This is a genomic window from Paenibacillus silvestris (assembly GCF_009882985.1).
Lineage (GTDB): Bacteria > Bacillota > Bacilli > Paenibacillales > NBRC-103111 > Paenibacillus_E > Paenibacillus_E silvestris.
Window position 1 is genome coordinate 1 of record NZ_WTUZ01000021.1, and the last position, 230,686, is coordinate 230,686.

Annotated in this window: 218 protein-coding genes, 2 pseudogenes and 1 other annotated feature (1 of these 221 cut by a window edge); of the genes and pseudogenes, 162 read left to right on the plus strand and 58 right to left on the minus strand. The window is 46.5% G+C overall.

All coding sequences use genetic code 11. The features are described from left to right. From GQF01_RS18605 to ppdK, 12 genes are all read left to right on the plus strand, one after another. Window positions 1–525, plus strand: a 525-nt coding sequence (locus GQF01_RS18605; RefSeq protein ID WP_202556492.1) for an RICIN domain-containing protein, incomplete at its 5' end; no start/stop codon positions are given. Window positions 526–724: 199 nt separating this feature from the next. Continuing rightward, window positions 725–1,744, plus strand: a complete 1,020-nt coding sequence (locus GQF01_RS18610; protein ID WP_161408256.1) for an S-layer homology domain-containing protein — start codon at window positions 725–727, stop codon at window positions 1,742–1,744. Window positions 1,745–1,891: 147 nt separating this feature from the next. Further along, a complete protein-coding gene (locus tag GQF01_RS18615; RefSeq protein WP_161408257.1) occupies window positions 1,892–3,670 on the plus strand; it encodes a sensor histidine kinase in 1,779 nt (592 codons plus the stop codon). 116 nt (window positions 3,671–3,786) lie between these two features. Continuing rightward, entirely contained in the window at window positions 3,787–5,106 is a 1,320-nt protein-coding gene (locus GQF01_RS18620) for an ABC transporter substrate-binding protein (RefSeq protein ID WP_161408258.1), read from the plus strand. Window positions 5,107–5,173: 67 nt separating this feature from the next. Continuing rightward, a complete protein-coding gene (locus GQF01_RS18625; RefSeq protein WP_161408259.1) occupies window positions 5,174–6,055 on the plus strand; it encodes a carbohydrate ABC transporter permease in 882 nt (293 codons plus the stop codon). A gap of 1 nt (window position 6,056) precedes the next feature. After that, complete coding sequence (locus GQF01_RS18630; RefSeq protein WP_235960014.1) at window positions 6,057–6,953, plus strand: carbohydrate ABC transporter permease; 897 nt, start codon at window positions 6,057–6,059, stop codon at window positions 6,951–6,953. A gap of 31 nt (window positions 6,954–6,984) precedes the next feature. Next, window positions 6,985–8,691 carry a response regulator transcription factor gene (locus tag GQF01_RS18635; RefSeq protein WP_161408260.1) on the plus strand — a complete coding sequence of 569 codons (1,707 nt, stop codon included), beginning with the start codon at window positions 6,985–6,987 and terminating at the stop codon, window positions 8,689–8,691. A 460-nt stretch (window positions 8,692–9,151) separates the two neighbouring features. Then, the gene (locus tag GQF01_RS18640; RefSeq protein ID WP_235960016.1) at window positions 9,152–13,921 is read left to right on the plus strand and encodes a DUF4073 domain-containing protein; all 4,770 of its coding nucleotides are present in this window, start codon (window positions 9,152–9,154) and stop codon (window positions 13,919–13,921) included. A 228-nt stretch (window positions 13,922–14,149) separates the two neighbouring features. Beyond that, window positions 14,150–18,598 (plus strand): endo-alpha-N-acetylgalactosaminidase family protein, encoded by a 4,449-nt coding sequence (locus GQF01_RS18645; RefSeq protein ID WP_161408262.1) that lies wholly within the window; start codon window positions 14,150–14,152, stop codon window positions 18,596–18,598. Window positions 18,599–19,739: 1,141 nt separating this feature from the next. After that, the gene (gene gap, locus GQF01_RS18650) at window positions 19,740–20,789 is read left to right on the plus strand and encodes a type I glyceraldehyde-3-phosphate dehydrogenase (protein WP_161408263.1); all 1,050 of its coding nucleotides are present in this window, start codon (window positions 19,740–19,742) and stop codon (window positions 20,787–20,789) included. A gap of 2 nt (window positions 20,790–20,791) precedes the next feature. Further along, window positions 20,792–20,953, plus strand: a complete 162-nt coding sequence (locus tag GQF01_RS18655; RefSeq protein WP_161408264.1) for a GapA-binding peptide SR1P — start codon at window positions 20,792–20,794, stop codon at window positions 20,951–20,953. Beyond that, complete coding sequence (ppdK, locus tag GQF01_RS18660) at window positions 20,950–23,640, plus strand: pyruvate, phosphate dikinase (protein WP_161408265.1); 2,691 nt, start codon at window positions 20,950–20,952, stop codon at window positions 23,638–23,640. Before GQF01_RS18655 ends, ppdK begins: the two co-directional genes overlap by 4 nt. Before the next feature lie 88 nt (window positions 23,641–23,728). On the opposite strand, the gene GQF01_RS18665 is transcribed toward ppdK, so the two are convergent. Then, window positions 23,729–24,196: a hypothetical protein gene (locus tag GQF01_RS18665; RefSeq protein WP_161408266.1), complete on the minus strand. Its 468-nt coding sequence runs from the start codon at window positions 24,194–24,196 to the stop codon at window positions 23,729–23,731. Between the two features lie 202 nt (window positions 24,197–24,398). Here GQF01_RS18665 and rfbG point away from each other — a divergent pair, with 202 nt between their 5' ends. Genes rfbG through GQF01_RS18690 form a run of 5 tightly spaced genes read left to right on the plus strand, consistent with a single transcriptional unit; the run spans window position 24,399 to window position 28,894 of the window. After that, window positions 24,399–25,514, plus strand: coding sequence for a CDP-glucose 4,6-dehydratase (rfbG, locus tag GQF01_RS18670; RefSeq protein WP_161408267.1), 1,116 nt, complete (start codon window positions 24,399–24,401; stop codon window positions 25,512–25,514). Continuing rightward, window positions 25,504–26,049: a dTDP-4-dehydrorhamnose 3,5-epimerase gene (gene rfbC / locus GQF01_RS18675; protein WP_202556496.1), complete on the plus strand. Its 546-nt coding sequence runs from the start codon at window positions 25,504–25,506 to the stop codon at window positions 26,047–26,049. The genes rfbG and rfbC overlap by 11 nt, the downstream gene beginning before the upstream one ends. 1 nt (window position 26,050) lies before the next feature. Continuing rightward, entirely contained in the window at window positions 26,051–27,061 is a 1,011-nt protein-coding gene (locus tag GQF01_RS18680) for a glycosyltransferase family 2 protein (RefSeq protein WP_161408269.1), read from the plus strand. Window positions 27,062–27,068: 7 nt separating this feature from the next. After that, window positions 27,069–27,773 (plus strand): GNAT family N-acetyltransferase, encoded by a 705-nt coding sequence (locus GQF01_RS18685; RefSeq protein WP_202556498.1) that lies wholly within the window; start codon window positions 27,069–27,071, stop codon window positions 27,771–27,773. Then, window positions 27,764–28,894 (plus strand): DegT/DnrJ/EryC1/StrS family aminotransferase, encoded by a 1,131-nt coding sequence (locus GQF01_RS18690; protein ID WP_161408271.1) that lies wholly within the window; start codon window positions 27,764–27,766, stop codon window positions 28,892–28,894. The genes GQF01_RS18685 and GQF01_RS18690 overlap by 10 nt, the downstream gene beginning before the upstream one ends. 186 nt (window positions 28,895–29,080) lie before the next feature. Here GQF01_RS18690 and GQF01_RS18695 read toward each other — a convergent pair whose 3' ends face one another. Both GQF01_RS18695 and rfbF read right to left on the minus strand, forming a co-directional pair. Then, on the minus strand, window positions 29,081–30,100 hold the full coding sequence (locus GQF01_RS18695; RefSeq protein WP_161408272.1) for a glycosyltransferase family 2 protein: 1,020 nt from the start codon (window positions 30,098–30,100) through the stop codon (window positions 29,081–29,083). A gap of 45 nt (window positions 30,101–30,145) precedes the next feature. Beyond that, the gene (gene rfbF / locus GQF01_RS18700) at window positions 30,146–30,916 is read right to left on the minus strand and encodes a glucose-1-phosphate cytidylyltransferase (RefSeq protein WP_161408273.1); all 771 of its coding nucleotides are present in this window, start codon (window positions 30,914–30,916) and stop codon (window positions 30,146–30,148) included. Window positions 30,917–31,145: 229 nt separating this feature from the next. Here rfbF and GQF01_RS18705 point away from each other — a divergent pair, with 229 nt between their 5' ends. Beyond that, the gene (locus GQF01_RS18705) at window positions 31,146–31,364 is read left to right on the plus strand and encodes a hypothetical protein (protein ID WP_161408274.1); all 219 of its coding nucleotides are present in this window, start codon (window positions 31,146–31,148) and stop codon (window positions 31,362–31,364) included. 734 nt (window positions 31,365–32,098) lie between these two features. On the opposite strand, the gene pdxR is transcribed toward GQF01_RS18705, so the two are convergent. Then, window positions 32,099–33,532, minus strand: coding sequence for a MocR-like pyridoxine biosynthesis transcription factor PdxR (gene pdxR / locus GQF01_RS18710; RefSeq protein ID WP_161408275.1), 1,434 nt, complete (start codon window positions 33,530–33,532; stop codon window positions 32,099–32,101). 219 nt (window positions 33,533–33,751) lie between these two features. On the opposite strand from pdxR, the gene GQF01_RS18715 reads away from it, so the two are divergent. The 4 genes from GQF01_RS18715 (at window position 33,752) to GQF01_RS18730 (ending at window position 37,781) form a co-directional block, all read left to right on the plus strand. Further along, window positions 33,752–34,408 (plus strand): GntR family transcriptional regulator, encoded by a 657-nt coding sequence (locus GQF01_RS18715; protein ID WP_161408534.1) that lies wholly within the window; start codon window positions 33,752–33,754, stop codon window positions 34,406–34,408. A 24-nt stretch (window positions 34,409–34,432) separates the two neighbouring features. Then, on the plus strand, window positions 34,433–35,515 hold the full coding sequence (gene uxuA, locus GQF01_RS18720; RefSeq protein ID WP_161408276.1) for a mannonate dehydratase: 1,083 nt from the start codon (window positions 34,433–34,435) through the stop codon (window positions 35,513–35,515). 2 nt (window positions 35,516–35,517) lie between these two features. Beyond that, window positions 35,518–36,372 carry an SDR family oxidoreductase gene (locus GQF01_RS18725; RefSeq protein ID WP_161408277.1) on the plus strand — a complete coding sequence of 285 codons (855 nt, stop codon included), beginning with the start codon at window positions 35,518–35,520 and terminating at the stop codon, window positions 36,370–36,372. Window positions 36,373–36,875: 503 nt separating this feature from the next. Next, on the plus strand, window positions 36,876–37,781 hold the full coding sequence (locus tag GQF01_RS18730) for an S-layer homology domain-containing protein (protein ID WP_328803485.1): 906 nt from the start codon (window positions 36,876–36,878) through the stop codon (window positions 37,779–37,781). Window positions 37,782–37,831: 50 nt separating this feature from the next. On the opposite strand, the gene GQF01_RS18735 is transcribed toward GQF01_RS18730, so the two are convergent. Then, the gene (locus tag GQF01_RS18735) at window positions 37,832–38,662 is read right to left on the minus strand and encodes an AraC family transcriptional regulator (RefSeq protein WP_161408278.1); all 831 of its coding nucleotides are present in this window, start codon (window positions 38,660–38,662) and stop codon (window positions 37,832–37,834) included. Window positions 38,663–38,779: 117 nt separating this feature from the next. Between GQF01_RS18735 and GQF01_RS18740 the strand changes: the two genes are divergently transcribed. After that, on the plus strand, window positions 38,780–39,559 hold the full coding sequence (locus GQF01_RS18740; RefSeq protein ID WP_202556500.1) for a phytanoyl-CoA dioxygenase family protein: 780 nt from the start codon (window positions 38,780–38,782) through the stop codon (window positions 39,557–39,559). Between the two features lie 74 nt (window positions 39,560–39,633). On the opposite strand, the gene GQF01_RS18745 is transcribed toward GQF01_RS18740, so the two are convergent. Beyond that, a complete protein-coding gene (locus GQF01_RS18745) occupies window positions 39,634–39,792 on the minus strand; it encodes an asparagine synthase (protein ID WP_145655641.1) in 159 nt (52 codons plus the stop codon). A gap of 178 nt (window positions 39,793–39,970) precedes the next feature. On the opposite strand from GQF01_RS18745, the gene GQF01_RS18750 reads away from it, so the two are divergent. Together GQF01_RS18750 and GQF01_RS18755 are read left to right on the plus strand one after the other, a co-directional pair. Then, window positions 39,971–41,464 (plus strand): alpha-N-arabinofuranosidase, encoded by a 1,494-nt coding sequence (locus GQF01_RS18750; protein WP_161408279.1) that lies wholly within the window; start codon window positions 39,971–39,973, stop codon window positions 41,462–41,464. A 6-nt stretch (window positions 41,465–41,470) separates the two neighbouring features. Further along, a complete protein-coding gene (locus GQF01_RS18755) occupies window positions 41,471–41,749 on the plus strand; it encodes a DUF6171 family protein (protein ID WP_235960019.1) in 279 nt (92 codons plus the stop codon). A gap of 108 nt (window positions 41,750–41,857) precedes the next feature. Here the strand turns inward: GQF01_RS18755 and GQF01_RS35955 are convergent, their stop codons facing one another. Then, window positions 41,858–42,016 (minus strand): hypothetical protein, encoded by a 159-nt coding sequence (locus GQF01_RS35955; protein ID WP_164819394.1) that lies wholly within the window; start codon window positions 42,014–42,016, stop codon window positions 41,858–41,860. 24 nt (window positions 42,017–42,040) lie between these two features. Further along, complete coding sequence (locus tag GQF01_RS18760) at window positions 42,041–42,364, minus strand: winged helix-turn-helix transcriptional regulator (protein WP_161408280.1); 324 nt, start codon at window positions 42,362–42,364, stop codon at window positions 42,041–42,043. Between the two features lie 171 nt (window positions 42,365–42,535). On the opposite strand from GQF01_RS18760, the gene GQF01_RS18765 reads away from it, so the two are divergent. Continuing rightward, window positions 42,536–43,759 (plus strand): MFS transporter, encoded by a 1,224-nt coding sequence (locus tag GQF01_RS18765; protein WP_161408281.1) that lies wholly within the window; start codon window positions 42,536–42,538, stop codon window positions 43,757–43,759. 67 nt (window positions 43,760–43,826) lie between these two features. Next, a complete protein-coding gene (locus tag GQF01_RS18770; protein ID WP_202556534.1) occupies window positions 43,827–44,180 on the plus strand; it encodes a group I truncated hemoglobin in 354 nt (117 codons plus the stop codon). Between the two features lie 360 nt (window positions 44,181–44,540). On the opposite strand, the gene GQF01_RS18775 is transcribed toward GQF01_RS18770, so the two are convergent. Beyond that, window positions 44,541–46,919, minus strand: a complete 2,379-nt coding sequence (locus GQF01_RS18775; protein WP_407945414.1) for an immune inhibitor A domain-containing protein — start codon at window positions 46,917–46,919, stop codon at window positions 44,541–44,543. 361 nt (window positions 46,920–47,280) lie between these two features. Between GQF01_RS18775 and GQF01_RS18780 the strand changes: the two genes are divergently transcribed. The 3 genes from GQF01_RS18780 (at window position 47,281) to GQF01_RS18790 (ending at window position 50,788) form a co-directional block, all read left to right on the plus strand. Beyond that, window positions 47,281–48,375: a low temperature requirement protein A gene (locus tag GQF01_RS18780; protein WP_161408283.1), complete on the plus strand. Its 1,095-nt coding sequence runs from the start codon at window positions 47,281–47,283 to the stop codon at window positions 48,373–48,375. A gap of 47 nt (window positions 48,376–48,422) precedes the next feature. Beyond that, window positions 48,423–49,340 carry a nucleoside hydrolase gene (locus tag GQF01_RS18785; RefSeq protein WP_161408284.1) on the plus strand — a complete coding sequence of 306 codons (918 nt, stop codon included), beginning with the start codon at window positions 48,423–48,425 and terminating at the stop codon, window positions 49,338–49,340. Between the two features lie 80 nt (window positions 49,341–49,420). Further along, window positions 49,421–50,788, plus strand: coding sequence for a sedoheptulokinase (locus tag GQF01_RS18790; protein ID WP_161408285.1), 1,368 nt, complete (start codon window positions 49,421–49,423; stop codon window positions 50,786–50,788). 43 nt (window positions 50,789–50,831) lie between these two features. Here the strand turns inward: GQF01_RS18790 and GQF01_RS18795 are convergent, their stop codons facing one another. The 3 genes from GQF01_RS18795 to GQF01_RS18805 are packed head-to-tail and all read right to left on the minus strand — an operon-like array spanning window position 50,832 to window position 54,576. Further along, a complete protein-coding gene (locus GQF01_RS18795; RefSeq protein WP_161408286.1) occupies window positions 50,832–51,932 on the minus strand; it encodes a GerAB/ArcD/ProY family transporter in 1,101 nt (366 codons plus the stop codon). Between the two features lie 37 nt (window positions 51,933–51,969). Further along, window positions 51,970–53,064: a Ger(x)C family spore germination protein gene (locus GQF01_RS18800; protein WP_161408287.1), complete on the minus strand. Its 1,095-nt coding sequence runs from the start codon at window positions 53,062–53,064 to the stop codon at window positions 51,970–51,972. 27 nt (window positions 53,065–53,091) lie between these two features. Next, window positions 53,092–54,576: a spore germination protein gene (locus GQF01_RS18805; protein WP_235960022.1), complete on the minus strand. Its 1,485-nt coding sequence runs from the start codon at window positions 54,574–54,576 to the stop codon at window positions 53,092–53,094. Between the two features lie 211 nt (window positions 54,577–54,787). On the opposite strand from GQF01_RS18805, the gene GQF01_RS18810 reads away from it, so the two are divergent. Further along, entirely contained in the window at window positions 54,788–55,420 is a 633-nt protein-coding gene (locus tag GQF01_RS18810; protein ID WP_161408288.1) for an SGNH/GDSL hydrolase family protein, read from the plus strand. 8 nt (window positions 55,421–55,428) lie between these two features. Here GQF01_RS18810 and GQF01_RS18815 read toward each other — a convergent pair whose 3' ends face one another. Both GQF01_RS18815 and GQF01_RS18820 read right to left on the minus strand, forming a co-directional pair. Next, on the minus strand, window positions 55,429–56,259 hold the full coding sequence (locus tag GQF01_RS18815; RefSeq protein ID WP_161408289.1) for a helix-turn-helix domain-containing protein: 831 nt from the start codon (window positions 56,257–56,259) through the stop codon (window positions 55,429–55,431). 106 nt (window positions 56,260–56,365) lie between these two features. Beyond that, window positions 56,366–57,130: a phytanoyl-CoA dioxygenase family protein gene (locus tag GQF01_RS18820; protein WP_161408290.1), complete on the minus strand. Its 765-nt coding sequence runs from the start codon at window positions 57,128–57,130 to the stop codon at window positions 56,366–56,368. A 238-nt stretch (window positions 57,131–57,368) separates the two neighbouring features. On the opposite strand from GQF01_RS18820, the gene GQF01_RS18825 reads away from it, so the two are divergent. The 3 genes from GQF01_RS18825 to GQF01_RS18835 all read left to right on the plus strand — a co-directional run bounded on the left by GQF01_RS18825 (window position 57,369) and on the right by GQF01_RS18835 (window position 60,912). Continuing rightward, window positions 57,369–59,045 carry a putative bifunctional diguanylate cyclase/phosphodiesterase gene (locus GQF01_RS18825; RefSeq protein WP_161408291.1) on the plus strand — a complete coding sequence of 559 codons (1,677 nt, stop codon included), beginning with the start codon at window positions 57,369–57,371 and terminating at the stop codon, window positions 59,043–59,045. A gap of 367 nt (window positions 59,046–59,412) precedes the next feature. Continuing rightward, complete coding sequence (locus GQF01_RS18830; RefSeq protein WP_161408292.1) at window positions 59,413–59,835, plus strand: VOC family protein; 423 nt, start codon at window positions 59,413–59,415, stop codon at window positions 59,833–59,835. Between the two features lie 108 nt (window positions 59,836–59,943). After that, complete coding sequence (locus GQF01_RS18835; RefSeq protein WP_161408293.1) at window positions 59,944–60,912, plus strand: quinone oxidoreductase family protein; 969 nt, start codon at window positions 59,944–59,946, stop codon at window positions 60,910–60,912. Window positions 60,913–61,028: 116 nt separating this feature from the next. Here the strand turns inward: GQF01_RS18835 and GQF01_RS18840 are convergent, their stop codons facing one another. Further along, entirely contained in the window at window positions 61,029–61,799 is a 771-nt protein-coding gene (locus tag GQF01_RS18840; RefSeq protein WP_161408294.1) for a DeoR/GlpR family DNA-binding transcription regulator, read from the minus strand. A 366-nt stretch (window positions 61,800–62,165) separates the two neighbouring features. Between GQF01_RS18840 and GQF01_RS18845 the strand changes: the two genes are divergently transcribed. From GQF01_RS18845 to GQF01_RS18860, 4 genes are all read left to right on the plus strand, one after another. Next, entirely contained in the window at window positions 62,166–63,224 is a 1,059-nt protein-coding gene (locus tag GQF01_RS18845; protein ID WP_161408540.1) for a Gfo/Idh/MocA family protein, read from the plus strand. A 30-nt stretch (window positions 63,225–63,254) separates the two neighbouring features. Further along, window positions 63,255–64,115, plus strand: a complete 861-nt coding sequence (locus GQF01_RS18850; RefSeq protein WP_161408295.1) for a sugar phosphate isomerase/epimerase family protein — start codon at window positions 63,255–63,257, stop codon at window positions 64,113–64,115. A gap of 28 nt (window positions 64,116–64,143) precedes the next feature. Beyond that, window positions 64,144–65,025, plus strand: coding sequence for a sugar phosphate isomerase/epimerase family protein (locus GQF01_RS18855; protein WP_161408541.1), 882 nt, complete (start codon window positions 64,144–64,146; stop codon window positions 65,023–65,025). A gap of 507 nt (window positions 65,026–65,532) precedes the next feature. Further along, window positions 65,533–66,576: a glycoside hydrolase family 88 protein gene (locus GQF01_RS18860; RefSeq protein WP_235960024.1), complete on the plus strand. Its 1,044-nt coding sequence runs from the start codon at window positions 65,533–65,535 to the stop codon at window positions 66,574–66,576. 110 nt (window positions 66,577–66,686) lie between these two features. On the opposite strand, the gene GQF01_RS18865 is transcribed toward GQF01_RS18860, so the two are convergent. From GQF01_RS18865 to GQF01_RS18875, 3 genes are all read right to left on the minus strand, one after another. Further along, window positions 66,687–67,589 carry an AraC family transcriptional regulator gene (locus tag GQF01_RS18865; RefSeq protein WP_161408296.1) on the minus strand — a complete coding sequence of 301 codons (903 nt, stop codon included), beginning with the start codon at window positions 67,587–67,589 and terminating at the stop codon, window positions 66,687–66,689. A 384-nt stretch (window positions 67,590–67,973) separates the two neighbouring features. Continuing rightward, window positions 67,974–68,408, minus strand: coding sequence for a DoxX family protein (locus tag GQF01_RS18870; RefSeq protein ID WP_161408297.1), 435 nt, complete (start codon window positions 68,406–68,408; stop codon window positions 67,974–67,976). A gap of 13 nt (window positions 68,409–68,421) precedes the next feature. Beyond that, window positions 68,422–69,012: a TetR/AcrR family transcriptional regulator gene (locus GQF01_RS18875; RefSeq protein ID WP_161408298.1), complete on the minus strand. Its 591-nt coding sequence runs from the start codon at window positions 69,010–69,012 to the stop codon at window positions 68,422–68,424. Window positions 69,013–69,206: 194 nt separating this feature from the next. Here GQF01_RS18875 and GQF01_RS18880 point away from each other — a divergent pair, with 194 nt between their 5' ends. Both GQF01_RS18880 and GQF01_RS18885 read left to right on the plus strand, forming a co-directional pair. Next, entirely contained in the window at window positions 69,207–69,395 is a 189-nt protein-coding gene (locus GQF01_RS18880) for a hypothetical protein (RefSeq protein WP_161408299.1), read from the plus strand. A 61-nt stretch (window positions 69,396–69,456) separates the two neighbouring features. Further along, entirely contained in the window at window positions 69,457–69,666 is a 210-nt protein-coding gene (locus GQF01_RS18885; protein ID WP_161408300.1) for a hypothetical protein, read from the plus strand. Between the two features lie 71 nt (window positions 69,667–69,737). Here the strand turns inward: GQF01_RS18885 and GQF01_RS18890 are convergent, their stop codons facing one another. Further along, a complete protein-coding gene (locus GQF01_RS18890) occupies window positions 69,738–70,325 on the minus strand; it encodes a 50S ribosomal protein L25 (protein WP_161408301.1) in 588 nt (195 codons plus the stop codon). A 168-nt stretch (window positions 70,326–70,493) separates the two neighbouring features. Here GQF01_RS18890 and GQF01_RS18895 point away from each other — a divergent pair, with 168 nt between their 5' ends. Beyond that, a complete protein-coding gene (locus tag GQF01_RS18895; RefSeq protein ID WP_161408302.1) occupies window positions 70,494–70,784 on the plus strand; it encodes a hypothetical protein in 291 nt (96 codons plus the stop codon). A gap of 49 nt (window positions 70,785–70,833) precedes the next feature. Here the strand turns inward: GQF01_RS18895 and GQF01_RS18900 are convergent, their stop codons facing one another. Further along, window positions 70,834–71,688: an AraC family transcriptional regulator gene (locus tag GQF01_RS18900; protein WP_161408303.1), complete on the minus strand. Its 855-nt coding sequence runs from the start codon at window positions 71,686–71,688 to the stop codon at window positions 70,834–70,836. Between the two features lie 135 nt (window positions 71,689–71,823). Here GQF01_RS18900 and GQF01_RS18905 point away from each other — a divergent pair, with 135 nt between their 5' ends. After that, window positions 71,824–74,967, plus strand: coding sequence for a glycoside hydrolase family 2 TIM barrel-domain containing protein (locus GQF01_RS18905; protein ID WP_161408304.1), 3,144 nt, complete (start codon window positions 71,824–71,826; stop codon window positions 74,965–74,967). Window positions 74,968–75,285: 318 nt separating this feature from the next. Here the strand turns inward: GQF01_RS18905 and GQF01_RS18910 are convergent, their stop codons facing one another. The 3 genes from GQF01_RS18910 to GQF01_RS18920 are packed head-to-tail and all read right to left on the minus strand — an operon-like array spanning window position 75,286 to window position 77,901. Continuing rightward, complete coding sequence (locus GQF01_RS18910; RefSeq protein WP_161408305.1) at window positions 75,286–76,812, minus strand: MDR family MFS transporter; 1,527 nt, start codon at window positions 76,810–76,812, stop codon at window positions 75,286–75,288. Window positions 76,813–76,837: 25 nt separating this feature from the next. Further along, window positions 76,838–77,554: a pentapeptide repeat-containing protein gene (locus tag GQF01_RS18915; RefSeq protein ID WP_161408306.1), complete on the minus strand. Its 717-nt coding sequence runs from the start codon at window positions 77,552–77,554 to the stop codon at window positions 76,838–76,840. A gap of 17 nt (window positions 77,555–77,571) precedes the next feature. Then, window positions 77,572–77,901 carry a PadR family transcriptional regulator gene (locus GQF01_RS18920; protein WP_161408543.1) on the minus strand — a complete coding sequence of 110 codons (330 nt, stop codon included), beginning with the start codon at window positions 77,899–77,901 and terminating at the stop codon, window positions 77,572–77,574. Window positions 77,902–78,088: 187 nt separating this feature from the next. Here GQF01_RS18920 and GQF01_RS18925 point away from each other — a divergent pair, with 187 nt between their 5' ends. The 8 genes and pseudogenes from GQF01_RS18925 to GQF01_RS18955 all read left to right on the plus strand — a co-directional run bounded on the left by GQF01_RS18925 (window position 78,089) and on the right by GQF01_RS18955 (window position 91,109). Next, a complete protein-coding gene (locus GQF01_RS18925; RefSeq protein ID WP_161408544.1) occupies window positions 78,089–78,967 on the plus strand; it encodes an NAD(P)-dependent oxidoreductase in 879 nt (292 codons plus the stop codon). Between the two features lie 30 nt (window positions 78,968–78,997). Continuing rightward, window positions 78,998–80,134 carry a glycerate kinase gene (locus GQF01_RS18930; protein ID WP_161408307.1) on the plus strand — a complete coding sequence of 379 codons (1,137 nt, stop codon included), beginning with the start codon at window positions 78,998–79,000 and terminating at the stop codon, window positions 80,132–80,134. A gap of 752 nt (window positions 80,135–80,886) precedes the next feature. Continuing rightward, window positions 80,887–83,169 (plus strand): annotated as a pseudogene (locus tag GQF01_RS18935) (rhamnogalacturonan lyase); the annotation flags it as partial. A gap of 642 nt (window positions 83,170–83,811) precedes the next feature. After that, window positions 83,812–84,015: a dockerin type I domain-containing protein gene (locus GQF01_RS36880; protein ID WP_328803492.1), complete on the plus strand. Its 204-nt coding sequence runs from the start codon at window positions 83,812–83,814 to the stop codon at window positions 84,013–84,015. 89 nt (window positions 84,016–84,104) lie between these two features. Then, window positions 84,105–85,145, plus strand: a complete 1,041-nt coding sequence (locus GQF01_RS18940) for an S-layer homology domain-containing protein (RefSeq protein ID WP_161408309.1) — start codon at window positions 84,105–84,107, stop codon at window positions 85,143–85,145. A 19-nt stretch (window positions 85,146–85,164) separates the two neighbouring features. Beyond that, a complete protein-coding gene (locus GQF01_RS18945; protein ID WP_202556504.1) occupies window positions 85,165–88,875 on the plus strand; it encodes a rhamnogalacturonan lyase family protein in 3,711 nt (1,236 codons plus the stop codon). Between the two features lie 184 nt (window positions 88,876–89,059). Then, the gene (gene katA / locus GQF01_RS18950) at window positions 89,060–90,511 is read left to right on the plus strand and encodes a catalase KatA (RefSeq protein WP_161408311.1); all 1,452 of its coding nucleotides are present in this window, start codon (window positions 89,060–89,062) and stop codon (window positions 90,509–90,511) included. 106 nt (window positions 90,512–90,617) lie between these two features. Beyond that, the gene (locus tag GQF01_RS18955; protein ID WP_161408312.1) at window positions 90,618–91,109 is read left to right on the plus strand and encodes a hypothetical protein; all 492 of its coding nucleotides are present in this window, start codon (window positions 90,618–90,620) and stop codon (window positions 91,107–91,109) included. A gap of 9 nt (window positions 91,110–91,118) precedes the next feature. On the opposite strand, the gene GQF01_RS18960 is transcribed toward GQF01_RS18955, so the two are convergent. Continuing rightward, entirely contained in the window at window positions 91,119–91,334 is a 216-nt protein-coding gene (locus tag GQF01_RS18960) for a hypothetical protein (RefSeq protein ID WP_161408313.1), read from the minus strand. Between the two features lie 12 nt (window positions 91,335–91,346). Continuing rightward, complete coding sequence (locus GQF01_RS18965) at window positions 91,347–92,558, minus strand: threonine synthase (protein ID WP_161408314.1); 1,212 nt, start codon at window positions 92,556–92,558, stop codon at window positions 91,347–91,349. Between the two features lie 208 nt (window positions 92,559–92,766). On the opposite strand from GQF01_RS18965, the gene GQF01_RS18970 reads away from it, so the two are divergent. Further along, complete coding sequence (locus tag GQF01_RS18970) at window positions 92,767–93,675, plus strand: DMT family transporter (RefSeq protein WP_161408315.1); 909 nt, start codon at window positions 92,767–92,769, stop codon at window positions 93,673–93,675. A gap of 570 nt (window positions 93,676–94,245) precedes the next feature. Here GQF01_RS18970 and GQF01_RS18975 read toward each other — a convergent pair. Further along, on the minus strand, window positions 94,246–94,614 hold the full coding sequence (locus GQF01_RS18975) for a hypothetical protein (protein WP_161408316.1): 369 nt from the start codon (window positions 94,612–94,614) through the stop codon (window positions 94,246–94,248). A 241-nt stretch (window positions 94,615–94,855) separates the two neighbouring features. Here GQF01_RS18975 and GQF01_RS18980 point away from each other — a divergent pair, with 241 nt between their 5' ends. From GQF01_RS18980 to GQF01_RS19060, 17 genes are all read left to right on the plus strand, one after another. Continuing rightward, window positions 94,856–95,500, plus strand: a complete 645-nt coding sequence (locus tag GQF01_RS18980) for a chromate transporter (RefSeq protein WP_161408317.1) — start codon at window positions 94,856–94,858, stop codon at window positions 95,498–95,500. 16 nt (window positions 95,501–95,516) lie between these two features. Beyond that, window positions 95,517–96,059 carry a chromate transporter gene (locus GQF01_RS18985; RefSeq protein WP_161408318.1) on the plus strand — a complete coding sequence of 181 codons (543 nt, stop codon included), beginning with the start codon at window positions 95,517–95,519 and terminating at the stop codon, window positions 96,057–96,059. Between the two features lie 239 nt (window positions 96,060–96,298). Continuing rightward, window positions 96,299–96,913 carry a helix-turn-helix transcriptional regulator gene (locus GQF01_RS18990; protein ID WP_161408319.1) on the plus strand — a complete coding sequence of 205 codons (615 nt, stop codon included), beginning with the start codon at window positions 96,299–96,301 and terminating at the stop codon, window positions 96,911–96,913. A 27-nt stretch (window positions 96,914–96,940) separates the two neighbouring features. Then, entirely contained in the window at window positions 96,941–97,732 is a 792-nt protein-coding gene (locus GQF01_RS18995; RefSeq protein WP_161408545.1) for a pyruvate, water dikinase regulatory protein, read from the plus strand. Between the two features lie 40 nt (window positions 97,733–97,772). Continuing rightward, window positions 97,773–98,735, plus strand: coding sequence for a class II fructose-bisphosphatase (gene glpX / locus GQF01_RS19000; protein ID WP_161408320.1), 963 nt, complete (start codon window positions 97,773–97,775; stop codon window positions 98,733–98,735). Window positions 98,736–98,870: 135 nt separating this feature from the next. Then, on the plus strand, window positions 98,871–99,554 hold the full coding sequence (locus GQF01_RS19005) for a hypothetical protein (RefSeq protein WP_161408321.1): 684 nt from the start codon (window positions 98,871–98,873) through the stop codon (window positions 99,552–99,554). 708 nt (window positions 99,555–100,262) lie between these two features. Beyond that, on the plus strand, window positions 100,263–101,345 hold the full coding sequence (locus tag GQF01_RS19010) for a Gfo/Idh/MocA family protein (RefSeq protein WP_161408322.1): 1,083 nt from the start codon (window positions 100,263–100,265) through the stop codon (window positions 101,343–101,345). 37 nt (window positions 101,346–101,382) lie between these two features. Next, window positions 101,383–102,468, plus strand: coding sequence for a Gfo/Idh/MocA family protein (locus GQF01_RS19015; RefSeq protein ID WP_161408323.1), 1,086 nt, complete (start codon window positions 101,383–101,385; stop codon window positions 102,466–102,468). A 113-nt stretch (window positions 102,469–102,581) separates the two neighbouring features. Further along, entirely contained in the window at window positions 102,582–103,364 is a 783-nt protein-coding gene (locus GQF01_RS19020) for an SDR family NAD(P)-dependent oxidoreductase (RefSeq protein ID WP_161408324.1), read from the plus strand. 98 nt (window positions 103,365–103,462) lie between these two features. Continuing rightward, on the plus strand, window positions 103,463–104,368 hold the full coding sequence (locus GQF01_RS19025; protein ID WP_161408325.1) for an LLM class flavin-dependent oxidoreductase: 906 nt from the start codon (window positions 103,463–103,465) through the stop codon (window positions 104,366–104,368). A gap of 423 nt (window positions 104,369–104,791) precedes the next feature. Continuing rightward, window positions 104,792–106,135: an ABC transporter substrate-binding protein gene (locus GQF01_RS19030; RefSeq protein WP_161408326.1), complete on the plus strand. Its 1,344-nt coding sequence runs from the start codon at window positions 104,792–104,794 to the stop codon at window positions 106,133–106,135. Window positions 106,136–106,258: 123 nt separating this feature from the next. Then, window positions 106,259–107,275, plus strand: a complete 1,017-nt coding sequence (locus GQF01_RS19035) for a LacI family DNA-binding transcriptional regulator (protein WP_161408327.1) — start codon at window positions 106,259–106,261, stop codon at window positions 107,273–107,275. 19 nt (window positions 107,276–107,294) lie between these two features. After that, window positions 107,295–108,416: a glycoside hydrolase family 88 protein gene (locus GQF01_RS19040; RefSeq protein ID WP_161408328.1), complete on the plus strand. Its 1,122-nt coding sequence runs from the start codon at window positions 107,295–107,297 to the stop codon at window positions 108,414–108,416. Beyond that, window positions 108,409–109,560, plus strand: coding sequence for a DUF2264 domain-containing protein (locus GQF01_RS19045; protein ID WP_161408329.1), 1,152 nt, complete (start codon window positions 108,409–108,411; stop codon window positions 109,558–109,560). The genes GQF01_RS19040 and GQF01_RS19045 overlap by 8 nt, the downstream gene beginning before the upstream one ends. 139 nt (window positions 109,561–109,699) lie before the next feature. Then, window positions 109,700–111,367, plus strand: coding sequence for a PucR family transcriptional regulator (locus tag GQF01_RS19050; protein WP_328803486.1), 1,668 nt, complete (start codon window positions 109,700–109,702; stop codon window positions 111,365–111,367). Between the two features lie 125 nt (window positions 111,368–111,492). After that, window positions 111,493–112,608 (plus strand): alanine dehydrogenase, encoded by a 1,116-nt coding sequence (ald, locus tag GQF01_RS19055; RefSeq protein ID WP_161408330.1) that lies wholly within the window; start codon window positions 111,493–111,495, stop codon window positions 112,606–112,608. Between the two features lie 103 nt (window positions 112,609–112,711). Continuing rightward, window positions 112,712–113,554: a YitT family protein gene (locus GQF01_RS19060; RefSeq protein WP_161408331.1), complete on the plus strand. Its 843-nt coding sequence runs from the start codon at window positions 112,712–112,714 to the stop codon at window positions 113,552–113,554. Between the two features lie 408 nt (window positions 113,555–113,962). On the opposite strand, the gene GQF01_RS19065 is transcribed toward GQF01_RS19060, so the two are convergent. From GQF01_RS19065 to GQF01_RS19075, 3 genes are read right to left on the minus strand one after another with little or no spacing between them, the layout of a single operon-like run. Beyond that, entirely contained in the window at window positions 113,963–114,820 is an 858-nt protein-coding gene (locus GQF01_RS19065) for a MetQ/NlpA family ABC transporter substrate-binding protein (RefSeq protein ID WP_161408332.1), read from the minus strand. 31 nt (window positions 114,821–114,851) lie between these two features. Beyond that, a complete protein-coding gene (locus tag GQF01_RS19070) occupies window positions 114,852–115,514 on the minus strand; it encodes a methionine ABC transporter permease (protein ID WP_161408333.1) in 663 nt (220 codons plus the stop codon). Continuing rightward, window positions 115,511–116,539 carry a methionine ABC transporter ATP-binding protein gene (locus GQF01_RS19075; protein WP_161408547.1) on the minus strand — a complete coding sequence of 343 codons (1,029 nt, stop codon included), beginning with the start codon at window positions 116,537–116,539 and terminating at the stop codon, window positions 115,511–115,513. The genes GQF01_RS19070 and GQF01_RS19075 overlap by 4 nt, the downstream gene beginning before the upstream one ends. A gap of 244 nt (window positions 116,540–116,783) precedes the next feature. Between GQF01_RS19075 and GQF01_RS19080 the strand changes: the two genes are divergently transcribed. Together GQF01_RS19080 and GQF01_RS19085 are read left to right on the plus strand one after the other, a co-directional pair. Continuing rightward, complete coding sequence (locus GQF01_RS19080; RefSeq protein WP_161408334.1) at window positions 116,784–118,445, plus strand: hypothetical protein; 1,662 nt, start codon at window positions 116,784–116,786, stop codon at window positions 118,443–118,445. 24 nt (window positions 118,446–118,469) lie between these two features. Beyond that, a complete protein-coding gene (locus GQF01_RS19085; protein WP_161408335.1) occupies window positions 118,470–119,429 on the plus strand; it encodes an acetylxylan esterase in 960 nt (319 codons plus the stop codon). Between the two features lie 53 nt (window positions 119,430–119,482). Here GQF01_RS19085 and GQF01_RS19090 read toward each other — a convergent pair whose 3' ends face one another. Next, window positions 119,483–119,686, minus strand: coding sequence for a YrzA family protein (locus tag GQF01_RS19090; RefSeq protein ID WP_161408336.1), 204 nt, complete (start codon window positions 119,684–119,686; stop codon window positions 119,483–119,485). A 182-nt stretch (window positions 119,687–119,868) separates the two neighbouring features. On the opposite strand from GQF01_RS19090, the gene GQF01_RS19095 reads away from it, so the two are divergent. From GQF01_RS19095 to GQF01_RS19140, 12 genes are all read left to right on the plus strand, one after another. Continuing rightward, window positions 119,869–121,620, plus strand: a complete 1,752-nt coding sequence (locus tag GQF01_RS19095; RefSeq protein ID WP_161408337.1) for an ABC transporter ATP-binding protein — start codon at window positions 119,869–119,871, stop codon at window positions 121,618–121,620. After that, window positions 121,607–123,409, plus strand: a complete 1,803-nt coding sequence (locus GQF01_RS19100; RefSeq protein ID WP_161408338.1) for an ABC transporter ATP-binding protein — start codon at window positions 121,607–121,609, stop codon at window positions 123,407–123,409. The genes GQF01_RS19095 and GQF01_RS19100 overlap by 14 nt, the downstream gene beginning before the upstream one ends. Window positions 123,410–123,698: 289 nt before the next feature. Continuing rightward, the gene (locus tag GQF01_RS19105) at window positions 123,699–125,369 is read left to right on the plus strand and encodes a pyridoxal phosphate-dependent decarboxylase family protein (protein WP_161408339.1); all 1,671 of its coding nucleotides are present in this window, start codon (window positions 123,699–123,701) and stop codon (window positions 125,367–125,369) included. A 96-nt stretch (window positions 125,370–125,465) separates the two neighbouring features. Next, window positions 125,466–127,154 carry a methyl-accepting chemotaxis protein gene (locus GQF01_RS19110; RefSeq protein ID WP_161408340.1) on the plus strand — a complete coding sequence of 563 codons (1,689 nt, stop codon included), beginning with the start codon at window positions 125,466–125,468 and terminating at the stop codon, window positions 127,152–127,154. Between the two features lie 240 nt (window positions 127,155–127,394). After that, window positions 127,395–127,640, plus strand: coding sequence for a hypothetical protein (locus GQF01_RS37110; protein WP_407945415.1), 246 nt, complete (start codon window positions 127,395–127,397; stop codon window positions 127,638–127,640). A 28-nt stretch (window positions 127,641–127,668) separates the two neighbouring features. Beyond that, the gene (locus GQF01_RS19120; protein ID WP_161408341.1) at window positions 127,669–128,040 is read left to right on the plus strand and encodes a hypothetical protein; all 372 of its coding nucleotides are present in this window, start codon (window positions 127,669–127,671) and stop codon (window positions 128,038–128,040) included. Window positions 128,041–128,167: 127 nt separating this feature from the next. After that, entirely contained in the window at window positions 128,168–130,402 is a 2,235-nt protein-coding gene (locus GQF01_RS19125; RefSeq protein ID WP_161408342.1) for a GDYXXLXY domain-containing protein, read from the plus strand. Window positions 130,403–130,470: 68 nt separating this feature from the next. Then, window positions 130,471–131,337: an EamA family transporter gene (locus tag GQF01_RS19130; RefSeq protein WP_235960030.1), complete on the plus strand. Its 867-nt coding sequence runs from the start codon at window positions 130,471–130,473 to the stop codon at window positions 131,335–131,337. A gap of 48 nt (window positions 131,338–131,385) precedes the next feature. Then, window positions 131,386–131,606: a binding site (T-box leader), on the plus strand. Window positions 131,607–131,660: 54 nt separating this feature from the next. After that, window positions 131,661–133,547: an arginine--tRNA ligase gene (locus GQF01_RS19135; RefSeq protein ID WP_161408344.1), complete on the plus strand. Its 1,887-nt coding sequence runs from the start codon at window positions 131,661–131,663 to the stop codon at window positions 133,545–133,547. 121 nt (window positions 133,548–133,668) lie between these two features. After that, the gene (locus GQF01_RS35960; RefSeq protein ID WP_328803488.1) at window positions 133,669–133,839 is read left to right on the plus strand and encodes a hypothetical protein; all 171 of its coding nucleotides are present in this window, start codon (window positions 133,669–133,671) and stop codon (window positions 133,837–133,839) included. 59 nt (window positions 133,840–133,898) lie between these two features. After that, window positions 133,899–134,048, plus strand: coding sequence for a hypothetical protein (locus GQF01_RS35965; protein WP_186456158.1), 150 nt, complete (start codon window positions 133,899–133,901; stop codon window positions 134,046–134,048). Window positions 134,049–134,138: 90 nt separating this feature from the next. Continuing rightward, entirely contained in the window at window positions 134,139–134,771 is a 633-nt protein-coding gene (locus tag GQF01_RS19140; protein ID WP_161408345.1) for a hypothetical protein, read from the plus strand. 97 nt (window positions 134,772–134,868) lie between these two features. Here GQF01_RS19140 and GQF01_RS19145 read toward each other — a convergent pair whose 3' ends face one another. From GQF01_RS19145 to panD, 3 genes are all read right to left on the minus strand, one after another. Then, on the minus strand, window positions 134,869–136,080 hold the full coding sequence (locus GQF01_RS19145; protein WP_161408346.1) for a threonine synthase: 1,212 nt from the start codon (window positions 136,078–136,080) through the stop codon (window positions 134,869–134,871). A gap of 130 nt (window positions 136,081–136,210) precedes the next feature. Continuing rightward, window positions 136,211–136,945 (minus strand): YheC/YheD family protein, encoded by a 735-nt coding sequence (locus tag GQF01_RS19150; protein WP_161408347.1) that lies wholly within the window; start codon window positions 136,943–136,945, stop codon window positions 136,211–136,213. Beyond that, the gene (gene panD, locus GQF01_RS19155; protein WP_161408348.1) at window positions 136,938–137,339 is read right to left on the minus strand and encodes an aspartate 1-decarboxylase; all 402 of its coding nucleotides are present in this window, start codon (window positions 137,337–137,339) and stop codon (window positions 136,938–136,940) included. The genes GQF01_RS19150 and panD overlap by 8 nt, the downstream gene beginning before the upstream one ends. A gap of 257 nt (window positions 137,340–137,596) precedes the next feature. On the opposite strand from panD, the gene GQF01_RS19160 reads away from it, so the two are divergent. Further along, window positions 137,597–138,226 carry an ABC transporter ATP-binding protein gene (locus GQF01_RS19160; RefSeq protein ID WP_161408349.1) on the plus strand — a complete coding sequence of 210 codons (630 nt, stop codon included), beginning with the start codon at window positions 137,597–137,599 and terminating at the stop codon, window positions 138,224–138,226. A 2-nt stretch (window positions 138,227–138,228) separates the two neighbouring features. Beyond that, the gene (locus GQF01_RS19165; protein WP_161408350.1) at window positions 138,229–138,972 is read left to right on the plus strand and encodes an ABC transporter permease; all 744 of its coding nucleotides are present in this window, start codon (window positions 138,229–138,231) and stop codon (window positions 138,970–138,972) included. 110 nt (window positions 138,973–139,082) lie between these two features. On the opposite strand, the gene GQF01_RS19170 is transcribed toward GQF01_RS19165, so the two are convergent. Continuing rightward, entirely contained in the window at window positions 139,083–139,847 is a 765-nt protein-coding gene (locus GQF01_RS19170; RefSeq protein WP_161408351.1) for a sulfite exporter TauE/SafE family protein, read from the minus strand. A gap of 199 nt (window positions 139,848–140,046) precedes the next feature. On the opposite strand from GQF01_RS19170, the gene GQF01_RS19175 reads away from it, so the two are divergent. Next, a complete protein-coding gene (locus GQF01_RS19175) occupies window positions 140,047–141,381 on the plus strand; it encodes an MFS transporter (protein ID WP_161408352.1) in 1,335 nt (444 codons plus the stop codon). Between the two features lie 82 nt (window positions 141,382–141,463). On the opposite strand, the gene GQF01_RS19180 is transcribed toward GQF01_RS19175, so the two are convergent. Further along, window positions 141,464–142,573 (minus strand): MHYT domain-containing protein, encoded by a 1,110-nt coding sequence (locus GQF01_RS19180; protein ID WP_161408353.1) that lies wholly within the window; start codon window positions 142,571–142,573, stop codon window positions 141,464–141,466. Between the two features lie 148 nt (window positions 142,574–142,721). On the opposite strand from GQF01_RS19180, the gene GQF01_RS19185 reads away from it, so the two are divergent. Continuing rightward, window positions 142,722–143,375, plus strand: a complete 654-nt coding sequence (locus tag GQF01_RS19185; protein ID WP_235960033.1) for an HAD family hydrolase — start codon at window positions 142,722–142,724, stop codon at window positions 143,373–143,375. Between the two features lie 34 nt (window positions 143,376–143,409). After that, the gene (locus GQF01_RS19190) at window positions 143,410–143,841 is read left to right on the plus strand and encodes a GNAT family N-acetyltransferase (protein ID WP_161408355.1); all 432 of its coding nucleotides are present in this window, start codon (window positions 143,410–143,412) and stop codon (window positions 143,839–143,841) included. A 103-nt stretch (window positions 143,842–143,944) separates the two neighbouring features. On the opposite strand, the gene GQF01_RS19195 is transcribed toward GQF01_RS19190, so the two are convergent. After that, window positions 143,945–144,121 carry a hypothetical protein gene (locus GQF01_RS19195; RefSeq protein ID WP_161408356.1) on the minus strand — a complete coding sequence of 59 codons (177 nt, stop codon included), beginning with the start codon at window positions 144,119–144,121 and terminating at the stop codon, window positions 143,945–143,947. Window positions 144,122–144,373: 252 nt separating this feature from the next. On the opposite strand from GQF01_RS19195, the gene GQF01_RS19200 reads away from it, so the two are divergent. The 6 genes from GQF01_RS19200 (at window position 144,374) to GQF01_RS19225 (ending at window position 150,936) form a co-directional block, all read left to right on the plus strand. Beyond that, window positions 144,374–145,207, plus strand: a complete 834-nt coding sequence (locus GQF01_RS19200) for an electron transfer flavoprotein subunit beta/FixA family protein (RefSeq protein ID WP_161408357.1) — start codon at window positions 144,374–144,376, stop codon at window positions 145,205–145,207. An 88-nt stretch (window positions 145,208–145,295) separates the two neighbouring features. Continuing rightward, the gene (locus GQF01_RS19205) at window positions 145,296–146,408 is read left to right on the plus strand and encodes an electron transfer flavoprotein subunit alpha/FixB family protein (protein ID WP_161408358.1); all 1,113 of its coding nucleotides are present in this window, start codon (window positions 145,296–145,298) and stop codon (window positions 146,406–146,408) included. After that, window positions 146,405–147,715 carry an FAD-dependent oxidoreductase gene (locus GQF01_RS19210; protein ID WP_161408359.1) on the plus strand — a complete coding sequence of 437 codons (1,311 nt, stop codon included), beginning with the start codon at window positions 146,405–146,407 and terminating at the stop codon, window positions 147,713–147,715. Before GQF01_RS19205 ends, GQF01_RS19210 begins: the two co-directional genes overlap by 4 nt. Next, window positions 147,712–147,999 (plus strand): ferredoxin family protein, encoded by a 288-nt coding sequence (locus tag GQF01_RS19215; protein ID WP_161408360.1) that lies wholly within the window; start codon window positions 147,712–147,714, stop codon window positions 147,997–147,999. Before GQF01_RS19210 ends, GQF01_RS19215 begins: the two co-directional genes overlap by 4 nt. A gap of 161 nt (window positions 148,000–148,160) precedes the next feature. Then, a complete protein-coding gene (locus tag GQF01_RS19220) occupies window positions 148,161–150,356 on the plus strand; it encodes an alpha-galactosidase (RefSeq protein WP_161408361.1) in 2,196 nt (731 codons plus the stop codon). A gap of 67 nt (window positions 150,357–150,423) precedes the next feature. After that, the gene (locus tag GQF01_RS19225; RefSeq protein WP_161408362.1) at window positions 150,424–150,936 is read left to right on the plus strand and encodes a DinB family protein; all 513 of its coding nucleotides are present in this window, start codon (window positions 150,424–150,426) and stop codon (window positions 150,934–150,936) included. Window positions 150,937–150,980: 44 nt separating this feature from the next. On the opposite strand, the gene GQF01_RS19230 is transcribed toward GQF01_RS19225, so the two are convergent. Next, a complete protein-coding gene (locus tag GQF01_RS19230) occupies window positions 150,981–151,208 on the minus strand; it encodes a hypothetical protein (protein ID WP_029198041.1) in 228 nt (75 codons plus the stop codon). A gap of 250 nt (window positions 151,209–151,458) precedes the next feature. Beyond that, window positions 151,459–152,259, minus strand: a complete 801-nt coding sequence (locus GQF01_RS19235) for an AraC family transcriptional regulator (RefSeq protein WP_161408363.1) — start codon at window positions 152,257–152,259, stop codon at window positions 151,459–151,461. 135 nt (window positions 152,260–152,394) lie between these two features. On the opposite strand from GQF01_RS19235, the gene GQF01_RS19240 reads away from it, so the two are divergent. Both GQF01_RS19240 and GQF01_RS19245 read left to right on the plus strand, forming a co-directional pair. Continuing rightward, the gene (locus tag GQF01_RS19240; RefSeq protein WP_161408364.1) at window positions 152,395–153,165 is read left to right on the plus strand and encodes a sugar phosphate isomerase/epimerase family protein; all 771 of its coding nucleotides are present in this window, start codon (window positions 152,395–152,397) and stop codon (window positions 153,163–153,165) included. A gap of 35 nt (window positions 153,166–153,200) precedes the next feature. Then, window positions 153,201–154,220 carry a Gfo/Idh/MocA family protein gene (locus tag GQF01_RS19245; protein ID WP_161408365.1) on the plus strand — a complete coding sequence of 340 codons (1,020 nt, stop codon included), beginning with the start codon at window positions 153,201–153,203 and terminating at the stop codon, window positions 154,218–154,220. Between the two features lie 233 nt (window positions 154,221–154,453). Here GQF01_RS19245 and GQF01_RS19250 read toward each other — a convergent pair whose 3' ends face one another. Beyond that, on the minus strand, window positions 154,454–156,562 hold the full coding sequence (locus GQF01_RS19250) for an LTA synthase family protein (RefSeq protein WP_161408366.1): 2,109 nt from the start codon (window positions 156,560–156,562) through the stop codon (window positions 154,454–154,456). Window positions 156,563–156,825: 263 nt separating this feature from the next. Here GQF01_RS19250 and GQF01_RS19255 point away from each other — a divergent pair, with 263 nt between their 5' ends. Continuing rightward, a complete protein-coding gene (locus tag GQF01_RS19255; protein WP_235960079.1) occupies window positions 156,826–157,671 on the plus strand; it encodes a YitT family protein in 846 nt (281 codons plus the stop codon). Here the strand turns inward: GQF01_RS19255 and GQF01_RS19260 are convergent. Together GQF01_RS19260 and GQF01_RS19265 are read right to left on the minus strand one after the other, a co-directional pair. Continuing rightward, entirely contained in the window at window positions 157,668–158,369 is a 702-nt protein-coding gene (locus GQF01_RS19260) for a response regulator transcription factor (RefSeq protein ID WP_161408368.1), read from the minus strand. The two genes, GQF01_RS19255 and GQF01_RS19260, sit on opposite strands and share 4 nt — an antisense overlap. Window positions 158,370–158,381: 12 nt before the next feature. Continuing rightward, window positions 158,382–159,740 (minus strand): sensor histidine kinase, encoded by a 1,359-nt coding sequence (locus GQF01_RS19265; protein WP_161408369.1) that lies wholly within the window; start codon window positions 159,738–159,740, stop codon window positions 158,382–158,384. 155 nt (window positions 159,741–159,895) lie between these two features. Here GQF01_RS19265 and GQF01_RS19270 point away from each other — a divergent pair, with 155 nt between their 5' ends. Both GQF01_RS19270 and GQF01_RS19275 read left to right on the plus strand, forming a co-directional pair. Continuing rightward, window positions 159,896–160,801, plus strand: coding sequence for a CPBP family intramembrane glutamic endopeptidase (locus GQF01_RS19270; protein WP_161408370.1), 906 nt, complete (start codon window positions 159,896–159,898; stop codon window positions 160,799–160,801). Window positions 160,802–160,814: 13 nt separating this feature from the next. Next, entirely contained in the window at window positions 160,815–161,795 is a 981-nt protein-coding gene (locus tag GQF01_RS19275; RefSeq protein WP_161408371.1) for an aldose 1-epimerase, read from the plus strand. 57 nt (window positions 161,796–161,852) lie between these two features. On the opposite strand, the gene GQF01_RS19280 is transcribed toward GQF01_RS19275, so the two are convergent. Both GQF01_RS19280 and GQF01_RS19285 read right to left on the minus strand, forming a co-directional pair. Next, window positions 161,853–162,236 (minus strand): YmaF family protein, encoded by a 384-nt coding sequence (locus GQF01_RS19280; protein ID WP_161408372.1) that lies wholly within the window; start codon window positions 162,234–162,236, stop codon window positions 161,853–161,855. A gap of 56 nt (window positions 162,237–162,292) precedes the next feature. Next, complete coding sequence (locus GQF01_RS19285) at window positions 162,293–164,392, minus strand: LTA synthase family protein (RefSeq protein WP_161408373.1); 2,100 nt, start codon at window positions 164,390–164,392, stop codon at window positions 162,293–162,295. Between the two features lie 164 nt (window positions 164,393–164,556). Between GQF01_RS19285 and GQF01_RS19290 the strand changes: the two genes are divergently transcribed. Continuing rightward, window positions 164,557–165,972 carry an MFS transporter gene (locus GQF01_RS19290; protein ID WP_161408374.1) on the plus strand — a complete coding sequence of 472 codons (1,416 nt, stop codon included), beginning with the start codon at window positions 164,557–164,559 and terminating at the stop codon, window positions 165,970–165,972. A gap of 87 nt (window positions 165,973–166,059) precedes the next feature. Here GQF01_RS19290 and GQF01_RS19295 read toward each other — a convergent pair whose 3' ends face one another. Beyond that, the gene (locus GQF01_RS19295; RefSeq protein WP_161408375.1) at window positions 166,060–166,713 is read right to left on the minus strand and encodes a DsbA family oxidoreductase; all 654 of its coding nucleotides are present in this window, start codon (window positions 166,711–166,713) and stop codon (window positions 166,060–166,062) included. A 65-nt stretch (window positions 166,714–166,778) separates the two neighbouring features. Beyond that, entirely contained in the window at window positions 166,779–167,600 is an 822-nt protein-coding gene (locus GQF01_RS19300) for a helix-turn-helix domain-containing protein (protein ID WP_161408376.1), read from the minus strand. 124 nt (window positions 167,601–167,724) lie between these two features. Between GQF01_RS19300 and GQF01_RS19305 the strand changes: the two genes are divergently transcribed. From GQF01_RS19305 to GQF01_RS19350, 10 genes are all read left to right on the plus strand, one after another. After that, entirely contained in the window at window positions 167,725–169,752 is a 2,028-nt protein-coding gene (locus GQF01_RS19305) for a beta-galactosidase (protein ID WP_161408377.1), read from the plus strand. 97 nt (window positions 169,753–169,849) lie between these two features. After that, window positions 169,850–170,656 (plus strand): pyruvate, water dikinase regulatory protein, encoded by an 807-nt coding sequence (locus GQF01_RS19310; RefSeq protein ID WP_161408378.1) that lies wholly within the window; start codon window positions 169,850–169,852, stop codon window positions 170,654–170,656. Between the two features lie 1,140 nt (window positions 170,657–171,796). Further along, window positions 171,797–172,504: a transposase gene (locus GQF01_RS19315; RefSeq protein WP_235960036.1), complete on the plus strand. Its 708-nt coding sequence runs from the start codon at window positions 171,797–171,799 to the stop codon at window positions 172,502–172,504. Window positions 172,505–172,601: 97 nt separating this feature from the next. Then, window positions 172,602–172,850, plus strand: coding sequence for a membrane protein insertion efficiency factor YidD (gene yidD / locus GQF01_RS19320; protein WP_161408380.1), 249 nt, complete (start codon window positions 172,602–172,604; stop codon window positions 172,848–172,850). Between the two features lie 371 nt (window positions 172,851–173,221). After that, a complete protein-coding gene (metG, locus tag GQF01_RS19325; RefSeq protein ID WP_161408381.1) occupies window positions 173,222–175,222 on the plus strand; it encodes a methionine--tRNA ligase in 2,001 nt (666 codons plus the stop codon). A gap of 150 nt (window positions 175,223–175,372) precedes the next feature. Beyond that, the gene (locus GQF01_RS19330) at window positions 175,373–175,735 is read left to right on the plus strand and encodes a hypothetical protein (RefSeq protein ID WP_161408382.1); all 363 of its coding nucleotides are present in this window, start codon (window positions 175,373–175,375) and stop codon (window positions 175,733–175,735) included. 164 nt (window positions 175,736–175,899) lie between these two features. After that, entirely contained in the window at window positions 175,900–176,799 is a 900-nt protein-coding gene (locus GQF01_RS19335) for a metal ABC transporter substrate-binding protein (RefSeq protein WP_235960040.1), read from the plus strand. Between the two features lie 34 nt (window positions 176,800–176,833). Next, the gene (locus tag GQF01_RS19340; protein ID WP_161408383.1) at window positions 176,834–177,613 is read left to right on the plus strand and encodes a metal ABC transporter ATP-binding protein; all 780 of its coding nucleotides are present in this window, start codon (window positions 176,834–176,836) and stop codon (window positions 177,611–177,613) included. 12 nt (window positions 177,614–177,625) lie between these two features. Continuing rightward, window positions 177,626–178,426, plus strand: a complete 801-nt coding sequence (locus GQF01_RS19345; protein WP_145655490.1) for a metal ABC transporter permease — start codon at window positions 177,626–177,628, stop codon at window positions 178,424–178,426. 1 nt (window position 178,427) lies between these two features. Next, the gene (locus tag GQF01_RS19350) at window positions 178,428–179,141 is read left to right on the plus strand and encodes a cytochrome c biogenesis CcdA family protein (RefSeq protein ID WP_161408384.1); all 714 of its coding nucleotides are present in this window, start codon (window positions 178,428–178,430) and stop codon (window positions 179,139–179,141) included. A gap of 18 nt (window positions 179,142–179,159) precedes the next feature. Here the strand turns inward: GQF01_RS19350 and splB are convergent, their stop codons facing one another. After that, complete coding sequence (gene splB, locus GQF01_RS19355) at window positions 179,160–180,221, minus strand: spore photoproduct lyase (RefSeq protein ID WP_161408385.1); 1,062 nt, start codon at window positions 180,219–180,221, stop codon at window positions 179,160–179,162. Between the two features lie 163 nt (window positions 180,222–180,384). Here splB and mntR point away from each other — a divergent pair, with 163 nt between their 5' ends. Together mntR and GQF01_RS19365 are read left to right on the plus strand one after the other, a co-directional pair. Continuing rightward, window positions 180,385–180,810: a transcriptional regulator MntR gene (gene mntR / locus GQF01_RS19360; protein ID WP_145655484.1), complete on the plus strand. Its 426-nt coding sequence runs from the start codon at window positions 180,385–180,387 to the stop codon at window positions 180,808–180,810. A 112-nt stretch (window positions 180,811–180,922) separates the two neighbouring features. Next, the gene (locus GQF01_RS19365) at window positions 180,923–181,891 is read left to right on the plus strand and encodes a patatin-like phospholipase family protein (RefSeq protein WP_161408386.1); all 969 of its coding nucleotides are present in this window, start codon (window positions 180,923–180,925) and stop codon (window positions 181,889–181,891) included. A gap of 9 nt (window positions 181,892–181,900) precedes the next feature. On the opposite strand, the gene GQF01_RS19370 is transcribed toward GQF01_RS19365, so the two are convergent. Beyond that, window positions 181,901–182,158, minus strand: a complete 258-nt coding sequence (locus GQF01_RS19370) for a hypothetical protein (protein ID WP_161408387.1) — start codon at window positions 182,156–182,158, stop codon at window positions 181,901–181,903. Further along, window positions 182,155–183,096, minus strand: a complete 942-nt coding sequence (locus GQF01_RS19375; protein ID WP_161408388.1) for a DUF1385 domain-containing protein — start codon at window positions 183,094–183,096, stop codon at window positions 182,155–182,157. The genes GQF01_RS19370 and GQF01_RS19375 overlap by 4 nt, the downstream gene beginning before the upstream one ends. A gap of 152 nt (window positions 183,097–183,248) precedes the next feature. Here GQF01_RS19375 and GQF01_RS19380 point away from each other — a divergent pair, with 152 nt between their 5' ends. The 5 genes from GQF01_RS19380 (at window position 183,249) to GQF01_RS19400 (ending at window position 187,319) form a co-directional block, all read left to right on the plus strand. Next, window positions 183,249–183,737 (plus strand): YqhR family membrane protein, encoded by a 489-nt coding sequence (locus tag GQF01_RS19380; protein ID WP_161408389.1) that lies wholly within the window; start codon window positions 183,249–183,251, stop codon window positions 183,735–183,737. A 79-nt stretch (window positions 183,738–183,816) separates the two neighbouring features. Continuing rightward, on the plus strand, window positions 183,817–184,251 hold the full coding sequence (aroQ, locus tag GQF01_RS19385) for a type II 3-dehydroquinate dehydratase (protein WP_161408390.1): 435 nt from the start codon (window positions 183,817–183,819) through the stop codon (window positions 184,249–184,251). Window positions 184,252–184,274: 23 nt separating this feature from the next. Then, window positions 184,275–185,348: a M24 family metallopeptidase gene (locus tag GQF01_RS19390; RefSeq protein WP_161408549.1), complete on the plus strand. Its 1,074-nt coding sequence runs from the start codon at window positions 184,275–184,277 to the stop codon at window positions 185,346–185,348. Between the two features lie 15 nt (window positions 185,349–185,363). Beyond that, window positions 185,364–185,921 carry an elongation factor P gene (gene efp, locus GQF01_RS19395; protein ID WP_161408391.1) on the plus strand — a complete coding sequence of 186 codons (558 nt, stop codon included), beginning with the start codon at window positions 185,364–185,366 and terminating at the stop codon, window positions 185,919–185,921. Window positions 185,922–186,062: 141 nt separating this feature from the next. Then, entirely contained in the window at window positions 186,063–187,319 is a 1,257-nt protein-coding gene (locus GQF01_RS19400; protein WP_161408392.1) for an aspartate kinase, read from the plus strand. A gap of 8 nt (window positions 187,320–187,327) precedes the next feature. On the opposite strand, the gene GQF01_RS19405 is transcribed toward GQF01_RS19400, so the two are convergent. Genes GQF01_RS19405 through comA form a run of 3 tightly spaced genes read right to left on the minus strand, consistent with a single transcriptional unit; the run spans window position 187,328 to window position 189,397 of the window. After that, window positions 187,328–187,792 carry a DUF441 domain-containing protein gene (locus GQF01_RS19405; protein ID WP_161408393.1) on the minus strand — a complete coding sequence of 155 codons (465 nt, stop codon included), beginning with the start codon at window positions 187,790–187,792 and terminating at the stop codon, window positions 187,328–187,330. 57 nt (window positions 187,793–187,849) lie between these two features. Further along, entirely contained in the window at window positions 187,850–188,593 is a 744-nt protein-coding gene (locus tag GQF01_RS19410) for a 2-phosphosulfolactate phosphatase (RefSeq protein WP_235960043.1), read from the minus strand. Next, window positions 188,594–189,397, minus strand: a complete 804-nt coding sequence (gene comA / locus GQF01_RS19415) for a phosphosulfolactate synthase (protein WP_161408394.1) — start codon at window positions 189,395–189,397, stop codon at window positions 188,594–188,596. A gap of 347 nt (window positions 189,398–189,744) precedes the next feature. On the opposite strand from comA, the gene GQF01_RS19420 reads away from it, so the two are divergent. The 27 genes from GQF01_RS19420 (at window position 189,745) to GQF01_RS19550 (ending at window position 211,744) form a co-directional block, all read left to right on the plus strand. Beyond that, window positions 189,745–190,008: a YqhV family protein gene (locus GQF01_RS19420; protein WP_161408395.1), complete on the plus strand. Its 264-nt coding sequence runs from the start codon at window positions 189,745–189,747 to the stop codon at window positions 190,006–190,008. Between the two features lie 72 nt (window positions 190,009–190,080). Next, complete coding sequence (gene spoIIIAA, locus GQF01_RS19425; RefSeq protein WP_161408396.1) at window positions 190,081–191,064, plus strand: stage III sporulation protein AA; 984 nt, start codon at window positions 190,081–190,083, stop codon at window positions 191,062–191,064. A gap of 6 nt (window positions 191,065–191,070) precedes the next feature. Continuing rightward, on the plus strand, window positions 191,071–191,589 hold the full coding sequence (gene spoIIIAB / locus GQF01_RS19430; RefSeq protein ID WP_161408397.1) for a stage III sporulation protein SpoIIIAB: 519 nt from the start codon (window positions 191,071–191,073) through the stop codon (window positions 191,587–191,589). A 60-nt stretch (window positions 191,590–191,649) separates the two neighbouring features. Then, complete coding sequence (gene spoIIIAC / locus GQF01_RS19435; protein ID WP_029197158.1) at window positions 191,650–191,853, plus strand: stage III sporulation protein AC; 204 nt, start codon at window positions 191,650–191,652, stop codon at window positions 191,851–191,853. Window positions 191,854–191,863: 10 nt separating this feature from the next. Next, a complete protein-coding gene (spoIIIAD, locus tag GQF01_RS19440; RefSeq protein WP_127449633.1) occupies window positions 191,864–192,253 on the plus strand; it encodes a stage III sporulation protein AD in 390 nt (129 codons plus the stop codon). 24 nt (window positions 192,254–192,277) lie between these two features. Beyond that, window positions 192,278–193,477 carry a stage III sporulation protein AE gene (gene spoIIIAE / locus GQF01_RS19445; protein WP_161408398.1) on the plus strand — a complete coding sequence of 400 codons (1,200 nt, stop codon included), beginning with the start codon at window positions 192,278–192,280 and terminating at the stop codon, window positions 193,475–193,477. Window positions 193,478–193,490: 13 nt separating this feature from the next. Further along, a complete protein-coding gene (gene spoIIIAF / locus GQF01_RS19450; protein WP_161408399.1) occupies window positions 193,491–194,213 on the plus strand; it encodes a stage III sporulation protein AF in 723 nt (240 codons plus the stop codon). A 4-nt stretch (window positions 194,214–194,217) separates the two neighbouring features. Next, window positions 194,218–194,856, plus strand: a complete 639-nt coding sequence (gene spoIIIAG, locus GQF01_RS19455; protein WP_145655463.1) for a stage III sporulation protein AG — start codon at window positions 194,218–194,220, stop codon at window positions 194,854–194,856. 44 nt (window positions 194,857–194,900) lie between these two features. Then, entirely contained in the window at window positions 194,901–195,668 is a 768-nt protein-coding gene (locus GQF01_RS19460) for a SpoIIIAH-like family protein (protein ID WP_161408400.1), read from the plus strand. A 156-nt stretch (window positions 195,669–195,824) separates the two neighbouring features. Beyond that, entirely contained in the window at window positions 195,825–196,322 is a 498-nt protein-coding gene (gene accB, locus GQF01_RS19465; protein WP_161408401.1) for an acetyl-CoA carboxylase biotin carboxyl carrier protein, read from the plus strand. Between the two features lie 40 nt (window positions 196,323–196,362). Then, window positions 196,363–197,721 carry an acetyl-CoA carboxylase biotin carboxylase subunit gene (gene accC / locus GQF01_RS19470; RefSeq protein ID WP_161408402.1) on the plus strand — a complete coding sequence of 453 codons (1,359 nt, stop codon included), beginning with the start codon at window positions 196,363–196,365 and terminating at the stop codon, window positions 197,719–197,721. Window positions 197,722–197,804: 83 nt separating this feature from the next. Then, complete coding sequence (locus tag GQF01_RS19475; RefSeq protein ID WP_127449647.1) at window positions 197,805–198,218, plus strand: Asp23/Gls24 family envelope stress response protein; 414 nt, start codon at window positions 197,805–197,807, stop codon at window positions 198,216–198,218. An 88-nt stretch (window positions 198,219–198,306) separates the two neighbouring features. Beyond that, complete coding sequence (amaP, locus tag GQF01_RS19480) at window positions 198,307–198,867, plus strand: alkaline shock response membrane anchor protein AmaP (protein WP_161408403.1); 561 nt, start codon at window positions 198,307–198,309, stop codon at window positions 198,865–198,867. Window positions 198,868–198,881: 14 nt separating this feature from the next. Beyond that, window positions 198,882–199,109 (plus strand): DUF2273 domain-containing protein, encoded by a 228-nt coding sequence (locus GQF01_RS19485; RefSeq protein ID WP_161408404.1) that lies wholly within the window; start codon window positions 198,882–198,884, stop codon window positions 199,107–199,109. Between the two features lie 162 nt (window positions 199,110–199,271). Continuing rightward, window positions 199,272–199,730: a transcription antitermination factor NusB gene (nusB, locus tag GQF01_RS19490; protein WP_161408405.1), complete on the plus strand. Its 459-nt coding sequence runs from the start codon at window positions 199,272–199,274 to the stop codon at window positions 199,728–199,730. 50 nt (window positions 199,731–199,780) lie between these two features. After that, window positions 199,781–200,647, plus strand: coding sequence for a bifunctional methylenetetrahydrofolate dehydrogenase/methenyltetrahydrofolate cyclohydrolase FolD (gene folD / locus GQF01_RS19495; protein ID WP_161408406.1), 867 nt, complete (start codon window positions 199,781–199,783; stop codon window positions 200,645–200,647). Window positions 200,648–200,655: 8 nt separating this feature from the next. Further along, on the plus strand, window positions 200,656–202,026 hold the full coding sequence (xseA, locus tag GQF01_RS19500) for an exodeoxyribonuclease VII large subunit (RefSeq protein WP_161408407.1): 1,371 nt from the start codon (window positions 200,656–200,658) through the stop codon (window positions 202,024–202,026). Next, window positions 202,013–202,267 (plus strand): exodeoxyribonuclease VII small subunit, encoded by a 255-nt coding sequence (gene xseB, locus GQF01_RS19505; protein ID WP_145655445.1) that lies wholly within the window; start codon window positions 202,013–202,015, stop codon window positions 202,265–202,267. Before xseA ends, xseB begins: the two co-directional genes overlap by 14 nt. Before the next feature lie 10 nt (window positions 202,268–202,277). Further along, window positions 202,278–203,174 (plus strand): polyprenyl synthetase family protein, encoded by an 897-nt coding sequence (locus GQF01_RS19510; RefSeq protein ID WP_161408408.1) that lies wholly within the window; start codon window positions 202,278–202,280, stop codon window positions 203,172–203,174. Between the two features lie 117 nt (window positions 203,175–203,291). Next, complete coding sequence (dxs, locus tag GQF01_RS19515) at window positions 203,292–205,178, plus strand: 1-deoxy-D-xylulose-5-phosphate synthase (RefSeq protein WP_161408409.1); 1,887 nt, start codon at window positions 203,292–203,294, stop codon at window positions 205,176–205,178. Between the two features lie 38 nt (window positions 205,179–205,216). Further along, the gene (locus GQF01_RS19520) at window positions 205,217–206,050 is read left to right on the plus strand and encodes a TlyA family RNA methyltransferase (protein ID WP_161408410.1); all 834 of its coding nucleotides are present in this window, start codon (window positions 205,217–205,219) and stop codon (window positions 206,048–206,050) included. A 198-nt stretch (window positions 206,051–206,248) separates the two neighbouring features. Next, window positions 206,249–206,701, plus strand: a complete 453-nt coding sequence (locus tag GQF01_RS19525; RefSeq protein ID WP_161408411.1) for a hypothetical protein — start codon at window positions 206,249–206,251, stop codon at window positions 206,699–206,701. A 2-nt stretch (window positions 206,702–206,703) separates the two neighbouring features. After that, window positions 206,704–207,153: a transcriptional regulator AhrC/ArgR gene (ahrC, locus tag GQF01_RS19530; RefSeq protein ID WP_161408412.1), complete on the plus strand. Its 450-nt coding sequence runs from the start codon at window positions 206,704–206,706 to the stop codon at window positions 207,151–207,153. A gap of 15 nt (window positions 207,154–207,168) precedes the next feature. Then, the gene (recN, locus tag GQF01_RS19535; protein WP_161408413.1) at window positions 207,169–208,899 is read left to right on the plus strand and encodes a DNA repair protein RecN; all 1,731 of its coding nucleotides are present in this window, start codon (window positions 207,169–207,171) and stop codon (window positions 208,897–208,899) included. 118 nt (window positions 208,900–209,017) lie between these two features. Further along, window positions 209,018–210,358 (plus strand): SpoIVB peptidase, encoded by a 1,341-nt coding sequence (gene spoIVB, locus GQF01_RS19540; protein ID WP_202556550.1) that lies wholly within the window; start codon window positions 209,018–209,020, stop codon window positions 210,356–210,358. Window positions 210,359–210,591: 233 nt separating this feature from the next. Continuing rightward, window positions 210,592–211,395 (plus strand): sporulation transcription factor Spo0A, encoded by an 804-nt coding sequence (gene spo0A, locus GQF01_RS19545; RefSeq protein ID WP_145655435.1) that lies wholly within the window; start codon window positions 210,592–210,594, stop codon window positions 211,393–211,395. Between the two features lie 109 nt (window positions 211,396–211,504). Continuing rightward, entirely contained in the window at window positions 211,505–211,744 is a 240-nt protein-coding gene (locus GQF01_RS19550) for a helix-turn-helix domain-containing protein (protein ID WP_161408415.1), read from the plus strand. 60 nt (window positions 211,745–211,804) lie between these two features. On the opposite strand, the gene GQF01_RS19555 is transcribed toward GQF01_RS19550, so the two are convergent. Continuing rightward, the gene (locus tag GQF01_RS19555) at window positions 211,805–211,897 is read right to left on the minus strand and encodes a YjcZ family sporulation protein (RefSeq protein ID WP_145655433.1); all 93 of its coding nucleotides are present in this window, start codon (window positions 211,895–211,897) and stop codon (window positions 211,805–211,807) included. A 201-nt stretch (window positions 211,898–212,098) separates the two neighbouring features. Between GQF01_RS19555 and GQF01_RS19560 the strand changes: the two genes are divergently transcribed. The 4 genes from GQF01_RS19560 (at window position 212,099) to GQF01_RS19575 (ending at window position 215,445) form a co-directional block, all read left to right on the plus strand. Then, window positions 212,099–213,193 carry an MBL fold metallo-hydrolase gene (locus tag GQF01_RS19560; protein ID WP_161408416.1) on the plus strand — a complete coding sequence of 365 codons (1,095 nt, stop codon included), beginning with the start codon at window positions 212,099–212,101 and terminating at the stop codon, window positions 213,191–213,193. A 91-nt stretch (window positions 213,194–213,284) separates the two neighbouring features. After that, window positions 213,285–213,710, plus strand: coding sequence for a hypothetical protein (locus GQF01_RS19565; RefSeq protein WP_161408417.1), 426 nt, complete (start codon window positions 213,285–213,287; stop codon window positions 213,708–213,710). A gap of 117 nt (window positions 213,711–213,827) precedes the next feature. Continuing rightward, window positions 213,828–214,058 (plus strand): hypothetical protein, encoded by a 231-nt coding sequence (locus tag GQF01_RS19570; RefSeq protein WP_161408418.1) that lies wholly within the window; start codon window positions 213,828–213,830, stop codon window positions 214,056–214,058. Continuing rightward, window positions 214,051–215,445 (plus strand): cobyrinate a,c-diamide synthase, encoded by a 1,395-nt coding sequence (locus tag GQF01_RS19575; RefSeq protein ID WP_161408419.1) that lies wholly within the window; start codon window positions 214,051–214,053, stop codon window positions 215,443–215,445. The genes GQF01_RS19570 and GQF01_RS19575 overlap by 8 nt, the downstream gene beginning before the upstream one ends. A gap of 54 nt (window positions 215,446–215,499) precedes the next feature. Here the strand turns inward: GQF01_RS19575 and GQF01_RS19580 are convergent, their stop codons facing one another. Next, a complete protein-coding gene (locus GQF01_RS19580) occupies window positions 215,500–215,766 on the minus strand; it encodes a hypothetical protein (protein WP_145655423.1) in 267 nt (88 codons plus the stop codon). A 103-nt stretch (window positions 215,767–215,869) separates the two neighbouring features. Between GQF01_RS19580 and GQF01_RS19585 the strand changes: the two genes are divergently transcribed. Beyond that, a complete protein-coding gene (locus tag GQF01_RS19585; RefSeq protein ID WP_161408420.1) occupies window positions 215,870–216,109 on the plus strand; it encodes a hypothetical protein in 240 nt (79 codons plus the stop codon). Here GQF01_RS19585 and GQF01_RS19590 read toward each other — a convergent pair. Beyond that, on the minus strand, window positions 216,076–216,309 hold the full coding sequence (locus tag GQF01_RS19590) for a hypothetical protein (protein ID WP_161408421.1): 234 nt from the start codon (window positions 216,307–216,309) through the stop codon (window positions 216,076–216,078). The genes GQF01_RS19585 and GQF01_RS19590 overlap by 34 nt on opposite strands. A 116-nt stretch (window positions 216,310–216,425) precedes the next feature. Here GQF01_RS19590 and GQF01_RS19595 point away from each other — a divergent pair, with 116 nt between their 5' ends. After that, the gene (locus GQF01_RS19595) at window positions 216,426–216,617 is read left to right on the plus strand and encodes a hypothetical protein (protein ID WP_235960102.1); all 192 of its coding nucleotides are present in this window, start codon (window positions 216,426–216,428) and stop codon (window positions 216,615–216,617) included. A gap of 70 nt (window positions 216,618–216,687) precedes the next feature. Here GQF01_RS19595 and GQF01_RS19600 read toward each other — a convergent pair whose 3' ends face one another. After that, window positions 216,688–216,861 (minus strand): hypothetical protein, encoded by a 174-nt coding sequence (locus GQF01_RS19600; protein WP_235960045.1) that lies wholly within the window; start codon window positions 216,859–216,861, stop codon window positions 216,688–216,690. A 135-nt stretch (window positions 216,862–216,996) separates the two neighbouring features. Here GQF01_RS19600 and steA point away from each other — a divergent pair, with 135 nt between their 5' ends. From steA to GQF01_RS19615, 3 genes are read left to right on the plus strand one after another with little or no spacing between them, the layout of a single operon-like run. Continuing rightward, window positions 216,997–218,157, plus strand: coding sequence for a putative cytokinetic ring protein SteA (gene steA / locus GQF01_RS19605; protein ID WP_161408423.1), 1,161 nt, complete (start codon window positions 216,997–216,999; stop codon window positions 218,155–218,157). Continuing rightward, entirely contained in the window at window positions 218,154–218,885 is a 732-nt protein-coding gene (locus GQF01_RS19610) for a glycosyltransferase family 2 protein (protein WP_161408424.1), read from the plus strand. The genes steA and GQF01_RS19610 overlap by 4 nt, the downstream gene beginning before the upstream one ends. Further along, a complete protein-coding gene (locus GQF01_RS19615; protein WP_161408425.1) occupies window positions 218,771–219,745 on the plus strand; it encodes an MraY family glycosyltransferase in 975 nt (324 codons plus the stop codon). Before GQF01_RS19610 ends, GQF01_RS19615 begins: the two co-directional genes overlap by 115 nt. Window positions 219,746–219,762: 17 nt before the next feature. On the opposite strand, the gene GQF01_RS19620 is transcribed toward GQF01_RS19615, so the two are convergent. After that, window positions 219,763–220,020 (minus strand): DUF2627 family protein, encoded by a 258-nt coding sequence (locus GQF01_RS19620; protein WP_161408426.1) that lies wholly within the window; start codon window positions 220,018–220,020, stop codon window positions 219,763–219,765. Window positions 220,021–220,188: 168 nt separating this feature from the next. On the opposite strand from GQF01_RS19620, the gene lpdA reads away from it, so the two are divergent. The 4 genes from lpdA (at window position 220,189) to GQF01_RS19640 (ending at window position 225,148) form a co-directional block, all read left to right on the plus strand. Continuing rightward, complete coding sequence (gene lpdA, locus GQF01_RS19625; protein WP_161408427.1) at window positions 220,189–221,613, plus strand: dihydrolipoyl dehydrogenase; 1,425 nt, start codon at window positions 220,189–220,191, stop codon at window positions 221,611–221,613. A 108-nt stretch (window positions 221,614–221,721) separates the two neighbouring features. After that, window positions 221,722–222,732 (plus strand): thiamine pyrophosphate-dependent dehydrogenase E1 component subunit alpha, encoded by a 1,011-nt coding sequence (locus tag GQF01_RS19630; protein ID WP_161408428.1) that lies wholly within the window; start codon window positions 221,722–221,724, stop codon window positions 222,730–222,732. A gap of 3 nt (window positions 222,733–222,735) precedes the next feature. Next, window positions 222,736–223,716, plus strand: coding sequence for an alpha-ketoacid dehydrogenase subunit beta (locus tag GQF01_RS19635; protein WP_161408429.1), 981 nt, complete (start codon window positions 222,736–222,738; stop codon window positions 223,714–223,716). A 67-nt stretch (window positions 223,717–223,783) separates the two neighbouring features. Then, entirely contained in the window at window positions 223,784–225,148 is a 1,365-nt protein-coding gene (locus GQF01_RS19640; RefSeq protein WP_161408430.1) for a dihydrolipoamide acetyltransferase family protein, read from the plus strand. Window positions 225,149–225,151: 3 nt separating this feature from the next. On the opposite strand, the gene prli42 is transcribed toward GQF01_RS19640, so the two are convergent. Next, window positions 225,152–225,256 carry a stressosome-associated protein Prli42 gene (prli42, locus tag GQF01_RS19645; RefSeq protein WP_307719957.1) on the minus strand — a complete coding sequence of 35 codons (105 nt, stop codon included), beginning with the start codon at window positions 225,254–225,256 and terminating at the stop codon, window positions 225,152–225,154. A 73-nt stretch (window positions 225,257–225,329) separates the two neighbouring features. On the opposite strand from prli42, the gene GQF01_RS19650 reads away from it, so the two are divergent. Both GQF01_RS19650 and GQF01_RS19655 read left to right on the plus strand, forming a co-directional pair. Then, the gene (locus tag GQF01_RS19650; protein ID WP_161408431.1) at window positions 225,330–226,460 is read left to right on the plus strand and encodes a M20/M25/M40 family metallo-hydrolase; all 1,131 of its coding nucleotides are present in this window, start codon (window positions 225,330–225,332) and stop codon (window positions 226,458–226,460) included. A 368-nt stretch (window positions 226,461–226,828) separates the two neighbouring features. After that, window positions 226,829–227,944 (plus strand): DUF3866 family protein, encoded by a 1,116-nt coding sequence (locus GQF01_RS19655; protein WP_161408432.1) that lies wholly within the window; start codon window positions 226,829–226,831, stop codon window positions 227,942–227,944. Window positions 227,945–227,978: 34 nt separating this feature from the next. Here GQF01_RS19655 and mciZ read toward each other — a convergent pair. Continuing rightward, window positions 227,979–228,044: pseudogene (gene mciZ, locus GQF01_RS37115) on the minus strand (Z-ring formation inhibitor MciZ); the annotation flags it as partial. 96 nt (window positions 228,045–228,140) lie between these two features. On the opposite strand from mciZ, the gene GQF01_RS19665 reads away from it, so the two are divergent. The 4 genes from GQF01_RS19665 to fur all read left to right on the plus strand — a co-directional run. Further along, complete coding sequence (locus tag GQF01_RS19665) at window positions 228,141–228,695, plus strand: NUDIX hydrolase (RefSeq protein ID WP_161408434.1); 555 nt, start codon at window positions 228,141–228,143, stop codon at window positions 228,693–228,695. A 1-nt stretch (window position 228,696) separates the two neighbouring features. Further along, window positions 228,697–229,875, plus strand: a complete 1,179-nt coding sequence (locus GQF01_RS19670; protein ID WP_161408435.1) for an endonuclease Q family protein — start codon at window positions 228,697–228,699, stop codon at window positions 229,873–229,875. A 63-nt stretch (window positions 229,876–229,938) separates the two neighbouring features. Beyond that, window positions 229,939–230,580 (plus strand): stage II sporulation protein M, encoded by a 642-nt coding sequence (gene spoIIM / locus GQF01_RS19675; RefSeq protein WP_328803489.1) that lies wholly within the window; start codon window positions 229,939–229,941, stop codon window positions 230,578–230,580. Between the two features lie 105 nt (window positions 230,581–230,685). Continuing rightward, a protein-coding gene (gene fur / locus GQF01_RS19680; protein WP_145655390.1) for a ferric iron uptake transcriptional regulator crosses the window boundary here: on the plus strand, window position 230,686 shows a 1-nt sliver of it. It continues 485 nt past the right edge of the window; only 1 of the gene's 486 nt is visible here; its start codon straddles the right edge of the window (only 1 of its three bases is visible, at window position 230,686); the stop codon falls past the right edge of the window.

Below are 230,686 nucleotides of genomic sequence, written 5' to 3' on the forward strand. Positions count from 1 at the left end.
ACTGGCGCCACGGGAGTGAAGAATGTATACCTCGTATACAAAGGAACTGGCGGTCCGCTCTTTCATCTAAACTGGTTCCAATTTAGCCAGTCTGCTATGGTTGGAGGCGTGTATAAACTCATTAATGAAGGAAGCGGTAACCCTGCCATGGACGTGAAAGGAAATGCAACCGCGAACGGGACACCAGTCATTGTGTCACCAGATAATGGCGCTGCAAGCGAGCAATGGAATGTTAGCGACAATGGCGATGGCACGTTCAGGCTCCTTGGTGTCACAAGCGGCAAAGCGCTAAATGTTTCCGCAGCTACAACGACGGATAACTCGAAGACGATTATATGGCCCTATGGGGGTTCATCGAACGAAAGGTGGAAGTTCAACGCTAATGCGGATGGCACCTATACGATTGTTGGAGTCCAAAGCAACAAACCGTTGGATACGCTTTTAATAGGCTCGGAATATTCGGTGGTTATTAAGACGGCGAACGGTACGGCAAGTCAGAAATGGCGATTAGTCAAATTGCAATGATCATATTGGCTTGGTTAAGGGTGTCCTTGAGGCACTCTTTTTTTTAATTTATACGGTTCAAAAATAATCATGAATAGAACAAAAAACATCATGAGTCTTCCTATCAGGAATCGCTATAATTTACTTGAGAACAATCTGTAGCGCTTAATATTGTAAACGTTTCCATAAATGATTGTATGATAAGAGAGGATGAATCTAAATGAAAAATAACCTTATACGAAGTGCCGCCGTCTGCACAATTTGCAGCACGCTGGCTTTTGCACCCGCCGCCTTTGCGCAGGACGCGTCCCAATTTACGATGTCGACGTCCGATACGGAATCGACGGGGGAATTTACCGTCACCTTGAAGGGGGAGCAGCTTGCCGACTTGTTTGCCTATGAAGCCAAATTCAGCATTGATGCAAGCAAGCTGGAAGTAGTTAAGGCGGAAACGAATATAGAAGGTTTCTCGATCTCACCTATTGTGAAAAACAATGAAGTAACCATCGCACACACGAAAATCGGTAAGGTTGATGGTGAAAAAGGAGATGTCGTTCTTGGCACCATTACGTTTAAAGCCAAAAAAGTAGGGACAACGAATGTGAAATGGACGTCTTTGAAAACAGTCGATCACTATTTAAAAAGCGAAACCCTTTCTATGAATTCTTCTCAAGATTTCACGAGAATTTTCAGCGATCTGGCAGGCCATTGGGCGAAAACAGACATTATGGAAATGGTCGGCAAACAAATCGTTGAAGGAATGGATGATGATCATTTTGCGCCGGACACGAATGTGACAAGAGCGCAATTCGCGACACTTATTGCCAAGGTTCTGAATCTGAAGGACAGCGCCGGCCCAATTCCGTTCGACGATGTTGCTTCAGGCTCTTGGTACGAGTCTACGGTGAAAAAGGCGTATGCGGCAGGTTTGATTGATGGCATTTCCGATCATGAATTCGCCCCGGAGAAGAACATAACCCGTGAGGAAATGACGGCGATGCTCATCAGAGCGAAAGCGCATGCAGCTGGGAAGAAAGTGGAAGAGATGCATGCGATCGGTGCGATTCCATTTGGTGATGAAGCTGCCATTAGCGAGTGGGCTAAGCCGTTCGTTCAGCTTGCGGTGGAAGCGGGCTTAATGAACGGAAGATCAGATCAAGCATTCGCTCCACAGGAGCATGCAAGCCGGGCTGAAGCTGTGGTCGTATTGAAGAGGCTATTAAACAAAGCTAGCCAGTAAGCAAATCCGTAAGAATCACGGACTCATTCATGTCGAAATATAAGAATTTTTGTCGAAAGCAAAAGGAAAAAAAGGACATTTCCTGTAATGACCGAATGTAAGGTGAGAAGGTCATCTATTGTATTTTGACATGACGGGGTGCTCAGGATGAAGGTGTTAGCTAAACCGTGGACGTTTTCGGCGACGCTCCATGTCTTGTTAGTTGTGATGGTTGTGTTCCCCATCGCAACTATTTCGACCATGATTCTGCAAGTATATAAACGGGATCTGCTGCAGCAAACGACAGAACGTTCACTGCAGACGCTGCATGCGGTCACCTATTCCGCCCAGCAGGAGATTAGTAAGATCGAGTACGTGACGGCGGCCGTAGGCGTCGATCGGGATATTTTGTCGATTGCCACTGCGCTGCATCAAGCGGATGAAAGCAATCGCTATGCTTACATTTATGCGCTGGAGCTTGCGCTTAGCCGATATACCTACTCGATGTCGAGTCAGCTTCTGGCGATCCATTTTTTTTACAAAGATGGCGGCGTGTATTCGTTCCAACAAAATCTGTCCACGGATGAGCAGGAGGTTCGTGCGATGAATTGGTATAAAAAGACTTTGCAGCAAACGGATAACGTCCAATTTCTGGGCCTCCAGCGTATGATGTTGTTTGGCCAGACTGTGCCGTCAGGGTTGTCTGCCGCCATTGCACCGAGTGCTTATCATACGTTAAGTGATGTTGAAATGGTTTGTTTTACATTGAACGAGGAAGCGTTCGACAAAATTTTCCTGCAGCAGCCCTATGATAAATCTGCTTTTGTCATTGTGACGGGAGAGGGTCAAGTCATCTCTTCCAGCAGCAACTGGAACGAGACGAGCGAGAGTCTTGCCAGGCTTGAGCAAATTAAATCAGCTAATGAAGGCCATTTTACCGACAAATTCAGTAAGACTGAGATGCTCGTCACTTATGCTGCCGTTGGTCAAACAGGGTGGAAGGTCGTACATGAAATTCCGTATAGTGAGCTTACTTCCAATTATAACCGAATTTATAAAATCGTCCTGTTTGCCACACTTGCTGTTATTGCGGTATTTTTGCTTATCTCCTTCTATTTGGTAAAAGGTCTGACCAGGCCCATTCATGTGTTGGTACGTAAAATGTCCCTGGTCATGGAGGGGGATCTGAATGCCAAAATCAGCACATCCGGTATTGCAGAAATGGCTACGCTTGGCCGCACGTTCAATCATATGCTGGATCAGATTAAGCTGTTGATTCGCCAGCGTGAGGAAGAGGAACAGATGAAAAGGAAGGCGGAGTTCGCTGCCTTGCAATCGCAGATTAACCCGCATTTCCTGATTAATACGCTGAATGCGATTAAATTGATGGCGCTCATCAGCAAGGTGGATAACATTCGAAACATGACCAATGCCTTGATGCGGCTCGTTTCTTCCTCTTTTAACAGAGGAGGCATTCTTACACGTTTTTCCGATGAAATCGAAAATTTAAAGCATTATTTATACATTATGGAAATCCGCTATGGTCATAAATTTGAAGTAGAATGGCAGATTGATCCGCAGACGGAGTCGAAGTATTTGCTCAAGCTGCTGCTGCAACCGATTCTGGAGAACAGTATCGTACACGGGATGGCCGGTAAGGAATCGCAGGGTAAAATTGTGATAGCCGCCAATGTTCATGAAGGCAGTCTATACATCGTGATAGCCGACAATGGCGAGGGGATGAGGGAGGAACAGCTAACGCAGTTCCGAGCGAAGAGCAGTCCGCATACGTTTTCGGGAATGGGGTTTGCCAATGTGCACCACCGTATTCAGTTGCATCACGGGGAAGATTACGGCTTGACACTTGCAGCCAATGAGCCGGAAGGAACGAAAGTTACCATGAAAGTTCCACTCATTTTCAAAGATAAAGAAGATACATCATTCTAACGGTTCAAAAAAGATCAACTCTACAGCCGAAAAGATCATTTGGATGCGTTTACATTACGGGTATGATAAAAGTAGAACAAATGATTATACAACCAATCATTGGAGGGGTATCTAAGATGGGAAAAAGAAAATTAGTAGGCACGGCATTAGTCAGCGGGATTATGCTGCTTAGCACCTTAACAGGTTGCGGCAAAGACACGGCTACACAGCCTGCGGCATCTACCAAGCCTGTAGAGTCCCAAGCAGCAGCAGCGCCGACACCGAAGCCAGCTTCCCCAGTTAAGCTGAAGCTAGCGATGTGGGACGCGAAAGGCGATTTGACATTTTGGCAGGAGAAAGTGAAAGAGTACACCAAATTAAAGCCGAACGTAACCGTTGAAGTGGAAAAGGTGCCAGACAATGGCGGTCAGTACTTAAAAGTACGACTAGCGGCAAACGACTTGCCAGATCTCTTCTACTTGAAGCCAGCGCATATGCAGATTTACAAGCAGTCACTTCTGACTCTCGATGAATTAAATGGAGCAAAAAATAATAAATTCCCGGCCAAAATAGATGGAAAAATTCTGGGAGCGCCTCTCGTGTCATTCTCTGAGTTCGTTTATTTCCATCCAAGTGTGTTCAAAGAACTGAACTTGGAAGTGCCGAAAACAATGCCTGAGTTCATGTCTACGATGGAGAAGATTAAAACAAACGGCAAATACACGCCGATTGCCATTGGAGGCAAGGAAGACTGGACGTTCTATCCGTTTATGGAATTCGGACCGCATATTCTTTCGGGCGATGAAAACTACTTGGGTACGTTAGCCAAAACACCTGAACCGTTTGGAGACGGCAGCACATTTGATAAAGTTGGCAAGGTAATTAAAGAAATGTCGAGCAAAAAGTTAGCCGGACCGGATGCACTTTCGATCTCCTTCGATCAGTCTACACAGCTGTTTGAATCCAAGAAGGCGGCTATGATCGCTGCTGGCCAATGGTACTACGGGGATTATGCCAATCGGGTGAAAACGGATGAAGATTTGGGCGTGTTCCCGCTTCCTTTCCGAAACTCTGAGAGCGAGCCGCTCACTGCCATGACGCTGTCCGATATGAACATCGGTATCAACAAAAACAGTAAAAACGTAGAAGAAGCAAAAGCGTTCTTCGAGTGGATGTTCAGCAAAGACGTCTACCAAGGCTATATCAATAGCGCCCAACAGTTCTCCACGATTAACGGCGTGAACTCGGAAATTCCATTCTTCAATAAATGGACAGAAAAATATCCGTTTAAACCGTTCATTTACTCTGCGTCGGATGAGGCTTTTGCGAAAGTAAGCGGCGCAGCGCAGTTCGATTTCAAAAAGGCGGCTCAAGAAATCTATTCGGGCAAACCAATCGAAACGTTAGAAAAAGAACTAAACAACAAGTGGAAAAAAGCGGTTGAATCCAACAAATAAGTTTGGAAGAGAAGGCACTACCTAGGCAACTGGCATAGTGTCTTCTCTTATATACAGGAGTGATTATATGAACTATCGCATGCAGCAAAAAGTCGTTATTTTCTCGTTTCTGTTCGTTCCTGTTACCCTCTTGCTGTTGTTTCTTATCTATCCGACCCTGCAGCTTTTCCGCTACAGCTTAACAAGCTGGGACGGCTACAGCCCGAGCTTCAAGTACATTGGCTTCGACAATTATGTCCGCATGCTGTTTGATTTCCCAGAAGCTTGGCATGCGATAAGGAATAACGGGATCTATTTCTTGCTCCATAGCGTTGCGATTCCGCTTGAAATGGTGACGGCAGTGCTGCTAAACAGAGTGCTGCGAGGGAGCGCATTTTTTCGATTCTCAGTCCTAATGCCTTACATTATTAACGGAATTGCTGTCGCCTATATGTTTAGTTACATATACAATCCTATTAATGGCCCACTTAATGAGTTGTTAAAAGCTATCGGATTAGAGTCATGGATTCAAAGCTGGCTAAGTGACGCAAATGTCGTCAATTATTCCTTAGTGGCAGTTTCACTATGGCGCTACAGTGGTGTCCATGTCGTCCTATTTCTAGCCGGGCTGCAGTCGATTCCAAAGGATCTTTATGAAGCGGCTGAGATTGATGGGGCGAACTTTTGGCAGCAGCAGCGGTTTGTAACTTTGCCTGGTATTCGCCGAGTGGTGGAAATTATTTTGTTCATGAATGTATCTGGAGCACTTCTGCAATATGACATTCCGCTTGTCATGACAAATGGCGGTCCAGGCAGCGCAAGCTCGACATTTGGTTTATATTCGTTGCAGACAGCTTTTACGTATAACAACTATGGCTTGGCCTCGTCGATGGCGGTTATGCTTTTGTTCTTAATTATTGTTTTTTCAGCGCTGCAGGCATGGATCGTGAAAGACAGGAGTGAAGCATGACATGGAACGTACACAGTTATTGAAACAAACCTATAAGCCGGAATTACCGAGCCGAACCCGTTCAATGAGCTCACAGCGATTAGTAGGCCATATCGTGTATTATGTGCTTTTTATCTGCATGGCAGCGATTGTTTTCGTGCCTATTCTACTGGTTGTGTTCGGTTCGTTTAAGACGAATTTGGAGCTGGCCGAAACGTCGCCTTTTTCCCTGCCGAAAAGCTTCTTGCATTTCGATAACTATGTTAGCGCATTGAAAGAAGGCAGTATGGTGCGTGGTCTGGGCAACTCGGTGCTGCTCGTTGTGTGCAGCATGCTCGGGAATATGCTGCTCGGCACGATGACGGCTTATGTACTCAATCGCTTTCAGTTCCGTATGAAAAAAGTGATTCTCATTATGTTTATGGCTGCGATGATCATTCCGGCCTACACGACGGAAATTGCCCGGTTTCAGCTCATTCATGCTCTTGGTGTCTATAATACACTGGGCGCACCACTGCTGATTTATATCGGAACAGATATTATGCAGATCTACATTTACATGCAGTTTCTCGAAAAGATTTCCGTACAGCTCGACGAGAGCGCGATGTTAGATGGAGCCTCTTACGTGCGAATCTTCCGTTCCATTATTTTCCCGCTATTGCTGCCAGCAACGGCTACTCTAGCCATACTAAAAAGTGTTACAATAATGAACGATATCTTCGTCCAGCAGCTCTACATGCCAAGCGCGAAGCTCGCAACATTGGCAACTTCATTGACGGCTTTTGTAAGTACACGCAGCTCAGACTTATCTCAGCTATGCGCGGGAATTATGATTGTATTGCTGCCAAGCGCTATTTTTTACATCGTGTTTCAGCGTTATATTTTCAAAGGTCTCATGGATGGGGCTGTTAAAGGATAAGGTAAAAGGCAGTCAACTTGGCCATTGGAGGATGAATAGGTTGCTTAAATTGATGATTGTTGACGATGAACCGCTTGTTCGCCTTGCCCTTCAACATATGATTGATTGGCCAAGTATGGGGATTGCGGTCGAAGTAGAAGCCGCTGACGGAGCGGAAGCACTTGAGATTCTGAGGCAGCGTGACGATATTGATCTCATGCTGCTGGATATCGAGATGCCGAGGCTAAGCGGAATTGAGCTGCTGCGGACCTACCCGGCTGTTAAGGAGAAGCAGAGACCTGTCACGATCATGTTAAGCGCTTATAGCGATTACAGCTATGTTAGGGAGGCTTTTGTGCTTGGTGCCATCGACTTCATCGTCAAAGCGGATATGGACGAGGAGCATCTTGTTCCTGTCGTTTTAAAGGCGATTAGTGAGCTTCATAAACAGGCACCTCCGTTACATCCACTGCCAATTAGTGAGACCCAAGATGATGTGGATGCGAAAAGTGAGGTTCTTCGCCAGCTCATCACATATGATCCGAATCAGCAGGAGGATGCTGCAGCCATTGCAGGTACAGGTATTCACGAGTGGCTTGGGGAATCCAATCAGTTGGTTGCTGTCATGACCATTGCGCATGGCTCTGCGAATAGCAGGATGGAACGAACCTTACATGATACGAAAACGCAGCGTTTTATTAGACAATCGGTGCAGACTGTGCTCGACGCCATGTCGATCCGGCATTTTATTTATCGTAAAAGCCAAACGGAATACGTGCTGTTCTGTACGCTAGCTCAGTATCGAAGTGAAAGTGTGATTCGTGAAAAAGTGCAATCTGCCTTTGCGATGATGCAAACTCGGCTTATTCAGTATGTGAATGTGTCGATATCTATCGGGGTGAGTGAGCTGGCTAGCGGAACGAAGCATTGGTACCGCCTGCATCAGCAGGCAGCGCACTTGGCTGCGATGAGTTTTTTTGCCGGATGGAACAAAGTGTTCTATCCCGAAAGCTGTATGGATCAGGGAAGAGCTGGAGCGAATACAGGATCTGGGTCTGGAGCGAATACCGGTCAGGACCATGTTCGCAAGCTGCAACTGACGCTGAAAGCAAACGGTGCCGGGATCGCTCAGCTACTGGAGCAGGATAATCCAGAGCTGTGGAGCAGGGAGTTTGAACAAATGCAGCTGCTGCTCGGGCAAACATGGGGATGGCGGCCTCAGGATGTTCAAGCTGCGCTTGAAGATTTGCTCTGGGAGCTGGGAGGCTTACTGTATCGCAGAGGCATCCGATGGGACGATCTGGAGGATGAGCTGCAGCACCCTTTTGAATATATGAAAAGTCTGGAGACTTTGGAAGAAACGAAAAGTTGGCTGCATCGGATTTGCACGAACTTGCACAGTTGGCTTCATGGGAAAGAAAAAGCGGATTGCAGCTACAGCATTGTAGTGGCGACGGCTAAACAATTCCTTGATCTTCATTACATGGAAGACGTCAACCTGGCATTAATCAGTGAAATGGTTGGCGTCAGCGAAAGCTATTTGAGCAAGCAGTTTACGAAGGAAGTTGGCAGTAATTTCATCCAGTACTTAACGCACTTGCGCATCGAAGAGTCGAAACGATTAATGAAGAAAAAAGGCTTTAAAATTACTGACATCGCTGAAACCGTAGGTTATTTAAATGTCGAGCATTTCAGCCGGATGTTCAAGAAAACGACAGGGTGCAGCCCCAAGCTGTATCGGGAGAGTTTGTTGAAGTGAGGCGCAGGGGGGAACGGGAGCTGTGGTTGAGGTGCGAGGTGCAGGTACACAGTGCACAGTGTACACTGCAAAGTGCAAAGTGCAAAGTACAAGGGAACGCTGGTCCGCTATTCAGCGAGATTAGCCGTATGAGCGTGCGAATGGGAACTGTGTTCCGCTATTTCGGCGTTATCGCTGCAAATGGGAGCCATATTGCAGCGATAGGACCCTGTAGTTCCCCTTAACCGCTCGAACCCTCGCTTTTCGACGTAATAGCGCCCTGTAGTTCCCCTAGGGGGGGAGGAAGAACAGGGAAAGTCTTAAAGAAAAACGCTCGTCTTACGACGAAGACGTTTATTCTTGCACGCCTTTTATGATACATGTCGTATCATACGTTAATTTGTCATGTTTTGTAGAGCTTCAAAAACGGAAAATAAGTGTTCACTGGCAAGGCAGTACAAAAACAGAAAGGGTGATAGATTTGCGCAGATTATTGAAGACTCATTTCCAAAAGAAAGTCTTATTAAGTGTCATGGTTGCAGCTTGCCTTTCTTCCGGCTTTACAGGCATGACTAACGTATTCCCGCTAAGTACGGCACATGCGGCAACAGCAGTTACTTACACAGGATCTGCCCCGCCACCGGCTCATAATCTGGCCCTGTGGTATCGACAGCCTGCAACAGATTGGCAAACACAAGCGTTGCCAATTGGAAATGGCTACATGGGCGGGATGGTTTATGGTGGTGTGGAACAGGAACATGTCCAATTTAACGAAAAAACCTTATGGACGGGAGGCCCACGTTCAAAAGCTGGCGGTGGAAGAGACGGTAACCGGGATGGTGCTGCTGATCATTTAGAGGATGTACGTCAGAAGTTAGCGAGCGGGGATGTATCTGGAGCCACAGCGATTGCTGAACAATATTTGACAGGAACCTTAAATGATTATCCTCAGTTTGGAAATTATCAAACTTTTGGCGATATTTATTTTGATTTTGCGCTGCCAGCCTCTGTAACGGTGACCGACTATCGGCGAGAGCTGGATCTCGAAGATGGCATTGCCCGTGTGACATACAAGCAGAACGGAATTGACTATACGCGTGAGTATTTTATGAGCTATCCGGATAACGTGATGGCGATGCGGCTTACGAGCAGCCAACCGAATCAACTGAACTTTGATGTAAGGGTTACAAGTCCGCAGACGTCTCCTTCAATCGTGGCTAATGGCAATACGCTGACCCTTAGTGGTAAGCTGGCCGATAATGAAATGGCGTACGAATCCCAGTTCCGTGTTCAATCGGATGACGGCAGCGTAACGGCAGGAAGTGGGAAATTGACGGTTGCAGGGGCAAGTTCTGTGACTATTCTCATGACGGCAGCGACGGATTATGCCAACCATTATCCCGATTATGTCGGAACGGACCCGCACTTAACCGTAACTAATACGCTGGCAGCAGCTTCAGCCAAAACGTATGAATCGCTGCGGACGCAGCATTTGGCGGATTATCAGTCGCTGTTTAAGCGGGTATCCCTGAATCTGAATGATCAGATTGCAACGATACCGACGGATCAATTGCTGGCCAGTTACAGAAGCACTCGCACCAGCGCGCTGGAGTCACTGTTTTTCCAATATGGCCGGTATCTGCTTATCGCCTCATCGCGTGAGGGGTCACTTCCTGCGAATTTGCAAGGCGTCTGGAATAACTCCAAAACACCGCCATGGGGAGCGGATTATCACACCAATATTAATCTTGAAATGAACTATTGGCCTTCGGAAGTAACCAATTTAAGTGAAACGGCGATTCCTTATGTGGAATTTATCGATTCCTTGCGGGAGCCAGGCCGGGTGACGGCTCAGAAGCATCATGGCGTAACCGGGGAGGGTTGGACGATTCATACTTTTACAAGCGTATTTGGCTATACAGCGCCAGGCTGGGATATCAGCAACTGGGGATGGCAGCCGGCAGCGGGTGCGTTCCTTTCCCAACAGCTGTGGGAGAAATATTTGTTTACAGGCGATAAGACCTACTTGCAGAATAAGCTGTATCCGATCATGAAAGAAGCGGCACAATTTTGGACGAAAACGCTCGTAACAGATACAGACGGCACCTTGGTATCTGCACCAGGCGTATCGCCTGAACACGGTTCTTTGAGTATCGGGGACTCCTATGACCAAGAACTCGTTTGGCAATTGTTTACGAATTGTATGGAGGCAAGTGAGGCACTTGGCATAGATACGGATTTTCGAAACGAACTGATCGATAAACGCAGCAGGCTTTCTATGCCGAAAATTGGGAAATACGGCCAAGTGCAAGAATGGAAAGAAGATATCGATGATCCGAATGATACGCATCGTCATATTTCTCATCTTGTAGGGTTATATCCCGGTAATATGATCAACAATGTGACGACACCTGATTTATTTCATGCGGCCAAGGTGACATTGACACAGCGCGGAGATGAAGCAGAAGGTTGGAGCCGAGCTAACAAATTAAATATGTGGGCTCGCACACTGGACGGAGATCATGCTGAGAAAATTCTTCGAGGACATCTTGACAGCAGTACGTACTCGAATTTATTCAATATTGGTCCGCCATTCCAAATTGATGGTAATTTTGGGGCAACGGCCGGGATTGCGGAAATGCTTTTACAGAGTCATACGGGAAGTATCGATTTGCTGCCGGCTCTACCCATGGCATGGCCCAAAGGGGATGTGAAGGGCTTGAAGGCGAGAGGGAATTTTGAGGTGGATATGAGCTGGGACGGTACGATTTTGAAGAATGCCTCGATTACTTCTAGATTAGGGAATGTCGCTAAAGTAAAGAGTAGGACTTTTACGCATGCTGGGCAGTATCAAGTTTTAAAAGCGGACAACACACCAGTCAGTTACACCGTTAGCGGTGATACGATTACATTCAATACCGAAGTTGGGCAAAAGTACGTCATTATCTCCAGTGTGACACCACCACCACTTCCACCGACGAATGTGGAATCGCCTACGCATACGTTTACCAGCGTTGATCTGAAATGGATGGCTCCGAGCAGTGGCGCTGAGGTTGCGGGTTATGTTGTAGACGTCTATCAAGGCGTTACTAAAGTGAAAAGCATCGATGTGGCGGCTGCAAGCACGAGCCTTCAAGTAACTGGACTTAGCGAGAAGCAGCTATACCGTTTCGTTATTTGGTCCAAAGATGCGAGTGGGACCTTATCTGCAACAAGCGCAGAAACGACGGCCTACACGTTTATAGGTGACGTTTATTTGCAAAACTTTGATAGCGGAGAGGTTGGGGGATGGAAGAAGACGTCAACGACAGGAAGTGCTACGTTCAGCGTAGAGAATAATACTTTGAAAGTTGCCTCAGCCCCTGTAGCTATTATGGTAGATGATAACTCGCCTGTGTATAAAGATGCTGATTTGGCTATGAAGCTGAAGATTCAGACGGGAACGGGCAGAGTCGGGATGCTATTCCGCTACAATGACGTGAATAACTATGCCGGTGTCATCTATGATTTGGGCAAGTGGTTGTGGTATTACGTGAAAGATGGTACAGAGCATTATGGTGATCTGGCTTCAGTGGCGATGACGAATGGCCAAAGTTATGACGTCAAAGCGAGGTTTGTTGACTCAGATATGAAGTTATGGATCGATGGTCAACTAGTCGGTTCAGCGACAGTCGGAGATATTCTTAATGTCCCTGGAAAAATAGGTCTGAGAACGTGGTTCGATAATAAAGTGCTGTTCATTGATGACGTCACGTATACGAACACAAGGCCGGCCTCCAATATCCCAGTAGCAGGCGTTACGTTGGATAAATCGGCTGTGGCACTTAAAGTGAATGAGATGGTGCAGTTAACCGCCACGATTCAACCGTCGAATGCAACGAATCAAAACATCAATTGGACAAGCAGTAACTCGTTAGTTGCCAAGGTGGAGGTAGTCGGCGGTAAAACAATTGTCACAGGACTGAAAGAGGGTACAGCGGAAATTACGGCGACATCTGCGGATGGAGGTTTCCGGGCGGCAGCTCAGGTGACGGTTACGAAGGCTAGTGGTGTCGTTCCATCGGTAAAAGTTGATGACCGCAATGCAGCTGTTATCTACACGGGTTCGTGGAATAATTACAGCGATGGTGGGGATTACAGTGGTACTGAGAAATACAGCAACACAGCTGGCGACTCCGCACAATTTACGTTTACCGGCACCACCATTCAGTTGATCAGTATGAAACAGAGGAATATGGGAAATGTCGATGTGTATTTGGACGGTGTGCTAGTTCAAGCGAATATTGATTGTTACGCGCCAAGTACGATTAAACAGGTTGTTCTCTACAGCAAGACAGGGCTAGTGGCTGGGCAGCATACGATGAAAGTTGTCGTCAAAGGGACAAAAAACGCGCAAGCCGTGGATACCATTGGCGCAATCGATGCTTTTGAGTACACGCCTGCCATAACAGCACCAAATGTATCAGCTGATGATATGAACAATGTCATTCTTGGCGCAGACGACAACATGGAATATTCTGTTGACGGCGGGCTGAGTTACACCCTGTATCAGGCAGCTCAAATCCCGACATTTAGTGGAAATCAAACCGTATTGGTTCGCGTTGCAGCGAATGCATCAAACGCAGCAGGTTTGCCGAAATCGCTTACGTTTACAGCGAATCCAATCGAATTGGGAGCTTCCTTGACAGGCCCGGCCTCAGTTGCAGCAGGAGAATCATTTAAGGTCGCATACGGATTGACTCATGCAGGAGAGGTATATGCGCAAGATGTAACGATCACGTATAATCCTGATCTTGTGACGTTCCTTTCAGCCAAATCTCTTAAAGAGGGATTGGTCATTGTCAAACAAGCAGAAAAACCAGGTCAGATTCGGTTTATTACAGCAAGCACGGGTGTAAATTCGGCTAATGCGAATGCCGACTTGCTGCAGCTGGATTGGAAAGCCCAAGCGATTTTACATGCGCAAAGTGCTAGTTTCACACTATCTAATCTGAATATCGCCAATGGTGAAGGCGCAGAAACCTTCGTGCCTGACAGCTCCCTTCATGTTCAAATAACCGTTAACTCGATCGTTGGCGATTTGAACGGAGACAGAAAAGTATCGATTGGCGACTTAGCTATGATCGCTGCTGCTTATGGAAAAACAGAGGCAGATTCGGATTGGAGCCAATACAAATCTGCGGATATCAATCATGATCAAAAAGTAGACATTGATGATCTTGCAGCAGTAGCAGCCAAAATATTGGAATAATCACCGAGGCTATCCTCTCCTGTTAGAGAGGGTAGCCCGGTTCAAAAAACATCAAAAATTAAGCAAAAAAGATCATTTGTATGCGCTTCCAGTAGAAGTATGATGAAGATAAGCCAAAGAAGTAAGCAAGCGGTACTTTGCAAGCTCGATGATACATGTCGTATCATGTCGAATGAAAGCGAACGACCAAGAAACAGGGGAACCTAATCAGGGAGGGTGAATGGTTGTATGAAATCCAGTAGTTCCAAGTTGAAAAAAAGCATTACGGTTTCTTTAGCCTTACTTACAGCTCTTCAAATGTATGCAGCAGTCCCAGCAGGTACCGCATTAGCTGCCGATGGAGATGCTTATTTCCAGGATTACAATAACGGTCAGGTTGGCGGTTGGAAGAAAGCCGCAGGGAACGCGACTTTTAGCGTAGTCAACAATATGCTCAAAGTTGTTACATCAGGGGTAACTTTGATGGTGGACGATAACTCGCCCTCCTATCAGAATGCCGAGCTGGAAACCAAGCTGAAGGTCGAGAGCGGGCAAGGACGTTATGGGTTTTTGTTCCGGTATGTTGATGTGAATAATTTTGCTGGTGTTGTCTATGACAATGGCAGTTGGCTCTACTATTACTATAAAAATGGTGCGGAATCCTACGGTACAATTGCCTCCAAAACGATGTCGACGAACCAAACCTATGATATTAAGCTGAGATACGTGGACTCGGATATTATTTTATGGATCGACGGAGAAAAGGTTGCTGCTGCAACCGTCGGAGATATGCCTTCAGCACCAGGTAAAATCGGCATGAGAACATGGTTCGACAGTAAAACGATGTACCTTGATGATACGAAGGTAACCCCTTATACGAAGCCTACGCCGCCTAAACCGGACCCGAATGCCGTTAACTTTGTATCGGAATCGGGTACGCTGAAAGCTGAGTTGGATAGTACGTTCCCCCGTGTAGACAACTACGTATGGAAAGCAACCGGCGCTGTCATGAACGGGCAGAAAAATTATCTTTACGCTGTGAAAATCAATGGAGAAGAATATTGGCCGAAGACGACGGCAGAAAAAGTGGGTAACAGCGTGATCTACACGCTGAATGTGGAAGAGTTGGCCGTGCAAATGAAGGTGAAAATGGAAGTGGTCGACAATACGCTCGATATGAAGTTCACCGAAATTCAAGAAAACGGTTCGACCAAAGTGAAAACCATTGAATTCCCGAACCATAGTCTAGTCTCCGTATCTTCAACGCAGCCAAAAGCTCAGGAGACGGCAGCCTGGTTTACCGGAGAGTGGAATAAAATATTTGAGGAATACAATGATCTGAAAAACGGAGCGCAAAACTTGAATCCAAGCGGCCGTACATTCGGCTTCGTCAATTCCGATAAACTGGCGGCAACGATTGTCAATAATGTCATCAATGGGAACGATAAAGTACGCACTAGTGTATCGGATGCAGCTCCTGGCGAGAAAGTTGCTGCGCTGGCTAACGGCGCTTGGACGTACCGTGAAAGCATGGTTGCACCAGCTCCAGAAGCACTCCCATGGTCGAAAGTGATCATTACGCCGGATGCGAATAATGACGGTGTTCTCGACTGGCAGGACGGCGCCATCGTGTACCGCAGCCACTCCGATATGCCTTACGGAAGCGACATGATTAAAGATAACATTTCATGGATTAGCATGAACATTGCAACAACGGCTATGCCGTTTCTGCGTTCGCTTGACCACGCCAAGAAAATTGCGCATTTGACCGACGAGTTTGGCCAAATTGTGCTGCAGAAGGGCTATCAAGCGGAAGGACACGACGATTCGCATCCGGATTACGGCGGGCACATCGGTATTCGCCAAGGCGGGAAGGATGATTTCAACTACTTCCTGACAGAAGGCAAGAAGTATAACATTAAGGGCGGCGTACACATTAATGCCACGGAGTACCATTTGGACGCCTTCCAAACGAAAATGGCGAACATGATTGCACCGCTGAGCAAAGGGTGGGGATGGCTCGATCAAGCATACTATGTTGACCAACGCAAAGACATTGAGTCCGGGGAATTGAAACGTCGCTTGGATATGCTGAAAGCAGATACGGGTAACAATTTGGATTTCGTGTATGTCGACGTCTACACAGGAGCAGGCTGGAACGCGAAGAAGCTGGCCGATTATATTAACGGCAACGGCTGGATGCTCGGCACGGAATTTGCAGGCCCGCTGCAAGAACAAGCCTCATGGGTTCACTGGGGAACAGATCCAGGGTATCCGAATCAAGGCGATGACAGTAAAATCGTCAGGTTCATTCGCAACACGAATGTGGACGGCTTCATGAGCGATGCGCTTCTGAAAGGAAATAAGCAGTCCGGTGTCGGTTATTGGCAGCCTAACTCCCAATTCTACAGCTATCAAGAAGTGACGAAGACGTTCTTTAACCAGAACTTACCGACGAAGTACATGCAGCATTTCCCGATTATGAAAATGACGAACGATCGCGTCGATTTTGAAGGCAACGTATCGGTTGCACGTTCTGGAGATGGGAAAATTCATCTGAGCAAAGACGGCAATGATATCGCGATTATGACGGATTCCAGCGATATCAGTAACAGCACGATCTTCATCCCTTGGGATCCAGTGAAAGAAGATAAGATTTACCACTGGAATCCAGCTGGCGGCAGCACGACATGGAAACTCCCTGCGTCATGGAGCGGCGTACAAACTGCGAAGCTGTATAAGCTTACGGATACAGATCGTCAGTTCGTTGCGGACGTGAACGTAACGAACGGGCAAGTGACACTGATGGCCGATGCTAATGTCGGTTATGTGCTTTACAAAACAGCAGCGGCGCAAGAGGCGGAAACAATTTGGGGCGATGGCAGTCCGGTCAAAGATCCGGGCTTTGACAGCCACAAGTGGGAAACTTGGAACAAATCATCTTCCGCTGGAACAACAGATCACATCAGTTTCAAGAAAAATAACAACGCTGACGATTATCTGGAAGTAAAAGGGCCTGAGGATGCCAAGGTTGAGCAGGTGATCACAGGACTTGAACCTGGCAAAACCTACAGCGTATCCGTTTGGGTGAATGTATATGGAACGGATCGCAAGTCGTCGATCAGCGTGAAACAAGGCGACAAGGAAGTGTCCAACTATTTGGAGGATACGAAGCTGAAATATTTCGCTCCGCAGCACAAATATTACAATACGAATTTCCAACGCATCGAAGTGGATTTTGACGCGGTAAGCGATACAGCAACCCTTGCTCTTAACGTAGCGCCAGGGGCCGCACAGGTTTCCTTCGACGATGTACGGATATGGGAGAATCCGGGGAAAACCGATCAAGCAGGGGCTGTTCTTAATGAAGATTTCGAGAATGTCGATGAAGCCTGGGGGCCTTTTGTATATGGGAAGGCAGGCAATGTGCAGACACATATGGTCGAAAAAGGCGATAATCAAGTGAAATCCTATGTACTGGATGGCAACTTCTCGTTGAAAACGAATGAAGGCGGAGCGGGAGAATGGCTGCGCACACTGCCGCAGACACTGCGTCTGGACACGAATCAAAAGTACCATTTGACAATGCAGGCCAAAGCGGATGTGGCTAATCAGTACACCGTTGCCGTTCGTGTGAATGATAACGGCACCGTGCGTGATCTGGCAACCAAAACGCTGCCAGCGGGAGCAAGTACAGTTGACTTGACGTTCATGACAGACAATGCCAAGAATGCTTACCTCGCTATCGTGAAAGGTGCAGATAGCAGTAGTGCCGAGCTCGGAGGCCAGCTTGTAGTTGATAACATTCGCGTGACCGATGAGACCGTACATGCGGTGACTGGCGTAGTGCTCGACAAGACGGCTGTATCGCTCGCTGAAGGCGGTACCGTAGAGTTGAAGGCAATGGTGCAGCCTGAGAATGCGACGAACAAGAATGTGACTTGGTCCAGCAGTGATGAATCGATTGCAAAGGTTGAAGTTGTTGACGGTAAGGCGGTTGTTACTGGCTTAAAAACAGGCAGTGCTGCCATTACAGCGACAACAGCCGATGGCAATTTCCATGCAACGGCACAAGTTACAGTCACGAAATTGGTGACTGTACCAGCGACTACGTTACTTGCACCTACTTCAGTGCTAACAGGTCAAACGCTTACGGTACGTGTAGGCTTATCCGATGTTACCGACGCGGTTTACGCGCAGGATTTGACGATTGCTTACGATCCTTCGCTGATGGAATTTGTTTCAGCCAAACCAGCTCAAACGGGTATCAGCTTGGTATCCAAATCGGAAGCAACGCCTGGCAAAGTTCGCTTCATCGTTGCGAGCGAAGGTGCTGGGCATGCAATAATCGGCAGCGGCGATGTGCTTGAGCTGACCTTTAAAGCAAAAGATATTGTGCTGCCAGCAACAGCTCGACTAGCCGTTGAAGCGGCGGTACTTGGGGATGCACAGGGGCACGAGACAAGTACAACACTTGGATCGGCCAGTGTTTCCATCACAACACCTCCTCCTGGCACGCCGGGCGATATCAATGGCGATAACAAAGTGTCGATTGGCGACCTTGCGATGATCGCTGCCAACTATGGCAAAGATTCGAGTAGCTCGGATTGGAATCTTGTGAAGAAAGCCGACGTTACTGGTGATAACAAAATCGATCTAGACGATCTTGTGAAAGTGGCTAGTCAGATTATTGAATAGCTAAAGGAACACAAAATACCGCTAGGATGGAACTCCATCCTGGCGGTATTTTGTGCTGGAGGATTAACTGGAATTTCTACTGTTAAAAATGGCGCGGAGTGAGACTTTGATGAAATAACTGGAAATTGTGGAGTTAATTCAGTCGATTTGCCTCATTTCTGACGAAACTTGAGGAATTAGCAGGAGAATTTCCATTTAATGGTTCGATGGCGGCGGTTATGAACAAATTAGCGGTACATTTTCCCGTTAAAGTTTAAATGATGGGAGTGAGGGGATGAGTAGTAAATGGTGTGACGGGATGAGAATGGGTGATGAGTGATAAATGGCGTGATGGGATCAGAGTAGGTGAAAAGTGATAAATGGTGTGACGAGATGAGAGTGGGTGAGGAGTGATAAATGGTGTGATGAGATGAGAGTGGGTGAGGAGTGATAAATGGTGTGATGGGGTGAGAATGGGTGATGAGTAGTAAATGGTGTGACGAGATGAGGCGACGAAGTGAACGTCTGGGCAGTAAAGTCGAAGTTGGAGTTGGAGTCGGAGTTAAATATGAAGGCTTATGTTGCACTTTATACAACATAATGATGTGGGTTGAGCGCGAATGCGGTCTTTCGTTGCACAATATACAACCATTTGCTGCGAAAAGGTGAGATATGAGCGGTTTAGTGCTCAAATGGTTGCACAAAGTACAACATAGAGTCGCACAGAGGCCTAATTACAGGCAAAAGGTTGCACAAAGTACAACATAGAATGTGATCGCTAAATGTAGTTGCTATATCTGTTTGCTCTAGATGTAGTTGCTATATGTGGTTGCTCTATATGCAGTTGATATCGCAATTTGATGTTAAGTGATAACAGGCGTTGCCAGACCGCGAAGATTGTTTTTCCTCGTGGGTGATGGAACGAGTCGGCACTTTGGGCCGTGTACAAATGCTAGTTTTCGCTTCCGATCTCTGGCAAGATTCGGTTGCGGTAGGTCATTGGATCCGCTACTAATTCTTTTATATATGACGTCATAAATAAAAATAAAATTTTTATAATACGCGTAATAGCCTCTTTTAATAAGAATACGCAAATATATATTGTGTATTAAATGAGCTTATGATACATTTATGACATACTAAATGAGATGAGGGGATAGAGATGCGAGTTGGACTCAGCGGTACTGGCAGAATAGGAAGGCTCGTCTTAAGAAAAGCTTTGACTAGTTCGCAGCAGGATTTCCACATAGCAGTAATAAACTCAACTTGTCCCATTCATGTGTTAGCCCATTTGTTGAAGTACGATTCCGTGCACGGCACTTGGGATGCCGCAATCGAGGTTGCTTCAGATAACATGCTGAAAATTAACGAACATTTGATTCGCGTTATTTGCGAAAGAGAGCCAGATTTGCTGCCGTGGAGAGAATTAGGTGTTGAAATGGTTATTGATGCCACGGGGAAGTTTAACCATCGGCATGGAGCTGAGAGGCATTTATTCGCAGGTGCCAAGAAAGTTCTCATTACGGCTCCAGGGACAAACATGGATCTGACGATGGTCATGGGGGTCAACGAAGGTAAATACGATCCATTGCAGCACCATTTGATTTCTGCGGCCTCTTGTACAACAAACTGTGTAGCGCCGATCTTGCACCTTTTAGATCAGGCTTTTCAGGTCAAAATGGGATGGATGACAACGGTGCATGCGTTCACGAACGATCAGAACCATCTAGACAATCCGCATAAAGATTTACGCCGTGCCCGATCTTGCACGAATGCCATTATTCCGACTTCAACGGGTGTAGGAAAAGCATTGGTTGATGTGCTGCCGCATCTCGCTGAACATCTGCAAGGTGTTTCGGTTCGTGTGCCGACACAAGATGTTTCACTGCTGGATCTTCAAGTAGTGGTTGGCCACAGCGTACACATCGAAGAAGTAAAACTAGCCCTGAAACAGGCAGTGGCCGGACCCATGGGGGTCTTTGTAGACTACAATGAACTGCCTCTTGTATCTGCAGATTACATCGGTAATGAGAAATCCGCTATTATAGACGGTCTTACGATTATGACGAAGGATGATCAAATTAAGCTTTTGGCCTGGTATGACAATGAATGGGGCTACGCTAGCAGGGTTGTAGACGCAGTAGCCTATATCTCTCGTGCAGAAAGCACGCTAACAAAGGAGGGAATGTCATGTCTCATCCAATCCTTGTAACAATGGAAACGGAGATAGCTGCGGGGCAAAATGACCTTGGTCTTATTATTTGTAAATCGTGTAATGAAGTACTCGCAACGCTGCCTACAGACGGTTACAAAAAGTTTTATGTGGTGTGCCAAGCATGCGCATGCAAAGAAAACAAGAAGGAGGCAGCAGAATGACGACACAGAAACAGGTGATCCCCTTTCAAGAGGGAGATGCTTCAATGATAGCTCATCTCGGTGGAAAGGGGGCCAATCTTGCGGAGATGACGCGTGCTGGCTTTCCCGTTCCTCCTGGCTTTACGATAACGACGGAAGCATGCTTAGCTTTTTTTGAAAAGGGGAATCGGCTTTCGGACGCACTGCTTGAGCAAATCGAAGAATCGCTGAATCAGTTAGAGAAACAGAAGGGTCAGACGTTTGGTGATGCCGATCATCCGCTGCTTGTTTCTGTGCGTTCCGGCTCGGTAAGCTCGATGCCGGGTATGATGGATACCATATTGAACCTAGGTTTGAATGATAAAACAGTGCAAGGACTGGCGGCGCTTACAAACAACGAAAAGTTTGCCTACGACTGTTACCGGCGCTTATTGCAAATGTTTGGCAGCGTCGTACTTGGTATTGAGTCAAGTCATTTCGAGACCTTGCTGCATCGCTTGAAAGTGAATGGAGGCGTGCACCAGGATCAGGAGGTAACAGCTGACGGTTGGAAGGAGCTAATTGAGGCGTATAAGGCGTGTATTTTGAGCAAAACAGGTCGCCCCTTTCCGCAAAATGTTTACGAGCAGTTGAAGCTGGCGATTGAAGCTGTTTTCAAATCGTGGAACAATGCTAGAGCTCAAATTTATCGTAAAATGAATCGAATTCCAGATGATCAGGGGACGGCTGTCAATGTTCAGAGCATGGTTTTTGGCAATATGGGTGGCAATTGCGGGACTGGTGTTGTGTTTACGAGAAATCCATCAACGGGAGAGAACACGTTCTTTGGTGAATATTTAATTAATGCACAAGGGGAAGATGTGGTCGCTGGGATCCGAACTCCGCTGGCCATTGCTGCGCTTCAGGAGGAAATGCCCGCTATTTATGAGCAGCTGTTAGACGCCTCCAAACAGCTTGAGAAGCATTACAGGGATATGCAGGACATCGAATTTACGGTGGAAAATAATAAGTTGTACCTGCTTCAAACGCGAAGCGGGAAAAGAAATGCCCAAGCTGCGCTGAAGATTGTTGTTGATTTGGTTCATGAAGGCGTATTGACAAAGCAGGATGCTGTCAGCCGAATTGAAGTGCTGCATCTGGATCAACTGCTCCATAGAGGGATTGACGAAGCATCTGTTAGCGAGGTGTTGGCGCAGGGACTTCCTGCTTCACCTGGCGCTGCGGTTGGACAGCTTGTTTTTGATGCTGATACAGCGGAAGAATGGGTGAAGGCCGGCAGGACAGTCATTCTCGCCAGAACGGAAACAACACCGGAGGATATTCATGGCGTTATCGCTGCTGAGGGCGTTCTTACAAGCCGGGGCGGGATGACGAGTCATGCGGCAGTAGTCGCTAGAGGGATGGGGAAGCCTTGCGTGTGCGGCTGTGAGGAGATTCGAATCGAGGCAGAAGAGAAGCGCATGTTTGCGCAGAGCAGGCTCCTCGAAGAAGGGGAATGGATCACATTGGATGGGGCAACGGGTCGCGTCATTACGGGGGCCATGCCCTTACTTGAAGCGCGAATGACGGATGAACTGCTCGTTGTTCTGAAGTGGGCGGATGAGATTCGGACGCTGAAGGTGTTCGCGAATGCGGATAATCCGCACGATGCCGGTATCGCAAGAGGGCTTGGGGCAGAAGGCATTGGGTTATGCCGTACGGAGCATATGTTTTTCTCTCCGGCTCGTCTGCCTGTCGTTCAGCGTATGATCCTTGCTGAAGACAAGGAAGAGCGCATGAAGGCGCTAGCCCAGCTGCTACCCATGCAGCAGTCTGATTTCGAGGGGATTTTTGAGCAGATGGAAGGCTTCCCGGTAACGATTCGCCTGCTTGATCCACCGCTGCATGAGTTTCTGCCTAACCTTGATGATTTGCAGAAAAGGTATGCCCAGCTGACGTATGAACGTGAAAGTGAAGGTTCTATCAAGGAAAAAGCTGAGGTCGCAAGCATGCTCCGTAAAGTGCAAGCGCTGCATGAAGCGAACCCCATGCTGGGACAGCGGGGCTGCCGACTAGGAATCGTGTATCCAGAGATTTACGATATGCAGATTGAGGCCATTTTCCGCGCAGCTGCCAAATGTATTGACGCAGGTGTCCAGGTGCATCCCGAAATCATGATTCCGCTTGTCGGCCATGTAAGCGAACTGAAGATTCTAAGAGAACTCGTTGACTTCGTTGCGCAGCAGGTGCTGGGGAAAGACAAATTACGCGAATGTCCTTACAAAGTAGGGACGATGATTGAGGTGCCGCGAGCCGCTTTAACGGCAGGTCAGATCGCAGCACACGCCGATTTCTTCTCATTCGGCACGAATGATTTGACGCAGATGACGTTTGGCTACAGCCGTGATGATGCGGAAGGGAAGTTTCTGACCCATTATGTCAATCACAAGCTGCTGCCGCATAATCCGTTTCAGGTGCTCGACACCGAAGGCGTCGGTCAATTAATTGAACTAGCGGTGAATGCAGGCCGTCTAGTGAAGCCGTCGTTAAAAACAGGCATTTGCGGGGAGCATGGCGGAGACAGGGAGTCGATATTTTTCTGTCATCGGATCGGATTAGATTATGTCAGCTGCTCGCCGTACCGAATTCCTTTAGCTCGGATAGCCGCTGCGCAGGCGTTTCTTTTGTATGGCGAGTCTGGAGCAAGTGGTGTCGCTAAAGCGATATGACCTAGATGGGGATTACCTAGCAGACAAACAAAAAAAGACCATCCTTCGTAGATAAATCTACTTGGGATGGTCTCTTTTTTATTACTTACTAGAGTTTAATTTGTTTCAATAAGTTTGCGATTGTGTCTTGGTTCAAGTTTAATGCGCTCATTTGACCAAGCAGAATAGCTTGAATTTGAGAAGCAAGTCCGCGAAGTGCTGCTAAGTTTGCTGTAATCGATTCTGGTGTTGGGTTTGTTACATTAATTTGTGCTACAAATTGACGAACGGCTTCAAGTACTGCGGGAATGGATGCTCCGGAAAGAACGTTTGTACCAGCAATACTTTTGAATTGATCAAGAAAGTTTTGTACTTCTGTCATCGTGCCTTCACCTAAGTTCAATTTGCCAAGTTCGGCTTGAAGCTGGCTAAGCCATTGGGAGCTTGGGCTATCCATGTTTGCGTCCATAGCGGCTTGGACTTCGCCAAGTTTTTGTAATACAGCGCCAACAGGACCTTCTGTTACTCCACCTGGAAGCTGTTTAAGCATCTCTTCAAGTTTTTCTAAAAGACTCATCTGCTATCCCTCCTCTCTAGTATCTATCGTATGTAAGTAAATGCAGATGTGATTGGATGATAGCTTATTATTTTTATTTTCATAGACTAGATTTTTGCCTCTTTCGGGTTTGCTCTAGTAAACATACGATATTTTGATATGAAAAACATTCACTAGAATCTGTTTCTCTATCAAGATGACCGAATTGAGAGGAGGGACAAACATGCCAGATAACCGGATTCGGATTAACGCCGATTTCTGGAAAGGCAAGAACGTATTTGTCACAGGTCATACAGGGTTCAAAGGAACTTGGTTAAGCTTATGGCTGCAAGGCATGGGAGCTAACGTGACCGGATATTCCTTACAGCCGCCGACGGAACCGAGTTTGTTTGAGCTTTGCCGAATGAAGGAAATGGTAACGTCTTACATCGCTGATATTCGCGACATGCCGTCATTAACTGAAGCCATCATAGAAGCAGCTCCGGACATCGTGTTTCATTTGGCAGCTCAACCTCTGGTTCGAGCTTCTTATTTAAATCCCATAGAAACCTATGAGATTAATACGATGGGAACGATTAATTTGCTAGAGGCTGTACGTCAAGCTAAGAAAAGCAGTGTGCCAATCCAAGCCGTCATCCATGTTTCAACAGATAAGGTATACTCGCAATTGGATGAGGAGAGAGGGTACCGTGAAACAGATCGTTTGGGCGGGGGCGATCCCTACTCGAACAGCAAAGCTTTAACGGAGTTGATTGTAACCAGCTATCGACAAATTTATGAAAAGGAAGAAAGCGAGTGGAGCGAACCTGTTGCGCTTGCATCGGTGAGAGCCGGCAACGTGATTGGCGGTGGAGATTGGGCCGAAGATCGGCTGATTCCCGATTGCTTCAAGGCTATTCTTCAAGGGAAGCCGGTTAAGCTCAGATATCCGCAAGCGGTTCGTCCTTGGCAGCATGTGCTTGAGCCTCTGCATGGTTACTTACTGCTGGCACAACACATTTATGAAGACAAGCAATATGCTGAGGCGTGGAATTTTGGCCCCAATGAGGAAGATACGATTTCAGTGGAGCAAGTAGTGAGCAGCTTATGCAGCAAATGGGGAGATCAGGCCGCCTATCAGATCGATTCAGATGAGCATCCGCATGAGGCGCATGTATTGCGATTAGATTGCACGAAATCCCGTACTTTACTAGGATGGTCACCTCGCTGGAATCTCGATATGGCGATTTCCAAATCGATTGAATGGGTCAAAACCTACGACCAACTCGGAGACTGCAGGGAGCTTTGCAACAAACAAATACAGGAATATGTAGAGGGAAGTGAATCTCATGATCATTAAACCCGGTAATCTCCAGGGCATTTATGACATCACATTAGCTCCCAATACCGATCATCGGGGTTATTTTACCCGACTGTATGATGTAAATATCATGAGGGCGCATGGCCTTCACCGCAATTGGGTGCAAGAAAATCGCTCTTTTTCCAAACAGAAAGGTACGATTCGGGGGCTTCATTTTCAACGTGAACCTCATGCAGAAACCAAACTTATATGGGTCAGCAGAGGAGCGATCTTAGATGTGTTTGTAGATGTACGCCAAGACTCCCCGACCTTTGGCTGCTATGAAAGCAGGGTGCTCACAGAGGAGAATTATGCAATGGTTTATATTTCTCCCGGTTTCGCGCATGGTTTTTGTACCTTAACGGACAATTGCGAGGTTGTTTATAAGGTAGACAATGTTTATTCACCAGCGCATGAAGGCGGGATTATATGGAATGATGCTTCCCTTCAAATTCCATGGCCCGTCGATCAGCCGATTATTTCGGCTAAGGATCAGGTGCTTCAATCGTTAGATACATTGAAAAGGAGAGATTGAGATGAATCCACTTGTTAGTATTCTAATACCAACCTACAACAGGCCTCATTATTTCGAACAAGCGCTGCAGAGTGCATTTAACCAGACGTATGACAATATTGAAATTATCGTTAGCGATAACAGTGACAACGATTTGACGGAGTTAGTCGTCCAGAAATATCAAATGATGCCAGGCGGAACAAAGATCAAATATTACAAAAACCCTCAAAACTTGGGTCCAATCGGGAATCAGCAGCAGAGCTTAAATTTAGCAAATGGTGAGTTTATTAATTATCTTATGGACGATGACTTGTTTCACCTGCAAAAAATAGAAAAAATGATGGCTTACTTAATCCAGTATCCCGATGTCACGATGGTCACATCGCAGCGAAGAGTGATTAACGCTGCAGGCCGTCAGCTGTATGTTCCGCCATTTGGAACGTTTAAACAATTGTACATGAAAGATACGATTGTCGACGGCCGAGTGCTGACAAAGAGGATACTTGAAGACCGAATTAATTATTTGGGCGAGCCGACAACGGTTCTGTTTCGAAGAAAAGCTCTGACGGAGCCCTTTGGCGTATTGCTGGGCAGACAGGCCTATTTTGCTGTGGACATGGCGAGTTGGCTAAGTTTGTTAAGTAAAGGGAAAGGCGTCTACATGGTTCAGCCGCTAAGCTACTTGCGGTACCACACGGAGCAGCTGTCGCAGCACGAGATGGCCAAAGAAGTTGCCCTAATGGATGTCGAAACATTTAAATTTTTTGCTCTCAACCAAGGCTATGCGACACCGGAACAGATCAAAGAACTTGAGAAACAGCTAGGGAAGAAAAAACCGTCTAACAATCAGAAGACGAACCAGCAGACACTTGAGCAAATTAATCAGAAACTGCTTGAAGGTCCGAACAAGAAAACGAGCCAAAAGTCGATTCAAAAGCCAATTCAAAAACCAAATCAGTCATTCAATCCTACAGAACTTCAAAAAACTATCAATAAATTGATCAAACAAACGAATGTGAAAAAGAAAGGGTGAATCTTTGGTGAAATCGATTCTGCGGGAATATAAACAAGCGCGAAGCGAGCAAATCTCGTCGTATTGTTTGCCCATCATCGTCGATGGCAAGGTGCTCGGTCAACTTAAGCCGCTAACGATAGATTCCATCGAGAATGAAGAAGTCATCAAATCGCTAATGGAATGGAGACTTGCCGCCGGCCAGTGGTTTGCCACACAATTCCCAGCGAATGAGGAAGGTACAAGGGCATGGGCACAACATCAGATTCTTGAAGTAGATGACCGGATATTATTTATTTTAGAGGATGAGGAGCAGACGCCAATCGGCCAGATTGGTTTAATGCACTATGATGAAGTGGCCCATACTTGCGAATATGATAATTTGCTAAGAGGCCGCAAAGGTCGTTATGGCAATATTGTTTTGCATGCACTGCTGACTTTAGGGGCATGGAGTTTACGCGAGTTAGGCTTACAGAAAGGGTACTTGAATGTGCTTTCGGATAATGCCCGCGCGATTCATATTTATGAGACTCTAGGAGCTGTGGAAGTGGAGCGGACACCACTGCGCAAAGAAGTTGTAGGCGATGTCATTCGCTGGGTAGCCGCTGAGGGTCAACTGACAGGTGAGCCTGAACGGGAAATGGTTACTATGGTGGTTACCCGGGCAGCCTTTGTGAGCAGATTCGGCCAAATGATTGAACTCGAAAATGGGGAGGGGAAATCGTGGACATAAGGCTATTCAAGCCATCTGTTGGCAATGACGAACTGGAAAGCATTAAGCAAGTATTTAGTAAAGCATGGCTTGGACTAGGTCCTCGAGTAGGCGAGTTTGAGAAAAAATGGAGCGACTATATCGGCACCGCGGAGTCAGTAGGCGTCAATTCCTGCACGGCAGCGCTGCACCTTGCTCTATCTGCTTTTAAATTCCCTCAAGGTAAAAAGGTGCTGGTTCCAGTCGTCACATTTGCAGCAACAGCCATGGCTGTGCTGTATAACGGGCTGGTTCCAGTGTTTGTGGATGTGGATGAAACGACCTTTGGCATCAGCATGGAAGATCTCGAGCGGAAATATGATTCTGATTGCGTAGCGGTCATTCCTGTTCATTTCATGGGTCATCCTGTCCCTATGGATCAGTTGATGCCATGGGCTAGGGCGCGTGGCTTAAAGGTTATTGAAGATACGGCACACTCGGCAGGAGGGAAATATTTGGGGAAGGCCCTTGGGACTTGGGGCGACATTGGATGCTTTAGTTTTGAGGAGAAAAAATGCATGACAACCGGTGATGGCGGGATGATTTCGTCGAACGACCCTGAACTGCTGCGGCCTTTGCGCCACTCGCGCTGGGTCGGGATTAATAAAGATACTTGGGAGCGTTACGAAGAGAATGCATCCTATCATGCTGATGCGAACAGCTGGTATTATGAAATATCTGACGTTGGCTACAAATACAATATGAATGATCTCATGGCCTCCATCGGGCTCGTTCAGTTGGCTAAGCTCGATACGATGAACCGCCGAAGAGAAGAGATTATTCGTCAGTACGTAGTCGGACTTGCGGGCAGCAACCTTGTTCAACCAGCAATCCCCTACAACTTGAACGACTCTTCGTATTGGGCATTTGTTGTTCGCGTGAAGGAGAGAGAGCAGTTTATTCTGCATATGAAGAAAAATGGGGTGGCGACTGGTGTGCATTATATGCCGCTGACCATGCACCCGCTCTTTGTGCCTTATAAAGCCGAAACACCCGTAGCAGATACGCTTTGGCGCGAGCTTGTTACTCTCCCACTGTTCCCTGATTTAACGGATGAAGAGGTCGCATATGTCCTTGAGAGCGTGCAATCTTATGCTCCTTAATGGAGCCAGTTGTGTGAAGGAAATGCTTCCTTACAGCTAGATAATAATGTGAAAATAGACCGAATGCTTTGTGCATTGTGCAAAAGCGGTCTATTTTTTGCTTTTGGTAGAAGCTCGCTTGCCTGCACATAGAAACAGTCCTGCTGATCAGATCAGCAGGACTGTTTCTATGGCAACGGATGATTCTTATATCGCATCGCAAGTCTCGCTTATTAGGATACTGGTTTTCTTTGATTTTTCAAGCTGCAGCGTAAGTTTCTTCAGATCCTTGGCGAGAGAGGATAGTTTCTTCGTTTTCTCGCTTGCGACCGCAAGTTGACGAACTCTTTCCAGTAATTCGTCTAGATATAAGCTATTCGTGGCTTCATTCCACTTGGGGAAATTGTCCATCACTGTTTTTCCCAATCTGTTTACGATTTTGACAAACGTGGAAGAGTCGTCAAAGATTTGCTGTTTTTTTGCCAAAAGGGTAGCATCTATCCAATCGCACTGACACCCCATCCGCGACAAAAGTGTGTTGGTTAATTGGGTAGGATGTTTGCGAAATGAGCTCAAGGGTTCTTGCAGAAAGACGGCATCTTTCTTGACAAGCAAAGCAATCCAGGAGGCAACATCGACGTTGTTATGCGCTTGTTTTCCACCGAAAGTGCCAAATGGCTCAAGCAGATCGGCTTTTCTAAAAAGCACCGTAGTCGGCTCGCCAATGTAGTTTTTGGTGTCAGTCAGCATACTTTGAATTAAGGTTTGCCCGCGCATGGCAGGCTTTTTTATCGTAGATAGTTTAAAAGGGGGAGCATTAGAAATTCGAATGGGTTCCCCGAAATGGTTAATAAGTTGTTTCAACGAGGTGACGAGTCCAATTTTGGGGTTATCCATCAAGTAAGGAAGCATGAGCTCGATTTTTCTCGGATGAAACAAGTCGTCATCCATTAAGTAGTTGATATACTCGCCTTTTGCGAGTCGGAAACACTTCTGCTGGTTGGCTGTAGGCCCGATGTTCGTATTGTTTCTTACATATCTGATTTTGCTGCCGCTTGGTGAGGTCAAGTACGAATTAACCACTTGCTCGGTTGCATCATTTTGGCTATTATCGCAAATGATAATTTCAATGTGGGGATAAGTTTGGTTTAGTGCGCTGACTAATGCTTGCTCCAGAAACTGTGGACGATCAAAGGTCGGCAGCAATATACTTACAAGTGGCGTCATCGTACTCCTCCTTTTTCACCGGCTAGTAGCTGGTGCTGCAGTGAATTACCAAATTTTCCATGGAGCTTGTCCTGAGTCCCAAAGTTTCTGCAATTGCTGTTGATCGCGAAGCGTGTCCATGGCGTACCAGAAGTCATCATGTTTATACGCATGGAGTTGCCCAGAGGTAGCTAGCTGCTCCAAGGGCTCCTTTTCGAAATGGGTAGGGTCACCGTCAATATAATCGAAAACCTGAGGCTGCAAGACAAAGAATCCGCCGTTGATCCAGCCGCCTTCACCTTTCGGCTTTTCTTGAAACTTGGTGATTTCTGTGCCATTCCCGAAAATGAGCGAACCAAATCTAGCCGTAGGCTGAACTGCAGTCAGTGTTGCAAATTTACCGTGATCCTGATGAAACTTCACGACTTCGGGAATGTTCGCGTTGGTCAGTCCGTCCCCGTACGTTAAGAGGAAAGGCTCATCGCCAATATATTTCTGAATACGCTTAATGCGTCCGCCTGTCATGGTCTCATCGCCAGTGTGCACAAGTGTAATTTTCCATGGTTCTGTTGGCGATGTAAGATACTGCGTGGTGTTCGTTTGCAAGTCAATCGTTACATCAGCTGCATGCATGGGATAGGTGGCAAAAAAATCTTTAATGACGTGGCCTTTATATCCTAGACATATAATAAACTCATTAAAGCCATAAAATGAGTAGATTTTCATAATATGCCACAGAATGGGCTTATCACCGATGAGAATCATAGGTTTTGGCTTGGAATGGGTTTCTTCACGAAATCTGGTGCCAAGTCCGCCAGCTAGAATTACGACTTTCATCCTCATTCCTCCTTTCTATGTTTCTAAAAACTAGCTTACTATATCATATGTAAATCTCGTTGATTTGACAGAGACAACTATAAATAGATATGTATAAATGGGTGTACATTTAACGAATAATGAAATTGGATGGTTGAAAAAGTACCAAAGTGGAGGATGAAAGTAAGACCACTTTTCGTTATAATGAGGACAACAGGGCATCTAATCTATATAAAATGGGGTAATCACTATGAACATGTACATCTACTATGCGATATTCTCGCTTATTTTGTTATTTGGATTGGTTACAACCTTTATGATCGGCTTTTCTCGTAAAAACAGGGAAGGCGACACTACGTACTTTCAGAAGACAGGGATAAAATGGGCGCGTCTTACTTCCTTTTATGTGGTGTCGATCGTAGCAGGTTTACTAGCGTTGGTGGCTTATATTTGGTATTTAATCCAATAGGAATAACCGCATCTTTGCTGCATGATGGCAAAGTTGCGGTTTTTTTATTGTTGGCTCTTTACCGACTCGCCCACAATTAACGCCGATTACTCCCGCTATTTTCTGGAAATGAGGAGATATATGGAAATTAACTGGAATTTCCACTGCTAATTTCAGTGTTCTTACCAGATTGAGGCAGTTACCATAGAGATAGATGGAGTTTCTACTGCTATTTCCCTAAAAGCCATCATTTGTGTGGAAATTAGCGGTAGTTTTTCCGGATAATTGCGACGAATGGGCTTGACGAATCCTTCCTGTGCGAAGTTTGAAACGATTCGTACGCTGGGCGAGGTCTTGATTAGCTCTGCCTGAGGCGGCCGCTCTCGCATAGGGTTATGACAGACCCGTAGCCCATCAACGCTCGCATGCCACCGTGCTCGTTTTCGCTAACGGACCCCATAGCGCCTATTACAGGTAAATTGCCTCTATTCAGTATCTAATGGGCTCCAGAGCCGCTATTGCTCAAAAAACTAGCCAATTTTCCTACTATTTATGTGAATAGCGGCATTGGTGTCCGTTAGAATCTCAGACGACCGGTTATTCGCCGCATAAGGTCGCCTCAGTCCGTAAGCAAGGCTGCATACCACACCAATCCGCACTCCACCAATCCCTCGACCGCTCGCATACCACAATTAGCAGCTCTGCACTTGTAAAGTAGCTGACACTGGAGCCTGCTGGAGTTTGATCCGTCAGGCTTATTTATGTTCTTGCAGTGCCTCATATAGCTGAGCTAGCCCCTGACGAATCTCGTCCTGACGAGGTCTTGCGAAGCTGACTCGCATATGGCCTTGATCAGACCCGTAAACACTGCCCGGCACGAATAACACGCCACGTTTGATCGCTTCATCGAGCAGCTTGAAGTCATCGACCTCGCGATTGAATTTACACCAAATATTCAGTCCGCCCTGCGGCTCCATGAAGGAAACCGAGTCGCCCATGATGTCGTGCAAACCCGACATCAGGCTATCGCGCTTAAGCTTTAAACTTTTACGCAAAAGATGAATTTGATTTTCGAAATGGCCACCCGCAATAAAGTGGTTAGCAACCCACTGAGGGATGCGGCTTAAGCCAAAATCCATTTGCTGCCGCGCATCCGTTAAGCGGCTGACTACCGCTTGAGGAGCGATTAACCAGCCAATGCGTAAGCCGGAGGCGGCAATTTTGGATAAAGAGCCAATGTATAAGACATTGCCGGTTTTATCCAGCGATTTTAAAGTGGGCGGCGGAGTCCCTTCAAAAGATGTTAACGTGAACGGATCATCCTCGACAATCGGGATGCCAAGCTCTGACGCAATGCTGAGCAAGCGAGTTTTGCGTTCAAGAGATAAGACGCTTCCGGTTGGATTTTGAAAGTTAGGATTAAGAAATAACATGCGAATGCGATGCTGCCGATGCAAGGCGATAATATCATCCGGATTCATACCCTCGTCATCGACGGGCAAACGGAACAGCCGAAGGCCTGCCGACTGAAACATTGGTAACGAATAGCAGTAGGAGGGATCCTCGATGGCAACCGCGTCACCGGGACTCAGCAGGCATTGCGTAATCAGATAAAGTGACTGCTGCGAGCCGGAAGTAATAAGAATGGAGGATTCCGTGCTCTGGATATGCAGCTGCGTCTCAAGAAAGCGAACGAGGGTTTCCCTGAGCGGGGAATACCCTTGTGGGTCATCATAGCCGAGATCCTCTTGGAAAGACTTTGTTTGCAAGAGCTCGCGGATGATGTCATTCGGAAATAAATCGGTCGACAGCTCGCCGCTTGCAAAGTCGATGGCCCCCGGAGCTATCCGCAGCTCTTCGCGAATTCGCCGGATAAAAGGCAAATTCGGCAGGAAGGTGCCGCCTTCCACATACGTTTTCCAATTGGGAGTTTGTTTCGGCGTAATTCCCCATTTATGTCTAGTTACCCTTGTGCCGCTTCCTTTGGCGCTTTCAATAATGCCGGAAGCACGCAGCTCTTCATAAGCAAGGATTACGGTACTTCGGTTCACTCCCAGGCTGTCGGCTAACTTTCTTTCGGAAGGCAGCGAGCTTCCTGGCGGGAATTCCCCGAAGGTTATTCTACGTTCTATATAATCAGCAATTTGCTGATAGATTGGCTTCTTAACGGATCGATCTGGCTTCCACATCTCGGTGTCAACACCTTCACTTTAAGTATTTCCTAGTTGGAGAAAATATTGCAAACCAATTATAGCATCTCAGGTGTGAGGAGCATCATGCCAAGTTATCCTAGAATGTTCCAAAATGATGAACATGAAGAACCCTCTTTCGCACTACCATACTTGTATGGTAGTATGGTAATAACAATTGGATCTGGGGGGTGAATCACAACTTTGTATATCAAACCAATGATTAGCACGACACGCGATGCCGTTTACCATGCTCTTAAGGAGCAAATTCTTATGCTGGATTTGCTGCCGGGCACAGGGATTTCGGAGAAGGAAATCTCTGTACAATTTGGCGTGAGCCGAACACCGGTGCGTGAGAGCTTCGCGCAGTTATCACAAGAAGGTTTACTTGATATTTACCCGCAGCGCGGTACGGTTGTTTCCCTTATCGATCTGGAGCGTGTGGAAGAAGCGCGCTTTATTCGGGAACAGCTGGAGCGGGCTGTTATTACCTTAGCGTGTGCGAGTTTCCCCGCAGATGCGATGCAGCAGCTCCGATCTAATCTCGCTTATCAGCAAGTTTCTATGCGAGAGAAGGATTATAAGAAGATGTTTGAATTGGATGAAGCTTTCCACCGGACAATCTTTGAAGGATGCAAAAAGCTGAATACTTGGGCAATCATCCAGCAAGTGAATGTTCATCTGAACCGGACGCGCATGCTCAGATTGGCCGCGGATCATCGATGGGATGAGCTGTATGAGCAGCATGAACAGATGGTGGATGCGATTGAACATCACGAAGCCAGCAAAGCTGAGCAAGTGATGAACACACATCTTCACCTTACGATTGCGGATCAAACCGTATTGAAGGAGAAATTTCCGACGTATTTCAAATAAGCAATGGCAGGAGGCGGCAACACGATGAAAATGGTATTTCGTTGGTTTGGCGAAGGCAATGATACAGTAACACTGGAGCAAATTAAGCAAATTCCAGGTGTAGAGGGCATTGTTTGGGCGCTCCACGATGTTCCGGCTGGTGAAGAGTGGCCGATGGATAAAATCTTGCAGGTCAAAGAAGCCGCTGATAAGGCTGGCCTTCATATGAAGGTCGTCGAAAGCGTTAACATTCATGAGGATATCAAGCTCGGACTGCCTAGCAGAGATAGCTACATTGACAATTATAAGAAGACAATTGTGAAGCTGGCTGAGGTTGGCGTGAAAGTCATTTGTTATAACTTCATGCCTGTATTTGACTGGGTGCGTACGGACCTACATAAGGAATTGGAAGATGGATCTACCGCGCTATTTTATGAAAAAGAAAAAGTCGCCCATCTGAACTTGGAAGAACAGGTGCAGCGGATTAACGCCAACCCGAATTTCACAATGCCGGGCTGGGAGCCGGAGCGTCTAGGTCGTTTGACTGAACTATTCGATGCCTACCGGGATGTGTCAGAGGAGCAGCTTTTTGACAACGCCAAATATTTTCTTGAAGCCATCATTCCTTTCGCAGCAAAATATGATATTCGAATGGCGATCCATCCGGATGACCCGCCTTGGCCTATCTTTGGACTACCGCGCATTATTACGGGTCAAGCCAATATTCGCCGTTTCCTAGGACTAGTAGATAGTCCCTACAACGGACTGACGATGTGCAGTGGATCGCTCGGCGCGAATCCGGCGAACGATATTGTCGCTATCGTGAATGAGTTCGCTGATCGAATTCCGTTTGCTCATATTCGCAATGTTCGTGTGTATGACAATGGTGATTTCATTGAAACTTCGCACCGGACAACAGACGGCACAGTAGATATTGCTGGAATTGTGAACGCGCTGCATGAGAATGATTATGAAGGCTTCTGCCGTCCGGATCATGGACGACATATTTGGGACGAACAATGCAGACCTGGTTACGGCTTGTATGATCGTGCACTTGGCATTATGTATTTGTGGGGATTGTGGGACGCAAACCGCAGGAAATTACAAACAGGAAGAATGGGGGACTAGACATGAAAGGCATTACGAATTTTCCAGCCTTGCAAGGTAAAGTTGTCGTTATTACAGGTGGAGCCGGCGTACTCTGCCGGGTTATGGCCCTGGAGCTCGCGCGTCAAGGCGGGCGAATCGCCATTCTCAACCGTACCGTAGAGAAAGGGCAGGAGGTTGTCGCTGAGATTACCGCAGCAGGCGGTGAAGCCATCGCATTGTCTTGCGACGTAACGGATGCGGAGAGTGTAACACAAGCGGCAGAAGCGATCCTGGAGCAGCTTGGACCGTGCGATATTCTGATCAATGGCGCCGGAGGCAATCATGCCAGTGCGAATACGACGAACGAAACGTTCAAGCTGGAAGACTTGGCGAATCCGGACATTCAGACCTTCTACGATCTTAGCGTGCCAGGCTTCCGCAATGTGCTTGACTTGAACTTTGTCGGAACGTTGATTCCGACGCAGATTTTCACGAAGCAAATGATCGGCAGACAAGACGCTACCGTCATCAATATTTCGTCGATGAGCGCGCCTTCGCCGATGACGAAAGTTCCGGCTTACAGCGCTGCGAAAGCCGCCATCGATAACTTCACGCAGTGGTTAGCTGTGCACTTAGCGGAGAGCGGCATTCGCGTCAACGCGATCGCGCCGGGGTTCTTCTTGACGAAGCAGAATGAGAAGCTGCTGCTGAAGGAAGACGGAACGCTCACGGATCGTTCGCACAAAATTATTACCCACACGCCGATGCGTCGATTCGGGAAACCGGAGGACCTGCTCGGCACGCTGCTTTGGTTGACAGACCCTAATATGTCTGGCTTCGTAACCGGTGCCACCATTCCTGTGGATGGCGGATTCATGGCGTACTCAGGCGTTTAAGAATGACTGCGTATTGAAAAAGCTTATTTTACGAAAGGGTTGCCGTGAAAACGGCAGCTTTTTTGTGCAAGAGGTAATAAAATTGCGGGGTTGGAGAGTGTATTTCAACTGGTTTTTGTTCGGGGGCGATGAGGGGAAGCGCATGAGGAGAAGCAAACTCATTGGACGAATGCCAACGAACATGCGATTTCTGACGCTTAAATGCTATTCTAGTTGGACAAAATCCAACGAAGTGATGAATTTTGTAGGGGTTCAGGGCCTTTTTAGCCGACCAGGTTGGATTTCATCCAACGAAAAGAGGAATGAAAACGTCTGCACGACGTTCTCAATGGATTTCGTCCAATGAGGGCTGGAAGCATGCTAACGTCTATGGTCTATTGTTCGTCGAATTGGTGATTTTCAAAAAAAATTCAAACATGTGCAACCTTTTTTGAAACAGCTCCGTTTAGTAGTTAACTCGAAAGGGTAATAAAAAATAACTTGTTAAAGGGAGAATAGTTACTGTGAAAAAATTAGCTACAGCAGCATTGTCGACTGTCCTATTAGGAGCACTATCATTTAATACCGCATTCGCCTTCTCGGATGTTGAAAGCGGACAAGCCGAGGCAATTAACGCACTGCGTGATCGTGGCGTTGTTAGTGGCGTAGATCATGAACATTTTGCTCCAAAAGGAAAAATCAGCTATGCACAGTCCGTACAAATCATTGTAAAAGGTTTGGATCTGAACATCGACTTGCTCCGTTTCGTTAAGCAGCCGCTCGCTTCTGATTTCTACACAAACATCGGAAATGACTCATGGTATGCTGAGGCGTTCATCATCGCTCATTACAATGGCGTCGATCTTCCGAAAGATGTGAATCCGAATGCTAGCATTACGCGTGAGCAATTCGGGGCGTTGTTAATGAATGCTCTTGAGAAAAAAGGCAATTTCCCGATGATTAACATCAAACCAGCAGACGTTAAGGATGCTGACCAAATTACTCCGGAGTATCAAGGTGCTCTGCAACGTATGCTCGCGTACAAAATTGCCGCGCTTGACAACAATGGCAAGCTAAGCCCGAAAGCAGAAATTACTCGCGGTGAAGCAGCAACTTGGGTTTATAACGCAAGCAAAGTATTGGACGCACATACACAAGTTCCAGCACCAACAGAAACGGTTGCCGTGAATGTTGAAAAAGTTTCCGACGATGTTAACAAAGTGACGTTGTCTCGCGAATCTAAACCAACTGCAGGTTATAGCATTGAGATTACTGGCATCCAATTTGGAGCAGACGGCAATGCAGTCGTTTCTTACAAACTAGTTGATCCGCAACCAGACTCCATGAATGCTGAAGTGATTACGGAGCCAAAAGCGGTAACGTATATCTCTTCCAAATACAAAGCGGTAGCTGAGCCAGCTGCAAAATAAGAACAAAGGTGCTTCCTCATTATGAGAGAAGCACCTTTTTTTATTCCGAATTAGCTGTCGGGGGAACTGAGTTTCCGGTACGTTCCTGGGGCGTGGCCGGTCGCTTTTTTAAACAAATTGTGAAATGCCGTGGCACTTTCATATCCGACTAACCCCGCAATCTGCTCCACCGAGAACTCGGTTGTGCTCAAATATCGACGGGCTGCGTGGATGCGCTGGCGAATAGCAAATTGAATCGGGCTCTCTCCATAGGTGTCACGAAATAAATGACTAAGATGCGATGGGCTTAGGTAAACGTGGTCGGCAATTTGTTTGATCGTAGGTGATTCATGATACCGCTCTTCGATGTATCTTCTTGCCTTCGATACAGCGGCTTGCGTGGACAAGCGTGCTGTTTTGGCTGATGCATGCTGCTTCGTTCGGTGCACTTCCAGAAGGAGCAGTTCTAACAGCAAATCAGCGGAACTTAACGTCTCGGACCAGCCTTCGCTCACCTCCTCACAAAGGTCATGAAAGAGACGGTGTATCCGCTCATCATTTGTACGCACAGAGAACACAGGCAGCTCGTTGCTTTCGAGTAGGCAATGTTCTGGCAATCCTGCCAACTGCAGCGTATGAAATCCAGCGTAATAAAAGGAAAACGGGGCTTCCACGCGCGATCGCTCCTCATGCCAAACAAGCGGATGAAATAAGACCATATCCCCAGCTCGCGCCTCATAATGCTTACCGTCAATCCAATAGTCCGCTTCTCCTTCGGCTACAAAAAGAATCTCCATCATGGCCTCATGACGATGAAGAGGGAAATGACAGCTTTCACCAGCTTTGCGATGAAAAGCCATCGCGCCTTCCAAGACCGGACGCTTCAGGAATAAAGTGCTCATTGGTCATCCCCTTTTGCAAGAATGAATAGGTTTGCAGCAGCTCTCAGAATCGATTGTTCATTTAAATTAGCTTAGCATATAAGTATTAATTGGAACAATCACAAGGGAGGTATAAGCGTGAATCCAAACACAGCTATTCACAAGATCGAAGAGGCTTTGCTAGCACTAGACGTTACGGACGATCTATTAACTGCTGAGGAGAAAAGGAGTCTTGACGAGAGGGGCTTCGTCTTGTTTACAGGAATGCTGGCGACAGATGAGCTTGAACATGTACGCGCCAAGTATGAGGAACTGATGGATAAGGAAGGGATGAACGCGGGGAAAGAGGTGCATCAGGAGGAAGGGACACGTAGGCTCTCCGACCTTGTGAATAAAGGCGAATGCTTCGATCGTGTATATACGCATCCGAAACTGTTGGCAGCCATCTATCACGTGTTGCAGCGGGAATTTATGCTTTCCTCGTTGAACGCGCGCGATGCTATCCCTGGTGCCGGATTGCAGGCTTTGCACGCCGATTGGGGCGCACGTCAAGAGCACGAGCCGTTCCACGTGTGCAATTCAATCTGGCTGATCGATGATTTTACACGTGAGAACGGGGCTACCCGCGTCGTACCGGGCACGCACAGACTGCCCGGCTATCCGCAAGAGCACGGCATTGATCCTCTTGCACCTCACCCGCAAGAGGAATTGATTGTTGCACCTGCCGGCTCCGTCGGCGTGTTCAATTCGCACCTTTGGCATGGCGGTACGCTGAACCAAACAGCCAATACGCGGCGGGCACTGCATGCGTATTTCACGGCAAGGGAGCATAAGCAGCAGCTCGACCAGGCCGCGTATATTCGCAAGAGTACTTATGACCGAATAAGCCCAGCTGCACGTTATATATTGAATGTGTAAGTTTCATTCAACGTAAAGAGACCTAACGGAAAATATCCGTTAGGTCTTTCTTCCATCTGCGGGCCTTCCCAGTACTACCGATGTTCGATGAGGTCAATAGCCCCTAGAACGACATGAGCCAGGCCAAATCCAAGCACACCAGTTGCTGCAAGCTTATACTTGCCTCCAAGTAAAGAAGCAGCAGAAGCCGTTACGACAGTTCCAAGAACAGCAGGGATTAAACCTTCACGCATGTGTATCACTCCCATTGGTTTTATTGGAAAGACAAAGCTTATTTTAGAACAAAAGAGCGAAAATTATCCGTTCAGAAAAAAACGGTTGCAAAAGCAATTCGATCAACTTATGATAATAATTGAATTCATGAAATTACTTATTGATTAATAAAATTATTAATTTAAGGAGCGAATTTCTGTGACTAACCGAATAACCATTAATACCGATCGCGCGAAAGGCACGATTAATCGCAATATTTATGGGCATTTTTCCGAGCATTTGGGACGGTGCATTTATGAAGGCTTATGGGTGGGCGAAGATTCAGAAATTCCGAATACGAATGGGATTCGCAACGATGTCGCTGCTGCGTTAAAGAAGATGAAAATCCCCGTATTACGCTGGCCGGGCGGCTGTTTCGCAGACGAATATCACTGGAAAGACGGCATCGGTCCGAAAGAAAACCGGAAACGAATGATTAATACCCATTGGGGCGGCGTGGTGGAAAATAATCATTTTGGAACGCATGAATTTATGATGCTCTGCGAGATGTTAGAATGCGAGCCCTATATTAACGGCAATGTAGGGAGCGGGACCGTTCAGGAGATGGCCGACTGGGTCGAATATTTGACCTTTGAGGGTGTGTCTCCGATGGCCGAAATGCGCGAGGCCAACGGCAGACCAGCTCCTTGGAAAGTGAAATACTTTGGCGTGGGGAATGAGAACTGGGGCTGTGGGGGGAACATGCGGCCTGAATATTATGCAGATCTATACCGCCAGTTCCAGACCTATGTGCGCAACTACGGCAGTAACCGCATACATAAAATTGCTTGTGGACCGAACACGGACGATTATCACTGGATGGAAACACTTATGAAGCAGGCGCATCGTTTTATGGACTCAATTACATTGCATTATTACACGGTTCCCGGCGATTCCTGGCAGGAAAAAGGGGCAGCAACTGGGTTTCCAGAAGACATGTGGCACGTAACGCTGAAGAAAGCCATGTTCATGGAAGAGTTGATTAGCAAACATTCTGCCATTATGGATCAATATGATCCTGATAAGCGAATCGGGCTGCTCGTTGATGAGTGGGGGACGTGGCACGATGTGGAGCCGGGAACGAATCCGGGCTTCCTGTATCAGCAGAACACGATCCGCGATGCGCTCGTCGCAGGGATTTCGCTGAACATTTTTAATGAGCATTGTGACCGCGTACAGATGGCGAACATCGCTCAGCTGGTGAATGTGCTGCAGGCTGTTATCCTTACGGAAGGGGAGAAAATGGTGCTAACGCCAACCTATCATGTATTCGACATGTATAAGGTTCATCAGGACGCGCAGCTCTTGGATGTACACCTATCCATTGAAGAGCTTGGCGAAGGAAAACAAGCCATTCCGCAGATCTCTGTCTCGGCTTCCAAAGATGAAGAGGGCCGCGTTCACATCAGCCTTTGCAATTTGGATCATCAAGCCAGCGCAAATGTGGAGTTAGAACTCCGCGGCTTAATCAACAAGTTTGTCTCAGTGAAAGGAAGCACATTGACTTCAGACACAATGGACGGACATAACACCTTCGAAGAGACAAACAAAGTAGCGCCAACGGAATTCACCGCGTTCAGCTTGGTCGATCAGGTGATTAGCGCGGATCTTCCTCCGATGTCCGTCACGGTTTTGGAATTGACTGCGGAGTAGGAAATGATGCTGGGGAATCGCGAGTGCAAGGGATGCCGGGAGGATTTCAAGATTACGGCTGCCCAAATTGACAAGATGCTGCAAGCGCCTATGTTTCAGTCCGCAGAAGCCTGCGTCCCTGACTCGGTATACCACGAGCGGTTAAGCCTGTGCAGCGAATGTCCCAAGCTCGTTAGCGGGCATACATGCTCGCTATGCGGATGTATTGTGCGAATTACCGCCAAGCTGCGGGATAAAAGCTGTCCATATCCAGGTGCGACGGGATGGCAGCGTTATAAGGCGTAGAGAAGGTGTACAACCCAACCTATACACATATGCAAAAAAAGGCATTCTGGAAGTAGGAAAACTACTTGTCAGAATGCCTTATTCGTGTTGAAAAGCCTTCGGTGCCCATTACTTCTTAATCAACTTCAATTGGATGGCTTGCTCTTCTGTCAAAATGAATTCCTCTTTGGGCCATATTTCCTCGTTTTTATCTCTCCCGAAGAGACGCAAAATCTCGTTCCACACGCCTTTTTCAATAGCTTCCGCGGCTGAAATCATGATTTTCACATCGATCGCCTCCAATTGTTGTCTTTAGACTTCAACTAGCTCGTTCTGCTGAATATGCTGCTCTCCCCAAGCGCACATTGCATCCAGTATAGGCTTGAATGACCAACCATACGGTGTTAGTGAATAGACAACTTTGGGCGGCACTTGCTCATAGCTCGTTCTTTTCACCATGCCGTCCTGCTCAAGCTCCCGCAATTGCTGGGTAAGCATTTTCTGGGTAATATCAGGCATTGATCGCTTTAATTCGCTTGTTCGTTTGTCGCCTTTATCCAAATGGCATAAAATGACGACCTTCCACTTGCCGCCGATGACATCAAGCGTTGCTTCAACGGGAATATTATAGGGCATAGTCTACCTCCGTATTTAGGATAGGAACTTTTAAGTGCCTATAGTACCTCATAGTACCTATAGAACTTCAAAGTGCGTACTTATCAAATAGTTCTTGTGATCCTATAATAACACTCAGGCAACAAAAGTAAAGTGTTGCGCAGGTCACATACATTCAAATAGGGGGATATTATGAGTCAAACTATCGCACCATCTGCTTCTATACAGAAGAAAGATAAGCTGCATACTGGGAAATGGGCGCTCCTTGCGCTGGCCATCAGCGCTTTCGGTATTGGAACGACAGAATTCGTTCCCGTTGGACTGCTGGCATCTGTCGCAGATGACTTGCACATCGGGATTACGCTCGCTGGACTCCTGATCTCCGGTTACGCCATCGGGGTGGCGCTTGGTGCACCAATCCTGACTGCGCTCACCAATCGGATGAATCGCAAAACATTGTTAATGCTTCTCATGGTCATTTTCATTGTTGGGAATGTCGCTGCGGCGCTTTCCACATCGTTCTCATTTCTGCTGGTCGCTCGTTTTATAACCGCCTTTTCACATGGCGTCTTTTTCTCGATTGGCGCGACAATTGCTGTCCAGCTTGTTCCGCCTGAGAAAAAAGCCAGCGCCATTGCCTTAATGTTCACAGGTTTGACGGTCGCAACCGTTACCGGAGTACCTCTTGGAACGTTTATTGGACAGACGTTAGGCTGGAGAGCAACGTTCTGGGGTGTTGCATTGCTTGGTGTTATTGCGATTATTGCGAGTGCAGCATTAATACCCAAAAATTTAAAACAATCACCACCTGCTAAGTTTTCGGACATGATCCGTCTAGTTACGAATTCCCGATTGATTCTGGGATATGCCATCACGGCGCTTGGATATGGAGGGACATTTGTTGCCTTCACTTATTTAACCCCTATTTTGCAAGATGTAACAGGGCTTAATACACGTGTCATTTCTATTGTTCTACTTGTCTACGGGGTCGCGGTAGCGATCGGTAATTCTGTTGGTGGAAAATGGGCCAATCACAATCCGCTTCGCGCCTTATTCTGGATGTTCATTGTTCACGCGGCTATTCTAATCTTGCTTACCTTCATGCTGCCTTTCAAAGTGGCAGGTTTGATTGGTATCTTCCTGATGGGGCTGCTCGCGTTCATGAATGTGCCAGGTCTACAGTTAAATATCGTGCAGCTTGCCGAAAAATATGTGCCATCCGCTGTAGACGTTGCCTCTGCCTTGAACATCGCAGCCTTCAACATCGGGATCGCTCTAGGCTCTCTGATTGGTGGAGTGGTTGTCGATTCTATCGGACTTAAGCACACGCCATGGATTGGCGGCTTGATGGTCTTGGTTGCCGTGATTCTAACAGGTGTATCAGCCAAGTTGGAGAAAAGAAAAATGCAGGAATGAATCTAATCATTCAGGGAAGAGTATCCATAGAACTCACTTGTAAAGGATGAACTCTGTGGATCAAACAATGACATTATACGAAAAAGTTGGCGGAGCTCCAGCCATCGCTAAAGTGGTGGATTATTTCTATGAGCTCATTTTAGCTGATGATACGGTGAACGAGTTTTTTAAAAACACGGATATGGAGAAACAACGCAAGCATCAAACCAAGTTTATTTCCTTCGCTTTAGGTGGACCCAATCAATATTCGGGACTCTCGATGGCTAGAGCTCATAAAGGAATGAATCTGCAGCCCGTGCATTTCAATGCCGTTGCCAACCATCTCTCGGAGGCTCTTGCGCATTTTGATGTGCCGAAATCAGACATTGATCAAGTGATTACGCATGTTGCTTCGCTTAAAGATGATATTCTCAATAAATAAGCAGGCTTGTGGCAAAAAGAGCAGGGCACTGTCGCAGAAGGAACAATGATAGCATCTGCGAGACAGGCACCGCAAGAATGAAAAAAGAGCTAGGCCACTTGTATGTGTGCCTAGCTCTTTTCTTTGATTGGATGAATGCCAACGAACATGCGATTTTAGAAGCCTACATGCGTGATTGATTGGACAAAATCCAGCGAAGCAATGAATTTTGAAGGTTATATCGCCTTTTTATCCATTGCTGTTGGATTTCATCCAATCAAAAGTAGAATGAATGCGTTTGTACGCTATTCTTGTTGGATTTCATCCAATGAAAATAGAAGGAAGTTATTTTCTAAAGTTCGAATCGAGTTTTCCGTGATCTTACTTGTGAATCCAAATCAATCCGGCAGAATTGTCTCTCGCTTCACCGATTACTCGGAACTTCAAACCGAATTTCGGAACTAAACGGCCCGCATCTGGAATGAGCGTATTCGAATATAACTTGGCATCGGAGAATTCCTCAACGCCTGGCAGAGATTTGTAGTTATATTCGCCTCTCGTCTCATTATTAACGTACCAGGCAGGTGTTTTATCCAGCGAGAAAGCCGCATCCGCGACTTGATAACGGGTTGTTTGAGAGACAGAATCTTGTCCATCTTTCTTGAACACCAGTGCCGCAGCATGAGAATCTACAACGCCAAGGAAGCCTTGGCCTGGATGAATGCCAACCCAGTTATCCAAGTAACTGTCATCGGCATACCAAACGACGAGTCCTGTATTGTATTTGACACCGCGGCTGAACGCTAGAGCCTTATCAGCTCCTTCGTAGTTTCTCCACTCCAGATAGTAGTAGTGCTTCTTGAATTCCATCCCATTCGATTGAACGAATCCGTCCAGTTTAAAAGCAGGAGCTCCTTCAGCGTCATCAGAGAACGCTACTTTCCCATCTACCGTTAATTTGGCGTTATCCATGGCAAAACCGTTCAAAGCCAGCCCGCCGTCAGTCACATAGTCGAAGTTCAGTGTCACTTTTTTACCAATGAACGGTGCTAGGTTGTAGGACTTGTCCACCCAGGTTCCATTCGAGGTTTCGGCGCGCGCGTCACCGTTCGTATCATTGTCGCCGATAACATCCAACGTTACTTCTTGTCCATCGTAAGTGGCCGCAGTCACCGTCATATAGTCGTATTCGAATTCAACCTCATATAAGGATTTGAAATCAAAGGTAGCGGTTTTTGCCTGCGTCAAATCAAATTCTGGTGTGGATAGTGTCGTATGCAAGTTATCGCCTTTTGTACTGTAATAGTAACGGGAGCCAAATGCGGGTTGAATGCCTTGTACGGCCTTATCCGGCAGATTGACTTTGACAATTGCAGGGTTTTTCGACTTCGTTACGCTTTGATCAATGATCGCGGCTCTGCCCAATTGATTAATGTCAGAAGCGTTGACTTCCGCCACGTTGGCCCAATTGCCGCCCATCGTTTTCTGGAAGAAATCTTTATTTTGCGGTGAAAAAGAGGTCGGTGTGGTGCCGGCAATATTTCCATTCCAGCTGCCGCCGCTCATAATGGACCAAGAAGCAATCGGCTCGCCTTGCCCTGTGTATTGGGTGTCGTACTCATCCGGCAGACCCAAGTCATGCCCGAATTCATGAGCAAATACGCCGACTGCCCCATCTTCAGGCTGTATCGTATAATCGTAAGCGGCCATTTTACCGCCCCAATAGTTGACAGGTGTTGATGTGCCCGCAACTGGGTACACGCCGTCCAGCGTCCAACGATGAGACCAAATGGCATTGTCGCCTAAGGCTCCGCCGCCAGCCTCTTGACCCGTGCCCGCGTGGATGATCATCAAATGGTCGACTAGGCCGTCGGGTTCATTTTGATTGCCATCGCCGTCAAGGTCATACAAATCGAATTTATCATAATCGGCTAAGTTAATGCCTTTGGCAACAGCAGCCTGAAGTGCATCTTTCACCAGATCACGAGGACCAAGCGGGGCTAAGTTATCATGTCCGCCAGCGGGATTATCATCTCCGTACTGAACAGCACTGCCAGGAACCGTTAACCAATCGGAAACGTAGCCATCAACTGTATAGCTGCCACCGGATTGCTCTTCATAGTATTGTTTAAAGGTTTGAATTTTCGAACCGTCAAACAATTTAAAATCCTTATCCCCAAACATGAGCTTGCGATAATGCTCAGGACTGAAGTCTTTGGCATACATGAAACCAGGCTCTTGTTTCACGTTGTTATGTTTGAGGTCCGCGAATTCTGTCAAAAGAACAAGAACTTTGTCCTCGCGAACAGGGCCGTTATAGCGATCTTGCCTTGCGGATGGTATGGGGATGCCGTTTCCGTTTCCTATTTTGAGATTATCCATGCCGTGATTCATCTGCGATAATAATTTGACCTTTTGTTTGGCGACAAAGTCTTTTGACTTTTTATCCATTTCATCATGCAGTCTGTTCTTCTGATCTGTTTTTGAGTTTGCTAGTTTCTTATTTTTGACAGATAAATAGCTTTTTACCGCTTTGGAGATTTGTTCAGGTGTTGCGCTTTTGGTTAAAAGCCCACGGTCCATTAGCCCTTTGGCCAGACGCTCATCGTTCACGATCATGGCATCGATCGGTGGTGCGTCCAGAGCCTCTAGCGCTTCTGAGTAGTCGGTTTCTGCTGCGGACACCGTGGATGCAAATAGTCCTACGGTTAAACTTGTTGCGAAAAACACGTGGGTCATTTTAAAAATGGTTTTATTCAATAATCAAACCTCCTACTAGAAAATTTAATTGACCGTTGTACAGTTAAATTAAATAATAGATTCCCAATTCTAGTAAGTGCTGCTAGACCTGCACAATTTGACCTACCACATATTTCCTTATTCGACTTTTCCGGCTGTTTGTAGGGGTGGATTATGTAGAATAAAAGGGAATGAAAGAGGGTAATTTATCCAAAAAGGGGTTATCAGGAGGTTCTCATTATGTCATTCGACCCAAGAAAAGACCCATTTCAACAATTTCTAAAAGTGGATCTGCCCGTTCAAAAAAAATAACAATCATCCCCCGTTAGTTCGGTATAATATAGGCAGTAAGCGATATGAATCTATTAAATGGGGGACTGATATGAACATAGCGAAGAAAGTAACGTGGTTGGAGCTTTTTTACGACTTGCTGTTTGTAGCGGCCGTTTCTAAGGCTACACATGTGCTGCTGCATGCGGACCACGGGACGATTTCACTTGAGTATATCCTCAAATTTATACTCATTTTTATTCCAATCTGGTGGGCATGGGTAGGGCAGACGCTGTTTAACAACCGATATGGGCAGGATGTGTTCACTCACCGAATTTACATGATCCTGCAGCTGTTTTTTGTGCTTATTATGACATTCAGTTTATCTACGGACTTTGATCGGTACTACGTTCCATTTTTCATAGGATACATAGGCTCGAGGTTTTTGACAGCTATTCAGTATTTAGCGATTCACAAAGGTGAAGTATCCCACCGGGCAGCGACAGCACGGTATCTGGGGACGCGGTTTTGGATAGGAATCGTGATTTCAAGTGCATCGTTATTTTTCGACTCCTGGGTGAGGTATTTGATTCTTTACGCGGGAATTGCGGTGGATGTTCTTCTGCCGGTCATCGGTAGACGGATCTTGGTACATACGCCTATTAATACGCATCACTTATTGGAGCGTTTTGCTCTGTTTACCTTGATTCTTTTAGGAGAATTAGTGGTGAGCACGTTGGCAGTTTTACAGAATAGCAACGGCACATGGGATTCGATTATGTTCGCAGCATTAGCTTTTATACTCGTCATTGCCATTTGGTGGCAGTATTTTGAGAATATCGAGAGGAAAGTAGATAAGGCGCTGCAAACTGTGGGGCAAACGATTATTTACGGTCATTTATTCGTTTATTTATCTCTGAGTACCATCGCGGCATCGATTCAGCTGCTATTTCTGAAGGAATTGAACTACCACTTTATTTTGACGATGGTATTTCTCTCCGTTCTGATGTATTTCGTCTCGACGACGGTCATTTTTCATCGGTACAGGCATAAGCATCTTCAGCTAAGACCGATTCATTTGGTTTTATTTTTAGGGATTCTTGGTGGTTTTTTTGTGATAGATTTGTTTGTGGTTGTACCTAACTATGTGATTATTGCTGAAGTGGCGCTGTTTTTTCTGGTTTATGCGAGATTAGCAACCCGTTAGTTGTCCAAGAATGCAAATAGGCAAGTATTCAAGGGAGGTACCGCTCAATGATTTCATTTCCGAAAATAACGCAAGAAAAGCTGCTGCAGCGACTAGCTCATCCAACTAAAAAAGTCCGCATGGTGCTTGATACGGATACCTATAATGAAATCGACGATCAATTCGCTGTCGTATATGCGCTGAAATCCCCTGGGCAGCTGCAGATTGAGGCTTTTTATGCGGCTCCATTTCATAATGAATTGTCAGATGGACCAGCAGATGGCATGGAGAAAAGCTATCAAGAACTGCAGAAAATAGCTGCCCTGCTGCCGGAAATGTCAGAAGTCCCGATTTATCGCGGATCGACGGGATATTTATCTGGAGCGGAATCTCCGCAAGATAGCGATGCGGCGAGAAACTTGGTGGAGCGGGCGATGGCCTCCCCTGAGGATGATCCGCTTTATGTGGTGGCAATCGGCGCCATTACGAATGTTGCTTCGGCGATACTGATGGAGCCGCGCATCATTGAGAAAATCGTCGTCGTCTGGTTGGGCGGGCATGCTCTGTCTTGGCCTGATACTAAGGAATTCAACCTTGCGCAGGATTTGCACGCGTCTCGAACTGTGCTTAATTGCGGCGTGCCGCTCGTATTAATTCCGTGTATGGGCGTCACTTCGCACCTGCTCACAACATTGCCGGAAGTGCGTGAGTTTGTGTTGGACAAAGGTGAAATTGGGAAGTATCTCTATGAAACTTATGAGAAGTGTGCGAAGGACCATTTTGCCTATTCCCGTGTGATTTGGGATATTGCGACGATAGCTTATTTGGTGGAGGAAAGCTGGCTGCCCAATGAGCTCGTGCACAGTCCGATTCTGTCGGAGGATTTCCGCTACAGTTACGATGCTTCGCGGCACTTTATTCGGTATGTTCACTTTGTTCGGCGTGACCGTGTGTTTAGGGATTTCTTCAGCAAGCTGGAAGGCTGAGGTTTAACGCCGATTCCATTTATTCCTTCCGAGGCCGTACAATCGGTACCGCCCCTCGGAACATGTGAGGAGCTAAGCTTATGTACTTAGCGGGGATTGATATCGGCACGACATCCATATGTCTCATCGTGACTAGCGCTGAGGATGGGCGCGTCATACGGACTGTTTCCACGAAGAATGATGCTGCGCTGCCTTCGAAGGAACTTTGGGAACGTGCCCAGAATGCGGACAGGATTGTCAAGCATGTTCAATCGTTAATTGAAGAATGTCAGGATAACTGGGAGGATGTTCGAGTAATTGGGATCTCCTGTCAGATGCACGGCGTGTTGTATGTTAACCAAGAAGGGCGTGCAGTCAGCCCACTTGTGACTTGGCAGGATGGCCGTGGCGAACTGCTTTTGGAATCAGGCCGATCGTATGCCTCTAAGTTAAGTGAACTTACTGGCTATGATTTGCATACCGGATATGGTTTAGTTACCCATTTCTATCTGACGATGCAGGGGAATCTTCCGAACGGTGCAGCGAAGCTGTGTACGATAGGTGATTATGTGGCCATGCGGCTTTGCGATGAGAAGACACCTCGCATCGACAGCTCGAATGCAGCAAGCATAGGTCTTTTCACACTACCCGGCAGGCAGTTTGACAAAGAAAAGCTAATTGCAGCGGGGATGGATGCTGAATTCCTGCCTGAGCTCGCCCATCATCATCCAATAGCTGGAGAAACGGCAGATGGGAAAAAGGTGCTGTGGGCAATCGGTGATAACCAGGCCAGCTTTTTGGGTGCTGTACCTTCTTTCCAAGGAACCTTGCTTGTTAATATCGGTACAGGTTCGCAAGTATCGATCTATTCGCCAGCATATATCGAATGCTCACATCTAGAAACGCGCCCTTTCATGGATGAGGGGTACTTGCTTGTGGGAGCTTCGCTCAGTGGAGGGAAATCGTATGAGCTGCTTGAGCAATTTTTTCGTGAGGTGATTAGCACATTCGGATTGCTAGATGATAGAAGCCTCTACGAAACTATGAATCGATTGGCGGAAGAGGCACTCATAGATTCAGTGCCTCCGCTTAAGGTAGGGACGCAGTTTTACGGCACAAGAGAGCATCCGCATAGGACTGGAAGCATTGAAGGAATTGGGCCCAATAATTTTAATCCCGGGAAGCTAATTGCGGGCTTTCTGCATGGCATCCTGGATGAATTGGATGGGTTCACGAAATCCCTTCCAGCTGAACTTCTGGGTCCGTTAACAAGGCTAGCAGCTTCTGGCAATGGGATACGCAAGAATGGGGCTATGCAGCAGCTAGCCAGAACCAAATGGGGGCTGCCGCTTCAGTTCGCAAGAGTGAAAGAGGAAGCTGCATTTGGCGCTGCTGTTCATGCCGCAGTTGGAAGCGGAATTTATAGCGATTATGCAAAGGCACTTCATAAGATGCAAAAGAGCGATTAGGATGAGAAGTAACCACGAAAGAGGAGAAGGGAGCATGAGAATGCTACGGACTCCTCTTTCTTTTTTTAAACCGCGTGATGATAAACATGAGGGGAATGAACACGGCAGTGAAATAGATGCCTGTCATGCCATAGAAATAATTCACTGACTGTAACCGGTCATGATCTGTGACAATAAGCTGCGCGACAATGAACAACACAAGGATGATGATCAAGGAAATACGTGGATTCGCGTGGATGGCAAGCTTCAAACTGCGTGTAGATGACCACACGCTTATCGAGATATTGGCTAACATTTTAACAAACCAGATGGAGATTACAAGATATTCCACTCTTTGCATCAATGGAAATTCGACAATCGAAATCATGTTCAGTGTCGGCCAAATGATGTGAATAATCTGCCCCTGACTGTAATACATGAACGCAACAAGGCACACCTGCATGTACATGCAGATTGCGGTGGCAATGGCAAACTGCGCCCATTTCTGTGATTTCGACTGCTGCTCGATGAATGGATACACGACCAAGAGCACTTCGAATCCTAGAAAGTGAGGAAACATGGTTTCGGTAGACTTGAGGATTTGCACAGTCGAATGATTGAGGAGAGGCAGCAAGTTTTGTGGATGCAAATAGGAAATAACCATTATTGTCAGCGGTGCAATAAAAAGAAAAATACTGCATGTTGCCCAGAAGCTTACACCAGTAACCGTTCGAAAACCACCAGATACGGTGTAATAAATAAGTACAAGCGCAACCAACGTAATTGGCATCATTTGCATGTAGGGAAATATCCAAATCTGAACGACTTCAATATAGGTTCTAAATGTACAGAAAGCGCCAAAACTAAAATATAACGCTATGACGAGGTTAAGGCCTGTCCCAATAATTTTACCGAAATAGCGGCGGTTAAGAGATATAATCGTTGTATCCGTCTGATTAAGGCTCGATAGAATCTTATACATCATCCAGATGATGAGATGCACGGCAGCAGCCGCAATTAATATGGAAAGCCAAGCATCGTACCCAGCATCTTTGACAAGATCACGCTGAAAATACATCATACCAACATCTATCACACTGGAATAAATAATGAAAAAAAGTAGGTAAGGAGAAACCGAGAATTTTTTATGTGCTTCCTGATTCATTGCTGTAAATCCCCCCCCCCTGTTACTCATACCGCTCTTATAATTCTCCAACACCGCTTTGCTCGACAGATAATTGAACGGTTACATGCGTACGCAGCTGCGGGTAAGTTTCGTAAAAATCCTTTTCATTCCAGCTCCTTGTTCGGCTTCTGACGAAATCGCCGAGCCCGATTGGATCTACCTTCTTGGACTGGCAGAGCGCAATGAAGTCCTGGACTTCTTTTTCTAAATACTTGCCGAGTTGTTTTTCAAAATCATCCATCTCTTCCTTCGTATTGAACTTCAGCCAGCTCGGAATATCTTTCACCATCACCCTGACTTTTAGCGCAATGTCAACGACCGGCTCCGGGGCAGATGTGTTGTAATGATAGTGTACCTTAGAAGCAATGCTCTTCATTAGCACGTAATCGTGAATCGTAGAATTGTCTTTATCGCCTTTCATGGGCATCAGCAAGTTTCCGTTTCGAGAAGAATCTGTCAATAATTTAAGCAGGAAGGCTTCTCTAATACTCACCATCGTAACGAATTTATCATGTTTAAATAACGCTAAACCATCAATCTTCACTGATCCGCTTTCGACCGTGAAATAGGGCAGGAAAATATCACGGCCCTCGCCATAATAATTAAATAAGATATGCTTGAAATTCAATCTAGGCAGGTTGCCTGATTGGATATTTTGCTCAACCATACGCATGAGATAGAGCGATTCCTGGGCTTTATTAGCGACAGCCATCAGTTTAGAAGCCTCCATGCCCGTTACGCCCATCTGAATCCTGCTGGCTATCTTCGGATCTCGGCAGAAACCGCTAATTACCGGCCCGATTCCCATCTCTGCATACGCTTTTGAGAAAATCACCATGCCCATTTGTCCGTATTGAATGGTTTTGCTTGTTTTGGTGTTTAAGCGTGGAATCATATCAAAACTGGAGTCAGAGCTAGTTAGCAGCAGCTGTGAGCTGACTTTTCCCTTTTCCGTATAGTTGGACGTGATGACCGAACAAAGGGAGCGATCGCCAACTTTATCATAACCCGCCGTTTGCACAAGCTGTATTTTATTGATGATCTGCTGGTTGCTGCTGCACCCAACGACAAGTACACATGAGAACAGAGCCATAACAGCTTTATAGACCATGCAGGCTCACTTTCCTTTCCAGTACATTCATTCCTGCTCCCAATCGCTTTTCTTTTTCCGCGGTTTAGGCATGTATCGGAGTATCGTCTCCGGTTTCAAGTAGGACAGTCTTTTATTTGTATATTGATAGGAAGATCGAATGAAGCTGTCTCTAAGATCCATAGGCCGCAAAGGGTAGAGGGGTACCGTGTAAGGGCTCCCGAGCGATGTCAATCTAGTTATATGAATAAGGATAAAGCAGATGCCGAAAATCAATCCGATTCCTCCCCAGAATGAGGACATTATGATGACTGGAAATCGTAGAAAGCGGATCGTATTTGACATTTTGTAAATAGGTGTTGCAAAGGAGGCCAGCGCAGATAATGACACGATGATGATCAAAATATTGCTCGCCAAGGCAGCTTCAACGGCAGCTTGTCCGACAATAATACCACCGACAATACCAAGTGTTTGTCCAATCTTGGTGGGCAGCCTAGCTCCAGCTTCGCGGAGAAATTCAATGGTGATTTCCAAAAAAAGCACCTCTAATACCGGAGAAAACGGCACATTCTGTCTGGAGAAAATAAGCGGCTGCAGCAAATCCTGCGGAATGACTTCGTAATGAAACGTTGTAATCGCCGTATACAAGGCAGACGCAAAAAGTGAAAAAACAACACCGAAGATGCGTATGATTCTAAAAAAAGAGCCTAAGATCCAAGGCAAGTAATAATCTTCCGGCGAAATGAAGAAATCATACAGCGTAGAAGGGCCTGTAATAAAATAGGGAGACCCATCGCTCATTACGGCAACTTGCCCAGAAATTAATGAGTAGATGACACGGTCTCTTCGTTCGGTTGATATAAATAATGGGAATGGCGAGAGTGTATTGTCAGAGATGATTTGATCTAGCTGTGAAGTATCAAAGACGACTTCAAAATCGATATCGCTTATTCGCTGCTCGATAATTGCCACATTATCCTTGCTCGCAATGCCGTCGATATAGACGATAGCAACTCTGGAACTGGATAAGCTGCCGACCGTCAACGTCTTTACGATCAGATTAGGGATCGTGAACTGGCTGCGAAGCAGGTGCAGGTTGATGTCGAGGTCTTCGACAAAGCCAACCTTGGGTCCCACCACACTGAATTCATTATCCGTATCATTGCTTTTGCGCAGCCCTGCTTTACTGATTAATGGAATTAACGCACATAAAGCATCTTTGGCATCTTTTTGGATAATCGCATATCCCTGAAAAAGCCTAGTCTGGATTTCCGCTATTTGGTCGATAATTTGAATGCCTTCAATGGTTATTAGCTGTTTTAAATCATTCAGATGTTCAATTTCTGTTCCTGCCGCGTTGCTTTCAATCGCACGCAGCAGCTGCTCTTGCAGAAGATGTTCATCAATCAGCGTCTTATAGTAATGAATGGTTAGCGGAGGTTTAGTGAATGCAATCGTGCTGCTGGTAAAGTCGCTGGACCTTTTCGCGAGTTGGAGCAATTGTTCAATGTCTTCGGCCTTCGTATTCAGCATTGCGCATGTCATCCATTCTTCCTTTTTGTTGGTATTTTTTGTTATTTGCTGATTTTTATGCATCTGCTCCCCTAATTGTTTAGGGAATGAATGTTAACTAGTTTATTTAGTCAATTATTACAATTGATAGCCCTATTAGCCTGTGCTATACTCTAGGCAACTTTTGGTAGTTTCAAAAGGATCAATGGGATAAAGGGGAGGAAACATTCACATGTCAGCATGGATTGGTCAAGGGGACGTCGTTTTATTTCAAGGAGACAGCATCACAGATGCAGGACGAGTTCGTGATAACGGCAATGATTTGGGTAGAGGTTATGCCCTGATGGCAGCGGCTCAATTCTCGGCCAAATATCCGGAGAAACAGGTGCAATTCCTCAATCGGGGAATATCGGGCAATCGTGTGGTGGATTTGCAGCAGCGCTGGGATCAAGACTGCTTGAATTTGAAGCCGAATTTAGTATCTATCTATATTGGAATTAACGATACGTGGAGACGTTATGATCGTAATGATCCGACCTCGACGGAGAGTTACGAAGCGGGCTACCGTGATTTGCTGACGCAAACAGCAGAGACAGGCGCAAAGCTTGTGCTTATTGAACCTTTTGTGCTGCCTGTACCCGAAGATCGCAAACAGTGGAGAGAAGACCTTGATCCCAAAATCACGGTGGTCCGTGAATTAGCCAGAGAGTTCGATGCACGTCTAGTGTGTTTGGATGGTTTATTTGCTCAAGCTTCTACGAGAGCTGAAAGCGCATTCTGGGCGCCGGACGGCGTACACCCATCTCCTGCCGGGCATGCTCTTATTGCCAAAGCTTGGCTGCAAGCCGTAGGTGCTGTGGAGTAAACAGCTTCTTAGTCATTCAGCCATAATCCGTACTGCTGACGATATTGCAGCGGAGTGAGACCGGATTTGGCCTTGAACATCCGGGTGAAATAGTTGGCATTGTCTACGCCAAGCTCATAAGAGATTTGAGAGATCGGCTTCACGCTTGTAGCGAGGAGCCTTTTTGCTTGCTCTATTTTTAAACTATGTACAAAATGGAGCGGTGCTTGGCCGGTCTGTTTGATAAACAATTTGCGCAGGTGTGAATCACTTAGCTGCACAAGCTCTGCAAGTTCTCTAATTTCAGGCATGCGGCTCGGATGGGAGAGCAAATAATGGATGATCGTATGAATGCGGTTATCCATGTGTGTATAGGGAGAAATCGGCTGATCCGCCATCTCGCGATTCATCAATTCATAGAGAATGCGCAGGAGAGAGGACTGCATGAGGAGGGAAATCACCGGGGAATTGTCCCCGATATGGGTTAGCATATCATGAATCGGGGACTGCACACTGTGCTGCGCCTGATCGAATACAACAGGCAAATTAAGCACATGCCCCCAGCTTCGATTGCTCAGTAGAGAGATTTCAGCATCGAAATTAATACTAGTCAGCGCAAGCCTACTAGAAATCGCATGATAGCTAATATCGGTATGAGCAGGCAGGATGCAGATCTGACCTTCCTTACAGGTATACCGGATTTGATCGACTTCCAGCAGGAAGCTGCCATGCTGCACGATCCACAGAACGGAATGATGCAGCGTGCGGTGACTGGCTTGCCATTTGTAGTCCAGTTCGTACTGTTTAATATGCAAGAAACGAATATCGAGAGAGTCAATAATCAATTGATAAGAGTTCAAAGTACCAGCCACCTCGCTTTGCATTCCGCTTGTCTTTTTAGCCCATTGTAGCATGAGAGAGTCCCTGAAAAAAGAACTTCCGGTCAGCTATTCCTGACGACCTCGTTTATTTCTGCGGTATGGTACCCCGAATGGCTTCATTCCGATTAGGTTTGTCTTCCCCATGTACCAGATAGGTGCGAATACGCGATGTGTCACCGCCCCATTCCTCCATAAGGAACTTCACTTCAGGTGTTGTGTAGCGAACAGAGAAAGCTACGCGAGGTATGTTTGAGCTATTTTTTTCAGAGCCATGGAACGTTGCTTCATTAAAAAAGGCTATTTGACCAGGAGACATTTCGAGGTCAACTGCTTTAGACTCGTCAATGGCTTCAGCTGGCAAGCCTTCTGAGAAGGCACTTTGATCCGTTCCTGTAGAGACATGCGCAACATGAGCTCTGTGAGTTCCCGGAATGACCCGCAAACAGCCATTCTCACGGATGGACCAGCCAAGACTTACCCATGCGGTTGCATTAATCGCAGGTTCCATGGGCCAATAGTTGATGTCCTGATGCCAGGGAATAAATTTATCATTATTAGGTTCCTTGTACCAGAAATGCATCGCCCACAGAACCAGGTCTTCACCGAGTATTTGCTTCATTGCTGTAATAATGCTAGGGTGGGTGGCCAGTTCATAAGCCCAATGATGGTTTTGATGCCATGCGGATAGATTCATTTTGGTTGGACCGGGTTCGTACTTGGACTGGCTTATGACATCAAAAAAACGACTATAGTACATATCGGCTTCTTGCAGAGATAATCCTTGCAGGGGACCACTGTAACCTTCGTCGCGAAATTGGTCGATGGAGAAGGGGCTTCCTTTAGTAATCATTTGCAAAACCTCCAGTAAAGTTAGTTTGGAATTCCTTATAACCTTATTGTAAGATGACGACGAAAAAAACATAAGTGACGAAAACGATTATGAATAGCACAAAACGATTATTTGTAAGGCGCCTGGTGAATGTCGCTAATCGCCAAAATGGGAGGAATACAGCCATGTTTGGCGAATAGTATATTTTGTAATTTCAAGCAATAGATATAGACGTTGTGATGGGTAAAGGGGTCAACGAATGAAACAATTACTAGATGCAAGCTTACTCCTACACATGCTTGATGATATTGAAGATTCGATTTACATCATGAGAGTGGATGGCGCCGAATTGAAGTACTACTACGTGAACCGGTCTGCGACACAATTTAGTGGGAGAACCATGGAAGACGTAGGGCTGACATTTTTTGATACGAATGCAAGTCATATGGCCAACTATTTACATAAGAAATACATGAGAGTGGTTAAAGAGCGGCGTACGGTTAAATATGAAGATGGTTTTGTGCTGCCTAATGGCATGTTAAGCGGGGAAAGCATTCTGACCCCTATTTTTGATGAAAACGATAACCTGACCTATATATTCACCGTAACGCGTGACATTACTGAACGTAAAATTCATGAAAATTTACTCTATGATTATGCGTATCATGACGAGCTTAGCAAGCTGTACAACCGGAGATACTTGTTCGAGCATGTGATGCATCCTGCAACCTTGTACTTGCTTGATTTAGATGATTTCAAAAATATCAATGATATGTTCGGGCATGATGTAGGAGATACCGTTCTCGTAGAGGTCGCGAATCGTCTCATTCAACAGTTTGGCAGTCCTTATATACTGGTACGTCTGGGTGGAGATGAGTTTATCGTTGTAGCCAGTCAAGAATTGGAGCTGGCAGAACAGACCGCAGAACAGATAGCAGAACAGACCGCGGATAAAATTATTCAGCTCTTTCAGAAACCTTTCAACGTTAACGATCGGCAAATGAAGTTAAGTGTGAGCATTGGGGTATCTCGGCAAGTGGCAGATGAGACTATTCAAACCCTGCTTAAGCAAGCGGATATTGCCTTATATAAGGCTAAGGGTGCTGGGAGAAAAAGATTCCACATTTACGAAGCCGCTTACAAATACGATCATGTTGAAAATTTTATTCACGAGCTTGCGCTTTCACACGCGATTGAAAAAGAGGAGCTGTATGTGCAGTATCAGCTGATCTATCATCCGGCGAAGCAAGTGGTGATCGGGGCGGAGGCGCTATTGCGATGGAATTGCAGCGCCAGGGGGATCGTCCAACCCAATAACTTTATACCTGTTGCTGAGGAAACAGGGTTAATTGTTGATATTGGGTACTGGGTAATTCGGCAAGCCTGCAAGGATTGGCATCTTCTACAAAAGGAATATGGTGACGAGTTTAAATTATCAGTCAACATTTCCAGGGTTCAGTTGAACGAAGAAGATTTCGTTGATCAAATTATGCAAATCGTTCGGGAAGAGGAGGTTGCTCCTCCTTCCATAGAGCTTGAAATTACGGAAAGCACGACCGTACATTCGATGCAGGATGTTCAGCAAACACTGCATAGGCTGCGTGCTCATGGTTTTACCATCGCGTTGGATGATTTTGGAACCGGTTATTCCTCGCTGAGCATGTTAACCTTGCTGCCAATTGATAAATTGAAAATTGACAGATCCTTCGTTGCGGATGGCAATGCTCCGTTAATCGCTGCGATGCTGGCTATGGCCAGCGCACTGCAGTTGCAAGTTATCGCCGAAGGCATTGAAACGTATGAGCAGTACATGATGCTGAAGGAAATGGGATGTTGGGGCGTTCAAGGCTATTATATCAATAGGCCGATGAATCGAGATTTACTTCCGAAGCAGACGGAGATAGGACGAGCAGCTGGCATTACTACGCGAGAATGAGTGGTGCTCTCACGCATGGCTATGGGGAACTACAGTCCGCTATTCCGCTGTAAAAGCACGATTTCCTAGTGCGAGAGGAACTGTGGTCCGTTATAGTGCCAGTTTCACCCGAAATACGTGTCATGGATGCAGAATAGCGCCCTGTAGTTCCGTTCAGTAAACCTTAGCGATATTCTCGCTAGGGTTTTTGACATTTGTTATTGGCAGATGAGGGTGGAAGGTGGCTGTGCGGGACCGATTGCTCCATAACTTTTCTCATTACGTGAAGTTAACTTAGTTACCTCGAAGTAACTCATTTTCTAACACCTGGCAATCAGTTATACTCGTGAAGGTAGGGCATGTTCTGATTACAAAGGAGGCTTTTCAAGTGGGTACTAACGAGAAAATAGGCGGCGGGGGCTTTCACCATCTTGCGTTAAGAGCGAATGATTTTGAAGCTACAGTGAAATTTTATACCGAAGGCTTAGGGTTTACCGTAAAGACAAGCTGGGGTGAAGGCGACAAAAGAATCATCTTGCTGGACGCCGGAGACGGTAACTATATGGAGGTTTTTGCTGGAGGAAAAGGTGAAGAGAAGCCTGAAGGTTCTTACTTCCACGTTGCTTTCCGCAGCAATGATGTAGACAAAGCGGTTGCTGCAGCGGTTGCCGCTGGCGCGGTTGTGACTATAGACCCCAAGGACGCTGTCTTAGGCAGCAATCCATCTACGCCGGTTAGAATTGCTTTTGTTAAAGGCTTGAATGGTGAAATCCTTGAGTTTTTCCAAAGCACGGGAGAAAACCCGTTGTAACATCGCAGTGCTCTCCTTTTCAGACCAACTGAATTGGGGGGCTTTTTTTGCAATAAAGAGGGGGTATGATACAATTTTGATGAAAGACGAGCGTGTTGGAGGGAAACGATGAAAGCATTAATATTTGAACAATTTGGCGGACCAGAAGTGCTTCGATATGCAGAAATCCCTGATCCTAGCTTGGCATTAGGGCATATCATTGTGAGAACCAAGGCGATTGGACTCAATTTCGCAGATGTGTATCGTAGACGCGGAAACTATCATTTGGCTGGAAAACCACCTTATATACTAGGTTATGAGGGGGCTGGAGTCGTTGAGCAAGTTTCACCGGAGGTTGCACATATTCAAGTTGGCGACCGTATCGCCTTCTGCGACGTCCCTTATGCGAACAGTGAGCTGGTCGTCGTGCCTGTTGAACGGGCTATACCGGTGCCATCCGATATTACCTTCGAACAAGCCGCTGGCATCCTTCTTCAAGGCATGACGGCGCATTACTTAATCAATGACAGCTATTTGGTGAAGGCAGGCGATGATATCGTCGTTCATGCCGCAGCGGGAGGCGTTGGCCAACTATTGATTCAACTCGCCAAGAGTAAAGGGGCAAGAGTCATCGGTTTGACCTCGTCGGCCACCAAACAGGCCGCCGCTCTGCAAGCTGGGGCGGATGTCGTTTTCGGTTACGACACGGAGTGGGCGCAAGAAGTGATTCGTTTCACGGAGGAGAATGAGGGGGCTAGCGTTGTTTACGATTCCGTTGGCTCCACGTTGATGGAAAGCTTTGCGGCTGTGAGAACGAAGGGGACGGTCGTTTTCTATGGCATGGCAGGTGGAGATCCGCCGCATGTAGATCCAAGAATGCTCATGGATTCTTCCAAGACACTAACTGGCGGCGATTTGTGGAACCATGTGACCTCATTGGCTAATCGAATTGAGCGCGCGGAGGCTTTGTACCAAGCCTTGCGCGATGGCGTCATTCTGATGGGCGGCGTGACGAGCTTTCCTTTGAGAGATGGGGCTGAGGCGCATCGATTAATTGAGAGTAGACAGAGCACAGGGAAAATTTTGCTCATCCCATAAATTATAGGGCCATTGCACCCGCGAAGTGAATGTTCATCTTCGCGGGTGCGATGGCCCTATTCATTCAGTACCTCGAAATAGAAGAACTGTGGTTTCTCGTCTTTTCAATTTGTTAACTACCCTTCAGCATTCCCTCGGCGCACCTCAAGGCCCTGCTCCGAATACTTCGCAATTAACGTATCGTCGGCCTCAGCATCCGTGATCAATAGATCAATCTCCTTCAGCGAAGCAAACGAAATCAGCGCAGTCTGATCAAATTTCGTATGATCGGTGAGAAGAATCTTCTTCTTCGAAGCTTTGATCATTCGCTTCTTCAGCTCTGCTTCATCCCGGTGAAATACAGAGATGCCACGTTCCAAGTCGATGCCCGTGCATCCAAGGAAAGCAATATCCACATTAAGCTCATCCACCATCTGAATGGCGCTAGGCCCAATGATCGTATAAGTGCCTTTGCGGCGATATCCGCCTAATATGCATAGCTCAATATGAGGACTTTCCGCTAAAGTAGCGGCTATTTTCGTGTCATTCGTAATGACGGTTAAGCTGCGGTATTGGATGAGCTTCGCAAGCTCCAGCGTCGTAGAGCCTCCATCGAGCAATATGATCTGGCCGTCCTCAATCCATTGATAGGCCTCCGCGGCGATCTGTTCTTTCTCTGCTTGCTGGCGGACTCTTCGTTTGTGAATCGGCAGCATCGAATTCGAGCTTTCGACGAGAACCGCTCCTCCATGTACTCTTTTCAAAATACCGGAAGCTTCTAATTTCTCTAGATCCTCGCGAATGGTTTTTTCCGTCACCTGATAGGCTTTGCTCAGCTCAGAAACCTTGATTGATCCTGCCTGATTAAGCAGTTCGATGATTTTGGAATGTCTAACCTCGGATAACATCGTTCTCCCGCCTTCTATCATTTTTCAAAAAATTAGTGATGTGCATTTGTGTTTGTTCTCGTTTGTTTGATTGGTTATTAGAGTATAACAAAATTGGCAGCAATAATATACCCAAACGCATACAAAGAAAGCCCATAGGCAATCACCCCTTGGATTTGTTTCCTGCTGTTTGGCCGGATGAACTCGAAAACAGTGTCGATGTGAGCTGAGAAATGGACCTGGCGCTGCTTTCGATTGGCGCTGGGTCTTTTATTATTTTGAACAAATAGTCCATGCACTTGCTCATTCTATACATTCAACCTAGGTGAAAACCATGGTATTCTAGGTTTATAAGACAACCAAGGGAGGCAAGAAATTGCTATGAGTATGAACAAGTTGAATATTGGTGTAATTGGAGCAGGTTCGATTTCCGAGTTGCATTTCGATTCCTACGTGAAACAGGCTAACGCTAATTTATATGCAGTATGCGATCTTAATCGCCAAAGAGCTGAGGAAAAAGCAGCAAAGTATAACGTTGAGAATATCTATACGGACTATCATGAATTGCTCGCTAATCCAGACATAGATGCTGTTAGTATTTGTACATGGAATAATACACATGCTGAGATCAGCATTGCAGCCTTGCGCGCTGGCAAACACGTTCTCGTAGAGAAACCGCTTTGCAAAACGGTGGAGGAAGCGCTTCGTATTCAAGACGCTGTCCGTGAAACGGGCAAAACGCTGCAAGTAGGTTTTGTCCGCAGATATGATGCCAATGCTCAACTGGTCAAATCCTTCATTGACAACGATAATTTGGGTGAAATTTATTACGCAAAAGCGTCCTGTCTGCGCCGTTTAGGCAACCCTGGTGGTTGGTTCGCGGATACGGAGCGTTCTGGCGGAGGACCTTTGATTGATATTGGCGTGCATGTCATTGACCTATGCTGGTATATGATGGGCAGACCGAAGCCGGTTTCTGTCAGCGGGAATACGTATAATAAGCTTGGAAACCGCGCGAATGTTCGCAATCTTTCCTTTTATAAAGCGGCTGATTATGATGTGGCTCACAATACGGTTGAAGATATGGCAAATGCCTTAATTCGCTTTGAGAATGGAGCATCTCTGCTGGTTGATGTCAGCTTTACGCTGCATGCCAAAAAGGATGAGATCGCTGTTAAGCTTTATGGGGACAAGGGTGGCGTGGAAATTGAGCCTGAGCTTGTTTTTGTAACAGAGATGAACGATACGATTCTGAATATGTCCCCGCAAACGGATGCGAAATCGATTAATGTACCGCAAGCTTTTCAAAATGAAATTAATCATTTCATCGAGAGCTGCCAAACGGGCCGTACACCGATAAGCCCTGTTGAAGACGGCGTTAACATGATGAAGATGCTGTGCGGTATTTATGAATCGGCTGCGAAAGGCCAAGAAATCAAATTATAGACCGGTAGAAACTAGCATGGAGGTACTCACATGAAATTAGGCGTCAGTACGTATAGTTTATTTCAAGCGCTGAAGTCCGGCGAAATGGATATTATGGCGGTCATTGACTGGATTGCAGATCAAGGTGGTGAGCATGTTGAAATCGTGCCGCTTGGTTATGATTTGCCCGGTAACTTCGAGCTAGCGGATCGCATTCGTGAGAAAGCGGAATCACGCGGCATCGAAATCTCCAATTACGCGATTGGCGCTAATTTTCTAACGGATTCCGAAGAAGCTTACCAGAAGGAAATTGAGCGGGTAAAAGGTGAAGTTGATCTTGCGGCAAGACTCGGCGTCAAAAAGATGCGGCACGACGTCGCGCAAAGCACGGACCGTTCCATTGCAAATTTCAATAAACAGTTGGAACGAATGGCGGAAGCCTGCCGTCAAATTGCTGACTATGCCTTGACTTATGGCATTACGACAAGCGTTGAAAACCATGGTTATTTTGTTCAGCACAGTGACCGGGTTCAAGCTTTAATTCAAGCTGTAGACCGTCCGAATTTCCGGACGACACTGGATGTAGGTAATTTCATGTGCGCTGACGAGAACTCCGTAGCTGCTGTGAAAAACAACATTTCATATGCTTCAATGGTCCATATCAAGGATTTTTATCTGCGTCCGTCTCACCAAAATCCAGGTCAAGGCTGGTTCCAAACCTTGCAAGGTAATTACTTGCGCGGCGCTATTGTGGGACACGGTGATATTGACATGAGAGAAGTGCTCCGCGTTATCAAAGACTCTGGTTATGACGGTTACATTTCCTTGGAGTTTGAAGGCATGGAAGAGTGCAAAACGGGGACGCTGATCGGGTTGCAAAACATCAAAAGATTATGGGAAGATATGAAATAAGAAGTCATTCATAGCTATGCGAAAGGTGTTGACAATTCGAATGAATCCAATTGGTATTATGGTGGACAGTCTCCGACTTGGCGTGCGGGACGGTTTGAAGAAGGCGAAGGAGCTCGGTGCAGACGGCGTGCAGATTTATGCGGTCTCCGGCGAGATGGATCCGGCGAATCTATCACCCGGAGCACGCAAGGAGCTGAAAGACTATATTGCGTCACTGGGTCTTGAAATCTCAGCCTTGTGCGGGGATTTGGGCGGTCACGGTTTCCAGGATGCGACTGTGAATGCGGAGAAAATCGAGAAGTCGAAGCGGATTCTAGACCTTGCTGTTGAGCTTGGCACTAAGGTAGTTACAACGCATATCGGTGTTGTGCCTGAGCAAACGAACGATCCGATCTATGAAACGATGCATCAGGCGTGTGAGGAATTAGGGGTATACGCCAAAAGCTTAGACGCTTATTTTGCCATCGAAACGGGGCCAGAGCCAGCTGCGCATTTGAAAAGCTTCCTGGATTCCTTGTCTACCAACGGAGTTTCGGTTAACTTCGACCCTGCCAATATGGTCATGGTCACAGGTGATGATCCTGTTCAAGGCATTATCACGCTGAAGGATTATATCGTCCATACGCATGTAAAAGACGGCATTCGCCTTCGTCAGGTAGATCCGCGCGAAGTGTACGGCTCCCTAGGATACAAGCCCATGAGTCATGAGCAAATTGCGGAGTCTGCGACGTCTGGAGCGAATTACCGCGAGCTTGCGCTGGGTGAAGGGCATGTTGATTTTCCGCGATACTTCCAAACGCTGCGTGACATTGGTTACAAAGGTTACTTGACGATCGAACGCGAAGTTGGGGAGCAGCCGGAGAAGGATATCGCAAGCGCGATTGCATTTATACGCAAATATCAATCATAAAAGATGGGACTGAGGATATGATTTTATCCTCGGTCTTTTTTATTTTTGTTTGGGGGGACGATCTGGGGCTAACCGCGGGAGCCAGCCGCACAAGTTAGCGGTGGAAAACAACGTTACGGCGTTGGGAGCAGCGGAGCGGAGCCCCGTTGGATAAAATCCAATAAAACGCCAATTGCACACCTAATTTACCTATTTCATTGGATGAATTCCAATGGAACCGTAATATTTGGCGCTTAAGCACTACGATTCACTGATCTTATTGGATTTCATCCAATGAGATCGCTAATCGAACCATTAAATTACAGTGTTCATTGGATTTCGTCCAATGGACAGCTCTGAAAGCGCCGCCCGCAGCCCTATCGACAATTAGAAGGGATTCGGTGACCTCTGGACTTTTCCCCACTTTTTAAAGACAGGAGCCCACGCGCTTATACGTTCATAGATGGTAAAGTGATTCTATAAACGACAAATCATATGGGCTTGTGTCTATAAAAGGAGCTGAATTTTTTGACAAACGCAAAGACGGCACAAAAGATATGGCAGCAAATGATACGAGATCACAGCGGGAATTGGGGCATGGACATTGGGCACTGGGACTGGGTGCCAGGAGTTGGTTTGATCGCCATGCTTGACTATTATGAAGCTGCGGGTAATCCCGAAGTGCTGTTTTATCTGCAAGGTTGGGTCGAACAAAATAAAGAAAAGGCGAAAGGGACGAAGGTTATTAATTCCATTGCCCCGTTCGCCATTTTTCCTGCCCTGAGCCGGCTTCAGGATGACGTATGGTACAGGGATGAAGCGATTCGGATCGCTGAGTGGATGATTAACGAAGCACCTCGTACGCGAGAGAGGGCCTTTGAGCACACGGTGACGGAAAATGCGGTATTCTCCGAGCAGGTGTGGGCAGATACGATTTTTATGGCCGTATTGTTCTTGGCCCGGACTGCTTCGCTTGTTAGGAGCACGAAATATGCTGAGGAAGCGCTGGAACAGGTGCTTATTCATCTCAACGTGCTTCAAGACAAGAGCAGTGGTGTGCTGTTTCATGGGTGGAATTGCGACTCCGCCGACCACATGTCAGCTGCACGTTGGACACGAGCGAACGCGTGGGTTGCGGCAGGTATTCCGCTGATCGTGAAGGAACTCGCCCCCCTCGTTCCTATTCCTGATGAACTCACAATGAGGTATGAGCACTTAATTACCGGTCTTATTGGTTACCAACAAAAAGATGGTTTGTGGAGCACGGTGATGGATCAACCGGAGTTTTACCGAGAGGTTTCCGGCAGTGCAGGAATCGGCTATGGCATTCGGAAGGCGATGGACCTCGGTCTCATCGCGCGTGATGACCGAAATCAGGCAGCTGCTGATCAAGCGTTGGCTGCGGTATTGTCCTTCATTTCGGAGGATGGCGTAGTATCTGGCGTTTCTGGAGGCACGCCGGTGATGAGAAGCATTGCAGCTTATCAAGAGATCCCTCAGTATCCGACATTGTACGGGCAAGGACTTGTGCTCATGCTGCTGGCAGAAACCTGCCGGGATTTAGGAGAGTAAAGCAACTCGCAATTTGAACCGGGATTTGATTGCGCAGCTTCCTCACTTGTTGCTTCGCACACTGCAATAGAATAAACAAGCCAGAAGGTATCCAGACTTTCTGGCTTGTTTCAATTTCGAGCACTGTTTACTGTTTCCTTGCGATACTGTTTGGGAGTAAGGGCGGTGCTTTTTTTGAACACACTAAAAAAATGCGAAATATCACCAAAGCCCGTAGCTGCTGCAACCTCGGTGACAGGGAGATCCGTTTCTGCCAGCAGTCGCTTCGCCTTGTTCAATCGATAGTCGGAGAGGAACTGTTTCATCGTGCTTCCGGTGGTTTCTTTGAACAAATTAAACAATCTGGAGCGAGAAATGGGATAAAGCTCAAGCAGGTCATCGACATGCAAATCCTCTTGATATCGGGCAATCAAGTAGGAGAGCACATTACCGATCAGCTGCTCATCTTCCGACCTGTGAGAGCTTGCAACATCATGATGTAAACCAAGCAGCAGCAGGAAAAATTCTGCCAGACATTTTAGCACATTTAATTCGAAGTGCTGCTTCTTGTCCTTGAGTGTTTGTTCCAACTCAGCGAGTAGCATTTGAAGCTGATCCAGCTGTTGAACAGACAAGAAGTGATGGCTCGACTCGGGATGAATCGCTTGCAGAAATCCGGAGATCGACAAGTCTGTGGTTCGGCAAAGCGTGTGAATGCTCTCCATATAAGATTCATCGATGGAAAGGACGTATCTGTGAAAGTCCTGATCTAGCATATGATAAGGACGATGAATGACACCTGGTTGAATGACTGTCAGTGTACCAGCATGGAGTGGATACAATTGATCGCCGGCAATGTAAGAGCCTGTCCCTTGGAGTACAAAATAAAACTCGTAACCATTATGGGCATGCAGCAACTGTTGATGAAGCGGCGACTTGCGGAGCTCGCAATGCACAGGATAATTCGCCAGAAAATGATTCGTAAAGTCATCAATAGCGTAATTACGGACTGTTGCGGGAATCGTTGTGCTCACGAATATCGCCTCCTTGTTCTCACTAACTGCACTTACTATACGAGATTGGTTTGTGAGTAGACAAGCTTTTTTTAGTTACTCCAGAATTTCAGCTAACGGACCGAGCGGCCGCTATTTGGAGGAAATATGGCTCTGCGAAATCTAACGGACGCCATAGCCGTTATTCACGATCATAGCGTGAAAAATGGCTATGAAATAGCCAAATAACGGCACTGGGGTCCGTTAGAGTTGAGAATTGCCCGATTTAGTGCGAATAACGGCTGTGAGGTCCGTTAAAAATGGGCGGAGTCTACGTACCCCCAGTCAACCGCCGCGAGCCTCATCGTTGGGGCACGCGGCGACCAGGAGATGGGGGAGGCTGCAGAGGAACTGGGCCGCTTGGCGTCAGCCCGCGAAATATATCGCAGCCAGAAAAACAACCTGCAAAACCGAGCGGACTAACAGTGTAGGCGTAGGCGAGCCGCCAATCGTTAATTTGTTGCGCGCCGCCCGCACATTGGCCGGGAACATCGCGACGAGCAGCACCATCAGGCAGATGGAGGCCGCGCGGGAAGTAGCTGGAAACAGGATGCCGATCGCAGCCGCAATCTCCAGCCAACCCGTGACCGTGACAATGAAGTCAGGTCTCGGGAAAGCCGGGGGAACCATGCGGATCAGGTCTGGCCTTCTTTTTCCCCAATGAGCAGAGGCAGTTAGAAGCAGCATGACGGCAACTGCTCCTTGCAGCGGCGTATGCCAACCTTGGAAATGAGACAAACCAAGCAGTCCGAGCACCCAAAATATCAAATAAGAAACAATCAAAGCATACAAAGGAACCATTTGAAATCCTCCTTTATTTTTTAAGTAATTGCGTCATCATACCGGCGATATCTTCCATTTGAAACTGAGCAGTCACCATTGGAATTGTAGAACGGACGCGTAATCCGAGGGAAAGAAGAACAAACAGGTCGGCTGTTTTACCGGCATCCACCGATTCCGATATAACGCCGTGCGATTGGCCTGTGACAATCCACTCTCTTGATACTTGCACGGAGCGCTCGTAATACAGCTTGAGCGTTTCGGCAACGGCTGGCTGATCTTCTTTTCCGAGTAAGTAAATCAGTACTTTGTTGGTCACTTCCTGCGCATCATCCAGTGCTCGGAGGTTCTCCAGAATTTTCGCCATAGGGCCTTCGAACGTAGCGCCACCTTGGTTTACAACATCCTGAAAGCGTTCATTCGTGGCATCCAGCCGCTCCTGAAGCACCCAGGCGAAGATTTCATCTTTACTTTTCACATAATGGAAAATAGCACCTTTGGATAGACCGGACCGGTCCATAATGTCTTTCATGGTGATCGCTTCGCACCCTTTTTCGCGGATGAGCTCTTTCGTTGATGTCAGCAGAACTCCCGTTGTTTGCTGTCTGCGCTCCTCTTGTTTCAACTTCCTCGCTCCTTTTTCAAATCACTGTACTAATTTCATTATAAATACCGACCATCGGTTTGTAAATAAATGTTTTTCCCACAAATTGGATAGAGTTCTGAGTGTGTTGTACGGACAGAAAGGTTATGCAACCTCCGAAGTGTATACGGTGTCAGGTCTAAACAACATACTGCAGCATATAGGGGTCATACAACTTGCAAAGACGAAAAGCAATTCGTGGTAAATTAGAAAAAATGCTGTGGTTCTGCCCTGTACTTATACTAGCAATTGGGAGCCTTCCAAACGTTACCGGAAGTATGTGGTGGGATGCGTTCGGGGTGGTTTTATTTGTGTCGATCATCATCATCTGTGGAACAGGTTTCATAAAGGATGAAGAAAATTAATATATTTATAATAAAAAATTAATGTTTATGCTCTATCATAGACCTAAGGGAGTGATAGATTATGACATCTTCTTACTTCGATCAATGGTTGGACGAGTATAATGATTATATTAGGCTCTATGAGATGTTTGGCGATAAGGAATATTTGGATGAAGCAATAGAAATACGCAATAGTTTGCAAGTGATTGTAGCTAGGGCCGAAAAACATAAATTAATCGTTTCGAAAGTGATGAGCAGCCAGAAGCATGCTTATGGCAAAGCTTATCTGTAGTTGAAACGCGAACAAATAAAAACAGACTCTAGCACAGTTAATGCGCAGAGTCTGTTTTTCGTAGACACGTTTTATTCGGCCGCTGCTTCTAATTGTGGATCCGACTCGAGGGTCGTGTCCAGCTTTTGTGTGCCGAGGATCGTGACAAGAACAGTCTCAGGATCGGAGAGAACCTCAACGTTCTTGGGGACTTTAAGGTCAGAAGCGGTGAGATGCTCACCAATACTTAGTTTGCTTATGTCGAGCGACAGGGACTCCGGCAGCTTGTTAGGCATGCAGCGTATCAGAACTTCGTGGGTCTCCACTTGGAGAATGCCGCCTTCCTTCGTGCCTTTGGCCTCTCCAATGAAGTGGACTGCAACGGTTGTATCTAGCTTTTCCTTCATATCAATTTGCAAAAAGTCAACATGCAGCAATTGACCTGTCAGCGTGTCCTTTTGGACGTGATGAATGATGACAGATTCCTTTGAATTCGATGGCAAAGCTACTTTCAGAATCGCATGCGGATTGCGTTTCAGTGATGCTCGGATTTCTTTTTCCGGGACGGTGACGTGTTCGGAATCCATACGAGAGCTGTAAACTACAGCGGGAACTTGACCTTGTTCTCTCAATTTCTTCACAGGACCTGTTCTTTCAGATAGTAAAATCGTTGTACTCATGTTCTGCACCTCCGTAGCGTAGTTAGAGCGGCGTTAAGCCCTATCACTCATTTACCCGCTGACTCGAAGAGTGAAACAGGAAAAAAATAGGAAGATTTTTTTTGTTTTGGGCTTCTTTATCTTACCATTTGAGAGTAAAATAGAGGACAAGAGGAGGATTGATAAAGGATGAGTACACTGAAAAGTTTCACTGATTCTGATCAACATATTTCTTTGGAGCTCAGAGATGATCATCTGACTGTGCTGCGTTTACATGGTGAAACATCTATTTACCCTTTCAAAAGTATTACTCTTGCCTCTGAGCCGATCCCAGAATACCCCTTGAACCGCGTGGCGCTCACAGTTATTGATTTCAACACTGGTGTAACCGATTTCAAATTTTCTTCTAGTCTAAATGATTTTGAGATTTTCGTCCAAAAGTTGATTGAGGTTCATAGTGAGTTTGTACCTAATCATTAAAATCACAAATAAGCGATGTATCCTATGAGGATAGGCGAGGCGACTCGTTCTATCCTTTTTCTATTTCATTGATAGGATATTGATGTCGGAAAACGTCAGGGGTTACACCCACGGATTTGCGAAAGGTTGAAATAAAATGCGAAGCATCAAGAAAACCGGTTGTTTCCGCGATCTGCTTAACCGTTAAGTTATGCCCAGTAATGAGGAGCTCTTTGGACTTCTGAAGCCGAAGCTGCAGCAAATATTGATAGGGCGATAGGCCAAATGCTTTGCGGAAAAGCGTATTGAGGTGCTGCGGACTGATGCCTAGCTCGTTGGACATCCAGGTAAGACCGACATCGGGAGAACCAAAGTTTATCTCCAATTGAAATAAAAGCGGTAATAATCGTTCATGGCTCTGGGAGAGGGAGGCACTTTTGTTGACGTTTCCGTGGTTTTTGAGCAAAGTGAGAAATTGATAAACTTCTAGTGAGCCATTCATGCCAGTGAAGTCATAGCTATACCGATATTTCTCGTAAAAGTATTCGTGGATGCTTGCGAGCGGAGTATCTATTCCCCAGCTGATCTGGGTGGATAACGGGAACTCCAGGGCATAAACGATAGAAGCAGCGAGTGCGCCGTCAAAGGTTAAGTACCAGGTCGACCATTTGGGGGAAAGAACTTTATACTCATGAGGAACGCCCGCGGCAAGCAGCATGCCTTGATTCTCGCCAAGCTTGATCGATTGATTGTCGAGAATAATCTCTCCGGCACCTTCAATCGTTTGCAGCCAGTGAAAACAGGGATAACCATCCTCACGCTTGTAATAAAGCTGCTGACTCTCATAGCCGACCGTTTCCAGGATCAGCGGCAGCTTACGGTCTGTTTCGGTGATGACGAAAAACTTCCTGTAATCTATAGCCATGTCAGATGAACCATCTCTTTCATTTTTTAATATGCCATGCGTAGTATCTTATATTTTAAAAGAGATTGGTGTCAGTTACAATAAAGACATCGTTGATGATAGTTATACACTACCGATAAAGTGAGGTACTAATCCATGGCTAATAAGTACGTGTACACACCGCCTGTGAACGGTTTCCCGGAATGGAATAACAATCCGCAGATTTTTCAATTGAACCGGCTGGAAGCGCATGCAACTTTGATCCCTTTCCGCTCGGAAGCTGAAGCGCTTGCAGGAACTCGAGAAGCCTCCGACTCCTATCAATCTTTGAATGGCACGTGGAAGTTTCATTTTGCTGAGAATGCAGAGGGACGACCGCAGGAGTTCTATAAGAACGACTATGATTGCAGCAGCTGGTCCAACATTGCGGTGCCATCCCACTGGCAACTGCAGGGCTTTGATTTTCCGCAATATACGAATATCATCTATCCATGGGTAGGTCACGAAGATTTGAAACCTCCTTATGCACCCGTGAAGTATAACCCTGTAGGCTCGTACTCCCGCAACTTTACGATTCCGGCATCTTGGGCGGAGCAGCCCGTTTACTTGAGTTTTCAAGGCGTAGAATCTGCTTTCTATGTATGGGTGAACGGTGATTTGGTGGGCTTTAGTCAAGACTCCTTTACACCAGCGGAATTTGATATTACGCCTTATTTAGTTGAAGGCGAGAATAAGTTAGCTGTCGAGGTTTATCGGTGGAGTGATGCAAGCTGGCTGGAGGATCAGGATTTCTGGCGGTTAAGCGGTATTTTCCGCGATGTCTACTTGTACGCCACTCCTGTCGCACATATTGCGGATTTTAAAGTGGTGACGGACTTGGATGAGGCTTGCGAGCACGCCGAACTGCGCATTCAGGCGAAAGTTACGAATTATGACGGCCTTGGAACGGGAACGCACCGTGTAGAAGCTGTTTTATATGACAGAGAGCAAAAGCCGCTATGGAATGCCCCTTTATCCGCAACAGTTGATCTAAACGGCAATCTGATGCAGGATGTGGAGCTATCTGTTAAAGTGGAGAGTCCTTCACTTTGGAGCGCGGAAAAACCTAACCTCTATACGCTGGTTTTGAGCTTGAAGGACGAGAGTGGGGCTCTGCTGGAAACAGAGAGCTGCAAAGTAGGCTTCCGTAAATTTGAAATCCAGGATGGATTGATGAAAATCAACGGGGAGCGCATCGTCTTCAAAGGCGTCAACCGCCATGAGTTTGACACAGATCGTGGCCGCAGTGTGGATAACGACAGCATGCTTGCTGATATTTTGCTGATGAAACGATTTAATATCAACGCCGTGCGCACGTCCCATTATCCGAACAATGCTCGTTGGTACGAACTTTGTGATGAGTATGGATTATATGTGATTGATGAAACGAACCTTGAAACGCACGGATCTTGGGAATATGCCCAAGAGGAAGAAGGAGATACAGTACCGGGCAGCAAACCTGAATGGACGGGTGCCGTTCTGGATCGCGCGAATTCTATGATGCAGCGAGACAAGAATCATCCTTCGATCGTGATTTGGTCACTCGGCAATGAGTCATGGGGCGGCGATAATTTTATTAAAATGCATGATTTCCTTCGCGAGGCGGATCCTTCCAGGGTTGTTCACTACGAGGGGATCTTCCACTGCCGGAGCTCAGAAGCGTCCTCTGATATCGAAAGTCAGATGTACTCCAAAATTGAAAAAATTGAAGAGTATGCGAATAATAAACCGAAGAAACCGTTCATTTTATGTGAATACAGCCATGCGATGGGAAATTCCTGCGGTAATTTATTTAAATATTGGGAGCTGTTTGATAAGTATCCGGTTCTCCAAGGCGGCTTTATTTGGGATTGGATCGATCAATCCATCCGGACAACTACGCCTGACGGTGTGACTTATCAAGCTTACGGCGGTGATTTCGGGGATACGCCGAATGATGGCAATTTCTGTGGTAACGGGTTAATTTTCGCCGATCGTACGCCATCTCCGAAAATCCATGAAGTGAAGAAATGCTATGAAAATGTGAAAATTAAAGCGGTTGATTTGGCAAAAGGTCAAGTAGCTGTAACGAATCAATTCTTGTTCACAGATCTTAATGAGTTCAATTGGATATGGACGATTGAACATAATGGCGTCATTGCTGGCGAATCGAGGAAGGGTCAATTCAGTGTGAAGCCTGGTGAAACGGCGACTATTGAACTTGAATTGGATCAGCATGAAGCTGTTAGGCCGAATGATGAGTTCGTGCTCACGATCAGCCTTCAATTGAAAGAAGATACCTTATGGGCATCCCAAGGGCATGAGATCGCATGGGAGCAGTTCTTGCTGCCTGTCCGTCAGGCGTGGGCACTTAGCGATTTGGTCACACAAGCAGAATCTGCTGCAGCGATATCGGAGCTGAGCGGTGTGCAGATTGCCACCACGTCTGAATCGATTACACTGAAAGGAAGCAACTTCTCGCTTCAATTCGATGCTGCAAGCGGGAATATCACTTCCTACCAGTACGAAGGAAGCGAGTTGTTCCTGACAGGTCCAGCGCCTAACTTCTGGCGCGCTTACACGGACAACGACCGCGGCAACAAACATCCTATTCGATGCGCACCATGGCAAGAAGCAGGCAGCGGGAGAACGCTGCAAGCCTTGCAAGTGAAGTCTTCGAGCGATGGTCGCGCAGAAGTACACGTTAATTATGAGCTTGCTACAACGCCGGCTTCAACTGTGAAATTAGTGTACACCGCATCGCCGAATGGGGAAGTGGAGGTGCGCATGGAGCTTGTGCCAGGCGCAAACCTACCTGAAATTCCGGAAATCGGCATGATGCTGGAGCTAGACGGTTCCTTCCAGCAATTGAGCTGGTATGGCCGCGGGCCGCACGAAAATCATTGGGATAGAGCGACAGGAGCGAAGCTGGCGCTGCACAGCGGAACCGTGGAAGAGCAATTCGTTCCTTACTTGCGCCCGCAAGAATGCGGCAACAAAACGGATGTCCGCTCAGCAACATTAACGGATAGCGAGGGCCGTGGACTTCGTATTACGGGGCTGCCGACTGTCGAATTGAATGCTCTGCCATATTCGCCTTCAGAACTCGAAGCTCATGACCATCCGTATAAGCTGCCAGTCAGCGAGAAAGTGGTGCTGCGCGTGAATTACAAGCAGATGGGCGTTGGCGGAGATGATAGCTGGGGGGCACGTACGCATCCGGAGTTCACCTTGTTCGCCAATCGAACGTATGCCTATTCGTTCAGCTTTAAAGGGATCTAAATTGCCAAAGAGGGAGTATGCAAAGCAATCGCGATTCATAACAACTGGAAATCCTCCCGTTATTTCAAGCGAATTCAGGCTTTGATTTCCAATTAACTGGAAAAACTCCATTTATTTGCGCTGAATCCCATGCTTCTCAGGCTCAATAGTCCCATTAACAGGATAAATTCCAGTTAATCACATTTGAGAAGCGTTACCGCAATAAACAACGGTAGTAATTCCCGTTAATTTGAAAAAGGCTGCCCCAAAATTTAAAAAGCCGCTGGCCCCTTCCGTCATCTAATGACTTTGGGGCCAGCGGCTTTTTGCAACGACTTTTTAATGCGATACCGCGCCTTGTTCCTGCGTGGGATCAAGTTTTTCTTTGCTCATCGCGATGGCACAAATGAAGGCAATCACTGCCGGAACAATGGTCCAGGCGAAAGTGAGAACGATCGAAGACGATAGCGCGCTTGAGATTTTTTCTAGAATAGGACCCGGAATGTCCAGACGTTTGGTCGGATCAAGCAGGGTATGAGGGTCACTCGTAGCCATACCTGCAGGCATTTCACCTTGCCCGGCGAAAGCGTCTGTCAGCTTTTTAGTGAATGCGTGGCTTTGGATAATGCCAAATACAGTAATCCCGAGCGTCATTCCTAAGGAACGAAGGAAATTCAGTGTTGAAGAAGCTGAACCGCGTTGTCTAGCATCGAAGAGATGGATTGCGGCATTACTCAATACAGAGAAGGAAGCACCAATTCCTAGACCGACGATGATCATATAGATCGTTACGAGCCAGCGAGGTGTCTCAGGAGTCAATGTCGTCAATAGGGCAACTCCGCCAGCTAGAATAAGCGTTGTGGGAATCATAATGGCGCGATAGCTCACTTTGGTCATTAAGAAACCGCCGCCTGTTGCCGTTACGACAGAACCTAACATCATAGGCAGTAAAACTAAGCCTGAGTTGGTCGCGGTGCCGCCAAGCACACCTTGAACAAAGATTGGGATATATACAGACGCTGTAATAAAAGCAGCTCCGCTAAAAATAGCTACGGCGTTGCTGGAAGCATACAATCGGCTTTTGAACATAGTAAAAGAGATAATCGGCTCGGCAGCGCGGCGTTCTACGAAAATGAAGATGATCGTTAACACAGCGAATAGTGCGAATAATCCGAGGATAACCGATGAATCCCAAGCATATTTTTTGCCGCCTAATTCAAGCGCGAACATAAGGGAGACGATGGCCCCGACAAGTGTCATTGCCCCCCACCAATCGATCTTCTGTTTCGAATGCTCAACGGATTCACGGTAAAAGAAAGCGATAAAAATAAAGGCAATCAAACCGAGAGGAAGGTTAATGTAGAAGACCCATTTCCAATTTACGTAATCCGTAATATAAGCGCCAAGCAAGGGGCCGAAAATACTGGACATACCAAAAACGGCGCCGAATAATCCGCCTAATTTGCCACGGCTCTCAATCGGTACAGCATCGAACATGATGGTAAAAGCAATCGGTACCAGCGCACCGCCGCCAATCCCTTGAATCGCGCGATAAATACTGAGCTCAATAATGGAATTTGCCGTTCCGCATAAAATGGAGCCAAGCATAAATACGACAATCCCGAAGATGAAAAACTTTTTGCGTCCATACATATCGGACAATTTCCCGAAAATCGGCATGCCGGCCATCTCCGCGACCATATAGGCGGAAGTGACCCACACGAATTTGTCCAATCCCCCTAATTCCCCAACAATGGTGCCCATAGCTGTCGCTACAATGGTATTATCCATTGCTGCCATCAGAATACCGAGCAGAAGACCGGCAAGTACGATACCTATTCCTTTATTTTTGGTTTGTGTTGACATGAAGTTGAAGTTCCCCGCTTTCTAATTAAATGATGGTAACATGAGTGAGATTCGCTTTTAAGCCTTTTAATAAGGCATAGGTGCCTTTATCCATCTTAGCCCCGTCAAAAATCGCTTTTTTGACATCCGTTTTAAACGAACAGCTTTGAAAAACGGTATTGCGGAAAGAAGTCCCTTTTAAACCAGTATGATGAAACGTAGTTCCGGTAAAAGTTAGGTTATCCAAACATACCCCTGTTAACTCCGAGGAGCTGAAGTCTGTGTGGTCAAACAGGCAATTCTCAAAGGATGCTCCCTTCAGGTTGGACTTTTGAATCTTAGCATGGGTCAAATTAGCGCCATCAAAATTACAACGATCTAAATTACTGCATTTGAAAGAAGCGTTCGTTAAGTCCGAATAGCTAAAATCGGAGTCCAGCAGGTTACTGTAATTAAACTTCCCGTCATGGACTTGAGTGGATTTCAAATCCGACTTTTGCAAATTTTGTTTGGAGAAATCGAGGCCAACAATTTGCTGCAGTTTCGTTGTATTTGCATGGATGCTTTCGATAAGCTCAGAGATTTCGCCAATGGAAGCGATCGTTCGCTCAAAGGCAGCTTTCTCATCAAGGCCATCCTTTTGCAAATCACTGAATCTTTCCTCTAAATCATGATAAAGCTCTTCTTTTAACTCCCTAATTGGCTTTAAATCCTCGTAATTGGAGAATACTTCGTCCAAATAAGCAGAAAGTTTAGTAGGCAAGGATGATTCCACCTTTCTTATAGGAATAAATCGAGTATGTTTTTCGCATGTTCCCAGTTTCGTTTGTTTGTCTCAAATGTTTCCCTGCCTTTGTCAGTGAGCCGATAATACTTTCTTCTGCCACCTTGTGTCTCGTCCCCCCAGTAGGATGTAATGTTCTCTTCCTGCTCTAGACGTTTGAGACTGGCATACATCGTAGCCTCTTTGAGCTCGTATTCACCACCAGAAGTTACTTGCACAAGCTTTGAAATTTCATAGCCGTATTTATCGCCGGACATCAAAAGTTTAAGAATGATGCTATCTGTATGTCCACGAATAAGATCAGATGTTATTTTCAAGTCAAAGATGACCCTCACCTCCTGATTTACATTATAGTCAAGAGTACTTTGTCTGTCAATGTAGTCCTACGAATGATACACATCTTTCATTGACCGCACAGAACAGGGATGATAACTTAGAAGTAGCATTGGGAAAAATTCGCATTATCCGGTTGGAAGAACGTGTTTATTTAGAAAGGTGGTTTTCATCGTGGCAATGAATCCGGCGCAAACCGTAATAGGACTTGTAGGTACGGGTGTTATGGGTAAAAGTATGGCGGGACATTTTATGAAGGCAGGGTATCAAGTTCATCTGTATAATCGGACAAGATCGAAAGCGCAGGAGCTCGTGGATCAAGGTGCACATTGGCAGGAATCACCTGGTCAATTAGCTCGGCAGTGCGATGTGATTATTACGATGGTAGGTTTCCCTAGTGATGTGGAAGAAGTATATTTGGGCGAAAATGGTATTTTGCAAAATGCCAAGCCAGGAAGTTATGTCATCGATATGACAACATCCTCTCCCAAGCTTGCCAAGCAAATTGAGAATGAAGCGCGTTCCCGCGGGTTATTCTCACTGGATGCACCTGTTTCAGGCGGAGATGTTGGGGCGAAAGAAGCCAGGCTATCCATCATGGTGGGGGGCTCGCGTGATGCTTTTGACGCGGTTTTGCCACTCTTTGAGAAGATTGGCACGAATATTGTGTATCAAGGGGAAGCGGGAGCAGGTCAGCATACCAAAATGTGCAACCAAATCGCCATTGCCAGCAATATGATGGGCGTGGTCGAAGCGCTTGTTTATGCGGAAAAATCAGGACTGGATCCAGCTACGGTGCTTAAAAGCATTGAATCAGGGGCAGCGGGCAGTTGGTCATTAAGCAATTTGGCTCCGCGGATGATTGCCGGTAATTTCGCACCTGGCTTTTATGTGAAACATTTTATTAAAGATATGAAAATCGCGCTTCAATCGGCTGAAGAAATGAATGCCAAGCTGCCAGGACTTTCTTTGGCCAAATCGCTGTACGAGCAGCTGGCTGCCAGCGGTGAAGAAGACAGCGGAACACACGCGTTGTATAAGCTGATAAGCAAACTTTGATAGACGAAAATCGGGAGAGAGGGACGTCTTGTGAAAATTGTTATTGCACCTGATTCTTTTAAGGGCAGTTTAAGCGCAAAAGAGGCTGCTCTTGCTATAGCGAAAGGCATTCAAAAGGCTGCTCCCGCATCTGATACCGTGCTTGTTCCAATGGCTGACGGCGGTGAAGGAACGGTAGATAGTCTCATTAGTTCGACGCAGGGTAGGAAGATTGAAGTTACAGTTAGCGGGCCTTTGTTGGATGAAGTGACTGCTGAGTACGGCGTTCTTGGCGACAATGAAACTTGTGTCATTGAGATGGCTACGGCTTCGGGGCTTTACTTGATCTCAGAGGAGCAGCGCAATCCATGGCTAACGACTACCTACGGAACAGGCCAGCTCATCAAACATGCCTTGGATCATGGGTATCGCAAGTTTATTTTGGCGCTTGGCGGGAGCGCAACCAATGACGGAGGAAGCGGCATGCTCCAAGCGCTTGGGTTAGCGCTTCGAGATGCTGAAGGACAACCAGTTCCGCATGGAGCGCTTGGTCTCCCGAAGATCCGCAGCATTGATGCTGCGGATTGGGATGTTAGGATAGGCCAATCGAGCTTCACGATTGCCTCGGATGTGGTTAATCCGTTCGTCGGCCCGCAAGGAGCGTCCTATGTGTTCGGCCCTCAGAAGGGGGCGACCCCTGAGATGGTGCAAGAGCTGGATGAGGCGCTCCGACACTGGGCGGACATCATCGAGACGCACACGGGGATAGCTGTTCACCATCTGCCTAGTGCAGGGGCTGCGGGTGGGCTTGGCGGCGCGTTCCAAGCTTTCTTTCCCTCAACCGTTCAGCGCGGCGTTGAGATTGTGATGGAGCAAAGCAACCTGAGCCAGCATTTGGAGGGCGCTTCTCTCGTTATTACGGGAGAAGGGCGAACAGATGCGCAGACGGCTTCTGGCAAGGCTCCTATGGGCATTGCTCAGGCTGCTCAGAAGCTGGGTGTTCCTGTTATTGTGTTGAGCGGTTCCATTGGAGCTGGCGTGGAAGCCCTGTATGATCATGGCATCACGAGCATCCATAGTATCGTCAATGGGCCGATGTCGCTGCAAGAAGCTATGGAAAGGACCGAGGAGCTGCTGTCGCAAAAAGCGGAGCAGGTCATGCGGACTTATCTGGCTGCAAAGGTGTAATGTGTTAAAGTCTGCTTGCCTTCCCGTGCGGGAGGTTGGGCAGGCTTTTTTGTTGAGGGAACTGTGTTCCCTTATTCAGAGGAAAACGAGTGTTTTCCTCATCGAGCGGAACTGTGGGGTCTTATCTGGCCACCGCGGCACGTTTCTCGTTGAAAAGTGGCAAAATAGCAGACCGTAGTTCCCCTTGCAGGTGGAAAACACGCCTTTTCAGGGGAATAGCGGACTCTAGTTCCCCATAAGCCATCGCTCTTGCCAGAGCTCACACGCTTCTCGAGCGACCACCGCACTTCTCAGAGCTCGTCCCCGCCATTTTTGGAATATAACTGTTTCTTGAACAAAAATAACGGTTTTTTATTTGGTAAATAAAAAATACACAATGTATCATTTGAGAGGTAGTGAGAAACATGGACGAAGCATCATCAAGTTACTTATTTACGCTGAAAGGAGCTGAGAATTGCTAAAATAATCTAGTCACACTGTAATTGAAAAGGGCGAGTTGGATGCGCTTCCAAATGGTTTTCGATTAAAAATATTTAAATAATGAATGTTTATATCAATATCATTTAAATTATAGCTAATATTGACCTAACACTTGAAGTCCTTACTGGATTTAAGTCTAAAGGCCCAAGGATAATCCGGTCGTATCACGCTATCCGACAAAAAGTAGATCGTAAGAAACATAATGTATCACGAAAACATCATTTTCTGACAAATTACGCGACATATCTTCGATAAGGATGGTGACAAAAAGCATGGCGAACAGCAAATTAAGCCTAACCAAGAAAGCGCTTACTATAACTGCGGGCTGCATGGTAATGTTGAGCAGCGTGGCCGGAATAGCAGCAGCCGATGTACCAACAAACAATCAGGGGACAACATCAGGCGTTCAATTGGAATATTTGGATCGTGGCTTGGCGGCCGTTGTCAAAGGCAATAGCGTGTTTCTCAGTTGGAGGCTGCTTGGCAATGAGGTAACAGGTTACTCCAGCACGGGATTAACAGGGACAAACTTTAATTTGTACAGAGATGGCACGAAGATCGCCACGATTGACGACAGTACGAATTATTTGGATAGCACAGGAACAGCTGCTTCGCATTACTACGTAGCTGCCGTCGTGAACGGAAAAGAAGTGGATAAAAGCGCCTCCGTTACACCATGGGGGAGTGGTTACTACGATTTGAATTTGAAAAAGCCAGCAGATGGGGTTACGCCAAAAGGCGAAGCGTACACCTACAAGGCGAATGACATGAGCGTTGGTGATGTGGACGGAGATGGCCAATATGAATACTTCGTCAAATGGGACCCGTCGAACTCCAAAGACGTTTCTCAAAAAGGTTACACAGGCAACGTATATGTAGATTGCTACAAGTTTGACGGGACGTTATTGTACCGAATTGATCTTGGCGTCAATATTCGGGCTGGCGCACATTATACGCAATTCATGGTCTATGATTTCGATGGCGACGGAAAATCAGAAATGATGTTCAAAACAGCGCCAGGTACGAAAGTCAGCAAGTATAATGCCCAAGGTAACGTGACCTCCACGAATTACATCACAATGCCTGGCGAAGACATTGCCAAAGGTTATTCCAACACGGATGATTATCGGTTGAGTGCCCAAGGTTACTACGATCATGTGGTGAACATGTTCATGAATTGGGATAAGCATCCAGAAGTGCTGAACGGTTCATGGCCCAAAACCTTGGAAGAATGCTTCGGCATCGCCAAAAAGTATACTTACCCGCTTTCTGAAGGGGATGCCAAGCTTTTAGCGGATTATTTTATAGACGTGTATGCTCCAAGCCGAAGCACGAATAACAAACTGCGCGAATTCGAAGGATTTATCGTCGATGGTCCAGAGTATTTATCGGTGTTTGAAGGCGCGACAGGCAAAGAAATGGAGACCATCCACTATAAGCCGGGGCGTGAAGATGACGGACTTATGTGGGGGGATTACGCGCTAGGAAGAATTGAGCCAGCCAACCGTGTGGACCGATTCTTAGCAGGTGTATCCTATCTGGATGGTCAGAACCCGTATGCGATCATTGCCAGAGGTTACTATACGAGAAGTACAATCGTGTCGTACCGCTGGAATGGCAAACATCTGGAGGAGTATTGGTTCGTTGACAGCGGATGGGTAAAAATGACAAATCCATTCAATGACACGCCTCACGGCAGAGCGGGTTCCAATCCGGCTTATGCGTCACTGACAACGCAGGGAGCACACTCCTTGACAAGCGCTGACGTGGACGGCGATGGCAAGCAAGAAATTGTATACGGTTCTTCGACAATTGACCATGATGGCAAATTATTGTACAGCTCCGGGGATACGATTGCTTCAGGACCGAATACAGGGACCTTTGCGCTTCTCGGCCATGGAGATGCCCTGCACGTCACGGACATTAACCCTGATCGTCCTGGTTTAGAAATCTTCATGGTTCACGAAGGTGCGACAAGCGTACCTTACGGCTACTCTTTCCGTGACGCCAAAACAGGTGAGATTATCTATGGCGCTTATACGGGGAAAGACACTGGCCGTGGCATGATCGGTGACGTTGATACAACGAAAAGAGGTATCGAAACATGGGCTACTGCTCTACGAACGGCAGATGGCACAACATTAGGAACTTCCATGCCAGGTACAAACATGAGTATCAAATGGGCTGGCAACATGACGACGCAAATTGTGAACGGTGCAGATGGTTCAACGCCTACGATTGACGTTTGGGGCGGTGCTAGAGCATTGACGGCTACAGGTACGACAACAAATAACTCCACGAAGGGGAACCCATCCCTTGTTGCTGATATTTTTGGCGATTGGAGAGAGGAATTGCTCGTTCGCAAGACGGACAGTTCGGCTATTCGGATTTATATGAGCACCGATGTAACGAATCACAAGATTTACACGTTAATGCATGATCCACAATATCGCGCTGAGATTGCCAGACAGAACACAGCGTACAATCAGCCAGCGTATACGAGCTTTTATTTTGCCTCAGATACGGACTGGTCGAAGGTTCCGATTCCAAACTTGAAGCCTTTTGCGGTGGGAGGTTCCCTAAATGGTCCTAACGCTGTCGCTCCCGGGCAATCTTTCAACGTTACTTACGGGCTGGAGCATGTTTCCTCGGAAGTAGTGGCTGAGGATATCACCATTGATGTGGATACGACCAAGTTGGATATTAACAATACGCCTCCTGTTTCATTGGACGAAGACACTTTCAAAGTCGTTGATTACAAGGTAACACCTGGCAAGCTTCGCATTCTTGGCGTTCACTTCGGTGACAAACAGGCGCGTCCGAACGGTCCGCTATTCTCCATCGGCTTGACGGCCAAATCCTCCGTTCAATCCGGCGTAGGAACTGCAGCCGTCTCAGCGCTAACAGTTGCTAACAGTGAAGGCACGGAGCAGCAGTTGCAGGGCAATTCGTACGCTGTGCAAATTGGCTCTGGAGACAAAACGCAGTTGAATGCTCTCATTGCTGAATCGCAGGGTGTCATTAGCAGTGCTGTTGAAGGCGGTCATGTTGGACAGTATCCTTCCGGCTCCAAAGCGATTCTGCAAGGTGCTATTGATAAAGCGATTCTGGCAGCAAATGATCCGACGATCAGTCAAGAGCTTATTAATCAAGCAATTGCTGAGCTTTCCGCCAAACTTCAAACGTTCCGTCAATCCGTGGTTACGAAGGTTGCTGGTGACTATACGAATGATGGCAAAACAAGTATCGGCGATTTGGCGCTTATGGTCAAAGCATATGGTAAAACGGTTGATAGCCCAGATTGGAATGAGTGGAAACAATTTGACATCAATAACGATAAAGCGATTGATATTGTCGATCTTTCCGCACTTGCTCAGCTGATTATCAATGAGGACTTTTAAGAAGGATCTGTCTTGATTTAACGGGTGGGAAGGCAGGAAACGACTGCCTTCCTCCCCATATCTATTCACAGCACAGAGAGGACGGAGCTATGTTGAAAAAGAGAGGGTTGCTATTCGCTGTATGCTTACTTCTATGCATCTCATTTATTCCCTTGCAAGCTATGGCGGCTGAGTCGCCCAGTTACTCCTTATCGCTGATTGGCAACCAAACGCAAGTCGGGAGTCAAGTTAGAGTTGATGTGAAAGGCACCGATGTGAAGGATCTTTTTGGCTACGAAATTCGATTGTCCTATGATACGAAACGCCTGCGTTTTATAAAAGCAACGAGTCCGATGAACGGGTTTTCCGTTCCGGGGATCGTGAAAGACGGGCAGGTTGTTTTTGCCCATACCAAAGTTGGAAAATTACCGGGGGATTCAGGGGATGTAGAACTTGCTTCCTTTACGTTTGAGAATTTATCTGAAGGACAAGCCGAGGTCAAGCTTATTCAAGTCAAAGAAGTAACGAGTGCGATGCAAGCAGCAACGATTACTTCCGACTCCAAGCTTGCGATGGACATTACACCTAAGCAGGGAAATGTAGTTACTTTCAAAGATATGGCTAATCATTGGGCACAAAAAGCAGTCGAGAGGGCGGCATCGCTAGGTTTTGTAAACGGTTACGAAGACGGCACGTTCCAACCGGAAGGCAAGGTAACACGAGCCGAGTTCACCGCTATGCTCGTAAGAGCAATTTCGCTTACTAGCAAGGAAGCTCAGGTTATGCAATTCTCTGATATTGCTGACATTCCGCAATGGGCCAAAGTTTATATTTTTGAAGCGGCATCTGCAGGTGTGGTAACGGGCTACGAAGATCGCTCCTTTGGTGCAGATCGGCTTATTTCACGCGCTGAGATGGCAGTTATGGTGGCACGGGCAATCGGTCTTGAGACGAACTCCGATGGGGCAGCTTCCTTCGCTGATGAGGATCAGATTCCAGACTGGGCGCTGCAAGAAATCAAAGCTTCACGGAAAGCAGGACTGATTCAAGGCAGAGACAATAACAATTTCGTGCCTGGTGACAACGCAACAAGAGCTGAAGCGGCTGTATTAATTCTTGCAGCATACGATAACTTCCAGTCAGCCAAATGAAAGGTAGATGATCGCGATAATGAAAATGAGAAAACTTCCGCTCTTTTTAAGCACAACGATGGCGTTTGCTGTATGTTCAGGCGCAGTATTGCTTCCTCATGCAGGTTTTGCTGCTCAGCAAGCTTACCACTTTGATTTCGGAACAGCGACAAGTCCTGTAGCTCCTGGTTTTACAAGGGTTTCCGAATCCACGCTATACAGCAGTGCTGCTGGATTTGGCTTAAGTAAAACAATCGCGAGCCGAGATCGTGGAGCTAGTTTCAGTGATACGTTAAGAGATTTTGTTATTGATAAAAGTTTCTCATTTAAAGTGGATATGGAAAATGGGGATTATTTCGTCAAAGTAACCGCAGGCGATGGAACAGCAAGCAATAAAACAGCTGTTACGATTGAGGGGATAAATCGTGGCGCTACGAATACGGCGAGCGGCAGTTTCCAAGATGTCACTGCTGTAGTCACCGTGGCAGACGGGCAGATGAACGTTGACATTGGCGGTAATGATGGCCGTCTCAACGCTATTGAAATTACGCCAGCCGTTGTCATGAGCGGTGTCAAGGTTGATAGCGTGAGCGTTGCACCAACGCCAACCGTACAGCTGAGCTGGAATGCCGCACAAGGCGTGAGTGAATACAGCATTTATCGGAAAGATGAAGGTCAAGCTGATTATGTCAAAATCGGAACAACGAGCGCAGCGGTATATGCAGACAGCTCAGTTGAGCTTGGTTTAACTTACACTTATGCAGTAACGAACACGACCGGTGGCTATGAATCACCGAAAAGTGATCCACTAATGGTTACTGTTGCGGACGGAACTGGGCAAAAACCAGCTGTTCCTGCACATTTTCAAATCGCGGATGCGACAGAAAGTTCAGTTAGCTTAGACTGGGACTCCGTATCCGGAGCTGTATATTACTATGTTTACAGATCGACAACCGAGTCGGGGACCTACAGTAGAATAGCAGGATCGTCAGATTCCTCCTATGTAGATCAATCCGTGTCAACGAATGTTCCTTATTATTACAAAATTGCTGCTGTTAATTCGGCGGGCCTCTCCGATCTCACAGGCTCTGTCGTATCACCAATTAAAAAAGTCTTCAAACGCCAAATGGAGCGTCTTGAACGCGGAACTACAGCAATTAAAGTGAGCAATGGCGTTTATGTCGGTTGGAGATTGCTGGGCACAGAGCCAAGCAGCATTTCATTTAATTTGTATCGCGACGGCCATAAGATCAATAACTCCCCGATCACTTCAAGCACGAACTTCCTGGATACGGAAGGAACATCACAATCGACTTATACAGTTCGAGCGGTGCTCAGTGGGATCGAACAAACGGCTTCAGGCAGCGCCTCTGTTATGGAGACGAATCATTTGGATATTCCTCTGAATAAACCTGCAGGAGGCACTACACCGGATGGGGTTGCCTACACGTATAATGCGAATGATGTCAGTGTAGGTGATTTGGATGGCGATGGACAATATGAATATGTTGTGAAATGGGATCCATCCAATTCCAAAGACAACTCGCAGTCCGGTTACACAGGCAATGTCTTTGTTGATGCATATGAGCTTGACGGCACACAATTATGGCGGATTGATTTGGGCAAAAATATTCGCGCTGGAGCCCATTATACACAATTCATGGTGTATGACCTAGATGGAGACGGCAAGGCCGAAGTCGCTATGAAAACGGCTGACGGAACCATTGATGGAGCTGGCGCTGTGCTTGGGAACGGGGCAGCGGATTATCGGAATTCATCGGGCTACATTCTGACCGGCCCTGAATACTTAAGCATTTTTGAAGGTGCAACGGGTAAAACGCTTACCAATACTTCCTATGACCCTCCAAGGGGCACCGTAGGAAACTGGGGAGATACGTATGGAAACCGGGTCGACCGTTTTCTAGCAGCTATCGCTTATCTGGATGGCGAGCACCCGAGCCTGATTATGGCACGAGGGTACTACACAAGAACAGTTCTTGTCGCGTACAACTGGCAAGACGGACAGTTAACAAAAGCATGGACGTTTGATTCAAACACTCCCGGAAATGGCAGCTACGCAGGTCAAGGGAATCATAACTTAAGCGTTGCTGACGTTGATGGTGATGGCAAAGATGAAATTGTTTATGGTGCAATGGCAGTTGACAACGATGGCAAAGGACTTTACACAACGGGCTTGGGGCACGGAGATGCGATGCATTTAAGCGACTTGGACCCGGATCGTCCTGGCTATGAGGTTTTTCAGGTGCATGAGGAGAAACCGAGCCGGGCAGGCTTGGAATTCCGTGATGCAAAAACAGGCGAGCTCATTTGGGGAAAACCTACAACTTATGATGTAGGCCGTGGCGTATCCGCCGATATCGACCCTCGGTACAAAGGGGCCGAATCTTGGGCTATCGATGCAGGAGGCTGGAACAGCACTTCAGGGGGCATGTACGATGTGAAGGGCAATGAGATTGCCACACATATTCCGCCGGCGAACTTCGCCATTTGGTGGGATGGAGATCTCCAGCGTGAGCTGCTCGACCATACTTACAGCGATACAACGCTGACGGGTGTAGGCAACATTTTGAAATGGGATTATGAGAATTCGCAAGTAAAGACGCTGCTTACAGCTGACGGGACTTTCTCCAACAATGGGACCAAAGGAAACCCGGGCCTGCAAGCCGATTTATTCGGTGACTGGCGTGAAGAAGCGGTGTGGCGGCTTGAAGACAGCAGCGCGCTGCGTGTATATATGACAACCGATGTAACCGATTATCGCTTCTATACCCTCATGCAAGATCCTATTTACCGATTAGGCGTGGCACGTGAAAATACGGGCTACAACCAGCCGCCTCATGTGGGATATTACCTTGGTGGAGGGATGACCCAGCCGCCAATGCCGAATATTACGGTGCCAGCAGGTGAACCTCAAGAGCCAGGCATTACTTTACATGGTGGAAGTACGTTAAAGCCAGGCGAGACGCTCTCGCTTACTTACGGATTGAGTGGTATTACGGAACCCATTATTGCACAGGATGTGAGCTTTACTTATGATCCTGAGTACTTCGAATATGTGTCAGCAAGAGGCTTGCAAGAGGGGGTAAGTGTTGTAGGGAATGTGTACAACACACCTGGCAAGGTGCAAATCATCTTGGTCAGTTTAGGGACGGATTACGGAGTGACGGGCAATAGCGATTTAATCTCGCTTCAACTCAGAGCCAAATCTGTCAACAGCACAGATTCCACCAATGTCTACAGCTCTGCACAAGTTGCCAATGCAGCAGGTGTAGAAACGACTTTCGAAAGTGTGAATAAACCGATTACCATTCGTTATGCCGACTTGTCCGCGTTGAATGCTCTTATTAGCACGGCAGAGACGGCATATGCACAGGCAGTAGAAGGTATTGGTCAAGGCGAATACCCTGCTGGCTCGAAAGCGGTGCTTCTCGCAGCAATTGCGAAAGCTAAAGCGGTGCAAGCGAATCCGGATGTCACGCAAGCTGAAATTGCGCAAGCTGTTACTGAGCTGAATGCTGCTTTGACAGCCTTCCAAGCTTCTGTGAACACAAGCCATGGCTACGATGTTAACAATTCCGGTCAAGTGAGCGTCGGCGACTTAGCTTTCATTGCCGCTCATTATGGAGAAATAAGCACGGATCCTAACTGGAATAGCAAAGCAGACGTCCATGCTGACGGCATCATTGATATTCAGGATTTGAGTGAAGTTGCCAGCTACATTTTAAAATGAAAATGGTTAATAAGTAGGCCTGGTGGAGATCTGTGATCTTCTGCCAGGCTTTTCTTTTTCATAACAAGACAGGTTCTCGAATACATATGAAATAGGCAAAAGAAGGTTGTCACACTCCTATCCTGTCAGCGATGAGAGCGCTTAAACGGGAGCTTCACTACTATACTTAAGAGGTGATTGAGCAATGAGCACGGAAAAGAATAAACTGACAACGAGCTGGGGCGCTCCCGTCGGGGATAATCAAAACTCCATAACCGCAGGGGCGCGCGGTCCAACTTTGATCCAGGATGTCCACCTGCTAGAGAAATTGGCGCATTTTAACCGGGAAAGGGTGCCGGAGCGGGTCGTTCATGCCAAAGGGGCAGGAGCACATGGCTATTTGGAAGTCACACAGGATTTAACGAAGTATACGAAAGCAAGTCTTTTTGCGGAGGTTGGTAAAAGGACGCCGCTGTTTGTACGTTTTTCGACGGTTGCAGGTGAAAATGGTTCTTCGGACACCGTTCGCGATCCACGCGGATTCGCCGTCAAGTTTTACACGGATGAAGGCAACTATGATCTAGTGGGCAATAATACGCCAGTCTTTTTCATTCGCGATGCGATTAAATTTCCTGATTTCATTCATACACAGAAGCGGCACCCGCAAACACATCTGAAAAACCCGAATGCCGTATGGGATTTCTGGTCATTATCGCCGGAGTCGCTGCATCAAGTGACGATTCTGATGACGGATCGCGGCATTCCAGCGACACTGCGGCACATGCATGGCTTCGGCAGCCATACGTTCAAATGGGTGAATAGCGAGGGCGCAGGCGTGTGGGTGAAGTATCATTTTAAAACCGAGCAAGGCGTCAAAAATTTAGCTCCTGATGTGGCGGCGCAGCTTGCGGCAGATAATCCGGATTATCATACGGAAGATCTGTTCAATGCGATTAAACAAGGTGATTTCCCAGCTTGGAAATTGTGTGTGCAGATCATGCCGCTTGAAGATGCGAATACGTATCGTTTTGACCCCTTCGATGTGACAAAAGTATGGTCGCAGAAGGACTATCCGCTCATTGAGGTGGGCCGCATGGTGCTGGATCGCAATCCGGAGAATTATTTCGCGGAAGTTGAGCAAGCGACTTTTTCACCGGGCACGTTGGTCCCTGGAATTGATGTTTCGCCGGATAAAATGCTGCAAGGCCGCCTGTTCGCCTACGGCGATGCGCATCGCTACCGGGTAGGGGCCAATCATCAGGCATTGCCCATCAACCGGCCGCGCAGTGAAGTGAACACGTATCAGCGGGACGGGCAAATGCGCGCAGATGACAATGGCGGAAGCTCGGTCTACTACGAGCCGAACAGCGTAGGCGGACCGAAGGAGTCCCCTGAGAACAAAATCGCGCCTTTTGAGGTATCAGGATCAGCTGACAGCGTAGGTTATGATCATCATGATCACTATACGCAGCCTGGTGATTTGTACCGGCTTTTGAGTGAGGATGAGCGTTCGCGGCTTGTTCAGACGATTGTTGGTGCTATGAAGCCCGTAGAATCGGACGAAATTAAACTGAGACAGATCGCACATTTCTATAAGGCAGATCCCGAATACGGCATTCGTATTGCCGAAGGTCTAGGATTATCGGTACCGGAATAAGATGAGAAGAAAGAGACAGCAACCTTTTCGTAGCAAAAGGTTGCTGTCTTTTTTTAAGCCGCATATCCATGAAAGAAGAAATTAATAATCCGAAGAGGTGATCAAGGTGGGAACTCGTCTATTATCAGAGCAATTGGTGAGAAATCGTTTTCCGCATTTGAAATATGTACGGATTCATACGCCGGAAAAGCATAAAGCGACGATCTATGCGTGGAACGAAGATTTGAACTTACCCGCCAAGGATGCTGAATCCCTGCAACGATATGCAAGCGGTTACTTATATCCTTATGTTTGCTATCAAGTGAAAGCCTATAACTTGGTGCAAACAGATAAAGTTCCACCGCCGGAGGACATTCCGGAAGCAGTGGTTCAAACGGCAAAGCGCAGGAATTTGAACCAATACGGCATTATTGAAGCCATTCATCGGCTATTTCCCTGCGGTCATTTATCGTTTGTCCACTATGATGCTGCTGAAAGCTTGATTTATTTTAATTTTCATGCTGACAGACGGCTCCAGAATCGTGAGAAAGAGGCTATGTACAAATATTTAAATGAAATTATTCCCTTGGGGTCTTATTGTGAAGTAACTTTTTATTAAAATGTCAGGTCAGTCTTCTTTAATTCGGAATTCGCTTTCTTCTCGCAGATAGCATATTTCACCTATCTGTACTTCAAATGGCGTATATTTTCTAATTTTGCCGACAGCTAGAAAAACGGGGATATCATCCGCCGTGAACTGTATAACGACGACATTCGCTTGTGCGAGTGCCGCCGCGAATAATTGCATGTCCGTTAGGAGCGTTTTGTCCAATTCGTTGTTCACACCTGGGTCCCCTTATCTCGTGATCCGCTGCTCTGGCTGCAAGACAGGAACCTGCACATTTACGGTATCCGGGTATTTGATGCCTGCCCCCGTGTTGAGCGCAATGACGCACTCATTTTCGGCGATCCAGCCGGATTGTTTCAGCTTCCTTGCGGCTGCGAACGTAGCCGCTCCCTCTGGGCACACGAATGCTCCTTCAAGCTCTGCGATTCGCTGTTGTTCTTGCAGCAGCTCCTCGTCATGAATGGAAACGGCGCATCCGCCGGTCGCATAGATGGCCTCTAAGACTAAGAAGTCGCCAAGCGCTTTAGGAACGTTAATGCCGAAGGCGACGGTCTTGGATTCCTGCCAAAATTCCGAAGCTTTCTCTTGATTTTCCCATGCTTTGACGATAGGTGCGCAGCCCTCAGCTTGCACAGCGACTAGTCGCGGCAATTTCCCTTGTACCCAACCCAAGGTTTGCAGCTCCTGAAGTGCTTTATAAATACCGATCAATCCAACGCCGCCACCTGTAGGGTACAAAATAACATCGGGCAGCTTCCAGCCCAACTGCTCAGCAATTTCAAGCCCCATCGTCTTCTTGCCTTCGATGCGGTAAGGTTCTTTGAGCGTTGAAGCATCATAGAGGCCATATGATTTGACGAGATCGGCAACAATCCGCCCGGCATCACTGATTAGACCGTTAACCAGATACAGATTGGACCCGGAAATCGCACACTCATTACGGGTAATGAGCGGAGCATCGACGGGCATGATGACCGTTGACTTCATCTTGGCTCTAGCCGCATAGAGAGCCCATGCTGCGCCTGCATTGCCATTAGTCGGCATGGCGAGCTCCTGCACGCCTAACTCCTTCGCTTTGGAGATGCCGACAGCAGCACCTCTGGCTTTGAAAGAGCCAGTAGGCAGCAAACCTTCGTCTTTCATCAGCAGACCGGGAATCTGCATATCTGCGCCGATGCTTGGCATTGGAAGCAGTGGGGTAAAGCCTTCGCCGAGTGTCACAACGTTCTCCGAATGAAGGACAGGCAGAAGCTCGCGATAGCGCCAAAGCGTAGGTTCGCGGTCGCGAAGCTGAGTAGGATCCATGGATAGCGCCAAACGCTCTAAGTCATAAGCTACCAGAAGCGGTGAGCCGCAGAGACACAATTGATGTCTGTCTTCGATCGTGTACGAAGTTGCGCATTTCGGGCAATAGAGGTGAGAAACAAAGCTATTTTGCATGACGGAAGTCTCCTAACATGTATTGGACCATTGGATAATTACTTAGTCATCGTAAAGGAAATCAAACCCACCTGTCAAACGGATCCTGAGGATATTGCTGCATTCGCACACAAGGGATTACAAACTCATCACCCTGTCGATTCCGTCATATGTTATCATGTACAGGTAAGTAGTCAATACGATGATCTATGAAGGAGTACGACTGGGCATGATAAGACAATCCCCCTACATACTATTATTGCTTGCCACTTGCATATGGGGAGGCAATTTTGTGGCCGGCAAAGCACTTGTCGAGCATATTCCGCCAATCACGCTAGCTGCTCTACGCTGGGGCATCGCTTTTCTATTGCTTCTACCGTTCTATGGTAAGCAAACTTGGCGGATAAGGGCTGAATTTCTTCGGAATTGGAAAATGCTGTTGTTCTTATCTGCAACTGGTGTTGCCGGATTTAACACATTAACTTATGTCGCGGTGCAATATACAGGTTCAATTAACGCTTCACTTATGAACTCTGCTACACCCATTATTGTGGTGATCTTAACATGGCTAGTTATGCGAGAGAAGCTCGCTTGGACGGCGATGCCGGGCATTCTGATTTCGATGGCCGGGGTGAGTTGGATCATTAGCCGAGGGAGTTTGACAGCGCTGCTCCATCTTTCCTTTAATAAAGGGGACTTGCTGATGCTGACAGCAGTTCTTTGCTGGGCTTTATATTCCGTTGGCATGAAAAAGGTAGCGGGGCGATTTCCGTCCAGCCCTTTGCTGCTCGCACAGGTTGTCGTTGCTTTACTGCTCTTGATCCCGCTGTCGATAACCGAAATAGCGGTGAAATCTCCGCACATTGTGTGGAGTTCAGCACTTATCTCAGGACTCATTTATATTGGCTTATTCGCTTCGATTGTAGCTTTTCTAAGCTGGAACCGAGCCATCGAAATCGTTGGTCCCCAGCGATGTGCGGGTTTCCTGAACTTCATCCCGATGTTCAGCGCGATATTTGCAACGGCTTTTACAGGTGAATCATTGAGAATGTATCATCTCTTGGGAGCGATACTCATCGTTGCAGGGGTCTATATCACGAATTATGCGATGAAGAAGCGGCAGAAGCATGCTGCTTAGATAATATGAGAGGCTGATCTTCGGTCATTTAGATGACTTGGGACAGCCTCTCTTTATGGAACTGCAGCGATTAGCTGGAAAAATTCCAGTTATTTCATGTGAATCCAGCCTAAAAATACGAATAACTGGAAAAAATACCGTTAATCCACACTAACTCCCCTACTTCCTGGCTTAAACGTTCCCAATAGCAGGAGAAATTCCATCTATTCACCCTATAGCTGAATGACTCAGTTAATTAGAGGTAGAATTTCCAGTTAATCTTAGAAATTTCTGCTAAAAAACCAAAAAAGAGACTCTCCCTCGGTCATTGGTTGACTTCAGGGACAGTCTCTTCGTTATTGTTGGAATTACTTCCGGTTTAGCTAAATGGAACGGAACTACAGGACGCTATTTGCAACAAAACAAGCTGTTCCCTCAATGAATGGAACTACAGGGCTTTATATCGCTAGAATGTATAAGTTTGTGGGGCGAAACTGTGAAATAACGGATCGTAGTTCCCCAAACAGGCGAAACATGTGCTTTTGTGAGAAATAGCGCACCAGAGTTCCCGATGTTGGATTTTGCTGCGATCTAATCGTTAAATTCTTCCAGATGACCATGGTTGCGGCGAATGATCTCAGCAGCTCCCAAATAGTTTGCATCCGCGACTTTGCAAGAGAGCACATAATGAAGTGCTTGGGTATCCCCGTCGCTCGCATAATCGGAAGAAGCGCGGGCTGCGGCCGGAGGCGCATCAACCATGGCAAAGCTATTGTTAATGTTCGCCTCATTTACTAATCCTCCGCTTTCCATGAACGGCAGCAGCAGCCGTCCACTGCCGTTATATCCGCCCTCTAGGGAACCAACCTCGAGCATTTGCGGATCGTATTTCATTAGCAGCGCTTTGGCACCCTCGGCTTGGTTTTCCGTGTGAAAATACGCTTGAATCATTCGGCTCATCATTCATCATCCTCTCAAATAGGTTAGGTGTTCCTATGGTAGGCTTACCCCAATTCTATTGAAAAACCGACCTTTATGCCAAAATAAATTAAACTTAGATCTTTAATCGGGATGATCGGGATTAATATAAGCAAACATCCTGCATTATAAGCGAGGTTTAAGAAAGAGATTAGTAAAAATGATTGGACATTCTACTCTCTTTAGTTCAAAATAGAATTAAGTGCAGGGGAGGTCAACCAACATGCCAATAAACAACTATCGTAAATTAATAAGCATCTTCTGGACATTTCTGCGGATCAGCCCACTTACTTTTGGTGGCGGGTATGCCATGCTGCCTGCTATTCATAGAGAAGTCGTTGAGACGAATAAGTGGATGTCTGATGATGAGATGACTGAACTTCTTGCCATATCCGGAGCAGCTCCGGGCGGCGTAGGCGTGAATGTTTCTGCCTTAGTCGGCTATCATTTGGCGGGAATTCGGGGAGCCGTAGCAGCCGTCATCGGCATTACGCTTCCTACCTTTTTGATTGTTATGATCCTTAGTATGGTTTACGCATTTCTCCAAAGTTATCCGAAAATGCAAGCTATCATGGAGGGGATTCATGCTGCAATTGTTGGACTGATCGCAGCAGCTGCCTACAAAATGGCGAAGTCATCCATTATTGATAAAATGACGCTTTTTGCCGCCGTGGCTACCGTGCTCGTCCTGCTTTTCCTCCCGATATCACCGATTTTAGTGATTGGCATCGGGGTTGTGGTCGGGATTGCTGTCGTTTTCTTGAAGCAAAAATGGGGAATGAAAGATCCATTCGCGAACAAAGAAACGCAATCGCAGTCGCCCAAAACCAACCGGGCCGCAGATTATTTCATTGCTGACGGCATATGAGGGAAGGTGATTAAGCGTGCTATTCAGTTTATTTCTTACTTTTTTTAAGATTGGGTTTATCTCCTTTGGCGGCGGATATGCGATGATGCCAATCATCCAGCACGAGGTGAGCAAGAATAACTGGCTGACAGATGAAGCTTTTAACCAGGTTGTTTCTTTGGCAGGATCAGGTCCAGGACCGATCGCGACGAATTGTGCCACACTAATTGGTTTTCAGACGGCTGGCGTGATGGGCGCCATCGCGGCGACGCTCGGAATGGTGCTTCCATCTCTCTTATTGATCATCGTATTAGCGGCGTTTTTGTACAAATGGCATAATAATCGATGGTTCAAATCATCATTTTATGGATTGAAGCCCGTTGTTACCGGCTTAATTATATTTGCGGCGATTCACTTTGGAATGGCAGGATGGGGCGAAGCCAAACTGCCGATTACCTGGCAGCAAATTGCTACGATTTTAATCTCAATTGGCGCTTTTGTAGGAATTGTTAAATATAAGCTGCATCCATTTATTATTATTGTAGGCGCGGGCATTATGGGCATTGTCTTCTTTCTATAGACGATTAGCAGGAGCTCTCTTTCATTCCTTCAGGGAAGTAGAAAGGGGGCTTTTTGGCATCCTAAAAAAGTGAACAGAACGTGTCCAATTATGATAAGAAATTATTTTATGTGCTATAAAACAATATTATTTTCCTTTTTTATGCTATATAATATACAATATATAATAAATAGAACACACTATATAAGCGCTTTTGAATGATTTAGGAGGGAAACATCATCGAGCTGACATCCCGCCAGTTGGAAATTATTGATCTTGTGGGCAAGCATGCCCCGATTACGGGGGAGCGCATCGCTGAGCTTTTAGGCATTAGCCGCCCAACGATCCGTTCGGATCTGGCTGTTTTGGTGATGCTGGGGCATATTGATGCCAAACCGAAGGTCGGTTATTTTCTTGGAAAAACTGCCCTTGAGGTCAATTCACCATTTAAGCATATTGAGGCGATGAAGGTCAAAGAAGTCATGGGCATTCCCGTCGTGCTTAGGGAAACGGTTACGGTCAGCGATGCTGTCGTGACACTTTTTCTCGAAAATGTAGGAAGTTTAATGATTGTTAATCAACAGGGGGCTCTAGTAGGCATCGTTTCACGAAAGGATCTGCTTAAAGTGACATTAGGGCAATCCGCCGCGAACAGCATGCCTGTTTCGCTCGTTATGACGAGGCATCCGAATATTGTTACCGTGAACCCGGAAGACAGTGTGTTAGAAGCTGCTCGGAAAATGATCCATCATCAAGTTGACGGATTGCCCGTCGTTAAGCTGGCAGCGCCTGATCAGGAACATGATGAAGTAATTGGCCGAATTACGAAAACGACGATGACCAAACTGCTGCTTGAAGTAGCGCTGGGGATTTAATCAGGAGGAGTGCAAGTGGGAGATAAGATGCATACGATTTTCGTTTGTTCGGATTCTGTAGGGGAAACGGCGAATACCGTCGTACAAGCAACAATCCGCCAATTTAATGCAAGCCAAGTGCAGGTCAAGCGCTTCGGGTCGATCCGAACCGAAGATGAAGTGCGCTCCTTAGTGGAAGAAGCCTCGAAAGTGAACGGTTTTATCGCCTACACACTGGTTCTTCCTGAACTTAGGGAGATGATGCGGCAGGAAGCAATTCGACTTAGCGTTAATGCGATTGACATTATGGGACCTATGATGCAGGCATTCATTGATACTTTCAAGGATTCACCGAAGCGCAAAGTAGGTCTGCTCTATCAGATGGATGAACAGTATTATCAGCGGGTTGAAGCGGTTGAATTCACTGTAAATAGTGATGACGGCAAAGATCCGAGCGCGATGAAACACGCTAACATTGTCCTGCTTGGGCCTTCCCGTACCTCCAAAACGCCGCTAAGCATATATTTGGCGCATAAAGGGAATAAAGTGGCCAATTACCCGCTTGTCCCAGAGGTGAAGCCGCCTGCCATTATATATGAATTAAATCCTAAGAAACTAATTGGTTTAACGATGAGTCCTGATCAACTCGTGCGCATTCGCACAGAACGCTTGAAAGCGGTAGGGCTTCCTTTTGGCGCCAAATATGCGACCGGGGAGCGAGTCAAAGAAGAGCTGGCTTTTGCGATGAAATTGTATCGCGAGCTGGGCTGCCAAATCATCGATGTTAGCGAGAAAGCAATCGAAGAAACAGCAGGTCTTATTTTAGCCAATAGAACATAAACGCACAGACAATCCCAAAGTAGAAAGGGTGAATGGATGTATGCAAAGAGATTTGTCACTGGAAATTGTTCGGGTTACAGAATATGCTGCTTTGGCGTCCGCTCGGTGGACTGGAAAAGGGAATAAACATAGCGCTGACGAAGCGGCTACATCTGCCATGCGTTCTATTTTTAGCTCCATTCCATTTCGGGGAACTGTTGTCATAGGGGAAGGAGAGATGGATGAAGCTCCGATGCTCTATATTGGCGAGGCTGTGGGCAGCGGTTCTGGTCCTGAGTATGATGTGGCTGTTGATCCGCTAGAAGGTACGGACATTGTTGCAAGCGGCAGAAATAATGCGCTTTCTGTGGTAGCTATTGCCGAGAAAGGGAATCTGCTGCATGCTCCAGATATGTATATGGAAAAGCTGGCCGTCGGTCCGCGATTAGCCGGTCATCTCCGGTTAGAGGATCCGCTCGAAGTGACGGTACGCAGAGCCGCGGAGCTGCTGCAAAAAGATGTAACCGAGCTAACCGTCTCGATCTTGGATCGCAAAAGGCATGCCGACAAAATCTTAGTACTGCGCACCTTAGGTGTTAAAATTCATCTGCTCAGCGACGGTGATGTAGCGGGAGCTATGGCGACAGCCTTTCCCGAAACGGGCATCGATCTGCACGTGGGTTCGGGAGGCGCGCCGGAGGGTGTGCTTGCTGCGGCAGCGCTGCGCTGCATGGGCGGCGAATTCCAGGGACGGCTTCTGCCTGAGAATGAGGCTGAGATTGCCCGCTGCTTGGCCATGGGGATCACGGATCCGTCCAGAGTTCTTGGCATGCGTGATCTCATCGGAGATTCCGATATTTACTTCGCGGCAACAGGTGTCACCTCCGGTGATTTCCTGAGCGGTGTGAAATATCAATTCGGTGGCCGCGCAGAAACTCACTCGGTCGTCATGAGGGCAGAAACGCAGACCGTGCGCTTCATTCATTGCGTCCATCAGACACAGGTGTATCTTGGGAGCGCCTAAAGCGTAATGAGGACCATGTATGTCAACTTTGGTTGAGATGCATGGTCTTTTCTTTGTTCTTGCCATAAGTGTTCATGTGCCAAGTCCTTAGTCGCATATACTTTAGTTGAAAATGATGCGAAAAGAGGGATAACTATGAGTAAGAACCCCATTGATTTCCTTGCCGTCGTCCGGAGCTGTATACCTCAAGAAGCAGAGATTGTGCAGCTCCAGCAGCAGGGGAATCCCGCGGCGATTTTGTATGCGGACGTTGACGGTGACGGCTCTCCCGAAATCACGGCGATGTATAGATTTTTAGATAACCAGTACCTGTTCTCGATCAAGGATTATTCCGGTAACTGGTTTCCTATTGCATCTGCAGCCACGGGAGGAATTAGGGGAGTAACGGATTTTGCCGCAGCGCCGGTTTCACGCAGAGAAGGCTGGGATGTGATTATCGGCTGGCAGCAGGAGGGCAGGGGGGCGGAAGCGGGCTGTGAGCTCGATATCATCCAGTGGACGTCAAGCGGCTTTCAGCGGATGATTCCACCGGGGACCACGTACAATCATTTGGAGATTGAGGATATGCCAACCCGGGAAGGGCAAGACGGCTTGTGCGAACTCGCGCTTTGGGTGAAAGAGCAGGATCAAGCGTATCAGGTGCAGACGTACCGCTGGGAGCCGTATCGGCTTGTTCCGACGCAGGACGTTCATCCTTATTATTTTCAGCGAGTCAGCCGCTACTACGAGGACTTGGTGCGTGATCATCCGGAGGAGCCTGCTTACCGGAGTCTTCTGGAGGATGCGAAGAAGAAGGTTGGCGGCGAAGGTGGCAAGTGAGTGGGTGGATTGTTCGGTTTGTTGATTAAGCAGGAGGATTATGGGAGCAACGATTAACGATTGATTGGGAGAATTATGGAAACTGCGATTGATCTGAAGATTGTGGAAGTAGCGTAATAAAAAGAGGCTATCAAGCCTTCTTCTAAGGGCTGTCGCCAAAGTAGAGATATCTACTGGGGCAGCTCTCTTTGCGTTTTGCAGTGGAACGGACTTACGGACCCAGCAGCCGTTATTCCACCAAATTCGGCTGGATTCGAGGGCTAACGGACTGAGGCGCCGTTATTTATGGATTTGGTAGCCGTTTTAGTCAAGTTCAAGATCAATAACGACTCTGGAGTCCGTTAGCTGCAAATATTCTCTCAAAAGTAGCACATAGCGTCATCTCAGTCCGTTAGCCGACAACAACTATCCCACCACCAATAGCAACTCAGCCGTCACCTCTCCCCATATAACTTACCGATCTGTTACGGATCCAGCTGCTGCTATTCCGCCCTCTGAATGACGGCTTCTATCCTGATTTTGAAGGGTCAATAAATGTTGTGAATGGCCATCCAACGAAATCAAGAAGACAAGCCGGTTTTCTGCCTAAATAAGACATGTCGTAATTTCTTAACTCTTTTGTCCTAATGTTAGACTAAAAATCCTATTATTCCTATGCTACATTTATGTAGGATGTCTTAATATTACATGTAGCGATGAGGTAATGAGATGAGCAAAACATTGAGAATCGGCATTATTGGCGGCGGCGGTATTGCTGGCGCACATGTAAGAGCCTACCGAGAGCTGGCTGATGTAGAGATTGTAGCGGTTGCAGATGCTGTTCCAGGCAAAGCGGCGCAATTCATTGATTTTTGGCAGCTTACAACGGCGCAAGCCTTTGATGATTACCGTCAGCTGCTAGAGCTAGACCTTGACGGAGTAAGTATTTGCACCCCCAACGTGGCTCATCACCGCACAACGGTAGATGCCTTGCTGGCAGGTAAAAATGTCATGCTTGAAAAGCCGATGTCCGTTACATTGGATGAAGCGGTAGAAATGGCGCAAACGGCGAAAAAGACAGGCTTCATGCTCAATGTTGGCTTCCAGCCGAGGTATGATCCGAACATGAAAACCATTCAAGATGTGGTTCAGTCCGGTCAACTGGGCAAAGTGTACTACGTGGAAACTGGCGGCGGACGTCGCAGAGGGATGCCTGGCGGTACATTCATCTCCAAGGAAATTGCTGGTGCTGGCGCAATGGCAGATATTGGCTGCTACTCGCTCGATATGGCACTTAATGCGATGGGATATCCGAAACCGCTTACCGTATCCGCTTACAGTTCGAACTTTTTTGGTACGAACCCTTTGTATCATAAAGAAGCAGCGCGCTTCGATGTTGAGGACTTCGGTGTTGCGATGATCCGCTTTGAAGGTGACCTCGTACTGAATTTCAAAATCTCATGGGCGATGCATATGGATACATTAGGACCGACCCTGTTCCTTGGAACCGATGGCGGACTTAAAGTGACGCCAGCTGGTAAAGGGCCATGGAGCGGGGTGTTTGATGGATCTGTAGGATCTATCACGTACTTCCATGATGTTCTTGGACATCATACCGAAAGTCAGATTCCAATCATTGAACATAGCAAAAATTTATTTAACGAAAAAGTTCGCGATTTTGTTGAAGCGGTTCGCGACGGCAAGCCTGCACCGATTCCAGGTGAGCAAATCGTCCGGAATCAAGCAGTTATTGACGGTATTATCCGTTCCTCGCTCTTGAAACGCGAAGTTACTATTGAACTTCCTAATTAATTCATAATAAAATTCAACCTACTTTGGAGGTAATCTTATGTCACGTATTTTCCGTATTGGTATCATTGGTTGTGGTGGAATTGCAAATGGTAAGCATTTGCCAAGCTTGAGCAAACTGAAGAACATTGAAATTGTTGCATTCTGTGACATCGTTGGCGAGCGCGCAGAAAAAGCGGCTGACAAATACGGCGCAGAAGGCGCAACTGTATATGAAGATTACAAAGAACTATTAACAGACGCTACGATTGATATCGTGCATGTTCTTACTCCGAATGACTCACATGCGGAAATTGCTATTGCAGCTTTGGAAGCTGGCAAACATGTAATGTGTGAGAAGCCAATGGCCAAAACGGCAGCAGATGCCAAACGTATGGCTGAAACAGCTAAACGTACAGGCAAAAAGCTTACAATTGGCTACAACAACCGTTTCCGTGCGGATAGCCAGCATTTGAAACGTGTTTGTGAGCAAGGTGAGCTTGGCGAAATTTATTTTGCTAAAGCGCATGCGATTCGCCGACGTGCTGTTCCGACATGGGGTGTATTCCTTGATGAGGAAAAACAAGGCGGAGGCCCGCTCATTGATATCGGGACACATGCTTTGGACTTGACGCTTTGGATGATGGACAACTACAAACCGAAAGTTGTACTTGGAACGTCCTACCACGAATTGTCCCAGAAGGAGAATGCGGCTAATGCCTGGGGGCCATGGGATCCAAGCAAGTTCACGGTGGAAGATTCCGCATTCGGGATGATCGTGATGGAAAACGGAGCGACAATTATGCTGGAATCCAGCTGGGCTCTGAACACGCTTGAAGTTGACGAAGCGAAGTGCTCACTGAGCGGAACGGAAGGCGGAGCAGACATGAAGGGCGGACTTCGTATCAATGGCGAGAAGCACAGCCGTTTGTACACAACAGAAGTCGATCTGAAAGCTGGCGGAGTTGCTTTTTATGACGGGGCCAAAGAAAGTGATGCGGATCTGGAAATGCGTACTTGGATCAAAGCGATCGAAACAGACGCAGAGCCTGTCGTGACACCTGAGCAAGCCTATGTTGTATCGCAAATTTTGGAAGCTATTTATGAATCAGCGCGTACTGGAAAAGCCGTTTACTTGAATAACTAGTAAGTCGAAAAGGGGGGCTGCTGCCTCTCTTTTTTTTGCCAACATTTGAAAAAATGCTGCTAAAAAGAGTATGCTTGAACTACTCTGGTGTCTAAGAAAGGATGGATGTAGGGATGGATTTGGGGTTGAAGGGGAAAGTAGCCTTAATTACAGGCGGGAGCAAAGGGATTGGCCTAGCGACTGCGATCACGTTATCTCGTGAAGGTGCGAAGGTTGCTATTTGTGCGAGGAATGAGCAGCAGCTGCAAGAAGCTGCCAAACATATTGCCGAATTGACCGAAAGCCGTGTGCTTGCGATTCAAGCGGATGTCATGTCGGAAGAAGATTGCAAACGCGCTGTCGAGCAAACGGTTGAAGCATTCGGAGGTATCGATATTCTGGTAAATAATGCCGGGACTTCTGCAGCAAAACCTTTTGAACAGGTGGAAACGGAAGTATGGCGGCAGGATTTGGAACTGAAATTGTTCGGAGCGATTCATTGCTCCCGTTATGCGATTCCATATATGAAGCAAGCTGGAGGCGGCTCCATTGTGAATCTTACGACGTCTGCGGCCAAAACACCGCCGGCTTCCTCCTTGCCCACAAGTGTCAGCCGCGCAGCGGGACTGGCTTTAACCAACGCAATGAGCAAGGATCTTGCTGGTGCCGGCATCCGAGTTAACACGGTTTGCATCGGGAAAATTCGCAGTGATCAGCTGGAAAAAGCCTGGAAGCGTGAAGCGCCTGAGCTCACATGGGATGAGTATGCAAGTGATGCACGGCACGCAATCCCTCTAGGACGTATCGGTGATGCAGAGGAAGCAGCGAATGTGATCGCTTTCCTATCCTCCAAAGCCGCTTCCTATGTGACGGGAACTTCGGTCAATATTGATGGTGGCAAAGGTGAAGCTTTGTAAATGATACCTATACCGGCTCTTTATTCGTTTGTGAATAAGGGGCTTTTTGGCGACTACACAGCTCGAAGTGCATTATAAGAGAAAGGGGGGACATCTGAATGAAGCTAAGTGTGTTAGACCTTGTTCCCGTTATTGACCAAGCAGACGCTGCAACTGCCTATGAGCAAGCCGTCAAGTTGGCCAAGCAAGCCGAGAAGTGGGGCTACTCGCGCTACTGGGTTGCCGAACACCATGATATGCCCGCGCTGGCTTGTACATCGACTGAGGTGCTCTTATCGCATATCGGCGCGAGAACGGAACGTATTCGCATCGGTTCAGGTGCGCTGCTGCTGCCACATTATAAGCCAATGAAGGTGGCTGAAAGCTTTCATATGCTAGCTGCCTTATACCCAGGCAGGATCGATCTTGGCATCGGGCGGGCGCCCGGTGGTTCAGCCAATGCCGCGATTGCGCTGAGCGGCAACTTCTTGGATAACGTCCGCCAGATGCCGGAGATGTTGAGGTCATTAATGGCCTTGCTGGAAGGCCGGTTTGCCTGCGAGGGGCAAGCGGTAACGGCAAGGCCAGTGCCCCCGATTGCGCCGGAAGTGTGGATGCTCGGCACAAACACGAAAAGCGCAGCATTAGCTGCTGAGCATGGAACTGGCTACGTATTCGGCCAGTTTATGAGCGACAGCGCTGCTAATGAAGTGGTGCGAGGCTACCGGGAACGATTCGTACCGTCCGCACAAGGGCAGGTCCCCCGCGTTATGATCGCGGTAGGTGTAGTTTGCGCTGCTTCGGAGGAGGAAGCGCAGCTGCTTGCAGCTGGCATGCCTTGGCTGCAAGGTGCAGAGTTTCAACCCCAGCGTAAAGTGCTCGTCGGTACAGCAGCTAGCGTGCGCGAGCAGTTGGAGCTGATCGCACGCGACTGTGAGGTCGATGAATGTCTACTGGTCACGCCAGTTGCAGATTATGAGCAGCGGCTGCGTTCATATGAACTTATGAGTTCAATCATTTCCTGACAGCTTACAGAGCAGTGGTGTCTCACCACTAAGCTAGCAAAAAGGCTGCATCCCTAGTAGATATTCTACTGGAGATGCAGCCTTTCATACTTATTTGCGAGCCCTATAAGACATGTTACTAGCGGCGTTTTTTACGTAAATACCAGACTAACATGGAAATGGTGTCCCGGATTGAAGCGGTTTGGTAATACCTGAGTGTCAATGTCATAAGCAAGAAACCTCCCTAACCCTGAAAGTATGTCATGCATGAACAGTACTACGTAAAAAGTCTCAGGATGGTTTTATTTTTTTTTAATAATTTTTTAACACTGTTTTTTAAACAAATACCTCTACTTTCTGGATTAAACTTTCCGCTAGAAAGTTGGATAATAAACATGTAAGCGTTATCCAAATTTGATCGGCTCACTTAGGGGAGGAATAGAGATGAAAAAAGTGTTCACTTTAGCTCTGTCGCTATCCATCATGTTTACTGCGGCAGCATGCTCGTCAAGCACGAATACACCAGCACCTGCGGCTAGCGCCGAACCATCCAAAGCGGCAGTGGCAACAACAGCACCTAGTAAAGATCCAGTTAAGCTCCGCGTAGCTTGGTGGGGTGGGCAAGCGCGTCACGATTACACGTTGAAAGTTATCGAGATGTATGAGAAACAGAACCCGAACGTTAAGATTGAAGCGGAATACGCGCCATTCGACGACTACTGGAAAAAGCTTGCTCCGCAAGCCTCAGCCAATCAGCTCCCGGATGTTATTCAAATGGATATCTCCTATTTAACACAATACGGCGGTAAAAATCAGTTGGCTGATATGACGCCTTATACCAAAAACGGGCTTATCGATGTTTCCTCCATCTCCCCGAATAATATTTCTGGTGGTGAAGTAGGCGGAAAATTAGTTGCGATGAACTTAGGGGTGAACGCCCTGGCAACAACAATTGATGTGAATACGTTCAAAAGCTTAGGCATTCCTACACCAACCAAAGAGTGGACGTGGGAGGATTATGATGCGGTTGCGGCAAAAGCGAAAGCTGGCGGCAAGCAAATCGGTGGTTTTGCCCTTCACCATGAAGTCTTCTTCCCGTATTACCTGCGTTCTGTCGATCAAAAAATGTATAATGCCGACGGTACAGCTCTTGGCTACACCGATGATAAACCGTTCATTGATTACTTCAAGCGTTATCAGAAGTGGTACGAAGCTGGCAATATCCTTTCCCTTGATAAAGAATCACAGAAGAAAGGTGTAGCTGAGGAAGATGAAATTTTGCTGAACAATGCGGTAACCGGCAATGGTTGGTCCAATCAATTCTTGGCTGTTGCCAACTTGGTCAAAGACCGTCCGCTTGAGCTGTTCCCACTTCCTGGTCGCAACGGCAATAAAGGCTTATTCTTGAAGCCGAGTATGTACTTCTCCATTGCGAATAGCTCCAAGCAAAAAGAAGAGGCAGCGAAGTTCATCTCCTTCTTCGTGAACGATATTGAAGCTAATAAATTGATTAAAGGCGACCGTGGTGTGCCTGTTTCCTCCAAAGTGAAAGATGCACTCAAACCGCTGCTGTCACCGAACGAAGTGAAAATCTTTGATTATGTGGCGTGGGCTGAGCAAAACAGTTCCCAAATGGATCCTCCGAACCCGGTTGGTTCCATCGAAGTCGAGAAATTGCTCAAAGCAACAAGCGAGCAAATCTTGTATAAGAAAACGAGCGTAGAAGAAGCGGCTGCGAAATTCCGCAAGGATGCCAACGCTGTTTTGGAAAAAAATAAAGCGAAGTAAAGTAAGAGACCGGAATTCCCTTGAAATGAGGGAACCGGTCTTTTTTTCTCTTGACAGGTTAAACGTTTCAAATTAAGCTAATAGAGTATGTTAAACGTTTAACAAAACGGAGTTGAAACAGGGATGACCAAGCCCAAACAAGTCACCATTGTGGAAGTGGCCGAAGCAGCAGGTGTGTCGATTGCCACCGTCTCCAATGTGTTGAATCGAGGTGGTATTCGCTCATCGAAAGAGACGATTCGCAAAGTCGAATTGGCTGCTGAGCAGCTGGGGTATCGACGCAACACGATGGCAGCAGGATTAAGCAGCAGCAAAACTTATGAAATCGGTCTCATTATTCCAGCGCTGGGAAGCTATTATGGACAGCTTGCCGAACATTTGCAGATTGAAGCGCATCATGCAGGGTACCACTTATCTGTTTTTTCTTCAGGAGGTTTTGACCCGGATATTGAACGCAGGCACTTGGAAGTTTTGCTGCAGCGGAGAGTTGACGGGTTAATTTGCCACGGTTTAGCGATGGGGTTTGAAACGACGCGCTCGATTGTCAACAGCGGAACACCATTGGTACTGATTAATGGGTGGGGCTGGCCAGCGGACATTGCGACTGGTGCCGTTAATCTGGGATTTGCGGGAGCTTGCCTGCAATCGGTCAAGGTACTTGCTGAGCATGGCTGCGAAGCTATTTGCTATTTAGGCAGCAAACGCTCGAAGGTCATCGATGAACAGCGTCTAATCGGGTTTAATGCTGGGATAGCGCAGTTCGGAGGCAGTATTTACCATGAAATCGTGGATACGATGGGATTGGATATCGAAGCTTACCTGAGTGATCTCCTGCAGCGGCAAGCTAAGCCTGTTGGGATCGTCGCTTTTGATGATCATGTGGCATTAAGAGTGTTATCAGCGGCTAATAAGATGCACATTGATATTCCGAGTCGCTTACGGCTTATTGGAATTAACAACGATTATATTGCAAAAGAAAGCTATCCTGGCATCTCTAGCTGGGACATTCCTTATGACGATCAAGCACAAATGGCCATTCATAAGCTGATGCAGAAACTGGGTAATAAAGCGGAGACTGGCGAAGAACGCGAAATCGAGGTCCCTCTTACTTTTATAGAACGCGGTACAACCAAACTATAGTAAACGGAGTGAATCATTCATGTGGAAACAAGCCATTGAAGATGCTTTACAGAAAACGAAAGTGAACATTGAACGTTTTGGGGATGAATTTCCTCATGTCAGCGAAAATGATGTGTATCACCTGAATCCGAATACGGATTGGACGGACGGCTTCTGGTCCGGTATTTTGTGGCTGGGCTACCAATACAGCGGGGACACCGCTTTTCAAGAGGCTGCTCAGAAAACGGTTGCAAGCTTTAAGAAAAGATTGGAAGACAATGTTGCACTTGATCACCATGATATCGGCTTCTTATATTCCCTTTCATCCAAAGCGCAGTGGATTATTGAAAAAGATGAGAATGCGAAACAGCTTACTCTGCAGGCAGCTGATGTATTGATGAAGCGTTGGAGACCAAAAGGTCAGTATATTCAAGCGTGGGGCCAAGAAGGCGATGAGCATAACGGGGGCCGCATTATCATTGACTGCATGATGAATTTGCCGCTCTTGTACTGGGCTTACGAACAAACGGGCAATGCGAAATACAAAGAAGTTGCCGTCATTCATGCTGATTTAAGCCGCCGTTATTTGGTGCGTGGCGATGATTCCTCTTTCCATACGTTCTACTTTGATCAAGAAAACGGTGAGCCGCTGCATGGTGGCACTGCGCAAGGGTATAGCGACGGTTCAACATGGACCCGCGGCCAAGCATGGGGTATTTATGGATTCGCACTTTCGTACCACTATACGAAAAATCCGCTTTACCTAGAAACAGCGAAACGTCTGGCTCGCTACTTCTTTGATCGTCTGCCGCAGGATGACGTTGTATACTGGGATTTCAATGCGCCAGTGAACGAAGAAACGAAACGCGACAGCTCCGCTTCCGCGATTGCTTCAGCAGGAGCACTGGAGTTGTTGGAACATTTGGCTGCTGATGATGCTGACCGTGCTTATTTGGAAAATGCGATTGGGCGCTCGATGGCTGGACTTGTAAAATCCTACGCGACAATCGGCAAGCCTGATGCACAAGGTTTCATTGAGCGCGGCTCCTACAGTGTTCGTGGCGGCAACGCGCCGGATGACTTCATGATTTGGGGAGATTATTACTATCTGGAAGCGCTTGTGCGTATGGAGAAAGGAATCAAAGGTTACTGGTATGAATAATCAAGCCTCAACAAGCAGTACCCGTTCTTACTGGGTACAAACCATGCTTCGGATTGCTGATCCCGTTCTTGCGGCTTTGGCAGATAACAAACTGCGGGCATCCATGCCTGTCGAAAATAAAAAAGAAGAGCAGCGCCAGTACTCGCATCTGGAAGCTTTTGCCCGTACACTCGTCGGTATCGCGCCATGGCTGGAAACGCCTGCGCTTGATGCGGAAGAGGAGAAGCTTCGGACGCACTACGCCGAGCTTGTGCGTGCAGGCCTCGATGCTGCGACAGATCCAGAGTCGCCTGATTTCATGAACTTTAGTCAAGGCTTTCAGCCGATCGTGGACACTGCTTTTCTATCGCATGCCATTCTAAGAGCTCCTAACACACTATGGCATGGTCTGGATAGCCGTGTTCAGCGCAATCTGGTGCAAGCCTTGAAAGCGACGAGAACCCGTAAGCCAGGGTTCAACAACTGGTTGTTGTTTGCCGCTATGACTGAAACTGCGCTCCGGTTCATGGGTGAGGATTGGGACCAGATGCGGGTGGATTATGCCCTCAAGCAGCATGAGCAGTGGTACCTGGGAGACGGCATGTACGGTGATGGCCCTCATTATCATGCGGACTACTACAACAGCTTCGTGATTCAGCCTATGCTGGTTGATATCATTGAGCATGTGGAAACGCACTATGAAGATTGGGCAGCGATGCGCAAAGATATTCTGACCCGTGCGCAGCGTTATGCTGCTGTTCAGGAGCGTTCCATCTCACCAGAGGGTACATTCCCTGTCATTGGCAGGTCGCTTGCTTACCGGTTCGGCGCTTTCCAGTCGCTTGCTCAAACAGCGCTGCGCCGTGAACTGCCAGTCGGTGTTTCTCCTTCGCAAGTTAGATGCGCATTAAGCGTCATGATCAGGCGTCTGATCGAAGCTCCGGGCACTTTCGACGAAGAAGGGTGGCTGACGATCGGTCTGTGCGGTCACCAGCCTGAGCTTGGCGAGCCTTACATCTCAACGGGCAGTCTATACCTGTGCTCCGCCGTGTTCCTGCCGCTTGGCCTGCCGGCCGATGATGCGTTCTGGCAGGATGCGGATGCGCCTTGGACCTCGCAGAAGGTTTGGTCCGGGCAAACCGTTGCTATTGATAAAGCAATTTAAGACGGATATCTGTAAAGCGCCTTGTTTCCTAGTGAAACAGGCGCTTTTTTCATGTATACTAAACTTCATTAATTCCTTTATCCCCAAACAGCCTGAATAGTCAATTGTGGATAACTTTGGTGAGCCAGAAGAAAGTAGCGTGACAGTCTTGAATCAAGATTATCAATTAACGGTAGAAGAAGTACTCGGTAGACCTTTCTTTCAGCAAGCCTATATCGCTGCAGGACAAGAAGGCTTACAACGACTAGTGCGCTGGGTGCATATCATAGAAGTGATTCAGTTTGAAGAGCTGCTGCAGGGCGGAGAGATGATCCTGACAACAGGAGCTGCTTTCAAGAGCGATACCAAGCTGTTTATGCTTTATTTGGAGCAGCTTATTAATAATAACGTATCTTGTCTCTGCATCGAGATGGGGCATTATTTGAGTTTAATTCCGCAAGACTGGATTGATGCGGCGGAAGCCTGCGGGCTCCCTCTCATCATTTTCCCTCAAGCGGTGCGCTTTATCGACATCACGCAGGATATTCATGCGTACATTATCAACCAGCATCATAAAGCGCTGCAGGATCTGGAGAAAATTTCACGTGAGTTCCATCGCATGACCTTATCCTCACAGGGCGTATCCCACGTGCTGGGGCTGCTCCAGAGCAGTACCAAAGCCCAAGTCATCTATATCCCTCAGGATAGCCAACCCAGATTTATTCCTCAGCTGGGGAGCCGTGAAACAACGCAGTGGCTGGAAATTCTGAACAGTCAAATAGAACTAGACACAACCTCAAGGAATACGGGATCTCCTGTTGTTTTTGAATTAGATGGCCAGACGGTCATTGTGCAGCCTGTTGGCGCGATGGGAAAGACCTGGGCTCATATCATCCTCGTTCTAGGCCGTAAACCGCAAGAGTATGAGTACTTGATTCTGGACTCTGCCTCTTTATCGATCGCGCAGGATTTATTGCGCAAGCGATATATGGAAGAGCGCAAACTATACTCGCAAACCTTATGGGTAGACGATCTGCTCCATCTTCGAATTCGTGACGAGGAGCAGGTTAAAGTCTTGATTGGTCATGGATTTAAACAGCTGAATGAACTTCCTTATCATGTTATTTTACTTGAATTTGAACATAGACAAATCGAGAATCAATCCGTTCTTGAAGACGGTGAGGGTTTAGAATCAGCAGGCATTCACCTTTCGTTAGCCGCACGATCCATATTTGAACAGCACATGTTTCATCCCTTGTTAACTTTGAAAAATAACCGGCTTGTCGTCGTAGCTTTTGACAAAATGTCCAAACGGCCAGCCAAAGAGCGACTCCAACAGGTGTTTCAGTCGCTGCAGCTCTTGAAAGCTGAAGAAGAGATGGAGCTGACCATCGGAGTTGGTCAAAGCAACCGCAGCTTCTTGCAGGCGCATGTAAGCTATCAGGAAGCGCTTCAAGCGATTTCTCTTGCTCCGACACTGCGAGGTAAAGTGCAGTTTTTTGATGAACTTGGCGTCTTCCAACTGCTCTTTCATATTCCTGATAAGCAAATTCTGCACGCATTTGTCCGCACATACTTAGGTCCGATCCTTGATTATGATCAAACGAAAGGCAGTGAGCTGCTGCGTACCCTTAAGGTGTATCTGGATAATGATGGGTCTAAGCAGGTTGCTGCTCAACAGCTCTTTATCGTCAGGCAATCGCTGTATTACCGCTTGGAGAAAATAGAGGAGCTGCTTGGCGCCGATTATATGCTCCCGGAGAAACGATTAGCGCTGCAGGTTGGTATCAGGGCCTATCAACTGATTCATCCTGAACTTAAATTGTGAAAAAAAAGCGGACAGATTTTTTACAATTTGTCTAATGGAACAAGATTGGATCCCTCTTATACTTGGAACTATCAAGTGAAGGCGGATCCTTTTTTTCATGGGTCCCTAAGAGAGGTAGATGCAGAATGATTATTGGGGTTCCTAAGGAAATAAAAAATAACGAGTTTCGTGTAGGCATGACGCCTAGCTCTGTGCTTTCATATACAAAAGCAGGGCATGAAGTTTTGGTAGAAACCATGGCAGGGCTTAGCATCGGGTTCACGAATGAGGATTACGTACAAGCAGGGGCGACGATCGTTGCTGCAGCAGCGGACGTTTGGTCAGCTGAAATGGTTGTCAAAGTGAAAGAACCGCTCCCTGAGGAGTATGGTTACTTCCACGAAGGTTTGATTTTGTATACGTATCTTCACCTTGCACCTGAGGCTGAACTGACACATGCTCTAGCACGCAACAAAGTAACTGCCATTGCCTATGAGACGATTCAGTTGGATAACGGCAGCCTGCCATTATTGACGCCAATGAGTGAAGTGGCAGGCCGCATGTCTGTCCAAATCGGCGCGCATTTCTTGGAGAAAGCGCATGGGGGCAAAGGGATTCTGCTCGGCGGCGTACCCGGTGTTGAGCCAGGGAAAGTTGCCGTTATCGGCGGTGGAATCGTAGGGGCAAACGCAGCGAAAATGGCAATTGGCTTAGGCGCCGATGTCACAATCGTTGACTTGAATCCGGATCGTTTGCGCCAATTGGATGACCTCTTCCAAGGACGTGTGAAAACGATTATGTCAAGTCCGTATAACATTGCGGAAGTCGTGCGACAAGCTGATTTGGTTGTAGGCGCAGTATTGATTCCTGGCGCACGCGCACCGCGTTTGGTGACCGAAGAGATGGTCAAAACGATGAGTCCTGGCAGTGTCATTGTCGACGTTGCGATTGATCAAGGGGGCTCCATTGAGACGATTGACCGCATCACAACCCATGACCAACCGACTTACGAGAAGCATGGAGTCATTCACTATGCGGTAGCGAATATGCCTGGTGCCGTGGCTCGTACATCTACACTGGCGCTTACGAATGTAACTACTCCTTATGGCTTGCAAATTGCCAGCAAAGGGTTTGTACGCGCAGCTCTGGATAATAAAGCCATTGCCAAAGGGATTAATGTTGTGGCGGGGCATGTTACTTATAAGGCTGTTGCTGAGGCACATGGCTACGAATATACGGATATACTCTCACTTTTACAATAAGAGATTGACGCCTTTCCTACAGGGATAGGCGTTTTTTTGTGCTAATGGGAAATGTTACATCAGGGTATGATAATCGCAAATGACTTTAACTGAGGAGATTAGGATGACTGCAAAAATCAATTTTATCAATGTAATTGCTATTATAGGCGGTTCCGCGATTATAGCTTTCGGGATGAACTACTTTAATCTGGCTAACGGGCTGGCAGAGGGGGGGATAACTGGACTCGCCCTGTTGCTCAAATATGTCTTAGGCTGGAATCCAGCATGGTCAAACCTGTTGATTAACATTCCTCTTATTCTCATCGGTTGGAAAATGCTCGGCCGCATTAGCTTCATCTATACCGTTGTTGGGATGATATCGGTATCGCTGTTTTTGTGGCTGTTTGAGGCCTTCTCCATGCCGCTGCCAGACCCTTTGTTAGCTTCTCTGTATGCAGGAGCCATTGTAGGGTTAGGTTTTGGCATTGTGTTTCGTTTTGAAGGGATGACAGAGGGAACCGATATCATCGCACGAATGTTGCACAAACATTATGGGATCGGGATAGCCAAAACGATTTTTGGCATCGATTTCATCGTTCTGTTACTATCTCTGATTTACCTGGATTTGACGCGGGCTATGTACACGCTTGTGGCAATAATCGTAGGTGCTAGAGTGATTGATTTCGTGCTGGAGGGCGCCTCTGGCGCTCGATCGGCCTTTATCATTACAGATAAACCTGAGCAGACGGCAACAGCGATTATGACCGAGTTGCAGCGTGGAATCACGTTTCTCGAAGGCAAAGGGGGTTATACAGGACTGCAGCGGGAAGTCATTTATTGTATCGTAAGCCGGAAAGAAATCATTAAGCTCAAATCGCTGGTTCATCGTATTGACGCCGCTGCTTTTGTCTCCTTCAGCGACGTGCGGGAAGTGGTGGGGAATGGCTTCGCCCGGCATGAGTCGTAAACAAATGCTGTATTTTACTGTGCTTCAAGCTATTCTTGTTCTAAATAAAAGGGCTGGTCCTTTAAGGTCTATTAACCTTTCGGGACAGCCCTATTCAACATACGCTTGATGGTAATAAATGATGTATAAAGTGCAGTGAATTCGCACCAGAACCAGCTATTGGCACAGAATGATGCAAAAAGTACATCAAATAAAGCGACATTCCTATTTTCAATGGTATCAATGAGATTAACTGCACAAAATGCAGGATTATCTCCGAAGCCATCGATCATATGAGAATTTGCTGCACTTTTTGCATCAAATTAGATAATGTCCGCTACGATTTCCCCTGCGCGTCATCTCCCTAGATCAAGGGGCTGATCCCTCAAGGTCTATTGACCTTTGGGACAGCCCCTTTTCAATTCTATGTTAGAACGCTGGAACGATAGCGCCTTTGTATTTGTCTTCAATGAACTTTTTCGTGTCAGCGGAGTTCAATTCTTTCGCCAGCTTTTGCATAGCTTCGGAATCTTTGTTATCCGGACGAGCCACGAGAATGTTCACGTAAGGGGAGTTTTTGTCCTCGATGAACAGCGCATCCTTGGTAGGATTCAAATTCGCTTGAAGCGCGTAGTTCGTGTTGATAAGCGCTAGATCGAACTCACCAATCGTACGTGGCAGCATTGCTGGGTCAAGCTCTTTAATTTGAAGTTTTTTGCTATTTTCTACAATGTCTTTCACGGTTCCTTTGATACCAACGCCATCTTTCAGTTTGATCAAACCGTTTTTCTCCATCAGCGCCAGCGCACGGCCAGCGTTGGACGGATCATTCGGAATGGCAACAGACGCGCCTTCTTTCAATTCAGCAGCGGATTTCACTTTTTGAGAGTACGCGCCGAACGGCTCAATGTGCACGCCTACGACTTTAACTAGGTTTTGCTTTTTGTCAGCATTGTATTGATCTAGGTAAGGCAGATGTTGAAAAAAGTTAGCATCCAATTGTTTTTCGAACACTTGCACATTCGGTTGTACATAATCGTTGAACTCGATGACTTCCAGGTTAACGCCTTGAGCTTTCATTTTGGCTTTAATGCCGTTCAAAATTTCCGCGTGGGGAACGGAAGAAGCCCCGACTTTCAACGTAACTTCTTTGGCAGGTGTCGTGGCTGCAGGTGCTCCAGAAGCTGCAGGAGCTGTAGTGGCTTGATTCTCAGCCGGTTTTTGTCCACATGCGGCAAGCGCCAGCATGAAGAATAAAGCAACAAGTGAAATAGATATTTTTTTCATGATAACATGACCTCCAATAATCAATAATGTCTTATTTGCGGTTGTATTTGGCGACCATACGATCACCAAACATTTGTAAAAGCTGAACGAAAAGAACAAGAATGATGACGGTGACGATCATAATATCCGTACGGAACCGCATATAGCCGTAGCGGAGCGCCAGATCACCGAGCCCGCCACCACCTACGACGCCTGACATAGCGGAGTAGGAGAGCAGAGCAACAGCCGTAACTGTAACGGCTGAGATCAAGCCCGGGCGCGCTTCCGGCAGCAGAACGCGCCACACGATTTGCCATGGCGTTGCGCCCATCGACTGAGCGGCTTCAATGACGCCGCTCTCGATCTCACGCAGCGCGGATTCGACCAGCCGCGCCAGGAAGGGCGCGGCAGCGATAACGAGAGGCGGGATCGCGCCTTTCACGCCGATGGTGGTGTGCACGAGCACTTTCGTGATCGGAAACACCGAAATCATGAGAATGACGAACGGCACGGAGCGCAGGATGTTCACGATTAAGGAGAGCACGCCATAAAGCGGAACATTTTGCAACAACTGTCCTTTGGAAGTTAGGAATAAAATAATGCCAAGGGCTAAGCCGATAATGATGGTGAATAGGAGCGACCACCCCAACATGACAAGCGTATCGCCGGTGGCTTTTGCAATCTCCGTCCAGTTAATCTCCCAGGTCATATTCATGGGGTAATCACCTCCACATCCATTCCTTCTTGTTTCAATTTAGCAATCACCGTATCTATTTCCTCTTGCTGAGCGCCGGATAATTGCACGACCAACTGGCCGTATGGCACACCTTTCATAGAAGAAATAGTGCCCTGCATAATAGCGAATGTCACATTCGTCGATTTGACCGTCTCGAAGAGAATGGGTTCATACGTTTTGGCTCCGATATACGTAATCCGTATCATGGTTCCTTGTGTATTTCCTGAGTTCACGCTTGGACCGTCATCCGTCATGCTGGTTGCGAAATCAGAGACTTGTCCAACAAAATCCTTCGTTACGGGATGCTGTGGTTGCAGGAATACATCGAGCACTTTCCCGGTTTCAACGATCAAACCTTTCTCCATGACAGCGACGCGGTCACAGATCGCCCGAATCACCTGCATTTCATGCGTAATGAGCAGGATTGTAATACCTAGCTTCCAGTTAATATCGAGCAGCAAGGCCAGAATCGCATTCGTGGTCTGCGGATCTAGAGCAGAAGTAGCTTCGTCGCAGAGCAGAACGTCCGGATGGTTAGCCAGTGCTCTGGCAATACCAACACGCTGCTTCTGCCCGCCGGAGAGCTGGCTGGGATATTTGTCCGCATGGTCCTGCAGTCCAACTAATTCAAGCAGCTCTTTGATTCTTGCAGCAATCTCAGCTTGTCCCATACCAGCGAGTCTCAGCGGGAAAGCGATATTATCGGCAACCGTAGAGGAGGAGAGCAGATTGAAGTGTTGAAAAATCATCCCGATCTTGCGGCGCTTTACTTGCAGCTGTTTGGCATTTAGACTAGTCATGTCTTCGCCATCGATGGTGATGCTGCCCGAGGAGGGGCGCTCAAGTAAATTTACGCATCGCAGCAAGGTGCTTTTCCCTGCGCCGGAGTGTCCGATAATACCGAAGATTTCTCCACGATCGATATGTAAATGGATCTGCTGGATGGCCGGTACACGTCCCGGTATATCCTCGTACACTTTTTGTAAGTTCTCGATATGAATCAGGATGAATACCTCCTATCCCAAGCAAATAATGGTGATTGTATATTTTGACCAACGGTAGATTATTTTATAAGAAATTGTAAAGGGAAGCAACAGCCAAAAATATGAAAAATGAATGTTTCACCATGCATTGACGATGCATATATTTGCATATAAACTTAAGTTAAACGTTTCAACTAAGAAAGAGAGCGCTTTACAAAACAGATAAAACGCTCTCTTTGATGAAGGGCGCAAGGGGATGACAAATTTGACGAATTTGCAACAAAGACAAAACGAGATCAAATCAAAGGTTGCTGCAGCGGCATACCAACTGCCGCTACAAGATAGCGGCTTCTTGTTTCACCAAGATGTTCGCGACAATTTCTATTATGCTTCCTATCTATTGGCTGCTTCAAAAGAACAGGAGATTGCATTTAACGGAGACCGCCAATTAGCGAAAACCAAAGCAGAAGCCATTCTGCAGCATGTACTTGAACTTCAAGATCAGGATGCACAAAGCCCGACGTATGGCCATTGGCCGTTAAACTTAAAACCAACACCACAGGAAGCTTCTAAAAATACACTCCCAGTGGAATTAATGGGAAGCTTAATGGTTTATTTTTATGATCAATTCTCGGCAGTTCTTAGCGAGCCCTTGCAAAACGCCTTCGAGGAAGCGCTTCAACATATCTATAAGAGCAACTTCTATCGAAAAAAGGTTGAGCATTATAACCACCACGAAGCCAAATATACGGCGGCTAAACTCATTTTTGGACAGCGCTATGAAGATAAGGATTTACTGGAGGATGGCATCGCGAGCTTGCGCCTTACACAGAATCGGATTACCTCGATTGGCATGTCTGAGTACGGCGGGCTGCCGTGGTTCTGGCATCACATACAGGCATATACGTGCGCATGGCAGTTGATGAAGGATCAAGATCTGAAAGATGAGCTCGCGCAAATGCTGGATTATTTATGGCGTGTTCGCTCGACGTATTATTTGGGAGGCGCATGGGTTGGGCCGCATTCCAGAATATGGCCTCACGATATGCCTAGGGATACGAATGTTCTGCATGATTATGTGCAATATGGGGATTTTACGCTTCCTGACGAAATGCCTCGAACCGAATTTGCGGGTTTTCTTGCCTATGAAGCTCCCGCCGATGCCCGTGAGCTGGCCTTGAATCGTAAGGCGCCTATTGAAGTGAAATCCCGAATTCCGAAGCAGGCAGGAACGGCTGCGAGTGAAGAGGATGTTCTGCATAGTTATGTATATATCTCAGAAAGCTTTGCCGTAGGCGGCATCTACGAGCGCGTGCTTGAATTTGACAATGAACAGCATCGCTGGGATGTGTCGCTGCCTCTGGAAGCAGTGTCAGGAATCAATCATGCTTATTTTTTTCATCCAGCTACTGGAAATAAAGAAGGAGATTTGCGTCATCAGAGCGAATTTTCAGAAGTGTTTTTTCACCGCAATACCATCATTGTGGATTATCAAATTCCTCAGAACCACCAAGATCAAATTATTGGCTGCTTACCGGAAGGCGAATGGGTGGAAGAGGAGCACGCTTTGTTCGGCCTTTGTGGGAACGCGTACATAGCCGTCTATGTTCAGCAGTCGTATCAAAGGGAAGTGCGTACCGACCGTTCCATTATTACGAGTAGTGGCAGCAAAAATGCTGTAGTTATCGAGTGTATCGATAAACAGGAAGCGATGAATAAGGGGATTGAGGACGTACGCCAATTCGCAGACACGATGAGACATAGACACCCGGAACATGCTCATTCGGCAGAGAACGGTTCCGTATTGATCTACACAACGCTTAATGATGATGTACTTGTTTTCGAAAGCGGCCCTGACCGCGAACCAGGCAGATTGGTAAATGGCCAAGCTGTTGAATTCGCTGCGTACAAGACCCTTTTAAAATAAAATAAAAGAAAAGAGGGAGTTATCATGCCATTAGTAGATATGCCATTAGAAAAGTTGCTTGCTTATGAGGGGCGAAATCCAAGGCCTGAAGATTTCGATGCTTACTGGGAACGGGCAATTGCTGAAATGAAAGCTGTTGATCCGCAAATTGAGCTGCGTCCTAGTGAGTTTCAAGTACCGTTTGCAGAATGCTTTGATTTGTACTTTACAGGCGTGAAAGGCGCACGTATCTATGCCAAGTATATTCGTCCTAAGCACTCATCCGCTCCTCATCCAGCTATCGTACAATTCCATGGCTATTCAGGTAATTCCGGCGACTGGTCGGACAAAGTGCAATATGCTGCCTTAGGGTACTCGTTCTTCTCCATGGATTGCCGTGGGCAAGGGGGCTTGTCCGAAGATGTAGGAGGCATGAAAGGGACTACGCTTAGAGGTCATATCGTGCGCGGCTTGGATGATCATCCTGATCAATTATTGTTCAGGGATATTTTCCTGGATACGGCGCAGCTGGCTGGTATTGCGATGAGCATGCCAGAGGTAGATGCGGAGCGCGTAGGGGCTATGGGCGGCTCCCAAGGCGGAGCTTTGACGATTGCTTGCGCCGCATTGGAGCCGCGTATTAAGCGCTTGGCGCCCGTATACCCATTCCTGAGCGACTATAAGCGCGTATGGGAAATGGATTTGGCGAAGGATGCCTATCAAGAGCTGAAGGACTTTTTCCGCCGTCATGATCCGCAGCATAAGCGTGAAGAGGAAGTTTTCACCAAATTAGGCTATATCGATATTCAAAATCTAGCAGAGCGAATTCAAGGGGAAGTCATGATGGCTGTAGGTTTATCTGACACAGTGTGCCCGCCTTCAACGCAATTCGCAGCGTTCAACAAAATTAAATCCCCAAAAAGCTATGAGCTGTATCCGGATTTCGGACACGAAGGGCTTCCGGGCTTTAATGATAAGACGCTCCAGTTCATGCTGGGTTTATAATGCAAAAAATGACTCTCCCATCAATAGGATGGGAAGTCATTTTTTAATGTTTGTTAGGATTTGAAATGTACAACCGCACTGTAGAGCATTTTACCTGCATTCGGGTCGAATGTCGTGTGATGTTGAACGGCGAAAACACTCAGCAGCAGCGCTTTGTTATTATCGACTTGTACGTTAATTTGCTTCTCAAGTGTCCGCAAGTCATAGGCTTGAAAGAACTCAATTTTATTGTCAATACGGTCCAATATAAAATCCATATCCGTAATCCTCCTAAGCAACATATGTGAAAATTAGATGACTTCTCTATTATAACGTCAATATCTGATATAGGAAGTGGCTTTGAATAGGCGTATACTGTAGTGGGACGCCTAAGAGAATACAAATGTTCCTTCGGAATACTTATTATTCCAGACAACAAGTATTAGGAAGTGATGTCGTTTTGAAGTCAACAAGGTTATTAATTGATTTCCTGAAGCTGAAATGGCCGTTGTACATCGCAGCCGCATTGTCGATCTCTGTAGGTAACATCGTACATTCGTTTTACCCCAAGCTGCTAGGCGAATTTACCGATCAGCTTAAGCTGGGGGGCTTGAGTAGAGATTTAATTGTGACCTACAGCGTGCAGCTCCTGATGATTGGTATTACATTCGGTGTGTTAACAGCAATTGGACAGTATTTGATTATGCGAAATGGAAGACGATTCGAGTTCGTCGCTAGAAACCGATTGTTTGATCATTTTACACTGCTGGGGGCTACTTTCTATTCCAAGAATGGCGTCGGCAAGCTGCTGAGTTATGTAATGAACGATGTGACGGTTATTCGGGAATCCATTTCCATGGGGATTAACCAGATTGTAAACTCCGTTATTTTAATTGCTGCTGTTGTTGTATCCATGCTTTTTAGTTCAATCCCATTGTATTTAATTGCTGTATGTATTTTGCCTTTATTGCTCATCCCGATTCTGAGTGTGAAATTTCAACCTATTATCAAAAATCGTTCCTTACAGGTTCAAGAAGCTTTAGGCAAAATGACAGAGTCTGCCGAGGAGCAGTTTGGCGGCATTCGTGTCACGAAAAAGTTTGCGGTTGAACCGATCATGATTAACAGATTCAGCGCAACGGTGGACCGGATTCGCGACAATCAACTGAGACTCGTTCGTCTGTCTTCCCTATTTGAAGCACTCATACCGTTTCTGGGCGCAATATCGCTTATTATCGCGATTGCATTTGGGGGCTATTTGACGATTCAAGGCCGGATTACGATTGGGAATTTCGTGGAATTAACGCTATACATACGTATGATGGTCAACCCACTTCAGCAGATCGGCCGTGTTATTAATGCCATGCAGCGGTCCAAAGCATCGCTTGAACGTATCAATGAGCTGCTTGATTTGAAGTCCGAAGTGGTGCAGTCGGCGCTGGCGCAACCTTCCCATCTCGATCAAGACGGCATTCGGATTGAGCATTTGTCCTTTGCATATCCCGATGATGAGGATGAGGTGCTCCATGACATATCGCTAACCATTGAGCCCGGTAAATCGATTGGCATTATCGGCAAAACAGGAAGCGGCAAATCGACGCTGGTGAAACTGATGTTACGGATTTATGATCCTCCTGAGGGGACCGTTTGGATCGGGGATACCGACATTCGTGATGTGACCTTGGAAAGCCTGCGCAATCAAATTGCCTATGTGCCTCAAGAGGGCTTCCTGTTTAGCACAACGATTCGGGATAACATCGCTTTTTACAAAAGGGAATTACCGCTTGAACAAGTTGAACGCGCCGCTAAGAACGCGCAAATCCTGAATAGCATTACATCTTTCCCTGAGAAGTTTGAAACGAAACTGGGTGAACGTGGAGTGACTTTGTCCGGCGGTCAACGCCAACGAACGAGTCTTGCCAGAGGGATCATCAAGGACTCACCGCTTATGATCCTGGATGATAGCGTTAGCGCTGTTGATTCTGTCACAGAGAAGCATATCATCGATACGATTCGCAAAGAACGTTCCAACAAAACGACCATCTGGATTGCACACCGGATATCCGCCTTGAAGCATACGGATGAGATCATTGTGCTTCACGAAGGCCGAATTGTTCAGCGCGGCACACATCAAGAGCTTATCGCGCAGGAAGGCTTGTACGCCGAGCTGCATGCGATACAGGAAGGGGGAAACCACGATGTCGCGGAGTAAAGAGAGCAGCACCACTGAGCCGAAAGCGATGAAAACGTCCTTCCGCGCGTTATCCGCTTATGCCAAACCGCATAGGTTTACATTTGCAGCTGTTCTGCTGTGCGCATTAATGGGCATCGCTGCTGACTTGTTTCAACCTTATCTCGTCAAGATCGCAATCGATGATAACTTGATGATTGGGAAAAATGATTATCACGGACTGCTAATGATTTGTCTGTTCTATGTAGGGCTTTCGGTGAGCTCCTTATTTTTCAGCTACTTACAGAACAACTTGCTGCAATTCGCTGGCCAAAGTATTGTGGCCAAAATCCGCAAGGATCTGTTCCAGCACATTTTCAAACAGTCCATGTCTTATTATGACAAGACGCCTAGCGGCAGCCTGATTACGCATGTATCCAGCGATACAGAGACGCTGAACCAGTTCTTCACCCAAGTTCTGTTAAGTCTAGTGCGCGATGGAATGACTTTGATTTTCATCATTGTGCTGATGTATCATCTGGATCCAACGTTAACGTTGTACAGTATGATTGTGATTCCAATCATCGCGATTATTGCCATAAGCTTCCGTACATATATGCGCAAAACGTATCAGCTGTCCAGAACGCGGTTGTCTCAAATGGTTGCTTTTGTGGCTGAGAATTTATCGGGCATGCATCTCATTCAAGCCTTTCACCAAGAGAATGAGCAAATGAAACGTTTTGTGGATCGCAATTCAAGCTACTTTCAAGCCAACTTGCGGGAGATCCGCACGAACGTGTTATTTAACCGATCTTTTGATATTTTAGGAAATTTATCGGTAGCTTTTATTACCTGGGTCGGTGGAATGGCTGTATTTGATAAAACGATTGAGTTTGGTGTCCTATATGCGTTTATCACGTATATCCGGCAGTTTTTTCAACCGATTAATAATATCACGCAGCAGTGGAATACCCTTCAGTCTACGACGGTGTCAATGAACCGGATATGGAACATTTTTGCCACCCAGCCAGATGTGAACGACAAGCAGAATGCGGTAGCGATTCCGCTGCCTAAGGTTAAGGGAGAGATCCATTTTAACCATGTGAAGTTTGGCTATTTGAAGGATATCTCAGTTCTTGACGATCTTGAGTTAAGGATTGAACCCGGTGAAATGATCGGGATTGTAGGTACGACAGGAGCGGGCAAAAGTTCGCTTATTTCCTTGCTCTGCCGCTTCTACGATGTGCAGGAAGGAAGCATCCGGATTGATGGCACAGACATTCGGGATATTCAGCAGGCTAATTTGCATCGCATTGTTGGGCTGGTCCAGCAGGAGCCCTATCTATATGCCGGCAGCATTCTCGATAATGTGCGGATGTTTGATGAAACCGTTGCGCGAGAGGATGTCATCAAGGCCTGCCAATTGGTTGGCGCGGACTCTCTGATCGCGAGACTGAAGGATGGCTACGAGACGCGTATCTCGGAAAGAGGAAGCGGCTTATCTGCGGGTGAAAGGCAGCTGATTTCATTTGCGCGGATCATTGTTTTCCAGCCTAAAATATTGATCCTCGATGAAGCTACAGCGAATTTGGACTCCCAAACGGAGCAATTGATCCAGACGGCGCTGCAGATTGTTGCAGAGGGAAGAACAACACTGGTGATCGCTCACCGTATCTCAACGATTATTCATGCGAATCGCATCCTGGTCATGAGTCAAGGGAAAATTGTTGAAGAGGGCAACCATGCGGAATTGCTTTCTCTTCATGGCTATTATGAGCAATTGTATCTACATTCCCAAGGGAGTATGGACGCGGCGCAATCCATTTCTTAAACTTATAAAGCTTTATCACATGCCTTATTGGACATGGTGATAAAGCTTTTTTTATCCTTTTTAATCAACCATTGGTTATTAAATGAAAATATATGAATTGTATATCAAAAGTACTATTTAAATAGAATAATTGGTAAATTGTGTTGTTATAATCAATTCGCTGTACTATACTAATGTATAAAAATGTAAGGCATACTGTTATTTTTTGTCGAAGTAAGGAGGTTTTTGTTGAGGGCGATGTTTTTGAACGTAGTATTCTTTAACGATTCTATCGATAGGAGATGAAATGATGAGAGAGAGAAGATTGCCAAACGTACAGAAATTATTTCCTAGTGAGAATGGCAACGGGCAATCACGCCAAATGATTTTGCAATTCATGGAGCAAATTTTGACTGGTGTTGATCTATTGAAAAACCCGGATGGCGTTAATCTGAGTGGGGTGAAAGACCGTACAGACAGCTTTTATAATAACCTCATCCAACATAGTGTTATCCCGGCTGACAGTATGCCCATGGAGGAAGTCAATTCGGAGCTCTTGGAGCTGCTGCACAATCATCCCTACCATACGAAATATTTTCTAACCAACATTTTACCAATGGCCAGCATCCCGGGTATTCTGGGCATGCTTGCAGCGTTTATGGTTAATGGCAACAATCTGTGGGATGTATACGGCCCAGCAGGAGCTGAGGCAGAGGTCAAAGTCATCAGCATGATGTCGAAATTAATCGGATATGATGCCATGAAAAGCGGTGGATACACAACGTGGGGTGGTCAGGGAGCTGTATTCTCGGGACTGCGTATTGCGATTGCCAAATTTGCACCGGAAGCTTTGCAGAAAGGTGTTCCCGACAATTTGTATGCCTTTTGTTCCGATGCTGCCCATTACAGCTTATTCAAATCTGTGGAGGCAACGGGAATCGGCAGCGATAAATTGATCCGCGTACGCACGAAGGCTGACAGTTCCATGGACGTGTTTGACTTGCAGCAGAAGATGGAAGAGGTTATCGCGCGAGGCGGAATCCCGGTCTATATTGTCGCAACGACAGGCACGACCGATGCGATGGGAATTGATGATTTGGAGCATATCCAGGCGACAGCAGGCAATATTGCTGCTAAGTTTGGACTACAGAGACCGCATATCCACGCGGATTCGGCGTTAGGCGGATTTTTTGCTTTCTTCCAAGATTATGATTTCACGGTTAATCCGCTAGATTTCAAAGAGGATGTATTGCTGGCGCTAAAAGCCATACATAGCCGGATGAGACACTTGCATTTGGCCGATTCGCTTTGCTTTGATTTTCAAAAACTGGGACAAACGCCTTATCTGACAAGTCTTTTCCTACTAAAAGAAGCTGCGGATTTATCATTGATGGATCTGCATCCGGATGAGACGCCCTATGTCGGGCATCGTGGTTATGGCCAGTATCATACGGGGTATACACTAGAATGTTCTCGAATGGCTAGTTCTATTAGCATTTACAGCGCTCTTCTTGCCTTTGGCATTCAAGGGTATCAGCAGCTCTTAGCTCAATTTGTTGAGGTTAATCTTGCGTTCCGGGAAGCACTTCGTCTGGAAATCCCAGAGGCAGTCATTGTTAATGCGGATAATCCAGGTATTATCACGTTGTTTAGACTCTACCCAGATGGCGGCTCTCACTTTCAGGAAGAGATTTCGGGCGCTTGCACGCTAAACGAGCTTGAGCGAACCAACCAATTCAATGAAATCTTATTCGAAGTTCTCGGGGAACAGCGAGATCGTATCTTTTTTGGCGACACCAAAAAGCATCTGCTGGTGCCAACGAAAGAGGGGAGTTTTACGGCTTTATATGCGACCAAAATCTTCGTGATCTCCCCTTACACAGAGGTTAAGCATGTCCCAGAGATCGTGCAATATTTGAAGACATTCATTTCACAAGTCTATGAGAAATATGCTGAAGCATCGATGACAGGCAGGAGGTAACAACAAGTGGCCACGCAATCGCAAACTCAGACAGATAGAGCGAAAGTTTTCATAACGAAAGGGATGAACTGGATTCGTGCACATATTGCGGTAAAAATGACAATCAGCATAGTTTTGCTGCTTTTAGTCGTTAGCTCAGTATTTTCATTGTCTGGATACTGGGTCAGTAAAGGCTTAGCGACGAAGCTTGAAGATCAATTTGTACTGCGATTAACATCGAACATTCAAAACATTTCCAACTATTTAGCTGTCATTCCTGAGCGGCCAGAAGATATAACGGACACCAAACATCCAGGCTACCTCAGAATAAAAAAACAATTCGAGGAGTTCAAGAAACATGACACGCTCGAGAACGTGTATGTTCTGACCAAAACGTCAACGAAAGAACAGATCGTCATACTAACGGGTGTTGATGATGATTACGGCACGGAATATCCGTTTACACCGGAAATGAATGCTGCAATCACTGAGGACAAACCCATGATCAGCAGCATTTACAAAGATGACTATGGTATTCATAAATCCATATTTGTTCCACTTCGAAACAAAAACGGCGAAAGCGTCGGCATCATTGGCATTGATTTGGATGCGAGCGTTATATCCAAAACCTATCATGATTTGTTTTGGACAATGCTGAGCATTACGCTTATCGTTTTGGCCATTGGCAGTCTAATTGCCTATTACATTAGTCGGTCTGTAACAAAACCGGTCGTTCAGCTCATGCGTGTTACAGAGAAGGTCGCTGCGGGTTATTTAACGGAACAAGTCACCATCCAGCGTACTGATGAAATTGGTAAACTGGCTGCTGCATTTAATGTGATGCGAAGGAACTTGGAGTCGCTTATCCGCCAGATGTACGACTCATCCCATATTATTACGCATACGAGTGAGCAATTGTATCAATCCGCGGATGAATCAAGTTCAAGTGCAGGATTGGTTGCTGTTTCTATGAACAGTATGTACGACGGTGTGGCTGAAGTGGTAAGTTCCATCTCAGAGAGTACTTCATCGATCGTAGAGATTAACTCAGAACTGACGGAGGTAACGACTGAAGTCAAAGAGATGCAAGAGATGGCGCATAAAGTGGGGGCACAATCAGTTGATGGTCAGCACCTTGTCGAGAAGACGCTGCACCAGATGAACGTGATTCAAAAAGAGATGAAATCATCGCATGAAGCCGCACTTCAACTAGGAAATCGTTCGAAGGAAATCGGAGCGATTATCAATATTATTACGGAGATTGCGCAGCAGACGAATCTACTGGCTTTGAATGCTTCGATTGAAGCGGCTCGTGTCGGTGAACAAGGCAAAGGGTTTGCCGTTGTTGCCGGTGAGGTGAAGAAGCTGGCAGAGCAATCCTCGAAGGCAGCAAGTTCGATTACGGGGCTCGTCTCAGGTACGCAACAAGATAGCCATCTGGTCATGGAAAGTATCGTCCAAGGCAATCAAGCTGTTGAACAGGGGCAAACCTGGATTAATGATACCTATGAAAATTTCAAAGTAATTTTTAATGGTATTTCCGTGTTTTCCGAGCGTACTGATCATTTGTTGCATACGCTGGAGAAAGCAGTGAGATCCTTCGAGATCATTTCGCGCGTCATGCATAAAATTTCGGGAATTACCGAAGAGCAGTCTGCCGGGTATGAGGAAGTCGCAGCGGCTGCTCAAGAGCAGAGTGCTTCGATTCAAGAAATTACTTCGGCGATTCGCCAGTTGTCGGAGATGTCCGCTCAGCTGCAAAAGTCTGTTCAAAGCTTTAAGATATCTGACCAACAGCAAGTATGAATAGTTGACTAACCAGCCTTGGGGCTGGTTTTTTGCTATTGTGAGCCTAACCTTTAAGAGAGGTGCACCATCCCACGTGTTGGAACCATGAAGTTAAGAAAATCTTAAGAATTGTCTCCATAATCTGTTAAGATTCAGTGTCTATACTAAGCCTCATGATAGCTATCAACATTTTGATTGAATTTACCAGACCAGCTTGATACGTTTAATAACACAGAATGTAAAGGGGGGATTCCCGGAATGGCACAACCTACGATACTGCTTGTCGACGACGAGAAAGAAATCATAGATATGCTGGCAATTTATTTGAAAAACGAAGGTTATAGACTGCTCCGAGCATCGGATGGCGCGGAAGCTCTGCAGGTGCTTCAGAAGGAAGAGATGCTTGCGATTGCCAAAAGTATTGTGGAGTCTCACGAAGGTGCCATTTGGGCTGAGCAAAGCAGCGGGCAAATTCATTTTTTCGTAAAATTGAAGCTTGTTTAATGAATAGACGCACAAAGGGGAGTTAATTATGAGACGATGGATCGTAGCTCTGATAGGTGTTGTCAGCTTACTAGGATTGATAGGCTGCTCAAAGACTATCGAATTTACAGGCAAAACGGAAGAGTGGCAAGTGGTATGTTCGGTTCATCCATCCAATCACGTGAAAGCATTTGTTATAACATATATGGGAAAAGACAGTCAGCCTGTTGAAAATGTCAGCTACTCTTTTATAGAAAGCAAAAATTTCAGTCAAAGTGGTACTAGCGAAACGAACTCGAAAAATTTGAAAATGAGCGGAAAGTCTACCGAAGAAACACCTTATGTAGAGGAAGATAGTTTTAAACTTCATATCAAATGGAATGACAAGGAGGACACGATAGCCGTAGTAAAAAAAGGTTAGCAATCCCGCCAGAGACTACATGTGCATGCTTAGCTACGCGAATGATCGGGTACTAGGAATAGTTAGTACTTCTCAAAACGTATATCTTAAGTACAATGAGAAGTAAGACGAGAGGAGGTCATGCATCATGAACTCGAAATGGATTACGATTCAATTGGGCTATGTGCTGGGAGCCAGTTCCCTTCTAACTGCCATTGTATATTTCTTTGCTACAAACTGGGAACAATTAAACCGCTGGGAGAAATTTGTGCCAGCATTTCTGCTTATTCTCGGCTTCTATGGATTATCAGTTTGGCTGTCCAATCAAGCAGGCCGGCAGTTTCTAAGTAAGCTTAGTCTGTTTGCTAGCTGCGTTTCCTTTGGTGTCGGGGCAGGGCTCATTGGGCAAACCTATAACTCCCATGCGGATAGCTACACATTGTTTGCGATCTGGTTTATCCCGGCATTTCTTTTTGCTATATGGACGAGGTGGCAGCCCTTTTACATCCTAGCGTATATCCTTGGGCATTTGGCTTATTGCTTTTACTTTTTCCCGCAGGGGGAAGGGAGAGGGGATTCGGAGGGTGTCCAAATCGCGATTTGGGTAGGACTCGCTATTGCAAACGGCATACTTTATCTACTAACAGAGCGTGGCATTTTACACTCATCGTTGTTGAAGTGGATTTCATTTCAAGCTGGTATAGGCATACTGCTCATGCTTTCAAACTCGTACGCATTCGAAGATTATGGAATTTACATGAATCTGCCCCTAGTAGCTATTCTAGCGGCAGCCGTATGGTATTCCCATAAGACACGTAACAAAGCTTACCTGTTGTTCTCAGGTTTATGGATTTCAGCCGCGATTACGTTCAAATACATTGAACTTATCGTTCACTATTATAACGAGCTTTTTTTCATCGCGAGTTTGGTATTTGTAATTGTTTTCATCGGTGCGAATGTCAAGTTCATGACATTTATTCGTGCCTGGCAGCCTGCCGAGAAGCCAAGGAATGGTGAACTCGGTGGCGAGGAAGTTGAGCACGATAAATCGGAAGGTGATTTTACCAAATGGATTGTACGCGTTCTCACGGTTTCCGTTGTTATTATTGGTTCGCTGTTAGGCAGTCTGACGGTTGTTGGCATTGTTACGCTGGTGTTGGGGTTTGAGAACCCTGAGAATGTGTTGATGGGTTTTGGACTTGTTGTTGTCACTGGCATGATCTTTCTGAACAAGTTAAATGCTCTAGTCCGGTACACAATACTCATCAGCGGACTGCTTCTGGGAGCGGGAGCGGCTGTGTTTGCAGAAAATGTCGCTGTTCTATTCGCTTTCTTAGCGCTAACAATCGCTGCATTTATCTATATTGCCGGGACCGTGCATCGCATCTTTTTCTTCCTGGCAGCAATTTTGATTACAGCTGCGATACTATCCAATTGGATCAATAGCAGTGTTGTCATTATGACTATAATTGCAGGTCTATTATTCATCCTGTTTGCAGGCGGGCAGGTTATTCGGAACGCTGCAGTTAGGCAGCCAGTGCTGTATAGCAGCTATCCGTCCTTATTATTAACATTGTTTGCCCTAACCTTCATGACCGAGTCAGCCTGGTATTACATCACCAATGCACTGTTTTTTGTTCTTGTTGTGCTTGCCTTAGTTATTAGCAAACAGCTGAAGATCCGCTGGATCTTTGCGTGGTCGATGGGCTTTTGGACGGCTTTCCTCGTGTACAAATATTACGATTTAGCTTGGAAGCTGCTGCACAAATCGGTTACGTTCGCTATGATTGGCATCCTGATTCTGATCTTTACTCTTTGGTATGAAAAGAGACATCGGCTTGAAGCGGCCGAACCAGAAGCTAGCCCTTCAGCGAATGATAAGACGAACCGAATCCTTATTGCGGTGCTAGTGCTGCTGCAAATCGCGGCTATGTCGATACAAATTGGCAAAAGCGAATACCTGCTCTCCCACGGGCAGCTCGTCAAGCTCCAGCTTGAACCGCTAGACCCTCGTTCACTTATTCAAGGTGATTATGTGCGGCTCCGCTACACGATTTCTCAGCCGCCGATCCTTGATTCTAAGAATGGTGAGGTGCCGTCTAAGCAAAAAATCGCTGTTGTGCTTGCTCCGAACACAGCTACTGGTGTGCATGAATTCAGCCGCGTTTATACGAATGGCGAGGTGCTTGGCCCAGGAGAAGTTCGTATTAATGGTACGCGGACTGGATACGAGGGGATAAAATATGGGATTGAAACTTACTTCATCCCAGAGGGAACTGGCCGCAACTACGAGCAGCATGCGAAGTTCGCGGAAGTGAAAGTTTCTGCTGGCGGAGATGCCATTCTTGAGCGTCTTCTCCTGCAACAAACGGTTGTTCAATAATGATTAATGTGGTAAAATAACCCGATCTTTGCAAGCAAAAGAGAGGGGTAGCTGTTCGGATGTGGCTCATGTATTCCGTACTTGCGGCTTTCAGTTTCGGGCTGCGAGGCGTTCTGTATCACTGGTCAAGCCAGCAATCATTAAATCGGAATGTGCTGCTATGCGGCACATTTTTTATGGGGGCATTAATTAGCGCCATATGCGCCCTCCTTTTACAACAAGCTTGGACGATGTCTGCGCTCATTGGTGTTCAAATGGGGTTGTTTTCCTTTGGGGCTAATGCCAGTATGTTCAAGGGTTTCGCCGTAGGAAAAGCATCACTTGTCGCAATCCTCACCGGTTTGCCATCTGTCGTTGTCGTATTCGTTGCGTATCTGATTTGGGACGAACGACTTAACTTCATGCAGTTTCTAGCCTTTGTCATTATTGTTATCGGAATTCTGGTCGTGCGTTACTCCAATGATATTACGCTCAAAAATTTGCAAGGCGCGGGATGGGGAGCGTTAGCTTTGATTCTTTTTGCGGGCAATGATTTGTCCAGCAAATGGACGACATTGGTGTCGGCCCCATTGTTTCCGACATTGTTCTGTATGTTTGCAACCGGATCCATCTGTTTTGGACTGTGGTGGTTAAGGGATCAGAAGCAAGGCGACAATACCCAGGTCAAAGTAGCAGCTGCCTCAGGCTGGACGGAACGACGGACATTTCTGTTTGGGATGATCGTGGGCATTACGAATGTGGTCGGCATGATTTTCATTATTCATGGATTTGATCACGGCAAAGCAGGCTTAGTTTCTGCTGTTGTTGCATTGAATGTACTGATTGTGCTGCTGTATACGCGATTTGTTTTGAAGGATAAATTTTCAAAGATGGAACAGTCTGGATTGGCCTTGGCATTCATTGGTATCTTAATGATGAAATTAGTTGCCTCTTGACAACTAGAGAATATTAAAGTAATATTCAGTCAATTCATAACTTGATATGTAACATTGATGAACAGGACAGTAGTTCTTGTCAGACAGTCGCAGCGAGCCGGAAAGGGTGGGAACCGGTACGAATGTCAGGAACGAAGCGGACCTGGGAAATGGTCTTCCGAACGGAGTAGTAGGGAGATCCGGCATAAGCCGTTATCGTTGGAGGGGTTAAATCTGCTGATTTAACACTTAGAGTGGTACCGCGGGAATGAACAGCTCTCGTCTCTTATTTAGAGACGGGGGCTTTTTTGCATACAAATAAGGTGATTTGGGAGGAAAATACCATGATTCAGCAGTTACTAACCGTTGAGATTGAGCAGCACGTCGAGGCCATGTTCCAGGAGTCAGGGATCCAGCGTCCAGCCGACTTGAAAATTCTTACCGAGCATCCGGCTCACCCGGAGCATGGGGACTACAGTTCGAACATCGCCATGCTTTTAGCCAAAATATTACGTAAATCCCCTTTGCAGATCGCTGGGGAGCTCCAAAGCCGCATGGAACAGAACGGGCTTGTCCAGGGTTTGTTTCGCAAGTCAGCTGCTGTTGCACCTGGTTTTCTGAATTTCTATATCAACTGGGATGTATGGGCTAATGGAGAATATCAAGCTCCTATTAAGCGTGTTACTCCCAGCCCAAAAAGCAAAGTGTTGGTCGAACATACCTCGATCAATCCGAACAAAGCCGCGCATGTTGGTCATTTGAGAAATTCCTGTATCGGTGACTCGTTGTCGCGTATGCTTGCGCATGCAGGTTACGAAGTAGAGGTTCACAACTATATTGATGACCTTGGGAATCAATTAGCAGATACGGTTGTAGGTATTCTGCACACGCAAACTGAGGGAAGTTTTCCGCGATTCGGAGATTTTTGTTGGGAAACCTACGCCAAGGTGAATCAAGCGTATAAAGCGCAGCCAGAGCTGGTCGAGCAGCGTTCAGTAGTCCTGCATGCCATTGAGAGCGGGACCTCGAATCTTGCCTGGATGGGAGCTCTGGTGGCAGAGCGAATTGTACGTGAGCAGTTGGATGAAATGAAGCAATTCGGTATTTCCTACGATGTACTGGTATGGGAAAGCAGCATTGTTCGCGCAGGATTTTGGGATACAACCTTTGAGCTGCTGAGCAAAACGGAAATGTTTCACAAGGTGACGGAGGGGAAATTAGCAGGCTGTTGGGTACTGAAGAATCTTGATGAAGGGGGAGAAACGCCAGCAGACAACCAAGATTTTCAAGGGGATAAGGTGCTTGTTCGTTCCAATGGCATTCTCACCTACACAGCGAAGGATATCGCTTATCATCTGTGGAAATTCGGTTTGCTTCAAAATGATTTTGTGTATAAAAAGTGGGAGGACGGCCTATGGTCAACGGCTGCCCAAGGAAGTAAGAAAGCCATTGGGCATGCAGATATGGTCATTAACGTCATCGACTATCGTCAGCAATATCCGCAAGAAATGGTGAAGCTGGCTCTTGACGTTCTTGGTTATGAGCAGCAGGCCAGCCAGCTCAAGCATGTGAGCTACGGTGTCGTCTCTTTGAGTCCGGATACAGCGGCAGGGCTTGGCCTGGATACTACGGAACGCAAAAGTTCCTATGCGATGTCAGGGCGTCAAGGCATTGGCATTAAAGTCGCAGACCTTCTGGATCGCATGGAGAAAGTGATAGATGCCAAACGTTCAAGAAAAGCGGGAATATCGAGCATATCCATCGCCGCAGCTTCGATCCGTTACTATTTGCTGAAATACCAGCTGCAAACGGAAGTGATTTTTGATCTGGAGCAGGCTACCGAAGTGACGGGGAATACAGGCGTGTACTTGCTTTATGCCTATGCGAGAGCGAACCGTATTTTGGACAAAGCGAAGAAAGATGATCGCCTGCAAACCGTCGAAGTGAGGTTCAATGGAAACCTCCTGGAAGACCAGGAGTATCAACTGCTGAGGCATATCGCTTACTGGCCGGAAACGTTGGAGAATGCTACTACACAATTGGCTCCCAGCTTGATTTGTCATTACGCATTTGAGTTGGCTTCGCTATTCAATCATTTCTATAGTGCTTGTCCGGTTCTAAAAGGAAGCGAAGAAAGCATCACGCACCGCTTATGGATCACTCAAACGGTGAAGGCTACGCTGCATGAAGCGCTTGAGCTGCTTGGTATGCCGACTCCTAAGCGCTTATAAAAAATTCATTCGATTGAGCCCATTGTGCTCCCCATATGTACTTGCTGATACAGCCTGTCAGCGTGATGCATATGCTACAGCAATAGACGCGTTGTTATTGCGCTTGCGAGGGGGGCTAAGTGTGCTTCGATCAAAGGTAAAGACATACCGATATCGCATCGGTAAAAAGAATGTGATCGTCATTCACATCCATCAAATGGCCCAAGCATCGGCCAAGGTTGGCAATGCACTCGCTAGTAATGCTTTGAATATTCAAATTTACAAAAAAAATAAAAAGCACAAAAAGCGCTGACCCCTTCATGTTATGAGGAGCATGAAGCATCCATGTTCGATGAGAGGGGGTGGTGATGTATGCAGCGCAAATCAAACAAGAAATCGAGCTACAGCAGCGGGAAAACGAAGGTGAGAGTGAGACAATCCGCGAGCGCAACCATTGGTCAAGGAGGAAACTCGATCTCGGTGAACGCGTCTGAGGTTGGTGTCGTCCGCATTCGTCCCTAAAAATGCAACAATAGCTTTCTGATCTGGATCAAATGCGGTACAATAGGAATATTCGTGCCAATATGAATGATTCAGGAGGCTTTTACCACAATGACAGAAAAAGAGATCGAAACACAAACCGAAGAAAATAACGCACAAGATTTGGAACAAGAGCAGGCCCAGATCATTATGACTTGGTTTCAGCACATGAACGAAGTTATGAAGGCGCAATTTCCCGAATATGAAGTCGAGGGACAAATCGGAAATAATCCAACGTATGGCCCGATGTTTGCTTTTACACTTAAAAAAGATGAGAAGTTCACGTCATGTGGATTTTTCTTAAATGAAATTATGAGAAATTTCCAAACCAATCCAAATGCTGGACTCTGGCTTTCTTCCTTCTTTGTGGACTTGTTGAGAAGCCCGGAGAATCATCCGCTTCCTAATCCTCCGCAAACCGAAGACCAGGCGAAAGAACTTCTGGATAAACATATTGTTCCTTACTGCGCATCAGCTGTTCGCGAAGAGTTCCCTGACCAAAAGATTTATGTGGATTTGGAGCTTAATGAAGAGCATGGTCCGGTTCTGGAAGCCGGATTCGTTGCTGTACAAGATGGCAATAACACTTGTGCGCTTCCGCTGCAATATTTAATGACATTGTTCTTATTGAACCGTGATCCAGCTGAGCCTCTGATTCAAGCGATGTACCGCTTGTACGAAGAGAATAATCTAGGTCAGGCCTAATCCTTTCGTAAAAAGAAGGGCTATCTCGCAGCCAATACGTGGCTTCTGAGATAGCCTTTTTTACTTGGGCAATGAGTAAATAGAATCAGTTCCGAAGTTAGTACCCAAGCGCCTTATAATCCGCATAGCTCCGTATTCTAGGAACCGAGCAAATGCTTTCCAGCTGTGCATATTTCATCGCATGCGAAGTATTAAACAGCACGACAGAGTCGGTTGCACGCAACCAACCATTGTCACAGAGCTCGATCAGACCTGCCCAGGTCGCAGAGCCTTCTGGTGATGAAGAAATGCCTTGAGTCCCTAAAGTGCGCGTAGCATCGGCAATTTGGCTCTTGGATAAGGCCAGCGCCGTCCCTCCGCTTTGCTTAACGATCGACAAGATGAGAGGTAGATCAGGCGGCTGCGGCACACGCATGCCTGTCGGGCTGGGCCTACTAGCTCCTCCAGCCAGATCCATGGCAGCTTGCGGCAGCATTCCGTCGACTATCGGCTGGCAGCCCTCTTCTTGCACGCAAACGAATCGCGGCATGGGTCCGTCAACAAAGCCAAGCGCTTTGAGCTCATGGTAAGCTTTCCACATGCCAATAATGCCGGAGCCTCCGCCGGTTGGATAGATGATGACGTCGGGAAACGTCCATCCGAGCTGCTCGGCGAGCTCCAGTCCCATTGTTTTTTTGCCCTCTACGCGCCCAGGCTCCTTCAAGGTGCCTACATTTACCCAGCCTTGCTCCTGTTTGCCGGCTTCAATAATAGCTGCAGCGTCATGAATTAAGCCATCTACTAGAAAGGTGTCCGCCCCATAGAGAGGACACTCCTCCACGATTAGCGGAGGGCAATCCAAGGGGATGAACACCGAAGCTTTAATCCCTGCGTGGCTTGCATAGGCAGCTAGCGCGCCAGCGGCGTTGCCGTTGGAAGGCACAGCCGCTTTGGTTGCTCCCGCTTCTTTCAGCAGAGAAACGGCAACGGAAAATCCTCTTGATTTGAAGCTTCCTGTCGGGTTCTGTTCTTCACGTTTAATCCACAGCTGCTTAATGGGCAGCTTCAGTTCCCAATTCTGTAAGCGTACTAGCGGTGTCCAACCTTCGCCTAACGTGATGATACAATCCGGGTTGCTCACCGGAAGCAGTTCGTTGTATCTCCACATGGATGGGTAGCGAGTCTGTAATGCTTCCTTCGTGAATGTTTTGCTCAAGCGCTCCAAGTCGTAGTCGACCAATAACGTACCGCCGCAAGAACATTTCATATCTTGATAGCGGAATGGGAGCTTTGCCGAACATCGTGAGCAATAAAGCCCCAATTGCTTCATCTCTGGGCCTCCTCGCCGTTTTCAGCGGGAAAACGAATGGTTAGTTTAGTGAGAATTCGCAGATGCAAACTCTAATCTAGATTATTACAGCTGAGAGAAGATGGAGACGGCTTGTGTCTCTTGCATTTGTTTATTTTTTGTGGAATGACTTGATCCTGCGAAAGATCGACTTATCCTTTAGCTTCAAAAATAGTTCCAGCATCGGTAAATAGTTGACTTCAATGATCCAGACACGGCCTACTTTGTCAAAAGCCATATCGATCCCCATCGTTTTAACCCATCTATAGGAAGGCCCAAGCTTGGCAGCACTCTTTAGTGCGACTTTATCGAGCTGTGCCAGCAGATCGCCAGATCGCATGGATTTAAGCTGAGAGTGTCTGAGAGCGTGCTCCACGGATACAACTTTGCCGCTGCTCATGCGGATATTCGTAACAATAAAGCCTCTACCTGCGACTTTGGCCAATTTACCAGTTACTTGCCATTTCGAATGCGGGTGCCGCTGTACCATCACACGTAGATCAAAAGGCCGTCCATTAACAGTTGCGAGTGGAATGCGCTGCTGGACAATGTAATTTTTTCCACTTTTCTTTTTGAGAAAGGCATTTACTTGCTCTTGATCGCGAAAAATTTTCTTTTTTGCCCCGTTTTGCAGCTCGTATTCGGAAGCATTCAATTTCTTAAATCGAATGACACCATGTCCGCCATAGCTGCCCGTTGGCTTAATAATAACCTGCTCGTATTTATTTAACATTCGCCAGAAGGTGGATTCCTTCAGCCATTCGGTTTCCGGAAGGTAGGCTCGGAGTTCCTCCGATTTGCGGAGCAGTCGGTATTTCGTCCACTTGCTGGTACTGAGATTACTCATAAGCTTTCACTTCTTGCTCTTGAATGATCACATCATGCTCCTCGACCCGGAGTACCTGATTCTGGTCGTCTACGAATACGACTTGGGGCTTCAAGGCTGTAATCTCAGCTTCATCCATCAGACCCATGCTCAGAATGATGACCAGATCGCCTCTTTGAAAAAGATGGGCAGGCGGGCCGTTCAGTCCAATTTTCCCACAGCCTTCCGGTGCCGGAATGGCGTATGTTTTCCACCTGGTTGCGTTGCGAAGGCTGGTAACCTGAACCATTTCATAGGGTAAAATGTTCGCTTTACGCATTAACAAAGCATCTATGGTAATGCTTCCGACGTAATTCAGGTCGGCTTCCGTTACCGTTGCACGGTGAATTTTGCCTTTACACATTAGTCGCTGCATATGCAGTAGCTCCTTTATCATCACATTAGGTGTTCATCACAACGTATGATTAGGGCAAGTCATCTTGTGTAGGCCTGTGCCTGTTTGCGAAAAAAATGGGTTTATAACACCGTGAGAAATTGACTGTGATATAATTTATCATCATAAGCGTTAGATCAACTAGGGAGTGAGAAATTCTGCAGCCTTATTTTGTTATTGAAAATGTACATAAAAACCACCCCAATGGAGGGAGCGCGCCTCTTTTTAAACAAATTAGCATGGAAGTTAGGCCAAGAGATGTCATAGCGATTCAAGGGCCATCCGGGCAAGGGAAGAGCACGCTATTACGGGTATTAGCTGCATTAGACAACATTCAAGGTGGCCATTTATCTTTACATGGACGGCCTGTTGTTAGCTGGGGACCATGCGAATGGAGGAAACGAGTCTGTTATGTGCCTCAACAACCGGCCATGCTGCCGAAGACCGTGGAAGACAATCTGGCATTGGTGAGCAAGCTTCATCAGCGCAAATTTGATCAGGATCTAGCAAAGAGATTAATGGTTGAAGTTGGTTTGGGTGATGTTAGTTGGTCTCAGAATCCAGCAGAATTGTCCGGCGGACAAAAACAACGCGTTCAGCTTGTGCGTTCGATGCTTCTCGGCTCGGATATTCTTTTACTCGATGAAGCGACATCAGCGCTGGATGCGCAGAGCAAACAAGCCGTGGAATCGATGCTAATGCGATGGAAAGATGAAATGGGGACAGCGCTTATTTGGGTGACTCATGAGCATGAGCAAGCCGTGAGAGTGGCAAATCGATTCTGGTATTTGGAGAATGGGGACTTGTCCGAAACTGTGAAAAAAGGCGAGTATCCGCCTATTTCCCTTGAACAAGGGGGAGTGGTGTAAGTATGTCTCCAATTGCTTTGGGCTTTACGCTTACTTTTATCATTATTACAATGGTCTTATCCAAGTGGCAGAAGCTTGGGCTTGAGAAAGACATTGCCTGGGGAACCATTCGTGGTGCATTGCAGCTGCTGTTCATCGGATACGTGCTTCATTTTGTTTTTCAAACCGAACACATAGGACTTATTATAGGTATCATCGCGATAATGATTATGATAGCTACACAAAATGCAGGTAAACGTGGGATAGGGTTAAAAGGGATTCATTGGCGAATAGCAGCAGCAATCGCTGTAACGGAAATTCTAACCATGGGACTGATGCTCGGCTTCCAAATTATTAAACCAACCACACAATTCATAATCCCCATCAGCGGGATGACAATTGGAAGTTCCATGATCGTTTGCGGGTTGTTTTTGAATCAGATGAACCGTGAGGTAGGATCCTCCCGTGAGTTGATCGATGCGCTACTTGCGCTAGGAGCAACACCGAAACAAGCCATTCAACAAGCCCTTCAGCGCTCTGTCAAGGCAAGTATGATTCCTACAATTGACGGCATGAAGACGGTCGGATTAGTTCAATTGCCTGGCATGATGACGGGCATGATCATTGCGGGTTCGAGTCCAATCGAAGCCGTTAGGTATCAGATTTTGATTTTATTTGCTTTCACGGCTTCAGCAGCAATGACGGGTATCATTTTAAGTATTTTGAGCTACAAACTATGGTTCGCCAAGGATATGACGTTGAGATAAGAAAGGTTATTTCCCGGGGAATCTCAGGAATGCGTTCCGTAACCTGCAAAAAAACCGAGGAACTAAGCGCCTTTTCTCGCTTAGTTCCTCGGTTTTTCTATCCACTGCTCTTAGATTAATTTAAGCCCACTAATTAATACTAGACTGGCAATGATCGTCCGAAGGACATTGGTCGGTGCTTTGGTGGAGAGCATGCTGCCGATTAGCACACCAGGAATCGAGCCGAGCAGAAGATTGATGACGAGCGTGTAGTTGACATTTCCCATGCTGGCGTGCAGAATGCCTGCTGTCGTTGCCAGAAAAAAGGCGTGGGCGATATCTGTTCCGACGAGTTGTGCGGGAACCATGCGGAAGAAATACAGCATGGCGATGGCATACAAGGAGCCAGAACCGATGGATGTAATTCCTACAATGAATCCAAGTACCGCACCGATAGTGATCGTCAGACCGCGTTTCTCTTCCAAACTTTTAAGCTGCCAACGGTTTTCCTTGATCTTATGGCCGAAGAAAACCTTGAACAAGGTGGCAAAAGCAACCAGAATCAAGACATAGCCGAGCGCGTGTTTGATAATAACTTCTTGATTATTATAAAACGAGTTGAATAATTTCAGGAAAATTACGGCGACAATGACGCCTGGAATACTGCCCATTGCTAACATTTTGACAAGCTTAAAATCAATCGTTTTCTGCCGCCAATGCTGAATTGTGCCGAAAAGCTTCGTGATGGAATTATAAAGCAGGTCTGTTCCGACGGCGATAGAAGGATGAATACCGATTAGGATTAAGATGGGGGTGAGCAGCGAAGCTCCGCCAACACCTGTCAATCCAACCAAAAAACCAACAATTACACCCATAAGCAAAATACTCAAAGTCATGTTGTCATGTCCCCTGTCAATTACCCACTAATTCAATTGGATTAATTTTATTATATGGGTTAGCCATATGTAAAGAATTTTTTTGAATGCGGTTTCGAGTCGCAGCAACCAAATCGCTAAATTCGCTATTCAATAGATAGTGAATCAGTTACAATATATGGATGTGATGAAGAAGACAGCATAGGAGGTACATCAAAGTATGAATGATCATCGAAGTAATCGAACAACGGTCATGGTCAGCATCGTACTGGCGATGCTAGTGGCATCAATGGATACGACCATTGCCAATACGACGATGCCGATTATTGTGAAGGAAATTGGCGGTAGTGACCTGTTTGCCTGGGCATTTACCTCGTATATGGTGCTTTCTACCGTACTTGCTCCGCTAGCAGGCCGGTTATCCGATTTATTTGGTCGGAAAAAGATCTATGCCGCAGGAATTCTCTTGTTTCTAGGCGGATCTGTGCTTTGCGGTTTATCCCAGAGTATGCTGCAGCTAATCCTATTCAGAGCTATCCAAGGGATAGGCGCAGGCGTGATGATGCCGTTTCCTGCGATCATCGCAGGGGATATCTATCCCGTGGAGCAGCGTGGGAAAGTGCAAGCCTTTTTCACAGCGATGTGGGGGCTAGCGGCTGTATTGGCACCGTTATTAGGGACATTTTTTGTGACTTATTTGAGCTGGCGATGGATATTCTTCGTTAATATTCCGATTTGTTTGGTCTCGCTTCTAGCTTTGAAGCCGTATAAAGAAGTCTATCAAGCGAAGAAATCCGTGGTGGATTACGGCGGAGCCGTGCTGTTCGCTTTGGGAATTTCGCTGCTGCTCCTTACGACAACAGTTGAGCAGTACAATTACATATACGGGGCATTAGGTGCTATATGCATGGTTATCTTTTTCTTCTATGAGAAGAGGCACAGCGCGCCCATTGTTCCTTTGAATCTGCTTCGTAACCGACCAGTCGCGATTATGATTGCTGTCTCGTTCATCTCTTGCGCAGCGCTATTCGGGACTTCAAGCTTTATTCCGCTGTATCTGCAAAATCAAGGCTATTCGCTATTTGTGAGTGGCATTGCGCTGCTTGGGACGTCGATTGGTTGGATGGTTGTTGCTGTCCCTAGCGGCAAATGGGTGCTTAAATATGGTTACAAGCCGCTGCTGATTATAGGGAACGGTTTGCTCGTGATTACGGCTATCATGCTTTATTTTATGGGTGAAAAAACAGCCTTCTGGTACTCTTTTGCGACGATGACGATGTTGGGCCTTGCCTTTGGACTCATCTTTACGGTTTCAACGATTGGTTCTCAGCAGCTTGTTGAGGCAAACCAGAAAGGGATATCTACTTCGCTGCAGCTGTTCGCCCGCAATATCGGAACGGCCGTAAGTGTGACCATTATGGGGGCGATTTTAACGAAAGCGACTGTTTTCTATACTGGTTTCCATGGCATGTTTGTGTTTGGCTTCATTGTCAGTTTAGTCTCCATGTTCATCCCATTTATGATTCAATCCACACCATCCAAACAGGCGGCGTAAGCCTGGAATCCAGAGAACGACGATAAAATGACCAAAGAACCTGAGGCAGCGCCTTAGGTTCTTTGCTGACGATAATGATTATCTAGGAAGCAGAAACTGATCGTTTCTGATTGGTTAAGTCCCTAATCGTTGCTGCGAACATCCTCTTTCCTTTAAACTGAAACCCGGTGATGGTGATCTCAGCCGGAAATTCGGAACGATCTGCACGGTAGGCGGCCATTTCAACTCGCTTGCCGAGCAAAGCAGCATCTTGCCGTGATAGCTGCTGAAACAATGCAGCGGCCGCTTCGCCATTTCGATCAAAAGGAAATAGAAAGTCAAACATCGTTAACGTCAAAGTTTGCTTGCGGGTATAACCAAAAGCAGCAGATGCTGCTGAATTACATTCAATGATCCAGCCCCGACTGTTAAACACCATGATGCTGTCCATACTTGTATCCAGTAAAGACGCCTTGAGAGCAAATTGTTCAAGAAGCTTCTGATCGATTTTCATGGAATAAAACAAGTTGAATGAGAGAAAAATGATCGTTCCAAAAGCAATCAACAAGGCAAGCACATAAGCGTCCATATCAACAGGATAATGTTCAGCAAGCATGCTGCGATCTGGATAGGTCATTTTACCCGCAGAAACCCCTATATAATGCATGCCAGTCAGTGCGAGGCTGATGACGAATCCGCTGGATAGCACCTTTTGTTTGGTGTAGGTAGATAGGTATAGAGTTGTTATAGATACCAGGATAGCAATTAGAATAGAAAGGATAAAAGGAATGGGTGAATAGTGAATTTCCGCTTGATTCAGTGCGCTCATGCTCAAGAAGTGCATACCGGATATCGACAATCCCATAAATGTTCCACCGAGCAGAAATTTAGGGAACTCGAATGTGGCGAAGTGCATGACAATAAAGCCGATAATGGAGCCAATTACTGCGATAGCTAGAGATGTAAATAACGTCGCAATGTCGAAACTCTTAACGGCCGGATAAGGACAGGCTAATATCGCAATGAAATGCATGGACCAGATGCCCACAGATAAGGTGGTGGCACTGCTCGTGATCCATAACTTTTGATGCCAGGGACTGGAGTCAGCAATTCTTCTTGCCAATTTCAGACTTGTATAGGAAGCTAACAGAACAATGACGAAAGCTAGAAGGATGAGGTATAAGCTATATCGATGAGTTTCTGCAAGATGCATATCCGGTTCCTCTCACTGAATGATGTTGTGCCAGTCTTCGGTGGTTTCATTATAGTTGTCAGTCAATGACGTGTATATAGCGGTAAATGTTTATTAAAATCGAATAGTGTCGAAATACACTAAATCTTGATATAGGGGGATGGAAGCGTTGCTGAACAAAGAGAACGCGATTCGTGGCATCATTTTTGATATGGATAATACGCTTCTTCAATCTCATATTGATTTTCCAGCAATGAAGCAGGCGATTGCCCACTTTTTGATTAGAGAGGGGACGTTAACGCGTGAGTTTTCGATAGCGCCGCACACAACATCGACAATTCTTGCTCATGTCAAAGAGGAAGGAGCATCTGAGGAAGTGCTAACTGCCGCTTTGCAAATTGCTGAGGGATATGAGCTGACAGGCATGGAGGGAGCGGGTCTTGAGCCTGGTGCGCTGGAGCTTCTGGATAAGCTGCAAGGAAATTATGGATTAGCGCTCGTGACCAATAACTCGTACGCCGCCGCCCTTAGAGCCTTGGAGAACACGGGGATCAAAGAGCGATTTGATTTGATTGTCGGAAGAGATCAGATGGAGGCGATGAAGCCCTCGCCTTCAGGTAATTTGTTCGTGCTGAATCATTTCTCTGAAATTGAAGCGAATGCGTGGATTTCCGTTGGCGATTCGTGGATTGATGGCCAAGCAGCCAAGGAAGCTAGGATTCCTTTTATAAGTTATGGCAATGGAGTACCGTTGATGGTGGAAAAAGGCGTAAAGCCAGCCGCCCACATTGACAAGCTGTTAAGTCTGTTAGATTATGTATAGATGAGAGATGAACAAGAGAAAGAAGTGATCGTAAGTGTTAATTGATATTAAATCCCGCCTTCAAGAGAACCTTATTCAGGAGCTGCTTAGTTACAGTGTCTTTCCAGATCCAGATGTCGTGGAAGAGACGATTAAGCGGTACGAGACGGATTCAAATATGTGGCTGTATGGTTATGAGTCTGAAGGCATCCTTGTCGGAATTATCGGGTTCGGAATCAATGATGAGCAGGAAATGACCGTACATCATCTGGCAGTTGATCCTCATAGCAGAGGAGTGGGGTTCGGGCGGGGCATCATTCTCGAAATTATTGAAGAGATGCACCCTCTGAGAATCGTGGCGGAGACGGATGAGGATACGGTTCAATTTTACCGCAGCATCGGCTTCGTGATTCGCAGTCTTGGCGAGAAATATCCAGGCGTTGAGCGGTTTATATGTACATATGAGGTTGAGCCGGAAGAGGAATAATCAAATGGAACAAGGTTGGTCAGGAGGTAATCCTGGCTAACCTTTTTTTTCTTTGCACGGGGTTCGTGAATAGGAGGGTACACTTTAACGCCGATTACTCCAGTTATTTTCTACGATTTAACCAATTAACTGGAATTTCTACCGCTACTCCCACCAAATCTAGCAGATTTCGCGCAGCTATCGACGATTTAGCTGGAGTTTCTACGGCTATTCCGTTCATACCCACAGTACAGCCCAGAATAACGGTAGCTTTTCCATCTATTTCAGATAAGGCAATCATAATCAATCATCCTTCTTACATAGTACTTTTCCACGGCAACAAGTTTCCTCACGAACAGTCCAAGCCAAAAGTAAGTGTCATGTTAGATAGCATTTTGCATATATTGTTGTAGGCTGTGACTTTACTAAGATTGCGTTGAAAGCGATTTCTACACGTCATTTAAGTGACAATTTTCACAATGATGACAAGCATTGCGGGTGTTTTGTCAAACGGTGTAATACAAGTTCCCCGAAGAAACAGGAGGGTGCAGAGATGCTGCATATCGTAGTGTGTATCAAGCAGGTACCTGACTCTAGAGAAATTCGCATTGACCCGAAAAATAACACGTTAATCCGTCAAGGTGTACCCAGCATTGTGAATTTTTACGATATGCATGGGCTGGAAGAAGCGCTCCGTATTAAGGATGAAACCGGTGCAAGGGTGACCGTTGTCACCATGGGGCCTCCGCCCGCGGAGAAAGGCTTGAAGGAGTGTATCTCACTTGGCGCGGATGATGCCGTACTGGTAACGGACCGTGGTTTTGCTGGAGCGGACACGCTGGCTACTTCCTATGTCGTTGCTCGGACGATTCGTAAAATCGCGGAGACATGGGGGCCGGTGGATATTGTTTTTTGCGGGAAACAAACACTGGATGGCGACACGGGTCAAGTCGGGCCAGGGGTTGCTTGCCGATTGGATTTGGAGCAGCTCACGTATGTGAACAAAGTGGTGGATGTTGATGAACAGAATCGCAAGGTTCGTGTGCATCGCCTTTTGGAGGATGGTATCGAAGTTGTTGAGACAAGCATGCCTGTGCTGATTACAGCGCTTAAGGAGCTGAATAAGGTTCGAAGGGCATCGATGCCAGGCATGATTCGAGCCGCGCGTTATAAGCCGACGGTGTGGACGACAGCAGATTTTCCAGACCTAGAGCGGGCGAAAATCGGACTCAAAGGCTCCCCAACGATCGTTGCAAAAACGTGGGTGCCTGAAGTGAAAGCCGTTAAAACGAATATGATCGCCTATGATACGCCGGAAGCGGCAGCCGCGCAGCTTGCTGATCAGTTGATGACGAAGGATATGCAGACGCTGCTTGATTGGACCTAGGTAGGCAAAGGCGCACAAATTTTGATGTGACACAAGACGCTAATGGAGCGAGCATGCAAGAAACTTGTAACGAATGGAGGAAGTCACAATGGCTAGTGATCAAACGACGGACCAGGCCGAAGCAGCAATGCCCGATTGGTCCGCATATCGGGGAGTATTAATCGTGGTTGAGCAGCGGGACGGGGTAGCGAAAAAGGTGTCCTGGCAGCTGCTAGGCGAAGGCAAGAAGCTGGCAGCCAAGCTGGACGCGCCGCTCATGGCGCTCGTTATCGGCGAGGGGGTAGCCCACCTCGCCGACGAAGCCGTGCATTACGGCGCGGACCGGGTGTTCCTCTGCGAAGCGCCAGAGCTTCGCACGTACCGAACCCGGCCGTACAGCCGGGTCTGCTTGAAGCTAATCGAGGAGGCAAAGCCCGAGATCGTGCTGTTCGGCGCGACAGCCACGGGCCGAGATCTGGCAGGCGCCATCGCGACGCACCTGCCAACGGGCTTGACGGCCGACACGACGCAGCTCGACGTGGAGCCGCCGCCGTCGCGGCTGCTGCTGGCCAGCCGACCGGCTTTTTCCGAGAAGATGATGGCCACCATCCTCTGCAAGCAGTACCGGCCGCAGATGGCGACGGCGCGGGCCGGGGTGTTTCAGGCGCTGCCGAAGGACACGGAGCGCCAAGGTGAGATCGTCGCTATCGAAGCGGCGATGCGGGAGGAAGAGATTGCCGCGCAGGTGCTCGACTTCCTGCACGAAACCGGCAAGCTGAATCTCGAGGACGCCGAGATTATTGTGGCTGGGGGCCGCGGACTAGGCGGCCCTGAGCCCTTCGCGCTGCTCGCTGAGCTGGCAGAGGCGCTCGGCGGCGTTGTTGGCGCATCCCGCGCGGCGGTGGACGCGGGCTGGATCGGGCATGAGCACCAGGTGGGTCAGACCGGTGCGACTGTGCGGCCGAAGCTGTACTTCGCCATCGGCATCTCGGGCGCTGTGCAGCATACCGTCGGCATGAGCCATGCGGACGTTGTCGTCGCCATTAACAAAGACGAGAAAGCGCCTATCTTCCAATTTGCTCATTATGGCATGGTAGGCGATTTGTTTAAGCTGGTTCCGGCGATTACGCAAGAGGTGAAAAACCGCCGAACGCTGTTTGGCAAGCCTGCTGCGGATACAACCGCTTCCGTGCCAACGCTGGAAAGGAGTGAGGCCAAATGAACGAAAAATTTGATGCGATAGTCGTTGGCGGAGGTCCAGCTGGTTCCGCAGCAGCTCTGACGATGGCGCAAGCTGGGTTATCTGTTGTCCTCCTGGAGCGGGGGGAGTTCCCCGGCGCCAAAAATATTTTCGGCGGCGTCCTTTACCGCAAGCAAATTGAGGAGCTCGTTCCCGAGTTCTGGAAAGAGAAGAACTTTCCGATGGAACGGTATATTGTGGAGCAGCGTATTTGGATGATGGGCAAGGAGTCCATGGTCACATTCGGTCACCGCAATGAAGCCTACAAAGAGCCGTATAACTGTTTTACCGGCTTGCGCGTCAAATTTGACCAATGGTTTGCCGATAAAGCCGTTGCCGCTGGAGCCATTCCTGTGTACGAAACCGTTGCGCTGGATGTCATACGCGAAGGCGATAAGATCGTTGGTGTGAAGACGGATCGGGATGATGGCAATTTGTATGCAGACGTTGTTGTCATCGCCGATGGCGTTAATTCCTTGCTCGGTAAAGCGATGGGCATTCATAAGGAATGGACGCCTGACCAAGTGTCACTTGCGGTGAAAGAAGTCATTGCGCTGCCCAAGGAGAAGATCGAGGACCGCTTCGGACTGGAAGGCGACGAAGGCGTGACGATTGAATTCATGGGCGAAACTTCGCTCGGCATGGCGGGCATGGGCTTCCTTTATACGAATAAAGAAACCATTTCCCTAGGCGTCGGTGTGATGGTTAACCATTTGCGTGATAAAAAAGTCAAACCTTATGCGGTCTTGGACGCGGTGAAACAACATCCAATGATTCGTAAGCTGATACAAGGCGGAGAAACGAAGGAGTACTCTGGGCATCTGATTCCCGAAGGCGGCTTTCACTCGATTCCTCCGCTTTCAGGTAATGGCTGGTGCGTCTGCGGGGATGCCGCGCAGCTCATCAATTTCGTTCATCGGGAAGGCACCAATTTGGCGATGACCTCTGGCAGATTGGCTGGCGAAGCGATTGTGGAGGCCAAAGGGCGCGGGAATTACACCGCCGCTTCGCTGCAAGCTTACGATCAAAAAATACGTGAATCCTTTGTGCACAAAGATTTGCAAAAGTATAAGGGCATGCATCAATTCCTGAAAGAACAAGACCCTGAGCTCCTATTTGATAAGCTGCCTAGAGCGCTTAATGAAGCTGCTTATAATATGTTCCTAGTGGACGGCATTGCCAAAGCAGATAAGCAGAAAATGGCGATGAAGCTGATCAAAAACGCCGCAGGCGGTACAGTGAACTTGATGAAGCTAGGTTACAAAGGCTGGAGGGCGATGAACGGATGAGTCAAAGCGATATTTCTGATAAGCTGTTTACGATTCGTTACAAGTGTGATGACAAGTCACACCTCGTTATCAAAGACAAACAGACCTGTGTGAGCTGTGTGACCAAGGATTGCAACTACTTCTGTCCTTCGGATGTGTATGAGTGGGAAAAGAAGCTCAAGATTACAACCGTTGCTTTTGAGAATTGTATTGAATGCGGAACTTGCCGAATTGCTTGTCCGTCGCACAACATCGATTGGGTTTATCCCAAAGGTGGCTACGGTATGACGTATAAATTTGGCTAAAGGAATGGGTTTGTGGAGGGAGTAGGGCTTATAAGCCCTGCTCCTTTTTTTGCTGGATTTAGGGAATACTATAGTAAAACTACATTTCTCCATATGTATGTGTACAATCTCCATAGTACAGATTCGCAAAGAATAAGATAATAGGGCGTAGGAGGGATATTATGCAGATAACTTTTGAACAGACACAAGGTATTTTCCATTTAACAAACAATCAGATGAGTTATGTGATTCAACTTGTCCAAAACGCCTATCCGGCACATGTTTACTGGGGTCGCCCCATCCGATCCGGCCAATTGGCTTCTATTTTACAATTTCACGAAAGATGTTCATTTTCTCCTAACCCGGTTCCGGAAGATCGGAGCATTTCCTTCGATACGTTACCGCAGGAATATCCGGCATATGGAACCAGTGATTATCGGGAACCTGCTTATCAAGTTGCGCTTTCTGATGGGTCAACGATTACTGAACTTATCTATGATAAGCATCGTATTTACGCAGGCAAACCTACGTTAGAAGGTCTGCCGGCTACGTATATAGAGCATGAAGACGAAGCTCAAACGCTTGAGTTGGAGTTAGTAGATGCTTTGATTGGTTTGCGGGTCATTCTTTCCTACACCCTATTTGACAAGCATGCGGCATTGACGAGATCCGTGCGGTTCGTGAACGAAGGAACAGCTGATGTGAAGCTGCTTCGCGCGCTAAGCATGAGCGTTGACTACTCACATAACGAATTCGATTTGCTGCAGCTTTCCGGAAGCTGGGTGAGAGAGCGGTATATGGTACGCAGGCCGCTTGCGCCAGGTAAATTGACGGTAGAAAGCCGCCGCGGATCCAGCAGCCATCAGCATAATCCATTCATTGCCCTGCTTGCCAAAGAGGCGGGCGAAGACCATGGAGATGTATACGGGTTTAGCCTTGTGTATAGTGGGAATTTTGCTGCTCATGCGGAAGTAGAACCATATGGAAACACGCGTGTATCCATGGGGATTAATCCTTTTGATTTCTCTTGGCTGCTTGAGCCAGGACAAGCATTCCAGACGCCTGAAGCCGTTATGGTTTACTCCAGCTCTGGCTTAGGGGAAATGTCCAGGTCTTATCACAAGCTGTATCGTACACGCTTATGCCGCGGAGAATTCCGTGACCGGACTAGACCGGTGCTCGTGAACAACTGGGAAGCAACGTACTTCCAATTTAACGCGGACAAAATTGAAAGCATTGCCAGCGCAGGCAAGGAGCTTGGGATTGAATTGTTCGTACTTGATGATGGCTGGTTCGGTAAAAGAGACAGCGACAATAGCTCACTAGGAGACTGGATTGTCGATAAAGCGAAGCTGCCGAATGGTTTGGAAGATTTGGTAGCCAGAGTGAATGGCATGGGGCTTCAATTCGGTCTCTGGTTTGAGCCGGAGATGGTGTCACCGAACAGTGAACTGTACAAGAAGCATCCAGATTGGTGCTTACACGTGCCTAACCGTCGCCGTACGGAGGGCCGTCAACAATTGATTCTGGACTTCTCTCGTGAAGATGTATGTGAGGCGATCTTGGGAATGCTTCGCAACATTCTGAGCAGCAGCCCAATTACGTATGTCAAATGGGACATGAATCGTAATATGACGGAAATCGGTTCTGCCGCGCTGCCTCCTGAAAGACAAAGAGAAACGGCACATCGTTATATCTTGGGACTCTATCGCGTTCTCGAATCGTTAACGAAAGAATTCCCTCATATTCTTTTTGAAAGCTGCTCTGGCGGCGGAGGCCGCTTCGATCCAGGCATGCTCTACTACATGCCCCAAACGTGGACGAGCGACAACACCGATGCCGTTTCCCGCTTGAAAATTCAATACGGGACAAGCATCGTCTATCCGATTAGCTCGATGGGCGCGCACGTATCCGCAGTTCCGAATCATCAGGTGAAGCGCGAAACCTCGCTGAAGATGCGCGGTGATGTGGCGATGTCGGGCAACTTCGGTTACGAGTTGGATCTGACCCGTTTCACGGATGAAGAGAAAGAGATCGTCAAACAACAAATTGCCGATTACAAAGAAATCCGCCCGTTGGTCCAATTCGGTGATTTGTATCGTCTGCTGAGTCCCTTTGAAGGCAACGAAACGGCTTGGATGATCGTCTCCGAGGATAAAAAGCAAGCACTTGTCGGCTATTTCCGCGTGCTGGCAGAACCGAACGCGCCGCTCAAATCGCTGCGGTTAAAAGGGCTTAACCCTGCATTCGATTACCGAATTGCGGGTAATGATGCTGAATATCCTGGCGATCACTTGCTTTACGCTGGTCTTCCCGTTAACGACTTGCGCGGAGATTTCCAGAGTAAAATATGGGTCCTTCAGGCATCTTCTCAATGAACTTAATTTCCGCTATGATTAGTCTATTACATAGATAGACTGATCATGGAAGGGAGATTACTGCGATATGTTGAAGCGACCTGGGAAAGATGAATACGCACCTTATTATGAAACGTACATCAGCAAAGTGCCTGACGAGGATTACGAGGTGTTTTTACAACGTCAGCTTGATGAAATCCTTGCGTTATTTGTTCAATTTGATAACGAGAAGACACTTTATCGCTACGCGCCTGGGAAATGGAGCTTGAAGGAAGTATTAGGGCACATCACAGACACGGAGCGGGTAATGAGCTACCGAATGCTGCGTATTGCCCGCGGAGACTCAACGGTACTGCCTGGATTTGATCAGGACGTCTTTATTGCCAATACGTCGTTCGACGAAGTGTCTATCGAGGTGCTGTTGCATGATTTCAAGGCGGTGCGGCAGTCTACTTTAACACTTCTACAAACGATTGCAGACTCCGCTTGGTCACGGCAAGGTAACGTCAGCACGTTCGACATCACTGCTAGGGGACTTGCATATGTGATTGCCGGTCATGCTGAGCACCATGTGAGTATTGTGCAAGAACGATATCTATAAAAAAAAAGAGTTTGTCAGGGTACGCCCTCGACAAACTCTTTTTTTTAATACAGGGATAGAGCCAATGAGTCACGTTCATTGAAGGAATGCAGGATCGCCTCACAGCCAACGATTTCAATACTTATGATAGAGTCCAGGCATTTCTTAATCGTCGCTCTGCCTTTCGTAACTTTCGCTTCAAGAGCAGATTTCAATAAGTTGAATTTCTTTTTATTTTTCTCATCGGAGTAAACAGGCACGGGTTTGTTGTGAATTGTAATAAACATTTTCATAGTTTTTCACCATCCTAGGAATTGGATATACATCAAGCATATATGAGGATTATTAATAGAACCTTAAAATAGTTTTACAATTTTGAAACAAACGTGCATTTCACGTAATTCTGTTAAAACTATTCAAATTATTTCCTCATTTTGGAGCATTAATCTGCTAGCTTTTTCCGTTGTCAAAGAATATACGATTCAGAAGGCAAAAAAGTTCCATACTCTATAAAAAACTACATGAAAATTTTGTGAATTTTCTTTAATTTTGCGAATCGCGCTGCCGATACAGCTTAGGCGAGATCCCAAACCGATGTTTAAAAGCACGATGGAAATACGGATAGCTGCCGAAACCGCAGCTCAAAGCGATTTGTTCCAAGGACATGGAGCTGTCGTGCATCCGTTCCACTGCGCTGGATAACCGGACTTCCAAGGCGTATTGAATCATCGTTTTGCCGAAGTACTCTTTGAATAGGTGAACCGCGCGAGATACGCTGAGTCCGACGTGATCCGCTACATCATCGACTTTGAAGGTGGCCGTAGCGTGCGCTTCAATAAATCGTTTCATGCGAGTGCCTGTAAAAGGCCGTCCTTGCAAGGAAACGGTTTCCGTTGCTGCTCGTTCCACATAGAGACAGAGTGCTTGCAGCAAGTAGCCGCTAAGCTCACGGTTTTCTTCTTCCATTCTGCGCTTCTCAAGAATAAGCTGGCGCCACAGTGAAATGAGCCGCGCGTCGAGATCAATTCGGGTGCAGGTTTGTTTGAGGCTGCGTTTCCACCATGCGTCGATCCATGTCCCTTTGCAAAATAAATAATAATCTCCGCTGGCAATTTTGCCGCCGGGGTTGTCTTTCGCAGGTTCGATCCTTAGTTCGTACGGATCGCCTGGCTTATATAGAAGCAAATGGCCGGATTCGATCTGAATCATTTGACCATCAACAAGAATTTCACATGTGCCCTCTGTTTGTAAACGGAAAAGATAAGTATTGAGTCCCGATTTCGTACTCACATTAAACGGTTCCATATGAAAAGAATAGCCGCAGGTTAACAACTCTGTATCCATTGCATTCACCTTTCATAGCCAAATAAGATATGTTTTGATTATATCGTGAATGGTCATAATAAGCTATGTTCCGCTATACTGTCTACATAGGCAACAGAAATGCATAATTTGGAATCTAAGAAAAGAGGGAAACAAATGGGACGTTTAGGAATTGGTCTTCAATTGTATACACTTCGTGATGATATGGCTAAAGATTTGGAAGGCACACTTCGTCATGTTGCTAAGCTAGGATATGAAGGCGTGGAGTTCGCGGGTTATTTTGACAAACCTGCTGAAGAGATGAAAGCATTGCTGGATGAACTTGGCCTGAAAGCAATTGGAAGTCACGTAAGTCTGGAGAGATTCCGTAATAATCTGCAAGGCGAAATCGACTATCTGCACACAATTGGTGCAAAATACGCGATCTGTCCGTATGTAGGTGCTGAAGAGCGCGAAAATGCAGACCAATGGAAAGTGCTGATTGCTGAATGTGAGCAACTTGCGATTGAAGTTGGCAAACAAGGATTACAGTTCTTGTATCATAATCATGATTTCGAATTCCATCACAAAGTGGACGGCGAGTTCGTCTTTGATGCGATGTATGCAGGTAAAGATGCGATCCAAGTCGAGATGGACGTGTGCTGGGTTAAATACGCAGGACAAGATCCATTAGCTTATATCGCGAAATATGCGGGACGTTTGCCGCTGCTTCACTTCAAAGATTTCTCCAAGGATGCTGAAGGCAAATTGGTTACATTGGAGCTAGGATTAGGCGAGGTTCCACTTGAGGAAGTCATTAAAGCTGCAGAGCAAGCTGGTGTTCAATGGCTTGTTGTTGAGCAGGATCACTGCCAGAAGCCACCTCTTGTGAGCATCGAAAACAGCTTGAACTGGGTTAAAGAGCACTACATCAACGTTCATAACTAATTCATAACTAATCATTCAGAGGAGTGTACATTCAAATGAGTAAAATTAAAGTGGCCGTCGTTGGTTGCGGCTCCATCTCCAAACATAGACATATCCCGGAATACGCTTTGAATCCAAACGTTGAGTTTGTTGCTTTCGTTGATCCGATTATCGAAAGAGCTGAGCATTATGCTCAGCTTCATGGCGGAAAAGCATATAGCAGCTATGCTGAAATGTTGAAAGAAGAAAAAGTAGACGCAGTTAGCGTATGTACGCCTAACTATTTGCACGCGGAGGTTTCCATTGCTGCAGCAAATGCTGGTGCGCATGTACTCGTAGAGAAGCCAATGGCTGCTACAGCTGAAGAAGCGGAAGCGATGATCGAAGCTGCTAAGAAAAATGGCGTGTTCTTGATGGTTGGTCACAACCAGCGTCTAATGGCACCTCACGTGAAAGCGAAAGAAATTTTGGATTCTAGCAAACTGGGCAAAGTGTTGACGTTCCGTACATCTTTTGGGCACCCAGGACCAGAAGGCTGGAGTGTTGACGGTCGCGAGAGCTGGTTCTTCCGCAAGGAAGAAGCGATTATGGGCGCAATGGGAGACCTTGGCGTACACAAATCGGATTTGATCCGTTATTTGTTGAATGATGAAGTTGCACAAGTAGCAGCTTTCGTAGGTACCCTGCACAAAGAAGGTACAGATGTAGATGATAACTCCACCTGTTTGCTGCGCATGAAAAGCGGCGCTACGGGTTCCCTGGTTGCTAGCTGGACTTACTACAAAGGCCAAGACAACTCCACGGTTCTCTGGTGCGAGAACGGTGTTATCAAAATCGATACAGATCCAAACGATCAAGTTATCGTAGAGCTTCGCAACGGTACGGTTGAGCGTTACAAAGTTGGTCAAGTTGCGACGAATGAGAAGCAAACGGTCAGCGGCGTAATCGATGAGTTCGTAGCAAGCATTGTGAGTGGTACGAAACCTCGTATTTCCGGCGAAGAAGGCAAACGTTCCCTGGAAGTTATCCTAGCTGCCTTCGAATCCGAAGCAACTGGAAAAATTATTACGCTCTAATCGTAATATCATACATGATAAAAAAAGAGGCTGCCGAAAAGTCATCAAATGACCTAGGGTAGCCTCTTTTTTGAACTTGTAGACTGTCTCATCAAGATTAACGGGAATTACTCCCGCTATTTCTTGGAGTATCGCGGCCAAAGCAGGAATACATGGAATTTCTCCAGTTAATTCGCTTATAAAGCCAGGACTTGCTCAAATAACGGGAGAAATTCCCCTTCACCATTTACCTCTTATCTTCCGGCGATCTCAATGGGGATCGTGTTCGATTTACCAACAACTGTTTCCTTCGAATCTTTCACATGGACTTGTATGTCCCAAATCCCGGATTTCAGTAAATTACCTTCCACTCTGGCTGTAACCATGTGCTCGTCCTGCCATGTCGTCGGAATGGCTTTACCATTCAGCGTTACAATGCTGAGCGGGGGCAAATTATTGCCGCGTATCGTGAGTGTTATACTAGTGTGTCCAGCTATTTCTTGTGAATCAGCCTCAACTTTATCAAGGAGTATGGGACCAAAACCTAGCATATACTTCGAATTAATAATAGGGACCTTATAATCTTTGTAAGCATGGCGGTCGCCGAACATAATGTCATATTGCAAGGTTTCATAATCCTTTAAGTCTTGTTCATTAATGTGCATCTCCTCAAAATAATCTTTTGGCGGGATGACAGGGATCTTTTTCGAAAGCTGACTTAAATAATCGGTATAATAGCTGCCTTGCTGTTTAGATAATTCGATGAGATAAGGACCTAAGAATGATGGGCTAATGTTGAGCTTATCCTTGCGCTCAGTGTCGAAATTGTTCCAAACAACAAGGGGAACGCTGTACATTTTTTTCAAGAAATCCGGATCATCTTTGCCGCTAATATATTTGGTGTCAATGTAAGTAGCATAGTCATCGCCTAAGGCTGGCAAGTGGTCGCCCCAGAATGCGATAATCGTTGGCTCGCCTTTTTTCTCATAGTACTCAACAAGCTCTTTCAGCATTCTATCAGAGGCATTAATGCCTTGTGCAAGCGTTTCGAGCATACCTTGAGAAGAAGGGGACATGTCGCCTTTGACATCAAAAGTATTTTTCGGAAATTTACCCGGGAAGTAATGGAAATGATTTTCCATGGTGTTCGCAAAAACAAAATCGGGACCGTCACTGAGATCCGTCGCATGAATAATATTCGCCGCAACCTCACTATCCGCGATATAAGGGCCTGAATAGTTAGGCTTAAAATATTCAATCGGAATATATTTAGAGAAACCGAAGTCTTTATAGATTCTATTACTGTTAAAATACCAATTATAGAAAGGGCTAACAGCAGTTGATGTGTAGCCTTGTCTTGCATAAATGCTAGCTAAAGAGTCTACTTCATTCGTAATGAATTGGTTATAGGCAATCGATCCTTGCGGCAAGAAACGCATGGAGTTCCCCGTCAAAACCTCAAATTCCACGTTGGCAGTTCCACCGCCGTATTGCGGCGAAAGCATGGTTCCACTAGTTCCGGTCTGCTGCAGCTTATGAAAGAATGGGACTGGATCCTGGCTGAATTCTACACCTTTGATAACAGTAGGGTCCCAGAATGATTCACTTAATACGACAATCACATTGGGCTTAACGTTCGGATCGCCAGCTTTAATCGGCGGCTTGGGTGAATTGCTGACAATGGCTTCGACTGCTTTATCGTCATAGCCTTCACGTTTATCGCTGAACATCGATTTCGTATTCAGGAACGTAGCTAGTGCGTAACCGTTTGTTTGCGTATTTTCAACCTGATTCCATACCGAAGCTTTAATGCCGCACCATTTCTGAACGGGTAATGGGAGATCGGAATAAACCGCTGCCAGCATCCCCAGGGCAATAACCGCGATAATTCCCCGTTCTTTTATATGAACTTTTTTCATAAATAATTGTGTGCGGTATAACAAGAAATAGCTGGCTACTACGAACAAAGCGAGAATAAGCAATATTTTGAAGGTGAAAATGTTCTTCACATATTGCACCATATCGGAAGCTTCGCCTGCTAGAACGATATCCCAAGGCGTCAAGGGGACACCTAGTATTTTGAGTTTGATCCCGCTGATGAGGCCCATAACGAGAAGGATCCCGGATAGCACCCAATAAGCTACTCTAGTACGGCCAATGATGGCAATGAATAGTAGTAGTAGGCTAAATACAATCCATTCATTATAAACCAGCTCGATAACATGCTTATAGCTCCATGTAATCATTTCTATATACTGCCCGCGGCTTAATATTTCCATAATGACCACAGGAATTAAGGCAATAAGAATAAAGGGCAGCCGCTGCCGGGATAGCTGCAGTAAACGATCTAGGTGTAGTTTCATATGTTCTCCTATGGATATGGATTGTAGATAAATTGTAAAGGACAACTGACATTATACCACGAGAATCTGCAATATTCGATGGTAGTTTATCTAATAATTTTAAGGCATTTTGACGTGAAAAATAGATGGCTTTAGCAGGGAAATGATGCTTACGACGAGAAGATAGTAAGTAGAAAAATGTAAGTGACGAGAGGGGATGAACGATGGCTAAAGAACAGATTGCATTGCAGAAGAGAGCTGCCATTAGAGCGCAGCATCGCAGAATGACCAAGAGCAGCTTACTGCGGCGAGGTTTCTTTCTTTTTATCGGAGCAGCCTTAATGGCTGTCGGACTCGAAATTTTCTTGGTTCCTAACCGAATTATCGATGGTGGAATCACTGGTATTTCCATCATTTTGTCGTATTTGACCCACATTCAAGTAGGGATTTTCCTTACCTTATTGAATATTCCATTTTTGTTTATCGGCTACAAAATGATCGGAAAAACATTTGCGTTATCGACATTATTCGCCATCTTGGTGATGTCTATAGGTACATGGCTGCTTCACCCGGTTCATGAGCTGACCAACGATCCATTATTAGCTGCCGTATTTGGAGGCATTATTCTCGGGATTGGCGTGGGGATGGTTATCCGGTTCGGGGGATCGCTTGACGGAACGGAAATTATTGCGATTCTAGTTTCCAAAAAGATTCCATTTTCTGTAGGCGAGATTGTGATGTTCTTCAACTTATTTATTCTAGGCAGTGCAGGTTTTGTATACAGCTGGGATCGCGCAATGTACTCATTAATTGCTTATTTTATCGCTTATAAATTGATTGATGTGACGATCGAAGGTTTTGATGAGTCCAAATCCGTTTGGATTATCAGTGATCAGTTTAGACAGATCGGAGAAGCTATTCTGGACCGACTGGGGCGTGGTGTTACGTATTTGGAAGGGGAAGGCGGTTTCTCCGGAGATAATAAGAAGGTTATATTCTGTGTTATCACGCGACTGGAGGAGGCGAAGCTGAAATCCATTGTTGATGAACTCGATCCATCGGCATTCCTCGCAGTCGGCAATATCCACGATGTCAAAGGCGGAAGATTTAAAAAGAAGGATATTCACTAGTCTTTGTCTTTATCATTCGTTTGCGTCGAGTTTCTTCGCTCGAACAGTCCTAATTCTCTCATTTTCTGAGCGGCATCCTTGCTGCTGGGACTTCCTAACTTCTTCAGTATATGGCCCACATGAATTTTGACTGTCCGCAGTGAAATGAAAAATCGATTCGCAATTTCCGTTTGCGTGTGGCCCTTATCAATCATTTCCAGTACCTGAAGTTCTGTCGGTGTGATCAGATCGCGTGCTTCCTTGACCTTGAACTGATGTTCAAGCCGCTTCAGTCGGCGAAACTCTTCCCGCATTTGCTCGGCAACCGCGGCGTTAATGGACGCCTTCCGAGCATGCGCTGCGCGTATAATAGCCGGCAGTTCCTCAAATCTGGATTTGATTTGATAGTCGATAGCGCCAGCCTGGAAGGAACGGAAAATGAAGTCCTTCTCTTCCATTGAGGTTAACATAATGACTTTGACACCCCATGCCAAAAGTGCCTGCTCCGCTAGACCGATGCCTGCTGGTTCATCCTGCAGCATAATATCCATAAGTACAACGTCAACATCTGATTCAGACGCCATAAAGAGCTCTCTCGCTTCTTCTGCGGTAGAGAGGGTACGAATGACTTGCAGATCAGGCTGGCGGTCCAGATACGCTCTCAGGCCGCGCAGCCAATCCAGGTCATCCTCAACAATTAATACACGTATAGTTTCCAAGTTGAACCCCCCTTAAGTATGTATACGGCTGCTTGGAAATGTAAGAAACACACTCGTGCCTTTCCCCGGTGTACTGCTAAGCTCCAAAGTCCCTCCATGCTTTTTCATCACGCTGTAGCAATAGGCCAGCCCAAGGCCGAAGTTGTTATGGCTTCCGCTTTTCGTCGTATAGAAAGGTTCTAGGACTTGTTTCAAAACATCTTTTTCCATCCCAATGCCGTTATCTTTGATTTCTAGGACGATATTTTTTTTGGCGTGCATAGTCCGAATGATGAGCTCGCCGCCTTGAGGCATTGCGTCAATCGCATTCATCAACACATTCGTTAATGTTTCTGCCATTTGGATACGGTCAATTTGGAGTGTTAAATTTTCTGAAATGTTCAACTGAGGAGCAATTTTCGCAAGAGAAGGCTGGAGAGGCAGAAGCACTTCTTCAAGCAGCTCACCTAGATGGACAGGAGTGACTCTCAGAGGAAGCTCCTGTGTTTGCTCATGGACTCGGGAAATCATATCGCGGATGTGCTGGGAAGACCCCATGACAACCTCAATGTCCTGCATAAGCTCAGTTTGATGGGTTTCTTCGGCGTGCTGCTTCATTTTTTCCAGAAACAACCGCATTTTACCGACATCATTCTTGATGGCATGGTTCAAAATAGCTGTCCCAGAGGTGATAGCACGAAGTGTCGAATCCAGCTTACGACGTTCAATGAAAAGCCTCATACCGAGAAATCCGTATTTGAAAAATGTGAAAATGAAAAAAGGTACAACAAAGGCAAGAATCCATACGTGGTACACCCACATCCGGTAATAACCGAAGCTTGGCATCACATAGTTTAGCACACCAACACAAAGAATGGGCGGCAAAAGCGCGAGACAGGTAAACAAATGCGTTCGTCTCAGGGCGGGAAGCCGTTCCTTTTTCATCATAATTAGCGCAGCGCCAATGAAAAAATAAGGCACCGCCCATAACGCGACGATGGGGAAAGCAATCGGCATTTCCTCGGTATATCCTGGCGTGAACAAGAGACAAGCAATAGGAGGAAGCAGCAGTACGATTGGCAGCCACGTGCGTACGACAGGTTTTTGCCAGACTGCGTTATAGCTAAGCGAGAGCATAGCGAACGAATACGGCAAGCCGTAATAAGAAATTAACGAGCAAATCCCCATAAAGCGATAGAGCATGGCGCTAATCGAAGGATTAGGCACTGTTTGCTGGATGTAGGGAATGAAGGTTTCAGATAAAACGGCGGCAAGAGCGCCGAAGCCTCCTGTAAAAGCGATGGCGCTCATCCAGCGCATAGTGCTCGATCTCGGATCGATCATAACAAGGCCGAGCGCGATAATCCATAGAGCAAATAGAACGAAAAGCATGAGTCCTCCGTAAACAAATCCAATATTTCCTCTATTGTGGCACGGAGCCAACAATTGCACAAGAGTTCCTTTACCTCGCAACTGGCAGGATTTAGGGTCTTTTTCTCGAATAAGTGGTGAGAAAGGAGTGAAGCCTCATTGTTGTAAAAAAGCGAATGCCCTTATCCATTTTGACCATTTTGGGCAAAGTACTCTTGTCCCTTGTTTTCATTGTTGTCATTACAGTCATTTTATCGATTGCGGCAGCGGTAATTGCGATTTTGAAGCAGCCGGAGCTGGAGAGGAGCCTTGCGGCTGTTGCAGGCGATTCATTTTTTATTAAGGCAGCTTTGTGGGCGCAAATTATTGGTTTCGTTGGCGGCGTGTTTCTCTCGTATGGGATCTTTGAACGACGCAAAGGATGGACACTTGGCCTACAAATTCGCCATTTTGGAAGACGATTTGGTGAAGGCTTCGCAGCGGGCGCACTCCTTATCACAGTCTCTTGCATAGGCATCTGGCTACTCGGCGGTATTCGCATGTTGTCCATTCCATGGACGGAATCGATGCTGCTCGAATTAGTAAGCGGGTTCTTGTTATTCATTGGCGTAGCCGTTAATGAAGAATTATTCGCTCGCGGCTATCTGCAGGGACTAGTCAAAGAACGGTTTGGAAGATCCCCTGCCATAGCCGTATCGACACTTGTCTTCGCACTTCTGCACTCGTTCAATCCTGGGATGTGGAGCACCCCTATGCCACTTTTGAACTTGATTTTGGCAGGGTTGTTATTCGGTGTGTCTCGTGAGCTATCGAAAGGCTTATGGATGCCTATCGGCATGCACCTGTCCTGGAACTTCATGCAAGGCTGCGTATTCGGATTTCAAGTATCTGGCACACCCATGCCTTCTATTCTCAAAGCCGAAGCGCAAGGTAATGTGCTTCTTTCCGGGGGTAGTTTTGGGGCGGAAGGCAGTCTGGTCACTACGATTATTCTTGTAGTTGGGATCCTGCTAGTCATGAACTATTACGGGCAAATAGCAAGAAAAACACCTGCAAACCGAGCTTATCTTAAGCACAAATAAGGAGGATTCAACATTGTCACGTTATGAACTAATCCATAGTGAATGGGACGGGGAGTCGACGCTTCGCCTCGTCGACCACGAAGCCCAAGCTACGGCCGAAATTATTCCGGCCGTAGGACTGCATTTGTTCCGCTTCGACGTGCGGAACCAGGCCTACATCGCGAAGCCAGCCAGCGCCGCTGAGCTTCGCGTCAAGTCTTCGCGCTACGGCGTGCCCATTCTGTTCCCGCCGGGGCGCGTCAAGCAAGCGGCCTTCACCTTCGAAGGCCGCGAATACCTGCTCCCCGCTAACAGGGAGCCCGACCACTCCCACGGCGAGCTGCGCGAGCGGCCGTGGAAGGTCATTGCCAGCGGCGCAGATAGCGCTGGCGGGGCTTATGTCTCCGCGGAGTTCGACCTCGCGGAGCATCCGGACATGCTGGCGTATTTTCCACACGCCGCATGCTTTCGCTTCACGTACCGGCTGAAGGACGGTACGCTGTCACTCAGCGGTGAAATCGCCAATAAGAGCGGCAACACGATGCCGCTGTCCCTTGGCTTTCACCCGTACTTTGCCTACGCGGACGGCGAAGCTAGCCGCGTGAAGGTTGTGATCCCCGCAGCGGCAGAATGGCCTCTCAGCGCTGACGGCTACGCGGCAGGCGAGCCTGCGCCATCGCCGCTGACAGCGGCGCTGCAGCAGGGTGAGCTCGTTACGGCGCTGCCAAGCTATCCAGGCGGCTCGCAACTGCTCAGCGTCGAGCCAGGTCCGCAAACCTGCGAGATTCAGTATGAAGCTCGCGGCACAAAGCTCGTGTTTGATATGGGAGACAAGTTTCCCATTCATGTACTGTTCACGGCGCCGTGGACGAATGCCGTGTCTCTGGAGCCTTACACGAGTATTATGAACGTGTTCAACGAGCCTTTTGCACCTGAAATATCCGGTGCTCTCGGTTTGGAAGCAGGAGAGACATTCAGTTTCGAGTGGTCCATTCACATTGAGACAATAAAATAATATGTAGGAAAGAGTCAAGAGGAAGCCTTACAGCTTCCAGGCTTGACTCTTTTATTTTCACCAAGGTTCATAGCCAAAACCAGTGGTAGAATAACCAGAATAGGTATGCTGATGCAGCTCTGAAATCAACCCTGTTTTTTTGGCGGAGCTTACAAGTGCACCCCCTCTAGATGTGTTATATGCATTTAGTTCTACGACTCCCTCTAAAAAATGGATATGTGTGCCGTTTTGCAGCGGAATGGCAGGACCGGTCGTTCCAAAGTAATTATGATAATGCCCATATCTAATCCCAGTAATTCCTTGATACTGATGAACATGCCCATCATAGGCAGTGCCATTCACATTAAAGGTATACAAGCGTAATAAATGATTATGCTTGAGGGTGTCCGAGGACATGACATTAAAAAAATGCACATGAGCAGGCGGAACATAACTAGACAACACAAAACCCCCTTGGATTGCAGGATATGGTTCATCCTATTCCAAGAGGGTTAACGTCATGACTGCGGGAGCGGGTATAGCGGTGATTGACCAATCTTCATCTTTTTATCATCATAGACGCGCACTTCGACTTGATGAGGCTTATCGGTATCGAGGATAGGATTCTCCTTATCCGTCAAATCAACATACAAAGTATCTTCTCCATCAAAATTAGACTTAAACAGCTTATCGTCAACGTACACATTGCAGGACGAATAAAAAGGCTTGCCTACAACCTGTAGCTTGTTACCGCTGCGATTTATTTTCGTAATGACAGGATCTCCATATCCAAGCACATAACCTGGTTGAACAATTGTGTCCTTGAAACCTTTGGCTTCATAACCGTAGCGTCCACCAAATAAATTGTCGTACTGCAGCTTCATATAATCGCTAAGATCACTAGTTGTAATATTATATATGTCCCACATGTCATTTGGCGGAATCACCGGAATCTTTTGAGATAAATCATACAAATAATCGGTGTAGTAACTACCTTTAACGCCAGCCATATGAAGAAGCTTAGGACCAAGGAACGAAGGACTCATCTTGAGATTCAACTGTTCTTGTTCCGCAGGAAGGAAATTGTTCCATATTAGGAATGGCGTGTAGTGTGTTTTTGTATATAAATCAGGATCGTTTGGAAGCACATACTTCGCATCGCGGTACACTTTGTAATCCTCTTCAAAAGAAGGAAAGTGGTCGCCAAAAAACAGCAGAATCGTTGGCTCAGATTTTTTGGAGTAATAGTCCACCAACGACTGAAGCGCCTTATCAGTTCCATTAATCCCCTGAGCATATGTTTCCAAAATCCCCTTGGACTCAAAGGAAATATCCCCCGTTACTTCAATCGTGTTTTTGTTGAACTTTCCTGGTTTGTAAGGATGATGATTTTCCATCGTGTTTGCAAAAATAAAATCTGGCCCTGCACTTTTTTCAGTTTCCTCAATAATCTTTTTCACTACAGCCCGATCCGCATAGTTCGGTCCTTCAAAATCATTCGGGAAATACTCGCTGGAAATAAAACGCGAAAATCCAAAATCCATATACACTTTACGGCTATCAAAAAAGTAACTGAAGAAAGGGTTGATTGAAGTCGCTGTGTACCCTTGTCTAGTCATAATGCTTGCGAGTGAGTCAACGCCATGATTCATATACTGGATATAAGGCAATATTTTATCAGGAGATTTCCCGAAGAATCGCATGGAGTTACCGGACAATACCTCGAACTCTACGTTTGCCGTACTGCCGCCAAATTGGGGGGACATCATCCAACCGCTTGTGTACGTTTTTTGAAGTTGATGCAAGTTAGGGATCGGATCACGACTAAACGTTACGTTTTTCATAAGTGTTGGATCCCAGAAAGATTCTCCAAGCATGACAATGATATTTGGTTTTTTATCACTTGCTGCTGGCTTCTCTGGAATTTTAGCTAAAATGGCATCAATCGCTTTTTTACTATAATTATCAGGCTTGGCTACATTCAGAAAACCTAACATTTGTACAGAAGAAAAAAGGTATCCATTTTCATCATAGGTAATTGTTTGATCCCAGGGGACCGTGTAAATGCCGTAAAGATTCATGAACGGAATTGGTTTGTCTGCATAAAGGCTTGTCGCCATAACGATGGCTATGACAGCATAGATGCTGCGTTCAATCCATGTAAACTGGATGCGATGGCGGCGCAACGCCAGATGAAATAGCAAGACGAGCAATACGAGAAAGATCGTAACAAATCCGAGTATTCGGAGATTGAGATACCCTTTCAGAAAAGGGATGTACGCAATAATTTGATTGTTAAAATAAAGATCCCATGGGTAATAAGGAGCTCCAATTGCCTTTAATTTGCTGCCGCTTATTGCACCAAGCGGCAGAAGTACAGCGCAAAGCAACCAAAAGGACAACCGGCTTTTGCCAGTAACGGCAATGAGGAAAAGATACAAAGTTCCCACAACAAAGTAGGCAAGTACTACGGAAAAGGGATGGTTCGTCGCCCATTTGAGGAGCTCTTCATACGAGCCGCGATCTAAATATTCGACCATGCCCATCAGAAAAAAAGGCAAAATCACAATCATGATACGGGAAGATAGATGCTTGAGCCAAGGAAGTAAAGTGGTCATTGAAGTAACTCCTGTTCGATTTATGCAAGTCCATTCGTTCATTATCTTATATCTGGATGAAAGAAGGAAGATATCCCTTGACAGTTTAAACTATAACAATTATCATTACAGTTAATTGTAATGTAAAAGTTTACAGATAACGAGAGAAAATTGGAGGTGAAACCATGCAACACGTTGCTTCTGCAACAGATGAAGTGGCACAAGAGAAGGTTATAGATACTAAAAAGGCTGTGCCATGGATTATTTTTCTTATCTTTTTTGCTGTACTGAACGAAACAGTTTTCAACGTTTCCACACCCGAAATCGCTAAGCAGTACGGGATTACACCGACTGGAGTTAGCTGGGTACTCACCACGTTTATCATCTTTTTTGGGATTGGCTCCGTTATCTATGGGCGATTGTCCGATATTTTTTCCCTGAAAAAACTGATCGTTGCCGGAATCCTCATTTATAGTGTTGGATCTGCGCTGGGCTTTGTACTTCAGGCTTGGTATCCGGCAGTCATTTTCGCTCGCGCTGTGCAAGGAGCAGGGGCTTCAGCTATTCCAGCCCTCGTTATGGTCGTTGTTGCACGCTATTTTTCACCGACAGATCGAGGAAAAGTTTTTGGGCTTTTAACTTCCACCGTATCCTTTGCCATTGCGGTAGGACCAGTAGTAGGTGGATTTGTTTCCTCATCACTCCACTGGACGTATTTGTTCATCATTCCTTTATTCACCCTGATTTCAATCCCATTTTTCAATAAGATTTTACCAGAGGAAAAACGTAAAGCAGGCAGTGTAGACATTTTAGGTGCTGCACTTGTAGCATTTTCTGTCGCTGGAATAATCGTCTATTTATCTTTCCCTCATTGGTACTATTTGGCCGCGAGCTTAGCTTTATTCATTTGGTTTATCACTCACATTCGTAAAGCAAACGATCCTTTTATAGAACCGTCATTATTCCGGAATAAGCTGCTTCGGGGTGGTTTAATTGTTGGATTCCTCGTATTTTGTACGGTCATGGGGATCATGTTTGTCATTCCGCTCATGTTAGCCAAAGTGAATGATCTAAATACGAGCACAATTGGACTTATTCTGTTCCCAGGTGCGATGTGTGCCGTGATTTTTGGTACGATTGGCGGAAACTTGGCGGACAAAAAAGGCAATAACTTTGTTGTCTTTATCGGCCTAGGGCTTCTAGTAATCAGCTTAGTGGCAATTGCTTTCATGGTTGGTCATTCGCCATGGTTCATTGCTGCGGCACTTCTCCCTACTTATGTTGGCTTCTCCTTCGTGCAGACAGCTCTGGCGAACCGTGTCTCATTGACGCTGAGTGTAAGTGAGACTGGGGTGGGGATGGGGCTCTTCAACCTCATCACCTTTATCTCGGGTGCTGTAGGCACAGCGCTTGTAGCCAAATTGTTGGATGGCGGCATGATGGAGTTTTACAAGAATCCGGCTTTGAATTCTTTAGCAGCCATCCCATACAGTAATCTGCTCATCATTTTCGCGGCAGTCGTCATCATTAGTGGAATGTTTTACTTGCGAATATTCACTAAAAAAGCATCAGCACAAACATCAGAGACTGCAGCAGCCTAAAAAACGTAAATACAAACAAGAAACGCAAATACAAACAAAAAACCGACAGCTTTTCATAGCGAAAAGCGAGTCGGTTTTTTGTTTAGCTTATTTTTCGTTTTCGTTTTCGTCAGGCTGCTCAGCACTAATCTGCTGCAAAGCTTGCAGGAATGTAGCGGCCGGCTGTGCACCAGTAAGCGCGTATTTCCGATTGATCACAAAGAAGGGAACGCCAGTGACGCCAGCTTGACTAGCGAACTCAAGATCATCTTCAACCTGTTCAAGGCCTTCCTTCGCTTCCAAAAGCGCAGCTGTTTTCTCGCGATCCATACCGATCTGTTCTGCAGTGGTCAGAAGCTCATCCAACTTGCCAATGTCTTTGCCATCTTCAAAATAAGCTTTAAATAACGCATCTACCAGTGTTTTTTTTAACTCCCCTGGCGCAATAGCGATCAGCTGGTGAGCTTTTAGCGTATTTGGCATTTTCTCAACTTTGGAGAAATCAAAATGCAAACCGGAAGCCTTGCCTGCTTGAGTGACTTGCTGCAGCATGCCATTTAACCGGTCCTCGTCTGCTCTTACCTTTTGGCGCATAACCTCGCGGAAAGGAGATCCTTCTGCAGGGGTGTATGGATCTAGCTGGAAGGCGCGAAAGTGAATTTCCACCGGTTCATTTGTAAAATCGGCTAGCGCATCCTCCATATTCTTTTTGCCGATCCGGCACCAAGGACACACAATATCTTCAAAAATCTCTATTATCATAATTAGGTCAGACTCCTTAAATGAAATAATAGTTACTATATTTTCATTATAACTTATCCGATTAACTAATTCATCTGCCTGAATCTTTCTGGCGTGAGACCTACGTGCTTACGGAAGCTGGCTACAAAATGACTCGTATCACGAAAACCAACGTTCTTAGCCACTTCCTTGACTGTTTTCGCAGGCTGGTGAATTAGTATTTCTTTGGATTTACGGAGCCTCATGCGAATTAAATAGGAGTATGGCGATAGCCCGAATGCGTGCTGAAACAACGTGTTCATATGTCTAGGTGTTATGGCTAAGACTTCAGCCATTTCTTCAAGACTTGTATCGGGGTTCTGATAATGGGTTTCAAGCCATATCAATAAAGGCTGCAAATGGGCAATTTGATTGCGAATCGAGGTACGGTTGTTGACCTGACCATGTTTTTTTAGCTGGATAAAAAAATGATATAAATCAGCAGATGCATCATACCCAGAGTACTCAGAACCCGCATCCATATTATTAATGATTTGACCAATTACCTTCTGCATTGGACCATATAGATCCCATCTGTAAACCGCAGATTCCAATAAATCTAAAGTGCTTAGGATAGACTCTATGCATGCTCCGCCAAAGGTGACGTACTGCGTACACCATTGCTCCGTAATTGCATAGTAAGTGTGTGGAACCCCGGGAAGCATGAAAACACCCGTGCCTTCCGGCAGTACATATTTTTTCCCATCCAGCACGAACTCCCCTTCACCAGCATAGGTTTGAAGCCAATGATAACAAGGGAAGCCCTCAGGCCTAACCAGCTTTTCCTGATCTTCATGATGTCCAATACTCTCAATAAAGATTGGAAACGGTTGCGCCGTGGAAGGCGTTAATTCGTATCTTTTGTGCATGAGTACTTTCACCTGTTCCATTTTATTATATAAGGATGTAAAAATATTATATTTTAAGATGAAAAATAATCCAATACAATGGACTTATTCTTATATTTTTAATCAAATTAGATGAGGTGGCAGCATGATCAATGAGAAACTCCCCAAAATTTGGTACGGCGGAGACTACAATCCTGAGCAATGGGATAAGGAAATCATAGATGAAGATCTACGCATGTTTAAGCTTGCTGGAATCGATGTAGCGACCGTAAACGTTTTTTCATGGGCCAAATTGCAAAAGAATGAAGATACATATGACTTTGAGTGGTTAGATGAAATCATCGACAAGCTTTATGAGAAAGGTACTTACGTATGCTTAGCTACAAGCACGGGGGCTCATCCAGCTTGGATGGCTCGTAATTACCCGGATGTGCTTCGTGTTGATTTCGAAGGAAGGAAACGTAAGTTTGGTGGGAGACACAATTCCTGTCCTAACAGTCCTACCTATCGTAAATATTCCTCGCTCCTCGCCGAGAAGCTAGCAGAACGTTATAAGGATCATCCAGCTATCTTAATCTGGCACATTTCAAATGAATATGGTGGGTATTGTTACTGTGAGCAATGTGCGGACGGTTTCCGCGGTTGGCTTCAAGAACGCTATACGACACTTGAAAAACTAAATAAAGTTTGGAACACAAGTTTCTGGGGTCATACTTTTTATGAGTGGGAAGAAATTGTTTCCCCTAATGCTTTGTCTGAAGAGTGGGGAGTGGACAACACCAACTTCCAAGGCATTTCACTGGACTACCGCAGATACATGTCAGATAGTATGCTAGAGTGCTATAAGCTTGAATACAACGCTATCAAAAAACATACGCCAGATCTCCCAATCACTACAAATTTAATGGGATTATACAAAGAATTAGATTACTTCAAATGGGCCAAATATTTGGATGTGATCTCGTGGGATAACTACCCTTCCTTGGACACGCCAATCAGTTTAACGGCTATGACGCATGACCTGATGAGAGGGCTCAAACAAGGCCAACCCTTTATGCTGATGGAACAAACGCCAAGCCAGCAGAATTGGCAGCCCTACAACTCACTTAAACGTCCTGGTGTTATGAAGCTTTGGAGCTATCAAGCGGTGGCACGCGGTGCAGACACAGTCATGTTTTTTCAACTTCGTAGATCGGTCGGGGCATGTGAAAAGTACCACGGAGCCGTCATCGAGCATGTCGGTCATGAGAATACGCGAGTATTTCGTGAGTGTGCTGAGCTTGGTTCTGAATTACAAATACTTTCAGATAAGCTGCTGGATGCCAGAGTCGAAGCGAAAGTCGCCATCGTATTTGATTGGGAAAACCGTTGGGCAGTTGAGCTTTCCAGCGGACCAACCGTCGCGCTTAAATATGTAGATGAAGTCCACAAATACTATGACGCGCTCTTCCAGCAAAACATACAAGTAGATATGATAGGGGTTGAAACCGATCTATCTAGCTATGACATCGTCATTGCACCAGTTCTCTATATGGTTAAAAAGGGTTACGCAAAACGGGTTGAAGACTTCGTTCATGAAGGAGGGACATTCCTCACCACCTTCTTCAGTGGTATCGTCAATGAGAATGATATCGTAACCTTAGGCGGTTATCCTGGTGAGCTACGTAAAGTACTTGGGATATGGGCAGAAGAAATCGATGCCTTGTTCCCTGATCAGTCCAACCAAATTGTTATGGGTGAACAGTGGGGAGAACTGAATGGTGACTATCCATGTGGCGTACTTTGTGATCTAATCCATTCAGAAGGCGCAGAAATCAAAGCCGTTTATGGCAGTGATTTCTATTCAGGAATGCCTGCCCTTACCGTAAACAACTATGGCTCAGGTCAAGCCTGGTATGTAGCAACAAGCCCAGACCGATCTTTCTTGCAAGGACTCATTAGCAATTTGTGTCAAGACAAGGGGATTATTGCGCCAATAGCACCTGTACAAGGCGTAGAGGTATCAACTAGGTCTCGAAAAGCGGACAGCTATATATTCCTTCTGAATCACAATGATATTGAGACGACTGTTGATTTAGGTGCTCTCAAAACTACAAATATAATAACCAATAAACAGATAGAAAACACCATCACACTCCCAGCAAAAGCAGTCAAAATTCTAAAAAAACATTAGCAATCTATTGAAATACCTCTGTCGCTTTTAAGGATAGAGGTTTTTTTGCATTTTTGGTATAATTTCACGTATAGTAGGTTCAAAGGGGAGGTGCAGAGTGACCGAACAACAGCAGCTGTTTATTTGCTCAGATTCAATTGGAGAAACCGCCGATGCCGTTGCCAGAGCCACCGTTCGTCAATTCAATTCCGAACAGATGAGAATTAAACGTTATGGTCATATCAGCCAACAAAGTGAAATCGTTCAAATGTTGCAGGAAGCAGCTGCAGCCGGAGGCTTTGTTGCCTATACATTCGTGCAACCCGAGCTTCGTGAAACCATGAAAAATGAAGCACATCGTTTAGGTGTGCGAACCGTTGATATAATGGGACCGATGTTGGAAGCATTTTCAGAAACGTATGGACACCTACCGAAGCGCAAACCTGGCTTATTGCACGAAATGGACGCCGATTACTTCCGAAGAGTAGATGCTATTGAATTTGCCGTCAAATATGACGATGGCAAAGACAACCGCGGCATGCTTCAAGCCGAAGTTGTCCTTATCGGTGTTTCACGCACATCCAAGACACCACTAAGTATTTACCTAGCACACAAAGGAATCAAATCTGCTAACCTTCCTATCATCCCAGAAATAAAGCTGCCGCCTGAGCTTTTCAAAATCCCTAGCAAACGCATCATTGGCCTCACCATGGACGCCAACCAAATCCTGCAGATTCGTCTTGAACGCCTCAAAGCAATCGGCCTTCCGGATGGTTCCCAATACGCTACCTTCCGTCGTATCCAAGAAGAACTCGACTATGCAGAGTCTATTATGAAGCAGCTCAACTGCCCCATCATCAACGTAACCAACAAAGCAATTGAAGAAACAGCAGGAGTTATCCTAGATCTAGTTTCATTCAGATAAATAGCCTTACCCACAAAAGATGCCCTATGAACTCTCTACATGTTCAACGGCATCTTTTTTACAAATCGCGTGCGCACTTATACTACTTCTAAACCCAGTCCACACCCATCGAACTTCAAACTACCAATCCACCAATCCACGCCGATCCTACATCCACCTCTACACTACCTAGCTCACCTTTTACCACACCAATTCATCAATTCACACCGCACCCACATATAGCCCCGAGCGTAACCTAACCAAGCCATCAGGCCGTACTCATATACACAACTAGCCCAAAGCCATCCCAACCACCCTAGCCACCAACCCATATCCTATCCCACCTAACACCACGCTACCCCAACTGCGCCAAACTATCGTTCATATCCATAGCCCCAAATAGCCCGAATCACCCCAACCGCACTAAGCTACCGCTCCATACCATGCCCCCAAATAGCCCGAATCCCCTAACCGCCATAAACTATCGCTCCATACCCATATCTCCACTCAGACCCGAGTCACAAAGCCTCCTCAAACTAAGTACGTCTCCGTACTATATACCCTTATAGAGCATAGCCGTCCCCAAGCGCACAAGTTACCGTAACGTTACCAAGATTCACATCTTAACCCGATTCCCCCGAACCACACTAACCTATCGATCCGCGTGTAACGACATCTACATCTACATTTGTTCCATACGCATAGAGCGTCAATCTAGCGACCCAACCCGACCACAACCGCACCGCACCAACACCAACACCAACACCAACACCAACACCAACACCAACACCAACACCAACACCAACACCAACACCAACACCAACACCAACACCAACACCAACACCAACACCAACACCAACACCAACACCAACNNGCACCAGTGACCTGTAACCGCTCTCATTTGTGGATGGAAATAATTTGAATTAACATAATCTGTCGTATCTGCAAAAGCGTAATACTGTCTTAAATCATACTATCAATTGCAATGGATCCAGGCATCAGCTAATCTGCATCTTAGTCTAATTGCATATACCACAGAAATTGTAATTTACCGACATATCCTATTAGAAAAAGTGAGTGAATCATAGAAAATACTTCCATTTAGAATGTATGTTTGGTATAGTAGAAATAGAAACACACGTTCGATTTCGGGGTGGGAATATGGAACAGCAATATATGGATATGAGTTCATACACATTTCGTACGGAAGATGAATGTGAGGAGTACTTATTGAAGATGCGTTGGGCAAATGGGTTTTGTTGTCCGCGTTGTGATCATAATGAGGCTTTCCAGATTCGAACTCGTAAATTGTTCGAATGCAAAGAGTGTAGAATGCAGGTTTCTTTAACCGCGGGGACAATCATGCACAAATCGAAGCTCCCTTTATTACTGTGGTTTCAAGCCATTCAATTTCTAATTAAAGAGGAAGTAGAGTGTACAGCAAGCGCACTATCCCATGCTCTTGAAATTAATTATAGAAGCGCACAATTATTGTTGAAGAAAATTCAATTTGCATACGAGTATACTCAAAATAGAACTAAATTACTTAATAAACCTGAGATTTCCACCCCTGATTCACAAAAACCTGATAAAACTCTGCCTCCTGAAGACTCTCACCAATGTGAACAAACTCAAAAGAAATCTTTGACTTGGGATCTACAATTGTATCTTGAATCTAAATTAAACAGACTTAACACTAAGTTAACGATATATAATAGGGGTTTAAGCAATCCTCTATTAATTAGTTATATCAAAGATCAGTTCAATGGTAGGCATTATTCTGTTAACTTTTTTATTAAGTGGATCAAAATGGCGATATCTACTTATTTTTATCCTACATTTCTGAAATGTTTTCATATTCCTGAGTAAGGATTCCTACGATTTGACCCCAATCTGTTTTTCAGGCATGATGGTACAGTAACATGTTCAGTAATTCAGTAAATTTTGATTGAGGGAGAGAGATGCTATGAAAAGGACGCTGCAAGCTCCTATTCATTTCTATCGAAAATTTATTTCGCCACTAAAGCCGCCAACCTGCCGATTCTATCCCACATGTTCTCAGTATGCACTAGAAGCTATTGAAGTCCATGGTCCCTTGAAAGGGTCTTGGCTATCTATGAAGCGGATTTGTAAATGCCATCCATTTCATCCAGGTGGAATTGATCATGTGCCACCGCCGGCGGATAAATTAGTTCATAACGATCAGTCAGCTTGACAGGTGGCTCTTTTTTTCGATATATTTGCCTTATGATGTTATATATGGATTCGATGAACGGATAAGTACAAACGGAGGCCTATGAACAGAGAGCCGGGGAAGGTGAAAGCCGGTATAGGAATAAGTTTGGAAGATGGTCCCGGAGAATAAGCCTTCGAGCGGCTCAGGCTGCGTATTAGAGTGATAATACGCGTGAATGGGAGTAAGCTGGCTTCGTGTCCCAGCGTTAATGGGCAAGTCGTTATAGACTTACTGAGCCCCGGGCTTGTGAAAGGCGGGGGAAACTGGGTGGTACCGCGTGAGTTCAGCTCTCGTCCCAAGATGGATGAGGGTTTTTTGTGTTTTCTACTTTTAGCTAGGAGGAATTTTGGATGACAACGAAATCAAAAACGTTTTACATCACGACGCCCATCTATTATCCAAGCGATAAGCTGCACATCGGTCATGCCTACTCAACGGTGGCAGGCGACGCTATGGCGCGCTACAAAAGACTTCGCGGCTTTGACGTAAGGTACTTAACGGGTACAGACGAACATGGACAAAAAATTGAACGAAAAGCGCAAGAGAAAGGAACAACACCGCAGGAGTTTGTAGATGGTATTGTTGCTGGGATTAAGGATCTATGGAGTAAACTCGACATTTCGTATGATGATTTCATCCGTACGACAGAAACTCGTCATAAGGATGCGGTTGGAAAGATTTTTCAAAGACTGCTTGATCAAGGTGATATTTACCTAGGAGAATATGAAGGCTGGTATTGTATTCCGGATGAGTCCTTTTTCCCAGAGAGCAAGCTTGTTGATGGGAAATGTCCGGACTGTGGGCGTCCCGTTGAGAAAATGAAGGAGCAAACCTATTTCTTCCGGATGAGTAAGTATGCTGACCGCTTGGTGCAGTATTATGAAGAAAATCCGGATTTTATTCAGCCAGAGTCTCGTAAGAATGAGATGCTTAATAATTTCATCAAGCCAGGACTTGAGGATTTGGCAGTTTCTCGTACGACATTTGATTGGGGAATTAAGGTCCCTGGCGATCCTAAGCATGTGATTTATGTATGGATTGATGCACTTTCAAACTATATTACTGCACTAGGATATGGCTCTGATGATGCGAGTAATTTTGAAAAGTACTGGCCTGCTGATGTTCACTTGATGAGTAAGGAGATTGTTCGTTTCCATACGATCTATTGGCCGATTATGTTGATGGCGCTTGACCTGCCACTGCCGAAGAAAGTATTCGCTCATGGTTGGCTGCTAATGAAAGATGGCAAAATGTCGAAGTCCAAAGGGAATGTTGTTGATCCTGTGACATTGATCGACCGCTATGGGTTGGACGCGCTTCGTTATTACTTGATGCGCGAAGTGCCTTTCGGGGCTGACGGAACATTCACGCCGGAAAGCTTTGTGGAGCGAGTCAATCATGACCTCGCTAATGATCTGGGGAATCTGCTTAACCGTACGATCGTTATGATCGATAAGTATTTTGCTGGCACGATTCCCGCGTATGTGGCGGGGGCTACCGAATTCGACGACAGTCTCTTGGAGACTGTTCAAACGACGGTAGCGAAGTACGAAGAAGCAATGGAAAAAATGGAGTTTTCCATTGCGCTTTCCGCCGTGTGGCAGCTGATTAGCCGCACGAACAAATACATCGACGAGACTCAGCCGTGGTCGATGGTGAAGGATGAAGCCAACCGTGAAACACTTGGCTCCGTCATGTATGTGCTGGCTGAATCCCAGCGCATCTCGTCTGTTCTGCTGCGTCCTTTCATGACGAAGACGCCGCAACTGATTTGGCAGCAGTTAGGCTTAGCTGCCGAGGATCTGCCGCGCTTAACCGCATGGGAAAGCGTGCAATCATTCGGGCATCTCCCAGCGGGTACTACCGTTCAAAAGGGAGATCCAATGTTCCCAAGATTGGACGCACCGGCAGAAGTTGCGTACATTGTTGAAGCTATGGGCGGAGGAGCAGCAAGCACCGCCGAAGAAGTGAAAGAAGCAGCAGCACCTGCGGCGGCGGCTTCAGCAGTGCCCGCGCCAGAGCCTAAGGAAGAAATCGGGATCGACGATTTCGCCAAAGTGGAGCTGCGCGTAGCTCAAGTAATTTCGGCGGAGCCAGTGAAAGGCGCCGACAAGCTTCTAAAGCTGCAGCTCGATCTAGGATATGAGCAGCGTCAAGTTGTTTCGGGCATCGCGAAGTTCTATACGCCCGATGAACTGGCTGGACGCAAGGTCATTTGCGTCACCAACCTCAAGCCGGTCAAGCTGCGCGGCGAGATGTCTCAGGGCATGATCCTCGCGGCTTCGCACGGGGACCAACTGACGCTGGCCACGGTTCCGGATTCTATGCCTAACGGCGCGATTGTGAAATAATCAAGGCCACAGCCTTTCCCTATTTTTTCATAGGGCAAGGCTGTTTTTTTATCGTATGGGGGTTCATATAAGTGGGGTACTCTAAGGGAAACTAACCACGGAGTGATAAAGATGAGAGCGAGATATTTGTTGAAGTTAATCTGCATTTCGGTGATGGTTCTTGTTTTAACATCTTGTTCTATTTTCGGCGGAGGTTCAGACAAAAAGAAAGAGGAAGAGAAAGCTAAGAAAGAGTCTAAATCCAAGGCATCGAGCGCGAAAAAAGAAGATGATAGTATTATTAATCAGGAGTTAAAAAAACAATATCAGATGTACAATGAGATTATTCAATATAAGGTGAAGCAAGAGAATAAACTGTTCAAGCAATCGGAAGAGCGATATAAGAAATTGAAAGAGCAAAGTGACAAAGCATCAGGTTCCAAGTCTGAAGAGGGAGCCGATAAAGAAGATAAGAGTTCATCTAAAGATGATTCTGACAGTTCAAAAAAGAAAGAAGATCAAAATAAGCAGTAATTGAATTAAGGCCATGCTGTGACAATTCACAGCGGGTCTTTTTATTTTGCCCATAAGATGTATTGACTTCAAGTAGGGGGACTCGTATAATCAATTCGTTAATAAAAATTATTACGATTTAGAACATGGGTGGAGTGATTATAATGATACGTTCGAAATGGTTCATGTCCATAACCGTCATGGTTATTTTAACTGTTATATTGGCTGGATGCGGTACTGCTGCAAGTTCAAAAGCTAAGCTTGTTCAAGGGAAGGTTAATGTAGTAACTAGCTTTTATCCCTTATATGAGTTTACAAAAGCAATTGGCGGAGAATATGTGAATGCAATTAACTTGGTTCCAGCTGGTGTTGAACCCCATGATTGGTCGCCGAAGAGCAGAGACATCAAAAATATGTCGCAAGCTGAGGTTTTCGTCTATCAGGGGGCTGGATTTGAGGGATGGGTGAAAGATTTTCTAGGAAGTCTATCACCAGATTCAACTTTAAAAGTAGTAGAAGCTAGTAATGGGGCAGCTTTAATCAAAACTTCCGAAAATAAAGAGGAATTCGACCCTCATGCATGGCTTAGCCCGTTAAATGCTGTGAAAATGGCTAATAATATTAAAACGGCGCTCATTAGCGCAGATCCAGCACATAAAGATGCATACGAGCAAAATTATGCGAACTATGCTGCGAAATTAACTGATTTAGATGCTCGATATAAAAAAGAGCTGGGGCAAACTTCGAAGAAAGAAATCGCCGTTTCTCACCAGGCTTTTGCTTATTTATGCAGAGACTATGGCTTGACGGAATTGTCTATCATGGGACTGTCGCCTGACGCTGAGCCTACCGCTCAAGATCTTAAGAATATGAATGAATACATCAAAGTGCATAACTTGAAATATATATTCTTTGAAGAGCTTGTATCCGATAAGTTGGCAAAGACGTTAGCCAAGGATGCTAATGTAGAAACAATGGTATTGAATCCGCTTGAAGGCTTAACGGAAGAGCAAGCTAATGCTGGCGAGGACTATATTTCGATTATGGACAAAAATTTGAAAAATTTAGTGACTGCCTTACAATAGAAGGGTAGTTCATTACGAGTCAGGGGTTATAAAAATGGAGATAAGCCATAAAGATTTCTGTCACAAAAGTATCGTGTCTATTGATGAGGTTTCCTTTTCTTATGAACATAAAAAGGTCATTGATAAGCTTCGTTTTAACGTGCTTGAACGAGATTTTGTTGGTGTTATTGGCTCTAATGGCGCCGGCAAAACAACTCTGCTCAAAATGCTTGTAGGGCTACTTAAGCCTACAAGCGGGGAGATCAGGTTGTTTGATAGTCCGCTAAGCCAGTTCAAGGACTGGGAACGCATTGGCTATGTTCCGCAAAAAAATGCTTTCAATCCGTTATTCCCGGCTACTGTGCGAGAAATTGTTTTGTCAGGGATGTACTCGAAGAAGCGGATCTATCGCAGGTTATCCAAAGCTGACCTGCAAAAAGCGGAAGACGCGATGCTTGCAATGCGCATCGAAGACTTAGCTGACCGCAAGATCGGCCAGCTGTCAGGCGGACAACAGCAGCGCGCTTTCCTCGCGCGCGCGATTGTGAACAATCCCGAGCTGCTCATATTGGATGAGCCTACGGTTGGGATTGATGCTGAGTCGCAGCTCGGATTTTTCCGGATGATCCGTCACATGCACCAGCATCATCATATGACGTTCATCATGGTGTCCCACGACATGGACATGATGCAGTCTTATTTAGGTACAGAGCCGCAGCAAGTTAGCGGCGGCATAAAGTTTCATGTGAAGCATACCCATGATCCCGAGGATTGCCGAGAAACGAATTTGACACATTCGATCGGCCAGATTCGCGAGATGATCGGAGTTCAGTAAGGAGCGGGCATTTTGGACATATTCTCGGAGTATTTTTTTCAACGCGCTTTAATTGGCGGTATATTGATTGGCCTGACAGCGCCATTAATGGGCGTTTTTCTTGTCCTTCGGCGATTGTCGATGATCGGGGATACACTCGCCCACGTTTCTATTGCTGGGGTCGCCCTTGGATTTCTCATTAACGTGTACCCGCTCGGTGTAGGGCTTGTCTTTGCCTTGTTAGCATCGTTCGCCATTGAACGTCTGCGCAAAGCCTACAAAACGTATGCAGAGCTCTCTATCGCCATCATTATGTCTGGCGGCGTAGCGCTGGCTACGATTCTTTTTACGCTGGGCAAAGGCTTTAATATGAATGTTATGAGTTATTTATTCGGAAGCATCTATACACTGGATCGCCAGGATCTATGGGTTGTTCTCGGTGTATCCGTTCTTGTTGTCGGGGTTATTGCGGTTCATTTTAAAGAGTTCTTTCTCATGTTTTTCGATGAGGATGCAGCTAGCGTAAGTGGACTTCCACTTAAATATTATAATATGATGATTACGATGCTTACTGCACTCGTTATTTCGGTTGCTATCAAGATTGTAGGTGCACTGCTTGTTTCTTCGTTGTTGACGATTCCAGTCGCATGTAGTTTGCTAATCGCAAGAAGCTTCAAACACTCCGTCATTTTGGCCGTTATTTTTTCAGAAATTGCGGTTGTCATTGGGCTGGTTGTTGCAGGCGTTTGGGATCTCGCTCCAGGTGGGACTGTTGTGCTTACACTCATTGCCATGCTGATCGGGATCATTTTAAAAAGAGGATTGAGGATTTAACATGGACTCTGTTAATTTATGGATTGCTTTATGGGCGGGGATTGCATCCTTCATTTCGCCTTGCTGTTTGCCATTATATCCTTCTTATCTTTCCTACATAACAGGAATCTCCGTAAGTGAATTAAAATCCGGTGAGACATCTTCCCAGGTGCGCAGGCAAACAATGCTGCATACGTTAAGTTTTATCGTTGGATTTTCAATCATTTTTTATGCGTTAGGCTTAACGGCAGGATTTTTGGGGAATTTCTTCATTGATTATCGTGATTTGCTTCGGCAAATTGCTGCGTTGTTGATATTTATCATGGGTTTATTCCTTCTTGGTGTTTTCCAACCACAGTGGTTAATGAGAGAACGCAAGCTGCAGATTAAGTTTCGTCCCGCGGGATATATCGGCTCAGTGCTGGTGGGGATGGGATTTGCTGCTGGATGGTCTCCTTGTGTAGGACCAATCTTATCGGCAATTCTTGCTCTGGCTACAACGGAGCCTGGCACATGGTTTCAGTTAACGACTGCCTACTCGTTAGGTTTTGCGATTCCGTTTTTTGTACTCTCCTTTTTCATTGGCTCCACCAAATGGATTCTGCGTTATTCCAACCTGATTATGAAAATTGGAGGGGGTTTAATGGTTGTGATTGCGGTTTTACTTTATACAGGTAAAATGACGCAGATCACACTTTGGTTAAACACCATAACCCCGGATTGGCTGAAGTTTTAACAATGAATGAGCAATTAGTTAAGTGAAATACTCAATTTTGGCTTGAGGGAATTTATCAAAGATTTGTTCTGTGATAAATTCCCTTAAGGCGTTTGCTTGTTCATCTGGATATACGTATTTACCTTGTCCCCAACGGCCCCATTTGTATTTTCGTTTTTCTTCGTCCATTTCTAGTTTCGTTTTCGGATATCTTTTTTCGATGACGTTTTTGGCCGTTCTTGTGAACCGGTGTTGAATCATTTCAAAGGTTAAATCTAGCGTTGCTTCGGGTGGAAGCTCTTTATGAAGCCGTTCCAATAGTGTGGCATAACCCTCTTCCCAGCCGTCGTGCCAAATGATGGGGGCAATGATAAAACCTAGCGGATATCCAGCTTGGGCCACCTTACCAGCAGCTTCAATTCTTTCGTGAAATTTGGAAGTACCTGGTTCAAAATTTTTAATCACATAATCCGCGTTCACACTAAAGCGAAATCGAGTATGTTTATTGTGTTTGGCATCTAGAAGCGGCTCAACATGATGGTATTTCGTTACAAACCGCAGTCGCCCGTGCTCCTGCTGTCCCATGAATTCGATGAGCTGTTTTAAGGAGCCAGAGATATGCTCCAAACCAACAGGATCTGAGGTACAGGCAGCTTCAAAACGGGTGATTTCGGGTACTCGTTCATCAATATATTTTTGAGCGGCGCCTAGAATATCATCCATATTGACGTAAACACGAATGTAGGGCTTTGCCCCTAAAGTGGTTTGGAGATAGCAGTAGTGGCAGTGCCCCATACAGCCTGTAGCGATAGGAATCGCATATTCGGCAGATGGTTTTGAAGTGTCGAATTTAAGTGTCTTGCGAATGCCGACGACCAATGTTCTTTTGGCTATGCGGTATTTTTCAAGTTCGGTATCACCAGGAAGATCGCGTATTTGATTATGTGACGTTGTCATCTGAATCTCTAACCCTTGCTGCTTAGCCCATTCATAGATCTGCTGACCCTTGGTATAATTCATCGCGTCAGGCTCAAAATAAACAAGCTCTGGCACGAAAACGGTTGTGCTAGGTACAGGTCTAGTAAGTATTTCTGTAGACATGGAAATCTCCTTTCAGCCATTCGGGATGAAGTTCGTTCCTGATAATTAGTGTGCCAATGTACAGAGTGGATGAACCATGGGATATTTGACCGCATCTAGGTTGATGGATTATGATAGGTAAGCAAGTGGCAGGAAATAAAGGAAAGCAGGGGGAAATAAAGCAATGGCTACGCCTAGCATGGAAGACTATCTGGAGAGAATATATAAACTCATAGACGAGAAAGGTTACGCTCGTGTCTCCGACATTGCTGAAGGGCTTGAAGTGCATCCCTCCTCCGTGACGAAAATGATTCAAAAGCTGGATAAAGACAATTATCTGATCTATGAGAAGTACCGCGGACTTATGTTAACTCCAAAAGGTAAGAAAATGGGTAAGCGATTAGTTGAACGTCATCAACTGCTCGAAAATTTCTTAACAATCATTGGTGTCCAAGAGGACAATATATATAAGGATGTTGAGGGAATTGAGCATCATCTAAGCTGGGATTCCATCACATGTATCGAGACTTTGGTCGAATATTTCCGCAGAGATCCAGGTAGGACAGATGAACTCTTGAATGTTCGTAAAGAAATAGAAGCTGATAATTAGGACAGAGGCCGCAACCCGCGGCGCTCTGTCTTTTTATTGTGCATAGAAACAAACTGCCCCCGCATACATAACAAAGTAAGCCCTTTTGTATGATTTGGGGGAGGGGTCTCATATGTTAATCAATGGCGTGTTTGAAGGTGGAGGCGTCAAGGGGATAGCGCTCGCCGGCGGTGTCAGTGCAGCGATGAAGCAGGGGCATGTGTTCCATCAAGTCGCAGGTACAAGCTCTGGAGCGATTGTAGCGGCTTTACTAGCGGCAGGCTATACCGGAGAAGAGATGAAAGAAATAATCTTCAGGACGCCATTCAAAACGTTTATGCAGCGATCACTAATTTTTAATACCAAAATCATCGGGCCGGCAGCGCGGCTGCTGATCAAGAAAGGTCTCTACTCCGGTGAAGCACTGGAGCAATGGGTGTCGGGCTTGCTTGCTGCCAAGGGCATCCGCAACTTTGGTGATTTGAAGCACAATCAGCTGCGCATTATTGCTTCGGATATTACGCAAGGCAAGCTGCTTGTGCTGCCTGAGGATATCGCGCAATATGGCATTGATCCGCGGAAATTTTCCATCGCCAAAGCGGTACGGATGAGCACGAGCATCCCTTACTTTTTTGATCCGGTCATGATCCGCCGGCAAATAAAAAGCTCTGCGAAGGCAGCGCCATTCGCAGAGCAGTTTTATTATATCGTGGATGGTGGGTTGTTAAGCAATTATCCCTTATGGGTGTTCGATCGGGACACTGATCGTGAAGATATCATTCCCGTTATCGGCTTCCAACTCGTTGGTAAAAGTGAAACGCCCACGCACACAATCAAAGGGCCGATTACGATGCTCGAAGCCTTGTTTGGAACGATGCTCAGTGCGCATGATGAGCGGTACATTGAGATGAAAAACCGTTTCCGTACGGTTAAAATCCCAACGCTCGGTGTGGGGAACACGCAATTTAATTTATCAAAGGAATTGAGTCTAGCGCTGTATGATTCGGGATATCAAGCTGCCCAAGACTACTTTAATAAATGGTCCGCCCAAACCTATGAAGAGAATTATCTGAAATACGTGCTGCGCGTTCCGACAAAATGACGAGTTTGATTAATGATACTTCGGAAAATCATCCGGCTCTGAGTCTTTTGTTCCATTGATTACGCGAAACTTTGCGTTTTTCCTTTTTGGCTTGGATGGACCGCGGCCAATGGAAGGTTTTTTCCAACGAGATGGCGGAAATTTGTATAGAAGAAATATAAGCCCTAATACGAGAATTGGAATGAAAAAAGATGGCAAATTTACCAACAATCCAATCGCAATCAAAACACCGATAGCGATCTCGACCGGCGAAAATCTTCTTCTCATGCCCGTCCCTCCATTATTCTTTTTTCTGCTTCACGCATCCGGTTAAAAGAAGCGATGGAAACTTCAACTTGGCTGTCTTCAGGTTCTTTGGTAGTCAGCAGTTGAAGCCATAGTCCCGGGTAACCCAAGTAACGTAGAACCGGTACTTCGCGAAGCGAGTTCGTGAATCTTAGTACTTCATAAGAAACCCCGATAACAACTGGGAGCAGCACTAAGCGCTGTAAAATACGCTCAACATACCCATCATAGTGAAGGAATGAGTAGATAACGACGCCGATCAATACGGTAAAAACAATGAAGCTGCTGCCGCAACGGTAGTGCAGCGTATTGAACTTCTGTACATTGCTGACGGTAAGCTCGACGCCGGCTTCGTAGGCGCTGATTACTTTGTGCTCAGCTCCATGATATTGGAACAGTCTGCGAATCATAGGTGTTAAGGATATGAAGTAAATATATCCTACAAGCAAGATGATTTTGATAACACCTTCTATAAGATTATGAAGAATTTGATTGCTAAATACATTCCCAAACAAAAACTGTTCAATGATTGCAGGGACTAGTGTAAATACAAATTTCCCAAAAAGGAACGATAATACACCCACAACCGCCACACCAAGAATCATTGAAATATTGGAGAAGAAGCCAGGCTTCTCATCTTTGGCCGCGGACTTGTTCTCACCTTCTTGTTCAGCGAAGGATTCTGCTGAGAAATTAAGATGCTGAGCACCTTTGGCGCTGGATTCTATAATGCCGACAATCCCTCGGACTAACGGGATTTTCTTGAGCGTTTGTACCCAAGGGATATCTTTCCTAGGGACCTCTAAGAAATCAAGTGAGCCATCTTTCTTGCGCACGGCGGTTACATGCACATTTCTTCCTGCGAACATGACGCCCTCAATGACGGCTTGTCCTCCGTAAATACTGTTTTGTTCTGCCATGAGATCCACCTTCTTATCCTTCTCGAATTCGGTTTTTCGTACTTTCCTATTGTAACGGATTCAGGGTTTGAATGCTACCGATAACGGTAGAACATACTATTCTTACCTGTGAATGGCGTGCAATATCTGTAGAGAAAGGAAGATAAAGAGAGATGAGTGAGAAAAATATGGGGGAAATGAAAACAAATCGTTGGCTTTTCGTCATCTATATTGGCTTTTTTGCTGGATTCATTTGGGGAGCCATGAAAATAATTGAACACTATTTTAAATTTAGCAATATCGTGGTGGGTTTTCTTGTTGAGCCTTTTTTCAAGCATGATTTTCTTTTGACCTGGCAGGGAGTGCTCATTGGGTGGGGCTTTTTCACGGTATTTTCCATTATCGCAGCCTTCATCTATATGGTCACCATGTGGAAACTGCAATCTGCTTGGTGGGGAATAGGGTACGGTGCACTCTGGTGGGCGGCGATTTATTTATTGATCGGGCCACTGGCGGGGATGACATACTGGATTACGGATCTGGACCTGAATACCATTCTGACTGATCTATGTTTATTCCTGGTGTGGGGAATGTTTATTGGCTATTCAATCGCGATCGAATACACAGATACAAGAACAAGACAACCTATACACAAGACATGAAAGTTATGGTAAAATATCAAAGGTTAAATAGGCGATAAAGTCTGTCTGTCGACTGAAAAATGCTGGGGAGTGATTCCTGTTGAAAAAGGTTCTTGTTATTAACGGGCCCAACCTGAATATGCTGGGCATACGTGAACCTGGCGTGTACGGAACGGTGTCTCTATCCGTCATTATTCAAGGCTTGACTGAATTAGCCGAAGTTCTTTCGGTTGAGATTGAGAGCTTCCAATCGAATCATGAAGGCCATATTATTGATAAAATTCATGAAGCCTTTGGCACGAAGGATGGTATTCTTATTAATCCAGGCGCATTTACGCACTATAGCTACGCCATTCGCGATGCGCTGTCTTCCGTTCAATTACCTACCGTTGAAGTTCATCTATCGAACATTCATAAGCGCGAGGAGTTTCGTCATCACTCCGTCACCGCACCAGTGGTTATCGGTCAGATTAGTGGATTCGGTGTGCAGAGCTATGAGCTAGGCTTAAGAGCACTACTAACCCATATGCAATAAAAGAAGAAGGAATGGTGATTTCGATGCAGGAGAAACGTATTGAACGTCTTCGCAAGGTTATGCAAGAGCAAAATTTACCGGCTGTACTCATCACGAACGCATATAACCGTACATATGTATCTGGATTCACCGGTTCTTCCGGCTATGTTCTTATAACGCTAGACCGTGCAATTCTTTTGACAGATTTTCGTTATATGACGCAAGCGCCTCAGCAAGCGAAGCTTTTTGAAGTCGTTGAGCATAAGGCTAAAGTAATGGACGCTGTCAAAGAACTTTTGAATCAACAAGGAATTGCACAGCTTGGCTTCGAACAAGGGGATGTGTCCTATGGTGACTTCTTAAGTTATCAAGAAGCATTACCGGGCATCCAGCTATTGCCGACTGCGAAGCTCGTCGAGGGCATCCGCATGGTCAAAGACGATGCGGAATTGCAAGTCATGCAGGAAGCTGCAGATCTGGCTGACCAAACTTTTTCGCACATTTTGTCCTATATCAAGCCAGGCGTGAAGGAACTCGATATTGCGCTTGAAATTGAAATGTTTATCCGAAAAAATGGCGGCACCTCGACTTCGTTTGAAACGATCGTGGCTTCCGGCGAACGCTCCGCTCTGCCTCATGGCAAAGCAAGTGATCGCGTGCTCCAAATAAACGAATTTGTCAAATTAGATTTTGGAGCGTATTATAAAGGGTATTGCTCTGACATCACAAGAACGGTTATGCTAGGAAAGCCCACAGACAAGCATAAAGAAATCTATGATATTGTTCTGGAAGCTCAACTCACTTGTTTAGCCAATCTCAAACCTGGTATTGCAGGCAGAGAAGGCGACGCATTTGCACGAGATGTTATCGTGAAGCATGGCTATGGCGATTATTTCGGTCACGGTACCGGACATGGTTTAGGCATGGAGGTTCATGAATCTCCGCGCTTGTCGAAAACCGAGGATACAATTTTAACTCCTGGTATGGTGGTTACGGTGGAACCTGGCATTTATCTCCCTGGTTTTGGGGGAGTTCGAATTGAAGATGACGCAGTAATTACTGACACCGGCATTAAAATACTTACAAGTTCTACAAAAGATTTTCTTATTATTGACTAGCGGAGGGATTCACAAGTGATATCAGTAAATGATTTCAAAACAGGACTTACCATTGAAGTAGAACATGATATTTTTACAGTTCTAGATTTCCAACACGTTAAACCAGGTAAAGGCGCTGCATTCGTGCGCTCCAAGCTGAAAAACCTGCGCAACGGCAACACCGTTGAGCGTACGTTCCGTGCAGGTGAGAACGTGGGTCGTGCACATATCGAAAACCGTGAAATGCAGTACCTGTATGCTAGCGGCGACGAGTTCACGTTCATGGATACAGAAACGTATGATCAGTTCAGCCTTTCCCGTGAGCAATTGAAATGGGAATTGAACTTCCTTCTAGAGAACATGAACATCAAAATTTTGAGCTACCAAGGTGAAATTCTAGGGATCAATCTGCCGAAAAGCGTTGATTTGAAAGTTGTAGAAACAGAGCCGGGCGTTAAAGGCAACACAGCTCAAGGCGCGCTTAAAGGTGCTAAAGTGGAAACAGGACTTGTTGTTCAAGTTCCACTATTTATCAACGAAGGCGACGTGCTTACCGTTGATACGGAAGATGGCCGTTATATCTCCCGTGCCTAGTTTCAACTAGGGCAAGCCTCTCTGACTTTGACAAGTCAGAGAGTTTTTTTGTTTTGTGTGTGCAATTTTTCACACAAAACCACATTTTATGCTATAATATTGAATTGTTATGCACTAGTATGCGTTAGGAGTGGGTCAGCTTTGTCTCTAATAGTGATGAAATTTGGCGGTAGCTCTGTCGGTGATGCGGAGCGAATGAAACGTGTTGCAAAAAGAATCGTTGAGCGAAAGCAAGCAGGTCACAGCTGCGTTGTTGTCGTATCTGCGATGGGAGATACAACGGACGAACTTATCGACCTGTCTAAGCAAATTTACGATGGAGCCCCACCGGCTCGTGAAATGGATATGCTCTTAACGACAGGAGAGCAGGTTTCTGTAGCCCTCTTATCGATGGCGATACATAGTTTAGGGGAACAAGCGGTGTCTTACACCGGTTGGCAGAGCGGTATTTTCACGGAAGATGTTCATGGAAAAGCAAGAATTACTGATATTCAACCTGTGCGTGTTCTGAATGCGCTAGAACAAGGCAACGTCGTAATTGTAGCTGGTTTCCAAGGGATGAGCGAAGCCGGAGAAATTACAACGCTTGGCCGCGGCGGTTCTGATACGACGGCTGTTGCTCTTGCTGCTGCAATCAAAGCAGATCTTTGTGAGATTTATACCGACGTAGATGGTATTTACTCAACAGATCCGCGCATTGTGAAAGTAGCGAGAAAGCTGAGTGAAATTTCCTACGATGAGATGCTGGAGCTTGCTAATCTGGGGGCTGCGGTTCTTCATCCAAGAGCAGTGGAATATGCCAAAAATTATAACGTTACCTTGGTGGTGCGTTCCAGTTTTACTAACAATGAAGGTACCAACGTGAAGGAGGAAGCAGTGATGGAGCAAGGAATCGTTGTCCGTGGCATCGCCTATGACAAGAATGTGGCAAGAGTTAGTATTCTAGGTGTACCTGAGAAACCGGGTCAGCTGGCAAAAGTATTCATGGCGCTTGCCGAGGTTCAAGTCGATGTAGATATCATTGTACAAAGCGGTGTTCTCCATGGATCAGCGGATTTCTCTTTCACAACAACGCTTGCTGACCGAGAAAAAGCCTTGGATGCGATTGATTCCATCCGCGGTGAAATCGGCTTCCGTGAAGTCACTTTCGAAGTGAACATGGTGAAAGTGTCCATCGTTGGCGCTGGTATGGTTAGCACGCCTGGGGTTGCAGCTACGATGTTTAAAGTGATTTCTGACTTAGGCATCTCCATCTCTCTGGTTAGCACGTCAGAAATTAAAGTGTCTTGCGTTATCGAGAACACGAACTTGACAGAAGTCATCCAATCGTTGCATACAGCTTATGGCTTGGACACAACTGAGCAAGCATTCGTTGGCGGACCTCAAGATCGTAGATAATGTAAGGCTTAACTGAATTTATCGGATATAAAATAAGCAACTTTTAATAAAAAAGCTGTAATTCCGGCTGCCATTAAAGGGCCTACCGGAATTCCACGCAAAAAGATAATGCCAAAAATGGAACCAATGACAAGACCCACAATTAATTGTGGGTCTATTTTCAATAGCTCCAACCCTTTTCCGTTCATATACGTTGCAAGCGCTCCGCCTAGAAGCGCAATAATTCCCGGCCAAGAGGTAAATACCGACAAGATGTCTTTCACAGTGATGCGTTCGCTGGCGAATGGCACAAGGACCCCAATTGTCAGAAAGAGCAGCCCAAGTTCCAAGCCTCTTCGTTCCATGGCCGGAAAGTATCGCATTAATCCGACTAACTTCAAGGCAAGCAGCATGCAAGAAGCGGTTGTAATAATTGGAGAACGGCCAATGAGTCCAATAACAATGAGTGTAACTAAGATTATATTGCCATTCATAATCAAAACCCCTCACCCTCATAACTTTCCATCTTAGTTTATGAGAGGGGCTTGTATTTAGAACGCAGGACGTCTTGAACTGCGCTGCAGCAGCACCATTTGATCACGTTCAAGGATGGGAACTTGCTCTGTGATATTTGTTTTGGCGCAGGCTTCGATATCTGCCAGGAATCCGGACTTGCACATCTTTTTTCCATTACTGGAGGACAGCAGTGTATCGTATAACGTATGTTGGGCTTGTAAATAGCATCCGCGCATAGCTAAACCGAAATCATTGGTTGCTACCTGTTTCTCGCCTAGAGCTAAGACTAGTTCCTCCAGAATATGCCCGGCACAAAGGCCATCCTCTAAGGAGAAGACGTCTTGTGTCCCTGCGCATAGAATGACGGTGTCTCTTTTGAAGGCAATCGCGGCCGCTGCGCAAGCTTTGCTATTTAAGAAAGAGCCCGCTAACACTTGATCTGCTTTTAACGCTTTTTGAATGCCTCTAGTGCCGTTCGTTGTCGTTAGAATCACGCGTTTGCCTTGTACAGCTTCCTTGGTATATTCCAATGGTGAATTACCGAAATCGAAACCGGGGATTTTCTTGCAAAATCGTTCCCCTCCAAGCAGATCACCCTCTTGTTGCAGTTCTTTGGCTCTCAGTACGGTATCCACTGGAACAATGGCTTTGCAACCGTTAATCAATGCGGTGATGATCGTGCTAGTTGCACGGATAACATCAACGACTATGACGGTTTTATGAAGAAAATCGTCACTTCTTGCTTCGCCGATGTTGGCGACAACCTCGATATGCATCATTTATTCCTTTCTGGTACCTAAGGACAACGTATCGGAACGCAGTCCTCTGCGCAATGCTTCCAAAGCAATAAGCTCATCCGGTGAGATATTGCCCAAATGGATATCAGATCCAAGCATGCTAATCAAATGCACCTGTTGACTTTTGAGCGGCGCTTCCCATAGAAGCTGCTGCCCGGGAACGGCGGAGAGCACTTGCCCTACTTCCTCATCCTTACATTTCCCCTGTGAATCAAAAATCCCAACACCCATGCCTGATTCACGAGCTTCAATGGTTACTAGTGAAGCTCCGAATTCTGTGTCTAACATCACGGTTTCAATCAATTCCTCTAATTCGATGGCAGAACCCCAGCCCTTTTTACCATATTCCGTTATGACCTCTAATCCTTCGTCTAGCCCGCGCGCTATCAACTCATTTCTGAGCTTACGGTCAAAATCAATGGTTCCATTGGATATTTCAACTCCGTTAAATCCGAGCGCAGCAACCATATTGAAATAGGAATTCACAGCGTTCTGTGTGATAGCAACTTCGAGAAAAGTTCCTCCTGGATAGATGCAAATTCCATACTCCTTGGCAGCGTTAATTTTGCTTTTCAGCACGTGCTGTGGATACAGAGGAGATGTGCCGAAGCCGAGTTTGATCATATCCAAATGATTGCTGCCAATGGCAAGCAAATCTTCAAATGCATGTGGCCCTAAGCCTTTATCCATTACCATTGTCTTACCCAGCGTTCTGGGTTTGGCCTGCCTTTGTCCTGTGGGGTCGGCCAGAACGGGATTCCAGTTCAAATAAGAGGTAACTTCCATCGGTATTTCTCCTCACTGTCCTTCGAAGGTTCAATTATGTGTACAGCATATGCATCTGGGCAAATGGTGGTGCCCACTATGCCTAAAATCAGACGAGCCCGCATAAGGTAGGGTAAAAAGAGTGAGCTGCCGTTGAACCTTGGGCTAGATGAGTTACGCTAGAGTGCTCCGCAATTTTATAAAAACCTCCAGGCTCCATTGCAAATCTGTTCCTGCTTGAACTTATTTTGATGGTGGAAACAGATTTGCAAAAGTCGCTCTTCCGGCTTTTTATAAAATTGCTTCGCCGAGTTACTTTGCCAAGGTTCAAAAGAGCTGTTTCTTTTTACGAAAGGAGTAGAAAGCACATGAACAAAATTGTCCTAACGATGGCATCGCTAAGGATGATGTCAGGGAGCATGGAGATCATCGCAGCCATCGTGATGCTGAGACTGGCGACAGTGGAGAAAGCGCTGCTAGTGAACTCTACGCTCGCTCTAGTAGGTCCTCTAGTACTACTAGCTACTACGACGATAGGTTTGGTAGGGATAGCAGAGAAACTTTCTTACGGTAAGATGCTCTGGGTCATTGCGGGAGTAAGCTGTCTATTCATTGGTATTTTAAAAAAGTAATCGGTCATATTTCTTTCTATTAAGCATAGAAATGAATATAGAAGACTGGACAACTTGGAGGGATGTCTCTCTATGCACGATACGATCATGCACATTCTTCCTCAGACGCTTCGGATTTTACTCTCCGGTTTGCCGCCGGACGTACAAGCTAGCGTTGAGGAAATTAGGGTGAGAGAATCACGGCCCTTCGAGCTAATCTGGAGTGACGGGTACGCTTTCGTTGATGAGAGAGGTCAACTGGTAGCAGGGGAAGAACGGGCGTACAAGCCAACGCGTCAAGATTGTCTGACCTTGCTGGAGATGTTAACGAACCATTCCATGTACACCCATGAAGAAGAACTGCGAAGAGGTTATATCACCATTGTTGGCGGCCATCGAGTAGGACTAGCTGGGCGCACCGTGTTAGATCAAGGGGATGTCAAGCAGATTCGTGATGTTAGCTCTTTTAACATTCGGATTGCTCGCGAGATTCAAGGGGTGGGCAGGCAGGTGCTGCCACATCTCTACGACCCGATTCTGAGAAGTATACATCACACACTTGTCATATCACCGCCGCAGCAAGGGAAGACAACCCTGATCCGGGACATGACCAGACTTATCAGCCGCGGTGAGTGGGGAGTAAGCGGGCTGGGGACGGCAGGCAAGAAGGTAGGCGTAGTCGATGAACGATCGGAACTAGCGGCATGTGTCAAGGGCGTGCCTAGATTCGATCTAGGGCCAAGAACAGACGTCATGGACGGTTGCCCCAAAGCGGAAGGCATGATGATGATGATCCGGTCATTATCGCCAGATGTGCTGGTCGTTGATGAAATCGGCCGGCCAGAAGATGCAGCAGCGATCCACGAGGCTGTTCACACGGGGATTCGCGTCGTTGCAACCGCGCATGGTGCTGATTATGACGATGTTCGCATGAGGCCTGTTCTGAAGCAGCTTTTGGAAGAGGGTGTATTTACGAGATATGTCATCCTGCATCGAAGAAAAGGCGAACCTTCTGCCTTTCGCATTTTGGATCGATTGGGGAAGCCATTGGAACTCTATCCTGCACGTAAAGGATGATGAAAGATGCTGAAATTCGTTGGCGGGGTGCTCATTATCAGTGCCGCCACCTTATATGGCTTTCTGCAAGCTGCTCATTATGTTAGGCGTCCTAAACAAATCCGGCTGTTGATCTCAGCGCTTGGACGCATGGAGACAGAAATCACATATGCCCTTACACCACTGCCTGAAGCATTCTCCTCTCTTGGCAAGCAAGTTGCTGAACCACTATCCTCCTTGTTTCGATTAACATCGGAGCGTTTGTCAGCGAATGATGGGACGTCAACTCGTGACATCTGGCATAGAAGTGTTAAGGATGTTTGGGGAAGAACATCGATGAAGCAAGCCGAACAAGAGGTTGTACTGCAGCTAGGGTCTGTACTAGGCGTAACGGATCGCAGTGATCAAATCAAGCATTTGCGGCTCGCTATCTCCCAGCTTCAGGCAGAAGAAACAGAGTCTAGGGAAGATCAAAGACGTTACGAAAAAATGTGGAAAAGCCTAGGTGTCCTTATCGGAGCATTAATCGTAATTTTGATGTATTAAGGGAAGCAGGGGACTTGCCTTATGGCAGAAGTTCCTTGTCAACAGAGTGAGGTGCCTGGAATGAACGTAGATGTGAATGCCATTTTCCAGATTGCCGGCATCGGCATCATCATCGCGATGATCCATTCGGTGCTCAAGCAAATGGGGAAAGAGGATATGGCACACTGGGTCACGGTCATTGGCTTCGTGGTCGTGCTCTTCATGGTTGTCAGCATGCTCGATCATTTGTTTAAAGAAATCAAAACGATCTTCCTATTCCAATGAGGTGCGCCGTATGGAAATCATCCAGATTGTAGGCCTGGGGCTCATCGTTACAATACTAACGCTCATCATCAAAGAGCAGAAACCCATGTTTGCGTTCTTGCTGGCCGCCTTTACGGGCATCATGATTTTCTTGTTTCTGATCGGCAAGATCTCCAGTGTCATCCAGGTGCTTGAAGATTTAGCGCAAAAGTCAAATATCAATATGGTGTTTCTCAAAACGATCCTGAAGATCATCGGTGTCGCCTACATTGCTGAGTTCGGTGCCCAAATCGTGCGAGATGCCGGACAAGAATCCATCGCCTCCAAGATCGAACTCTCTGGGAAAGTGCTCATTATGGTGATGGCGATTCCAATCATTACCGTCATCATTGAGACTGTCGTTAAGCTGCTCCCTGCTTAGATGATCCATTTAGGAGTGACTCAAATGAACCTACTTTATTCGCACCAGAAGCTGAACAACCGCTGGATCATCTTGTTCATCATGACAATGGCATTGTGGCTCGGCATGTCGAACTTCACGACAGCTGAATCACCGACAGACGCCATTATCAAGGAGCAAGCCGAGCACTTGAATACGGAGCCAGTCGAGCAATATTGGGATAAGCTCATGAAAGATTACGGCGGCTATTTTCCCGAAAGCAAGACGCCAACCTTCATGGAACTGCTCCTGGGTACCAAGGGCATTAGCATGAAAAGCATTTTCAAAGGACTTTTACGCTATGTATTCCATGAAATCATCATTAATGGCAAGCTGCTCGCTTCCATAGTGATTCTGACGATTTTCAGTATGATTCTCGAAACGCTGCAGAGCTCTTTTGAAAGAAATACGGTAAGTAGGCTCGGCTACTCCATTACGTACATGGTCTTGATTATTATCGCAATCAATTCCTTCAGCGTAGCAATCGGGTATGCCAAAACGGCAATTACCTCGATGATCGAGTTCATGATTGCCATCATGCCTTTGCTGCTGACGCTGCTAGCTTCTATGGGCAATGTAACCTCAGTAGCCATCCTGCATCCGCTCATCGTTTTCATGATTCATTCGGTGGGTACGGCCATATACGTGTTTGTCTTTCCGTTGTTGTTCTTCTCAGCTGTTCTGCACATCGTGAGCTCCTTAAGTGAGAAATACAAAGTCACGCAGCTGGCGAACCTGCTTCGCACGATCAGTCTTAGCATGCTTGGGGTCTTCGTTACTGTTTTCCTCGGGGTGATTTCGATACAAGGATCTGCTGGAGCGGTGCGAGATGGTGTAGCCATCCGAACAGCCAAATACATTACAGGGAACTTCGTTCCTGTAGTAGGGCGATTATTCTCCGATGCGACGGAGACGGTCATAGGCGCGTCCTTGCTCGTGAAAAATGCGATCGGTCTTGTCGGAGTTGTCATTCTCATCATGCTGTGCGCTTTCCCGGCGATCAAGATTTTGACTTTAGCTTTTATCTACAACTTATCTGCAGCGGTTATGCAGCCTTTAGGAGACAGCCCGATTATTGCTTGCTTGCAGACGATTGGAAAAAGCTTGATTTACGTTTTCGCTGCTTTGGCTGCTGTCAGTTTAATGTTCTTCCTAGCTTTAACGATCATGATTACGATCAGTAACGTCTCGGTGATGATGCGATGAAAGGAGTATCGCTATGGATTGGTTAGGCGGATGGCTGAGAACAGTCATCATGGTCATCATGCTGGCCACTTTCGTTGATCTTCTGCTTCCCAGCAACACCATGCAGCGCTATGTAAAAACGGTCATGAGCCTATTCATCCTACTAACCCTTTTAACACCTGTTTTGCAGTTATTCCAGAAAGATTGGGATGTGGATCAGTTGTTAACTCAAGCGGAACAGCAGCAAAACGAAAAGACGATGCTGGCAAGCGGGAGCGGAGGAACACCATGGATGAAATCACTCGATGTGATTACGAAGGATGCTCAGAAGCTCCAAGCAGCGGGTCAAGTGCAGTCTCAGCAGATGATCCAGACGCAGCTCGCCGGACTGATGAAAGAGGATATTCAGAAACAGACGGAGCTAACCGTCCAAGACGTTCAGGTAGTCGCACAAATTGACAATAATGGGAAGCCTGCCATAACGAAAGTCAGGGTCACCCTTGATGATATAGAAGTCAAAAGCAAGTCAAGTCCTGCTGCTGGGTCCAAAAGTATTGCTGTCATGGAACCGGTTAAGCCGATTGATCCGATAAGAATTAAAGCGAATGAGAAAGAAACAACAGCATCGGCTCACGCTGCAGTACCTCACGAGCAGGAAGTTGAAAGGCTGAAGCAAGGCATTACGCGCAATTGGTTGGTTGAACCTGCACGCATTGATATCCAAGTTGAACAAGGGAATGGAAGGATTGCGAGGTGAATCGATGGGAACATTGCTGCAATGGATGGAGAACAAATTCGGCGGAGGTCCGGGAGGACCGAAACGTAAGAACACTCTCCTATGGGTCATCATGATCGGACTCATGGGAGCGGCGCTGATGATTATGAATGCATTTATGACTGTAAAAGAGGTTGATCCCATCACTGCGGGCAGAGCCTCTCCGCCTCCCAGTAAAGAAACATTTCTCAATAATACATCCAAGGAAAACTCGGCCTTTCACGAATATGAACTGGCGTATCAGTCGCAGCTCAAAGAGATTTTACAAAAAATCGTTGGTGTTGGCGATGTTGAAGTACTGGTCACAATTGAGTCAACGGAAGAAATGACCGTCGACAAAAATTACAATGATAACCAGCAAATGACGACAGAACGCGACAATGGCGGGGCGACTAGGAATATATCCCAGGTCACGCGAAGCGGTGAAGTGGTTATCTATCAAGTGTCAGGCGACCAGAAACCGCTTGTGCTCAAATATATCAAACCTAAGATCAGAGGCGTCATCGTAGTTGCGAAAGGCGCTGAGAATTTGACGGTGAAGAAGATGATTTCGGAAGCCGTTGAGCGTGGACTTGATGTCCCAGTGAATCGCGTCTCCATTTTACCCCGGAAAACAGGGGAATAAATCAATAAATCCAAATGGTAATCAAAATTGAGGAGGAATATAAAATGAACGCAAAAAGACAAACAATTTGGCTCGTATCTATGCTTAGCTTGATGGTGGTGCTTTCCGCGTATTACTTGTTCACCGAGGATGTGAATAAACTCGATCTGGCGTCGACGGAAACGACGAAACAGAGCCAAGAAGTGAAGATTGATATGGCGCAGGTTGATACTGCAAATGCTGCAAAAACAGACGTAAAAGCAACAACTGGCACAGATGCAAAAGTCGACACAAAAGCCGTAACGCCGCAAAATTCAACAAAAACTGACGTGAAAACAGACGCGAAAACTGACGCAAAAACTGACGCAAAAACAGATGTTAAAACAGATGCGAAAACAGACGTGAAAGTAGATGCAAAAACAGACGTGAAAACCGACGATCAAGTGCTGAAGCAAATGGAAGAGCAAGCCAAAGCAACATCGGCCAGCGACTTCTTCACAAGCGAGCAAATGAAACAAAGTGAATATTTCGCCAAAGCTTCCTCCGACTTGATGGAAATCATTATCGATACGAAAAAGTCGCCTGAAGCTGTCGCTAAAGCAACGAATGATTTATCCAAATTGACTGATGTTCAAGATAAAGTTGAAAATCTCCAAGATGTGCTCATGAAAGACTTCCCTCAAGCGATCGTTAACCAAGATGGGAATAAATGGAAAGTGACAGTTCAAAGCGATAAATTGGAGAAAAGCCAAGGTGTTACAATCGTTGATATGGTTGTCAAAGAGCTTGGTGCAGCTCCAGAAAATATCAAAATTCAATACGTTCGTCCATAGGATAAAAGAGCTGTCAACCCTGCAAGGGAGGGCACAGGAAAGGGTCCAGACAAAACTGGACTCTTTCCATTTCTTGCGTTTATGGGTATAATACATACGTTGCGGCTATGAAACCGCATTTTTTACTGGTTCACCAACTTTGAAGGAGTGACATGAATGTTCAAATTGAGTGAAATCAAAGAGTTAATCAAACTCGTCGATCAATCCTCTTTACAAGAACTTGAAATTGAAACTGAAGGTGCTCGCCTGTCTATTCGCAAGCCGAATAAATCAGAGCCTGTATACGTAACTGCACCAGTTCAACACACATATGCTCCGATCGGTCAAGCAAGTGTTCCTCACGCAGCACCAACTGCGGCTTTGGAAACTTCTGTACCTGCGACTACTGGACATGCTAAGCAAGAGGACTCATCTTTACATAAGATCGTCTCACCGATGGTAGGAACTTTCTATCAGTCTGCTTCTCCTGGCGCTGCTCCTTTCGCAAGTGTTGGTCAAAAAGTAGGCGACAAAACGGTTGTGTGCATTGTTGAAGCTATGAAATTGATGAATGAGATTGAAGCTGAAATCAAAGGTGAAATTGTTGAAATACTCGTTGAAAACGGTCAACTTGTTGAGTACGGACAACCTTTATTTTTGGTGAGACCGGAGTAAGTTAGTATTTGCTAACGGAAAACTCTTAGGAGGAAAATTAATGAAATTTCATAAAATCCTAATAGCGAACCGAGGAGAAATAGCTGTTCGTATTATCCGAGCTTGCCGTGAGATGGGCATTTATACCGTGGCTGTTTATTCGGAAGCAGATCGTGAAGCGCTGCATGTGCGACTTGCTGATGAAGCCTATTGTATTGGTCCGACTGCGTCCAAGGACAGCTACTTGAACTTCACGAACCTGATGAGTGTTGCCACACTAACAGAATGTGACGCCATTCATCCCGGATATGGATTTTTAGCGGAAAACGCCGACTTCGCAGAAATTTGCGAAAGCTGCAACATTACGTTCATCGGCCCTTCACCTGATGCCATTAGTCGCATGGGTGACAAAGCGGTTGCCAAACAAACGATGAAAGATGCGCGAGTGCCAATCATTCCAGGATCTGACGGTTTGGTTGAGAACGTAGACGACGCAATCGTCATCGCAAGAGATATTGGTTACCCCGTTATCATTAAAGCGACAGCTGGCGGTGGCGGCAAAGGCATTCGTATTGCAGAGAATGAAGATACGCTTGTCTCGCAAATTACGGCTGCACAACAAGAAGCCCAAAATGCTTTCGGCAACGCTGGTATTTATTTGGAAAAATATTTGACTGGCATGAAGCATGTTGAGATTCAAATTTTAGCGGACAAACATGGCAACGTTGTTCACTTAGGTGAGCGTGATTGTTCCGTTCAGCGTCGTAGACAGAAGCTCGTAGAAGAAGCACCTTGTCCAATCCTAACGCCGGAAACGCGTGCAGCGATGGGGCAGGCAGCCGTTCGCGCAGCCAAAGCTGTTAATTATTCAGGTGCAGGAACATTAGAGTTCTTACTTGGACCTGACGGCAATTTCTACTTCATGGAAATGAACACGAGAATTCAAGTTGAGCATCCTGTAACAGAAATGATCACAGGCATCGACATTATTCAAGAGATGATTCATGTTGCTGAAGGCAACCCGTTATCCTTCTCACAAGACGATGTTCGTATCAACGGTTGGGCGATTGAGTGCCGTGTGAACGCAGAAGATCCGAACCGGAACTTCATGCCTTCAGCAGGCCAAGTGAAATTCTACTTGCCGCCAGGCGGATTCGGAGTTCGCGTTGACAGCGCCGTTTATCCGGGATACACAATTCCTCCGCACTATGATTCTATGATCGCCAAGCTTATCGTCTGGGGAAGTACGCGTGAAGAAGCGATTGCCCGTATGAAAAGAGCGCTCACGGAGTTTGCGGTTGATGGTGTCCACACAACAATTCCGTTTCATCTGAAGCTGCTCGAACACAAGAAGTTTATCAAGGGCGACCATGATATTAAATTCTTGGAAGAGCACGATGTGAACGACGCAGACTCGTAGATAATCATTTGTCATATTTTTGGCAAAATGGTATAGTTATAAATTAAGGATGGCTTATCCAAAAATTCTTAGGAGGTGCCACAATGAGCACAATCGCTCCGGATTACGTCAAGACAGACATGGGCAGCATCCAAATTGCCCCCGAGGTTATCGAAATCATTGCCGGTTTGGCAACGGTGGAAGTGCAAGGAGTAGCGGGGATGAGCGGTGGACTTGCTGGCGGCATTGCTGAATTGCTTGGACGCAAGAACTTGTCCAAAGGCGTAAAGGTAGAAGTCGGACAACGTGAAGCTGCCATTGACGTCTCCATTATTATCGAATATGGTAATCGCATTCCTGAAGTGGCTAGCGCCATTCAACAGAATGTGAAGCACGCAATTGAATCAATGACAGGACTTAGCGTCGTTGAAGTTAATGTTCATATTCATGATGTGCATTTTAAACAGGCAGAAAAACCGGTTGAAGAAGAAACAGCAGCTGCTGGTCGAGTGAAATAAGGCGGAATTGCTGCATCCATATGGATCATTGAAACCCCCTACAGCATGCAGGGGGTTTCCTCTAACTATAGGAAGGGGACAAGCTTACGTGGGTAAAATTGTGGACAGGCTCTTGCTGCTTCTCTATAGCCTAATTATATTCGTTGCATCTATCCTTGTATTGTTCACAGCATCGAGCTGGATCCCGATAGAACAAGCAGGTCAAACGTTACATAATTTCTATTTCGAGAAGAACTATGCATATCCAGCCATTATTATTAGCTTGATCATGCTATTAATTTCTGTTCGTTTTCTCATTCTAACGCTTCGCCGCGGACGCGCACAAGCGCCGTCGATTGACCAACGCACAGATTTTGGTGATATTCGCATTTCCATGGAAACCGTCGAGAATTTATCATTGAAAGCTGCTGGTCGTACGAAAGGCGCCAAAGACCTGCGCGCACGAGTAAGAGTGAATCAATCAGGTCTTGAAATTACACTCAGAACCGTTGTAGATGGGGAAAGTTCGATTCCTGAGCTCACAGAAGAGATGCAAAGTACTGTGAAAAGTTACATAGAGGACATTACTGGTATTCCTGTAGCTTCCGTAACCGTATTCGTAGCAAATATCGTGCAATCAGCCCCAACGTTTAAAAGCCGAGTCGAATAGAGGTGAACCCACTCATGTGGAATGAATTGTGGGAGTCCCATAGGGGCAAAGTGATCGGAGTGGCAGCAGGCATTTTCTTCGGCTTCATTTATTTATTTTTTGGATTTTGGGATATGTTGATCTTTGCATTCATTGTTCTGGTCGGATTTTACATTGGGAACAAACTGGATCGCAAGGAAAGTTTCGTCATGCTTGAAGACATTTGGCGCTATCTCACGCAAAAATGGAGAATGTTTCGCTAAAATCCCTGGTACATCCATGGATTTTTTTGTTTGGATTGGCTCCATTATGACGTATACTAACAAAAAGAGCTTAAAAGGTCGAAAACGGTTTTGCCAAGCAAAACTCGAAGTTAATGCTTACGAAGACAGTTTTGCTCAAGCAAAACTCTTAGGAGGAACAAAATGAAACGCAGAGTTGCACGTGAAATTGCTGTACAAAGTTTATATCAAATCCAGATGAATGAGGCCACCCCTCAGGAAGCTGTCCAAGTCTCCGTTCATGAAGCGGAAACTGACAATGAAACGCAATTGGATATCAAAGGCGAGAAAATTGATTCAGCTTATATTATAGAGCTGGTTGAGGGGACATATAGCAACAAGGTTGGAATTGATGAATTGCTTGAGGAATATTTAAAAGGCTGGGCAATGGACAGGCTGTCACGCATTGATCGTGAAGTGCTGCGTCTGGCTGTTTACGAAATGCTGTACAGAGACGATGTTCCGCCGAAAGTTGTCGTGAATGAAGCGATTGATTTGGCTAAGCACTATGGTACAGATGAGTCTGGTAAATTCGTCAACGGTGTTCTTGGTAAAATGATCAAAGAAGTCGAAGAATTGAAAAGCAAGGTCACACCAACTTAAATTAACAGCTTACGAAGATGATGTTCACAACATTTTTAGGGGGAAAAAACATGTCTGCACAAGTTATTAATGGAAAAGAATTGGTAAGTTCTATTCGTGAGGAAATTCGGGCGGATGCTGCTACGCTTACGGCTAGTGGCCATCAACCAGGTCTTGTGGTTGTTATCGTAGGGGAAGACCCAGCTTCGCAAGTCTATGTCAGAAATAAAGCAAAAGCATGCGACGACGTAGGCATTTATTCAGAAGTGCACCGTCTGCCGGAAGCTACGACACAGCAAGAATTAATCGCACTCATTCACAAATTTAATAGCGACAACAAAATTAATGGCATTCTTGTGCAATCACCCCTGCCTAAACATATTGATGAAGAAGCTGTTGTTGATGAAATCGACCCTTTGAAAGACGTGGATTGCTTTCACCCCGTGAATGTTGGTAATTTAATGATCGGTAAAGACGGTATGAAGCCTTGTACACCTCATGGGGTTATCGAAATTTTGAAACGTACAGGAGTAGAAATCGCTGGCAAGCATGCTGTTGTCGTGGGAAGAAGCAATATTGTTGGAAAACCAATGGCTATGTTATTGCTGCGTGAGCATGCTACTGTTTCTATTGTTCATTCACGTACTCCGAATATGGAGGAGATTACGAAGCAAGCTGATATTCTTGTTGTTGCGGTGGGTAAAGCGCATTTAATTAAAGCCCAGCACGTCAAACCAGGCGCAGTTGTCATTGATGTAGGTATGAATCGTCCTGCTGACGGCAAGTTGACTGGAGATGTGGATTTCGAAGCAGTCAAAGAAATAGCAAGCGCAATTACACCGGTGCCGGGTTGTGTAGGGCCGATGACAATTACGATGCTGCTTCGCAATACGGTGGATGCTGCAAGTCGCGCCGCTAAAGTGAATGTGAGTGTTTAACTGAGCTTATGGGTAAAAACGAGACGAAGATTTTTTCTGTCAAGGATTTGAACCGTTATATTAAAATGCTGCTTGAAGGCGACAATCGCCTTCAGGATGTATGGGTGCGAGGAGAAATTTCTAATTTCACTCATCATTCCAGCGGCCATATGTATTTTACGCTGAAGGATGCCGATGGCAGGCTGAAGAGTATCATGTTCGCCTCGCATAACCAGAGGTTAGGGTTTATTCCAAAAGAGGGCACGAAGGTAATCGCCCGAGGGAATATATCCGTGTATGAACGTGACGGAGCCTACCAGTTCTATGTGACGGCGATGCAGCCGGATGGCATCGGCAGTTTGTATTTGGCTTTCGAGCAGCTGAAAAAGAAGCTCGAAACGGAAGGGCTGTTCGCGGCGGAGCGCAAAAAACCGATTCCTCGGTTTCCGCGCGCGATCGGCGTGATCACTTCCCCGACGGGGGCCGCTATCCGTGATGTCATCATCACGCTTCAGCGCCGCTTTCCGTCGGTGCAAATCCTCCTGTACCCCGTACTGGTACAGGGGACAGGAGCAGCTCCTTCGATCGTCAAAGCGATCGAAGCCATGAACAGGCTCGGTGAAGCCGACGTGCTCATCGTGGGCCGCGGAGGCGGCTCACTGGAGGAGCTCTGGGCGTTCAACGAGGAAGCCGTGGCGCGGGCTATTGCAGCCTCCGCGATTCCTGTCATCTCGGCCGTCGGGCACGAGACGGACTTCACGATCGCGGACTTCGTCGCGGATCTGAGAGCGCCGACGCCTACGGCGGCGGCGGAGCTCGCCGTCCCTAGCCGCGCCGAGCTCAAGCAGCAGCTATCGCAGCAGGCGCAGCGCCTGCATTACGGGCTGCTGCAGCAGCTGCGCCGCAAGCAGGAACGGCTGGAGCGCGCGAAGCGCTCCCCGTTCCTGACGAACCCCCGCAGGCAGCTGCTAATGCAGCCTGCGGAGAGGCTCGATCGGCTGGCGGAGCAGCTCGGTTACCGGATGCGCCAGCGCGTTCAGCGGCTGGCGGAACGGCACATGAAGCTGGAGCGTACGCTCAGCAGCTTCAATCCCAAAGAGCAGGCCGTGTTCGCTAGGCGGCGCCTCGATACTTCGGGGCGGCAGATGCTCACGGCCATGCAGACCCTCCTGCGTGCGAAGAAGCAGGAGTGGCAAGCCAGCGTCCGTCATCTGGACGCCCTTAGCCCGCTGAAGGTCATGCAGCGCGGCTACAGTCTGGCGTATGACGAGGAGGACCAGGTCCTCATTCGATCTGTTACCCAAGTGAAGGTTGGGGACCATGTGAAGATTCGCCTCAAGGATGGCAGACTAAACTGCCAAGTATCGGGGATGGAGGAAAACCATAATGTCAACGAATGAAACGGAAGTAAGCTTTGAACTGGCTATTGAGCAGTTGGAGCGCATTGTGGCGCAATTAGAAAGCGGTGACGTGCCTCTCGAGAAAGCGATTGAGCTTTATCAAGAAGGTGTGCGGCTCTCTCACTTGTGCGGTGTGAAGCTCGAGCAAGTCGAGAAGAAAATTGAGATGCTGGTTGAAGGGGAAACAGGCGCAGTAAGCAGAAAGCCTTTCCAACCTGTCTTGGAAGATAAGGGGAATTAGGTTGAAGACAATGTCCACAATTCGTGAATATATTGCTTCGAATGCTGAAATGGTCGAAGCAGCATTAATACAAGCGCTTCCTGCACAGTGGAATGTTCCGGCTTCATTGCGAGAGTCTATGAACTATTCCCTGATGGCTGGCGGCAAACGGCTGCGGCCTATTCTGGTTCTTGCAGCAGCTGAGGCGCTCGGAGGATCTCAAGCAGCGGCATTGCCCGTAGCACTTGCCATAGAAATGGTACATACGTACTCATTGATTCATGATGATCTTCCTGCGATGGATGATGATGATTACCGCAGAGGTAAACTGACGAATCACAAAGTATATGGAGAAGCCATGGCTATTCTTGCTGGAGATGCTCTGTTGACACATTCCTTCTACAGCATCACGCAGGCACACAAAGTTCACGGCATTCCAGCAGAACGAGTGTTGGCTATAACTGAAGAACTTGCTGCATATGCTGGTGCAAGGGGAATGGTTGGCGGTCAGGCAGCTGACATGCTGGGAGAACAAGGTTTAACGAAACTTGAGGAATTAGAGTTCATCCATTTGCATAAAACGAGTGATCTCATCGTATTTTCATTACGGGCGGGGGCGCATATTGCCGGTGCCACAACGGGGCAGTTAGCTGCGTTAAGTGAATTCGGGAATGCGATTGGACTTGCTTTTCAAATCCAGGATGATATTTTGGATATTATCGGGGATGAGACCAAACTCGGCAAACCGGTGAAGAGTGATGAGAAACAACAAAAGGTGACTTACCCTTATTTTATAGGGCTCGAGGCTTCAGAGATGAAGGTTAAAGAATTGACTGAGCAAGCCAAGAAAGCGCTTCTGCAAGGCGGATTTAAGAATCCGGAGAGGCTATTCCAGCTTGCTGATTATTTAATGCAAAGAGATCATTAAAGGTTAATTTTACATATTTTGTTGTTCTTCGGGGTGGATTTTCACGATTTGCCCAAAACTATGCTATAATGGTCAAATGAATCTCAGTATTTTCACATTGAAAGTGAGGAAACAAGCGTGCTGCTCGAACAAATCAATCGACCTGAGGATTTGAAACGGTTATCCATGGCGGAGCTTGAGGTATTGGCTGGTGAAATCCGTCAATTTCTGATCGAAAAGTTATCCGTTACAGGTGGACATCTGTCCTCGAACTTAGGTGTGGTTGAGCTCACCATCGCACTACATACCTTGTTCCACAGCCCCTATGATAAATTGCTTTTTGATGTGGGTCATCAGGCGTATGTACACAAGATTTTGACAGGCCGCAAGGATAAGTTTGATACATTGCGTAAATACAAAGGCTTGTGTGGGTTTATCAAGCGATCCGAAAGTGAACATGATGTCTGGGAAGCCGGACACAGCAGTACTTCTTTATCTGCAGCTATGGGTATGGCCATGGCGCGCGATTTGAAAGGCGAACACAACAAAGTCGTTGCCATCATCGGTGACGGTGCTATTACTGGCGGCATGGCGCTAGAAGCCATGAATCATATTGGTCATGAGAAGAAAAATATTATGGTCATTCTGAATGACAATGAAATGTCCATTGCGCCCAACGTCGGGGCGATTCATAATTATTTAAGCAAGATCCGTTCGGATCGTCATTATTTGAAGGCGAAAGAAGAAGTTGAACATTTACTTAAGAAAATACCTGCCATTGGCGGCACGTTGGCAAAAACAGCGGAGAAGCTGAAGGACAGTCTCAAATATTTTGTTTTGAACGGAGTTTGGTTTGAAGAGTTAGGCTTTACCTACATTGGTCCAGTAGATGGGCATAATTTGCCCGTTTTACTGGATACCTTGAAGCAAGCAGAGAAAGTCGTAGGTCCCGTGCTCGTGCATGTCGTCACAACCAAAGGGAAGGGCTACACGCCAGCTGAGCAAGACTCGCATAGCTGGCATGGTCCAGGTCCTTACAAAATTGAGTCTGGCCAAGTGCTTAAATCAGTTGGACCTCCGATGTATACAGAGGTTTTTGGCAGCACATTGATGAAACTGGCTGAACAGGATTCCCGCATCGTGGCGGTTACACCTGCGATGCCAGGAGGATCAGGCTTGCTTAAGTTCGCGAAGCAATTCCCAAGCCGCATGATCGACGTTGGGATTGCGGAGCAGCATGCAGCAACTTTGTGCGCAGGCTTGGCTAGTGAAGGATTGAAGCCGGTGTTTGCCGTGTATTCCACTTTCCTTCAAAGAGCATACGATCAAGTCGTCCATGATATTTGCCGTCCGAAGCTGAATGTGGCTTTTGCTATCGACCGTGCCGGATTTGTAGGACCTGACGGTGAAACTCATCAAGGCGTATACGATATTGCCTTCCTGCGCTCATTGCCTAATATGGTATTGATGATGCCGAAGGATGAGAAGGAACTACAGGATATGATGCAAACGGCGCTTGAATATGATGAAGGCCCAATTGCATATCGTTATCCTCGGAATAGTGGAATTGGGGCAAATCTCGATGAAGCGCCGAAAGCAATTCCAATTGGAACTTGGGAGACGCTGCGCGATGGCGATTATGCCGCTGTATTGGCGGTTGGCCCGATGGTTCAGGTTGCAGAGGAAGCGTCTGAGCAATTAGCCAAAGAAGGCATCAAACTTCGCGTTGTGAACGCTCGCTTCATTAAGCCGCTCGATGAAATGTATTTGCGCCAATTGGCGAATGAATCGATTCCAATCATCACGATGGAAGAAGGCGCGATTCAAGGTGGGTTTGGCAGTGCTGTTATGGAGTTTTTTGCGGCGAATCATTTCACCGGATTACATGTTAATGTGATGGGGATTCCTGATTACTTTGTTGAGCATGGATCGGTGAAGGAACAACGTGAAGAGGTCGGACTTACTGCACACAATTTAATTGCCGAAGTGAAGAAGCTCGTGCCTCGCAAAAGACAACGAGCCTAAACGCTGCAACGCTACGAATAGGAGTAAAGACAAACACAATGTCATCGGATAAAGAACGATTGGATTTATTGCTTTTGGAACAAGGTTATTTTGAAAGCAGGGAAAAAGCAAAGGCCGCCATTATGGCAGGCCTTGTTTTTGCTGATGAAGAACCCGCAGATAAAGCGGGGATGAAGATCAGTCGAAAAGCTGTGTTGAAAGTGAAAGGAGCGCTTCATCCTTATGTAAGTAGAGGCGGTCTTAAGCTGGAAAAAGCTTTAAAGCAGTTCGATATCAATCTAGAGGGCGCAGTGATGGTGGATATCGGTGCATCTACGGGCGGGTTTACGGATTGTGCACTACAGAACGGTGCAGCTAAGGTTTACGCTGTTGATGTAGGTTACAATCAATTGGATTGGTCGCTTCGTAATGATGAGCGTGTTCAAGTGATGGAAAGAATGAACTTCCGTTATACCACAATGGAAGATTTGAACGGCCCGCGGCCTACATTTGCCAGTATTGATGTTTCTTTTATTTCCTTGCGCATTATTTTACCTCCCCTTAAAGAAATTTTATTGAACGAGGGAGCCGTTGTTGCGCTCATTAAACCCCAGTTTGAAGCAGGGCGAGAGAAAGTGGGCAAATCTGGTGTTGTGCGAGATCCTGACGTACATATTGAAGTGTTGACCACGGTGCTGACTTTTGCTGAAGAACTTGGTTTTCGTTTAAAAGGTTTAACGTACTCACCGATTACGGGTGGAGAAGGAAATATTGAATTTCTAGCTTACTGGTCAAGCGATTCGAATGATGATACCACGCTTGCAAACGCTGCTTCGCTGAAAGACCTCATTGCCCTTACTGTCAAAGAAGCACAAAAATTGCATGGCAAATAAACTCATCTTTGCGCACCCATTTTGCTGCCAAAGATGGGTTTTTTCACTAGATAAGAAAGTATAAGATTTATACGGTTACTTCGCATCTACCTTGACAAACACGCTCATCCAGAAAAGGACGACGAAGTTCGTTTATCCTTGCCTCATAAAAAGGATTTCCGGTTCATATCCGCGAATACTATGGCGAGGTGAGGGACAATGGAGAAGGGCGATGTCACAGTCATTTTGTTGATCCTGATTGTAGGTTTAGGCTTTCTTTTTTTTCGATTTCAGAGGTGGTTAGATGGGCCAACGAAAAAACGAATCAGAATACCAAGACATTCAGAAATTCCTCAAGATGAAATTGTTGAGCTGCTGGAAGGCGCTGGCTTTGACGTGCTGGCCGGTAAAACCAAAATTCCAATCTCTATGACCTTGAATGATAAAGAACAGCTGGAAAGCAGACTTTTTATTGACTATTTTGTCCAGAAAGATGATCACATTTACCTGGTTAAAGTAGCCAAGGAACGCAAACCGCTTGAAATGACAGGCAGCTCGATTCGCGATATGCTGCTGGCTTACAGTCTTATTTACCCGGAGGCTGACGGGGTGCTTTATGTCGATATGGCCATGAATAAAATCAAAAAAATCACATTCCATATAGAGGTGTAGGCATGAAAGGTCAAAGGCATGTAAAAATTAGGGAAATCATTACGAATAACGAAATTGAGACGCAAGATGAGCTAGTGGAGTCCCTGCGGGCAGCCGGTTTTCACGTTACACAAGCGACAGTTTCCCGAGATATCAAGGAGCTTCACCTCATTAAAATCCCGTTAGATGACGGGAGATATAAATATTCCATGCCAGCAGATCAACGTTTTAACCCTATGCAAAGGCTGCGTAGAGCGCTTAGCGACCATTTTGTGAGCATTGATAGTACAGATAATCTGGTTGTCATGAAATGCCTGCCGGGCACTGCAAACACGATCTGTGCACTCATTGATAATCTGGAGTGGGAAGGTGTCATGGGAACCATTTGCGGTGATGATACAATTCTTGTGATTTGCCGCGGCAAAGAGAAAAGCGTTACTTTTGTAAACGAAGTTATGTCCTTATTATCCTAAAGCCAGGAGGAATACATGCTTACAGAATTATCGATTCGTAATTTGGCGGTTATTGAACATGTGCATATCCGATTTAAAATGGGGTTTCATGTCCTTACGGGGGAAACAGGTGCAGGGAAATCAATCATCATTGATGCGTTAACGCTTATTGTTGGCGGTCGAGGTTCTTCCGATTTGGTCCGTTATGGCGCAGACAAAGCAGAGATTGAAGCCATGTTTGAGCTCCCGCCCAACCATCCGGTTTGGGCCACCCTGACAGAGCTAGGCATTCAAGCGGATCCAAGCGAGCATCTGCTTATCCGCCGGGAAATTACGGCGACTGGGAAGAGCTCCAGCCGTATCAACGGGCAGCTTGTGAACCTTACGATGCTTCGGCAAACGGGGGAATGGCTCGTTAATATCCATGGACAGCATGAGCATCAATCGCTGCTCAATGACGAAGAGCACATCCATTCTCTTGATTTGTTCGGGGATGCGGAAATTATAGCTGCAAAAAAAATCTATCAATCTACTTATGACGAATATATGAAGCTGCATAAAGATTTGCGGGAGCTTCAAGAAACGAGTAAACAGGCACTTCAGATGCTGGATTTATATCGATTCCAAATCGAGGAGATATCTGCCGCGAAGCTGAAGACGGGCGAGGACGAGACATTGGCTGAAGAAAAGCGCAAGCTGGCGAATGCAGAAAGACTATACCAAAGCTCATCTGATGCTTATGATTTCCTTTATGCAACGAACCGAGGTTTAGATGCTGCTGGTAAGGCGGTATCTAAAATTCAAGACATCGTCCAATTGGACCCGGCTAATTTGACTCCGCTGCTTGAACAGGCGCAATCTGCCTACTATCAGCTTGAGGATGCCGCCTACCAACTACGCGATTACCGAGAAGGTATTGAGTTCAATCCTTCACGTTTGGATTTTATTGAACAAAGATTGGATACGATCACGTCTCTTCGCCGAAAATATGGAGAGAATATAAAAGAGATCCTTACATACTTGGAGAAAATAAAAACGGAAGTCGATACCATCGAAAATAAGGACGAGCATATCCGGAAAATTGAAGAGAAGCTTGCTGCCTTGGAAAAACAATTGGGTGTCGCTGCTCTTGATCTCTCCAATTTGCGCCGCGGGATTGCTCATCAGTTGGCTGTACAGATCGAGCATGAGCTTCGAGATCTGCAGATGGAGCGTACGCAGTTCCGCGTCCAAGTCGAGCAAGTGATTGACGAGCGTAATGGGATAGAAGTCGAAGGAAAGAAAGTGAAGTTTTCCCGTCAGGGGATTGATCATATTGAATTTCTCATGGCACCTAATCCAGGTGAACCGCTTCGCGGGCTAAGCAAGATCGCTTCAGGCGGGGAATTGTCGCGGATCATGCTGGCCATGAAAACGATTTTTGCGCGTATTGATCAGATTCCTGTCCTCGTCTTCGATGAAGTGGATACAGGGGTGAGCGGACGAGCGGCTCAAGCGATTGCTGAGAAGATGTCCAATTTGTCAGGCAGCTGTCAAGTTTTCTCGATTACCCATTTACCGCAAGTTGCCAGCTTCGCTGATGTTCATTTCTATATTCGCAAAGAAGTAGATCAAGACAGAACGTTCACACGGGTGCAAGATATGCCGGATTCTGGGCGAATTGAAGAATTGGCGCGGATGCTCGGAGGGGTCGAAGTGACGGAAACGACGCTGCATCACGCAGGGGAAATGCTTGCCATGGCAAGAAATAAGAAAGCAAGGGTATGAAAGTATAGATAGTCATCATTTTCAGTTATAAAACAGGGGGAGTGGGGTTAACTTATAGGTACGCATTTGACGACGCAGTTCGTCAGGGCCTAAGGATGTGTGAGGGAGCGTGAAGATATTGCAATCCAGCAAAAGGAAAAGATTGTTCGGACTCCTGCTCGTCTTCTTCGTTTGTATGGTAAGTTTGTCTCCGCCTTTTCAAAGTTTTGCCTCCTTCCCCCAAGAACTCCGCTTGTTTAGCGGCCAAGGGAAGCAGCTGCAATTAACGATGCCTGTCAGCGCTCAAGTAACTGTCAAAGACACGGACATCGTGAAAGTAAATGGCAATGCTCAGCACTCATTTCAAGTTAATCTCAACGAACCCATTTCACTACAATCCGATCACTCTGGGCAAACCGAAATGAAGCTCAAGCTGTTCGGCGCAATTCCCATTAAAACGGTGAAAGTGAATGTCGTGCCTGATTTAAAAGTCATTCCAGGTGGCCAAACCATCGGAGTGAAGATTAAGTCTGCCGGTATTCTGGTGGTAGGTCATCACTTGGTAACTGTTGCCCCAGACCAAAAAGTGTCACCTGGTGAAGAAGCAAAAATTCAAGTAGGTGATCTGATTACCAAAATCAATGGCAAGGATTCGAAGGATGTCAGTAAGGTTGCAGACCTGGTTGCCAAATCTGGTGAAAGCAAAACACCTCTGGATCTCAAAATCCTGCGCAACAACGAAGAGATTTCAGTTAAACTTCAGCCTGTTTATGATGTTGTAGACAAGTCATATCGTTTAGGGTTATATATTCGCGATTCAGCCGCGGGCGTTGGCACTCTGACCTTCTATGCGCCTGATCAGGGTGTATATGGTGCTCTAGGGCATGTCATCACGGATATGGATACTCAGACGCCAATTATCGTAGGTGACGGGGATATTGTGTACTCCAATGTGACCTCCATATCCAAAAGCCACAACGGTGATCCCGGTGAAAAGCATGCTACTCTTTACAAAGACAGTAAAGTGATTGGCAATATCGAACGAAACACAGCTTTCGGTATCTTCGGCAAAATGTATGCTGCTCCTGACCACAGCTTGGACAAAGAAGCGATTCCTGTTGCTTTCGCTGAGGAAGTGAAGGAAGGTCCAGCCCAAATTTATACCGTCGTCGAAGGTCAGAAAGTTGAGAAGTTCGATATCCAAGTTGTTCACGTATCTAAACAGGACACGCCTGGAACAAAAGGTATGGTCATCAAAATCACAGATCCTCGTTTGTTAGATAAAACAGGCGGGATTGTGCAAGGGATGAGCGGCAGCCCAATTATTCAAAATGGGAAACTCATAGGCGCTGTCACGCATGTGTTTGTTAACGACCCTACAAGCGGCTATGGCTGCTTTATCGAGTGGATGCTGCAAGACTCAGGGATTATTCTCAGACCCTCTAACGGAGCGAGTTTCAAAGAATCAAAGGCGAGCTAAAAGCCTTTGATTTTTTATTTTATTTTTACCGGATTCTACACCGGAATATCCGTTTTACTTTGAATTTGTCGAAAAATGTAGTATGCAGAAGATAAATATATTATTATATAAGAAAGTGAAATAAAAGAAAAGAAAAATAATATTCGACAGAAGGAATTTAAGTTGGGGTGTCGAATACCTTTCTTAAGAGAGAAATAACCAAACCTGCCCAGTAGCTAAAGGAGGATTTTACGTTGCAAAAAATTCAAGTATTACTAGCCGACGATAACCGAGAGTTTACCCATTTATTATCCGAGTTCATTGGTGAGCAAGAGGATATGGAAATTGTAGGAGTCGCGTATAACGGTAATGAAGTCCTTCGCTTTCTCGAACAACAACGTGAATTACCAGACGTACTCATTTTAGATATTATTATGCCTCATTTGGATGGTTTGGGCGTTCTCGAAAAAATGAGAGAAATGAATCTACCTGCTCAACCCAAAATTATTATGCTGACAGCTTTCGGTCAGGAGAACATTACCCAAAAAGCGGTACAACTTGGAGCTTCTTATTACATACTAAAGCCATTTGACATGGAAACTTTGACGAATCGTATCCGTCAGTTGGTTGGCAACAATCAATCCAATGCGACAACTTCTTCCTCTTCATCGCCACGCGCCAATGTCGTGCACATGCCTAAAGGAAAAAATTTGGACGCAAATATCACAAGCATCATACATGAAATCGGCGTTCCTGCGCATATTAAAGGATATCAATATCTCCGCGAAGCAATTACGATGGTGTACAACAACATCGAGATTCTAGGCGCGATCACCAAAACACTCTATCCGGCAATTGCCGAAAAGTACAAAACAACGCCTAGCCGCGTTGAACGTGCCATTCGTCACGCGATTGAAGTCGCTTGGACGCGCGGCAACATCGACAGCATTTCCTTTATTTTTGGTTACACGATTAATATCTCGAAATCGAAGCCGACGAATAGCGAATTTATCGCGATGGTGGCAGATAAGCTCAGAATTGAGCATAAGGTTTCTTGAGACAGTTAGAATCTTTATAAATCTTTATAACCACATAAAGACCCAATGAACCATTCGGTTTATTGGGTTTTATTGTTTATTACAACGAAGGAGAACGGAGGATTTTGCAATGAAATATGAACTCGGCAAGTGTCTGCTTCGTGAGCGTTTACAAGATTCGGGGATGTCGATGGAAGAATTAGCCCAGGTTTTGCACTATAAGCCAGAGAAACTCGCTGATTTCGTGGACAATAAACGGATCATGCCGCTGAAGTCGGCTATTTCTATTGCTGATACTTTGGGTTGTGAAGTAAAAGATCTATATGAATTAATCACAAGCGAACCCGCTGTGAATGAAATAATAACGTAACCACAGGCGGCATGCCAGAAAGACTACCTATCATGTAGGTAGCCTTTCCGTAGTGTTTAATTACCAAACAAATGCGCTAGTGATGATTACCAGCAAAATGAAGAGTACCAAGATTGCTGCTGAAGAATTATACCCACCAGTTCCACAACTCATCCGAATCAACCTCCAACTGAGATTTGGTTTGTGTTTCGAGATAGCTTATGACTATTTTCAAAATAATGTTTGGGCATTAAGACGGATTGTGCTGTTGTCCCGAATCGCAAAAAAATGGAACCAAACTTTACAAATTTACGTTATACATCTAAGTCAAAACATATTAATCACCGTAAGGTAAAGCTGGAGGCTGCGAAGAAGTTGTTATTAACATTAGCGATTGTTGTGGGGCTTATTGTTGTCATTGTTCTATTTATGTATGGATATCCGGTATTCGGGCGGCGACCTTCCCAGGAAAAAGCACAGAAATTATCACGCTCTCCCCAATATGTGCAAGGGAAATTTCAGAATCCTGTTCCGACGGGGATGGATATGAATTTAAGAACGACGTTGGGCATTTTGCGTGATTTTACCAAAAGCGCGCCTAATCGTCGACCGGCCACACCCTTAGTCATGGATGTCCCTCTTCTGCAAAAGGATGCCGAAACGAAGGTTACCTGGTTTGGCCATTCAGCGTCATTGCTTACCATCGAGGGTAAAGCGCTTTTGCTTGATCCTATGTTTGGCAGAGCACCCTCACCTTTTCCTTGGTTCGGGAAAGGGAGATACAGCGGCGATTTGCCTTTTGAAGTCGCGGAGCTGCCTGTTATTGATGCTGTCGTGTTATCTCATGATCACTATGATCACTTGGATTATGGTTCAATACTGAAAATTAAGCACAAAGTGAATAAGTTTCTAGTCCCGCTTGGGGTCGGAGGCCATCTGGAAAGATGGGGCGTACCGCCAGAAAAGATCGCGGAATACGATTGGTGGGATGAGTTCACCTATGATGGACTGACATTTGCGTGTACACCGGCAACGCATTTCTCAGGAAGAAGCATGACAGACCGCGGCGCTACACTTTGGTGCTCATGGGTGATCAAAGGAGAGCAGTCAAGTGTCTTTTTCAGTGGTGACAGCGGGTATTCGCCACACTTCAAAGCGATTGGCCAAAAATACGGCCCTTTCGATGTTACATTAATGGAATGCGGGCAATACGACGAACGCTGGGCTGATATACACATGCTGCCGGAAGAGACCGTACAAGCCCATATGGAGGTGAAAGGAAAGCTGCTCATTCCCATCCATTGGGGGGCTTTCACTTTAGCGCTGCATGATTGGTTCGATCCAGTGGAGCGGGCAGTTCGGGCAGCAAATCTACATCACGTCCGTATCGCAACGCCGAAAATTGGTCAAACCGTTGATATACATGCCAATACAATACAGACCACTACCTGGTGGAAGGCGCAGAGTTAATCGCAAGAGATGGTAAGAAACTGGATAGTAGGCCCTCAGCATGGTATGATGGGTAGGATTTAGACAAGTAATCAGGAGAGTAGAATAATCTATGGTTGAGCAAAAAAGTGAAAGAAAATTTCATTTCCTGGGCGTTCTGCTAGGTATTGCCGTTGATAATTTGGGGACTTTGGTATCAACTGCACTGATTGGCAGCCTTTACTTTGGGAGTAGCCCAGTGAATGAGCAGGCTGTAAGCACATTTTATTCGAATGTCATGCTTTTACTATTGTTTTTAGTAATTGGCCTGTTCTGGTCGTTTCTTGGCGGGTATGTCGCTGCTAGGGTGGCCAAACGTGCGGAATACTTCAATGCTGCATGTATTGGTGTGATAGGGGCGGCTATCGGGTTTGATTCGATGATAAGCGATAACGGTATCCCATTATGGTATGAGCTTATTGGCTTCTTCGCTATTGTGCCGGTTTCCCTATTAGGCGGTTATTTGGCTCTAAAGAGGAAAAAGGCGCCATTGAAATGAATATGGGTAGTTCGGAGAGACTCGGTGCTTCACCGGGTCTTTTGGTATTTGGATTTTTCATCACGAAATACGTTATACTAGTAAGCATTACTTTATACGATTGAGAGGAATTCAACTATGCCTAAATATGCGAATGCAAGTGCGGAAGCTACTGAGTTTTTACGTCAAAAAACAGGAAGCAGCCAGCTCGAATGCTATACATATATTGACCCGAATCGGGCGGAAGACAGTTTTTTTATTGTCAAAACGAGTAATAAAGTTATCCATGTCTCATTTTCGGAAATGAGCTATGAAGCGACCAACTATCAAAGTTTACTAGAAGGGCTTTATCGGGCTATCTATGAATAAACGCGTGATACGCAGAATTATTATTGCTGGAACAGGCAGCGGTGTAGGTAAAACAACCCTTTCCATTGGTATTATGGCTGCATTGCAAAAAAGGGGACTATCCGTTCAAGGTTTTAAATGCGGCCCTGACTATATTGACCCGACCTATCATACCGCTGTTACCGGCAGGCCTTCCCGCAATTTGGATTCGTGGATGGTAGGCCGTGAAGGGGTTAAGGAACTGTTCGTCCGAGGAAGCGGCAGTTCCGATATTTCGGTTATCGAAGGGGTGATGGGGATGTTCGATGGCAAAGATCCATCCACAGACGAAGGAAGCACGGCTGATATTGGCCGTATTCTTGAAGCTCCCGTCATTCTTATTGTGAACATTGCGAGCATGGCAAGAAGCGCAGCAGCCATTGTCAAAGGCTTTCAGCAATTTGGGCAAGGCGACAACATTGTCGGAATCATCGTTAATCGTGCCGGGAGTGAAGGCCATTACGGGATGGTGAAGCAGGCGATCGAGCAGGAATGCGCTGTTCCTGTTCTTGGCTACCTGCCGCGTGATGCGAGTATTGAGCTGCCGGAAAGGCACCTAGGACTTGTTCCCTCCATCGAGAGAGGTGAGCTGCAGCCCTTTTTTGACAAATTGGCTGAGCAGGTAGCCGCTTTTGTGAATTTGGAGCAGCTGCTTGAGGTGGCGGTGGCACCGCCTGTTGAAACTCGGCCGCTGCTGTTTACTGACGCAAATACTACATCGCCGAAGCGTGTCAAAATTGCAGTAGCCAAGGATGCAGCGTTTCACTTTTATTACCCTGAGAACCTTGAGCTGCTGGAAGATGCAGGCGCAGAGTGCGTATTCTTCTCGCCTCTCGCAGGGGAAGAAGTTCCCTCAGATGCAGATGGCTTATACATCGGAGGCGGGTTTCCGGAAGAATTTGCTGAGCGTTTAGGTGCAGATGAGCAGGTAAAGGCGTCTTTCCGTAAGCGGATTGGGGATGGCCTCCCAACCTTGGCGGAATGCGGCGGTTTCATGTATTTAACGGAGCAGATTGTAGATACAACAGGAAACGCTTATACCATGGTAGGACTTGTTCCTGGGAAGGTTACCATGCAAAAGAAACTAGCCGCATTAGGCTACCGTGAAATAAAGGGTATGCATGAAGACAACTTCCTACTCTCATCTGAGGGAAAGGCACGAGGACATGAGTTTCACTATTCCACTTTTGAAGCGGCGGAGGGAGTAGTTATACCGGCTGCGTTTCAATCGAGTGGACGTAAGGGGATGAAAACAGAAGGGTACGCCAAAGGCAACCTTGTAGCTGGCTACACACATTTGCATTTCGCTTCGAATCCGGGCATTGTGACAGATTGGATCCGTGCCTGCGAGCGTTATAAGGCGAAATAAAGCAAAATGGTTGGTCAGGATATGCTCCTGTCCAACCATTTGTGGCTTCAAGTATTATTTTATGAGTGTTAAAGCTTGATCTGCGATGGAATCTTTATAACGGTCTAGGCAGTTGCAAAGGTAATCTTTGCGGCAGATCGGGCAAGGTTCTTTCATCAATCTATTCAAATCGGTAACTCTGCCGATTCCGGTTTCGGAATCTCTTTCAAAGAATAAACGGCATTTGTTCCGGTCTTTCAATGAAACGACCACTTCGAAAAGACCATTTTTTTTATTATCACTAACGATTGTTGCGTCTACTACTTGCGGATCATAAGCCATAAGTAATTCCTCCTACTAGCATGCCCTTATCTTTATTAGCTTGGGCGCATTAGTATATTATATAAATAAAAAAGTTTTATTTCAATAGGAGGCCCTGGCGCTCGTGATAATCGATTATTGTGAACAGGAAATAGTGGAAGGCAAGGTGCAGCTCCATATCGGTCTGCAATTCGAAGATGAGCCTGATTCTTTATATGTAGCCGAGTTGGCAGTGGATGAAGATGGCGTTGTTACGGAGTGGAAGCTGTTTTTTAATGGGTTTGATTGCAAGTACACGTTTCGTCCTGATGAGAAAGAAGCCTTCATCCACTATGCGGCTGAGCAAGGCATTACAATTTCATGAAAAAAGGAATCGTCCCCATGTGGATGGTTCAAATTCCTTGATTTGTGCTTATGCAGTTGTTTGGCTTGTAATTCTTTGAGGCTTGGGGTCTTTTTGGATACGGGATTCACGCCGTTCCAGTGCAGACGATGAATCGCAGGATCGAGTTTACCTTCTCGTAAATGACGCTGCCGCAGCTTTTGCGCTTGCGATTTGGACATAGGACGTTCCTCTTTTCGTTGTAGAATGTTTCTTGCACTTCTTTATTGTAAATATCAATGGAACTAGTCGCAATGGAAAGTTTTTATGTAAACAAATTATAGGTGAGTCGAAAAGGGTGAGTGAGTTGCGTATCAGCATTCAATTGGCTGTGGCTGGCGACATGGTAAAGCAAGATGTGCTTGAAATAGCTGAGCATAAGCTTGGGGAAATGACGGAGGAAGAAATCGAGAGTGCGATTGAAATTAAGATACGTACTTGGGTGGATCGTATGATTCAGGTGGAGTGGGAAGTTATTGAAGAGGAATAAGGTTAAAAAATAGCTCCGAGGGTGGCAATTCGCCGCCTCTCGGAGCTTTTCTATGTGTGACTATGTATGTTTAGTGAACGATATTGCCCACTCCTGTTTTTTGCAAGGCGTGTTCCCAACTTGGGTAGTAATACAGGGCGTTTTTCATTAGATCAGGATGCAGCTTCTTCACATTTTTCTTGGCTAGTGATTCCCCTGTGCTGTGAAGCTGCACAATATGGCCTAGCACTTCATCTGCGCTCATGTTTAGCTCCATGGATTCATTTCTCTCCTTTCCTCAAGAATATAAACTCAATGCTTGCCATTAACTGGGCATATTATACATAGAATTTCATGGCAGAGGACAAAATAGAGGTATCTATAGACGAAAGGAAAGTCGGTGTCTATTTTGAATTGGTCCTCGCTGTCATTGTTTTCTTCTAAGCCGCTGCCGCATTGCAAAGGGAGAATTAGCGTAGGCGCGATCACGAAAGTTTTGCTTCGTGACTTACCTCCTGGGCGCATCGTTGTGCTCCAGCATCGTGACCTCGATGAAGTAGCTGCTCAAGAGCTTATTGATCAGAAAGTAAAGGCAGTCATTAATTGCGAGCAGACCATGAGCGGCAGGTATCCCACTCATGGTCCTCTCATGCTGCTTCAAGAGCAAATTCCGATATGGGAAGCGGATAGCGCTGTATTCGAAGCTTTTAAGATGAATTCGGAAATCACGGTTTATGAAGATCGGATCCTTTTGGAGGATCAGGAGATTGCTTGCAGCCTTTTTACACGTGAGAAATGGCTCAGCATGCAGCAGCAAGCGAATGAACGGACAACGCAGCTGATGGAACATTTCATTGATAATACGTTAACCTATGCCATGCGCGATATGCATGCGGTTATGGAGCCGCTGCCGCAGATTGCTATCCAAACGAACTTGGAAGATAGACATGTGTTGATTGTTTCTAGGGGAAAAGGGTATAAGAAGGATTTGCTTGCTGCAAAAGCTTATATTGCCGAGGTCAAACCCGTGCTAATCGGGGTGGACGGAGGAGCCGATGCTCTTCTGGAATGTGGTTATCTGCCACATCTCATTGTTGGGGACATGGATAGTGTGACAGACAAGGCACTTTCCTGCGGTGCTGAGCTCGTTGTTCACGCCTATGCCGATGGAACCGCGCCGGGGTTGTCGCGAATAGATGCGCTGGGGCTGTCTGCCCATGTGCTTCCATGTTTTGGTACAAGCGAGGATATGGCCTTGCTATTAGCTTTTGAGAAAAGATGTGAAGTGTTAGTTACTGTAGGCGCGCGTACACATATGATTGATTTTCTGGAAAAAGGCAGAGCAGGCATGGGCAGCACGCTTCTGGTAAGAATGAAAGTCGGGGCGCGACTGATCGATATCAAAAGTATCGGCATCCTATATAAGTCTCGCGGTTGGACGAAAGAGGCAAGTTCAACCTTGTTTCTATCGCTCTTTTTTATCGCATTGAGTCTATTTCAATTGCATTGGATCGTGAAGCGGGTAGCCCATGTCGTTTGGAAACTCGGAGGTGAAGGATGAAACCTTACATATCCATTATCATTCCGGCTTGGAATGAAGAAGGAAGCATTGCGCACACGCTTAGACATCTGCAGGACCAAGCGGACCTGTTGTTCAATCATGCAATGAGAGTTGAAATTATCGTGGTGGACGATGGCAGCTGCGATAAGACTTATGAAGCCGCTTGGCCGTGGGCAGACAAGCTGATTAAGCATAAACGCCGCTGCGGCAAAGGGGCGGCTATGCAGTCAGGAGTCGCCGAAGCGAGAGGCGACCTCCTGCTTTTTCTGGACGCCGACCTGCGGTCTACAGCCGGACGTGCGCTCGTTCTCATCGAGCCGCTGCTGCGGCATGAAGCGGACATGGCGATCGCGAAGCTGCCGCCGCCGCGCACCAAAGCCGGCTTCGGCTTGGTGAAGGGCTTAGCCCGCCGCGGCATTCGCCGGCTCAGCGGCTATGAGACCGAAGCACCCTTGTCCGGACAGCGCGCTGTGCGCGCGGATCGGCTCCGGGAGCTGGGGGAACTGCGACGCGGCTTCGGCGTGGAAGTCGCGTTAACGATCGATGCGGCGCGGCGCGGCCTGCGCATCGTGGAGCTGGACGTGCCAATCGCGCATCGGGAGACGGGGCGAGATTGGCACGGGTTCGTGCATCGCGGCAAGCAATTCGCCGCGGTCAGCATGGCGCTGCTTTCTCGCTGGAAGGAGAGAAAGCAGGTATGGTACTCATCGGATCGATCCTCGATTTGATTGTGATTGCAGCGGCAGGGCGATGGCTGCTGTCTCACGTTCAGAGGTTCCTGGAGGCTCATAATCAAGTCGAGACGAACTATGCTGGACAGGTGATCCCACGAGGTCTTGGCGTGCTTCTGTGGCTCCTTCTGTGGCTGCAGGAGCTTATTTTACAAGTGGTTGTGTGGGTAATGAATCATTTGCAGATAGATTCGTTGTCATTGGCGGGACCTTTTGACACGAACCATCACGTATTTACTTTTGCGGCTACCCTCATTTTCTTGCTTGGTTGGACGGATGATTTAATCGGCAGCAAAGCCGTGAAGGGTTTGAAAGGTCATTATCGCTACTGGCGCGAAACGGGAACATTCTCCATGGGAGCCGTCAAGGCGCTCGGAATTGCGGTGGCTGCGGGATGGCTGGTATTGTCTGCCCATAACGAACAAACCCCTATCTGGTGGCTAGGGGGACAAATGGTTGTGCTTATGTTGATGACGAATGCACTCAACTTGCTTGATGTTCGTCCGGGGCGTTCGTTGAAGTTTTTTTTCACAGGTGTAGTAACTGTAGTGCTTGCAATCATCATGATTGCGGGTGACAGCATTCTGAAGTTATTTCCTATATGGCCAGTATGCTTAGGCGGATATTTGGTCTATCGCATGGATGTTCGAGGCAGGGGCATGCTGGGGGATGCCGGAGCGAACCTGCTTGGTTTCACGCTTGGTTATACCGTCATCATGACCCTTCCATGGCAGCTTCAATGTCTGATGGCTATCGTCCTCATCTTGCTGCATAAACAGGCTGAAGTAAGTTCCCTTACCTCACTCATCGAGCGTAACCGATTCTTAAATTGGCTAGACCGTCTAGGCCGGACTTGAGAAGTTGAGGGTCCGGTCTATTTGCGGCGTTTGGCTTTAAACTTAGGTGCTAGATAATTGCGTTTGCGGTCACGGAAGAAGGTCCATCCACCAATAAAGGCAACTCCCAATAGAAAAAGAATAAAACCGAGAAGAAATTTGCCCCATAACATGTGGCCGCCTGTGTCGAATTGAGCAAAAAAAGCGTCTTTCATGGAGAGAAATCCATAAGTTGCTGTCAAACCGGGAATAACGAGTAGAAGAATGGCGATAAATCGGTAAAATGGTGCTTTCATAGCTGCTCCTTACATCTAGGTATCATGGTATTTCTATCATCATACTCTGAAACGGTTTGCCTGTCTAATTCACAAATAAGACTATGATTTCACGTTCAAAAAAGGTTAATATAGTAGAGACTAGCGTATACATATGATGGTACTGAGGGCTATAGGAGGAATTATATTATGAGTGAACATAGATATGATGTGGTAGTTCTAGGCGGCGGAATCGGCGGTTACACGGCTGCTATCCGTGCTGCTCAGCTTGGCAAAACGGTGGCTGTTGTGGAAAGAGAGAAACTTGGGGGCACTTGCTTGCACCAAGGCTGTATTCCAAGCAAAGCCTTGCTTCGAAGCGCTGAAGTGTATGCAACAATGAAAAAAAGTGAGGAGTACGGCATCACGTCAGGCTCCCTTGAACTGAAGTTCGAGAATGTGCTAGCTCGCAAGCAGCGAATTGTTGATCAACTGCACCAAGGGCTGCAATTCCTTATGAAGAAAAATAAAATTACTGTTCATTATGGCAATGGGCGCATTATCGGGCCTTCGATTTTCTCACCACGCAGCGGAGCAGTATCTGTTGAGAAGGAAGACGGTGATATCGAAACATTGCTTTCGAGTAATTTGGTGATCGCTACCGGCTCCAAACCGCGCAGCTTACCAGGACTTGAGATTGATGGAACGCATATCATGACAAGCGAAGATGCGCTGCGAATGCAAGAGCTTCCGAAGTCGATCATCATTATTGGAGGCGGTGTGATTGGTGTGGAGTGGGCTTCCATGCTGCGCGACTTCGGTGTTGAGGTGACCGTGGTTGAGTATGAGAAACGATTGGTCAGTCTCGAAGATGGCGACATATCCAAGGAACTGGAGCGCCTGTTCAAAAAACGCGGTATTAACTTGGTGACTGGCGCAAAAGTGCTGTCTGATTCTGTGAAGATAACGGAAGGTACGGTCACTCTGCAAGCGGACAAGCAAGGCGAGATGATTGAACTGCAAGCTGAGAAAGTGCTTGTATCTGTCGGTCGAGCAGCCAATGTGGAAGGCATCGGACTTGAAAATACGGATATCAAAATTGATAAAGGCGTCATTCGGGTGAATCGTTTTATGCAAACAACGGAGTCCCACATTTATGCGGTCGGTGATGTGATCGGCGGATTGATGCTGGCGCATATGGCTGGACATGAAGGGATTTTAGCTGCCGAGCATATTGCGGGGCAAACGCCGCATGAGCTTCAGGCGCACCTGGTTCCAAAATGTACATACACAAGACCTGAAATTGCCAGCGTAGGTTATACGGAGCAGCAGGCAATCGATCTGGGTCGTCAAGTAAAAGTGGGCAAATTCAGCTTTAAAGGGATCGGGAAAGCACTTGTCTACGGCGATACGGACGGATTCGTCAAAGTGATTGCTGATAGTGAGACCAATGACATTCTCGGAGTGCATATGATTGGACCGCACGTAACAAATTCGATTTCCGAAGCGGCTTTGGCTCAGGTGCTGAACGCAACGCCTTGGGAAGTTGGACAAACGATTCATCCGCATCCTACGTTATCCGAAGCTTTAGGCGAAGCTATGCTTGCTGTGGATGGAATTGCTATTAGCGGATAAAAAATTGTAATCATACGCATTTGCGTTTATAATAAGCTTATAGAGTCAAGTCTTAGGACCAGGTAATAAATTAACCGTTTGTAAAACTATTTTAAGGAGGCAACCTCCATGTCCATTGGTCAGCTTTATAAGCATAGAACATTAGGGTTATCTGACGAAGTCGTTATTCGTATGTATAGAGTCATGAGTCTTGCGGCTAAATATGATGAACGTGCCTTTATGCTGCAGCGTGCGGGCAAAATTCCTTTCCATGTTTCCGGGATGGGGCAATATGCAGGTCAAGTAGGGATGGCTTTCGCAATGGAAGCTCAGAAAGATTATTTCCTGCCTTATTATCGTGATTATGCGTTTGTACTAGCGGTTGGCATGACCGTAAAGGACCTTATGCTTGCTGTATTCTGTAAAGCAGAAGACGTTAATAGCGGTGGCAGACAGATGGCAGGGCATTTCGGTGATCGGAAAAATCATATCGTAACAGCTTCTTCACCTGTAACGACACAAGTCCCTCATGCTGCTGGTATCGCGCTTGCTGCAAAAATGAAAAAGCAAGATTTGGTTACTTATGTATCTTTCGGCGAAGGCTCCAGCAACCAGGGGGATTTCCACGAGGGATGTAACTTTGCTGGTGTACATAAACTGCCTGTTATTTTTGTATGTGAAAATAATCAATACGCCATTTCGGTGCCGCTTCATAAGCAAGTAGCTGGCAAAATTTCAGATCGCGCGCTGGGGTATGGCTTCCCAGGTGTGCAAGTCGACGGCAGCGATGTTTTGGAAATGTACCGTGTTACCAAGGAGGCCAGGGATCGCGCAGCTCGCGGAGAAGGCCCAACCTTGATCGAAATGATGTCCTATCGTCTGATGCCGCACTCCACTTCCGATGATGATATGCTGTATCGCACGAAAGAGGAAGTTGAGGAAAATCGTCAAAAAGACGGTATCGTTAAGTTCAAAGAATACTTAATGGAGTGCGGTCTGTGGAGCGATGAGCAAGATCGTGAGCTTCAGGAAGAACTGAAGCAAGAAATTAATGAAGCTACGAAGTATGCGGATCAAGCGCCATTTCCGAAGCCGGAAGATACGCTTCGCCACGTTTACGCAGAAGGAGATGACCTCTAATTTATGGCAGTCATTACTTATTTGGAAGCTATCCGCTCTGCGATGCAGGAGGAAATGCAAGGGGACGACAATGTATTCGTCCTCGGTGAAGACGTTGGTAAAGGCGGTGTCTTGAACACCACCAAAGGGCTTCGCGATCTGTTTGGAGAAGATCGCGTGCTGGATACACCGCTGGCGGAATCCGCTATCGTCGGTGTAGCCATCGGCGCGGCAATGTACGGCATGAAGCCGATTGCCGAAATTCAGTTCGCCGATTTCATCTTCCCGGCAACAAATCAAATTCTAAGCGAAGCGGCGAAGATTCGTTATCGCTCCAATAATGATTGGTCATGCCCGATTGTAATTCGTGCGCCTTACGGTGCAACCGGCGCAGGTGCCTTGTACCATTCCCAGTGTCCGGAGTCGGTTTTCTTCGGTACGCCGGGCTTGAAAATCGTTGCGCCTTCTAATCCCTATGATGCGAAGGGACTACTGAAAGCGGCGATCCGTGATGCGGATCCCGTGCTGTTCTTCGAGCACAAGAAGGCTTATCTTGCGCTGTCTGCTGATGTGCCGGAAGAGGACTACATCGTGCCGATTGGCAAAGCTGACGTGAAGCGTCAAGGGACGGACATTACGGTCATCGCTTATGGGATGGTCGTGAACTTCGCGCTGCAAGCGGCTGAGGAGCTAGCGAAGGAAGGTATTTCTTGCCACGTGCTAGACTTGCGTACGCTGCAGCCTTTGGACAAAGAAGCGATACTTGAAGCTGTGAGAAAGACGGGCAAAGTACTCATCACACACGAAGATAACAAAACAGGCGGCGTTGGGGCGGAAGTGTCTGCCATCATCGCTGAAGAACTGCTATTTGAACTCGATGCACCGATCGCTCGACTTTGCGGGCCGGACGTACCGGCTGTGGGCAGCAATCCTCCCATGGAGAAGTTCTTCCTGCTCAATAGCGATAAGTTGAAGGAAGCAATGCGCCAGCTTGCCATGTTCTAATTGATTCACAATTCCTTTGGTCTGATTTCATGCCATTGATCATTTCCTGAACTTAGGAGGTACACCCATGAACCAAACGAACGGTCGACTAACCGAGGTAACGGTTCCGCATTTAGCGGAAAGCCTCGTTTCGGCTACAATCGGCAAATGGCTGAAAAAGCCAGGCGATTATATCGAACAATATGACGTACTCTGTGAGCTTTTCACAGAGAAAGTGAATACAGAAATGCCTTCACCGATTGAAGGCAGACTAGTGAAAATCATTGTCGGCGATGGAGAAACAGCGGCTGTCGGAGAGGCAATTTGTTTGATCGAGGAGTCAGCGGGAGATTCGGCTGGTTCACCAGCAGCAGCTGTGGAAATGGCTGGCAGCACGGGGGCGTTCGTGCCGGCAGAAGATAGCGACCAAAGCATGCGCGGCCGTTTCTCACCGGCCGTTCACCGTCTTGCCCAAGAGAACAACGTAGATTTATCACGTGTGCCTGGGACAGGGCTTGGCGGAAGAATTACGCGCAAGGATGTTGAGCAGTTCGTCGCAGGCGGAGGCTCCAAGTCGGCTCCTGCAGCCGCGGCAGTGCATACGAATCAACAAGCAGCGCCAGTTGCAAGCAGTACGCCAGCGCCACAAAATGAGGCGCAGTCTGCCAATCTGCCAGTGCGCAGCTCCGGCATCCATCTGTCTGCGAATCCGCAAACACCGCTGATTGAAGCGGAAGGGCACTCGCTGGACTCGCGCAATGAGCACTTCATCGATGTAACGCCAATTCGTAATGCTATTGCGACCCGTATGCGTCAAAGCGTAACGGAAATTCCGCATGCCTGGACGATGATTGAAGTGGACGTAACGAATCTCGTGGTTCTGCGGAATAAAGTGAAAGACGAGTTTATGCGCCGCGAGGGCATTAACTTAACGTATTTGGCTTTCATGATGAAAGCAGTCGTCAACGCGATTAAGGATTATCCGATCATCAACTCGGTATGGGCTGTAGATAAAATTATCGTGAAACGCGATATTAATATCTCCCTATCTGTAGGCACGGAAGATTCGGTTATGACACCAGTGATCAAGAAGGCGGATCAGAAGAATATCGCCGGACTAGCTAGAGAAATTGATGAATTGACGAAGAAGACGCGTGCGGGCAAGTTGTCATTGAATGACATGGTTGGCGGAACGTTCACGGTTAACAACACAGGCTCCTTCGGTTCGATTCTGTCTTATCCGATCATCAACTACCCGCAAGCAGCCATTGTGACCTTTGAATCGATTGTGAAGAAGCCTGTCGTTATTCAAGATATGATCGCAGTCCGCTCTATGGTTAACCTATGTCTGTCGCTTGATCACCGCATTCTGGATGGTGTAATTTGCGGTAGGTTCCTTCAGAGGGTCAAAGAAAACTTGGAAAGTTATAATGCCGATACAAAAATTTATTAAAACTTAGGAATCAAAAAATAATCCGGCTGTAAACAATATGCTGGATAGCAGCATGGTGATGAGCATGACGTAAATCACGACTTTAAACCAACGTCTATTCTGCAACATGAAGAGTCACTCCTTTATTGTAAAAGCTTGTACTGTCATATTGTAACCCATAGTGAGTATCGGAGGAAAGTACATGATTCAGCAAAACCGTTTAGTGGAAGAATTCATTTCGCTCGTACAAGTAGACAGCGAAACTCGCTTTGAGCAAGAAATTTGTGTCGTATTGAAAGAGAAATTTAGTCGTTTAGGCTTAACTGTCGTTGAAGATGATTCGATGGCAAAAAGTGGTCACGGATCTGGCAATTTGATTTGCACATTGGAAGCAACGGACAGCAATACCGCTATCCCGACGATTTTCTTTACATCGCATATGGATACAGTAGCTCCTGGCAATGGCATTAAGCCGCAAATCGGCGAAGATGGCTACATCCGCAGCGACGGAACTACGATCCTGGGCAGTGACGACAAAGCTGGTATCGCAGCTATGCTTGAAGGTATTCAAGTACTCAAAGAGCAAAACGTTCCTCACGGTCGCATTCAATTCGTAATTACGGCGGGTGAAGAAAGCGGCTTGAAAGGCGCCCGTGCCATGGACCGCAAAATGATGGAAGCTGAATTCGGCTTTGCGCTGGATTCCAATGGCAGCATCGGTGATATTGCTACTGCAGCGCCTGGCCGCGCGGAAATTGAAATTATTTTCCACGGCAAATCGGCACACGCAGGCGTTAACCCGGAAGATGGCATCAGTGCGATCCAAGTTGCTTCCAAGGCTGTTTCACGCATGTCCCTTGGTCGGATTGACAACGAAACAACAGCGAATATCGGTAGTTTCTCGGGTGTAGGTCCACTTAACGTTGTATGCGATAAAGTGAAAATGGAAGCAGAAGCTCGCAGCATCGTGCAGCACAAGCTGGAAGCGCAAATCGCTGCGATGAAAGAAGCTTGTGAATCCGCTGCAGCAGATGCTGGGACGACTTGCGAATTCAAAGCAGACATCGTCTATGCTTCTTACATGCATGACGACTCAGCGCCGATCGTGCAGCTCACATCCAGAGCGTTGTCAACACTTGGCTTAACTGCTCGCACGTTCCACTCTGGTGGCGGCAGCGACGCGAACATTTTTAATGGCATGGGGATTCCAACGGTGAACCTTGCTGTGGGCTACCACGAAATTCATACAACCAAAGAACATATCGCCATCAGCGATCTGGTCAAAACGGCTGAATTGGTCGTTGCTCTTGTGAAGGAAGCTGCCAAAGTTTAAATATCTGTCCAACCGATTAGTACTTGCCGAATTGTGGCGTGCTGATCGGTTTTTTAGTATGTCAGAGGGAGTTGTTCCCGTGAAGGTTCAATAAGCATTGGACTAAATCCAACGAAAAGGCAGTTCTTAAGGCTGGATCTCTGATTTCATTGGATTAAATCCAACGTAATTATTGATTTAGCGGATAAAAGATCCTTTTTTATGTGTCTTGTTGGATTTCATCCAATGTAAAGTTGATTAGCCGCCTTAAAGGGGGGCTTTGGTTGGATTTCATCCAATGAGCTCTACAAAGACATAATAATTAAGCTTAACTCCGCGTTAATCCACATATGCTGCAAGTAGGTAATGGCCAGAAGGGGGAGAAAAGGATGATGAGGCGGGAAGAAGCGGTGGTCAGCGCGATTATTTCCGTTAGGGAAGGGCTGCAGGTCGTCCGTGTTAGTATGCGGCACAGTGGCGAGGAGAAGCTCGCTGTGCATTATACCGATAGCTCACCGCTGCTGCTTCCAGGTGATGTGGTTGTTCTGAATGTAACAGCTGAGGAGCTTGGATTAGGATCCGGTGGTTATCACATCGTCCTGCCTACTGACACGAGCAACAGCGATCTTCCTGCAGATGATCTGGCCAGCGGACATATCATGAAACTCAAATACACCCCGTTACAGCGGAGTGTGCTTGCTGTGGAGGAAGAGCACAGCAGGTTTCATGCTATTTTTCAAGGTGAGAAGAATCTGGAGGGTATGCCTGTCTTACTTGGGGAATTGCATAGTATGCTGCCTGTGGCGTTGTGTTGGCTTCGATACCGCGAGCAGCAACAGTCAAATCAAACGGCGAGGAACGTGTCCTACATCATGACGGACGCGGGAGCACTCCCGCTTGCCTGGAGTCAGCATGCCGCGCAGCTGGAGGCTATGGGGTGGCTTCAAAGCACGATAAGCTATGGTCAAGCCTATGGTGGAAAGCTGGAGGCCGTAAATAAATTTAGCGCTTTGATTGCTGCTAAGCATGTTGCTAAAGCGGATCTGTGTCTGGTCATGATGGGTCCAGGAATTGTAGGTACGGGAACACGGTACGGTTATTCTGGTATTGAAGTCGGGGAACTCGTTAATGCCGTATTCGCTTTAGGCGGGACTCCAGTCGTGATTCCGCGCCTTTCATTTGCAGATGAGCGGCCACGGCATCGAGGGATTAGCCACCATACGCTAACTGCTCTGGAGCTTGCTGCGAGATGCCCAGCGATTGTACCTTTACCGATATTAACGGGAGAGAAGCACGCGATCATTGAAGAGCAATTGAACCGTTTGGAGCCGCATCGGGTACACATGATGGCACCCGCACGGGCGGAGCAAATCGCGGAGTCGCTCCGTCTTTACCCACTGGAGATTACCTCGATGGGAAGGGGATTATGGCAGGACCCTGTTTATTTCCAAGGTGTTTGCGCTGCTGTGGATTGTGTAATGCAGCTGCATAATCAATCAACGTGATGTTCGGTCCACCTTGCTGCAGCATGAGCTGAAGCTGACGTTTAATTTCCCAGGCTTTTCCCACCAGACGAATTTGTCTTTCCGCTACATAACTCTTCATCTCGATCTTCCTCTTTTCGGGTTGAAATTTGATATAATGATCGATATGCAAAAGTAGGACAAGTTATTCCAATTAAGAAATTGATGAGGTGTTCAGATGACCGTGCATAAGAAGTTCGAAGAAGTCACTGTTAAAACGGAATCCATTTATAAAGGCAGAATTATTTCACTTCAAGTAGATACCGTGACATTGCCAAACGGGGAGACAGCTACAAGAGAAATCGTCAAGCACCCTGGAGCGGTGGCTGTCATTCCTTTAATTGGGGATAAAATGATCGTCGTGGAGCAGTACAGAAAACCGCTTGAGAAAAGTCAGGTTGAAATTCCTGCAGGCAAGCTGGATGCTGGCGAAGAACCTTTGAAAGCAGCTTTACGCGAGTTAGAGGAAGAAACGGGGTATCGGTCTGACAACGTGAAATTGGTTAGTTCCTTTTATACGTCGCCAGGATTTGCTGATGAAATTATCCATCTGTATATCGCGGAAGATCTGGTTAAAGGAAACGCCAACCCAGATGAGGATGAATTTCTGGAGTGCGAAGCGATTACGCTGGAAGAAGCTCAGCAGTATATGCGCGATGGCCGTATAAGCGATGCCAAAACGATTATGGCTGTCTACGCATGGCAGTTATATAAGCTAACGGGCCAGATCTAGGATGAAGTCTTACTACGTAGACCTTCATATTCATATTGGACGGACTGAGAGTGGCCAAGCTGTGAAGATCAGTGCCGCGAATAACCTTACTTTTTTCAATATTGCCCATGAAGCGGCCGTCCGCAAAGGAATGGAGATTATCGGCATTATCGACAGCCATTCGCCATCCGTGCAAGACGATATCATGACCTATTTGGATCGTGGTGAAATGGTAGAGCTGGAAGGTGGAGGTATTGGGTATCGGGATACAACGGTCATTCTGGGATGTGAGATTGAAGTCAGAGAACCTGGCATGGGGCCAGCGCATTTGTTAGCCTATATGCCTAATCTTGATGTGATGCAAGGATTTACAAAATGGATGAAGGGGCATATGAAAAATGTAGAGCTTAGCTCTCAGCGAATTTATGTGCCTGCACGAGTTCTGCAGGAAGAGGTGCTCGGAAGAGGGGGAATCCTTATCCCCGCTCACATTTTCACGCCTCACAAAAGTGTATATGGCAGCGCAACGAGCCGGATGGAAAATTTGCTTGATTTGGAAGGTATTTCTGCAGTTGAGCTTGGGTTGAGCGCTGATTCGGAGATGGCTGGACTAATTTCTGAGCTGGATCCATTTACTTATGTAACCAATTCAGATGCGCATTCACTGGGTAAAATCGGTCGCGAGTACAATGAAATACAGCTAGCTGCACCTACCTATGAGGAACTCGTTATGGCACTGCATCGCCGGGAAGGGCGTGGCGTGCTCGCAAACTACGGGTTGAACCCTCGCTTGGGCAAGTATCACCGAACCTATTGCTCCCTCTGTGAAGCGGTTCTGGATGAACAAGAGGGCACAGTAGAGCGCTGCGCAGATTGCGGCAGCAACAAAATCGTTCGAGGCGTTATGGATCGCATTATGGATTTGGCGGATCGAGAAGAGCCATATCTGCCTCCTTATAGGCCGGCCTATCATTTTCAAATCCCGTTAGAGTTCATACCTGGACTTGGACCTAAGAAATTGAATCAATTGCTTCACCGTTTTGGAACGGAGATGAATGTCCTGCATCGCACGACGCAGGAAGAGCTGGTAAGTGAAGTCGGAGAAGAGATAGCCGGTTACCTTGTCGGCGCGCGTGAAGGCACGCTTTCGCTTGAGGTTGGCGGAGGCGGAAGATACGGCAAAGTGAAAAATCGTTCATAGTTTCTAGTACTCGCTCATAAGCTTGTCTTTGTAGAGGTTGTACACACGGGAGGAGCTGCGAGAGTGAATAGGAACCTAACGATGAAACAATATATGAAGGACAATATGCCGCTGTTTATATTCGTCTCCGTACTCTTTCTCATTGGAGTTGTGTTCGGCGCTGTGATGGTTAATGCGCTTTCCTTGGAACAAAAGCAGGAAATGACGCGTCATTTGGGAAGTTTCTTCCATGAAATTAATGACGGCGCCGAATTTGACAGCAGGCAGTCGTTCGTTCAATCTTTTGGCATGCATATGAAGTGGATTCTACTGATCTGGTTGTTTGGGCTGTCCGTGATTGGCCTCCCGCTCATCCTTGTCCTGGATTTTCTCAAGGGTGTGCTCATTGGGTTCACAGTTGGCTATCTGGTCGGTCAAATGTCTTGGAAGGGCATGTTGTTTGCGCTGGTTTCTGTAGCTCCGCAAAATCTGATCGTCATTCCGGCGATTCTCTTCTGCAGTGTTGCAGCGATGTCTTTTTCCATTTATATGATTAAAAATCGATTTATGAGCCGTAATGGCAACATGTACCAACCTTTCATGCGTTTCACAACTTTAACACTTCTCATGGGTTTTTTCCTTCTTGGAGCAGCACTTTGGGAGGGTTATGTAGCGCAATTGATGATGAAATGGGTCACGCCGATGCTCGTTCCGCTCTATGGATGACAGAAAACAACATGTTTCTGTTTGACTTTGTCAGCAAGCTCCCCCTATAATGAAAAGAGTGGCTAAAATTGGGCTTGGATGCCCACCTTTCTGAGGGGGAGGCATA

What these genes read in the sequence shown, in the direction of transcription:
- GQF01_RS18610 (WP_161408256.1), top strand. Translation starts at nt 725, where the DNA reads ATGAAAAATAACCTTATACGAAGTGCCGCCGTCTGCACAATTTGCAGC.
- GQF01_RS18615 (WP_161408257.1), top strand. Translation starts at nt 1,892, where the DNA reads ATGAAGGTGTTAGCTAAACCGTGGACGTTTTCGGCGACGCTCCATGTC.
- GQF01_RS18620 (WP_161408258.1), top strand. Translation starts at nt 3,787, where the DNA reads ATGGGAAAAAGAAAATTAGTAGGCACGGCATTAGTCAGCGGGATTATG.
- GQF01_RS18625 (WP_161408259.1), top strand. Translation starts at nt 5,174, where the DNA reads ATGAACTATCGCATGCAGCAAAAAGTCGTTATTTTCTCGTTTCTGTTC.
- GQF01_RS18630 (WP_235960014.1), top strand. Translation starts at nt 6,057, where the DNA reads ATGGAACGTACACAGTTATTGAAACAAACCTATAAGCCGGAATTACCG.
- GQF01_RS18635 (WP_161408260.1), top strand. Translation starts at nt 6,985, where the DNA reads ATGAATAGGTTGCTTAAATTGATGATTGTTGACGATGAACCGCTTGTT.
- GQF01_RS18645 (WP_161408262.1), top strand. Translation starts at nt 14,150, where the DNA reads ATGAAATCCAGTAGTTCCAAGTTGAAAAAAAGCATTACGGTTTCTTTA.
- gap (WP_161408263.1), top strand. Translation starts at nt 19,740, where the DNA reads ATGCGAGTTGGACTCAGCGGTACTGGCAGAATAGGAAGGCTCGTCTTA.
- GQF01_RS18655 (WP_161408264.1), top strand. Translation starts at nt 20,792, where the DNA reads ATGGAAACGGAGATAGCTGCGGGGCAAAATGACCTTGGTCTTATTATT.
- ppdK (WP_161408265.1), top strand. Translation starts at nt 20,950, where the DNA reads ATGACGACACAGAAACAGGTGATCCCCTTTCAAGAGGGAGATGCTTCA.
- GQF01_RS18665 (WP_161408266.1), bottom strand. Translation starts at nt 24,196, where the DNA reads ATGAGTCTTTTAGAAAAACTTGAAGAGATGCTTAAACAGCTTCCAGGT.
- rfbG (WP_161408267.1), top strand. Translation starts at nt 24,399, where the DNA reads ATGCCAGATAACCGGATTCGGATTAACGCCGATTTCTGGAAAGGCAAG.
- rfbC (WP_202556496.1), top strand. Translation starts at nt 25,504, where the DNA reads ATGATCATTAAACCCGGTAATCTCCAGGGCATTTATGACATCACATTA.
- GQF01_RS18680 (WP_161408269.1), top strand. Translation starts at nt 26,051, where the DNA reads ATGAATCCACTTGTTAGTATTCTAATACCAACCTACAACAGGCCTCAT.
- GQF01_RS18695 (WP_161408272.1), bottom strand. Translation starts at nt 30,100, where the DNA reads ATGACGCCACTTGTAAGTATATTGCTGCCGACCTTTGATCGTCCACAG.
- rfbF (WP_161408273.1), bottom strand. Translation starts at nt 30,916, where the DNA reads ATGAAAGTCGTAATTCTAGCTGGCGGACTTGGCACCAGATTTCGTGAA.
- GQF01_RS18705 (WP_161408274.1), top strand. Translation starts at nt 31,146, where the DNA reads ATGAACATGTACATCTACTATGCGATATTCTCGCTTATTTTGTTATTT.
- pdxR (WP_161408275.1), bottom strand. Translation starts at nt 33,532, where the DNA reads ATGTGGAAGCCAGATCGATCCGTTAAGAAGCCAATCTATCAGCAAATT.
- GQF01_RS18715 (WP_161408534.1), top strand. Translation starts at nt 33,752, where the DNA reads ATGATTAGCACGACACGCGATGCCGTTTACCATGCTCTTAAGGAGCAA.
- uxuA (WP_161408276.1), top strand. Translation starts at nt 34,433, where the DNA reads ATGAAAATGGTATTTCGTTGGTTTGGCGAAGGCAATGATACAGTAACA.
- GQF01_RS18725 (WP_161408277.1), top strand. Translation starts at nt 35,518, where the DNA reads ATGAAAGGCATTACGAATTTTCCAGCCTTGCAAGGTAAAGTTGTCGTT.
- GQF01_RS18735 (WP_161408278.1), bottom strand. Translation starts at nt 38,662, where the DNA reads ATGAGCACTTTATTCCTGAAGCGTCCGGTCTTGGAAGGCGCGATGGCT.
- GQF01_RS18745 (WP_145655641.1), bottom strand. Translation starts at nt 39,792, where the DNA reads ATGCGTGAAGGTTTAATCCCTGCTGTTCTTGGAACTGTCGTAACGGCT.
- GQF01_RS18755 (WP_235960019.1), top strand. Translation starts at nt 41,471, where the DNA reads ATGCTGGGGAATCGCGAGTGCAAGGGATGCCGGGAGGATTTCAAGATT.
- GQF01_RS18760 (WP_161408280.1), bottom strand. Translation starts at nt 42,364, where the DNA reads ATGCCCTATAATATTCCCGTTGAAGCAACGCTTGATGTCATCGGCGGC.
- GQF01_RS18765 (WP_161408281.1), top strand. Translation starts at nt 42,536, where the DNA reads ATGAGTCAAACTATCGCACCATCTGCTTCTATACAGAAGAAAGATAAG.
- GQF01_RS18770 (WP_202556534.1), top strand. Translation starts at nt 43,827, where the DNA reads ATGACATTATACGAAAAAGTTGGCGGAGCTCCAGCCATCGCTAAAGTG.
- GQF01_RS18780 (WP_161408283.1), top strand. Translation starts at nt 47,281, where the DNA reads ATGAACATAGCGAAGAAAGTAACGTGGTTGGAGCTTTTTTACGACTTG.
- GQF01_RS18785 (WP_161408284.1), top strand. Translation starts at nt 48,423, where the DNA reads ATGATTTCATTTCCGAAAATAACGCAAGAAAAGCTGCTGCAGCGACTA.
- GQF01_RS18790 (WP_161408285.1), top strand. Translation starts at nt 49,421, where the DNA reads ATGTACTTAGCGGGGATTGATATCGGCACGACATCCATATGTCTCATC.
- GQF01_RS18795 (WP_161408286.1), bottom strand. Translation starts at nt 51,932, where the DNA reads ATGAATCAGGAAGCACATAAAAAATTCTCGGTTTCTCCTTACCTACTT.
- GQF01_RS18800 (WP_161408287.1), bottom strand. Translation starts at nt 53,064, where the DNA reads ATGGTCTATAAAGCTGTTATGGCTCTGTTCTCATGTGTACTTGTCGTT.
- GQF01_RS18805 (WP_235960022.1), bottom strand. Translation starts at nt 54,576, where the DNA reads ATGCTGAATACGAAGGCCGAAGACATTGAACAATTGCTCCAACTCGCG.
- GQF01_RS18810 (WP_161408288.1), top strand. Translation starts at nt 54,788, where the DNA reads ATGTCAGCATGGATTGGTCAAGGGGACGTCGTTTTATTTCAAGGAGAC.
- GQF01_RS18820 (WP_161408290.1), bottom strand. Translation starts at nt 57,130, where the DNA reads ATGATTACTAAAGGAAGCCCCTTCTCCATCGACCAATTTCGCGACGAA.
- GQF01_RS18825 (WP_161408291.1), top strand. Translation starts at nt 57,369, where the DNA reads ATGAAACAATTACTAGATGCAAGCTTACTCCTACACATGCTTGATGAT.
- GQF01_RS18835 (WP_161408293.1), top strand. Translation starts at nt 59,944, where the DNA reads ATGAAAGCATTAATATTTGAACAATTTGGCGGACCAGAAGTGCTTCGA.
- GQF01_RS18840 (WP_161408294.1), bottom strand. Translation starts at nt 61,799, where the DNA reads ATGTTATCCGAGGTTAGACATTCCAAAATCATCGAACTGCTTAATCAG.
- GQF01_RS18845 (WP_161408540.1), top strand. Translation starts at nt 62,166, where the DNA reads ATGAACAAGTTGAATATTGGTGTAATTGGAGCAGGTTCGATTTCCGAG.
- GQF01_RS18850 (WP_161408295.1), top strand. Translation starts at nt 63,255, where the DNA reads ATGAAATTAGGCGTCAGTACGTATAGTTTATTTCAAGCGCTGAAGTCC.
- GQF01_RS18870 (WP_161408297.1), bottom strand. Translation starts at nt 68,408, where the DNA reads ATGGTTCCTTTGTATGCTTTGATTGTTTCTTATTTGATATTTTGGGTG.
- GQF01_RS18885 (WP_161408300.1), top strand. Translation starts at nt 69,457, where the DNA reads ATGACATCTTCTTACTTCGATCAATGGTTGGACGAGTATAATGATTAT.
- GQF01_RS18890 (WP_161408301.1), bottom strand. Translation starts at nt 70,325, where the DNA reads ATGAGTACAACGATTTTACTATCTGAAAGAACAGGTCCTGTGAAGAAA.
- GQF01_RS18895 (WP_161408302.1), top strand. Translation starts at nt 70,494, where the DNA reads ATGAGTACACTGAAAAGTTTCACTGATTCTGATCAACATATTTCTTTG.
- GQF01_RS18900 (WP_161408303.1), bottom strand. Translation starts at nt 71,688, where the DNA reads ATGGCTATAGATTACAGGAAGTTTTTCGTCATCACCGAAACAGACCGT.
- GQF01_RS18905 (WP_161408304.1), top strand. Translation starts at nt 71,824, where the DNA reads ATGGCTAATAAGTACGTGTACACACCGCCTGTGAACGGTTTCCCGGAA.
- GQF01_RS18910 (WP_161408305.1), bottom strand. Translation starts at nt 76,812, where the DNA reads ATGTCAACACAAACCAAAAATAAAGGAATAGGTATCGTACTTGCCGGT.
- GQF01_RS18925 (WP_161408544.1), top strand. Translation starts at nt 78,089, where the DNA reads ATGAATCCGGCGCAAACCGTAATAGGACTTGTAGGTACGGGTGTTATG.
- GQF01_RS18940 (WP_161408309.1), top strand. Translation starts at nt 84,105, where the DNA reads ATGTTGAAAAAGAGAGGGTTGCTATTCGCTGTATGCTTACTTCTATGC.
- GQF01_RS18945 (WP_202556504.1), top strand. Translation starts at nt 85,165, where the DNA reads ATGAAAATGAGAAAACTTCCGCTCTTTTTAAGCACAACGATGGCGTTT.
- katA (WP_161408311.1), top strand. Translation starts at nt 89,060, where the DNA reads ATGAGCACGGAAAAGAATAAACTGACAACGAGCTGGGGCGCTCCCGTC.
- GQF01_RS18965 (WP_161408314.1), bottom strand. Translation starts at nt 92,558, where the DNA reads ATGCAAAATAGCTTTGTTTCTCACCTCTATTGCCCGAAATGCGCAACT.
- GQF01_RS18970 (WP_161408315.1), top strand. Translation starts at nt 92,767, where the DNA reads ATGATAAGACAATCCCCCTACATACTATTATTGCTTGCCACTTGCATA.
- GQF01_RS18975 (WP_161408316.1), bottom strand. Translation starts at nt 94,614, where the DNA reads ATGAGCCGAATGATTCAAGCGTATTTTCACACGGAAAACCAAGCCGAG.
- GQF01_RS18980 (WP_161408317.1), top strand. Translation starts at nt 94,856, where the DNA reads ATGCCAATAAACAACTATCGTAAATTAATAAGCATCTTCTGGACATTT.
- GQF01_RS18995 (WP_161408545.1), top strand. Translation starts at nt 96,941, where the DNA reads ATGCATACGATTTTCGTTTGTTCGGATTCTGTAGGGGAAACGGCGAAT.
- glpX (WP_161408320.1), top strand. Translation starts at nt 97,773, where the DNA reads ATGCAAAGAGATTTGTCACTGGAAATTGTTCGGGTTACAGAATATGCT.
- GQF01_RS19005 (WP_161408321.1), top strand. Translation starts at nt 98,871, where the DNA reads ATGAGTAAGAACCCCATTGATTTCCTTGCCGTCGTCCGGAGCTGTATA.
- GQF01_RS19010 (WP_161408322.1), top strand. Translation starts at nt 100,263, where the DNA reads ATGAGCAAAACATTGAGAATCGGCATTATTGGCGGCGGCGGTATTGCT.
- GQF01_RS19015 (WP_161408323.1), top strand. Translation starts at nt 101,383, where the DNA reads ATGTCACGTATTTTCCGTATTGGTATCATTGGTTGTGGTGGAATTGCA.
- GQF01_RS19020 (WP_161408324.1), top strand. Translation starts at nt 102,582, where the DNA reads ATGGATTTGGGGTTGAAGGGGAAAGTAGCCTTAATTACAGGCGGGAGC.
- GQF01_RS19025 (WP_161408325.1), top strand. Translation starts at nt 103,463, where the DNA reads ATGAAGCTAAGTGTGTTAGACCTTGTTCCCGTTATTGACCAAGCAGAC.
- GQF01_RS19030 (WP_161408326.1), top strand. Translation starts at nt 104,792, where the DNA reads ATGAAAAAAGTGTTCACTTTAGCTCTGTCGCTATCCATCATGTTTACT.
- GQF01_RS19035 (WP_161408327.1), top strand. Translation starts at nt 106,259, where the DNA reads ATGACCAAGCCCAAACAAGTCACCATTGTGGAAGTGGCCGAAGCAGCA.
- GQF01_RS19040 (WP_161408328.1), top strand. Translation starts at nt 107,295, where the DNA reads ATGTGGAAACAAGCCATTGAAGATGCTTTACAGAAAACGAAAGTGAAC.
- GQF01_RS19045 (WP_161408329.1), top strand. Translation starts at nt 108,409, where the DNA reads ATGAATAATCAAGCCTCAACAAGCAGTACCCGTTCTTACTGGGTACAA.
- ald (WP_161408330.1), top strand. Translation starts at nt 111,493, where the DNA reads ATGATTATTGGGGTTCCTAAGGAAATAAAAAATAACGAGTTTCGTGTA.
- GQF01_RS19060 (WP_161408331.1), top strand. Translation starts at nt 112,712, where the DNA reads ATGACTGCAAAAATCAATTTTATCAATGTAATTGCTATTATAGGCGGT.
- GQF01_RS19065 (WP_161408332.1), bottom strand. Translation starts at nt 114,820, where the DNA reads ATGAAAAAAATATCTATTTCACTTGTTGCTTTATTCTTCATGCTGGCG.
- GQF01_RS19070 (WP_161408333.1), bottom strand. Translation starts at nt 115,514, where the DNA reads ATGAATATGACCTGGGAGATTAACTGGACGGAGATTGCAAAAGCCACC.
- GQF01_RS19085 (WP_161408335.1), top strand. Translation starts at nt 118,470, where the DNA reads ATGCCATTAGTAGATATGCCATTAGAAAAGTTGCTTGCTTATGAGGGG.
- GQF01_RS19090 (WP_161408336.1), bottom strand. Translation starts at nt 119,686, where the DNA reads ATGGATTTTATATTGGACCGTATTGACAATAAAATTGAGTTCTTTCAA.
- GQF01_RS19100 (WP_161408338.1), top strand. Translation starts at nt 121,607, where the DNA reads ATGTCGCGGAGTAAAGAGAGCAGCACCACTGAGCCGAAAGCGATGAAA.
- GQF01_RS19105 (WP_161408339.1), top strand. Translation starts at nt 123,699, where the DNA reads ATGAGAGAGAGAAGATTGCCAAACGTACAGAAATTATTTCCTAGTGAG.
- GQF01_RS19110 (WP_161408340.1), top strand. Translation starts at nt 125,466, where the DNA reads ATGACAATCAGCATAGTTTTGCTGCTTTTAGTCGTTAGCTCAGTATTT.
- GQF01_RS37110 (WP_407945415.1), top strand. Translation starts at nt 127,395, where the DNA reads ATGGCACAACCTACGATACTGCTTGTCGACGACGAGAAAGAAATCATA.
- GQF01_RS19120 (WP_161408341.1), top strand. Translation starts at nt 127,669, where the DNA reads ATGAGACGATGGATCGTAGCTCTGATAGGTGTTGTCAGCTTACTAGGA.
- GQF01_RS19125 (WP_161408342.1), top strand. Translation starts at nt 128,168, where the DNA reads ATGAACTCGAAATGGATTACGATTCAATTGGGCTATGTGCTGGGAGCC.
- GQF01_RS19130 (WP_235960030.1), top strand. Translation starts at nt 130,471, where the DNA reads ATGTATTCCGTACTTGCGGCTTTCAGTTTCGGGCTGCGAGGCGTTCTG.
- GQF01_RS19135 (WP_161408344.1), top strand. Translation starts at nt 131,661, where the DNA reads ATGATTCAGCAGTTACTAACCGTTGAGATTGAGCAGCACGTCGAGGCC.
- GQF01_RS35965 (WP_186456158.1), top strand. Translation starts at nt 133,899, where the DNA reads ATGCAGCGCAAATCAAACAAGAAATCGAGCTACAGCAGCGGGAAAACG.
- GQF01_RS19140 (WP_161408345.1), top strand. Translation starts at nt 134,139, where the DNA reads ATGACAGAAAAAGAGATCGAAACACAAACCGAAGAAAATAACGCACAA.
- GQF01_RS19145 (WP_161408346.1), bottom strand. Translation starts at nt 136,080, where the DNA reads ATGAAGCAATTGGGGCTTTATTGCTCACGATGTTCGGCAAAGCTCCCA.
- GQF01_RS19150 (WP_161408347.1), bottom strand. Translation starts at nt 136,945, where the DNA reads ATGAGTAATCTCAGTACCAGCAAGTGGACGAAATACCGACTGCTCCGC.
- panD (WP_161408348.1), bottom strand. Translation starts at nt 137,339, where the DNA reads ATGCAGCGACTAATGTGTAAAGGCAAAATTCACCGTGCAACGGTAACG.
- GQF01_RS19160 (WP_161408349.1), top strand. Translation starts at nt 137,597, where the DNA reads ATGGAAGTTAGGCCAAGAGATGTCATAGCGATTCAAGGGCCATCCGGG.
- GQF01_RS19165 (WP_161408350.1), top strand. Translation starts at nt 138,229, where the DNA reads ATGTCTCCAATTGCTTTGGGCTTTACGCTTACTTTTATCATTATTACA.
- GQF01_RS19170 (WP_161408351.1), bottom strand. Translation starts at nt 139,847, where the DNA reads ATGACTTTGAGTATTTTGCTTATGGGTGTAATTGTTGGTTTTTTGGTT.
- GQF01_RS19175 (WP_161408352.1), top strand. Translation starts at nt 140,047, where the DNA reads ATGAATGATCATCGAAGTAATCGAACAACGGTCATGGTCAGCATCGTA.
- GQF01_RS19180 (WP_161408353.1), bottom strand. Translation starts at nt 142,573, where the DNA reads ATGCATCTTGCAGAAACTCATCGATATAGCTTATACCTCATCCTTCTA.
- GQF01_RS19195 (WP_161408356.1), bottom strand. Translation starts at nt 144,121, where the DNA reads ATGATTGCCTTATCTGAAATAGATGGAAAAGCTACCGTTATTCTGGGC.
- GQF01_RS19200 (WP_161408357.1), top strand. Translation starts at nt 144,374, where the DNA reads ATGCTGCATATCGTAGTGTGTATCAAGCAGGTACCTGACTCTAGAGAA.
- GQF01_RS19205 (WP_161408358.1), top strand. Translation starts at nt 145,296, where the DNA reads ATGGCTAGTGATCAAACGACGGACCAGGCCGAAGCAGCAATGCCCGAT.
- GQF01_RS19210 (WP_161408359.1), top strand. Translation starts at nt 146,405, where the DNA reads ATGAACGAAAAATTTGATGCGATAGTCGTTGGCGGAGGTCCAGCTGGT.
- GQF01_RS19215 (WP_161408360.1), top strand. Translation starts at nt 147,712, where the DNA reads ATGAGTCAAAGCGATATTTCTGATAAGCTGTTTACGATTCGTTACAAG.
- GQF01_RS19220 (WP_161408361.1), top strand. Translation starts at nt 148,161, where the DNA reads ATGCAGATAACTTTTGAACAGACACAAGGTATTTTCCATTTAACAAAC.
- GQF01_RS19225 (WP_161408362.1), top strand. Translation starts at nt 150,424, where the DNA reads ATGTTGAAGCGACCTGGGAAAGATGAATACGCACCTTATTATGAAACG.
- GQF01_RS19230 (WP_029198041.1), bottom strand. Translation starts at nt 151,208, where the DNA reads ATGAAAATGTTTATTACAATTCACAACAAACCCGTGCCTGTTTACTCC.
- GQF01_RS19235 (WP_161408363.1), bottom strand. Translation starts at nt 152,259, where the DNA reads ATGGATACAGAGTTGTTAACCTGCGGCTATTCTTTTCATATGGAACCG.
- GQF01_RS19240 (WP_161408364.1), top strand. Translation starts at nt 152,395, where the DNA reads ATGGGACGTTTAGGAATTGGTCTTCAATTGTATACACTTCGTGATGAT.
- GQF01_RS19245 (WP_161408365.1), top strand. Translation starts at nt 153,201, where the DNA reads ATGAGTAAAATTAAAGTGGCCGTCGTTGGTTGCGGCTCCATCTCCAAA.
- GQF01_RS19250 (WP_161408366.1), bottom strand. Translation starts at nt 156,562, where the DNA reads ATGAAACTACACCTAGATCGTTTACTGCAGCTATCCCGGCAGCGGCTG.
- GQF01_RS19255 (WP_235960079.1), top strand. Translation starts at nt 156,826, where the DNA reads ATGACCAAGAGCAGCTTACTGCGGCGAGGTTTCTTTCTTTTTATCGGA.
- GQF01_RS19265 (WP_161408369.1), bottom strand. Translation starts at nt 159,740, where the DNA reads ATGCTTTTCGTTCTATTTGCTCTATGGATTATCGCGCTCGGCCTTGTT.
- GQF01_RS19270 (WP_161408370.1), top strand. Translation starts at nt 159,896, where the DNA reads ATGCCCTTATCCATTTTGACCATTTTGGGCAAAGTACTCTTGTCCCTT.
- GQF01_RS19285 (WP_161408373.1), bottom strand. Translation starts at nt 164,392, where the DNA reads ATGACCACTTTACTTCCTTGGCTCAAGCATCTATCTTCCCGTATCATG.
- GQF01_RS19290 (WP_161408374.1), top strand. Translation starts at nt 164,557, where the DNA reads ATGCAACACGTTGCTTCTGCAACAGATGAAGTGGCACAAGAGAAGGTT.
- GQF01_RS19295 (WP_161408375.1), bottom strand. Translation starts at nt 166,713, where the DNA reads ATGATAATAGAGATTTTTGAAGATATTGTGTGTCCTTGGTGCCGGATC.
- GQF01_RS19300 (WP_161408376.1), bottom strand. Translation starts at nt 167,600, where the DNA reads ATGCACAAAAGATACGAATTAACGCCTTCCACGGCGCAACCGTTTCCA.
- GQF01_RS19305 (WP_161408377.1), top strand. Translation starts at nt 167,725, where the DNA reads ATGATCAATGAGAAACTCCCCAAAATTTGGTACGGCGGAGACTACAAT.
- GQF01_RS19315 (WP_235960036.1), top strand. Translation starts at nt 171,797, where the DNA reads ATGGAACAGCAATATATGGATATGAGTTCATACACATTTCGTACGGAA.
- yidD (WP_161408380.1), top strand. Translation starts at nt 172,602, where the DNA reads ATGAAAAGGACGCTGCAAGCTCCTATTCATTTCTATCGAAAATTTATT.
- metG (WP_161408381.1), top strand. Translation starts at nt 173,222, where the DNA reads ATGACAACGAAATCAAAAACGTTTTACATCACGACGCCCATCTATTAT.
- GQF01_RS19335 (WP_235960040.1), top strand. Translation starts at nt 175,900, where the DNA reads ATGTCCATAACCGTCATGGTTATTTTAACTGTTATATTGGCTGGATGC.
- GQF01_RS19340 (WP_161408383.1), top strand. Translation starts at nt 176,834, where the DNA reads ATGGAGATAAGCCATAAAGATTTCTGTCACAAAAGTATCGTGTCTATT.
- GQF01_RS19350 (WP_161408384.1), top strand. Translation starts at nt 178,428, where the DNA reads ATGGACTCTGTTAATTTATGGATTGCTTTATGGGCGGGGATTGCATCC.
- splB (WP_161408385.1), bottom strand. Translation starts at nt 180,221, where the DNA reads ATGTCTACAGAAATACTTACTAGACCTGTACCTAGCACAACCGTTTTC.
- mntR (WP_145655484.1), top strand. Translation starts at nt 180,385, where the DNA reads ATGGCTACGCCTAGCATGGAAGACTATCTGGAGAGAATATATAAACTC.
- GQF01_RS19365 (WP_161408386.1), top strand. Translation starts at nt 180,923, where the DNA reads ATGTTAATCAATGGCGTGTTTGAAGGTGGAGGCGTCAAGGGGATAGCG.
- GQF01_RS19370 (WP_161408387.1), bottom strand. Translation starts at nt 182,158, where the DNA reads ATGAGAAGAAGATTTTCGCCGGTCGAGATCGCTATCGGTGTTTTGATT.
- GQF01_RS19375 (WP_161408388.1), bottom strand. Translation starts at nt 183,096, where the DNA reads ATGGCAGAACAAAACAGTATTTACGGAGGACAAGCCGTCATTGAGGGC.
- GQF01_RS19380 (WP_161408389.1), top strand. Translation starts at nt 183,249, where the DNA reads ATGAGTGAGAAAAATATGGGGGAAATGAAAACAAATCGTTGGCTTTTC.
- GQF01_RS19390 (WP_161408549.1), top strand. Translation starts at nt 184,275, where the DNA reads ATGCAGGAGAAACGTATTGAACGTCTTCGCAAGGTTATGCAAGAGCAA.
- GQF01_RS19405 (WP_161408393.1), bottom strand. Translation starts at nt 187,792, where the DNA reads ATGAATGGCAATATAATCTTAGTTACACTCATTGTTATTGGACTCATT.
- GQF01_RS19410 (WP_235960043.1), bottom strand. Translation starts at nt 188,593, where the DNA reads ATGATGCATATCGAGGTTGTCGCCAACATCGGCGAAGCAAGAAGTGAC.
- comA (WP_161408394.1), bottom strand. Translation starts at nt 189,397, where the DNA reads ATGGAAGTTACCTCTTATTTGAACTGGAATCCCGTTCTGGCCGACCCC.
- GQF01_RS19420 (WP_161408395.1), top strand. Translation starts at nt 189,745, where the DNA reads ATGAACAAAATTGTCCTAACGATGGCATCGCTAAGGATGATGTCAGGG.
- spoIIIAA (WP_161408396.1), top strand. Translation starts at nt 190,081, where the DNA reads ATGCACGATACGATCATGCACATTCTTCCTCAGACGCTTCGGATTTTA.
- spoIIIAB (WP_161408397.1), top strand. Translation starts at nt 191,071, where the DNA reads ATGCTGAAATTCGTTGGCGGGGTGCTCATTATCAGTGCCGCCACCTTA.
- spoIIIAC (WP_029197158.1), top strand. Translation starts at nt 191,650, where the DNA reads ATGAACGTAGATGTGAATGCCATTTTCCAGATTGCCGGCATCGGCATC.
- spoIIIAD (WP_127449633.1), top strand. Translation starts at nt 191,864, where the DNA reads ATGGAAATCATCCAGATTGTAGGCCTGGGGCTCATCGTTACAATACTA.
- spoIIIAE (WP_161408398.1), top strand. Translation starts at nt 192,278, where the DNA reads ATGAACCTACTTTATTCGCACCAGAAGCTGAACAACCGCTGGATCATC.
- spoIIIAF (WP_161408399.1), top strand. Translation starts at nt 193,491, where the DNA reads ATGGATTGGTTAGGCGGATGGCTGAGAACAGTCATCATGGTCATCATG.
- spoIIIAG (WP_145655463.1), top strand. Translation starts at nt 194,218, where the DNA reads ATGGGAACATTGCTGCAATGGATGGAGAACAAATTCGGCGGAGGTCCG.
- GQF01_RS19460 (WP_161408400.1), top strand. Translation starts at nt 194,901, where the DNA reads ATGAACGCAAAAAGACAAACAATTTGGCTCGTATCTATGCTTAGCTTG.
- accB (WP_161408401.1), top strand. Translation starts at nt 195,825, where the DNA reads ATGTTCAAATTGAGTGAAATCAAAGAGTTAATCAAACTCGTCGATCAA.
- accC (WP_161408402.1), top strand. Translation starts at nt 196,363, where the DNA reads ATGAAATTTCATAAAATCCTAATAGCGAACCGAGGAGAAATAGCTGTT.
- GQF01_RS19475 (WP_127449647.1), top strand. Translation starts at nt 197,805, where the DNA reads ATGAGCACAATCGCTCCGGATTACGTCAAGACAGACATGGGCAGCATC.
- GQF01_RS19485 (WP_161408404.1), top strand. Translation starts at nt 198,882, where the DNA reads ATGTGGAATGAATTGTGGGAGTCCCATAGGGGCAAAGTGATCGGAGTG.
- nusB (WP_161408405.1), top strand. Translation starts at nt 199,272, where the DNA reads ATGAAACGCAGAGTTGCACGTGAAATTGCTGTACAAAGTTTATATCAA.
- folD (WP_161408406.1), top strand. Translation starts at nt 199,781, where the DNA reads ATGTCTGCACAAGTTATTAATGGAAAAGAATTGGTAAGTTCTATTCGT.
- xseA (WP_161408407.1), top strand. Translation starts at nt 200,656, where the DNA reads ATGGGTAAAAACGAGACGAAGATTTTTTCTGTCAAGGATTTGAACCGT.
- xseB (WP_145655445.1), top strand. Translation starts at nt 202,013, where the DNA reads ATGTCAACGAATGAAACGGAAGTAAGCTTTGAACTGGCTATTGAGCAG.
- GQF01_RS19510 (WP_161408408.1), top strand. Translation starts at nt 202,278, where the DNA reads ATGTCCACAATTCGTGAATATATTGCTTCGAATGCTGAAATGGTCGAA.
- GQF01_RS19520 (WP_161408410.1), top strand. Translation starts at nt 205,217, where the DNA reads ATGTCATCGGATAAAGAACGATTGGATTTATTGCTTTTGGAACAAGGT.
- GQF01_RS19525 (WP_161408411.1), top strand. Translation starts at nt 206,249, where the DNA reads ATGGAGAAGGGCGATGTCACAGTCATTTTGTTGATCCTGATTGTAGGT.
- ahrC (WP_161408412.1), top strand. Translation starts at nt 206,704, where the DNA reads ATGAAAGGTCAAAGGCATGTAAAAATTAGGGAAATCATTACGAATAAC.
- recN (WP_161408413.1), top strand. Translation starts at nt 207,169, where the DNA reads ATGCTTACAGAATTATCGATTCGTAATTTGGCGGTTATTGAACATGTG.
- GQF01_RS19550 (WP_161408415.1), top strand. Translation starts at nt 211,505, where the DNA reads ATGAAATATGAACTCGGCAAGTGTCTGCTTCGTGAGCGTTTACAAGAT.
- GQF01_RS19555 (WP_145655433.1), bottom strand. Translation starts at nt 211,897, where the DNA reads ATGAGTTGTGGAACTGGTGGGTATAATTCTTCAGCAGCAATCTTGGTA.
- GQF01_RS19565 (WP_161408417.1), top strand. Translation starts at nt 213,285, where the DNA reads ATGGTTGAGCAAAAAAGTGAAAGAAAATTTCATTTCCTGGGCGTTCTG.
- GQF01_RS19570 (WP_161408418.1), top strand. Translation starts at nt 213,828, where the DNA reads ATGCCTAAATATGCGAATGCAAGTGCGGAAGCTACTGAGTTTTTACGT.
- GQF01_RS19575 (WP_161408419.1), top strand. Translation starts at nt 214,051, where the DNA reads ATGAATAAACGCGTGATACGCAGAATTATTATTGCTGGAACAGGCAGC.
- GQF01_RS19580 (WP_145655423.1), bottom strand. Translation starts at nt 215,766, where the DNA reads ATGGCTTATGATCCGCAAGTAGTAGACGCAACAATCGTTAGTGATAAT.
- GQF01_RS19590 (WP_161408421.1), bottom strand. Translation starts at nt 216,309, where the DNA reads ATGTCCAAATCGCAAGCGCAAAAGCTGCGGCAGCGTCATTTACGAGAA.
- GQF01_RS19600 (WP_235960045.1), bottom strand. Translation starts at nt 216,861, where the DNA reads ATGAGCGCAGATGAAGTGCTAGGCCATATTGTGCAGCTTCACAGCACA.
- GQF01_RS19610 (WP_161408424.1), top strand. Translation starts at nt 218,154, where the DNA reads ATGAAACCTTACATATCCATTATCATTCCGGCTTGGAATGAAGAAGGA.
- GQF01_RS19620 (WP_161408426.1), bottom strand. Translation starts at nt 220,020, where the DNA reads ATGAAAGCACCATTTTACCGATTTATCGCCATTCTTCTACTCGTTATT.
- lpdA (WP_161408427.1), top strand. Translation starts at nt 220,189, where the DNA reads ATGAGTGAACATAGATATGATGTGGTAGTTCTAGGCGGCGGAATCGGC.
- GQF01_RS19630 (WP_161408428.1), top strand. Translation starts at nt 221,722, where the DNA reads ATGTCCATTGGTCAGCTTTATAAGCATAGAACATTAGGGTTATCTGAC.
- GQF01_RS19635 (WP_161408429.1), top strand. Translation starts at nt 222,736, where the DNA reads ATGGCAGTCATTACTTATTTGGAAGCTATCCGCTCTGCGATGCAGGAG.
- GQF01_RS19640 (WP_161408430.1), top strand. Translation starts at nt 223,784, where the DNA reads ATGAACCAAACGAACGGTCGACTAACCGAGGTAACGGTTCCGCATTTA.
- prli42 (WP_307719957.1), bottom strand. Translation starts at nt 225,256, where the DNA reads ATGTTGCAGAATAGACGTTGGTTTAAAGTCGTGATTTACGTCATGCTC.
- GQF01_RS19650 (WP_161408431.1), top strand. Translation starts at nt 225,330, where the DNA reads ATGATTCAGCAAAACCGTTTAGTGGAAGAATTCATTTCGCTCGTACAA.
- GQF01_RS19655 (WP_161408432.1), top strand. Translation starts at nt 226,829, where the DNA reads ATGATGAGGCGGGAAGAAGCGGTGGTCAGCGCGATTATTTCCGTTAGG.
- GQF01_RS19665 (WP_161408434.1), top strand. Translation starts at nt 228,141, where the DNA reads ATGACCGTGCATAAGAAGTTCGAAGAAGTCACTGTTAAAACGGAATCC.
- GQF01_RS19670 (WP_161408435.1), top strand. Translation starts at nt 228,697, where the DNA reads ATGAAGTCTTACTACGTAGACCTTCATATTCATATTGGACGGACTGAG.